General features: G+C 73.7%; 196 protein-coding genes and 4 pseudogenes (1 of these 200 only partly in view). 115 read left to right on the forward strand and 85 right to left on the reverse strand.

All coding sequences use genetic code 11. The features are described from left to right. Positions 1–130: 130 nt before the first annotated feature. The 5 genes from ACZ434_RS19530 to ACZ434_RS19550 form a co-directional block, all read right to left on the reverse strand. A complete protein-coding gene (locus tag ACZ434_RS19530) occupies positions 131–1501 on the reverse strand; it encodes a carbohydrate-binding protein (protein ID WP_468457409.1) in 1371 nt (456 codons plus the stop codon). A 161-nt stretch (positions 1502–1662) separates the two neighbouring features. After that, positions 1663–3327, reverse strand: a complete 1665-nt coding sequence (locus ACZ434_RS19535; protein ID WP_468457411.1) for an alkaline phosphatase D family protein — start codon at positions 3325–3327, stop codon at positions 1663–1665. 215 nt (positions 3328–3542) lie between these two features. Then, positions 3543–4298, reverse strand: coding sequence for a metallophosphoesterase family protein (locus ACZ434_RS19540; RefSeq protein ID WP_468457413.1), 756 nt, complete (start codon positions 4296–4298; stop codon positions 3543–3545). After that, positions 4295–4582 carry a hypothetical protein gene (locus ACZ434_RS19545; RefSeq protein ID WP_468457415.1) on the reverse strand — a complete coding sequence of 96 codons (288 nt, stop codon included), beginning with the start codon at positions 4580–4582 and terminating at the stop codon, positions 4295–4297. Before ACZ434_RS19545 ends, ACZ434_RS19540 begins: the two co-directional genes overlap by 4 nt. Before the next feature lie 21 nt (positions 4583–4603). Continuing rightward, on the reverse strand, positions 4604–5302 hold the full coding sequence (locus ACZ434_RS19550; protein ID WP_468457417.1) for a nucleotidyltransferase family protein: 699 nt from the start codon (positions 5300–5302) through the stop codon (positions 4604–4606). A gap of 288 nt (positions 5303–5590) precedes the next feature. Here ACZ434_RS19550 and ACZ434_RS19555 point away from each other — a divergent pair, with 288 nt between their 5' ends. The 4 genes from ACZ434_RS19555 (at position 5591) to ACZ434_RS19570 (ending at position 12641) form a co-directional block, all read left to right on the forward strand. Next, positions 5591–6139 (forward strand): hypothetical protein, encoded by a 549-nt coding sequence (locus ACZ434_RS19555; RefSeq protein WP_468457419.1) that lies wholly within the window; start codon positions 5591–5593, stop codon positions 6137–6139. Positions 6140–6160: 21 nt separating this feature from the next. Continuing rightward, positions 6161–10486 (forward strand): HAD-IC family P-type ATPase, encoded by a 4326-nt coding sequence (locus ACZ434_RS19560; RefSeq protein ID WP_468457421.1) that lies wholly within the window; start codon positions 6161–6163, stop codon positions 10484–10486. A gap of 369 nt (positions 10487–10855) precedes the next feature. Beyond that, positions 10856–11929 (forward strand): zinc-dependent alcohol dehydrogenase family protein, encoded by a 1074-nt coding sequence (locus ACZ434_RS19565; RefSeq protein WP_468457423.1) that lies wholly within the window; start codon positions 10856–10858, stop codon positions 11927–11929. Positions 11930–12044: 115 nt separating this feature from the next. After that, positions 12045–12641, forward strand: a complete 597-nt coding sequence (locus ACZ434_RS19570) for an Rv1733c family protein (protein WP_468457425.1) — start codon at positions 12045–12047, stop codon at positions 12639–12641. 407 nt (positions 12642–13048) lie between these two features. On the opposite strand, the gene ACZ434_RS19575 is transcribed toward ACZ434_RS19570, so the two are convergent. Beyond that, positions 13049–13702 (reverse strand): class I SAM-dependent methyltransferase, encoded by a 654-nt coding sequence (locus ACZ434_RS19575; RefSeq protein ID WP_468457427.1) that lies wholly within the window; start codon positions 13700–13702, stop codon positions 13049–13051. A gap of 111 nt (positions 13703–13813) precedes the next feature. Here ACZ434_RS19575 and ACZ434_RS19580 point away from each other — a divergent pair, with 111 nt between their 5' ends. Beyond that, complete coding sequence (locus tag ACZ434_RS19580; protein ID WP_468457429.1) at positions 13814–14266, forward strand: flavodoxin family protein; 453 nt, start codon at positions 13814–13816, stop codon at positions 14264–14266. A 46-nt stretch (positions 14267–14312) separates the two neighbouring features. Here ACZ434_RS19580 and ACZ434_RS19585 read toward each other — a convergent pair whose 3' ends face one another. Then, positions 14313–15434, reverse strand: coding sequence for a YihY/virulence factor BrkB family protein (locus tag ACZ434_RS19585; RefSeq protein WP_468457431.1), 1122 nt, complete (start codon positions 15432–15434; stop codon positions 14313–14315). Positions 15435–15540: 106 nt separating this feature from the next. Here ACZ434_RS19585 and ACZ434_RS19590 point away from each other — a divergent pair, with 106 nt between their 5' ends. The 3 genes from ACZ434_RS19590 to ACZ434_RS19600 all read left to right on the forward strand — a co-directional run bounded on the left by ACZ434_RS19590 (position 15541) and on the right by ACZ434_RS19600 (position 19391). After that, positions 15541–16173 (forward strand): GNAT family N-acetyltransferase, encoded by a 633-nt coding sequence (locus ACZ434_RS19590; RefSeq protein ID WP_468457434.1) that lies wholly within the window; start codon positions 15541–15543, stop codon positions 16171–16173. A gap of 204 nt (positions 16174–16377) precedes the next feature. Next, complete coding sequence (locus tag ACZ434_RS19595) at positions 16378–17052, forward strand: lytic polysaccharide monooxygenase auxiliary activity family 9 protein (RefSeq protein ID WP_468457436.1); 675 nt, start codon at positions 16378–16380, stop codon at positions 17050–17052. Between the two features lie 278 nt (positions 17053–17330). Further along, complete coding sequence (locus ACZ434_RS19600) at positions 17331–19391, forward strand: DUF1996 domain-containing protein (RefSeq protein WP_468457842.1); 2061 nt, start codon at positions 17331–17333, stop codon at positions 19389–19391. A gap of 185 nt (positions 19392–19576) precedes the next feature. Here ACZ434_RS19600 and ACZ434_RS19605 read toward each other — a convergent pair whose 3' ends face one another. Then, positions 19577–22150 (reverse strand): SpoIIE family protein phosphatase, encoded by a 2574-nt coding sequence (locus ACZ434_RS19605; RefSeq protein ID WP_468457438.1) that lies wholly within the window; start codon positions 22148–22150, stop codon positions 19577–19579. A 165-nt stretch (positions 22151–22315) separates the two neighbouring features. On the opposite strand from ACZ434_RS19605, the gene ACZ434_RS19610 reads away from it, so the two are divergent. After that, a complete protein-coding gene (locus ACZ434_RS19610) occupies positions 22316–22909 on the forward strand; it encodes an AMIN-like domain-containing (lipo)protein (RefSeq protein WP_468457440.1) in 594 nt (197 codons plus the stop codon). 5 nt (positions 22910–22914) lie between these two features. Here the strand turns inward: ACZ434_RS19610 and ACZ434_RS19615 are convergent, their stop codons facing one another. Further along, positions 22915–23580, reverse strand: coding sequence for a GAF and ANTAR domain-containing protein (locus ACZ434_RS19615; RefSeq protein WP_468457442.1), 666 nt, complete (start codon positions 23578–23580; stop codon positions 22915–22917). A 194-nt stretch (positions 23581–23774) separates the two neighbouring features. On the opposite strand from ACZ434_RS19615, the gene ACZ434_RS19620 reads away from it, so the two are divergent. From ACZ434_RS19620 to ACZ434_RS19650, 7 genes are all read left to right on the forward strand, one after another. Further along, positions 23775–24527 (forward strand): restriction endonuclease, encoded by a 753-nt coding sequence (locus ACZ434_RS19620; RefSeq protein WP_468457444.1) that lies wholly within the window; start codon positions 23775–23777, stop codon positions 24525–24527. A 233-nt stretch (positions 24528–24760) separates the two neighbouring features. Next, positions 24761–25027: a hypothetical protein gene (locus ACZ434_RS19625; protein WP_468457446.1), complete on the forward strand. Its 267-nt coding sequence runs from the start codon at positions 24761–24763 to the stop codon at positions 25025–25027. Positions 25028–25113: 86 nt separating this feature from the next. After that, positions 25114–25989 (forward strand): oxygenase MpaB family protein, encoded by an 876-nt coding sequence (locus ACZ434_RS19630; RefSeq protein ID WP_468457448.1) that lies wholly within the window; start codon positions 25114–25116, stop codon positions 25987–25989. A 97-nt stretch (positions 25990–26086) separates the two neighbouring features. Then, positions 26087–26593: an SRPBCC family protein gene (locus ACZ434_RS19635; protein ID WP_468457450.1), complete on the forward strand. Its 507-nt coding sequence runs from the start codon at positions 26087–26089 to the stop codon at positions 26591–26593. Next, positions 26586–28247: a phytoene desaturase family protein gene (locus ACZ434_RS19640; protein ID WP_468457452.1), complete on the forward strand. Its 1662-nt coding sequence runs from the start codon at positions 26586–26588 to the stop codon at positions 28245–28247. Before ACZ434_RS19635 ends, ACZ434_RS19640 begins: the two co-directional genes overlap by 8 nt. A 49-nt stretch (positions 28248–28296) precedes the next feature. After that, positions 28297–28770: a hypothetical protein gene (locus tag ACZ434_RS19645; RefSeq protein ID WP_468457454.1), complete on the forward strand. Its 474-nt coding sequence runs from the start codon at positions 28297–28299 to the stop codon at positions 28768–28770. Next, entirely contained in the window at positions 28767–29648 is an 882-nt protein-coding gene (locus ACZ434_RS19650; RefSeq protein ID WP_468457456.1) for a short-chain dehydrogenase/reductase, read from the forward strand. The genes ACZ434_RS19645 and ACZ434_RS19650 overlap by 4 nt, the downstream gene beginning before the upstream one ends. A 34-nt stretch (positions 29649–29682) precedes the next feature. On the opposite strand, the gene ACZ434_RS19655 is transcribed toward ACZ434_RS19650, so the two are convergent. From ACZ434_RS19655 to ACZ434_RS19675, 5 genes are all read right to left on the reverse strand, one after another. Then, entirely contained in the window at positions 29683–30366 is a 684-nt protein-coding gene (locus ACZ434_RS19655) for an adenosylcobinamide amidohydrolase (RefSeq protein ID WP_468457458.1), read from the reverse strand. A gap of 74 nt (positions 30367–30440) precedes the next feature. After that, entirely contained in the window at positions 30441–30863 is a 423-nt protein-coding gene (locus ACZ434_RS19660) for an ATP-binding protein (RefSeq protein WP_468457460.1), read from the reverse strand. Positions 30864–30948: 85 nt separating this feature from the next. Then, positions 30949–31098, reverse strand: coding sequence for a hypothetical protein (locus tag ACZ434_RS19665; RefSeq protein WP_468457462.1), 150 nt, complete (start codon positions 31096–31098; stop codon positions 30949–30951). 93 nt (positions 31099–31191) lie between these two features. Further along, positions 31192–32244 (reverse strand): DUF6745 domain-containing protein, encoded by a 1053-nt coding sequence (locus ACZ434_RS19670; RefSeq protein ID WP_468457464.1) that lies wholly within the window; start codon positions 32242–32244, stop codon positions 31192–31194. 57 nt (positions 32245–32301) lie between these two features. Beyond that, entirely contained in the window at positions 32302–32628 is a 327-nt protein-coding gene (locus tag ACZ434_RS19675; protein WP_468457466.1) for a hypothetical protein, read from the reverse strand. A 205-nt stretch (positions 32629–32833) separates the two neighbouring features. On the opposite strand from ACZ434_RS19675, the gene ACZ434_RS19680 reads away from it, so the two are divergent. From ACZ434_RS19680 to pgm, 7 genes are all read left to right on the forward strand, one after another. Continuing rightward, positions 32834–33793: an STM4015 family protein gene (locus ACZ434_RS19680; RefSeq protein WP_468457468.1), complete on the forward strand. Its 960-nt coding sequence runs from the start codon at positions 32834–32836 to the stop codon at positions 33791–33793. A 93-nt stretch (positions 33794–33886) separates the two neighbouring features. Further along, on the forward strand, positions 33887–35062 hold the full coding sequence (locus ACZ434_RS19685; protein WP_468457471.1) for an STM4014 family protein: 1176 nt from the start codon (positions 33887–33889) through the stop codon (positions 35060–35062). A gap of 61 nt (positions 35063–35123) precedes the next feature. Further along, positions 35124–35945 (forward strand): STM4013/SEN3800 family hydrolase, encoded by an 822-nt coding sequence (locus ACZ434_RS19690; protein WP_468457844.1) that lies wholly within the window; start codon positions 35124–35126, stop codon positions 35943–35945. Continuing rightward, positions 35942–37312, forward strand: a complete 1371-nt coding sequence (locus ACZ434_RS19695; RefSeq protein ID WP_468457473.1) for an STM4012 family radical SAM protein — start codon at positions 35942–35944, stop codon at positions 37310–37312. Before ACZ434_RS19690 ends, ACZ434_RS19695 begins: the two co-directional genes overlap by 4 nt. Before the next feature lie 11 nt (positions 37313–37323). Next, positions 37324–38172, forward strand: a complete 849-nt coding sequence (locus ACZ434_RS19700; protein WP_468457475.1) for an STM4011 family radical SAM protein — start codon at positions 37324–37326, stop codon at positions 38170–38172. Positions 38173–38225: 53 nt separating this feature from the next. Next, positions 38226–38657, forward strand: coding sequence for a hypothetical protein (locus ACZ434_RS19705; RefSeq protein WP_468457477.1), 432 nt, complete (start codon positions 38226–38228; stop codon positions 38655–38657). Between the two features lie 188 nt (positions 38658–38845). Continuing rightward, positions 38846–40486, forward strand: a complete 1641-nt coding sequence (gene pgm / locus ACZ434_RS19710) for a phosphoglucomutase (alpha-D-glucose-1,6-bisphosphate-dependent) (RefSeq protein ID WP_468457479.1) — start codon at positions 38846–38848, stop codon at positions 40484–40486. A 43-nt stretch (positions 40487–40529) separates the two neighbouring features. On the opposite strand, the gene ACZ434_RS19715 is transcribed toward pgm, so the two are convergent. After that, entirely contained in the window at positions 40530–41027 is a 498-nt protein-coding gene (locus ACZ434_RS19715; protein WP_468457482.1) for a hypothetical protein, read from the reverse strand. Positions 41028–41379: 352 nt separating this feature from the next. Here ACZ434_RS19715 and ACZ434_RS19720 point away from each other — a divergent pair, with 352 nt between their 5' ends. From ACZ434_RS19720 to ACZ434_RS19745, 6 genes are all read left to right on the forward strand, one after another. Beyond that, a complete protein-coding gene (locus tag ACZ434_RS19720; protein WP_468457484.1) occupies positions 41380–42471 on the forward strand; it encodes a PP2C family protein-serine/threonine phosphatase in 1092 nt (363 codons plus the stop codon). A 30-nt stretch (positions 42472–42501) separates the two neighbouring features. Beyond that, a complete protein-coding gene (locus tag ACZ434_RS19725; protein WP_468457486.1) occupies positions 42502–43029 on the forward strand; it encodes a MarR family winged helix-turn-helix transcriptional regulator in 528 nt (175 codons plus the stop codon). A 119-nt stretch (positions 43030–43148) separates the two neighbouring features. Then, entirely contained in the window at positions 43149–43562 is a 414-nt protein-coding gene (locus tag ACZ434_RS19730) for a cupin domain-containing protein (protein ID WP_468457488.1), read from the forward strand. 64 nt (positions 43563–43626) lie between these two features. Continuing rightward, positions 43627–44892, forward strand: a complete 1266-nt coding sequence (locus ACZ434_RS19735) for a glycosyltransferase family 4 protein (protein ID WP_468457846.1) — start codon at positions 43627–43629, stop codon at positions 44890–44892. Beyond that, positions 44889–45686, forward strand: coding sequence for a transferase (locus ACZ434_RS19740; protein WP_468457490.1), 798 nt, complete (start codon positions 44889–44891; stop codon positions 45684–45686). Before ACZ434_RS19735 ends, ACZ434_RS19740 begins: the two co-directional genes overlap by 4 nt. A 207-nt stretch (positions 45687–45893) precedes the next feature. After that, on the forward strand, positions 45894–46919 hold the full coding sequence (locus ACZ434_RS19745) for a hydroxyacid dehydrogenase (protein ID WP_468457492.1): 1026 nt from the start codon (positions 45894–45896) through the stop codon (positions 46917–46919). Positions 46920–46936: 17 nt separating this feature from the next. Here the strand turns inward: ACZ434_RS19745 and ACZ434_RS19750 are convergent, their stop codons facing one another. Next, on the reverse strand, positions 46937–47617 hold the full coding sequence (locus ACZ434_RS19750) for a hypothetical protein (protein WP_468457494.1): 681 nt from the start codon (positions 47615–47617) through the stop codon (positions 46937–46939). A gap of 489 nt (positions 47618–48106) precedes the next feature. Here ACZ434_RS19750 and ACZ434_RS19755 point away from each other — a divergent pair, with 489 nt between their 5' ends. Then, on the forward strand, positions 48107–48865 hold the full coding sequence (locus ACZ434_RS19755; protein ID WP_468457496.1) for a L,D-transpeptidase family protein: 759 nt from the start codon (positions 48107–48109) through the stop codon (positions 48863–48865). Between the two features lie 82 nt (positions 48866–48947). On the opposite strand, the gene ACZ434_RS19760 is transcribed toward ACZ434_RS19755, so the two are convergent. Next, the gene (locus ACZ434_RS19760; RefSeq protein ID WP_468457498.1) at positions 48948–49955 is read right to left on the reverse strand and encodes an MASE1 domain-containing protein; all 1008 of its coding nucleotides are present in this window, start codon (positions 49953–49955) and stop codon (positions 48948–48950) included. A 52-nt stretch (positions 49956–50007) separates the two neighbouring features. Next, positions 50008–50838, reverse strand: coding sequence for a PP2C family protein-serine/threonine phosphatase (locus tag ACZ434_RS19765; RefSeq protein ID WP_468457500.1), 831 nt, complete (start codon positions 50836–50838; stop codon positions 50008–50010). Positions 50839–51034: 196 nt separating this feature from the next. Here ACZ434_RS19765 and ACZ434_RS19770 point away from each other — a divergent pair, with 196 nt between their 5' ends. Both ACZ434_RS19770 and ACZ434_RS19775 read left to right on the forward strand, forming a co-directional pair. Beyond that, the gene (locus ACZ434_RS19770; RefSeq protein ID WP_468457502.1) at positions 51035–51394 is read left to right on the forward strand and encodes a hypothetical protein; all 360 of its coding nucleotides are present in this window, start codon (positions 51035–51037) and stop codon (positions 51392–51394) included. A 137-nt stretch (positions 51395–51531) separates the two neighbouring features. Then, entirely contained in the window at positions 51532–53589 is a 2058-nt protein-coding gene (locus ACZ434_RS19775) for a discoidin domain-containing protein (RefSeq protein ID WP_468457504.1), read from the forward strand. 9 nt (positions 53590–53598) lie between these two features. On the opposite strand, the gene ACZ434_RS19780 is transcribed toward ACZ434_RS19775, so the two are convergent. Both ACZ434_RS19780 and ACZ434_RS19785 read right to left on the reverse strand, forming a co-directional pair. Beyond that, the gene (locus ACZ434_RS19780) at positions 53599–55179 is read right to left on the reverse strand and encodes a glycerol-3-phosphate dehydrogenase/oxidase (protein ID WP_468457506.1); all 1581 of its coding nucleotides are present in this window, start codon (positions 55177–55179) and stop codon (positions 53599–53601) included. Beyond that, positions 55176–55784 carry a TetR/AcrR family transcriptional regulator gene (locus tag ACZ434_RS19785; protein ID WP_468457508.1) on the reverse strand — a complete coding sequence of 203 codons (609 nt, stop codon included), beginning with the start codon at positions 55782–55784 and terminating at the stop codon, positions 55176–55178. Before ACZ434_RS19785 ends, ACZ434_RS19780 begins: the two co-directional genes overlap by 4 nt. 74 nt (positions 55785–55858) lie before the next feature. Between ACZ434_RS19785 and ACZ434_RS19790 the strand changes: the two genes are divergently transcribed. Beyond that, positions 55859–57451, forward strand: coding sequence for an FAD-binding oxidoreductase (locus tag ACZ434_RS19790; RefSeq protein WP_468457510.1), 1593 nt, complete (start codon positions 55859–55861; stop codon positions 57449–57451). A 65-nt stretch (positions 57452–57516) separates the two neighbouring features. Beyond that, positions 57517–58398, forward strand: coding sequence for a YegS/Rv2252/BmrU family lipid kinase (locus ACZ434_RS19795; protein ID WP_468457512.1), 882 nt, complete (start codon positions 57517–57519; stop codon positions 58396–58398). An 8-nt stretch (positions 58399–58406) separates the two neighbouring features. Here the strand turns inward: ACZ434_RS19795 and ACZ434_RS19800 are convergent, their stop codons facing one another. Then, positions 58407–58838, reverse strand: coding sequence for a hypothetical protein (locus tag ACZ434_RS19800; protein ID WP_468457514.1), 432 nt, complete (start codon positions 58836–58838; stop codon positions 58407–58409). Positions 58839–58925: 87 nt separating this feature from the next. Here ACZ434_RS19800 and ACZ434_RS19805 point away from each other — a divergent pair, with 87 nt between their 5' ends. From ACZ434_RS19805 to ACZ434_RS19820, 4 genes are all read left to right on the forward strand, one after another. Then, positions 58926–59615 carry a helix-turn-helix transcriptional regulator gene (locus ACZ434_RS19805; protein ID WP_468457848.1) on the forward strand — a complete coding sequence of 230 codons (690 nt, stop codon included), beginning with the start codon at positions 58926–58928 and terminating at the stop codon, positions 59613–59615. Positions 59616–59636: 21 nt separating this feature from the next. Next, positions 59637–60182 (forward strand): DUF488 domain-containing protein, encoded by a 546-nt coding sequence (locus ACZ434_RS19810; RefSeq protein ID WP_468457516.1) that lies wholly within the window; start codon positions 59637–59639, stop codon positions 60180–60182. Between the two features lie 128 nt (positions 60183–60310). Beyond that, entirely contained in the window at positions 60311–61276 is a 966-nt protein-coding gene (locus ACZ434_RS19815) for a YihY/virulence factor BrkB family protein (protein ID WP_468457519.1), read from the forward strand. 140 nt (positions 61277–61416) lie between these two features. Continuing rightward, positions 61417–61908: a hypothetical protein gene (locus ACZ434_RS19820; protein WP_468457521.1), complete on the forward strand. Its 492-nt coding sequence runs from the start codon at positions 61417–61419 to the stop codon at positions 61906–61908. An 85-nt stretch (positions 61909–61993) separates the two neighbouring features. Here ACZ434_RS19820 and ACZ434_RS19825 read toward each other — a convergent pair whose 3' ends face one another. Next, positions 61994–62416 carry a DUF350 domain-containing protein gene (locus tag ACZ434_RS19825; RefSeq protein ID WP_468457523.1) on the reverse strand — a complete coding sequence of 141 codons (423 nt, stop codon included), beginning with the start codon at positions 62414–62416 and terminating at the stop codon, positions 61994–61996. Positions 62417–62668: 252 nt separating this feature from the next. Between ACZ434_RS19825 and ACZ434_RS19830 the strand changes: the two genes are divergently transcribed. From ACZ434_RS19830 to ACZ434_RS19840, 3 genes are all read left to right on the forward strand, one after another. Further along, positions 62669–63028 (forward strand): hypothetical protein, encoded by a 360-nt coding sequence (locus ACZ434_RS19830; RefSeq protein WP_468457525.1) that lies wholly within the window; start codon positions 62669–62671, stop codon positions 63026–63028. A 139-nt stretch (positions 63029–63167) separates the two neighbouring features. Next, entirely contained in the window at positions 63168–63713 is a 546-nt protein-coding gene (locus ACZ434_RS19835) for a tellurite resistance TerB family protein (RefSeq protein ID WP_468457527.1), read from the forward strand. An 88-nt stretch (positions 63714–63801) separates the two neighbouring features. Continuing rightward, positions 63802–65253, forward strand: a complete 1452-nt coding sequence (locus ACZ434_RS19840) for a WGR domain-containing protein (protein WP_468457529.1) — start codon at positions 63802–63804, stop codon at positions 65251–65253. 82 nt (positions 65254–65335) lie between these two features. On the opposite strand, the gene ACZ434_RS19845 is transcribed toward ACZ434_RS19840, so the two are convergent. Then, complete coding sequence (locus tag ACZ434_RS19845; RefSeq protein ID WP_468457531.1) at positions 65336–66073, reverse strand: D-Ala-D-Ala carboxypeptidase family metallohydrolase; 738 nt, start codon at positions 66071–66073, stop codon at positions 65336–65338. A 235-nt stretch (positions 66074–66308) separates the two neighbouring features. Between ACZ434_RS19845 and ACZ434_RS19850 the strand changes: the two genes are divergently transcribed. Next, on the forward strand, positions 66309–67031 hold the full coding sequence (locus ACZ434_RS19850) for an FAD binding domain-containing protein (RefSeq protein ID WP_468457533.1): 723 nt from the start codon (positions 66309–66311) through the stop codon (positions 67029–67031). 51 nt (positions 67032–67082) lie between these two features. Here the strand turns inward: ACZ434_RS19850 and ACZ434_RS19855 are convergent, their stop codons facing one another. Both ACZ434_RS19855 and ACZ434_RS19860 read right to left on the reverse strand, forming a co-directional pair. Continuing rightward, a complete protein-coding gene (locus tag ACZ434_RS19855; RefSeq protein WP_468457535.1) occupies positions 67083–67535 on the reverse strand; it encodes a universal stress protein in 453 nt (150 codons plus the stop codon). 47 nt (positions 67536–67582) lie between these two features. Continuing rightward, the gene (locus ACZ434_RS19860) at positions 67583–69061 is read right to left on the reverse strand and encodes a glutamate-cysteine ligase family protein (RefSeq protein WP_468457537.1); all 1479 of its coding nucleotides are present in this window, start codon (positions 69059–69061) and stop codon (positions 67583–67585) included. 144 nt (positions 69062–69205) lie between these two features. Here ACZ434_RS19860 and ACZ434_RS19865 point away from each other — a divergent pair, with 144 nt between their 5' ends. After that, a complete protein-coding gene (locus tag ACZ434_RS19865; protein ID WP_468457539.1) occupies positions 69206–69652 on the forward strand; it encodes a DNA-binding protein in 447 nt (148 codons plus the stop codon). Here the strand turns inward: ACZ434_RS19865 and ACZ434_RS19870 are convergent. After that, a complete protein-coding gene (locus tag ACZ434_RS19870) occupies positions 69604–70320 on the reverse strand; it encodes a lysophospholipid acyltransferase family protein (RefSeq protein ID WP_468457541.1) in 717 nt (238 codons plus the stop codon). The genes ACZ434_RS19865 and ACZ434_RS19870 overlap by 49 nt on opposite strands. 224 nt (positions 70321–70544) lie before the next feature. On the opposite strand from ACZ434_RS19870, the gene ACZ434_RS19875 reads away from it, so the two are divergent. Together ACZ434_RS19875 and ACZ434_RS19880 are read left to right on the forward strand one after the other, a co-directional pair. Next, positions 70545–70739, forward strand: a complete 195-nt coding sequence (locus tag ACZ434_RS19875; RefSeq protein ID WP_468457543.1) for a DUF2795 domain-containing protein — start codon at positions 70545–70547, stop codon at positions 70737–70739. Between the two features lie 102 nt (positions 70740–70841). Next, positions 70842–71255, forward strand: coding sequence for an SRPBCC family protein (locus ACZ434_RS19880; protein ID WP_468457545.1), 414 nt, complete (start codon positions 70842–70844; stop codon positions 71253–71255). 8 nt (positions 71256–71263) lie between these two features. Here ACZ434_RS19880 and ACZ434_RS19885 read toward each other — a convergent pair whose 3' ends face one another. The 8 genes from ACZ434_RS19885 to ACZ434_RS19920 all read right to left on the reverse strand — a co-directional run bounded on the left by ACZ434_RS19885 (position 71264) and on the right by ACZ434_RS19920 (position 78650). After that, a complete protein-coding gene (locus tag ACZ434_RS19885) occupies positions 71264–72100 on the reverse strand; it encodes a pentapeptide repeat-containing protein (protein ID WP_468457547.1) in 837 nt (278 codons plus the stop codon). A gap of 433 nt (positions 72101–72533) precedes the next feature. Next, complete coding sequence (locus tag ACZ434_RS19890) at positions 72534–73325, reverse strand: enoyl-CoA hydratase/isomerase family protein (protein ID WP_468457549.1); 792 nt, start codon at positions 73323–73325, stop codon at positions 72534–72536. After that, positions 73322–74587, reverse strand: a complete 1266-nt coding sequence (locus tag ACZ434_RS19895; protein WP_468457551.1) for a cytochrome P450 — start codon at positions 74585–74587, stop codon at positions 73322–73324. The genes ACZ434_RS19890 and ACZ434_RS19895 overlap by 4 nt, the downstream gene beginning before the upstream one ends. 105 nt (positions 74588–74692) lie before the next feature. After that, positions 74693–75994, reverse strand: coding sequence for a cytochrome P450 family protein (locus ACZ434_RS19900; RefSeq protein ID WP_468457850.1), 1302 nt, complete (start codon positions 75992–75994; stop codon positions 74693–74695). A gap of 104 nt (positions 75995–76098) precedes the next feature. Continuing rightward, positions 76099–76701 carry a GTP-binding protein gene (locus ACZ434_RS19905; protein ID WP_468457553.1) on the reverse strand — a complete coding sequence of 201 codons (603 nt, stop codon included), beginning with the start codon at positions 76699–76701 and terminating at the stop codon, positions 76099–76101. Then, the gene (locus ACZ434_RS19910; RefSeq protein ID WP_468457555.1) at positions 76676–77050 is read right to left on the reverse strand and encodes a DUF742 domain-containing protein; all 375 of its coding nucleotides are present in this window, start codon (positions 77048–77050) and stop codon (positions 76676–76678) included. Before ACZ434_RS19910 ends, ACZ434_RS19905 begins: the two co-directional genes overlap by 26 nt. Further along, positions 77047–77448, reverse strand: coding sequence for a roadblock/LC7 domain-containing protein (locus ACZ434_RS19915; RefSeq protein WP_468457557.1), 402 nt, complete (start codon positions 77446–77448; stop codon positions 77047–77049). Before ACZ434_RS19915 ends, ACZ434_RS19910 begins: the two co-directional genes overlap by 4 nt. Continuing rightward, complete coding sequence (locus ACZ434_RS19920) at positions 77445–78650, reverse strand: ATP-binding protein (RefSeq protein ID WP_468457558.1); 1206 nt, start codon at positions 78648–78650, stop codon at positions 77445–77447. Before ACZ434_RS19920 ends, ACZ434_RS19915 begins: the two co-directional genes overlap by 4 nt. A 402-nt stretch (positions 78651–79052) precedes the next feature. Here ACZ434_RS19920 and ACZ434_RS19925 point away from each other — a divergent pair, with 402 nt between their 5' ends. Then, positions 79053–79751, forward strand: a complete 699-nt coding sequence (locus tag ACZ434_RS19925; RefSeq protein WP_468457559.1) for a response regulator — start codon at positions 79053–79055, stop codon at positions 79749–79751. Positions 79752–79793: 42 nt separating this feature from the next. Here the strand turns inward: ACZ434_RS19925 and ACZ434_RS19930 are convergent, their stop codons facing one another. The 5 genes from ACZ434_RS19930 to ACZ434_RS19950 are packed head-to-tail and all read right to left on the reverse strand — an operon-like array spanning position 79794 to position 87130. Next, positions 79794–80399 (reverse strand): vitamin K epoxide reductase family protein, encoded by a 606-nt coding sequence (locus tag ACZ434_RS19930; RefSeq protein WP_468457561.1) that lies wholly within the window; start codon positions 80397–80399, stop codon positions 79794–79796. Then, positions 80396–81088, reverse strand: a complete 693-nt coding sequence (gene narI, locus ACZ434_RS19935) for a respiratory nitrate reductase subunit gamma (protein WP_468457563.1) — start codon at positions 81086–81088, stop codon at positions 80396–80398. Before narI (ACZ434_RS19935) ends, ACZ434_RS19930 begins: the two co-directional genes overlap by 4 nt. Beyond that, positions 81085–81885 carry a nitrate reductase molybdenum cofactor assembly chaperone gene (narJ, locus tag ACZ434_RS19940; RefSeq protein WP_468457565.1) on the reverse strand — a complete coding sequence of 267 codons (801 nt, stop codon included), beginning with the start codon at positions 81883–81885 and terminating at the stop codon, positions 81085–81087. The genes narI (ACZ434_RS19935) and narJ (ACZ434_RS19940) overlap by 4 nt, the downstream gene beginning before the upstream one ends. Next, entirely contained in the window at positions 81882–83426 is a 1545-nt protein-coding gene (gene narH, locus ACZ434_RS19945) for a nitrate reductase subunit beta (RefSeq protein WP_468457567.1), read from the reverse strand. The genes narJ (ACZ434_RS19940) and narH (ACZ434_RS19945) overlap by 4 nt, the downstream gene beginning before the upstream one ends. Before the next feature lie 2 nt (positions 83427–83428). Then, positions 83429–87130, reverse strand: a complete 3702-nt coding sequence (locus ACZ434_RS19950; RefSeq protein ID WP_468457569.1) for a nitrate reductase subunit alpha — start codon at positions 87128–87130, stop codon at positions 83429–83431. Positions 87131–88726: 1596 nt separating this feature from the next. On the opposite strand from ACZ434_RS19950, the gene ACZ434_RS19955 reads away from it, so the two are divergent. The 10 genes from ACZ434_RS19955 (at position 88727) to narI (ACZ434_RS20000) (ending at position 102094) form a co-directional block, all read left to right on the forward strand. Next, positions 88727–89983 carry a TIGR04053 family radical SAM/SPASM domain-containing protein gene (locus tag ACZ434_RS19955; protein WP_468457571.1) on the forward strand — a complete coding sequence of 419 codons (1257 nt, stop codon included), beginning with the start codon at positions 88727–88729 and terminating at the stop codon, positions 89981–89983. Next, complete coding sequence (locus ACZ434_RS19960) at positions 89980–91467, forward strand: multicopper oxidase domain-containing protein (protein WP_468457573.1); 1488 nt, start codon at positions 89980–89982, stop codon at positions 91465–91467. The genes ACZ434_RS19955 and ACZ434_RS19960 overlap by 4 nt, the downstream gene beginning before the upstream one ends. Beyond that, complete coding sequence (locus ACZ434_RS19965; RefSeq protein ID WP_468457575.1) at positions 91467–91913, forward strand: hypothetical protein; 447 nt, start codon at positions 91467–91469, stop codon at positions 91911–91913. Before ACZ434_RS19960 ends, ACZ434_RS19965 begins: the two co-directional genes overlap by 1 nt. Before the next feature lie 200 nt (positions 91914–92113). Next, the gene (locus tag ACZ434_RS19970) at positions 92114–93235 is read left to right on the forward strand and encodes an Acg family FMN-binding oxidoreductase (protein WP_468457577.1); all 1122 of its coding nucleotides are present in this window, start codon (positions 92114–92116) and stop codon (positions 93233–93235) included. A gap of 35 nt (positions 93236–93270) precedes the next feature. Next, positions 93271–94518 carry a nitrate/nitrite transporter gene (locus ACZ434_RS19975; RefSeq protein WP_468457580.1) on the forward strand — a complete coding sequence of 416 codons (1248 nt, stop codon included), beginning with the start codon at positions 93271–93273 and terminating at the stop codon, positions 94516–94518. Positions 94519–94549: 31 nt separating this feature from the next. Then, positions 94550–95023, forward strand: coding sequence for a hemerythrin domain-containing protein (locus ACZ434_RS19980; protein WP_468457582.1), 474 nt, complete (start codon positions 94550–94552; stop codon positions 95021–95023). A 256-nt stretch (positions 95024–95279) separates the two neighbouring features. Beyond that, complete coding sequence (locus tag ACZ434_RS19985) at positions 95280–98963, forward strand: nitrate reductase subunit alpha (protein ID WP_468457852.1); 3684 nt, start codon at positions 95280–95282, stop codon at positions 98961–98963. 1 nt (position 98964) lies between these two features. Further along, the gene (narH, locus tag ACZ434_RS19990) at positions 98965–100665 is read left to right on the forward strand and encodes a nitrate reductase subunit beta (RefSeq protein WP_468457584.1); all 1701 of its coding nucleotides are present in this window, start codon (positions 98965–98967) and stop codon (positions 100663–100665) included. Beyond that, positions 100662–101330, forward strand: a complete 669-nt coding sequence (narJ, locus tag ACZ434_RS19995; RefSeq protein WP_468457586.1) for a nitrate reductase molybdenum cofactor assembly chaperone — start codon at positions 100662–100664, stop codon at positions 101328–101330. Before narH (ACZ434_RS19990) ends, narJ (ACZ434_RS19995) begins: the two co-directional genes overlap by 4 nt. After that, positions 101327–102094 carry a respiratory nitrate reductase subunit gamma gene (gene narI / locus ACZ434_RS20000; protein ID WP_468457588.1) on the forward strand — a complete coding sequence of 256 codons (768 nt, stop codon included), beginning with the start codon at positions 101327–101329 and terminating at the stop codon, positions 102092–102094. Before narJ (ACZ434_RS19995) ends, narI (ACZ434_RS20000) begins: the two co-directional genes overlap by 4 nt. A 56-nt stretch (positions 102095–102150) precedes the next feature. Here the strand turns inward: narI (ACZ434_RS20000) and ACZ434_RS20005 are convergent, their stop codons facing one another. Together ACZ434_RS20005 and ACZ434_RS20010 are read right to left on the reverse strand one after the other, a co-directional pair. Further along, positions 102151–103353 carry a globin domain-containing protein gene (locus ACZ434_RS20005; protein WP_468457590.1) on the reverse strand — a complete coding sequence of 401 codons (1203 nt, stop codon included), beginning with the start codon at positions 103351–103353 and terminating at the stop codon, positions 102151–102153. A 73-nt stretch (positions 103354–103426) separates the two neighbouring features. Further along, positions 103427–103936, reverse strand: a complete 510-nt coding sequence (locus ACZ434_RS20010) for a nucleotide triphosphate diphosphatase NUDT15 (RefSeq protein WP_468457593.1) — start codon at positions 103934–103936, stop codon at positions 103427–103429. 256 nt (positions 103937–104192) lie between these two features. Here ACZ434_RS20010 and ACZ434_RS20015 point away from each other — a divergent pair, with 256 nt between their 5' ends. Continuing rightward, positions 104193–105677 (forward strand): PTS transporter subunit EIIC, encoded by a 1485-nt coding sequence (locus ACZ434_RS20015; RefSeq protein ID WP_468457595.1) that lies wholly within the window; start codon positions 104193–104195, stop codon positions 105675–105677. A gap of 355 nt (positions 105678–106032) precedes the next feature. Continuing rightward, positions 106033–106347: an alpha/beta fold hydrolase gene (locus tag ACZ434_RS20020; RefSeq protein ID WP_468457854.1), complete on the forward strand. Its 315-nt coding sequence runs from the start codon at positions 106033–106035 to the stop codon at positions 106345–106347. A gap of 59 nt (positions 106348–106406) precedes the next feature. On the opposite strand, the pseudogene ACZ434_RS20025 reads toward ACZ434_RS20020, so the two are convergent. Further along, positions 106407–106619: pseudogene (locus ACZ434_RS20025) on the reverse strand (FAD-binding protein); the annotation flags it as partial. After that, positions 106567–106734 (reverse strand): annotated as a pseudogene (locus tag ACZ434_RS20030) (sigma factor); the annotation flags it as partial. The pseudogenes ACZ434_RS20025 and ACZ434_RS20030, both read right to left, overlap by 53 nt. Between ACZ434_RS20030 and ACZ434_RS20035 the strand changes: the two are divergent. Beyond that, complete coding sequence (locus ACZ434_RS20035; protein WP_468457597.1) at positions 106729–107136, forward strand: hypothetical protein; 408 nt, start codon at positions 106729–106731, stop codon at positions 107134–107136. The pseudogene ACZ434_RS20030 and the gene ACZ434_RS20035 overlap by 6 nt on opposite strands. A gap of 134 nt (positions 107137–107270) precedes the next feature. After that, a complete protein-coding gene (locus ACZ434_RS20040; RefSeq protein WP_468457599.1) occupies positions 107271–108143 on the forward strand; it encodes an endonuclease/exonuclease/phosphatase family protein in 873 nt (290 codons plus the stop codon). A gap of 6 nt (positions 108144–108149) precedes the next feature. Here the strand turns inward: ACZ434_RS20040 and ACZ434_RS20045 are convergent, their stop codons facing one another. Continuing rightward, complete coding sequence (locus tag ACZ434_RS20045; RefSeq protein WP_468457601.1) at positions 108150–108482, reverse strand: putative quinol monooxygenase; 333 nt, start codon at positions 108480–108482, stop codon at positions 108150–108152. 12 nt (positions 108483–108494) lie between these two features. Beyond that, entirely contained in the window at positions 108495–109976 is a 1482-nt protein-coding gene (locus tag ACZ434_RS20050; protein WP_468457856.1) for an MFS transporter, read from the reverse strand. 292 nt (positions 109977–110268) lie between these two features. On the opposite strand from ACZ434_RS20050, the gene ACZ434_RS20055 reads away from it, so the two are divergent. From ACZ434_RS20055 to ACZ434_RS20070, 4 genes are all read left to right on the forward strand, one after another. Further along, positions 110269–111033 carry an ABC transporter ATP-binding protein gene (locus ACZ434_RS20055; protein ID WP_468457603.1) on the forward strand — a complete coding sequence of 255 codons (765 nt, stop codon included), beginning with the start codon at positions 110269–110271 and terminating at the stop codon, positions 111031–111033. A 3-nt stretch (positions 111034–111036) separates the two neighbouring features. Next, positions 111037–113562, forward strand: a complete 2526-nt coding sequence (locus tag ACZ434_RS20060; protein ID WP_468457605.1) for an FtsX-like permease family protein — start codon at positions 111037–111039, stop codon at positions 113560–113562. A 1172-nt stretch (positions 113563–114734) separates the two neighbouring features. Beyond that, on the forward strand, positions 114735–116006 hold the full coding sequence (locus ACZ434_RS20065; protein WP_468457607.1) for a sensor histidine kinase: 1272 nt from the start codon (positions 114735–114737) through the stop codon (positions 116004–116006). After that, positions 115994–116653 (forward strand): response regulator, encoded by a 660-nt coding sequence (locus ACZ434_RS20070; RefSeq protein ID WP_468457609.1) that lies wholly within the window; start codon positions 115994–115996, stop codon positions 116651–116653. The genes ACZ434_RS20065 and ACZ434_RS20070 overlap by 13 nt, the downstream gene beginning before the upstream one ends. A gap of 19 nt (positions 116654–116672) precedes the next feature. On the opposite strand, the gene ACZ434_RS20075 is transcribed toward ACZ434_RS20070, so the two are convergent. After that, a complete protein-coding gene (locus ACZ434_RS20075; protein ID WP_468457611.1) occupies positions 116673–117026 on the reverse strand; it encodes a MazG-like family protein in 354 nt (117 codons plus the stop codon). Positions 117027–117098: 72 nt separating this feature from the next. Next, positions 117099–117641 carry a DoxX family protein gene (locus ACZ434_RS20080; RefSeq protein WP_468457613.1) on the reverse strand — a complete coding sequence of 181 codons (543 nt, stop codon included), beginning with the start codon at positions 117639–117641 and terminating at the stop codon, positions 117099–117101. A gap of 129 nt (positions 117642–117770) precedes the next feature. On the opposite strand from ACZ434_RS20080, the gene ACZ434_RS20085 reads away from it, so the two are divergent. From ACZ434_RS20085 to ACZ434_RS20125, 9 genes are all read left to right on the forward strand, one after another. Continuing rightward, positions 117771–118097 (forward strand): nuclear transport factor 2 family protein, encoded by a 327-nt coding sequence (locus tag ACZ434_RS20085; RefSeq protein ID WP_468457615.1) that lies wholly within the window; start codon positions 117771–117773, stop codon positions 118095–118097. Positions 118098–118390: 293 nt separating this feature from the next. After that, positions 118391–119599 (forward strand): S8 family peptidase, encoded by a 1209-nt coding sequence (locus ACZ434_RS20090; RefSeq protein ID WP_468457617.1) that lies wholly within the window; start codon positions 118391–118393, stop codon positions 119597–119599. 176 nt (positions 119600–119775) lie between these two features. Then, positions 119776–123150 (forward strand): pyruvate carboxylase, encoded by a 3375-nt coding sequence (locus tag ACZ434_RS20095; protein WP_468457619.1) that lies wholly within the window; start codon positions 119776–119778, stop codon positions 123148–123150. Positions 123151–123339: 189 nt separating this feature from the next. Next, positions 123340–124152: an SAM-dependent methyltransferase gene (locus tag ACZ434_RS20100; RefSeq protein ID WP_468457621.1), complete on the forward strand. Its 813-nt coding sequence runs from the start codon at positions 123340–123342 to the stop codon at positions 124150–124152. 46 nt (positions 124153–124198) lie between these two features. Continuing rightward, complete coding sequence (locus ACZ434_RS20105; RefSeq protein WP_468457623.1) at positions 124199–124942, forward strand: class I SAM-dependent methyltransferase; 744 nt, start codon at positions 124199–124201, stop codon at positions 124940–124942. Positions 124943–125033: 91 nt separating this feature from the next. Next, positions 125034–125360, forward strand: a complete 327-nt coding sequence (locus ACZ434_RS20110) for an alpha/beta hydrolase fold domain-containing protein (RefSeq protein WP_468457858.1) — start codon at positions 125034–125036, stop codon at positions 125358–125360. A 3-nt stretch (positions 125361–125363) separates the two neighbouring features. After that, positions 125364–126305 carry an MBL fold metallo-hydrolase gene (locus ACZ434_RS20115; RefSeq protein ID WP_468457625.1) on the forward strand — a complete coding sequence of 314 codons (942 nt, stop codon included), beginning with the start codon at positions 125364–125366 and terminating at the stop codon, positions 126303–126305. A gap of 233 nt (positions 126306–126538) precedes the next feature. Then, positions 126539–126955 (forward strand): CocE/NonD family hydrolase C-terminal non-catalytic domain-containing protein, encoded by a 417-nt coding sequence (locus ACZ434_RS20120; protein ID WP_468457627.1) that lies wholly within the window; start codon positions 126539–126541, stop codon positions 126953–126955. An 83-nt stretch (positions 126956–127038) separates the two neighbouring features. Next, positions 127039–127830, forward strand: coding sequence for a VOC family protein (locus ACZ434_RS20125; protein WP_468457629.1), 792 nt, complete (start codon positions 127039–127041; stop codon positions 127828–127830). 178 nt (positions 127831–128008) lie between these two features. Here ACZ434_RS20125 and ACZ434_RS20130 read toward each other — a convergent pair whose 3' ends face one another. Both ACZ434_RS20130 and ACZ434_RS20135 read right to left on the reverse strand, forming a co-directional pair. Next, entirely contained in the window at positions 128009–128662 is a 654-nt protein-coding gene (locus tag ACZ434_RS20130) for a phosphoribosyltransferase (RefSeq protein ID WP_468457631.1), read from the reverse strand. A gap of 112 nt (positions 128663–128774) precedes the next feature. Beyond that, positions 128775–130601 (reverse strand): ATP-binding cassette domain-containing protein, encoded by a 1827-nt coding sequence (locus tag ACZ434_RS20135; protein ID WP_468457860.1) that lies wholly within the window; start codon positions 130599–130601, stop codon positions 128775–128777. A gap of 314 nt (positions 130602–130915) precedes the next feature. Between ACZ434_RS20135 and ACZ434_RS20140 the strand changes: the two genes are divergently transcribed. After that, entirely contained in the window at positions 130916–131764 is an 849-nt protein-coding gene (locus ACZ434_RS20140; protein ID WP_468457633.1) for an NAD(P)H-binding protein, read from the forward strand. 179 nt (positions 131765–131943) lie between these two features. Next, positions 131944–132387, forward strand: a complete 444-nt coding sequence (locus tag ACZ434_RS20145) for a nuclear transport factor 2 family protein (RefSeq protein ID WP_468457635.1) — start codon at positions 131944–131946, stop codon at positions 132385–132387. 26 nt (positions 132388–132413) lie between these two features. Here ACZ434_RS20145 and ligA read toward each other — a convergent pair whose 3' ends face one another. Further along, positions 132414–134492, reverse strand: a complete 2079-nt coding sequence (ligA, locus tag ACZ434_RS20150) for an NAD-dependent DNA ligase LigA (RefSeq protein ID WP_468457637.1) — start codon at positions 134490–134492, stop codon at positions 132414–132416. A gap of 107 nt (positions 134493–134599) precedes the next feature. On the opposite strand from ligA, the gene ACZ434_RS20155 reads away from it, so the two are divergent. The 3 genes from ACZ434_RS20155 to ACZ434_RS20165 all read left to right on the forward strand — a co-directional run bounded on the left by ACZ434_RS20155 (position 134600) and on the right by ACZ434_RS20165 (position 139885). Further along, positions 134600–135172 (forward strand): TetR/AcrR family transcriptional regulator, encoded by a 573-nt coding sequence (locus ACZ434_RS20155; RefSeq protein WP_468457639.1) that lies wholly within the window; start codon positions 134600–134602, stop codon positions 135170–135172. A 53-nt stretch (positions 135173–135225) separates the two neighbouring features. Then, positions 135226–136410: an SGNH/GDSL hydrolase family protein gene (locus ACZ434_RS20160; RefSeq protein ID WP_468457641.1), complete on the forward strand. Its 1185-nt coding sequence runs from the start codon at positions 135226–135228 to the stop codon at positions 136408–136410. Positions 136411–136621: 211 nt separating this feature from the next. Continuing rightward, the gene (locus ACZ434_RS20165) at positions 136622–139885 is read left to right on the forward strand and encodes a LamG-like jellyroll fold domain-containing protein (protein ID WP_468457643.1); all 3264 of its coding nucleotides are present in this window, start codon (positions 136622–136624) and stop codon (positions 139883–139885) included. Between the two features lie 114 nt (positions 139886–139999). Here the strand turns inward: ACZ434_RS20165 and ACZ434_RS20170 are convergent, their stop codons facing one another. The 7 genes from ACZ434_RS20170 to ACZ434_RS20200 form a co-directional block, all read right to left on the reverse strand. Further along, complete coding sequence (locus ACZ434_RS20170; RefSeq protein WP_468457645.1) at positions 140000–141037, reverse strand: ABC transporter permease; 1038 nt, start codon at positions 141035–141037, stop codon at positions 140000–140002. Continuing rightward, positions 141034–141996 (reverse strand): ABC transporter permease, encoded by a 963-nt coding sequence (locus ACZ434_RS20175; protein WP_468457647.1) that lies wholly within the window; start codon positions 141994–141996, stop codon positions 141034–141036. Before ACZ434_RS20175 ends, ACZ434_RS20170 begins: the two co-directional genes overlap by 4 nt. Beyond that, positions 141989–143548 carry a sugar ABC transporter ATP-binding protein gene (locus ACZ434_RS20180; protein WP_468457649.1) on the reverse strand — a complete coding sequence of 520 codons (1560 nt, stop codon included), beginning with the start codon at positions 143546–143548 and terminating at the stop codon, positions 141989–141991. The genes ACZ434_RS20175 and ACZ434_RS20180 overlap by 8 nt, the downstream gene beginning before the upstream one ends. A gap of 70 nt (positions 143549–143618) precedes the next feature. Continuing rightward, complete coding sequence (locus ACZ434_RS20185) at positions 143619–144716, reverse strand: ABC transporter substrate-binding protein (protein WP_468457651.1); 1098 nt, start codon at positions 144714–144716, stop codon at positions 143619–143621. A gap of 351 nt (positions 144717–145067) precedes the next feature. Next, positions 145068–146099 carry a LacI family DNA-binding transcriptional regulator gene (locus ACZ434_RS20190; RefSeq protein ID WP_468457653.1) on the reverse strand — a complete coding sequence of 344 codons (1032 nt, stop codon included), beginning with the start codon at positions 146097–146099 and terminating at the stop codon, positions 145068–145070. Positions 146100–146415: 316 nt separating this feature from the next. Further along, on the reverse strand, positions 146416–147978 hold the full coding sequence (locus tag ACZ434_RS20195) for an MDR family MFS transporter (protein WP_468457862.1): 1563 nt from the start codon (positions 147976–147978) through the stop codon (positions 146416–146418). 140 nt (positions 147979–148118) lie between these two features. Continuing rightward, the gene (locus ACZ434_RS20200) at positions 148119–148793 is read right to left on the reverse strand and encodes a TetR/AcrR family transcriptional regulator (protein ID WP_468457655.1); all 675 of its coding nucleotides are present in this window, start codon (positions 148791–148793) and stop codon (positions 148119–148121) included. Between the two features lie 109 nt (positions 148794–148902). Between ACZ434_RS20200 and ACZ434_RS20205 the strand changes: the two genes are divergently transcribed. The 3 genes and pseudogenes from ACZ434_RS20205 to ACZ434_RS20215 all read left to right on the forward strand — a co-directional run. Further along, positions 148903–150093, forward strand: coding sequence for an MFS transporter (locus ACZ434_RS20205; protein ID WP_468457657.1), 1191 nt, complete (start codon positions 148903–148905; stop codon positions 150091–150093). Positions 150094–150195: 102 nt separating this feature from the next. Next, complete coding sequence (locus tag ACZ434_RS20210; protein WP_468457659.1) at positions 150196–151167, forward strand: pirin family protein; 972 nt, start codon at positions 150196–150198, stop codon at positions 151165–151167. Between the two features lie 200 nt (positions 151168–151367). Next, positions 151368–151632 (forward strand): annotated as a pseudogene (locus ACZ434_RS20215) (DNA topoisomerase IB); the annotation flags it as partial. 298 nt (positions 151633–151930) lie between these two features. On the opposite strand, the gene ACZ434_RS20220 reads toward ACZ434_RS20215, so the two are convergent. Both ACZ434_RS20220 and ACZ434_RS20225 read right to left on the reverse strand, forming a co-directional pair. Beyond that, on the reverse strand, positions 151931–152395 hold the full coding sequence (locus ACZ434_RS20220) for a hypothetical protein (protein ID WP_468457661.1): 465 nt from the start codon (positions 152393–152395) through the stop codon (positions 151931–151933). Positions 152396–152539: 144 nt separating this feature from the next. After that, positions 152540–153412 (reverse strand): UbiA family prenyltransferase, encoded by an 873-nt coding sequence (locus ACZ434_RS20225; RefSeq protein WP_468457663.1) that lies wholly within the window; start codon positions 153410–153412, stop codon positions 152540–152542. Positions 153413–153530: 118 nt separating this feature from the next. Between ACZ434_RS20225 and ACZ434_RS20230 the strand changes: the two genes are divergently transcribed. The 6 genes from ACZ434_RS20230 (at position 153531) to ACZ434_RS20255 (ending at position 161051) form a co-directional block, all read left to right on the forward strand. Beyond that, positions 153531–154604 carry a type III polyketide synthase gene (locus ACZ434_RS20230; RefSeq protein ID WP_468457864.1) on the forward strand — a complete coding sequence of 358 codons (1074 nt, stop codon included), beginning with the start codon at positions 153531–153533 and terminating at the stop codon, positions 154602–154604. Positions 154605–154615: 11 nt separating this feature from the next. Continuing rightward, positions 154616–155131, forward strand: coding sequence for an isoprenylcysteine carboxyl methyltransferase family protein (locus ACZ434_RS20235; RefSeq protein ID WP_468457665.1), 516 nt, complete (start codon positions 154616–154618; stop codon positions 155129–155131). Further along, on the forward strand, positions 155128–156156 hold the full coding sequence (locus tag ACZ434_RS20240; protein WP_468457667.1) for an NAD(P)/FAD-dependent oxidoreductase: 1029 nt from the start codon (positions 155128–155130) through the stop codon (positions 156154–156156). Before ACZ434_RS20235 ends, ACZ434_RS20240 begins: the two co-directional genes overlap by 4 nt. Positions 156157–156306: 150 nt before the next feature. After that, the gene (locus tag ACZ434_RS20245; RefSeq protein WP_468457670.1) at positions 156307–158145 is read left to right on the forward strand and encodes a PP2C family protein-serine/threonine phosphatase; all 1839 of its coding nucleotides are present in this window, start codon (positions 156307–156309) and stop codon (positions 158143–158145) included. 164 nt (positions 158146–158309) lie between these two features. After that, positions 158310–158858: a TetR/AcrR family transcriptional regulator gene (locus tag ACZ434_RS20250; protein WP_468457672.1), complete on the forward strand. Its 549-nt coding sequence runs from the start codon at positions 158310–158312 to the stop codon at positions 158856–158858. Positions 158859–158882: 24 nt separating this feature from the next. After that, positions 158883–161051 carry an MMPL family transporter gene (locus ACZ434_RS20255; protein WP_468457674.1) on the forward strand — a complete coding sequence of 723 codons (2169 nt, stop codon included), beginning with the start codon at positions 158883–158885 and terminating at the stop codon, positions 161049–161051. An 87-nt stretch (positions 161052–161138) separates the two neighbouring features. On the opposite strand, the gene ACZ434_RS20260 is transcribed toward ACZ434_RS20255, so the two are convergent. Further along, complete coding sequence (locus ACZ434_RS20260) at positions 161139–161777, reverse strand: HD domain-containing protein (protein ID WP_468457676.1); 639 nt, start codon at positions 161775–161777, stop codon at positions 161139–161141. Positions 161778–161919: 142 nt separating this feature from the next. After that, positions 161920–162750 carry an alpha/beta fold hydrolase gene (locus tag ACZ434_RS20265; RefSeq protein WP_468457678.1) on the reverse strand — a complete coding sequence of 277 codons (831 nt, stop codon included), beginning with the start codon at positions 162748–162750 and terminating at the stop codon, positions 161920–161922. A 171-nt stretch (positions 162751–162921) separates the two neighbouring features. Here ACZ434_RS20265 and ACZ434_RS20270 point away from each other — a divergent pair, with 171 nt between their 5' ends. Continuing rightward, a complete protein-coding gene (locus ACZ434_RS20270) occupies positions 162922–163542 on the forward strand; it encodes a DUF998 domain-containing protein (protein ID WP_468457680.1) in 621 nt (206 codons plus the stop codon). Here the strand turns inward: ACZ434_RS20270 and ACZ434_RS20275 are convergent. Beyond that, complete coding sequence (locus ACZ434_RS20275) at positions 163533–163775, reverse strand: hypothetical protein (RefSeq protein WP_468457682.1); 243 nt, start codon at positions 163773–163775, stop codon at positions 163533–163535. The two genes, ACZ434_RS20270 and ACZ434_RS20275, sit on opposite strands and share 10 nt — an antisense overlap. 216 nt (positions 163776–163991) lie before the next feature. Between ACZ434_RS20275 and ACZ434_RS20280 the strand changes: the two genes are divergently transcribed. From ACZ434_RS20280 to ACZ434_RS20300, 5 genes are read left to right on the forward strand one after another with little or no spacing between them, the layout of a single operon-like run. Beyond that, the gene (locus ACZ434_RS20280; RefSeq protein WP_468457867.1) at positions 163992–164846 is read left to right on the forward strand and encodes a DUF4132 domain-containing protein; all 855 of its coding nucleotides are present in this window, start codon (positions 163992–163994) and stop codon (positions 164844–164846) included. Continuing rightward, positions 164843–169891, forward strand: coding sequence for a hypothetical protein (locus tag ACZ434_RS20285; protein ID WP_468457684.1), 5049 nt, complete (start codon positions 164843–164845; stop codon positions 169889–169891). The genes ACZ434_RS20280 and ACZ434_RS20285 overlap by 4 nt, the downstream gene beginning before the upstream one ends. Positions 169892–169926: 35 nt before the next feature. After that, complete coding sequence (locus tag ACZ434_RS20290) at positions 169927–171096, forward strand: ATP-binding protein (RefSeq protein WP_468457686.1); 1170 nt, start codon at positions 169927–169929, stop codon at positions 171094–171096. A 5-nt stretch (positions 171097–171101) separates the two neighbouring features. Then, positions 171102–174959, forward strand: a complete 3858-nt coding sequence (locus ACZ434_RS20295; protein ID WP_468457688.1) for a DUF5682 family protein — start codon at positions 171102–171104, stop codon at positions 174957–174959. Then, positions 174956–176731, forward strand: a complete 1776-nt coding sequence (locus tag ACZ434_RS20300) for a hypothetical protein (RefSeq protein WP_468457690.1) — start codon at positions 174956–174958, stop codon at positions 176729–176731. Before ACZ434_RS20295 ends, ACZ434_RS20300 begins: the two co-directional genes overlap by 4 nt. Positions 176732–176741: 10 nt before the next feature. Here ACZ434_RS20300 and ACZ434_RS20305 read toward each other — a convergent pair whose 3' ends face one another. Beyond that, entirely contained in the window at positions 176742–177608 is an 867-nt protein-coding gene (locus ACZ434_RS20305; RefSeq protein WP_468457692.1) for an AraC family transcriptional regulator, read from the reverse strand. 117 nt (positions 177609–177725) lie between these two features. Continuing rightward, complete coding sequence (locus ACZ434_RS20310) at positions 177726–179423, reverse strand: ABC-F family ATP-binding cassette domain-containing protein (protein WP_468457694.1); 1698 nt, start codon at positions 179421–179423, stop codon at positions 177726–177728. A 234-nt stretch (positions 179424–179657) separates the two neighbouring features. Between ACZ434_RS20310 and ACZ434_RS20315 the strand changes: the two genes are divergently transcribed. From ACZ434_RS20315 to ACZ434_RS20340, 6 genes are all read left to right on the forward strand, one after another. Further along, positions 179658–180107, forward strand: coding sequence for a ribosomal maturation YjgA family protein (locus tag ACZ434_RS20315; protein WP_468457696.1), 450 nt, complete (start codon positions 179658–179660; stop codon positions 180105–180107). A 120-nt stretch (positions 180108–180227) separates the two neighbouring features. Then, positions 180228–181412: an FAD-dependent oxidoreductase gene (locus ACZ434_RS20320; protein ID WP_468457698.1), complete on the forward strand. Its 1185-nt coding sequence runs from the start codon at positions 180228–180230 to the stop codon at positions 181410–181412. 58 nt (positions 181413–181470) lie between these two features. After that, entirely contained in the window at positions 181471–181686 is a 216-nt protein-coding gene (locus ACZ434_RS20325; RefSeq protein ID WP_468457700.1) for a hypothetical protein, read from the forward strand. Between the two features lie 34 nt (positions 181687–181720). Continuing rightward, positions 181721–182233: an NUDIX hydrolase gene (locus tag ACZ434_RS20330; protein WP_468457702.1), complete on the forward strand. Its 513-nt coding sequence runs from the start codon at positions 181721–181723 to the stop codon at positions 182231–182233. 122 nt (positions 182234–182355) lie between these two features. After that, positions 182356–183252, forward strand: coding sequence for a DMT family transporter (locus tag ACZ434_RS20335; RefSeq protein ID WP_468457704.1), 897 nt, complete (start codon positions 182356–182358; stop codon positions 183250–183252). 36 nt (positions 183253–183288) lie between these two features. After that, a complete protein-coding gene (locus ACZ434_RS20340; protein ID WP_468457706.1) occupies positions 183289–184362 on the forward strand; it encodes a P1 family peptidase in 1074 nt (357 codons plus the stop codon). Positions 184363–184402: 40 nt separating this feature from the next. Here ACZ434_RS20340 and ACZ434_RS20345 read toward each other — a convergent pair whose 3' ends face one another. Together ACZ434_RS20345 and ACZ434_RS20350 are read right to left on the reverse strand one after the other, a co-directional pair. After that, positions 184403–185227: a class I SAM-dependent methyltransferase gene (locus ACZ434_RS20345; RefSeq protein ID WP_468457708.1), complete on the reverse strand. Its 825-nt coding sequence runs from the start codon at positions 185225–185227 to the stop codon at positions 184403–184405. Then, positions 185224–185346 carry a hypothetical protein gene (locus ACZ434_RS20350; protein WP_468457710.1) on the reverse strand — a complete coding sequence of 41 codons (123 nt, stop codon included), beginning with the start codon at positions 185344–185346 and terminating at the stop codon, positions 185224–185226. The genes ACZ434_RS20345 and ACZ434_RS20350 overlap by 4 nt, the downstream gene beginning before the upstream one ends. A 135-nt stretch (positions 185347–185481) precedes the next feature. Here ACZ434_RS20350 and ACZ434_RS20355 point away from each other — a divergent pair, with 135 nt between their 5' ends. Beyond that, positions 185482–185919, forward strand: coding sequence for an OsmC family protein (locus ACZ434_RS20355; protein ID WP_468457712.1), 438 nt, complete (start codon positions 185482–185484; stop codon positions 185917–185919). Between the two features lie 57 nt (positions 185920–185976). Here the strand turns inward: ACZ434_RS20355 and ACZ434_RS20360 are convergent, their stop codons facing one another. Beyond that, entirely contained in the window at positions 185977–186840 is an 864-nt protein-coding gene (locus tag ACZ434_RS20360; RefSeq protein ID WP_468457714.1) for a hypothetical protein, read from the reverse strand. A 229-nt stretch (positions 186841–187069) separates the two neighbouring features. Between ACZ434_RS20360 and ACZ434_RS20365 the strand changes: the two genes are divergently transcribed. Next, positions 187070–188599, forward strand: a complete 1530-nt coding sequence (locus ACZ434_RS20365; protein WP_468457716.1) for an MFS transporter — start codon at positions 187070–187072, stop codon at positions 188597–188599. A 30-nt stretch (positions 188600–188629) separates the two neighbouring features. On the opposite strand, the pseudogene ACZ434_RS20370 reads toward ACZ434_RS20365, so the two are convergent. After that, positions 188630–188995 (reverse strand): annotated as a pseudogene (locus ACZ434_RS20370) (ATP-dependent endonuclease); the annotation flags it as partial. 138 nt (positions 188996–189133) lie between these two features. On the opposite strand from ACZ434_RS20370, the gene rpmG reads away from it, so the two are divergent. From rpmG to ACZ434_RS20385, 3 genes are all read left to right on the forward strand, one after another. Beyond that, positions 189134–189298 carry a 50S ribosomal protein L33 gene (gene rpmG, locus ACZ434_RS20375; RefSeq protein WP_351308460.1) on the forward strand — a complete coding sequence of 55 codons (165 nt, stop codon included), beginning with the start codon at positions 189134–189136 and terminating at the stop codon, positions 189296–189298. A gap of 46 nt (positions 189299–189344) precedes the next feature. Then, positions 189345–189467, forward strand: coding sequence for a type B 50S ribosomal protein L36 (gene ykgO, locus ACZ434_RS20380; RefSeq protein ID WP_468457719.1), 123 nt, complete (start codon positions 189345–189347; stop codon positions 189465–189467). Between the two features lie 162 nt (positions 189468–189629). After that, complete coding sequence (locus ACZ434_RS20385) at positions 189630–190694, forward strand: NAD(+)/NADH kinase (protein ID WP_468457721.1); 1065 nt, start codon at positions 189630–189632, stop codon at positions 190692–190694. Between the two features lie 22 nt (positions 190695–190716). On the opposite strand, the gene ACZ434_RS20390 is transcribed toward ACZ434_RS20385, so the two are convergent. From ACZ434_RS20390 to ACZ434_RS20420, 7 genes are all read right to left on the reverse strand, one after another. Further along, a complete protein-coding gene (locus tag ACZ434_RS20390) occupies positions 190717–192279 on the reverse strand; it encodes an FAD-dependent oxidoreductase (RefSeq protein ID WP_468457723.1) in 1563 nt (520 codons plus the stop codon). A gap of 50 nt (positions 192280–192329) precedes the next feature. Then, entirely contained in the window at positions 192330–193244 is a 915-nt protein-coding gene (locus ACZ434_RS20395; RefSeq protein ID WP_468457725.1) for an AurF N-oxygenase family protein, read from the reverse strand. A gap of 268 nt (positions 193245–193512) precedes the next feature. Further along, a complete protein-coding gene (locus ACZ434_RS20400; RefSeq protein ID WP_468457727.1) occupies positions 193513–195081 on the reverse strand; it encodes a mucoidy inhibitor MuiA family protein in 1569 nt (522 codons plus the stop codon). A gap of 7 nt (positions 195082–195088) precedes the next feature. Continuing rightward, on the reverse strand, positions 195089–197206 hold the full coding sequence (locus ACZ434_RS20405; RefSeq protein WP_468457729.1) for a DUF4139 domain-containing protein: 2118 nt from the start codon (positions 197204–197206) through the stop codon (positions 195089–195091). 63 nt (positions 197207–197269) lie between these two features. Then, on the reverse strand, positions 197270–197404 hold the full coding sequence (locus ACZ434_RS20410; RefSeq protein ID WP_468457731.1) for a hypothetical protein: 135 nt from the start codon (positions 197402–197404) through the stop codon (positions 197270–197272). Between the two features lie 1190 nt (positions 197405–198594). Further along, positions 198595–199008, reverse strand: a complete 414-nt coding sequence (locus tag ACZ434_RS20415; protein WP_468457733.1) for a DUF4190 domain-containing protein — start codon at positions 199006–199008, stop codon at positions 198595–198597. 583 nt (positions 199009–199591) lie between these two features. Then, on the reverse strand, positions 199592–200035 hold the full coding sequence (locus ACZ434_RS20420) for a DoxX family protein (protein WP_468457735.1): 444 nt from the start codon (positions 200033–200035) through the stop codon (positions 199592–199594). Between the two features lie 198 nt (positions 200036–200233). Here ACZ434_RS20420 and ACZ434_RS20425 point away from each other — a divergent pair, with 198 nt between their 5' ends. From ACZ434_RS20425 to ACZ434_RS20435, 3 genes are all read left to right on the forward strand, one after another. Continuing rightward, on the forward strand, positions 200234–201322 hold the full coding sequence (locus tag ACZ434_RS20425; protein ID WP_468457737.1) for a hypothetical protein: 1089 nt from the start codon (positions 200234–200236) through the stop codon (positions 201320–201322). Between the two features lie 430 nt (positions 201323–201752). Then, entirely contained in the window at positions 201753–202202 is a 450-nt protein-coding gene (locus ACZ434_RS20430) for an SRPBCC family protein (RefSeq protein ID WP_468457739.1), read from the forward strand. Positions 202203–202539: 337 nt separating this feature from the next. Then, on the forward strand, positions 202540–203733 hold the full coding sequence (locus tag ACZ434_RS20435) for a serine hydrolase domain-containing protein (protein WP_468457741.1): 1194 nt from the start codon (positions 202540–202542) through the stop codon (positions 203731–203733). Positions 203734–203795: 62 nt separating this feature from the next. Here the strand turns inward: ACZ434_RS20435 and ACZ434_RS20440 are convergent, their stop codons facing one another. The 7 genes from ACZ434_RS20440 to aztA form a co-directional block, all read right to left on the reverse strand. Further along, the gene (locus tag ACZ434_RS20440; RefSeq protein ID WP_468457744.1) at positions 203796–206354 is read right to left on the reverse strand and encodes an ABC transporter permease; all 2559 of its coding nucleotides are present in this window, start codon (positions 206352–206354) and stop codon (positions 203796–203798) included. Next, positions 206351–207130, reverse strand: coding sequence for an ABC transporter ATP-binding protein (locus ACZ434_RS20445; RefSeq protein ID WP_468457746.1), 780 nt, complete (start codon positions 207128–207130; stop codon positions 206351–206353). The genes ACZ434_RS20440 and ACZ434_RS20445 overlap by 4 nt, the downstream gene beginning before the upstream one ends. Positions 207131–207156: 26 nt before the next feature. Further along, entirely contained in the window at positions 207157–207591 is a 435-nt protein-coding gene (locus tag ACZ434_RS20450) for a hypothetical protein (RefSeq protein ID WP_468457748.1), read from the reverse strand. Positions 207592–207798: 207 nt separating this feature from the next. Beyond that, positions 207799–208473, reverse strand: a complete 675-nt coding sequence (locus ACZ434_RS20455; protein WP_468457750.1) for a response regulator — start codon at positions 208471–208473, stop codon at positions 207799–207801. Further along, entirely contained in the window at positions 208433–209722 is a 1290-nt protein-coding gene (locus ACZ434_RS20460; protein WP_468457753.1) for a sensor histidine kinase, read from the reverse strand. Before ACZ434_RS20460 ends, ACZ434_RS20455 begins: the two co-directional genes overlap by 41 nt. 138 nt (positions 209723–209860) lie before the next feature. Continuing rightward, positions 209861–218038 carry a type I polyketide synthase gene (locus tag ACZ434_RS20465; protein ID WP_468457755.1) on the reverse strand — a complete coding sequence of 2726 codons (8178 nt, stop codon included), beginning with the start codon at positions 218036–218038 and terminating at the stop codon, positions 209861–209863. 292 nt (positions 218039–218330) lie between these two features. Continuing rightward, positions 218331–219074 carry a zinc ABC transporter ATP-binding protein AztA gene (gene aztA, locus ACZ434_RS20470; RefSeq protein ID WP_468457757.1) on the reverse strand — a complete coding sequence of 248 codons (744 nt, stop codon included), beginning with the start codon at positions 219072–219074 and terminating at the stop codon, positions 218331–218333. Positions 219075–219088: 14 nt separating this feature from the next. Here aztA and aztB point away from each other — a divergent pair, with 14 nt between their 5' ends. From aztB to ACZ434_RS20500, 6 genes are all read left to right on the forward strand, one after another. Then, a complete protein-coding gene (gene aztB / locus ACZ434_RS20475) occupies positions 219089–219943 on the forward strand; it encodes a zinc ABC transporter permease AztB (protein ID WP_468457759.1) in 855 nt (284 codons plus the stop codon). A 15-nt stretch (positions 219944–219958) separates the two neighbouring features. After that, positions 219959–221203: a hypothetical protein gene (locus ACZ434_RS20480; protein WP_468457761.1), complete on the forward strand. Its 1245-nt coding sequence runs from the start codon at positions 219959–219961 to the stop codon at positions 221201–221203. Further along, a complete protein-coding gene (aztC, locus tag ACZ434_RS20485) occupies positions 221200–222159 on the forward strand; it encodes a zinc ABC transporter substrate-binding protein AztC (RefSeq protein WP_468457763.1) in 960 nt (319 codons plus the stop codon). The genes ACZ434_RS20480 and aztC overlap by 4 nt, the downstream gene beginning before the upstream one ends. Positions 222160–222256: 97 nt before the next feature. Further along, positions 222257–223462, forward strand: coding sequence for a zinc metallochaperone AztD (aztD, locus tag ACZ434_RS20490; protein ID WP_468457765.1), 1206 nt, complete (start codon positions 222257–222259; stop codon positions 223460–223462). A gap of 96 nt (positions 223463–223558) precedes the next feature. After that, positions 223559–223924 (forward strand): transglycosylase family protein, encoded by a 366-nt coding sequence (locus tag ACZ434_RS20495; RefSeq protein WP_468457767.1) that lies wholly within the window; start codon positions 223559–223561, stop codon positions 223922–223924. Positions 223925–223999: 75 nt separating this feature from the next. Then, positions 224000–225088, forward strand: a complete 1089-nt coding sequence (locus ACZ434_RS20500) for a sulfite oxidase (protein WP_468457769.1) — start codon at positions 224000–224002, stop codon at positions 225086–225088. A gap of 41 nt (positions 225089–225129) precedes the next feature. Here ACZ434_RS20500 and ACZ434_RS20505 read toward each other — a convergent pair whose 3' ends face one another. Together ACZ434_RS20505 and ACZ434_RS20510 are read right to left on the reverse strand one after the other, a co-directional pair. Then, entirely contained in the window at positions 225130–225630 is a 501-nt protein-coding gene (locus ACZ434_RS20505; protein ID WP_468457772.1) for an N-acetyltransferase, read from the reverse strand. 67 nt (positions 225631–225697) lie between these two features. Further along, positions 225698–226825 carry a PP2C family protein-serine/threonine phosphatase gene (locus ACZ434_RS20510; RefSeq protein WP_468457774.1) on the reverse strand — a complete coding sequence of 376 codons (1128 nt, stop codon included), beginning with the start codon at positions 226823–226825 and terminating at the stop codon, positions 225698–225700. Positions 226826–226964: 139 nt separating this feature from the next. Between ACZ434_RS20510 and ACZ434_RS20515 the strand changes: the two genes are divergently transcribed. Then, positions 226965–227267, forward strand: coding sequence for an ArsR/SmtB family transcription factor (locus ACZ434_RS20515; protein ID WP_468457776.1), 303 nt, complete (start codon positions 226965–226967; stop codon positions 227265–227267). Next, entirely contained in the window at positions 227264–227656 is a 393-nt protein-coding gene (locus ACZ434_RS20520; protein WP_468457778.1) for a VOC family protein, read from the forward strand. Before ACZ434_RS20515 ends, ACZ434_RS20520 begins: the two co-directional genes overlap by 4 nt. A 76-nt stretch (positions 227657–227732) precedes the next feature. Here ACZ434_RS20520 and ACZ434_RS20525 read toward each other — a convergent pair whose 3' ends face one another. Continuing rightward, positions 227733–229242, reverse strand: partial view of a fused MFS/spermidine synthase gene (locus ACZ434_RS20525; protein WP_468457780.1) — the 3' portion only. 26 nt of this gene lie beyond the right edge of the window; the window shows 1510 of its 1536 coding nt (coding positions 27–1536); its start codon lies beyond the right edge, outside the window; the stop codon is at positions 227733–227735.

The raw sequence follows: 229242 nt of genomic DNA on the forward strand, positions 1-229242 counted from the left end.
TCCCTTTTCGCCCCCCCCCCCCCCCCCCCCCACCCCCTTCCCAAGACACACCCCCCCCCCCCCCCCCCACAAGCCCTCCGTGTTTGCCCCCCCCCCCCCCCCCCCCCCCCCCCCCCCACCGGTCACCGGGTCACACCCGCTGCCACAGGGCCGGGGTGCCGGCGGGCGCCCACGCGCCCTGCGCCTGGTGCGTCTGCAGACACCGGTACGTCACTCCGTCGCGCGTCACGGTCGCCCCCGCCTCGTAGACCCGGCCGGCCGACCACGCCTGCGCGCCGCCCTCCTGCTGGTCCGGCGTCGTCCGCGCGGCGGCCGTGGTCAGGGTGAGCCCGAAGTCGCTCAGGATCGGATTGACCGGCTGGTAGAACGTCGTGCCGCCGCCGGTGCAGTCGCCGGAGCCGCCTGAGGTGACCCCCTGCGCCTGCGCGCCCGCGAGGAACGACCCGCCGGAGTCGCCCGGTTCGGCGCACACCGTCGTCCGGGTCAGCCCGTCGACCGTGCCCTCGGCGTAGCTGACACTCGTGTCGTGCTGCTCGACCGTCCCGCAGTGCCAGCCCGTGGTCGAGCCGGAACGGCACACCGACGCCCCCACCAGCGCCTGCACGGTACCGGTGACCTGTACTTCCTGGCCGTCCTGCGCCTTCACATCGGGCGTGGGCGTCCACTGGTCGTTGGTGGCCACCCACCCCATGTCCTTGCCGGGGAACGTGGACGCCTCGACGGTGCCCTGCGCGGTGCGGTCGTAGCCGGTGGTCGTCGCTCCCGCTCTGCCGCAGTGCCCGGCGGTGACGAAGCCCGGCTGCTCGCCCCTGGTGACGGAGAAGCCGACGGAGCAGCGCGCGGACTCGTCGATGTAGTAGGCGTCACCGCCGGTGATGTCCTGCAGCAGCCGCGGCCGTACCGTCGTCATACGGACGCCGACGTCCGCCCCTTCCAGCCCGGCGGCCTTGACGAACGCGGTGCCGGCGGCCTGGTCGGCCGCCTCGAGCATGATCCGGTTCTTCGTCACGTCGACGTACCAGACGGGCGTGTCGGCGGTGTCGGCGCCGGTGGCGGCCGCGTCCAGTCTCCGCTTGCCCGCCTGCAGTTCGGCCAGCGTCCGCTCGACCACCCTGGCCTTGGCGCCCTGCGCCTCGATGGCCGCCACGTCCCCGGTGCCGGTGGTCGCGACCGTCAGCTGCTCGGAGGTGGTGCCGCTCACCCAGGCACCGGCGAACCGCTCGCCCAGGGCGAGACGCAGCCGGCCCGCGCGGGCGCCCGCCTCCGCCTCGTTGACCAGCCGCTGGTTGGCCTGCTGCGCGTCCAGCCCCAGGTCGCGCTGGAGGGCGTTCAGCAGGTGGGGCGACGGCCGGTCCGCGCCGAGGGTCTGGGCCGCGCCGGGCGCCGGCCCCGCCGCGGGTGTGGGGTCGGCCGCCGCGACGGAGGGGAGTCCGGCGAGGACGAGGGCGCCGAGTGCCGTGACGGCCGACCGGCGCACGGTCCGTACATGACTGAGGACCATTCGGTACGTCTCCTTCGTTCGGGGCGGCGAAGCTGCCGAGAGGCCTTAGGCCTTTCCCGGCGCGCCCGACGGAATGTCAGGACACGCCGCGGTTACCGCTTTGGAGACATGAACGGACGCCAAGTGCAGTACGCGTGTGCGACGGTCGGCACCCGGACGGGTCAGACGGGCGTCAGACCCGGTGCGCCCACCTCCGTGACGAAGGAGGCGGCCGTCGAGACCGGCGCGCCCGGCGTCGTCACCGCCGGGACGATCCGGAAGTCCGCGCGGGCGTTCTCCCGGCCCAGTTCGACGCGGACATAGCCGCGCCGGCCGTCGTAGAACCGCAGATGCGGATTGGCCCGCATGTAGGTGTCCCAGTTGGCCGGACGCTCCGCCCCGTTCATACCGCTGGCGACGGACGTACAGGTCAGCTCGGTGCCCAGGGTGCGGGAGCCGGGGTCGTCGAAGTCGTCCTTGATGTCGAAGGCGTACGCGACATGCACGTCGCCGGTGAGGACCAGCCAGTTGTCGACTCCGGCCGCCTTCGCGCCCGCGACCAGCCGGCCGCGACTGGCGCGGTAGCCGTCCCAGGCGTCCATCGACATCCTGGCGCCGGCGCCCAGGTCCATCTTGCGCTGGGAGAAGGTGACCTGCTGGGGCATCACGTTCCACAGCGCCGTGGAGGTCTGCCACCCGTCGAGCAGCCACCGCTCCTGGGCGTCACCGGTGAGGGTGCGCGCGGGGTCGTCCGACTCCGGTCCGGGGACGTGCAGGGTGTCGCCGTAGGCCTGGTCGGAGCGGTACTGGCGGGTGTCGAGGATGTCGAACTGGGCGAGATCGCCCCAGCGCAGCCGGCGGTACAGCCGGGCGTCGGGGCCCTCGGGGAGCTGGTCGGCGCGCAGCGGCTGGTTCTCCCAGTAGGCGCGGTAGGCGGCCGCCCGGCGGATCAGGAACTGCGCCGGATCGCTGCCGTTCTCGTCGATGCCGGCGGCGTAGTTGTTCTCGGTCTCGTGGTCGTCCCAGGTGACGACGAACGGGTGCGCGGCATGCACGGCGCGCAGATCGGGGTCGCTCTTGTAGAGCGCGTACCGCATCCGGTAGTCCGCCAGGGTCGTCGTCTCGCGGTTGAACACGGACGGCAGTACGACGTCGGTGTAGTCGCGGGCTCCGCCCGCGGAGTCGACGGCGTACTCGTACAGGTAGTCGCCGAGGTGGAACACCACGTCGACGTCCTCCCGCGCGAGGTGCCCGTGCACGGTGTAGTAGCCGTGGTGGTACGCCTGGCAGGCGACCGCCGCCAGCCGCAGGCTCGCGGTGCCGCCACCGGCCGGGGGAGCGGTACGGGTACGGCCGGCCGGGCTGATCCAGGTGCCCGCGCGGAAGCGGTAGTAGTAGTGGACGGCCGGTTCCAGGCCCTTGACGTCGACGCGCACGCTGTGCGCGTACTCGGGGTACGCGAGGGCGGTGCCGCGCCGCACGACCAGGGCGAACGACTCGTCGAGGGCGACTTCCCAGGAGACCTCCACCCGCTGCTGTCCCAGGCCCCCGTCCGGTTCGAAGGGGGCCGGGGCGAGCCGGGTCCAGATGAGCACCGAGTCGGGCAGCGGGTCCCCGGAGGCGACGCCGAGCGTGAAGGGGTCCTCGGTGAGGGTGGCCGCCTCGAGACGGGGCGCGGCGAAGGCGCCGCGCGCGGGCAGCTGGGTGGTGAAGGCGAGCGCGGCGGCCGCGGCGGTGACGGTCAGGAAGCGACGGCGGGCCAGATGCCGTGCAGCGGTGCGCAGTTCGGCGTCGTGCGGGGTGGAGGCGAGCGCGGACGATGGTCCGAAGCGGCCCGGCAGCGCCATCTGAGGTCCTCTCCTACGGGGTCAAGCGGACCGAATCGACGCGCGCGGGCGGCGGGAGCCACGGGGCACGGAGCCCGCATGGTAAGCAGACAAAATGCTTGAAGTGGGCGCGCCGTGCGGAGGTGTTCACGCAGGCGGCGTACGGGCTCCCGGCGGCCGGGCAGCACGAAGAGCGCCGCCGGTGCGTACCGGCGGCGCTGGGGCGGAGGGCGCGCTCAGGCGGTCGTCGTCTCCGCGCCGACGCGTTCGCGCACCGGCAGGTGGTAGACGTGGAAGGCACGGCCGATGACCGGCTGGGCGACGTTGCGCACCTTGACCCCGCCGGTGGTCATGCCGTGCTCGGTGCCCGCGTGCGCGTGCCCGTGCACGGCGAGGTCCGCGCCGGCCGTGTCGATCGCCTCGGCCAGCAGATAGCTGCCCAGGAACGGGTAGATCTCCAGCGGCTCCCCGGCCAGGGTCTCCGGCACGGGGGAGTAGTGGGTGAGGGCGATCCGGACGTCGCAGCCGTCCTCGGCCAGCCGCTCCAGCGAGGCCCGCAGGCCGTCGGCGCACCGGCGGGAGACCCGGACGAACTCCTTCATCACCGGTTCGCCGAACTCCCCGGCGCTGGCACCGACGAACCCCCCGCCGAAGCCCTTGGTGCCGGCCACCCCGACCCGCGCGTCCCCCACCCGCACGACCGTCGACTCGCCCTCCAGGACCTCCGCCCCGGCGTCCCGCAGAACGTCCGACACCTCGTCCTGGCGGTCGTCGTGGTAGTCGTGGTTGCCGAGCACGGCCACCACCGGGACCCCCAGGCCGCGGATCTCGTCGGCCACCACACGCGCCTCCTCCAGGGTGCCGTGCCGGGTGAGGTCCCCGGCCAGCAGCAGAAGGTCGGCGCACGCGGGCAGGGTGTCGAACGCCGGACGGAGCACCCCCCGGGTCTCGGGGCTCAGATGGATGTCCCCCACGGCGGCGATCCGGATCATGACAGCTCCTCCGCGCCGTCGGGCGAGGAGGGCGCACTGACCACGATGTCGCAGTGCACCTCGAGCCCGGCGAGTTCCTCCCGCACCGTGCTCAGGACCTCCTCGCGGCAGTGGGCCGAGGGCACGGTGCCGGTGACCAGCACGGTCTGCCCGCGGACCTCGGTGCGCACGCCGAGTTCCCCGAGTTCGCCGGAGGCGAGCCGGTCCTGGAGGTGGGCGACGCGGTACTCCGGGCTCCGCGCGGCGTGTGTGCCGGCCGCCGGACCGGCGTCGTGGGTGCTCATGACGGTTCCTTCCGCGGGCGTTCAGATGACGTTCAGGCGTTCCAGGAGGAAGAAGAAGGCCGCGGGCATCGGCTCGTCCCCGCTGTCCCGCCGCACCCGGTCCCAGTCGACCTTCTCGCGCAGGGCGCGGGCGATGGGCAGGACCGCCCCGAAGTCGCAGTGGTGCTCCGAGAAGGCGGAGACCAGCCCGGACAGCAGGTCGGTGGGGGCCAGGACCGGCATGCGCACCGACTCCACCGGGAGCTCCTGCGCCCGTTCGAGCATCTCCGCGGAGACGGGCCGGTGCGCCAGCTCGAAGATGATGTCCACGTCCTGGCCGAAACAGGTGGCCTTGATCAGCCAGTCCTCGGGCGGGGCGTAGACGGTCAGCCCGGCCTCGCGGAGCGTGCCGGCCACCGCGTCGGCGTCCTGCGGACGGACACAGAAGTCGACGTCGTGCTGGAGGTTCCCGCTGCCTCCGTGGGCGTGCACCGCGACGCTGCCGGCCAGGGCGAAGAGATGCCCGCCCCGTTTGAGCACCGCTCCGACCTGCTTGGCCGCCTCCAGGATGGCCTGGTTGCGGTCACGCGGCAGGTCCGGGGCCTCGTCCTCCACCGGGGGCGGTGCCTCGCTCCGCACGTCGAGCGGGGGCGCCTCTCCCGGGGCGTCCGAGGCGGCCAGACGGAGATCCGGGCCCGCCGGGCGCCGGACGAGCGTGGTGTCCTCGCCGTTCTCCGTCATGACCACTCCCTTCGCCGCCGGACGGTCCGCACGGCCGCTGAGTCCGGCTCCCCCGCCCGGGACAGCCCTGTGTGCCTGCACCTAGTACCCGGCGTGCCCGTCGCGACACGGACGCACCGGGAAAGGGACGCCGGCCGCACACCGGGAAAGGGACGCGCCGGCCGCGGACCGTCACGGGGACCGGCTCGGGCGTACTGGGAAAGCGCTCGGGCCGGTCACGGCCGAATATGGGGCAAAAGGCAGGGAAGCCGATGGGTGCCCCTGAGGGTTCCGCTCGTGGAGGTCGACATGAACCAGGACACGTCTCGTTCACCGGATCTTCCCCAGCCCCTGCGGGTGGTCGCCTCCGGACTGCGCCGGCTGCCCGGCGCGGGGCACGTGGAACGGGCGGCCGGCGGCGCCCTCGACACGATCGGCGCGGTGTCCCCGCGCGGGCGCCGGATGGCCGTCTACGCCGGAGCCGGAGTGCTCGGGGTGGCCGGACTGGTCGAGTGGCCGGTGGCACTGACCGGCGCGGCGGTCGCCTGGCTCACCCGGCCGCGCCCCGCACAGCGACCCGGGGGCGAGCCCGCCGGCACCGACGACCGGCCGGACGCGCCGGACCGGGACCGTCCGCGCGGCGGCCGTGCCGCCGCCCCCGAGCCGCCCGCGGGCCCCGGCGACCGGCTCGCCCCCGCCCGCCGCAACGGCCGGGCGGAGCGCACCGTGCACGAGGAGCCCGCCAAGGTGGGCGACTCCGCCACCGCCGAGGGTCTCAGGCAGGTGGCCGCGGCCACCGCGCACCAGGGACCGCCCGCCGCCCCCGCGCCACCGCGCGACGACCCGCGCACGCGCTGAGCCACGATCACGGGACCCCGGATGCTCACACTCATCGACGCCGCCCCCCTCGCCGGCGCCCTCGCGGGAGCCGCCGCCGGCGCCGCCCGCAACGCCGCGCGGGGCATCACCTCCGCCCATGCCACCACCCGCCGCCTGGCCCACGTCGCCCGCAACGCCGCCGGCGGCGGCCGGCACTGGCGGGCCGGACACCGCGTCCACCTGGCCCTGCGCACCCCGGACGGCGCCGTCGCCCCCCTCGCCCGCAAGGCCGCCGCCGAACTGCTCGACCACCCCGACGTGCTGACCGCGTACTGGGACGAGGGACTGTCCCGGCTCGTCGTGACCGCCGTGACGGACGCGGCCGGCGACCGGATGACCGAGCACGCCGTCGCGCTCGCCGCCCGCCTCGGACTGACCGAGGACGCGGACCCCGAGGAGGAGACCGGGACCGCCCACCCCGGCGACCCCCGCGACGTACGGATCGCCGCCGCCGGCCTCCTGCTGGACGCCGCCGGCGCGGCCGGTGCCCTGGCCGGCCGGTCGCTGCGCCTGCCCCGCAGCCCCAAGGCGGTCACCGCCGCCGTCACCCTGCTGCGCGAGAACCCGCGCTTCCGCGCCCTGCTGCGCCGCCGGTTCGGCCGCAGCGGCATGGAACTCCTCCTCGCCGCCGCCAACGCCGCCGCGCACGGTGCCGGACAGTCACCCGTCTCCCTCGTCCTCGACGGACTGCTGCGCACCGGCCAGCTGGCCGAGGCGACCGCCCGGGCCGCCGCCTTCGAGGCCCTGCACGACGACGTCTGCCTCGAACGGCGCACCAGCCTCCCCTGCCCCGCAGACGTCCGCCCCCCGCTGCGCGTGACACCCACCCAGGCCTACGCGGCCCACGCGGGCACCGGCAGCGTCGCGGGCGCCGCCGCCACCCTCCTGATCACGCACAACGCCGCGGAGGCGGCCGAAGCGGTACTCGCCGGATCCCCCAAGGCGGCACGCTACGGCCCGGCCGCCTTCGACGCGCTCCTCGGCGCCCGCCTCGCCCGGTCCGGCGTACTCGTCCGCAGCGGGAGGCGGCTGTGGCAACTGGAGATCGCCGACTCCCTCGTCCTGCACGCCGACGCCCTGCGCGGCCACACGCCGCCCGCCGGCGACGCCGTGTTCCACGACCCGGTCGACCCCTGCGCCGAGGCCGTCCTCGACGCGGCCCGCCGGGCCGGTCTGCACGTCGTGATCACCGGCGGCCCCGACCTCAAGGACATCACCCGCCTCGCCGACGAGGTCGCCCCCGCCGACCTGCCGTTCGGCGACGTCGTACGCGCCCTGCAGAACGACGGGCACATCGTGGTGAGCGTCGCCCGCGTGGCCGCGCACGGGGACGACGAGGTGGCGGAGGGACTGCCCGCGGGCGACGTGGCGATCGCCCTCACCGACGACGGCTCGGCGGTCCCCTGGGGCGCCGACGCCCTCGCCCCCGGCGGACTGGGCGACGTATGGCGGCTGCTGACGGCGATTCCGGCGGCCCGCCGGGTCGGCCGCCGTTCACAGACCCTGGCCCGGGCCGGCGCCGCCCTGTCCGGGCTCATGGTGGCCCGCGGCGGAACCCCCGGCGGCCGGCTCTGGCAGCGGCTCACCCGGCACGCGCCGGTGAACATCGCCGCGGCGGCCGCCCTGCTCACCGGCTGGACCGAGGCGCTGCGCGTCGCCCGCGCGGCACCGCCCGAGCCCCGCCGGCACGTGCCCTGGCACGCCCTGGAACCGCACGAGGCACGCGACCTGCTGCGCGCCGCCCGCACCGAGCGGCAGCCCGAAGGACTCGCCCTGATCACCGGCCGCGCCCGCCGGCGGGCGGCCCGCCTCGCGGACACGCCCGTCCTCGCGCCCGCCCGCTGGACCTGGCAGGCGGCCGGAGCCGTCCGCCGCGAACTCGACGACCCGCTCACCCCCGTCCTGGCCACCGGGGCCGTCGCCTCGGCGCTGCTCGGCTCGCTCGTGGACGCGCTGCTCGTCGTCGGCGCCATGGACATCAACGCGGTGGCGGGCGGACTGCAGCGGCTGCGCGCCGAACGGTCGCTGGCCCGGCTGGCCGCCCGCCAGCAGCCCAAGGCACGACGGCAGGACGGCCGCCGCCGCACGGTCACCGTCGACGCCGCCCGGCTGCGCCCGGGGGACCGCATCACCCTCGGTGCCGGTGACGTCGTCCCGGCGGACGCGCGCCTGCTGGAGGCGGACGGACTCGAGGTCGACGAGTCCTCGCTCACCGGCGAGTCCCTGCCCGTGACCAAGTCCCCCGAGCCGACCCCCGGCGCACCCGTGCCCCGGCGGACCTGCATGGTCTTCGAGGGCACCACCGTGGTGGCCGGCCGGGCCGAGGCGCTCGTGGTGGACACCGGCGACCGCACCGAGGCGGGCCGCGCCGTCGCCCTGGCCGCCCGCACCCCGCCGCCCGCCGGCGTCCAGGCACGCCTTCAGGAACTGACCCGCAAGGCCCTGCCCGTCACCCTCACCGGCGGGGCGCTGGTGACCGGGCTGTCGCTGCTGCGCGGCAGCCCCGTCCGGCGGGCCGTCAGCGGCGGGGTCGCGGTGGCCGTCGCCGCCGTCCCCGAGGGCCTGCCGCTCGTGGCGACCGTCGCCCAGATGGCCGCCGCCCGCCGGCTGTCCCGGCGCGGCGTCCTGGTCCGCACCCCGCGCACCCTGGAGGCGCTCGGCCGGGTCGACACCGTCTGCTTCGACAAGACCGGCACCCTCACCGAGAACCGGCTCCGCCTGGTCCGCGTGGCCACCGCCGACGGCACCGTCCTCCCCCCGGGCACCGACGACGCCACCCGGGTCGTCCGGCTGGCCGCCCGCGCCTGCCCGCAGGAGGAGACCGCGGAGGGGCGGCGGATCGCGCACGCCACCGACGAGGCGGTCCTCGACGCCGCCCCGCCCGACGACACCTGGACCGCCGAGGGCGAACTGGCCTTCGAGGCCAGCCGCGGCTACGCGGCGGCGGTCGGCCGCGAGGGCGCCGAGGACACCGGCCGGCTCCTCGTCGTCAAGGGAGCCCCGGAAACGGTGCTGCCCGCCTGCCGGGACCTGCCCGACGAGGCGGCCGGCACCGCCCACAGCCTCGCGGGGCAGGGGCTGCGCGTCCTCGCCGTCGCCCGGCGGCCGTGCCGGGAACCCGACCCGGACGCCGAACTCGACGCCGCGCTCGACGGTCTGGAGTTCGTCGGACTGGTCGCCCTCGCGGACGTTCCGCGCGAGACCTCCCAGGAACTCCTCACCGAACTGCGCCGGTCCGGCATCCTGCCCGTCATGCTCACCGGCGACCACCCGGAGACCGCCCGCGCCATCGCCGTACAGCTGGGCTGGCCCGAGGACACCTCCGTGGTGACCGGCGACGAACTCGTCGCCATGGGCCGCGGCGACCGGGTCCGCGCCCTGCACGGCGCCGGGGTCGTCGCCCGGGTCGCACCCGAACAGAAACTCCATGTCGTGGAGGCCCTGCAACAGGCCGGCCGGGTGGTGGCGATGGCAGGCGACGGCGCCAACGACGCCGCCGCCATCCGCGCCGCCGACGTGGGCGTCGCCATCGAGTCCCGCGGCTCCGCCGCCGCCCGCAACGCCGCCGACATCGTGCTCACCACCGGCGACCTGTCGGTCCTGGTCGACGCCGTCGGCGAGGGCCGCGCGCTGTGGCGCAGCGTCGCCGACGCGGTGAGCATCCTCATCGGCGGCAACGCCGGCGAGGTGGGCTTCAGCGTGCTGGGCACCCTGCTCGCCGGGTCCTCGCCCCTGTCGACCCGGCAGCTGCTCCTGGTCAACCTGCTCACCGACATGTTCCCCGCCATGGCGGTGGCGGTGACGCCGAGCGACGACCCCTCGACGGCGGCACACGCCGAGACCGGCCCCATGGGCCTGGACGTGCTCGGCGCGCCCCTGCTGCGCTCCATCCGGCGCCGGGGCGTGACCACCTGCCTCGGCGCGGTCACGGCGTACCTGTTCGGCCGCTTCACCCCCGGCACCGAACGGCGCTCCACCACGATGGCCCTGTGCGGAGTGGTCGGCGCGCAACTGGTGCAGACCCTCTCCGGACGCCGCCACAGCCCCCTGGTGTGGGTGACGGCCCTCGGATCGGCGGCCGTGCTCGCCGCCCTGGTCCAGACACCCGGCGTCAGCCACTTCTTCGGCTGCACCCCGCTCGGCCCGGTCGCCTGGCTGGGCATCGCCCTGGCCATCGCCCTGTCGGCCCTGGCCCCCCGCCTGGAGCGCCTCGAAGCGGTACGCCACCTCTACGACCTCGCCTCCCGCCTCCTCCTCCGCCTCACCGACTCCGCCCGCCGAACCGGCCACCTCCTGAACAGCGGCATCGCCCGCCCGGTCGCCTGAAAGCGGGGGTGCACAAAGAGGGGCGCGGGGCTGTGCTGCCATGCGGCTCCGCCGCGCGGCAGCAAGGGGGGTCCGGGGGCGCAGCCCCCAGGGACGATGGGGGCACCTCCCGCTCGAGCGAAGCCGAGAGTGGGGGGAGGGAAGGGGCGGCGGGGGCGAAAAAAGGGGGTGGCTCAACCGGGGGAGCGCCCCACCGGTCGAGGCCCCACCCAGGCACACCCCCGCCGCCCGAGCGAATCCCCCACCCCGCCCCCACACTGGAAGTGCAGGGCGGCCCGGGCCCCCACACCCGGGCCCCGCCGAACCAGGCGGGCGCGCGCAGCACGCCCCACGCCGAAGCCCGCCGCACGCGAGAAGGTGAGGACCGGCATGAAGGGCTACGTCTTCCACGGCCCCGGACAGTCCGCCTGGGAGGAGGTCCCCGACCCGGAGATCAAGGAACCCGGCGACGCGATCGTCCGCGTGGACGCCGTCACCGTCTGCGGAACCGACCTGCACATCCTCAAGGGCGATGTGCCCGAGGTACGCCCCGGAACGGTCCTCGGCCACGAAGCCGTCGGGGAGATCGTGGAGACCGGCACCGACGTCCGCTCCGTACGCCCCGGGGACCGGGTCCTCGTCTCCTGCATCTCCGCCTGCGGACGCTGCGGCTACTGCCGCGAGGGCGTGTACGGCCAGTGCCGGGGCGGCGGGGGCTGGATCCTCGGCCACCTCGTCGACGGCACCCAGGCCGAGTACGTCCGGGTCCCGTACGCCGACCTCTCGGTGTACCCCCTGCCCGGTGCCGTCGCGAACGAGGACGCCGTGCTGCTGGCCGACATCTTCCCCACCGCCTACGAGGTGGGCGTGCTCAAGGGGCGGGTCCGCCCCGGCGACACGGTCGCCGTCGTCGGCGCCGGCCCGGTCGGACTCGCCGCGATCGCCACCGCCCGGCTGTTCGCGCCCGAGCGCATCGTCGCCGTGGACCTCGCCGCCTCCCGGCTCCAGGCGGCGAAGGAGTTCGGCGCCGACGCCGTGGCCGACGCGAGCGAGGGCCCCGAGCAGCTGATCCAGGACCTCACCGGCGAACTCGGCGCGGACGTGGTCATCGAGGCGGTGGGAGTGCCGGAGACCTTCGAGCTGTGCGCGCGCATGGTCCGCCCCGGCGGGCATCTCGCCAACGTCGGCGTGCACGGCGCGCCCGCCACCCTGCACCTCGAGGACCTGTGGATCAGGAACGTCACCATCACCACCGGACTCGTCGACACCCACTCCACCCCCGCCCTGCTGCGGATGGCCGCCGCGGGCCGGCTGCCCACCCGCCGGATGGTCACCCACACCTTCCCCCTGGACCACATGCAGGAGGCCTACGACGTCTTCGGCAACGCCGCCGAGACGGGGGCGCTCAAGGTCGTACTGGGCGTGCCGCAGCACGAGGTGGTCCCCGTGCACCCGACGGTCTGACCGCCTGACGGTCCGAGGGCCTGACGGACGGGCCGTTCGGCCGTGCCGGACCGGGCGTCGAGGGTCCACCCTGGAGAAGTGGCGCCGTCGGCATCCGCGCGAGGAGGTGACTCCCATGGCGAGGACGCATGGTGAGAGGCCGCGCAGGGTGCGGCTGTGGCGGTGGCGGCGGAACCCGCTGCGCCGCCGCAGCGATCTGGTCGAGGCCTGGCTGCTGCTCGCCACCCTCGTACTCGCGCTGCTCATCGGGGGGTTCGCCGGAGTGGCGGCGGCCGGTGTGGTGGACGGGGCGATCGAGGAGCGGCGGGAGAGCACCCGCCCCGTCCCGGCGGTACTCGTGGAGGACGCCGCGCACGCGGCGGCGTCCGTGTCGGAGGACGGGGACGACGGCGTCTGGGCCAAGGTGCGCTGGACCGCTTCCGACGGCACCAGCCGCACGGGCCGGGCGGAGGTCGAGGAGGGAGCGAGGGCGGGCGCCGCGGTCACCGTGTGGAACGACCCCGCGGGCCGGCTCGCCCCGGCGCCGCCCGAGGGCACGGAGGCGGGGTTCCAGATCGTCATGGCCGGAATGACGGTCGCCGTCGCGACCGGGGGACTGGCCCTGCTCGGCGGATGGCTCCTGCGGTCCCGGCTGCAGTGGCGGCGTCTGGCCGACTGGGAGGCCGAGTGGCAGCGGGTCGAGCCGTCGTGGCGGAAGCGGATGACGGGGTGAGCGCGCGGAGCCGACGCTCCGGTGCGGCGTGTCCGGCCGGGACGACGGCGTTCTCCAGGTCGGCCGGACCGCGCCGTTGTGGCCGGGCGGGCACGCGGTGGGGTGTCCGCGTCGGCGGCCGGGACCCCGCTGCCGATGTCGATGTTCTCGGCGGAGAAGGGGATCTCCACCACCCCTCGCAGAGCGCCACCGCGGCGCCGGACGGGGCCGGGTGGACCGTGGGCTCGGCGATCCGGCGGTGGTGCGAACAGGCGCCGGGGCTGTGCCCGCGCGGCGGCACACGGTCGCCTGGCGGTGCGCGGGTCGCCGCCGCCCGCCCACCGGCGGGGAACCGGGGCAGCCGGGCAGGGGAGGCCGACCGGGCGGGAAGACCACCCACGCCCCCGTTCCGCGGGCGCCCGGGAGCGTCAGCCGGCGGGCCCCGCCGGCTCGCGGCGGCAGTGCAGGAACAGGTGGGGTTCGGGGCGGGCGTCCGGATGGGTCGGGGTGAACATCACGCTCTCCTGCGACAGCACGGTCAGCCCCGCCTCGCGTACGACGGCGATGATGTCCCCCGCCGCGAAGCTGGTCACCCGTACGGGCTGCCCCATGAACACCCCGTCGAACCCCTCGACGTCCAGCGGCACGGTGGCCAGCACGAGCAGACCGCCCGGCCGCAGTGCCCGCGTCAGCCGGCGCAGCAGCTCCGACTGCTGCGCCCGGGGCATCTGCAGCAGCGCGAAGTAGACGCAGACCGCGTCGAAGGAGCCGTCCTCGAGAGGCATCCGGCTGACGTCCGCGCAGCGGAACTCGGCCTCGGGCACCTGCGCGGCGGCGATCTCCACCATCACCGGCGACACGTCGACGCCCAGCACCCGGTGCCCGGCCCCGGCGAGCACGGCCGCCGTGGGGCGTCCCGTGCCGCTGCCCACGTCCAGCACCCTGCTGCCGGGCGCCAGCCCCCGGAGCAGCCGGTCCAGGGACGCCCGGTGGGCCGCCGAGGAGGCGAAGGCCTTCTCGTACTCGCTGCCCAGCGCGTCGAACACCGCGGCCGCCGGTGACTCGTGACCCTCGTCGACCAAGACACACCCCCGTCTGACGTGTACCGATGCCGGGCATCGTGCCACCCCCGCCCGCCCGACCACAACGGCCCCGGCTTGCGGGCGCGGCGACCGGCACGGCAGGGTCGGAGGGTGCCGACTCTGCTGATCGTCCATCACACGCCCTCGCCCAACTGCCAGGCGATGTTCGAAGCCGTCCTGGCCGGTGCCACGGCCCCCGAGATCGAGGACGTACGGGTGGTGAGGCGGGCCGCCCTGTCCGCCACCGCCACCGACGTGCTGGACGCCGACGGCTGCCTCCTCGGCACCCCGGCCAACCTCGGCTACATGTCGGGCGCGCTCAAGCACTTCTTCGACCAGGTGTACTACCCGTGTCTGGACACCACGCGGGGCCGACCCTTCGGGTACTACGTGCACGGCGGCAGCGACGTCACGGGCGCGCTGCGGGGCATCGAGACGATCACGACCGGCCTGGGCTGGCGGCGTGCCGCCGAGCCCGTGACGGTGACCGGCGAACCCGACCGGGCCGCCGTCGAGCGCTGCTGGGAACTGGGCGCCACGCTCGCGGCGGGCCTGACGGACTGAGAAGGCCGCCGCCGAAGGTACGGCGGCGGCCTCCTCACCGGTCGCGTCAGGTGTCGTCCACGCGCCGCCGGTCCTGCTCGTCCCAGGTACGCGTGTCGCGCGGCTGCGTGTACGGCTCCGCCTCCGGCGGGTGGCCTCCGGCGATGGCCCGCTGCCGGGTGATCTCCGCGTCGAACTCCAGCCCCAGCAGAATCGCCAGGTTGGTGATCCACAGCCAGATCAGGAAGATGATGACACCGGCCATCGTGCCGTACGTCTTGTTGTACGACCCGAAGTTGGCGACGTAGAGGGCGAACCCGGCGGAGGCGATCAGCCAGATCACCAGTGCCAGGAAACTGCCCGGCGTGATCCACCTGAAGCCCTTGACCTTGGCGTTCGGGGCCGCCCAGTACAGCAGCGCGATCATGATGGTCACCAGGACGACCAGCACCGGCCACTTGGCGATCGACCACACGGTCAGCGCGGTGTCGCCCAGCCCGAGCAGATCACCCGCCTGGCGGGCGAGCCCGCCGGTGAACACCACGATCAGCGCGCTGATCACGGCCATCACCATCAGCGCGATCGTCACCCCGAGCCGTACCGGCAGCACCTTCCACACCGGGCGCCCCTCGGGCATGTCGTAGACGGCGTTCGCCGAGCGCATGAACGCCGCCACATAGCCCGACGCCGACCAGATGGCCAGCACCAGACCGACGACCGCCACGACCGAGCCGATACCCGCCCGGCCCTGCAGTTGCTCCACCGCCTGGGTCATGATGTCGCGGGCCGCTCCGGGTGCGGTGAGCTCCTGGAGGTTCTCCACCACCTTGTCCGTGGTGGACTTGCCGGTGAGGCCCAGGATCGACACCAGGGCCAGCAGCGCGGGAAAGAGCGAGAGCACACCGTAGTACGTCAGGGCCGCGGCCCGGTCGGTGAGCTCGTCGTCCTTGAACTCGCGCAGACTGCCCTTCAGTGCCGCGCCCCACGCGCCTTTCGGCAGCTTGGCCGGTGAGTCCGGAGCCGCCTGTTCCACCTGCTCGCTCGGTCCGGGCTCGTCCGGTTCCGGGCCCGGAGCCCGGTGACCGGGCTCGTCCGGATCCGCGCGCCGCGCCCCGCCGTCCGCGCGGCGCGCGTCCGTCGCGTCCTCGTGGGCCTGCTTGTCGTTCCGCCCCGGGATATGCAGCTTCATGGGCGCCGAGTAACCAGCGACCGGCATGTCACGCCTCTCACGGCACGGGCGGGCCCAGCGCGGAAAGGAGTTGTGGGAGCGCTCCCAAGCCTGCAGTATGCCGGTCATGACCGAGTCCCCCAGGATCCGCCCGTACCGGCGCGAGGACCGTGCCGCCCTCGACGACATCTGCGTCCGCACCGCGCACATCGGCCAGGACAGCCGTCCCCACTACGGCGACCCCGGTATCTTCCCCGCCACCTTCGCGGCCCCCTACGTGCACCTGGAACCCGAGCTGGCCTTCGTGCTGGACGACGGGGCGGGCCGGGCGGTCGGCTACATCGTCGGCACCGCCGACACCGCCCGCTTCGCCCGGGCCTTCCGCGCCGCATGGCTCCCCCTGGTCGCCGACCGCCACCCCGAGCCGTCCGGGCCCCCGCGGACGCCGGACGAGAGGATCGCCTGGCTGCTGCACCATCCCGAACGCATGGTCGTCCCCGAACTGGCCGCCTGGCCGGCCCATCTGCACATCGACCTGCTCCCCGAGTGGCAGGGCCGCGGCCACGGCCGCCGTCTGATGCGGACCTTCCTCACGGCGCTGCGCGACGGGGGAGTGCCGTCCGTCCACCTCGTCATGGTGACGGCCAACAAACCCGCCCGGGCCTTCTACGACCGTATGGGCTTCGAGGAGATCGACGCGCCGCTGGACGATTCGGTCGTCTGCCTCGGGCGCACCACGGACGGCCTCGACCGGCTCTGACGGACCCGGTCCCTCCTCTTCCGCCGAGCGGCATCGAACCCCATCGAACCGCATCGAACGCGCCACGGGCCGCCGGGAAGTGGCGTGAATGCGCGTTGCCGCTCCGCCCCGACAGGCGCAGCCTGTGCTTGGGAGCGCTCCCATGCCGCGGTTCGGGTGACGCGCCCGCATCCCCACGACCCCCACAGTGGAAAGAAGGACCTCATGGGTTGGCATGTGCATGATTTACGGGCGTTCCGGTCCCGCCTCTCGCTCGCCCTGGCCGTCGCGGTCGCCGCCCTGCTCAGCCTGATCCCCTGGAGCGGCACCGCCGTCGCCCACGGCTCCGTGGTCGACCCCGCGTCCCGCAACTACGGCTGCTGGCAGCGCTGGGGGAGCGACTTCCAGAACCCGGCGATGGCCCAGCAGGACCCGATGTGCTGGCAGGCGTGGCAGGACGACCCCAACGCCATGTGGAACTGGAACGGCCTCTACCGCAACGGCTCCGGCGGCGACTTCCGGGCCGTGGTCCCCGACGGCCAGCTGTGCAGCGGCGGGCGCACCGAGGGCGGACGCTACGACTCACTCGACGCGGTGGGTGCCTGGAAGACCACGGACGTGGACGACGACTTCACGGTCCGGCTGTACGACCAGGCCAGCCACGGCGCGGACTACTTCCGCGTCTATGTGAGCCGGCAGGGCTTCGACCCCGCCACCCAGCCGCTGGGCTGGAACGACCTGCACCTGGTGGCCAGTACGGGCTCCTACGCCCCCAGCCAGAACTACTCGATCCCGGTGAGCACCTCCGGCCTCAGCGGCCGCCACGTCGTCTACACGATCTGGCAGGCCTCGCATATGGACCAGACGTACTTCCTGTGCAGTGACGTGAACTTCGGCTGACCTGCGCCCACTTCACCGATCCCGTTCCAGGGTCCCCGCCGGACGCAGCTGATCCGGCGGGGACTTGATGTTCCAGGGGCCCGCGTTCCCTGAGATTCCGCGAAGAAATCGTGAGGCGTTTGAACACGCGGCGGCCCGTCTGCGTATGGGGCGTGGGAATCCCATGCCGACCCCCCGCAACAAAGCGTAGGAGTACTGCCTTGGCACGCAACACACGCAGACGCCCCAAACAGCGCGCGACGCTCGCCGCATTCGCCCTGATCCTGGGCGGAGGCGGGATGATGGCGGCCAACGTCTACGCTTCCGCGACGGAAGAGGGCGGGCCCGGTGACGCGCAGGTCCTCTCGGGTGCCACGATCGACTGTCCGGACGTGTCCACGGCCGACCAGCTGGCGTCGGTGCCCGAGGAGGCGCGGCCGGAGGTGGACAAGGAACTCGCCTCCCTGGACGCGCAGATAGCCGAGGCCTACAAGCGCCTCGGGGAGTCCGCCGACGCTCTCCGCAACGACCCGGGCTTCGCGGACAACGCGATCGCGGGACCGCTGGAGGAGAAGCGCTCCGCGACCCTCGCCCGTATCGCGACCGCCATCGACCGGGTCGGCGACAAGCCCGAGGGCCTCGAGGAACTCGCCGCCTGCGCGGTGCGCGAGTCCGGCAACGCCCCCGCACAGCCGGACGCCGGTCAGGAGGGCGACGGCGGCCAGGGCGAGCAGGCGGACGACGGAGGCGACGGCCAGGACCAGCAGGGCCAGGGCGGAGAGGGCCAGGGCGGACAGGACCAGGGCGATCAGGGCCAGGAGCAGGGCGGGAACGGCGGTCAGGCCGGCAACGGACCCGTCGCCGGCGACTACGTCGACATCGAGAGCGTCCAGCCCAACGTCTCCCAGCCGAAGCGGACGGGCAACGCCTCCACGGGCACCTTCGTCAGCGACTGCGGCGTCAACGCGAACGGCGTGTTCAACTCGGACAACGTGATCGCCGCCCCGGGTGTCGCCAACGGCGCCCACCACTTCCACGACTACATCGGCAACCAGGCCACCAACGCCTTCTCCAGCGACGAGGACCTCGCCAAGGCGGAGACCAGCTGCGTGGACCAGGGCGACAGGTCCTCGTACTACTGGCCGGTGCTGCGCCTGCAGAACGGTGTCGAGGAGCAGGACGCCAACTCGCCGGGCGGTGGCATCGAGGGCAACGTCGGCGAGATCGTCACGCCCAAGGAGGTCACCCTGACCTTCGTGGGCAACCCGCAGGGCGAGGTCACCGCCATGCCGCGGCTGTTGCGCATCATCACCGGTGACGCCAAGTCGTTCGTCAACGGCCCGGCCAACGCCAACGCGTCCTGGAGCTGCACCGGCTTCGAGGACCGGCAGCTGACGGACAAGTACCCGCTGTGCCCGCAGGGCAGCGACGTGGTGCGCACCTTCGACTTCCAGAGCTGCTGGGACGGCCGCAACACCGACAGCGCCAACCACCGTACGCACATGGCGTTCATGGACGAGGCGGGCAACTGCCCCTCCGGCTTCAAGCCCGTGCCGCAGCTGGTGCAGCGCATCGTCTACGACGTCGACGCGCCGAGCCTGGACGACGGCGGCAGGACCACGCCGCTGTTCGCGGTGGACGCCTTCCCGGAGCAGCTGCACAAGCCGATCACGGACCACGGCGACTTCATCAACGTCTTCGACGAGGACCTGATGAACGAGATGGTCGACTGCATCAACGAGGGCCGCACCTGCGGCGCCGGCGGTGACGGCGGCGACGGTGACGGCGACGGCGGCAACGGCGACGGCGGCGACCAGGGCGAGGAGCCCCAGCAGCCGGAGGAGCCGCAGCAGCCGGAGGAGCCCACGGCCACGCCCGACGACCCGGGCCAGGGCGACGGCGGCGACAAGCCCGGCGACGGCGGCGGTCAGAACGACGACGGCGGCCAGAACAACGGCGGCAACCAGGACAACGGCGGCGACCAGGGTGACGGCGGCCAGGAGCAGCCCACCCAGAACCCGTCCGAGCCGGCGGCCGAGGAGCCCGCGGACGACGGCGCCACCGCGCAGCCCGGCGTCAAGGCGTCGCTCCCGGCCCAGGACGGCGAGGGCGCCGGTGCCGGAGACCAGGACGCCGACAAGGGCGACAAGGGCGGCAAGGACGACGACGGCGGCCGGGCGGCCCAGGCCGCCGAGGTGCCCGGCAGTCTCCCGGAGCTCGGGGCCGAGGACCGGACCGGGACGCAGGCCCAGGGCGGCAGCCTCGCCGAGACCGGGGCGCAGCTCTGGCCGGCCGCGCTCGGCGGAGTGCTGGTGATCTTCGGCTTCTTCGTCCTGCGGAGCGTGCGACGAGGCGCCTGATCCCCACGCCACGGCACGGCGGCAGGACCCGAGCGGGTCCTGCCGCCGTGCGTTGATTTCGCGCCCGCCGCCCCTTCCCGTTCCCGTCCCCCGGGGGCGCTGCCCCCGGACCCCCGCTCCTCAAACGCCGGAGGGGCTGGTTTCAGCCCCTCCAGGGGCGGCGGGGGCGAGGAAACCGGGCGGCGTCAGCCCGTCGTCTCCGCGTCGTACGCCGTCAGCAGCAGGGCCACGTCGTCCGGACGGTCCTCCGTCCGGCGGGCCGTGCGGATCAACCGGTCGGCGATCACCTCCACGGAGTCCGTGCGGCTGTCCGCCAGCGAGCGCAGCACCTCCTCGATGCCCGTCTCGATGTCCCCGCCGGGCGTCTCGACCAGCCCGTCCGTGTACAGCGCCAGCACACTGCCGGGGGCCAGCGTCAGCGTCGTCACCGGATAGACCGCGTCCGGCTGCACACCGAGCATCACCCCGCCGGGCACGTCCAGGCTCTCGGTACGCCCGTCGGGATGGCGCAGCAGGGGCGGCGGGTGACCCGCCCGGACCGCCAGGGCGCGGCCGGTGGCCGGTTCCAGCTCGATGTAGCAGCAGGTGGCGAAGACGTCCGTCTCCAGCTCGGCCAGCAGCCGGTTGGTGTGGGTGATGACCTCCTGCGGCGGCCGCCCGCTGGACGCGAAGGCGTGCACCGCGCTGCGCAGCTGCCCCATGACGGCGGCGGCGCCGACGCTGTGCCCCTCGACGTCACCGATGACCAGGGCGACCCCCCGCCCCGTCCGGATCACGTCGTACCAGTCGCCGCCGATGGCCATGCCCTGGGTGCCGGGCAGATAGCGGCCGGTGGCGCGCAACCGGTCGATGGCGGGCAGCCGGTGCGGCAGCAGACCCTCCTGCAGCCCGCGCGCCACGGCGGACTCCGCGTCGTACAGCCGGGCCCGCTCCATCGCCTGCGCCGCCAGTCCGCCCAGCGCGGTCAGCGCGCTGCGCTCCTCGGGGGTGAACCGGTGGGGCGATTCCCAGCCGAGGATGCAGGATCCGACCGGGTGGCCGGAGGCGATCAGCGGCAGGAACGCCCAGGCGCCCATCGTGTCCAGGGTGAGCCCCGGATAGGCGTTCGCCAGGGCCTCGGACGACTCGAAGAACAGCGGGAGCCGGGTGGTCAGCGCGTGCACACCGGGCAGGTCGGCGTCGAGCGGGACCCCTTCGAACGGGTCGAGGAAGTGCTCCGGATAGCCGGACTCCCACAGCAGGTACATCCGCCCGTCACGGACCGTGTAGAGGGCGATCTCCTGCGCCCCGAACCCCGGCAGCAGCTGCTCGGACACGGCCCGGCACACGTCCCTGACGGTGACGGCCTCGGTCAGCACGCTGGCCATCTGCACCACGTGGTAGAGGGCCCCCGCACGGGTCGGCGCGCCCAGCGCCGACGGCGCCCCGGTACCCGCGGTGACCGGCGCCAGGGTCCGCCCCGGCGCCGTCCCGGCGGGAGCGTCGGTGCGGAAGACACGGCCGGTCAGTCCGTGCACCCCGGGATAGAGCACGAACCCCAGCCAGAGGCCGTCCGGATCGTGCACCAGGTACGACACCGGCTCCTGCGACAGCATCGCCGCCCGGTAGCGGTCCTCGTAGGCCGGATCGCGCAGCCAGGGGAGCACCTCCCACGGATGATGGCCGAGCAGGCGTTCCAGCTCGGCGCCCAGCAGTTCCTGACAGCGGCGGTTGGCGTAGATGACCCTGCCGTCCTGGTCGAGGGAGAACAGCCCGTCCGGCAGGCGCTCCGCGGCCTCCGCCGCGGTGACCCCGCCGGCCGCGTCGACCAGGGCGCCCACCAGGATCCGCGCGGCCCCCTCCACCCGTACGACATGGCCCCACAGCTCCACGGGCCGGTAGCGGGCCCGGCCCTCGTCGTCGGGCTCGTCCAGCACCCGGAAGTGCCGGGCCCTGACCTGGCCGGTCTCCTCCGCCTCCCGCCGGCTCGCCCGCAGTTCGTACAGGTCCTCGGGGCTGACCCGGTCCTCGACCTCCGCCATGGTGCCGCCGAACTCCGCCCGGTCGACGCCCAGCAGGGACAGCGCGTCGTCGTCCCCCGACCAGGTGTCGTCGTCCAGGTCCCACTCGAGGATGCCGACCTCCACGGCCAGGGCCGGGGGAGTGGGCAGCCGTACGTTGACCGGCTGGTCGTCGTAGTCGATGGCGTAGGCCACCGCGTCCGCCCCCTCCCGGCCCGGCGTCCGGCGGGCGAACTCGGTGAGCCGCTCCTCCATGTCCCGGCCCGCCGCCCGCAGCGCCGCCCGCACCACCTGTTCGTCCGCCGGTTCCCGGCTGGCCGAACGCAGCACCGCCAGGACACCCACGTCCTCGCCGCCGACCCGGACGGGGCGGTAGGCGTGCGCGAACGAGTACGGCAGGGCGGCGGTGAACTGCGGGAAGCGCAGCATCGTCGCCCGCTCGTCCGGGAGCCACAGTTCCTCGCCCCTGCGGTACGCCTCCGACATGGGCAGGGAACCGCCCACCGGAATCCGCCACCACGGCTTCAGCAGCGACCTCGGCACGCCGCAGACCACGCACAGCACCAGTGAGCGCCGGTCGCGCGAGCGCAGATAGACCAGACCGCCGTATCCGCCGACGTCCTGGACCGCCGCCACCACCGGATCGGCGAGCGCGTCCTCGACGCGGCGCTCCGGGTGCGCCGTCCGGATCTCCTCCGCACCCCGGCCGTGCACGCCCGCCGGCCGCTTCCCGTGCGGTGCGGCGGCTGCATCATCCATGTCGCGTCCTCCCGGTGCGGACGCACGGGACATCCATTCGGTTGCTTCCCCCCAGGATGTGCCATGCCCGCCCGTCCGGCGACCGGCCGGAGAAAAGCCGCAACCTTCGGGGCATCCCGCTCGTCTCACCCGATATCAGAAGGTTGCGAGCCCAGGGGGCCCAAAATGCTTCAACCAAGAACAACAAGAACAATCTGTGCGACTCTCGTGCTCGCGGGCACGGTGCTGGCGACGGCGGCCGTCCCGGCCGCGGCCATCCAGACCGCGCCCGTCCGGGCCGCGGCGGCGTGTCCCACCGGCTGGGGCAGCCTCGCCAAGACCGACACCGACAGCACCACCGCGCCGGTACGCGACATCAGGACCGGCCGGCACGACTGCTTCGACCGGATGGTCGTCGACCTCCCCGGCACCGCACAGGGTGACCTCGGCTACTCCGTCCGGTACGTCGACCGTCTGCTCCAGGACGGATCGGGCCGCCCCATCCCCGTCGCCGGCGGCGCCGTCCTCGAAGTGCGGGTGGCCGCACCCTCCTACGCCCCCGAGACCGGCGAGCCCACCTACCCCGCCCGCGCCGGACACCCCCTGCCCGGCGTGAACCTCAGCGGGTACCGCACCTTCAGGGACGCCCGGTTCGCCGGCAGCTTCGAGGGCGAGACGCAGATCGGCCTCGGCGTGCGCGCACGGCTGCCGTTCCGGGTCCTCGAACTCCCCGGCCGCCTCGTGATCGACGTCGCGCACGGCTGGACGGCAGGCCGCTGACCCGCTCACTTCTCCGCGGTGCCGGTCTCGCAGACCCGGCGCGCCACCTCACGCAGTTTGGTGTTGGTGCGCTGGGACTGCGTGCGCAGGATGTCGAAGGCCTGGTCCTCCGTGACATGGTGCCGGCCCATCAGGATGCCCATCGCCTCGCCGATCAGATGCCGGGTGGCGATGGCCTCCTGCAACTGGGCGTCGGTCACGGCCGTGGAGAAGGCGACCGCCGCGTGCGAGGCCAGCAGCCAGCCCGCCGTCTCGCTGTCCTCGGTGAACATCCCCGGCTTGCGGGAGTACATGTTGAGCGCCCCCAGCTCCTCCTCCCGCGTGTACAGCAGGAAGCCCATCATGCTGCCCACCCCGAGCTCCCGGCAGCGGGGCACGAACGACCGCCAGCGTTCCGGCTCGGCGGTGAAGTCGGGGATGCGGAAGACCCGCTCGGAGCGGTCCGGCCGGGCCGCGTCGAAGCACGGCCCTTCCCCCAGACGCTCCTGGAGCCGGTCGCTGTCGTTCACCAGCTGTTCGGTGGGCGCCAGCGAACTCACCCGGCCCTCCCGCAGCACGAGGATCCCGGAGGCGTCGCAGCCGTCGACCAGCTCCACCGCGGAACGCGTGATCTGCTCCAGGGTGGAGTCGAGGGTGTGCTCGGCCAGGAGATCACGGGCCATGGAAGCCATCTGCTGAGCGAATCCCCGCCAGTCCACCGTCCGCCTCCCTGAGTGCCGCAGCCAGAACACACCGCGTCTACCCCGTGCGCATATGCGGCACGCCGGTGAACGCGACGATCCCGGGCAGACGGCGTACGTGATCCACGGCCGTCCCGGAATCCCGGGACACGCCGGGCCGGCTGCCAGAGAAGGGAACCACCACGGTGACCACGCCCCAGCGCCGTACGCGCCCGCTGTACCGCCGCCGGCGGCGGTTCGACCTGCGCGCGACCGCCATGTTCTTCGGCCTCCTCGCCACGGCCGTGGTCACGGCCGGCTTCACGGTGCGTGCGCTGGCCGGAGTCGTGCAGCGGCGCCCGGTGTGGGCCGCGGTGCTGCTCTGCGTGGCCCTCGCGGCCGTACTGGCCCACCGGCGCAGACGCGGGCCGTCCGCGGCACGGATCGCCCGCCGGACGGGCGAGGCGCTGCACCGGGGGACCACGACGGCGCTCGACGCCCTGGAACCACCGCCGCCCGCGCCGGCCGACGCGCGCGCCGGCCGGCCGGAGCAGGGGTACGACTTCGACGCCCTGAGCCCGCAGGAGTTCGAGGAGGCGACCGCGGCCCTGTGCCTGCGCGACGGCTGCTCACAGGTGGAGGTCGTCGGCGGCGCGGGTGACCTCGGGGCCGACGTGGTGGCGCTGTCCCCCGAGGGCCGCCGCGTCGTCATCCAGTGCAAGCGCTACGGCGACGACAACAAGGTCGGCTCGCAGGACCTCCAGCGCTTCGGCGGCACCTGCTTCACCGTCCACGAGGCGGACGTGGCGCTCGTCGTCACCACCGGCGGGTTCACCGCACCCGCCGAGGAGTACGCGGCCCGGTGCGGCATCGTCTGCGTCCCGCGCGACGGCCTGCTCGCCTGGAGCGAGGGCCGCACACCGGCACCGTGGGAGACGGGCACCGGGCCGCAGGTCTAGGGCCTGGCTGACAATTCCCGCCTGCCCCGCGACGCCATGCACGTACTCTCGCCGCACCGGGCGCAGAGCCACGTACATCCAGTACGAGGCTCTGCGCCCGGCACTCCCCCAGCCTTCGGCCGGGGGGACCCAGGGCACGCACCTGACGCCGCGGGGCCGCCCTCCGGGCGATGGCGGGAATCGTCGGACAGGCCCCGGGCCCGATTGTCAGTGGCGGATGCCACCCTGCCGGTATGGACGAACTGGAGTTCATGCGCGGCCGGGTCTACGGGGCGGACCACGACGACCCGGGCCCGCGTGCGGGGCGGTCGTACGCGGAGCTGGCCGGCGGGCCGCTGGACGGTCTGCTGCTGGATGTCACCGGCCGGGGCGAGCCGGACCCGGGGGAGGGCGTCCGCCTGCGCACCGAGATAGGGCGCTACGGGCCGGGCGGACACTCGGTGTACGTGCCCCGGTACCCCGGCGGCCGGGTGTACGACTGGCGGGGCGATGTCCCCTGAGCGGTGTGCGCACCGGGGGAACGGGGGCAGACGTGAGCCATGGGCGTCCGCGGTCCGTCGTGGGCGCGAAGAGGGCGGAGCGAGCCATGGGACTGCTGGCGGAGGGCGGCACCGCACTGCGCGACCGGATCGGTCACGCGATCTTCTCCAGGGTGGCCGGGCCGGACGGCCCGGACAACCGCGCGCGCATCCACGGCACACCGGGCCCCCGCTGGTTCGGGCCCGAGAGGCCGGTGCGGAGGGTGCACGGGGACGCGTCGATGTTCATCGGCGGCCTGTCGGCCCTGCTGCTCCAGTCGCTCCACCCGCTGGCCATGGCCGCCGTCGCCGGACACTCCGGGTTCCGCGGGGACCCCTGGGGGCGCCTCCAGCGGACCAGCACCTTCCTCGCCGTCACCACCTACGGCACCGCCGACAGCGCCCAGCAGGCCGTCGACCGGGTACGGGCCGTCCACGAGACGGTGCGCGGCACCACCGCCGACGGCGAGGAGTACCGGGCCGCGGACCCCCGTCTGCTGTGCTGGGTGCACATCGCGGAGGTCGACTGCTTCCTGCGCGCCCACCAGCGCTACGGCGCCCGCCCCCTGGACCGGGAGGGCTGCGACGCGTACGTCGCCGACATGGCCCGCATCGCCACCGCCCTCGGTGTGCCCGACCCGCCCGTCGACCGCGCCGGACTCGACGAGCGGCTGGCCGCCTACCGGCCCGAACTGCGCGCCACCGCCGAGGCACGCGCCACGGCCCGCTTCCTGCTGCTCGACCCGCCCGTCCCGCTGCTCGCCCGGCTGCCCTACGGCGTCCTCGCCGCCAACGCCGTGTCCCTGCTGCCCGGCTGGGCCTCCCGCGCGCTGTGGCTGCCCCGCGTGCCCCCGGCCGAGGGCGTGTGCGTGCGCCCGCTCGGCACCGCCGTCACCGCGGGCATCCGCTGGGCCCTCGCCCCGACCCGCGACACCACCGCCTGACCCCGACCGGGCTCGTCTTCGCGGCGCCGCCGGTTGAGGCGGGCCGGAGAGGGCACTCAGTGCTGGCTGGTGTCGGTCGAGGACACGGGAGGTCGAAGTGGCGGTTCGTCATCGTCTGATCAAAGCGAGCCCGCGGTCCGTGTGGGCCGTGCTCGAGGACGGCACCCGCTACGCGGACTGGGTCGTGGGGACGGCGTCCTCCGAGCCGGTGCGCGGGCACTGGCCGCAGCTCGGCTCCGCGATCGGCTACGAGGTGCACCTCGGGCCGTTCAGCCTGACCAACGAGACCGTCGTCCGGCGCTGCGTGCCGGGCGAGGTCCTGGAGCTCGAGGCGAAGGCGGGACCGCTCGGCACGGCGCGGATCGCCATCGAGGTGCACACCTGGGGGGACCACACCCTGGTCAAGGTGGACGAGCACCCGCTGCGGGGCGCGGGAGGCCGCCTGCACAACGTGGCCGTGGAGGGACTGCTCCAGCTCCGCCACCGCGCCATGCTCGCCCGGCTGGCGGACCTCTGCGAGACCGAGGCCGCGGAGGAGGAACGCCGCCGCCCCATGGGCCAGGTCGTCGCCCCGCGCCCGGACGGGGGAGGCGCAGGTGCCTGACGCCGTGGTGATCGGAGCCGGACCCAACGGACTGGTCGCGGCGAACCTGCTCGCCGACGCCGGCTGGAGCGTGGAGGTACTGGAGGAGCAGCCGGAGCCCGGCGGCGCCGTCCGCCACGACCGCGGCGTCGAGCCCGGCTTCGTCAACGACCTCTTCAGCTCCTTCTACCCGCTGGCCGCCGCCTCCCCGATCGTCTCCGGGCTGCACCTGGAGCGTCACGGGCTGCGCTGGAGCCACGCCCCGCACGTCGTCGCGCACCCGCTGACGGACGGCCGGTGCGCGGTGCTCGACCGCCGTGTCGACGTCACCGCCGACTCGCTGGACTCCTTCGTGCCGGGAGACGGCGCGGCCTGGCGGCGGCTGCACGACGTGTGGGAGAACCTGCGGCCCGACCTGCTCGACGCCCTGTTCACGCCCTTCCCGCCCCTCCGTTCCGGGGCCCGGCTGGCGGTACGGCTGCGCGGCACGGGCGGACTGCGCATGGCACGCACCCTGGCCCTGCCGGTGCGCCGGATGGCCGAGGAGGAGTTCCGGGGCGAAGGGGGAGGGCTGCTGCTGGCCGGCAACGCCCTCCACGCCGACCTCGCGCCGGAGGCCGCGGGCAGCGGCGGCTTCGGCTGGCTGATGTCGATGCTCGGACAGACGTACGGCTTCCCGGTGCCGGCCGGTGGTTCCGGCGCCCTCACCGAGGCCCTGGTACGGCGTCTGGAGGCGCTCGGCGGGGTACTGCGCTGCGGCCAGCGCGTCGACCGGGTGGTCGTACGCGACGGCCGCGCCACGGGCGTGCGCACGGCCGGCGGTGAGACGGTCGCGGCCGACCGCGCCGTCCTCGCCGACGTGGCCGTGCCCGCCCTGTACGGCGAACTCGTCGCCCCCGAGCACCTTCCCGCCCAGCTGCTGTCCGACCTGCGGCGCTTCCAGTGGGACTTCGCCACGTTCAAGGTCGACTGGGCGCTCGACGGGCCGGTCCCCTGGGCCTGCGAGCAGGCCGCGGGCGCCGGCACCGTCCATCTCGCGGACGGACTCGGGGAACTCACCCGCTTCGCCGCCCAGCTCGCCACCCGCCACGTACCGGACCGGCCCTTCAGCCTGTTCGGCCAGATGACGACCTCCGACGCCTCCCGCTCCCCCCGGGGCACCGAGTCCGCGTGGGCGTACACCCACGTGCCCCACGACATCGCGGGCGACGCCGGCGGGGAGTCGCTCACGGGCAGCTGGGACGCCGAGGAGCAGGAGATCATGGCCGACCGCGTCGAGCGTCAGGTGGAACGCTTCGCGCCCGGCTTCCGTGCCAGGATCCGGGCCCGGCGCGTCCTCGCTCCGCCCACCCTCCAGTCCCTCGACCGGAACCTGCACGGCGGCGCCATCAACGGCGGCACCGCGGCCATGCACCAGCAGCTGTTCTTCCGCCCGCTCCCCGGCACCGGGCGCCCCGAGACCCCCGTCAAGGGCCTGTACCTGGCCTCCGCGGGCGCCCACCCGGGCGGCGGGGTGCACGGCGCGCCGGGCGCCAACGCCGCCCGCGCCGCCCTGCGCCGGCTGCCGGCGCCCGCGCTGACCGGCGTACAGCGGCTGCTGGCCCACCGCGACCGCACGGGCCGCAGGCAGCCGGACACGGGCGGGCCCACGGGCGGACGGGCCGACGGCGGATGACCGGATCGCCGGCCCGGGCACACCATCGAGCACAGGCGGAGACGAGACGATGACCGGACACCAAGACGGTCCCGACCACGCCCACCGGCGCCCCGAAGGGCTCAGCGACGAGACCGTCGAGGCGCTCGGGTCGCTGTCGAAGGCCCTGGAGACGACCGAGCGCGCCCGGGGCCACCTCTACAGCTTCCACCAGCTCACCGGCACCGCCGATCTGGAACTCGACCGCGCGGTCGAACTGCTGCACAAGGCCGGGCACGCCGACTGGGCCGACACCGTGCGCACCCAGGTCCTCGGCCGCAACGTGATCCCGGACCACTGGACGTTCCAGATCGTCGAGGCCTACGACACCACCTACTACCGGCCGTTCAAGGAGATCGAGCAGGGCGCCGTCGAGGAACTCGCAGAGGGCCGCGACCACCTGTACGAGGCCGAGATGAAGGAGGCCCGCCGCACCGTCGGCCACCCCGACCACACGGCCCGCCCCGGCCCCACCGCGCAGCCGCGCGCCGAGGAGGGCCGGTGACCGGCACCGCGCTGCGCGGCCGCACCGTCGTGGTGACGGGCGCCGCACGCGGGATCGGCGCGGCCCTCGCCCGCGACCTCGCCGGACGGGGCGCCCGTATCGCCCTGCTCGGCCACGAGAGGGCCCGGCTGGAAGCGGTGGCCGCCGGCCTGCCGACGCGGGCGCTCGTGTGCGAGGCCGACGTCACCGACGACGACGCGCTGGACGCGGCCGCCGCACTGGTCAGGGCCCGCCTAGGTGCCGCCTCCGCCGTCGTGGCGGGCGCCGCCGTCGCCGAGGGCGGCCCGTTCCTCACCTCCGACCCGCGACTGTGGCGGCGCGTGGTCGACGTCAACCTGACCGGCAGCGCGGCCACGGCACGTGCCTTCCTGCCGGATCTGCTGGCGACGAAGGGCTACTACCTCCAGGTGGCCTCACTGGCCTCGATCGGCGCCGCCCCCATGATGAGCGCCTACTGCGCCTCCAAGGCGGGGGCCGAGGCCTTCGCCCACGCCCTGCGCGCGGAAGTGGCGCACCACGGTGTCGCCGTCGGCATCGGCTACCTCAGCTGGACCGACACCGACATGATCCGCGACGCGGACCGCTACCCCGTCCTGCGGGAGCTGCGCCGCCGGATGCCCCCGCCGGCCCGGCGGCTGCACCCCGTGGACGAGGCCGCCGCCCGGCTCGGGACGGCCGTGGAACACCGCAGCAGGGCCGTCTACATGCCGCGTTGGCTGCGCCTGGCACAAGTGGCGCGCACCGCGCTCCCCCCGGTGGTGCTGCGTGCGACCCGCCGGAACCTGGCCCGCCTGGAGGCCGAGGACCCCCTGCACCACACCGGCCTCCTGGGCGCCGGAGGGGCGGCCGACCGGGCCGCGTCCCGCCCGGGCCGGTGACCCGACCGCACCGGAAAGGCGGCCGGAGGACCGCTCAGGGTGCCGGGACGGCCGTCCGTACGGCGTGGTGGACGGCGCGGGCCAGCCGCGCCCCCCACAGGGAACGCGGCCCGGCGAACGCGTACGTCTCCTCGCCGGGGACGGGCGTGCCGGCCATCACGCACACCGCGTCGGTGGGAGTGCCGGAACAGTCGAGACCGGCCTCCACCAGGGCCTGCACCTTCGCCTCCGTGGCCGTGGCCACCGCGTTGACCAGGGCGGAGTCGCTCAGCGGCACCGGCACCGCGGCCACGATGTTGATCGTGCCCGGCGCCTGCGGTCCGCCCCGGCCCGTCCCCGGCACGGCGGCCCAGCCGCGCACGTCGACACCGGCCGTGACGAAGGCGTCCGCGCCCTCGTCGTGCCCGTGGGCGTACGCCGAGACGTCCGCCGCGGTCATCAGCCCCACCCCCGGACCCTCCGCGCCCGCGGCGGACGCCAGGCCGGCGAGATGCCGGTCCGGGTCGGTGCGCCGGTAACCGTGGGAGACCTGCGCGTTGAGGACCCAGGCGCGCTCGCCGATGCCCCCGCCGAGCACCGCGCTGCTGATCATTCTCCGTCCGGGGCCCGGCGCCCAGAGCAGTGCGTGCAGCCGGTCCCCGTCCTCCACCCGGGTCAGGCGCCGGGGGTGCGCGAGCGACGACGCGGTGGTGCGGGGCGGCGGGAGAAGGGCGGTCACCGGCGGGGCTCCTTGCGGGATCGGACCGGCCGATCGTACGGCGCGGCGGCCGGCCCTCCGGCACGGGGTCCCGGTCAGTGCCGCGCCCGCTCCGGCCCGGGCGCCCGGAAGCAGGCGGTGACCGTCTTGCCGTGGGGACAGGGATGCGCCTCCCACGCGTCGGCCAGGGCGTCGACGAGGAGCATGCCGCGCCCGCCCACCTGTTCCGTGCTCGGCCCCCGGGGTGCCGGCAGGGTGGCCGAGGCGTCGTGCACCGAGATGTGCAGACACCGCTGGTCCCACGTCATGATCAGATGGGCCGTGCTGTGGGCGTGCCGGTGGGCGTTGGTGACCAGCTCCGACACCGTCAGCAGCACCGCCTCCACGGTCTCCGGGGCGGTGCTGGTCCAGCCCAGCACGTCGAGATGCCCGCGTGCCCAGTCCCGGGCCGCCTTCACCTCGCTGTCCAGCGGCAGCGAGCGCGCCCAGCCCACTGCGCGGACCGACGATCCGGTCATGGTGGTCCTCTCCGGTGCTGTGGGTCCGAACCGGTCACGGTCGCACGGGCCTCGGGGCGCGGGCCGCGCGGAAGAAGGCCCGGGCTCAGCGGCGACCGCCGCGGAGCCTGCCCAGCAGCCGCTGCGCCTGGGCCCGGCGCCGGGGGTCGGCCGCGGCCCTGCGCACCTGCTCGGCCGTGCGCCGCCCCTGAGGGCTCCTGGCGAACCGCTTGATGCGCTCGATCATGCTCGGCATGAGTGCTTCCTCTCCGCGGGTGTCCGCTCCGATGCCCGCCGTACTCCGCCTACCCCCTGCGCGCGGAGTCAGCCCTGCGGCCGGACCGGCGGCTCATGTCTCCTCCAACGGCTCGTACACCTCGGCTCCCAGGCCGAACGTCCACGCCACGCCCTCCCGCGCGGTCCGGGTCGCGGGAGGCACCCGCAGCCAGTACGTGCGGTGGGTGCCGTCGGGCTCCGGAGTGGAGTTGAGGACCTCGACCATGACGACCGGTTCGTCGTCGAGCAGGTCGATGCGCCACAGGGTGCCCGTACCGTCCCGGTGCAGCGGCCGCGCCCCGGAGTCGGCCAGGTAGCGGTCGTAGCCGTAGTACTCGAGCATCACCCGCCGCAGTTCGGCGTTCTCCTCGTCCCGGATCCGCTCCGGGGTGAGGGTGCGCAGCTCCTCCAGGAAGGCGCGCTCCACCGGCATGCCGCGCCAGGCGCACAGGGCGAAACCGTCGGGGAACTCCAGGGCCGGTCCCTCGCCGTGGTCGAGCCGGCCGGCCTCGTCCCGGTGCAGCGCCACGGGACGCTCGCACACCACCGCCGCCTTCTCGAACGGCCACCACCAGCCGGCGCTGCGGCACACCCGGGCGGCTCCGGTGAGCGCCGACCCCTCGGTGTGCAGGGCGGCCAGCCATGGCGCGTCGTGCTGTCCGAGCAGCGCGTCCAGCAGGATCAGCCGTATCTCCGTCCGGGCGGCCGGGTCGCCGTCGGCGAGCTCGTCGAGGACCCCGGTGCGGATCCGGTCGACCAGTGACTGGGTGCCGTCCCACAGGGCCCCGCCCGTCTCCGACCAGCGCCGGGACCAGCCCGCGGCGCCCAACTCCTCGTGCGCGCGACGGCGTTCGGCCGCCCACGGGGCGGTGCGCACCGCCTCACGGACGCTCGCGCCGAACTCCGCCCCCCGCCGGATCAGGGTCACCGCCTCGCGCGGCGACCCGGCCCAGACGATGCGCTCCGGCTCGGCCAGCCCCGCGCTGCGGTACGCGAGCCGGACACCCTCCTCCGCCTCCGCACGGTCGGCCGGCCCGACGGCCGCCGCCCATCCGCGCCAGTGCGCCGTCCCGTCCCCGGTCGCCGCGGTCACCGCCGCCGCCCCGCTCTCCTGTGTGATCGTCATCGTCAACGTCCCCTGTCCCTGCCCGGTCCTGATGTTCCCCACGGTCGCCGGTCCCCGTCAGTCGGCCACCAGCCGCACCGCACCGGGGACGTACTCCCGCTGCCGGACGACCCGGAACCATCCCTTCGGCAGCGCGATCGCGGCATGCTCCTCGTGCACCACCCGGCCGCCCTCGGGCAGATGCAGCAGGAACGGCCCGTACGGGCCCGGCTCGCGGACCAGGTGGCCCCGGCCGAGCACCGCGTGCGCGTGCCCGGTGACCTCACCCAGGGCCAGGACCAGCCGGCCCCGGGCGTCGCGCGGCTCCTTGGGCGCGTCCGGGACATGGGACGGCACCGCCTCCTCGGCGACGGGCACGATCAGCACATCTCCCTGCCGGTACACGGCTCTCCCCTCCGCTCCGGCGCACGGTGCTCCGGAGACCATGCGCAGACAGTACGGGCGGGCACTGACAACGGGCCGTCACCAGCCCCGCCGCCGGGCGCTGTCAGTCGCTGTTGGTAGAACTGCTGCACGCAGCGCCGGACGGCTCGCACCATGCCCCCGGAGCACCGTCCCCTTCCCGTGTCGCACGACAGGAGCAGCCCGTATGACGATCGGTGGCCACCTCGAGGAGCTGTACGGCCTTCCCGCCTTCACCTTTCCCAGGCGCGGCGAGACACCGCGGGAGCTGCCCGAACCCGACGCCGTGGCCTGGCGGATCACCAGCGACACCTACGACGAAAGCGAGAAGTGGGCCGAGGCCTTCGCCCGCTTCTGCTCCGCCGTCGACACCACCCGGGTCCGCGCCCTGATCGTCGGCCCCTGGGAGGAGGCGTACGACAGGAGTTCCGACGTCGTCGTCGAGGCGCTGGTGGCCGCGCGCGACCGCCTGCCCGGCCTGCGGTCGCTGTTCCTCGGGGACTTGGTGATGGAGGAGGCGGAGATCTCCTGGATCACCCAGACCGACGTGGCACCGCTGCTGTCGGCCTTCCCCGCGCTGGAGGAGTTCGGTGTGCGCGGGGGACAGGGGCTGGAGTTCCCCGCCCTGCGCCACGACGCGCTGCGCACCCTGATCGTGGAGACCGGCGGCCTCCCGGTGGGTGTCGTCCGCGGCGTCGGGGCCAGCGACCTGCCCGCGCTGGAGAACCTCGACCTGTGGCTCGGCACGTCCTGGTACGGCGCCGACGCCGAGGCCGCCGACCTGGAACCGATCCTCTCCGGCGCCCGGCTGCCCCGGCTGCGGTACCTGGCCCTGCGCAACAGCGAGATCCAGGACGAGGTGGCCGCCGCGGTGGCGTCCGCGCCGATCGTCGCCCGGCTCGAGGTGCTGGACCTGTCGATGGGCACCCTCGGCGACGACGGCGCCACCGCCCTCCTCGCCGGACAGCCGCTGACCCATCTCAAGAAGCTGGACCTGCACCACAACTACCTGAGCGAGCCCCTGCGGCAGCGCATACGCGAGACCCTGGAGGCCGCGGGCGTCGAGGTCGACCTCGACCCGGACGACGCCGACTGGGACACGGAGGACGACGGCACCGTGAACCGCTACGTCAGCGTGGGCGAGTGAACACCCGTATGGGACGCCACCCCCGCCGCCAGGCCCCGCCCCGCGAGCCGCTGCGCTCCCCGACACCTCGTCACCGGCCCAAGGAGCGCCCTCATGCGGCCGTCGGGGAGTGACCCGGCACCGGCCGGCGCACCCGTGCGCCTCGCCGTCGTGGGCAACCCGGAGAACCGGCGGGTGACCCTCTTCGCCGACGCCGCCCGCGCGGCCGGACTGCCCGCGCCGCGCGTCGTGCCCTGGGAGCGGGTCCTGCGCGAGGGCGGCGCCGGCTTCGCTGCCGACGAGACCGTACGACTCGACTCACCCGGCGAGAACACCGAGGTCGACCGGCTGCTCCGGGGAGCGCCGGATCCCACCCGGGTCGAGGGATCGGCGCTCTGGTACACCCGGTTCGTCCAGGCGGTACGGACCCTGCGCGGGGGCATCCGGCTCGACGACCCCGACGAACTGGCCGTCCTGTTCGACAAACGGCGCTGCCACACGGTGCTCGCCGCCGCGGACGTCCCCGTGCCCTTCTCACCCACCTCCGGCCCCGACCCCGTGCCGGTGTCCGGCTGGGACGACGTACGCGCCGTGATGCGCGAGCACCGCATGCCCCGGCTCTTCGTCAAGCCCGCGCACGGCTCGTCGGCCTCCGGGGTGCTCGCCGTCGAGGCGTCGGCCCGGGGCCGGGTCAGAGCCACCACCTCCGTCGAACTCACCTCCGACGGACGGTTGTTCAACTCCCTGGCCGTCCGCCGCCACGAACGGGAGGCGGACGTCGCCGCCATCGTGGACGCCCTCGCGCCGGACGGACTCCATCTGGAGCGCTGGCTGCCCAAGGCGTCCCAGCAGGGCCGCGCCGCCGACCTGCGGGTCGTGGTGGTGGCCGGCCGCGCCACCCACGCCGTCGTCCGCACCAGCCGCTCACCGCTGACCAACCTCCACCTCGGCGGCAGCCGCGGCGACCTCGACGCGGTGTGCGAGGCGGCCGGCGACCGGTGGGCGGAGGCCCTCGCGGTGTGCGAGCGCGCCGCCGCCTGCTTCCCGCGCACCCTGTGCGTGGGCGTGGACCTGCTCCCGGCCGTCGGCTGGCGCCGGTTCGCCGTCGGCGAGGTCAACGCCTTCGGCGATCTGCTGCCCCGCCTCACCGGGCTGCCCGGCAGCGGAGCGGAGCACCTCGACACCTACGCGGCGCAGATCGACGCGGTCCTGCGCCGCGCCCGCCCGAGTACCGGCCCCGGCCGGCAGCACCACCAGCACAGAACGGGAACCGCCCATGCCAGCGCCTGAACCGACGCCCGCGTCGCACACGCACCACCCGCACGGGGCCGCCGCACCGGGCAACCCGGACATGAACGAGATCGTCGGCAGCCACGACATCCTCCTCGTCACCCTCGACACCCTGCGCCACGACGTCGCCGCCGAACTCGCCGCCGAGGGGCGCATCCCCCACCTGGCCCGCCACCTCCCCGGCGGACGCTGGGAGCGGCGGCACGCCCCGGGCAGCTTCACCTACGCCTCCCACCAGGCGATCTTCGCCGGTTTCCTGCCGACGCCCGCCGCCCCGGGCCCGCACCCGCGCCTGTTCGCGGCCCGCTTCGCCGGCAGTGAGACCACCGCCGCCCGCACCTTCGTCCACGACACCCCGGACCTGGTGTCCGGCCTGGCGAAGGAGGGCTACCGCACGGTGTGCGTCGGCGGGGTCGGCTTCTTCAACAAGCAGGGCCCGCTCGGCTCCGTACTGCCCGGGCTGTTCCAGGAGTCCCACTGGGAGCCGGAGTTCGGCGTGACCTCGCCCACCTCGTTCGAGGCCCAGATTGCCCGTGTGGAACAGGTCGTCCGGGAACTGCCGCACGAGCAGCGGCTGTTCCTCTTCGTCAACGTCTCCGCCCTGCACCAGCCCAACTGGTTCCACCGGCCCGGCGCGACCCGCGAGGACGGCGACACCCGGGCCACCCACGCCGCCGCCCTGGAGTACGTGGACCGGCACATCGGCCGGCTGTTCGCCGCCGCGGGCAGCCGACGCCGCTGCTTCGCCATCGTCTGCTCCGACCACGGCACCGCCTACGGCGACGACGGCTACACCGGCCACCGCATCGGCCACGAGTCCGTGTGGACCGTTCCCTACGCCCACTTCTTCCTGGACCCCACCCCCGCCGAGGCCGCCCGATGACCACCGTCACCCCCGCCGGGACCACCACCGGCATCCCGGAGAGCCCGTACCGGAGCTACGTCTACGCCTACCCGCACAAGACCGCCTACCGGGCCCTGGCCGACCGCCCGCGCCTGGACGCCCTCTGGGCCGCGGAACCCAAGGACGCCCTCTCCCTCTACCTGCACATCCCGTTCTGCGAGGTCCGCTGCGGCTTCTGCAACCTGTTCACCCGGATCGGCGCCCCCGACGGCCTCACCGGTGCCTATCTGGACGCCCTCGAACGGCAGGCGACGGCCGTGCGGCGGGCGCTGGGGGACCGGGAACCGGTCCGGTTCGCCACCGCCGCCTTCGGCGGCGGCACCCCCACGTTCCTCACCGCCGCCGAACTCCAGCGGCTGTGCGACATCGCCGAGCACCGCATGGGCGCCGACCTCCGTGCGGTCCCGCTGTCCGTGGAGGCCTCGCCCGCCACGGCCACCGCCGACCGGCTCCGGGTCCTGGCCGAGCGCGGCACCACCCGCCTCAGCCTGGGCGTGCAGAGCTTCGACGACACCGAGGCCCGCGCCGCCGTACGACCGCAGCGCCGCGCCGACGTCGAGGCGGCCCTCGGCCGCATCCGCGACGCCCGGATCCCCGTCCTCAACATCGACCTGATCTACGGCATCGACGGCCAGACCGAACGCACCTGGCTGCGCTCGCTGGACGCGGCGCTCGCCTGGCACCCCGAGGAGCTCTACCTCTACCCCCTCTACATACGCCCCCTCACCGGCCTCGGCCGCCGCGCGGGCGAGGCCGACCCCGCCTGGGACGAGCAGCGACTGCGCCTGTACCGGCTGGGCCGCGACCACCTCCTCGCCCACGGCTACGAACAGCGCTCCATGCGCATGTTCCGCCGCGCGGACGCCCCGGCGCAGGGGGCGGACGACTACGCCTGCCAGACCGACGGCATGATCGGACTCGGCTGCGGCGCCCGCTCCTACACCGCCGCGCTGCACTACTCCTTCGACTACGCCGTCGGCATGCACGAGATCCGCGGCATCATCGACGACTACGTCGCCCGCCCCGCCGCCGACTTCGCCCACGCCGAGTACGGCCACCGCATCGGCGCCGACGAGGCCCGCCGCCGCCACCTCCTGCAGTCCCTGCTCCAGGCGGACGGGCTCGAACTGGCCGACTACCGCACCCGGTTCGCCGGGCGGGACCCGCGGGACGACTTCCCGGCCGAGCTCTCCCGCTTCGCCGGGCGCGGCTGGCTGGAGGATCACGGCCCGGGCGCCACCGTCCTGCGGCTGACCCCCGAGGGACTGGCGCACTCCGACGCCGTGGGACCGGAGCTGTTCTCCCCGGCCGTACGGGCCGCCATGGCCGCCTACGAGCGGAAGTGAGCCCCGCCCCGATGGACCTGACGCTTCTCTACCGTGGCCCGCTCGCCTCCTGCGACTACGACTGCCCGTACTGCCCCTTCGCCAAGCGCCGCGACAGCCGCGAGCAGCTCCGCGCGGACCGCGCCTGCCTGGAGAGGTTCGCCGACTGGGCCGACGCGCAGACCACCGACCGGCTCTCCCTCCTCTTCACCCCCTGGGGCGAAGGCCTGGTCCGCTCCTGGTACCGGCACACCCTGACCCGGCTGTCCCACCGGCCGCACATCCGGCGCGTCGCCATCCAGACCAACCTCAGCTGCCGCACCGACTGGCTCGCCGACGCCGACCTGGACACCCTCGCCCTGTGGTGCACGTACCACCCGGGCCAGACCCCCTACGACCGTTTCCTGGCCAAGTGCCGCGAACTGCACAGTCTCGGGGTCCGGTTCAGCGTCGGCATCGTCGGACTGCCCGAGCACCTCGAAGCGGCGCGCCGGCTGCGCGCGGACCTGCCGGAGCAGGTGTACCTGTGGGTGAACGCCGCGGAGGGCCACACCTACGACGACACCGAGGCCGGGGTGTGGACCGCGCTGGACCCGCTCTTCCCCTACAGCCGCCGCCCCCACACCAGCGCCGGCCTGCCCTGCCGCACGGGGGAGTCGGTGATCTCGGTCGACGGCGAGGGCACGGTCCGCCGCTGCCACTTCGTCCGCGCCGAACTCGGCAACCTCTACGACGGCAGCTACCGGCAGGCCCTGCGCCCGCGCCCCTGCCCGCTGGCCACCTGCGACTGCCACATCGGCTACGTCCACCTCGAAACCCTCCCGCTCTACGACGTGTTCGCCGGCGGCGTCCTGGAACGCGTCCCGGCACCGGCCGGGTAGCCGCCCGGGCGGGGGCCGTGTTTGCCGCGGGGGACAGCGGCAAGTCGGTGTCCATGAGTGAACAGAACAAGAACGCGAACCGGAAGACCACGACGACCGCCCGCTCCGCCGCGTCCAGGACCCAGGAGGCCGCGGACAGGGCGACCGCCCCCGCCGGACGGGCGGCGGGCGAGGCCGCCGGCAAGGCGGGTGACGCGGCGTCGGCGGCCGCCTCGGGCACCGAGCGGGCGGCGCAGGCGGCGAGCGGCGCCGCACAGACCGCGGCCAAGGGTGTCGAGGCGGGCCGCCGCGCGGTCGTCGCCACCTCGGGACAGGTCGCGGCCGGCGCCAAGACGGCCTGGACGGTGATAGCCAACCGCCGGCTGGTCGCCGCCGGGGCCGCGGCCGGTCTGACCGCGCTGACCGCCGCCTCCTACGCGGTGGGCCGCCGCGCGGAGCGCCACACCCACGGCCCCCTCACGCGGATGACCGGCGGACGGATCTGACCCGGGCGGGCGGACGGGCCCCGGCACGGGGCACCTGCCCGGGCGGCCGGTCCGTCCCGGACGGGTGGATCCGGCCGCAGGCCGGCGGGGACGTGCCCGGCGGGCACGGGCCCACTCGCGCGGTGCGGCTCGGAAGAGGAAAGATGTCTCCGCAAGCGAAGAATCAACCCATGCGGAGGAGTGGGCACATGCAGCACGAGCGAGCGGGCGGCCCGGCCGGCCCCGAGGATCTCGTCGACGTCGCTCGGCTGGTCACGGCGTACTACGCACTGCACCCCGACCCCGAGGACCCGGGGCAGCGCGTCGCGTTCGGGACGTCGGGACACCGCGGTTCGTCCCTGACGGCCGCGTTCAACGAGGACCACATCGCCGCGACCAGCCAGGCCATCTGCGAGTACCGGGCCGCACAGGGCATCGACGGGCCGCTGTTCCTCGGCGCCGACACCCACGCGCTGTCCGAGCCCGCCCGGGTCAGCGCCCTGGAGGTGTTCGCGGCGAGCGGGGTCACCGTGCTCATCGACAGCGCCGACGGCTACACACCGACCCCGGCCGTCTCGCACGCGATCCTCACCCACAACCGGGGCCGTACCACGGGCCTCGCGGACGGCGTCGTCGTCACCCCGTCCCACAACCCGCCCGCCGACGGCGGGTTCAAGTACAACCCGCCCAGCGGCGGACCCGCGGGCTCCGACGCCACCGGCTGGATCCAGGACCGGGCCAACGACATCGTCCGCGACGGCCTCAAGGACGTCCGCCGCATCCCGTACGCCCGGGCCCTCGCCGCACCCGGCACGGGCCGCTACGACTTCCTCGGCACCTATGTCGCGGACCTGCCCGACGTGCTGGACCTGGACGCGATCCGCGCGGCCGGCGTGCGGATCGGCGCCGACCCGCTGGGCGGGGCCTCCGTCGCCTACTGGGGCCGGATCGCCGAACAGCACCGTCTCGACCTGACGGTGGTCAACCCGCTCACCGACCCGACCTGGCGGTTCATGACCCTGGACTGGGACGGGAAGATCCGGATGGACTGCTCCTCGCCGCACGCGATGGCGTCCCTCATCCGGCAGCGCGACCGCTTCGACATCGCCACCGGCAACGACGCCGACGCCGACCGGCACGGCATCGTCACCCCGGACGCCGGGCTGATGAACCCCAACCACTACCTCGCCACCGCGATCGGCTACCTCTACGCGCACCGCGAGCGGTGGCCGGCGGCGGCCGGGGTCGGCAAGACGCTGGTGTCCTCCGCGATGATCGACCGGGTCGCCGCCGATCTGAAGCGCGAACTGGTCGAGGTCCCCGTCGGGTTCAAGTGGTTCGTGGACGGCCTGGCGGGCGGCACCCTCGGCTTCGGCGGTGAGGAGTCGGCCGGGGCGTCGTTCCTGCGCCGGGACGGCTCGGTGTGGACCACCGACAAGGACGGCATCATCCTCGCCCTCCTCGCCTCCGAGATCACGGCCGTCACCGGCAGCACGCCCTCCGAGCACTACGCCGCGCTCACCGCCCGCTTCGGGGAGCCCGCCTACGAGCGCATCGACGCCCCGGCCACTCGCGAGGAGAAGGCCCGCCTGGCGAAGCTCTCCCCGGCCCAGGTGACCGCCGACACCCTCGCGGGGGAGCCGGTCACCGCGGTGCTCACCGAGGCCCCGGGCAACGGCGCGGCCATCGGCGGCATCAAGGTGACCACGGAGAGCGCCTGGTTCGCCGCCCGCCCGTCCGGCACCGAGGACGTGTACAAGATCTACGCCGAGTCGTTCCAGGGCCTCGACCACCTCCGCCGGGTGCAGGAGGAGGCCAGGTCCGTGGTCCTCGCGGCACTGGGCGGCTGACCGCCACCCGTCCCGGTCGCCCTCCAGGTGCGGCCGGGGCGGGTCAGCCGGCTTGAACGGTGGGACCGGCCGGGGACGGTGAGGTGAAGCCGGGCGGTTCGGACGCCGCCGTCGGCAGGTCCGCCGGTGCCACCTCCGACTGCTGCAGCACGGTGTCGCCGTCCGGGCCCTCGACCGGTGTGCCCGCGCCGGTGGACAGCTGGGACCACACGCCCAGTGCCAGGGCGATCGCGGCGGCCGTGCCCACCACGCGTCCGGTACGGCGCAGTTTGGCGCGGCGGTCCAGGTTCCGCCAGGAGGGACCCTCCCACGGGTCGTCAGGACGCCACAGGTCACCGACCGATGCCGGGGCGGCGTCCTCCCGCGCCGCGCCGGCGTGCGGGCGTGCCGTCCGCTGGTGCGCCGGGGGCTCCTTGGGCGCGGTGGCCCGGATGGCGTGTTCGGTGTCGCTGAGGAACCGCTGCCAGACGTCCTCGGGCACGGACGGCGTACCGTCGTGCTCGTCCGGCGATCCGCCGGTGTCCGGGCTCTGCGCGGTCACGTGCCTTCGTTCCTCTCGTGTGCGGGAGCCCGCGACGGCCTCTCGGCCGGGTCGCCGGGGGCCCGGGCAGGATCATCGCACAGCGAAAAAACAGAAGGACAGGGGGCCGGGCCGCTCGTCGCGCCCGATTCCGCCGATCGCGGCACGGCGCAGCCGCACCGGGACATCCGCGTGCGCGGGCCCGGACGGCCGCGCGGGGCCCGGCGCCCGCCCCACGGGACTCGATTGGATAAAGGTCCGTCGCGGAGGCCACGACGCCCCGGTGACCTTTGCATAGGCTAAAGGTGGGGGAGGGGCGTCTGGGGAGGAGACGGGCGGCTCTCGAGTGCCCTCGACACCGCTGGAGCAGGTCATGACCGACGAGAAACCGCCATCGAGTCCGTGGGCGCTGTCCTGGATGCCGCTCGCGGTGATGGCGGTGATCGCCGTCGTCGACGTCGTGGCCGGCCCGGGCATCGGACTGCTGCCGCTGGTGTCGCTCGGGCCCGCCTTCGCGGGACTGGTCGGCGGCTGGCGCCGTACCGCGGTGATCGGCGCACTGGCCCTGCTGCTCTGCGTCGGCCTGGGCCTCTACAACGGGCTGTTCGCGGAGCGCCGCGGCTACACCGCCATGGTGTCGGTCGCGGGAGTCACCGGTGTCGGCATCGCCGCCGCGGTGGCGCGTTCCCGCCGGGAGGCGGAACTGGCCAGTGTGCGCTCGATCGCCGAGGTCGCCCAGCGGGTGCTGCTGCGTCCCGTGCCGCTGACCGCCGGGCCCGTCCAGGTGGCCGTGTCCTACACATCGGCCGTCGCGGAGGCACGCATCGGCGGCGACCTCTACGAGGTGGTGGCCTCGCCGCACGGCGTCCGGGTCATCCTCGGCGATGTGCAGGGCAAGGGTCTGGCGGCGGTGGAGACGGCCGCCGTGGTGCTCGGCGCCTTCCGGGAGGCCGCCTACGACGAACCCGACCTGGTCGGGCTGGGCGAGCGGGTGGAGCGCAGTGTGGCCCGGGAACTGGAGGGGGAGCGGTTCGTCACCGCCGTCCTCGCGGAGATCGGCGCCGACCAGGAGGTCGTCCTGCTCAACTACGGGCATCCGGCCCCGATGCTCGTACGCCGCGACGGCAGCACCGACTTCCCGGAGCCGCCGGCGTTCGCGCTGCCGCTGGGTCTGTCCGCGCACGGCTCCGACGGGCCTGAGCCCTACCGGGTGGCGTTCGCCCCGGGCGAGCAACTGCTGCTCTACACCGACGGCGTCACCGAGGCCCGCGACGAGAAGGGGCACTTCTACCCGCTGGGCGAGCGCACGCAGCTGCTGAAGGAACCCGACGCGCACCGTGCCCTGGAGGCCCTGCGCGAGGACCTGGTCCAGCATGCGGGCGGGCCGCCCGGCGACGACGCCGCGATGCTCCTGCTGCGCTACCACCGTCACCGGGAACCGGGCGCGGCGCCCCTCGGCGAGTGAGCGGCCCGCGCGGCGAGGTACAAAGGACGCATGCCGGAGCGTGCGGACCCCGACCGGGCCAGGGACGACGTCGAGGCGGTCACCCGCGCGGTGCTGACCGCCTCCCGGCTGCTGGTGGCGGTCTCGGCGCGGTCGCTCGCGGCGGTCGGGGAGCGGGTGACGCTGCCGCAGTTCCGCATGCTGATGGTGCTCTCCACGCGGGGTGCCACCAAGCTCGTCGTCCTGGCCGATCTGCTCCAGGTCGCCCCGTCCACCGCGATGCGGATGGTCGACCGGCTGATAGCGGCCGGTCTCGCCGACCGGCAGACCAATCCCGCCAACCGCAGGGAGACCCTGCTGCGGCTCACCGAGGACGGCCGGCGCACGGTCGAGGACGTCACCGCGCGCCGCCGGACGGAGATCGCCCGGATCGTCGAGCGGCTGGACCCGCGGCAGCGGGCGGCCCTGGTCGGGGCGCTCACCGCCTTCAACGAGGCGGGCGGGGAGCCGCCGGCCGGCGAACCGGAGCCGTACCCGCTCGGCTGGGCTGCGGACGGGTCCCGCGCCGAGCGCACCTGAGCACGGCGGGAAGCATGCTGCCGGCCGGCTCACCGAACTGCCCAAATCCACATGTTAGGTTCCCTTTGAAGGGGACCGTGGACGGCCGCGCGTCCGGGCACAGGGGACGGTGACACCTGATGACGTCGGAAGACAGTGACGCACCGGGCGGCGAGGTCCCCCTGCCGCGGATCCTGTGCGACACGGCCGCGCTGGCCGCCGCCGTCGACGACGCGTCCGCCGGCGCCCTGTGGCGGCTCGCGGAGTCCGGCCGGCAACTCGACGCCAACGTCGTACGCCTCCCGCCGGGACAGCAGGTCGGCACCCACCGCGAACCCGAACTCGACGTCCTGCTGCTCGTCCTCGCCGGCACCGGCACCCTCACCTCCCCCGACGGCCCCCACGCCCTCACCGCCGGAGCCCTGACCTGGCTCCCGCACGGCTCCACCCGGAGTCTCGCCGCCGGCCCGGACGGGCTGAGCTACCTCACCGTGCACCGCCGCCGCCCCGGGATGCGGATCGGGCGCCCGGAGGACCCAGCTGTCCGATCGTGATCACCACGGCCACAAAGTGATAACAGCGGACAACTTCTGAAGCCATTGTGCGGTCTTGATCGCCATGAAGGTTTCTTTCCTGATCCATAACGCCTATGGGATCGGAGGCACGATCACCACCACGTTCAACCTGGCGGGCGCGCTCGCCGAACGGCACGACGTGGAGATCGTCTCGGTGCTGCGCCACCGGGAGCACCCCAACCTCACCGTGCACCCGGGCGTGCGGCTGCGGGCACTGGTGGATCTGCGGCGGGAACGGGACCACCCCCTGCACCGCAGACCCGCCGAGGTGTTCCCCGCCGCCGAGTACCGCCACCACCAGTACAGCGAACTGACGGACCGGCGGATCGCCGAGTTCCTGGCGGACACCGACGCGGACGCCGTCATCGGCACCCGGCCGGGGCTCAATGTGCACCTCGCCCGCCAGGCCCCCCGGCACGTCGTACGGGTCGGACAGGAACACCTCACCCTGGACAACCACTCGCCCGCGCTGCGCACCGCGCTGCGCCGCGCCTACCGCGGGCTCGACGTGCTCACCACGGTCACGGAGGCGGACGCCGCCTCCTACCGGCGCAAGATGAGGCTGCCCGGCGTACGGGTGGAGGCGCTGCCCAACAGCGTCCCCGACCCCGTACTGCCCACCGCCGACGGGACCGCCAAGGTCGTGGTGGCCGCCGGACGGCTGGTCCCCGTCAAGCGGTTCGACCTGATCATCGAGGCGTTCGCCCGGGTCGCCGCCGAGTACCCCGACTGGCAGTTGCGCATCTACGGCAAGGGCGAGGAACGGGACCGGCTGCGCGGGCTGATCGAGACGCTCGGCCTGTGGAACAACGTCTTCCTCATGGGTGCGGCGACGCCCATGGAAGCCGAGTGGGTCAAGGGCTCGATCGGCGTGGCCGCCTCCAACTTCGAACCGTTCGGCATGACCCTCGTCGAGGCGATGCGCTGCGGGCTGCCGTTCGTGAGCACCGACTGCCCCTACGGGCCCGGGGAGATCATCAAGGACGGCGAGGACGGCCGGCTCGTGCCGGTCGGGGACAGCGCCGCCTTCGGCGAGGCCCTCCTCGGCCTGGTCCGCGACGACGAGCGGCGCCGCCGCATGGGCAGGGCGGCACTGGACAACGCACGCCGGTTCGCCCCCGGACCGGTCGTGGCCCAGGCCGAACGCATCCTCCGGGAGGCGGTCGAGGCCCGCGGCGGCGGCCGCCCCGGCGCACCGTCACCGGGCGGGATGCACCACGCCCTCGTCAGCCAGGGCCACGCGGCCCGCGACCTCGCCCACGCCGCCGCATCGAGCGCGCTGCGCACCGTACGGAAGGGACGCCGGTGAGCACCGTGCCCCGCACCCACTGCTCCATCGACGCCGACGGCCGGATCACCTTCCGGCTGTCGCCGCCCGCGGTCACCCACCCCCGCCTGCTGCTGGTGCTGCGCCCCGGGAAGGGACGGCCCGAGGAGACGACGCACACCCTCGACCTCGAACCCCACGGCTCCGACGGCGAGTTCCGCGCCGTGCTGGAGCCGCAGCCCCGGCTCGCCGAGGGCCGCTGGGACGTGTTCCTGCTGCCGGGGCCGGACGCCGGGCGCGAGCGTCTGCGGCCCGGGCCACGCGACGTACGGGTGCTCGTCGACGGCGGCCTGCGCGAACGGCCGGCCCCGGTGGCCGTCCGGGTGCCGTACACCACCAAGGACGGCTTCCTCGCCGTACGGGCCTGGCTGCGCACCGCCCACGCGGAGACCGGCCGCATCGGCATCGCCGGCACGGCGGTGACGGTACAGGTCCGCCTGCACGGAGCCGAACCGGCCGAGAGCGCCGAGGCGTTGCTGCGGCTGCGGACCGACCCGGGTACCGTGCTCACCTTCCCGGCTCCGGCGGCGGAGGACGGCAGCTGCTCCTTCACGGTCTCCTGCGAGGAACTCACGGGGACCGGCGACCGCGTCTGGGACGCCTTCCTCCGGCCGGCGGCCGGCGCGCCACCGGTCAGGATCGGCCGCCTCCTGGACGACGTCGCGGACCGCAAGGACGTCTTCGTGCTCCCCCGGATCACCGTGGACAAAGCCGGGGTCCGCCCGTACTACACGGTCGACAACGACCTGTCCGTCGAGGTGAAGGCCCCGGTGTGAACCGGAGCGGGCCGGCGGTCCGGGTGAGCTCGCCGCGACGTTCGACCGTACGGGCGGACGGCGCGTGCGAGCCTGCCGCTGTCCTCTGAACGGTCCATTGACCGTCCGCCGCCCGGGCACCGACGATTTCCGTGTCCCGTACGGCCGTGTCCCGGACGCGCAGGAACCGCGGGGGGCGGCACCCTCCCGCACGAGGAGCCCCCCGCCATGACCCGGTCCACGCCAGGCCCCCGCCCCCGCGCCGCACTGGCCATGTCCCCGGACGCCGCCTCGGCGGTCCTCGACCCCGAGTCCCTCGACGCCCTCCGCGCCCTGTGCGATCTCGCGCCCCTCCCGGCACTGGACGACCTGACCACGTCCCGGGCCCGGGCCGTGCTCGCCGATGTCGACCTGCTGGTCACCGGGTGGGGCTGCCCGCCCCTGGACGCGGACGTGCTGCGGGCGGCGCCCCGGCTGCGGGCCCTCGTGCACACCGCGGGCAGCGTACGCGGCCATGTCACCGACGCCTGCTGGGAACGCGGCATCGAGGTGTCCTCCGCCGCCGCGGCCAACGCGCTCCCGGTCGCGGAGTACACCCTCGCCATGATCCTGCTCACCGGCAAACGGGTCCTGGAGAGCGCGCGCGAGTACCGCGCCGCACGCGCCCGGGCCGACTGGCTGCGCACACCCCGCACCGTCGGCAACCACCGCCGCACCGTCGGCATCCTGTCCGCGTCGCTCATCGGCCGCCGGGTCATCGACCTGCTCCGCCCGCACGACATCGGGGTGCTGCTGCACGACCCGTGGGTCGACGACGCCGAGGCCCGGCGACTCGGCGTGGAACGCGTCGGGCTGACGGAACTGTTCCGGCGCAGCGACACCGTGAGCGTGCACACCCCGCTGCTGCCCGAGACGCGCGGGCTGGTCGGCCGTGAACTGATCGACTCCATGCGCCCCGACGCCGTACTCATCAACACGGCACGCGGCGCGGTCGTCGACCAGGACGCCCTCACCGCCGCCGCGCTGGACGGCCGGATCCGCGCCGTCCTCGACGTGACCGACCCCGAAGTCCTGCCGCCCGCGCACCCGTTGTGGGAGTGCGCCAACGTGCTGCTCACCCCCCACCTCGCCGGCTCCCAGGGCAACGAGTGGCGCCGGCTCGCCGATCAGGCCGTCTCCGAGGTCGCGCGCTGGGCCTCCGGTGAGGGCTTCCACCACCCGGTACGACGCGACAGGCTGGCCTTCCTCGCATGAGCGTCCCGTTCGAACCGTCAGGACCGCGCGTCGTCCCCCCGCTCGGTCTGCCCGGGGGTGTCGGGCGTGGTGTAGAAGACCGACGTGCCCTGCTTGGTGCGCTGGGCCCGGTTGCGGGCGACGAGACCCTCCAGCGTGCTGCGCACGACCGTGGTCCTGAACGTGCGCTCCGGATGCGCCGTGCCGAGGGCGTCGGCCACCTCCGCCGCCGACCGCGGCTCGCGCTGCTCGCTCAGGTGCAGGCGGACGAGTTCCACCAGCTTGGGCCCGTCCGGCGTGGCCGCCTGCGCCTTCGCCGAACGCGCCTTGGCTTCCTGTGACTTGGGTCGCGCCGCCTTCTTCGGGGCCGGCGCGGGTACGGGCTTGGTGCGCGCGGGCGCCTTCTTCGCCCGCTTCGGCCTCCGGTCGCCGGACTTGGCGTTGTCCCTCCCGCGTGGTGCCGGGACGGTCGCGCCGCCCGGTGCCGCCTCCGCCTCGGAGGTGTCCGCGGGCCCGGCGGGCGCCGCGGCGAGGCCCAGTGCCTGCTGCATGTTCACCAGGATCGTGTGGTCGTGCTGAAGCACCGTCAACTGCTCCTGGAGGGCGGCGATCTCCGCGGTGACCCGCTCCTGCTCCTTGACGTTGCGCTCCAGGTCGTTGGCGACCTGGGCGGTGTACTGCGAGGTGAGGTCGGTTGCGGCGGTGGAGTTCTCGGACACGGCGGTGCCCCTTTCTTCCCGTTGGTTCACCTGATGACCAGCCATGGTACGGCCGGGGGCGGTTGACCGTTTCTGCTGACGGGTTGCCGGTTGACGTCCTCCGGTCCCGCGGGACCCGCCCGCACCGCACCCGGACGTCGCCGTCACCGGTTCGGCCGAAGGGGAACACGGTCGTCGAACCGGGCTCGCAGCGGGTGAGGGGACGGCAGCGCCACATCCGCGCGGTACTCCGTCCGGTGGGCGACTGCTCCACCCGGGGCGCGGGCCCGTCACCCGAACGGGTTTCCTCACGGGGCCGGACGATGCCGTACAGGGGCGGCGCAGACGGGGGACTTCGCCGGACTCGCGCGGGGAGCTGAGGCGAATCAGGCGAGTCGAAGTCAGGCTGAGGACATGGCTTCATCGATCGACTGCCCGCACCGTCCGCGTCACCGAGCTCCGTCCCGGGCCGGACGCCGGGCCGCAACCCCCGTCCGAGCGCGCGGCCGTGTGCCGTCGGCGGCCGTCGTCCTCCTCGTCCTCGCGGCCCTGACCGGATGCGGGACGGGCACCGGCACCACGGCGCCGGACACTCCGGCGGCCACGGCGCCGGCCGCCGGGCCGCCCGGCACCGCGAACACCGCCCAGGGCCGCACCGGCGCCGGAGCCGGGACACAGGCGCCCGCCCGGATCCCCGGGCTCGGCCCCCGGACACGGGCGTGGATCCCGGAGAAGTCCCGTCAGGTGCTCGTGGTCACCGGCAGGGACAGGGACGCCAACCGCTCCGAGGCCGTGCTGTACGAGCACACCGGCTCCGGCTGGGAGGCCGGACCGGCGTGGCCCGCACGCAACGCCCTCAAGGGCTGGACCGACGACCACTGGGCGGGCGACCTCCGCTCACCGATCGGTGTCTACACCCTCACCGACGCCGGGGGACTGCTGCCCGACCCCGGCACCGACCTGCCCTACGACCGGTCGGACGCCTTCAGCGTCAGCGGCACCGGCTTCGAGGGCGAGCCGCTGGCAGGCTCCTTCGACTACGTCGTCGCCATCGACTACAACCGGGAACCCGGCACGACCCCGCTGGACCTGACCCGTCCGCTCGGGGCCGACCGGGGCGGCGGCATCTGGCTGCACGTCGACCACCAGGGGCCCACCCAGGGCTGCGTCGGCCTGCAGAAGCACCATATGAGGGAACTCCTGCGGGCCCTCGATCCCGACCTGCATCCGGTGGTGGTGATGGGCGACGCCGCGTCCCTGGACGAGTGACGCCGGGTGGGGGTGGGGGTGGGGGTGCGGGTGCGGCCGGTGCGCTGTCCGTGCGCCGGGGAGGGGCCGCGGGGGACGGACCTCAGTCCGCGTTCCGCGGCCGCCCGTCCTCGTCCCTCGGGGGCCGCCCCGCCGCGGATTCCCCCGCAGTGAGATGCTCCAGCACCTCGACGAGTTCCTGACAGGCCCGCTCCACGGACCGCCGGGTGTTGTGCTGCTCGGTGATCACGGCGGACAGCAGCAGCGAGGTCAGGGCCATCGCCCCGTTGAACGACTGCAGATTGGCCATCACCTCGACCTCGGACATGTGCTCGAATGGCCCGATGCGGTCGGTCGCCGCGATCGTGGCCATGACGGAGGCGAACAGCGCGCACAGCATGCTGCCGGGCAGCTGGAACCGCAGCGCCGCCCAGATCAGCAACGGGTAGATGGTGAACAGCAGACTCGCCGGGCTGCGCGTGGCCAGCGGCACGAGACCGCCCGCGATCACCACCAGACCCGCCGCCTCCGCCCACCTCGACCAGCGCAGCGGGGGCCGTACGCGCAGGAGCATCAGCAGCACCGGGGTGATGAGCAGTACGCCCATCGCGTCCCCCACCCACCAGGCCAGCCACACCCCCCAGAAGTTCCGCCCCGGAAGGTCCCCCGTGGCGACCAGGAGTCCCGCGCCGGTGGAGGAGCTGATCAGCATGGCCGAGAAGGCGCCCAGGAACACCAGGGCGAGGCAGTCCCGTAATCGGCTGAGGTCGGTGCGGAAGCCCACGGCGCGCAGCAGGAGGTATCCGCACACGGGCGCGGCGGTGTTGCCCGCGAGGAGGACGACCGAGGCCGGCCGCAGCGAGGTGAGGTGCATGACGACGAACAGGGTGCCCAGCGCGATCCCCGCCCAGCAGCGCGGCCCGAGGATCAGCAGAGCGGCGACGGCCACCCCGGTCGGCGGCCAGATGGGCGACACCACCGCGCCGGCCACGGTCAGTTCGCGCAGCAGCCCGATGCGTCCCGCGGCGTAGTAGCAGGCGGCGACGGCCAGCGTCTCGAGCACGACGACGGCGGGTGTACGGAGATCCTGGCGAGCCACCACACAAGCCATCACACACCGGGGCCGCCGTGTCGGCGAGGTGGGACCCCGCGTCCTGTCGGCCCTATGGATGAGAGTCGAGCCTGTCGTGCCCGATCACGAGGACGGCCGCGTCGTCGTCGTGCCCCACTTGCTCCGCGCCCTTGATCAGGGCGGCGGCGAGGGCGTCCGTGTCCATGCGCGCGACCGCCGCTATGCCCGCGAGCCGCGCCGCCTGGTGCAGGCCCTCGTCGAGGGGCATGGACGGTCCCTCCACCACCCCGTCGGTGAGCATCACGAACACCCCGCCCGTGTCGAGCCGGTACCGGGTGACGGGGTAGACCTCCCCGGACTGGATCCCCAGCGGAGGGCCGCCCTCGTCCCGGGTCACCCCGGAGCGGCCGTCCGCGGTGGCCCACACGCACGGCAGGTGCCCGGCGCGGGCGCTCTCCAGCAGCCGGGTCTCCGGGTCGAGCCGCATGAAGGTGCAGGTGGCGAACAGGTCGGAGCTCAGCGACAGCAGGAGTTCGTTGGTCCGGGCGAGAAGTTCACCCGGGTCGCTGCCGACGGAGGCGAGCGCCCGCAGCCCGACCCGGACCTGCCCCATGAAGGCGGCGGCCTCGATGTTGTGCCCCTGCACGTCGCCGATGGACAGACCGATCCGGCCGTCGGGCATGGTGAACGCGTCGTACCAGTCGCCGCCGACGTTGAGTCCCTGGTTGGCGGGCGCGTACCGCACGGCGAGCCGTACACCCTCGGCGACCGGCAGCCCCCTCGGCAGCATGCCGCGCTGCAGGGCGATGGCCAGTTCCACCCGGGAGCGCTGCCCCTGCGCCTGGGCGCGTGCCTGAGCCGTCAGCGTCCCGAGCCTGACCAGCAGCTCGTCGCCGTCGTCCGTGGAGCCGGTGCGGGACATGGATCACTCACTCGGGCGAGGACACTCACGCGCGGTGGCCGCCCCTTGGGGGACGAAGTACGCATTCACAGATGAAAAGGATGATAGTCAGCAGAAGGAGGGCCGGGCCAGTCGCGTGCTCACCGGGCCCGGGCCGGCGGGGGCCGCGGCGGTCGTTCCCGCCCGGCCGGTCGCGGCACCTGTCTAGGCTGTGCGCATGGAACAGCGGGAGATCATGCAGCGGAGCGTCGGCATCCTCACCGAAGCCCTGGAAATGCGGCGCCGGCTGCGTGAGAACCCGGAGGCCGACGTGGCCGGGAACGGTGCGGTCGCCACGCTGCTTCAGGAGATGCTGCCGCACGTGCAGCTGCCGGCCGACGCGAGCGCGCGCGAGGTGGCGGACATCGTCACCGAGAAGCTCGGCCCCGCCATCGTGCAGATCGCCTCGTCCCTCACCTTCGCCTTCGTCCAGCTCGCCGAGATCCACGACGAGGGCCGCACCGACGTGTCCTCCGCCGACGTCCTGCGCTCCATCTCCCTGCACTACGAGACCGGCGGAAAGCTCTGGGGGCAGTAGCGCCCCGTCGACCGCCGGCCCGCGGTCCACGGACGGCCGGATGGCGCGCGCCCCCTTGACGCCCTACGCGCCAGTAGCGATCCTCGGCCCAGAGCTTGCGCCGGTCATGACAACTCCGCGACGGAGGGACGAGTGCAATGACCTGGACCTCGTATCGCACACGACGGCACCTCGGCCTCGTCACGCTGCTCCTCCTCGCGCTGGCCGCGGCCCTCCTTCCCGCGCCCGTCTCCGCCTCCGACCGGGGCTGGTGGGACCCCGCCGACCGGCCCGCGCCGGACTCCGGGATCAACGTCACCGGCGAGCCGTTCAAGGGAACGGGCGCGTCCGGTGAGGTCCGCGGGTTCGTCGACGCGCACAACCACATCATGTCCAACGAGGCCTTCGGCGGCCGGCTCATCTGCGGCAGGGCGTTCTCGGAGAAGGGCATCGCCGACGCCCTCAAGGACTGTCCCGAGCACTACCCCGACGGCTCCCTCGCCGTCTTCGACTTCATCACGGGCGGCGGTGACGGCAGGCACGATCCGGCCGGCTGGCCCACCTTCCGGGACTGGCCCGCCCACGACTCGCTCACCCACCAGCAGAACTACTACGCCTGGATCGAGCGGGCCTGGCGCGGCGGCCAGCGGGTGATGGTCAACGACCTCGTCACCAACGGCGTGATCTGCTCCGTGTACTTCTTCAAGGACCGCGACTGCGACGAGATGACGTCGATCAGGCTCCAGGCGGAACTGACCTACGACATGCAGGCGTACATCGACGGCATGTACGGCGGGCCGGGCAAGGGCTGGTTCCGGATCGTCACCGACAGCGCGCAGGCGCGTGAGGTGATCGCGCAGGGCAAACTCGCCGTGGTCCTCGGTGTCGAGACCTCCGAACCCTTCGGCTGCAAGCAGGTCCTGGACATCGCGCAGTGCGACCGGGCCGACATCGACGCCGGACTGGACGAGCTGTACGCCCTGGGCGTGCGCAGCATGTTCCTGTGCCACAAGTTCGACAACGCGCTGTGCGGGGTGCGTTTCGACTCGGGGGCGCTCGGCACCGCGATCAACGTGGGGCAGTTCCTGTCCACCGGCACCTTCTGGCGGACCGAGAAGTGCACCGGCCCCCAGGCCGACAACCCCATCGGTCTCGCCTCCGCGCCCGGCGCCGAGCGGGAACTCCCGGAGGGCGTGGAGGTGCCGGACTACGCCGAGGACGCCCGGTGCAATGTCCGCGGACTCACCGAGCTGGGTGAGTACGCCGTACGCGGCATGATGAAGCGCAACATGATGCTCGAGATCGACCACATGAGCGTCAAGGCCACCGGCAGGGTCCTCGACCTCTTCGAGGCCGAGTCCTACCCCGGTGTCCTCTCCTCGCACAGCTGGATGGACCTGAACTGGACCGAACGGGTCTACGCCCTCGGCGGGTTCACCGCCCAGTACATGAACGGCTCGGAGCACTTCGTCGCGGAGGCGGAGCGCACCGAGGGGCTGCGCGACAAGTACGGCGTGGGCTACGGCTACGGCACCGACATGAACGGTGTCGGCGGCTGGCCGGCCCCGCGCGGGGCGAACGCCCCCGACCCGGTCACCTACCCCTTCCGCAGCGCCGACGGCGGATCGCTCCTCGACCGCCAGACGACCGGCGAGCGCACCTGGGACCTCAACACCGACGGAGCCGCGCACTACGGCCTCGTCCCCGACTGGATCGAGGACATCCGGCGCGTCGGGGGTCAGGACGTGGTGGACGACCTCTTCCGGGGCGCCGAGTCCTACCTCGACACCTGGGGCGCCGCCGAGCGGCACCGGGCCGGGGTGAACCTTGCCGAGGACGCCCCGGTCACCGCCAGTTCGGCGGAATGGAACCCGTTCACCAGCTACGCGCCCGGCAGGGCCGTGGACGGCGACCGGGGCACCCGCTGGGCCAGTGACTGGAGCGACGGCCAGTGGCTGCGGATCGACCTCGGCGCCACCCACCGGGTCGGGCGCGTCACCCTGGACTGGGAACGCGCCTACGGGACCGCGTACCGCGTCGAGCTCTCCGGCGACGGCACGAACTGGCGCACCGTCTGGTCCACCGCCTCCGGCGACGGCGGCCTGGACACGGCCGTGTTCACCCCCTCGCCGGCGCGCCATCTCCGCCTGACGTTCCTGGACCGGGGGACCGACTGGGGCTACTCGCTGCGCGAGGTCGATGTGCGGGGGCAGTGAGCGGAGTCCTCAACCGCCGTAGGGGAAGGCCCCGTCCAGGAGGGCGCGTACCGCTTCGAGCGCCGTGTCCCGGTCGGCGGGGACGAGCCCGATGCGGGTACGGCGGTCGAGGACGTCCTCCTCGTCCAGCGCGCCCTCGTGGCGCAGGGCCCACAGCAGTTCGGCCCGGGTGACGGGATACCCGGGCAGCACCGGCTCGCCGAGGCGGACGTCCCGTGCCCCGAGCGCGTGGACGGCCGGGGCCTCGGTGCCGTACAGCCGGACGAGCCGGCGCGGTGCCGGCAGTGCGGCGAGGACGTGCGGCGGCGCGGCGCCCACCAGGGGCAGGGAGGCCGTGGGGGACGGACCGGCCCCGAGACCGCGGAGCCGGACGGCGGCGTCGACGGCGTCCTCGGCCATGCGCCGGTACGTGGTCAGCTTGCCCCCGACGACGGTGACGACGCCCTCGGAGGAGGTGAGCACCGCGTGCCGGCGCGAGAGGTCGGCGGTCCTCGGTGCCGTGTCCGAGGCTCCCGCCGCGGTGTCCAGCAGGGGGCGCAGTCCGGCGAAGGCACCGACCACGTCGCCGCGGTGGACCGGCACGTGCAGGACGGAGCCGAGGACGTCGAGGAGGAAACCGATGTCCGTCTCCGGCGCGCCGGCGACGTCGGGGATGTCGCCGTCCACGGGCTCGTCGGTGAGTCCGACGTAGACCCGGCCGTCGTCCTGGGGCAGGACGAGCACGAAACGGTTGTTCTCCCCGGGGATCGGGATGTGCAGGCCCGCGGACAGCGGTCCGAGGCTCTCGGGCCGCAGGACGAGATGGGTGCCGCGCGAGGGCCGGATCCGCACGCCGTCGACGAGGCCGCCCGCCCACACGCCGGACGCGTTGATCACCGCGCGGGCACGGATCTCGCCCCCCTCGCCGGTGAGTTCGTCACGGACCCTGGCCCCCGTCGAGGTCAGCTCCAGGGCCCGCGTCCGGGTCAGGATCCGCGCGCCGCGCGCGGCTGCCGTACGGGCGAGGGCGGTCACCAGGCGGGCGTCGTCGGTGAGCCGGCCGTCCCAGGACAGCAGTCCGCCGCGCAGCCCGTCGTTCCGCAGGACGGGGGCGAGGTGACGGGTCTCCACCGTGGAGAGCCGGCGCGGCGGGGGCAGGGTGGCCCGGGCCGTACGGGCGGCCAGCCGCAGGGTGTCGCCGGCCCGGAACCCCGCGCGGGCCAGGGCGGCCTGACCGCGTGACACCAGCGGGGTGAGGGGCAGTACGAACGGCTGGGCGTGCACCAGATGGGGCGCGGTGCGCTCCATCAGCACCCCGCGTTCGACCGCGCTCTCGTGGGCGACGTCGAGCCGTCCGGAGGCGAGATAGCGCAGCCCTCCGTGGATGAGTTTGCTGCTGAAGCGCGAGGTGCCGAAGGCCAGGTCGTGGGCGTCGACGGCGACCACGTCCAGCCCGCGGGCTGCCGCGTCCAGGGCGACCCCCGCGCCGGTGGCGCCGAGCCCGACGACCAGGACGTCGACGGCGGGTCCGCCCACGGAGCCGGCCAGTTCACGCGTGCGCCGGGCGGCGGACAGGGACGAGGCGGAGGCGGGTCGGCCGGGGGCGTTCACGGGGTGAGGGTCCTTTCCAGGATGCCGCGCAGTTCGCCGAGGAAGGCCTCGGGGCCGAGCTCGGGGTCGTCCTCTTCGGTCATGGTCCGCAGGGACAGGGTGAAGGACTGCACGATCAGCAGCACCGACCGGGCCTGCCGCTCCGGGTGGGCGGCGCGCACCGAGCCGTCGGCGTGCCCCTCGCGCAGGGCGCCGGCCAGCAGGCCCAGCAGCGCCTCCTGGCTCGCCCCGCGGCGGTCCAGCACATAGGGCAGGAGCAGTTCGGGGTCCACGTCGAGGATCTTGCGGAAGAGCGGATGGGCGCCGAAGGCGCGGACCGCCGCCACCAGCCCCTCGGTGACTACCTCGCGCGTGGGCACCCCCGGCGCGGGCTCGGGGATGGCGCCGGTGGCCACCGCGATCCACTCCCGGGTCATCAGATCCCCGACCAGCGACCGCACGTCCGGCCAGCGCCGGTAGAGCGTCATCCGGGAGACCCCGGCGCGGCGGGCCACGTCGGTGAGCGTGGTGCGGCGGACCCCGACGGCCAGCACGCAGTCCCGGACCGCGTCGAGCACCGCGTCGTTGTCCGAACCACCGGAAGCGTTGTGACGAATAGGCGTCATGTGTCACAGTGTAACGCCACGTGAGGCCGTCGGTCGACGGCATCGCTCATCTCCGACCGGTGAGGACGACAGCCATGGACATGCTGTGGAGCGGCTGGGGGGACCCGGCCGAGGCGACGCCGCTGCCCGACACGGTGATCGGGCTGTTGCGCGATCTGCTCGGTGTCAAGCCGCGCGAGGCGGCCCCCGTCGCCCTCGAGGACATGGCCGTCCCCGGGACCCCGCTGACGCCCGAGGCACACCGCGCCCTGGTCGCGGCCCTGGGCGACGAGGCCCAGGTGCGCACCGACGCGGAGACCCGTGTCCGGCACACGCGCGGCAAGTCCACCCCCGACCTGCTGCGCATCCGCGAGGGCGACGTCTCCGCCGTCCCCGCGGCCGTACTGCTGCCCTCGGGCCACGACGAGGTGCTCGCCGTCCTGCGGGTGTGCGCCGAACACGGCCTGCCGCTGGTGCCGTTCGGCGGTGGCACCTCCGTCGTCGGCGGACTGGAGCCCGAACCGCGCGGAGCCTTCCTCGCCCTCGACCTTCGGCGCATGGACGGCCTGCTGGACCTGGACCCGGTCTCCCGCACCGCCACCCTGCAACCGGGCCTGCGCGCCCCGCGGGCCGAGGCGCTGCTCGCCGAACACGGCTTCACCCTCGGCCACTTCCCCCAGTCCTACGAGTGGGCCACCATCGGCGGCTTCGCCGCGACCCGCTCCAGCGGCCAGGCCTCCGCCGGCTACGGCCGCTTCGACGAGATGGTGCTGTCCCTCACCCTCGCCACCCCCGAGGGCACCCTGGACACCGGCCGCGCCCCCCGCTCGGCCGCCGGACCCGACCTGCGCCAGCTCGTCCTCGGATCCGAGGGCGCGTTCGGCGTCATCACGTCCGTGACCGTACGGATCCGCCCCGTCCCGCGGACCACGGTCTACGAGGGATGGCGCTTCGCCTCCTTCGAGGAGGGGACCGCCGCGCTGCGCCGGCTCGCCCAGGACGGACCGCGGCCCACCGTGCTGCGCCTGTCCGACGAGACCGAGACCCTCATCGGCCTGGCCGACCCGGACGCGATCGGCGCCGGCGCCCGACAGGCGGCCGGCTGCACGGCGATCGCCGGATACGAGGGCACGGAGGAGGACACGGAGTACCGCAGGGAGCGCGCCGCGGCCGTGCTGCGCGCGTGCGGCGGCACCCCCCTGGGCGAGGAGCCGGGCCGGCGCTGGGAGCACGGGCGCTACTCCGCGCCGTATCTGCGCGACGCGCTCCTCGACGCCGGGGCGTTCGCCGAGACGCTCGAGACGGCGACGTTCTGGTCCCGGATCCCCGGCCTGTACGCCGCCGTCCGCGACGCGCTCACCGCCACCCTCACCGAGGCCGGCACCCCGCCCCTGGTCATGTGCCACATCTCCCACGTCTACGAGAACGGCGCCTCGCTGTACTTCACCGTGGTCTGCGCCCAGGGCGAGGACCCGGTGGCGCACTGGACGCGCGCCAAGCACGCCGCCAACGAGGCGGTCCTCGCCGCCGGCGGCACCATCAGCCACCACCACGGCGTCGGCACCGACCACCGGGACTGGTACGTCCGCGAGGCGGGCCCGCTGGGCATCGACGCCCTGCGCGCCGTGAAGCGGCGGCTGGACCCGGCGGGACTGCTGAACCCCGGCGTGCTGCTGCCCGCCGACTGACCCGCCCCCGCGTCCACCCGCCCCTGCCCGTCCCCGTCCCGTCGGCCCGCCCCGGAGGCACCCCGATGCGCCAGTTCACCGCCGTCGTCAATCCCACCGCGGGCGCGGCCACCGGGGCGGCAGCCCTGCTCGCCCTGGCCCGGCACCTGCGGGAGGAGGGCGCGGAGTTGAGGACCGAGTACAGCCGCAGCCTGGACCACGCCCGCGAGCTGGCGCGTGACGCCGGCCGGGAGGGGCGGGTCGTCCTCGCCGTCGGCGGCGACGGCATCGCGGGCGGGGTCGGCGGCGCCCTCAGCGGAACCGGCGCGACTCTCGGCCTGGTCCCGGCCGGCCGCGGCAACGACTTCGCCCGCGCGCTGGGGCTGCCCCGGGACCCGGCGGCCCTGGCCCGCGTACTGCTGCACGGCGAGCCGCGGCCGGTCGACACCATGGAGGTCCGCTCGGCCGTCCACGACCGCACCGTCGTCCTCGGCAGCGTGTACGCGGGAGTGGACGCGCTCGCCAACCGCCACGCCAACCGGTCCAGGCTGCTGAAGGGGTCGGTCTCCTACTACGCCGGCGGCCTGCGGGCCGTCGCCGGCTGGCGGCCCGCCCGCTACCGGGTCACCGTCGACGGCGAGGAGCACACGCACTCCGGCTTCACGGTGGTGGCCGCCAACTCCGGCTTCTACGGATCCGGCCGCGTCATCGCCCCCGACGCCCGCGTGGACGACGGCCTGCTGGACGTCGTGATGATCGAGCACGCGCCCCGGCGGCTGTTCTTCACCCTGATGAACGAGCTGAAGACCGGCGCACACGTCCGCCGGCCCCAGGTGCGGATCCTGCGGGGCGGCGAGATCCGCATCGAGGCCGACCGGGACATCCCCTACGGCGCCGACGGCGAGGTCGACGCCGTCCTCCCCGTCACGGCCAGGGTCCTGCCCGGAGCGCTGAACGTGCTGTACTGACCGCCCCGTCAGGACCGGGTGCCGTGGTACCGCTGTGCCAGCCGGGCGAGCGCCACGGCCCCCAGCAGCAGCCCGAAGTCGCGCAGTGCGACGTCGTAGTACCCCGACAGCGTGAGCAGGTTGACGATGATGCCCGCGAGCCAGCCGGCGACCAGCCAGCCCCCGAAGCGCGGCGCGACGGCGACGACGACGCCGGCCACGATCTCGATCACCCCCACCGCGTACATCGCCGCCTGCGCGCTGCCCGGGACGATGCCGTCGATCCACGGTGCGAGGTAGACGGGCCAGTCGACGAGGAGGTTGGCGAACTTGTCCAGTCCGAACAGGATCGGCGCCACGGTGAAGCCCGTGCGGAGGATGACGTACGCCTGGTAGCCGGGGTCGGTCAGCGCGGCTCGTCGCGGCGTGACGGACGTGCCGCTCGTGGTTGTGGAGGCCATGGCCTGCACCCTTCTTCTATCGACAACTCTCATTAGTGATAGAAGCGCGGTTCCGCTCTTTAGTCAATGGCTGTTGCTTTTACACTGGTGTTCGTGGACGACACGGAAGAAGTACGCGACAAGGACATCGCCGCGATCTCGGCCATTGCCGCCCTCGACGAGCCCACCCGCCGGCGGCTGTACGACTACGTGGTGGAGCGGCGCCACCCGGTCGGCCGTGACGAGGCCGCCGAGGCGCTGGGGCTGGCCCGGCAGACCGCGGCCTTCCACCTGGACCGCCTGGCCGCGGAGAACCTGCTCGACGTGCTCCACGTCCGGCGCAGCGGGCGCACCGGACCCGGCGCGGGCCGCCCGGCCAAGCTCTACCGCCGCTCGGCGGCGCACATCGCCGTCAGCCTCCCGGAGCGCCGCTACGAACTCGCCGGCCGGCTGCTCGCCCAGGCCGTGGAGGAATCCGCCGCCGGCGGGGAACCCGTGCGCGAGGTGTTGCACCGCAGGGCGCGGGAACTGGGCGTACACCTCGGTTCGGACGGCGACGAGAGGGAGGTCCTCCGTGTACTGGAGCGGTACGGCTTCGAACCACGGCACGACGGGGAGGCGGTCGTCCTCGGCAACTGCCCCTTCCACGCCCTGGCCCGCGCGCACACGCAGACGGTGTGCGGAATGAACCTGCACCTGATGCGCGGAGTCCTCGAAGGACTCGGTGAAACGGGGTTCGAGGCCCGTCTGGCGCCGGAACCGGGCCGGTGCTGCGTCCGCCTGGATCCCGCCGCCTGACCCGGCCGCCAGGAGGAACCCATGACCCCGCCCGAGTTGTCGACCTTCGGCCACGGCACCGCGGACCGGGACGCGCTGACCGCGCTGCTGCGCGACGCCGGGATCGCCGCCGTCGTGGACGTCAGGACCGCCCCGGGCAGCCGCCGCAATCCCGACCTGGCCCGGGACCGGCTGGCCGAATGGCTGCCCGGGGCGGGCATCGCCTACCGCTGGGAACGGGACCTGGGCGGCTTCCGCAAGCTGCCGCCCGACTCGCCCGACGTCGTCTGGCGCAACGAGTCCTTCCGCGGCTATGCCGCCCACACCCGCAGCCCGGAGTTCGTCGGCGCCATGGACGCGTTGCTGGAACAGGCCGCCCGCGAGCCGACCGCGGTGATGTGCAGCGAATCCGTGTGGTGGCGGTGCCACCGGCGGCTCATCGCCGACTTCGCCCACCTCGCCCGCCGGGTGCCGGTACGGCACCTGATGCACGACGGGCGCCACACGCGGCACGCCCCCACGCCGGGCGCCCGGCTGCGCGACGACGGGCTGCTCGTCTACGACGACACCACCGCCGCGTCGGCGTAGCCGACCGGAGGTCCCGCACCTCGCCGCCGGCCTTCGACACGCGCGCACCCCCCGCCGAGGAGGTGTGACGCCGGGAAAGAGGGCCATCAGTGAGTGGGCAAGCCACTCGAGGCGAGGAGGGTCCGCGCATGGGAACCGTCGTCCGCGTTCCGCAGACCCGGGACATGATCGGGGAGGAACTCTCCGGAGACGAGGCGTTCGCCGCGCTGCGGCACTACGGGGGACTGCGGTTGCTGACCGACTCCTTCGCCCGCTTCCGCTACGCGGACGGGTTCACGAGCGCACGGGCGCTCGCCTTCCAGGTCGTTCTCGGCCTGGTGCCGTTCACCGTGGCACTGGTCGGCCTCGCGACCTCCGTGCACACCGAGGGCGTCGGCCGCGTCATCGAACTCGCCCTCGGCCGGATCGTGCCCGGCGCCGGCGCCGGCCTCGTCGAGGACGCCTTCGACGGGACCCGGCGCACCGCCCACGGCGACCTCGCCGGCACCCTGGCCCTCTGGCTCGGTCTGGGCTTCGCCGTGCTCAACCTCGCCTCCGCCATGGGCCAGATCGAGCGGGGCGCCAACCGCATCTACGGCATCGAACGCGACCGCCCCTTCCCCCGCAAGTACGGCAGGGCCGTCCTGCTCGCGCTCGCCGCGGGGCTGCCGATGGTGCTCGGGTTCGTCGTGCTCGTGGCCGGCGACGCGGTGAGCCGCGCGGTCGCCGAGGTGGCCGGGGGGCGGGGGAGCGGCACCGGGTGGTGGGGCGGCCTGGACGTCCCGGTGGGGCTGCTGCTGGCATGGGTGGCCTCGGCGGTGCTCTTCCGCTGGGCGCCCCGCCGTGCCCAACCGGGGTACACCTGGCTGGCGTTCGGCTCGGCCGTCCACCTCCTGCTGTGGGTCGCCGCGACATGGCTGCTCGCGCTGTACGTCGAGGGCAGCGGGTCGTTCGGCGCCCTGTACGGGCCCCTGACCGCCTTCATCGCCCTGCTGCTCTGGGCGAACCTGACCGCCGTCGCCCTCTTCCTCGGCATCGCGTTCGCGGCCCAGCTGGAGGCGGCGCGCGCCGGTCTCGACGCCGCGGTGCGCCCGGACCCCGGGCCCGGCGGCTGAGCGCGGGCACGGCGTCCCGGCAGCGGGGCGCGACACGCCGGCACGGGAACGGAGCGGGCTCCTCCCGCGTTGTCACTGTGAGGTTGCACAATGATCGGAAAAGGAGATCAACTCCGGCGCGGTGCTGGGTAGACGGTCTCATGTCCGGCTCCGGAAAGGTCCTGCTGATGCTCTCCACCGTCGACCGTTCGAGGTCCCTCGTCGCCCTGCCGACGGCGCGCCGCCGGCACGCCCGGGGAGGCGCCGGCCCGGTGCCGGCGGGCCGCCCGTCGGGCGCCGCCGCCGACGCGCTGCGCATCATCGCCGACCCCCGCACCCCCACGTACGTCACGGTGTACGCCAACGGCCGCCGCAGATACAGCTACTGGCGCCCCCTCGACTCCGCCGGCGGCGCCGGCGGCTGCTACGCCGCCCTGCCCACCGACGAGTGCGACGAGCTGCGGGCGACGGGCCGGATCACCCTGGGCGAGCCCGTCGTGGACCCCCACCGCACGACGTACCGGGTCCGTCCGGCCGCCCGGGCCCAGTCGGCCGCCCGCGCCCAGTCGGCCGCACGTGCCGAACCGGTGGTCGCCCGCCCCCGTCCCGAGCCGGTGCGCGGCGTGGTGCGGGAGCGGTCCCGGGTGGCGTGAGGGCGGGGCGGCGCAGTCCGCCCGGCCCCGGTCACCGGCCTCGGTCACCAGGCCTGTGCGCGGGCAGGTGAGCCGGGGCGTGGTGTCAGGCGATGGACGCCGAGACGACGGCCGACACCGCGAGGTTGCAGGAGGCCGTCACCCAGACCGCCGGGTGGGGTTCGGGCTCCACCAGCGTGGCGCCCAGTCGCCCGGGGGTGATGAGATCCACCACCAGGAACGCCACCGCCATCATCACCAGCCCCAGCACCCCGAACGCCGCCGTCGACAGCAGACCCTTGCCGAAGTCGTCGTACGTCGTCCAGATCGAGGTGAACACGATCGCGCCGATGCCGAGCAGCGAGGAGCTGAGCAGGAGGGCGGCGTTGCGGTTGCGCTCCTGCCAGATCTGCCGGCCGAGCTTTCCGGGCGTCAGGACGTCGACGAGCACGATGCCGAGGACCAGGAGGACCAGTCCGAGGGCGCCGTAGGCGGTGGCGCGGCCGAGTCCGTTGACGATGTCGCTCATGGGTGTGCCGGCTCCGTAGCGTGAGGGATCGTGAGGTGATCGCGGTCAAGGGCGTGCAAAATGTAGCGCACGCGTTCGGCGGTCCGGTGTGCCCCGTCACGCCCGGCGGCCGATGCGGCGCACGCTGACGCGAGAGGGCGGCAACTCGGCGGCGGTCAAAGGGACTTGGACGAATCCTTCGGTGGTGAGTCATGCCGGGGCGTATCCGGGGCATCAGAAGTGCGTCGGACGCGCCGAGAAGGAGAACGAGCCATGAGCAGGGGCAGCCGCACGCTCACCGTCCTGTACGTCGCCGTGGCCCTCTGGCTCTCCTTCTGCACGGTCCGCACCTGGGGCACCGTGCCCGCCTGGACCACCCTCGCCATGACCGCCGCCGCCCTCGCCCCGGTCGTCGGGGTGGTGCGCGAGACGGTCATCGCCGACGAACGGCGCGCCGTCGCCGTGCTGCGGGAACGGGAGGGCCGCCGGGCGGCGTGGCGTGACGCCGCGGCCGCGGCCCTCGCGCGGGCCGAGGCGGAGGCCGCGTGCTGCGAACGCTGGTGGACGTCCTGCGCGACCGAGCACGATCCGGGCTGCGCACACCGGACCACGTGGGGCACGGCGGCGGGCTGAACCCGACCGGGTGATTTTGCCTTTCTTTTGCCCCACGGGAACACGGCGGTGGCCGCGTCCGTTTGACCGGGCGGACCGTGAAGACCCGGGACTGACGACCAGGACCGGGCGGACAGCGACAGAACCGAGGTGGCACCGAATGGCGATGTGGGACCGGCTCAAGGACCAGGCCAGGACGCTCCAGCAGGGCGCGCAGACGGGAGGCGCACGGCAGGGGCAGGGCTCGTCCTCCTCGGGCGGCGGCTCCAAGGCCAAGCTGATGGGGCTGTTCACCTCGCAGCTCGCCTCGGCCAAGGCGGAGCTCAAGAGCGGTGCCTACCGGGACGCGAGCATGGCGATGTGCGCGCTCGTCGCGGCGGCCGACGGGCGGGTCGACCCGTCGGAGCGGCAGCGGGTGGAGGAGCTGATCGTCTCCAACGAGGTGCTGCAGAACTTCCCGCCGGACCAGCTCCGCAAGCGGTTCAACGAGCACGTGGACCGGCTCACGGCCGACTTCGAGCAGGGCAGGGCCCGGGCGCTGGAGGACATCGCCAAGGCGGCGAAGAAGCCGGTCGAGGCGCGGGCCGTCGTCCAGACCGGCATGGTCGTCGCCGGCGCCGACGGCAGCTTCGAGCCCGCCGAGCAGTACGCCGTCCGCGAGGCCTGCGCGGCGCTGGGTCTCTCACCGCAGGAGTTCGGCGTCTGAGCGCCGCTCCGTTGTCAGTGGCACCCCCTACGGTGTGATCAGTGGGCCCGCCGGTACGGCAGCGGGCCCTTCTGGGGAGGGATGTGCCATGTCTGCCGGGTCCGCGGTGTCGACGACGTATCTGGAGCTGTCGCAGGAGGGCGGTGGCGCGCACAAGTTCTACGAAGTGACGGTCGCCGGCCAGGTGGTGACGGTGCGGTACGGCCGGATCGGCGCGGCGGGGCAGACCCAGACGACGACGTTCCCCACGGCGGCGAAGGCACGGGCCGCCGCGGCGAAGAAGGTGGGGGAGAAGGTCCGCAAGGGCTACGCGCCGGCCGTGCCCGGCGGGCGGCCCCCGCGCGCGGTGACCCGCCGTCAGGTCGTCTCCGCGCCCTCGACCGCGCGGGCCGTGGCCCCGGTGCTGTGGCGCTTCTCGACGGGCTCCTCGGCGTTCGGCATCCATGTCGACGACGACCACTGCTGGGTCGGCAACCAGTCCGGCGACGTCTACACCCTGGACCACGAGGGCAACGCGCTGGCCCGCTTCAGCCTGCCGGACGGCGTGAAGTGCCTGGTGGCCGACGACTTCTGGATCTACGCGGGCTGTGACGACGGCCGCGTCTACGACCTGTCCTCGAAGCTTCCGTACGCCGCCTACGACATCGCCGCGGACGTCGACATCTTCTGGCTGGACATCCACGAGGGCGTTCTCGACGTCTCGGACCGCGAGGGCCGGCTCACCGTCATCGACCACGAGGACGAGCACCAGTGGACCCGCCGCAGCCAGGGCGACCACGCCTGGATGGTCCGCGCCGACGACCGGGCCGTCTACCACGGCCACCACCGGGGCGTGACCGCCTACGCCCCCGACGGCAGCGGCGAGTTGTGGCACACACCCACCCGCGGCGGTGTGCTGTTCGGCTGGCAGGAGGACGACACCGTCTACGCGGGCACGGCACACCGGGTGGTGCAGCGGCTGTCGAAGGCGACCGGGGCGATCGAGGCGACCTACGCCTGTGACAGCGCCGTGTACGCGTGCGCGACCGCGCCGGGCGGGCGGTTCGTCTTCGCCGGTGACGCCGCGTCGTCCGTCTACTGCTTCGACCGGGACGGCACCCGGCTGTGGAAGCTCGGCACCGGCGGCGGATCGGCGCTGTCGATGCAGTACCGGGACGAGCGGCTCTACCTGGTGACGACGGACGGTTCGCTGGTGTGCGTGGACGCGAGCGAGGCGGCCGTCTCCGCCGCACAGCAGGGTTCCGTGCCGGTCGTACGGGACGTCAAGCTCGCCGCCGCCCTGCCCACCTACGCGCCGGCCACCGCCGCGACCGCGGTCACCACCGTCGACCGGGCGCCGTCCGGTGCCGTGGTCGTCGAGTGCGTGCGGCACGACGGACGCTTGCGCGTCCATGTCGTCTCCGACGGCTACGACGGGTCCTGGAACGTGCAGTTCCCGCGGGCGATACGGGAGCCCGGCGCGCGCTATGTCGTGGACGCGCTGCACCCGGCGGCCGGCGGCTTCTACCGGGTGCGGGGCGAGATCCGGCGACTGCGGTGACCGGGAGGCACACCGCCGGTGCCCGCGCCCGCGGGGTCCCCGGAGCGGGGCCGGGGAACCCCCTTCGGCGGCCGGAGCCGGATCAGATGCCGCAGGTCGGCGCGGACCAGTAGCGGCTGCCCCGGTGGTCGACGTGGGTGTGGTCGTTGTGCCCCGGGTAGCCGGGGCCGAGGATGCCGCGGAAGCCGTGGTTGCGCGCCTGCTTGGCCAGGGTGCACAGGGAGTGCGGGCCGGCGCCCAGATCGGCCGCGTCCCCGTACAGATGGCGGCTGCCGGACGCCCCGCCCACGGCGTCGTTGCAGGCGTGCGAGCGGAAGCCGCTGGTGACCCGGATCGGCTGGTCACCGAGCGCGTGCCGCAGGGCCTCCAGCTTCCACATCGTGCGCAGCGCGTTGGACTTGGCCGTCGCGGCGCCGACCGCCCCGCCCGACCAGGTCGAGTTGCAGCGGTTCAGCTCGGCGTAGGAGAAGTGCACGGGCGTGCAGTCGTCGTCCTGGAGGGCGTACAGCTTGGTGTAGGTGCTGGTGCCCGCCACACCGTCCGCGGCCAGGCCGTAGGCCGACTGGAAGCGTTTGAGCGCGGCCGCCGTGGCGGGCCCGAAGTCGCCGTCGACGGCCAGCACGGCCCCGTACCCGGGGTAGCCGCCGAGCCGGATCTGGAGCTGGGTGACATCGGCGCCCGAGGCGCCCTGGGACAGGGTGCGGGTCCAGGTGTAACAGCCGTCGGCGTGCGCGGTTCCCGCCGTGGCGACGGTGCCCACGACCACTCCAGCCATGAGCATGACAATCGAGAGGAGGAGTCGTGCGGCGCGTCCGAACATGCGGTCTCCGGTTCCGGGTCGTGTGGTTCAGCCGAGTGAGGTGCCGTGTGACGCGCGTCAACCATGGAGCACGCACCCGGCCGGGCGCAAGGTTCCCGTCCCATGGGCGCATACCGCGGGCCCGTGAGCCCTGGACGCGCCCCCGGGTCCTTACGGACAATGCAGTGCCCCTGATGCCCCTCCCGCGAAGTGCCGTGCCGTTCCCGCCCTTGCCGAGGAAAGCAGGTCCACCGCCGTGCTGCTGCGTCTGCCCACATCACTGTCCGAAGCACAGCGGTTTCTGACCGAGGGAGCGGTGCCCGTCGGCGGCGCCACCCTCGTGTGGGCCCTCTGGCAGCGCGACGGCTTCCCCGAGCAGGCGATGTCGCTGCGCGCACTGCCCGAGGCCAACCTGAGGGAGCGCGAGGCGCTGGGTGCCGCCGTGCTGCTGCACCAGGTGGACGACCGGATGCCCGACGTGCTGCGCCGCGCCGCCTCCACCGTGGGGACCGGCGCCGTCCGCCGCACGGCCACCGTCGGCGGCAACATCGTGGGCAGTACGCTGCGTTGCCTGCTCCCCGCGGCGCTGGTCCTCGACGCGAGGGCGACCGTGCTGGACCGGGACGGCACCTACGAGACCGACCTGCCCGAAGTGGTGGCCAAACGCCATCTGCTGCTCGGACTCCGCTGGCGCGCCCCCGTGACGAGCGGGTACTACAAGGCGCCCGGCGAGGTCGGCGGCCCGCCGCCCCTCGTCGTCGCCACCGCCGTGCACGCCGGCGGCGACGGACGGCACCGGATCGCCGTCGCCGTCCGCGACGGCTACGAGGTGATCAGTGAGACCGCGGACTGCGGCGGCGGAGCCGAAGAGACGCTCCGGACCCTGGAGCGCACCGGCCTGGGATCGCTGCCCCCGCAGGCGCGGGAAGCCGTACGGCGGGAGGTCACCGGGATCCTGGACGGCCCCGCGGACGGCTGACCCGGCCGCGCGCGCCCCACCGGCCGCCCGCATCGGCGCGGGCGGGCGGGTTCAGCCGCGCGAGTCCCGCCGGTGGCGGACCACGACGACCGGGCAGGACGCGTGCTGGGCACAGCGCTGACTGACCGAGCCCAGCATCGCCCGGGCGAACCCGCCCCGTCCGCGATGCCCCACCACCAGCAGTTCCGCCCCTTCCGAGGCTCGGATCAGCACCTCCGACGGATCGCCCTCGAGCAGCCGCTCCCGCAGCCCGGCGGGCCGGTCCCCGGGGAACGCTGTGTTCAGCGCCTCCGCGAAGCGATGCCGTGCCTGCTCCGCGTCGAAATCCGGTTCGATCACCGGACCGGCCCACCCGGTGGACGACGGGGTCTCCCAGGCGTGGACGGCCTCCACCACCCCGCCGACCGCCCGGGCGTAACGCACCGCCCAGCGCAGTGCCTCGTACGACGACGGCGATCCGTCCACACCCACGACCACACGCGGTGCCGGTTCGGTGGATTCCATGGCTTCCTCACTCACCAGTCGCTGTCCGCTCTCCCGCAGTGCCCGCCTCACTCCACCGGCCAGGTGTGGACCGGGGCGTTGAGGTGCATGTAGTCGATGTACTGCTGCGTCATCCGCCGCAGCGCCTCATGGCGGCCGCAGTGCGCCGTGGCGTCGATGTGACGGAACATCTCCTTCTGCCACACCGCGCCGTTGCGGCCCGCCACGCACCGCTGCTCGATGATGCCCAGCAGCGGCTCCCGCCAGGCCGCGTCCATCCCGGACTGCTCCAGCCCGCGGTGCGCCAGCGGCAACAGCCGCCGCAGGACGAGTTCCGCCGCCGGCACCTCGCCCATTCCCGGCCAGTACAGCCGGGCGTCGATGCCGTACCGGGCCGCCGTCCGCAGGTTGTCCTCGGCGGCCGAGAAGGACATCCGTGACCACACCGGCCGCTCCTCCTCCACCAGGGCGCGGGTGAGCCCGTAGTAGAACGCCCCGTTGGCGAGCGTGTCCGCGACGGTCGGGCCGGCCGGCAGCACCCGGTTCTCCACCCGCACGTGCGGCTTGTCGTGCGAGACGGCGTACACCGGGCGGTTCCAGCGGTAGATGGTGCCGTTGTGCAGGGTCAGCTCACCGAGTTCGGGGACGTCGCCGCGCGTCAGCGTCTCCGCCGGGTCCTGCTCGTCGCAGAGCGGGAGCAGGGCGGGGAAGTAGCGCAGGTTCTCCTCGAAGAGGTCGAAGACGCTGGTGATCCAGCGCTCCCCGAACCACACCCGGGGCCGCACCCCCTGCGCCTTGATCTCCTGCGGACGGGTGTCGGTGGCCTGCTCGAACAGCGGCACACGCGTCTCGTGCCAGAGCTCCTTGCCGAACAGGAAGGGCGAGTTGGCGGCCAGCGCGATCTGCACCCCGGCGATCGCCTGCGCCGCGTTCCAGTAGTCGGCGAACTGCTCCGGCGACACCTGGAGGTGGAACTGCGTGCTGGTGCACGCGGCCTCCGGCGTGATGGTGTCCGCGTAGGTCCGCAGCCGGTCGACACCGGTCACCTCGATGTGCAGGTCCTCCCCGCGCGCCGCGAAGATCTGGTCGTTGAGCAGCCGGTAGCGCGGGTTCTCCGACAGCGCGCCCTCGCCGACGTCCTCCTGGCGCAGCGTGGGCAGGATGCCCGTCATGATCAGATGCGCCCCGATGGAGCGGGCGCGCCGGTCCGCGTGGTTCAGCGCCGCGCGGATCTCGGACTCCCAGGCGTCGGGTCCGCCCGCCGTGAGCCGCCGCGGCGCGATGTTGACCTCGAGGTTGAACCGGCCCAGCTCCGTGTCCCAGGCCGGGTCCGCGATCGCCTCCAGCACGTCGGTGTTGCGCATCGCGGGCTCGCCCCGGTCGTCCACCAGGTTCAGTTCGATCTCCAGCCCCACCTGGGGCCGCTCCGCCTCGAAACGCGACTCGCGCAGCATCTGCGCGAGCGCGTCGAGGCACTCCTGCATCTTGATCCGGTAACGGCGGCGGTCCTCGCGGGTGAAGGTGAGCGCCGGGACGTCGCGTCCCATCGGTCTCCCTCCAGGTGCTCGTCCTCGGAACCTGTCCACCCCAGCGTCGCACCCGCGGACGCGTCGGACCACGCGAAGCCGCTCGGCCCTTCGGGTGGGGTGTATTTCATTGACAACAAAATGTTCATCCGGGATGCTCGTTCCATGCCCACGACACCCGAACGGCCCACCGACCCCTTCACCCCGCCGAGTTCCGGCACGGCCCGCGAGCACCGGGTGCACGCCTCCCTGTTCCGCATCGCCGAACGGCACGCGGCCTCCGACGCCCAGCGCCGCCGGCAGACCCATCCCGCCGTGCTCGGCCCCCACGAGGCGGTCAGGCTGGTGTCGTTCCTGCTCAGCGGCGCGGCGCTGCCCGAGGACGGCGAACCCGAGGTGGACCGCGCGGACATCACCGCCGCACTGAGCCTGCTGCCGCGCGCCCGCGCCGAGATGGACGAACTGGAGGCCGGTCTGCTCCGGATGGCGCGGGGGCGCGGCATGACCTGGCCGGAGATCGCCTTCGGCCTCGGCCTGGGCAGCCCGCAGGCCGCCCGGCAGCGCTACGAGCGGCTGGCCGAGCGCACCGACGCCGAGACGGGTGAGGCGTAGTCGCGGGACGCGTCGCCGTGGGCCGGCCCGCCCACCGCACGGGCGGCCTGCCGCCAGGCGGCGCCGACCGCCCGGTGGGCCGCCGCCGTGCCGGCCGCCGTTTCCGCCGGCAGCCGCACGGGCCCGCCGATGTGGACGTGGAACCGCGGCCGGCGCACCGGGGCGGTCACCACACCGGCCAGCTGCTTCACGGCAGGTCCGGAGGCGAGCCGCCGGGCCCCCGCCTGGCCCACCGGCACGACCGCCGCGCCGGTGGCGGCCGCGAGCCGCGCCAGCCCGGTGCGGAAGGGCAGGGGCGCGGCACAGGCGGCGTCCCCGCGCCGCGGCAGGCCCCCTTCCGCGTAGATGAGCACATGGCGGCCCGAGCGGACCGCCTCCGCCGCGGCCTCCAGGGCGTCCGCCGCGCGGGAGCTCCCGCGGTGCACCGGGATGTGGCCGCCCCGCGCCAGGGCATGCCCCAGCACCGGTACGCGCCACAGTCCCGCCGTCGCCATGACGACCGGTGTCACCCCCACACTCCGCAGGGCGGCCAGCACGAGCGCCGGATCGGCCGGCGAGTCGTGGTTGGCGACGAAGACGCTGCCGGCGGGGAAGGGCTCCCCGGCCTCGCGGGTGACGGTGAGCCGCCCGAACAACGGCAGCAGGACGGCGGCGGTACGGCTGAGCACGGCGAGGCCTCTCGACGGACGGACCTGTCGCCTCTCAGCCTCGGCCGCGAGCGGCCCCGGCGCCTGAGTACGCGTACCCGGGTCGACGGCGCCGCCTACTCGGGTCTCCGCGCCGGCCGCCCGGCGCTCCGACGGGCGGCCGCGGCGAATCACCTCCGGACGGCCTGGGTACCCGCCACGTCCTCGCGCGGATCCGCCGCGTCGCTCCACCGAGGGAGGCCGACATGGCCGAGCTCAACCCCATCGAACTGCAGAAGGCCCTGAAGGGCGCCGACTACCCCGCGAGCCGCGACGACCTGGTCGCGCTGGCCAAGCGCAACGGCGCGGACAACACGCTCGTCCAGAAGCTGACGAAGAGCGGGAGCAAGCGGTTCGACGGCCCCAACGAGGTGCAGAAGGCGGTCTTCGACAACGAATAGCGCCACCCGGCCGGGGTGGCCCGCGCCCGTCACGGTCGCGGGACGGCCCCGGCCCCGGACGTGCGCGCGCCGTGCGACCCGAACCGAAAGGCGGTACCGGCGATGACCGAGTACGAACGTTCACGGACGATGCCGGCACAGCCCGAGCACGTCTTCGACCAGGCGGCGAACATCGACCAGATGAGCGACTGGCTGCCCGAGGCGCTGCATGTGCACGCCGAGGAGCTGCCCGCCGTCACCGTGCACGAGGACCGTACCGACGAGGACACCTCCGCCCTGCTGCGGGCCCAGCCGGAGCAGATGCGGCTCGAATGGGGCACGCGGCGCCAGGGCAGCTACACCGGCTGGCTCCAGGTCGCCGGCATCGGCAGCGGTGCGAGCGAGGTCACCGTGCACCTCTCCTTCTTCGACGGCAGCCACGACCCCGGCGCGCAGCGGGTCGGGGACGCCCTGGACTCGAGCCTGCGCCGCCTGGAGGAACAGGTGCGGCTGCGCTTCGACACCGCCGCCGGCTGACCGCCGGACTACCAGTGCGCCGGGCGGCTGAGCGCGCCGGGCAGCACGGTGGCCGCGTCGCCCCTCGCGGCGTTCAGTTGCGCCTGGGTGAGGAACAGGGCGCCGGTGAGGTCGGCGCCGCGGAGGTCGGCGTCGCGCAGATCGGCTCCGATGAGATCGGTGTCCCGCAGATCCGCCCCGCTGAGGTCGGCGGCGACGAGCAGGGCACCGCGCAGGCTCGCTCCCCGCAGCCGGGCGCCGGACAGCCTGGCCCCCACGAGATCGGCTCCCCGGTGGTTCTTCCTGGGGCCCGGTACGTGGGACCGGGCGAGTTCGCCGGCCCGCAGCAGTGTCGCGTTGACCTCGCCGCGCAGTGCGTTGACGTCCAGCCCGGCGATCGACTCGGCGGTGCCGCGGGTCAGGCCATCGATCCGGTCCCGCGCCCGCCGCAGTTCCTCGTGGACGGGCCGGGCGCGGGGGAGGCCCAGGGCCTCGGTCACGTACCAGAGCAGTTCCTGCAGCTGCCGCATGACGGGGAAGACCTCGAACATGCTGTGCGCCGTCTCCGGCGCCGCACGCCAGTCGGTGCCGCCGAAGGTCACCTGGGACACCTTCTGTCCGGCGCCGAAGCAGTCGAAGACGGTACAGCCGGCATAGCCCTTGTCGCGCAGCCGCTCGTGGATGCCGCAGCGGAAGTCCGCCCGGAGGTTCGAACAGGGCTGTCCCGCGGGCTTGCTGACGGCGAAGTCGGCGGAGCGGGCGAAGGGCAGGGCCACGCAGCACAGGCCGAAGCACGCTGCGCAGTCGGCCCGCAGGTCCGTGCGGTCCCCGGGGGAGGGGAGGGGGACTGTCTGCTGTGACGACACCGTGCGTGCTCCAGTCGTACGGCGAGCACTGCCCACCGCGGCGCTCCGGGATCCGCCGCCATTCTCGCAGACGGCGCCCCGGCGCCCGGCCGGCCGGGGCCGTCGTCGCGCGCGAGCAGGAAGCCGGCGCCCGCGGTCCGCCTCGGCCGCGCAGTCGCGCACGCGCGCACCGGCCGCGGGCGCGCAGCAGTCCGGTGCCGAGCGTGGGCGCCCCATCGAGGTGCAGACGCACCACCGCCCGCTCCGCCCCGTTCCCCCGGGCCTTCTCCAATGCCCCGGCCCCCGGGGCCCCGAGCATCCATCCTGGCGGCGGCGAGTGGGGCATGGGCACCAAGGGGCGGTCAACGGCTTCCCCGGCCGCGGGACGGGGACGGCGCCCGCCCCGGCACAGGGGCCCGGGCGGGTGCCGCCGTCCTGGTCGTGGGCCCGGTGGTCAGCGGGCGGTGCCGGCGTGGCGCTGTTCGGTGAGGACCGCCGTCAGCAGTTCGGGATCGAACAGCGAGACGTCGGCGAGACGGGTGGGGGCGGCGAGGGAGTTGAGCATGGCCTTGGTGACCCGCACGGCGGAGGCCGGCCGCCGCACGACGGGCTTGGCCCACGCCAGGACGGCGGCGTCGAGCGCGTCCCGCGGCACCACCTTGTGCAGGACCGACAGTGCGAGGGCCTCCTGGGCGTCGAAGACCCGCGCGGTGAGGATCAGCTCCCGCACCCGGGCGACCCCCACCTCGCTGATCAGCCGGGGGAGCAGCCCGCCCCAGGCGGGCGGCACCCCCAGGGCGAGCTCGGGCAGCCGGAAGGTGGCGGTGTCGACGCCCACCCGCAGATCGCAGGCGAGCACGAGGCCGACGCCGGCGCCGACGGCCCGGCCCTGGACGCGGGCGATGGTGACGGCCGGGTTGGCGGTGAGGGCCTCGCACACCCGCAGGGCCTTCGCACCGGAGACGCGGATGCCGCCCCCGGTGGGATCGTCCTCGAGGTGCCGGGGGAACTCGCGCCGGTCGCCGCCGAGGCAGAACTCCTCTCCGGCGGCGGCCAGCACCAGGACCCGTACCGCGGGGTCCTGCTCGTCGAGGACGGTGAGGAGGTCGTCCAGCATGGCGTCGCCGACGGCGTTGCCCTCCTCCGGGAGGTTCAGTTCGACGGTGAGGACGGGACCCTGCCGGTACGTGCGCAGGGTCTTGAGTATCCGGTCGGCGGGGAGTTCGGTGAGGGGCTGGGCGTTCATGTGGTCACTTTCAGGGAGGTGATACGGCGGAAGACGAGCCGGGAGTTGTCGTAGGCGGGGGGCCCGGCGGGCCGGAGGGTGGGGAAGCGCTCCAGCACCTGGGCGATCGTCTCCCGCGCCTCGAAGCGGGCGAGGGCCGCGCCGAGGCAGTAGTGGGGGCCGCTGCCGAACGTGATGTGGCCGCCGCCCCGGAGGATGTCGAAGACGTGCGGGTCCGGGTTGCGGCGGGGGTCGTGGGCCGCGGAACCGTACAGGATGTGGACGGTGGCGTCCTTGGCGACGGGCGTGCCGGCGAGGACGGTGTCGTCGGCGGCCACATGGGAGTTGAGCCAGACCGGGGGGTCGTAGCGCAGGGTCTCCTCCACCAGGTCCTCGATGTGCTCCGGGTGGGCCCGGAGCCAGTCCGCGCGGCCGGGCTCGCCGGTGGCGAACCGTACCGCGTTGGTCAGCAGCACCGCGCTGGTCTCCAGCGAGGCGATGGTGATGAACATCGTCAGGTGGTAGATCACCCGCGCCGCCGCGGCCGGGTCGTGGGGGTACTGGGCGTCCCAGTGGCGGATCCAGCCGCTGAGGACGTCGTCGCCGGGGTTCGCCCGCCGGTCGCGGATCAGCTCGCCGAAGAACTCCCGCATCTCCAGCGTGGCCCGGCGCGCCTGCGCCAGTTCCTCCTTGGTGGGCAGCAGTTCCTGGGCGTAGGCCTGCCGGTGCGCGAAGTCCAGGATGTACGCGTGGTGCTCCTCGGGGATGCGGAGCCACTCACCGACCGTGCGCACGGGGAGGAGTTCGGCGACGGTCTGCACGAAGTCGGCCTCCCCGTCGGCGCGCAGGCGTTTCTCCAGGTCGTCCAGGAGGCCGGAGACCAGCGCGGCGATCCGGGGGCGCATGCTCTCCAGGGTGGAGCGGTCGAACGGGTTGCCCAGGGCCCGGCGCTGACAGGTGTGCGTCGGGGCGTTGATGCGGGACAGGGTGCCCGTCAGCTCCTGGGTGGCGAGCTCCTGCCAGCGTCTGGGGTCGGGCTGGCGCTCCTGCCATGCGAAGTCCGGCACGAGCCAGTTCCTGCCGCGCAGGACCTGGCTGCACGCGTCGAACGAGGTGACGAAGTAGGCGCCCCAGGGGGCCCGTACGACGTCCCCCAGGGCGCGCAGTCCTTCCCAGACGGGCAGGGGGTCGGCCTGCCCCTCGGCCGAACGCAGGCGGCGGAGAAGGGAGATGACGGCTCGGCGGTCGGTGGTGGTACCGCGTATGTCGCCAACGGCGGTCACACAGAGCTCCTTTGCTGGGCACTGTTGATCAATACCGCCGGAACCTACCCTTCCACCTCACCGTGTCATGCGCCCCAGCGTGTTGCTCCTGTCACATGCGGTGCATCAGACCCGGAAGACGTCCAGGAAGCTGCTCCAGAACCCCTTCTTCCGCGCCGGTTCCTGCCGCACGGGCGTGGACGCGGTCGGCGGCAGCGGCTGCTGGGAGCCCGGCGCCGCGGCCCGGTCCTGGAGCACGGCCGCCATCCGGGTGGCGGGCGTGGGGCTGAACGTCACCGGCAGCGCCTCCAGGGCCCGGTGGAACGGCCCCGGCCGCCACCGCAGGTCCTTCTCCGGGACGGCCAGGGTGAGGTCGGGCAGCGCGTTGAGGAGCCGTTCGATCGCGGTGGTCGCGATGACCTGCGCCGGATCCTTCGCGGGGCAGGCGTGCGGCCCGGCGCCCCACGCCAGGTGGGCGCCCCTGCTGTGCGCGCGGCGGGCCTCGTCCAGCGCCGGGTCGCCGTTGGCGCCCGCGAAGGAGATCACGACCGGGGTGTTCGCCTCCGCGACATGACCGCCGAGGTCCACGTCCTGCACCGGGTAGTGGGTGGCGTAGTTGGCGATGGGCGTCTGGTTCCACAGCACGTGATCGAGCGCCTCCTCGATCAGCATGCCGCTCTGCCGGCCGCCCGACCCGGAGAGCAGCAGCATCAGGGAGCTGCCGATGAGGTTGCGCTCCGGTTCGATGCCGGCGCCCATCAGGAGCACCAGCTGGTCCTTGAGCTCCTCGTCGGTCAGCCCGGCCGGGTGCTGGATCAGCCAGGAGGTGACGTCGTCACCGGGCCGGCGCCGCTTGAGCGCGATCAGCTCCATCAGACAGGCGGTGAGCTCCTCGTTCGCGCGCAGCGCGTCCTTGCCGTCGAAGATCGCCGATATGGACGCGTTGACGGTGTCACCGATGTCCGCCGGGCAGCCGAACAGCTTGTTGAACAGCAGCAGCGGCAGCAGCTTGGCGTAGTCGCCGAGCAGATCGGCCCGGCCCCGTTCGCTGAACCGGTCGATCAGGTAGTCGGCGATCGGCTCGACGTCACGCCGGATCCGCGTGGTGCTGAGCCGGGCCAGGCTGTCCACCACGGCCTTGCGCAGCCGCAGGTGCACGGCGCCGTCGGTGAACAGACAGCTGGGCCGGTACGCCATCATCGGCAGCACCGGGCTGTCCATGCCGATGCCGCCCTCGTTCAGCGCCTTCCAGCGGCGGGCGTCGCGGGCGAACAGCTCCGTGTTCTGCAGCACCCGCAGCGCCATCTCGTGCTCGACGACCAGAGTGGCGTCCACACCGGGGGCGAGCTCGACCGGACCGGCCGGGCCGTGCGCGCGCAGCCGGTCGTAGACCTGGTGGGGGTCGGTGGCGAACGCGGCGTCGTGCATGGGGCATCTGCCGGCGGTCGCGGTGGACGGGGAGTGAGGATCCATGAAGTCTTCCTTAGTGATCCGGGGAGGGGGAGTCCCCGGGCCGGGGGGACGCGAGGAGGTCAGGCCGCACGCTCGAGCAGGTGCCGCACCAGCGCGATCAGCGCCTTCGCGGACGACTGCTGCTCCCGGGCGTCGCAGTAGACCACCGGCGTGTCCGGGAGCAGGTCGAGCGCCTCGCGCACCTCCGCCTCGCTGTACGTGGCGGCGGGGTCGAAGCAGTTCACGGCGATGGCGTACTCCAGGCCGTACCGTTCGATCAGGTCGATGACGGGGAAGGTCTCCTCCAGCCGCGCCGGGTCGACCAGCAGCAGCGCCCCGAGCGCGCCGCGCGCCATGTCCTCCCACAACTGCATGAAGCGCTGCTGACCGGGGGTGCCGAACAGGTACAGCACCAGGTCGTCGCTGAGGGTGAGACGGCCGAAGTCCAGGGCCACCGTGGTGGTCGTCTTGTCCGCCACGCCCCTGAGGTCGTCGACGTGGACGGACGCCTGGGTCATCTTCTCCTCGGTGCGCAGCGGAGTGATCTCCGACAGCGAGCCGATGAGGGTCGTCTTGCCCACGGCGAAATGTCCGACGACGAGGATCTTGGCGGCGTTGGTGACCTCGCTGGAGACGTAGATGGACTTCTGCGCCGTCTCAGCCGATGAGGGATTGGAGTCCATTCAGAACCTTCTCGAGGGTCGCTCTGTCAACGTTCTGGGCCCGGGGCGGCTCGGCCCGGCGCAGCAGGTGCCCCTGTTCCGATAAATCGGTGAGCAGCAGCCGGGCCACCCCGACGGGCAGGCCGAGGTGGCCCGCCACCTCGGCGACCGACAGGTAGCCGCCCGCGCACAGCTCCCAGATCGCCCTGACCTCGGGACCGGCCCCCAGCGGAAGCGTCCGCCCGGGAGCCAGGGTGACCAGGGTGTGCAGCGCCAGTTCGTCGGAGGACGGCAGGCTGCGCCCGCCCGTGATGACGTACGAGCGGACGAAGTCACTGGTGACGGGTGCTTCCTCGCCGGGCGTGGTCATACGCCCGCACCGCTGTCGGAGCGCGGCGCCACACTCATCGCCTTGCTCAGCGCCGCCACCGTCTTCTGCATGCGGAACGACATGGCCTCCATGTCGACGTCCAGCGCGGCGGAGACGGCGAGGTAGGCGCCCTGCCCCGCGGCGATCAGGAAGATCCAGCCGCCGTCGTACTCCAGCAGCGTCTGCTTCCAGATGCCGTGCCCCGCCCCGACGAAGCCGGCGACCGCCCGGCTGAGGGACTGCATGGAGCTCATCGCGGCGGCGTTGGTCTCCGCGTCGTCGCGTGAGATGTCGTCCGAACGCTGCAGCAGCAGGCCGTCACCCGAGACGAGGACCGCGTGGCGGGCTCCACGCACCTCGAGCACGTCGTTCAGCACCCACGACAGGTCGGTGTTCACTGGTGGTCAGGTCCTTCCGTGGTGTTCGTGTTCCGTCCGAGCTGGGTGCCGCGTGCGAAGGCCCCCAGACGGGACGCGGTCACCTCACCGGACGACTCGGACGTCTGCTCGTCGACGGCGGGCTCGGGGGCCGGCACCACCGAGATGGGTCCCTGACGCCGGCGGCGCTTGGGCAGTCCGCCGGAGGTCGTGCCCACCACGTGGGACGGGCCCACCGGCACCGGGGCCAGCCGCTGCGGCGTGCTGTCGTGGCTCTCGGCCGCGGGCTCGCGCACCGGCTCGGCCGGGGCGACGGCCTCGGCCGTCAGGAGGCTCTCCGGGACACGGATCACCGCGCGCACCCCGCCGTAGGGCGACACCGACCCGACGGATACGGCGAACCCGTACCGGGCGGCGAGCATGCCGCAGACGGCGAACCCGAACCGCGGCGGGTCGCCGAGGCCGGTGATGTCGACCGGACCGTCGGCGGACAGCAGGGCCGCGGCACGGTCCTTGGTCTCCTGGTCCATGCCCAGTCCGGCGTCGTCGATGATGAAGCACACCCCGGTCGGCACGGCCTGGATGTTGACCTCGACCGGGGTGCCCGGAGCGCTGTAGGTGGTCGCGTTGTCCAACAGCTCGGCCAGCACCACGGCCACCGGCTCCACCGCCTTGCTGGAGACGGCGACGCTCGCCTGCGCGTGGATGCTCACCCGGTTGAAGTCCTTGATGCGGCCCTGCGCGCTGCGGGCCACGTCGTAGACGGTCGCCACGCCCTCGCGCCGGCCCAGCCAGCCGCCGCACAGCACCGAGATGCCCTTGGCCCGCCGGCTGAACTGGCTGCCGGTGTGGTCCACCGACATCAGGTCCGCCAGCACCTCGGTGTCGTTGCCGTACTTCTGCAGCAGCCCGTCCAGCAGCAGCTGCTGCTCCTCGGCGAGCGACTGGAGCGTGCCCATCGCCGACTTCAGCACCGCTTTGGTCGACGACTCCGCGTCCGCCCGGACGTCCGCGAGGTCACCGCGGTGCTGGGAGTCCAGGGCGGCGATGTGCCCCTGGAGCTGGTCGACACGGCCCTGGGCCTGGCCCAGCCCCGTCTCCAGGTCGTTCTTCGTTCTTCGGAGAGCCTGGTTGGTTCTCCGCGCCCGCTGCACTGCGAAGACCGCAGCGACGAGCACCACAAGCAGGATCCACAGCAGTGGATCCTCGATCAATGACGTCATGAGACTCTCTTCAAGTCGCATCGCGCCGGGAGTGCGGGGAGCCTGCGCCGGTGTGGGGAGACCGGCCGTCGGGCGGCGCGGATCCACGGGCGGACCAAGCCTCAACTCCTCAGCGATGGGGCCTTAGAGACTGTCCCCCGTACGCGTTCGTTCATGACGCGCCGCCAGCCTACTGAAAGTGAGATGATCTTAGCAGTCGGTGGACGGCAACACGCCTGCCCCTGGCAATACTTGACTTCCCTCACGAGACCCACACACCGGCAGTGGTTTTCCGGCCCGGGCACCCGTACGGGTACTCGTGGGGACGGAAGCCGGGAAACAGGGCCGATCGGCCCTGGCCATCAGGCCCTGGACCGGCGAGGATCGTGGCGGAACACGCACGCGGACAACGAGGAGCAAGTGATGGCGGACGGCGAGCAGCCCGGCCCCGACAACCCGATCCGGGTCTTCCTGCTGGACGACCACGAGGTGGTCCGGCGCGGGGTGCACGACCTGCTGAACGACGAGCCGGACATCACCGTGGTCGGTGAGGCCGCCACCGTCGAGCAGGCCCTCGTCCGGGTCCCCGCCCTGCGCCCCCAGGTCGCCGTCCTCGACGTCCGGCTGCCCGACGGGGACGGCGTCAGCGTCTGCCGCGAGCTGCGCTCGCAGATGCCCGATCTGGCCTGTCTGATGCTGACCTCGTTCGACGACGAGGAGGCCCTGCTGGACTCGATCATGGCCGGTGCCTCCGGCTACGTGCTCAAGCAGATCCGCGGCTCCGACCTGGTGACGGCCGTGCGCACGGTGGCCCGGGGCCAGTCGCTGCTCGACCCGAGCGCCACCACCAAGCTGATGGCCCGGCTGCGCGGCGGACAGCAGAAGGAGGAGGCGCAGCCGGACGCCCTGCCGGGGCTGACCGACCGCGAACGGGAGATCCTCGCACTGATCGGCGAGGGCCTCACCAACCGCCAGATCGGCCAGCGGCTGTACCTGGCCGAGAAGACGGTGAAGAACCACATCTCCCGCCTGCTGGCCAAGCTCGGCGTGGAGCGCCGCATCCAGGCCGCCGTGATCGCCACCGAGGCCCGCGACCGCCTGCGGCAGGACGGCGGCCACTGACGACGGCGGCGCCCCCACGGTCCCGTGGGGGCGCCGGCCCGTTCACAGCAGGCTGCTCCAGTACGTCCAGAAGCGGCTCAGGACCAGCAGGACGATCACGCCGTACCAGCCGGCCAGGAGGAGCCAGTGGCTCTCCAGCGCCAGGTCCACGGCGGCGCGGGCGCGGCGCGGGACGGGCACGATGCCGTGCCGCAGGTTGTGCAGGGTCAGGTACCAGAACAGCGCGATGGTCACGATCCACACGACGGCGCAGTACGGGCAGAGACGGTCGAGGCCGTACAGCGACTGCCAGATCAGCCAGTGGACGAAGCCGACCGCCGCGAGCGCCCCGGCGTTCAGCGTGAGCCACAGCGCCCGGGGGAGCCGCCCCCCGGCCAGCGCGCTCAGCCCGAGGGCGGTCACCGCGGCGAACGCGCCGAGGCCCAGCAGCATGTTCGGAAAGCCCAGCAGGTTCCCCTGCCAGCTCGCCATCGCACTGCCGCACCCCACCACCGGGCTCACGTCGCACGACGGCTGGTAGGCGGGATCCTTCAGCAGGCGCCAGTCGTCGACGGTCAGACGGAACGACGCCAGCCAGCCCACGGCCCCGGTCACCGTCATCAGCAGGCCGATGCGCCGCCCCGGCGCGCCGGCCCCGGCCGTGCTCATGCGGCGCGCCGCCGCCGGTAGACCACGTAGGGGCGGACCAGGTAGCCGACCGGCGCGCTCCACACATGGACCAGCCGGGTGAACGGCCAGGCCGCGAAGAGCAGACACGCCGTGAGGGCGTGCAGCTGGAACAGCAGCGGGGCGCCGGCGATGGCCGCGGGCTCGGGGGAGAGACCGAACAGGCCGCGGAACCACACCGAGACGGTGGAGCGGTAGTCGTAACCGGCGCCGAAGACGTTGTGGGCGGCGGTGGCGGCGATGCCCAGCAGCACCGTCGCCGACAGCAGCGGGAAGAGCACCTTGTCGCTGCGGTCGGTACGGTGCCGGATCCGCGGGCTCAGCAGCCGGCGGGCGCACAGCATGCCGAGACCGGCGACCATGGCGACCCCGGCGACCGAACCGGCCCACACGGCGACGGTGTGGTAGGCGTGCTCGTCGACGCCCACCGCCTCCGTCCAGGAGGCCGGCACCGCGAGACCGACGACATGCCCGGCGATCACCATGAACGCGCCGAGGTGGAACAGCGGGCTGCCCCAGCGCAGCCAGCGGTGCTCCAGCAGCTGACTGGTGCGGGAGGTCCAGCCGAACTGGTCCTGCCGGTACCGCCAGACGTGTCCCACGGCGAACACCGCGAGGCAGATGTAGGGGACGGCGACCCAGAGGAGGAGGTCGGCTCCGGAGGTGTTCATCGGCACTCTTCCTGACGGTGCGCGGCGGACGGTGGTACGAGGGTGGGCGGGGCCTGGTGGGGCGGGACGAAGGCACCCGGCGGCGCGAACTCGCCGGCCCCGTACGGGTCGAGTCCGACGTCCTCGTCCGGCGGTCCCTGGGCGGCCAGTTCGGCCACCGCCCGCAGGTCGGCCTCGGTCGGCGGCGGCAGCAGTTCGATCAGCGCGGCGAGGACGTGCCGGTAGGGGGAGTCCGCGTCGGTCAGGGCGCGGTGGATCAGTTCGATGCCGCGCCGGTGCTGGCGCAGCGGGGCCTCGCCCCTGCCGGGGCCGGTCAGCGCGGCGAACTCGAGGACGACCGGGAGGTGGTCGGGGAGTTCGCCGGCGCCGGTCTCCCAGCCGGCCGCGCGGTAGCGCTGGGCGAGGGTGAGCAGCGCCATGCCGCGGCGGCGGGTGTCGCCGTGCAGGTAGTAGGTGAGGTAGAGGCTGCTGCGGCGGCGCAGGTCGAAGGTCTCGACGTAGTGCCGTTCCAGGGCGTCCGTCTCCCGGCCGGTGAACCAGGAGACGAAGGCGGCCAGGTGCCCGGCGGCCGGGGACGGCGGCAGCGCTTCGACGGTGCTGGTGATCACCGGCCGGGCGGCGGCCAGTTCGGTGTCGGGGTACTGCAGCAGCAGCGACATCAGCCGCAGCAGCAGCGCCCGCTGCTCCGTCTCCGCGGGGCTGAGCGGCGCGGTGCGGGGGGTGCGGTCCGGGCGGCGCAGGGCGGCCCGGACCCTGGTGCGGACGATGCCGGGCACGGTCGACGGCAGCGGGTTCACGGACGGCCTCCGGCGGGGGTCTCGGGGGAGCGGCGGCGCAGGGCGGGGATGCCGAGCATCACGCGGCGGCCGTCGCCGGGCGCCGGGTCGCCGGAGGACTCGACGGGGCAGCGGTTCTCCATGGCGGTCAGGGCCGCCGCGTCCTCCTTGTGCGCGGCGGGGACGACGTAGCGGTCGTCGTACTTGGCGACGGCGAGCAGCCGGTGCAGGTCCTCGGCCTCCCGCGCGGTGAGCCCGACCGCCTTGAGCACGGCCTCGTCGCCCTCCTCGCCGAGGGTGCGCTCGCGCATGTACGAGCGGAGCGCGGTGAGTTTCATCAGGACCCCGCCGACGACGTCGGTGTCCCCCGCGGTGAACAGTTCCGCCAGGTACTCCAGCGGGATGCGCAGGCGTGTGACGGCGGCGAAGACGTGGTCCGGGTCGTCCTGGTCGCCGCCCGCCGCGTCGACGGCGTCGAGCACGGGGGAGAGCGGCGGCACGTACCAGACCATCGGCAGCGTGCGGTACTCCGGGTGCAGCGGCAGCGCCACCTTGTACTTCGACACCAGGGCGTGGACCGGGGAGCGGCGGGCCGCGTCCAGCCAGTCCTCGGGGATGCCCGACTCCCGTGCGGCGGCGATCACCTCGGGGTCGAACGGGTCGAGGAAGACGCCGCGCTGGGCGTCGAGGAGGTCCTTCTCGTCCGGCGTGGCGGCGGCCTCGCCCACCCGGTCGGCGTCGTACAGCAGCAGGCCGAGGTAGCGCAGCCGGCCGACGCAGGTCTCGGAGCAGACGGTGGGCTGTCCGGCCTCGATGCGCGGGAAGCAGAAGGTGCACTTCTCGGCCTTGCCGGTGGCGTGGTTGACGTACACCTTCTTGTACGGGCACGCCGTCACGCACATCCGCCAGCCGCGGCACTTGTCCTGGTCGACCAGGACGATGCCGTCCTCGACCCGCTTGTACATCGCGCCGGACGGACAGGCCGACACACAGGCCGGGTTGAGGCAGTGCTCGCACAGCCGGGGGAGGTGGAAGAGGAAGGTCTGCTCGAACTCGAACCTGACCTTCTCGGCCCACTCGCCGCTGAGGTTGGGGTCGCGGCCGGCGTTCTCGGGGGCACCGCCGAGGCCGTCCTCCCAGTTGGCGCCCCAGGTGATCTCCGTGGGCTTGCCGGTGAGGACCGAGCGGGGCCGGGCGACCGGCATGTCGGGGCCGGCGGGGGCGCTGATGAGGTTGTCGTAGTCGTAGGTGACCGGCTCGTAGTAGTCCTCGAGCGAGGGCAGGTCGGGGTTGGAGAACAGCGACAGCAGCCGCCTGACCCGGCCACCGGAGCGCAGGACCAGGCGTCCGCGCCGGTCGAGCATCCAGCCGCCCTTCCACTGCTCCTGGTCCTCGTAGCGGCGCGGGTAGCCGACGCCGGGCTTGGTCTCCACGTTGTTGAACCAGGCGTACTCGACACCGGTGCGGTTGGTCCACGTCTGCTTGCAGGTGACGGAGCAGGTGTGGCAGCCGATGCACTTGTCGAGGTTCATCACCATCGCGATCTGTGCCATGACGCGCATTCTCAGTACTCCACTTGCTGGCTGCGGCGGCGGATGACGGTGACCTCGTCGCGCTGATTGCCGGTCGGGCCGTAGTAGTTGAAGGCGTAGGTGAACTGGGCGTAGCCGCCGGCCAGGTGGGTCGGCTTGAGCAGCAGTCTCGTCAGCGAGTTGTGCATGCCGCCGCGCTTGCCGCTGACCTCGGTCCTCGGCACGTTCACGTTGCGGTCCTGGGCGTGGTACATGTACACGGTGCCCTCGGGCATCCGGTGGGTGACCACGGCCCGGCAGGCGACGACACCGTTGCGGTTGTACGCCTCGATCCACTCGTTGTCCTTGACGCCGATCTTCTCGGCGTCCTCCCGGGACATCCAGATCACCGGTCCGCCCCGGGACAGGTCGAGCATGTACTTGTTGTCCTGGTAGTTGGAGTGGATGGACCACTTGGAGTGCGGGGTCAGATAGCGGACCGTCACCTCCGCCCGGCCGTCCTCGCGCAGATGCTCGTCGCCGTAGTGCCGGGGTGTGTTCAACGGCGGCCGGTAGACGGGCAGTTGCTCGCCGAGCTCGGTCATCCAGTCGTGCTGGACGAAGAAGTGCTGGCGGCCCGTGAGCGTGTGCCAGGGCTTGAGGTGCTCGGTGTTGATGACGAACGGGGAGTAGCGGCGTCCGCCGGTCTCCGAGCCCGACCACTCGTAGGAGGTCATCACCGAACGGGGCTGGGTGCGGGTGTCGGCGAAGGTGATCCGCTCGGCCTCGCGTTCGGCGGCCAGTTCCACCAGGCCCTCGCTGCCGGTCTGCCGCTCCAGCTCGCGGAAGCCCTCGGTGGCCAGCCGGCCGTTGGTGGTGCCGGACAGGGCCAGGATCGCCTCGCACATGTCGGAGGCGGTGGCCAGCGACGGCCGGCCGGCGGCCACGCCGTCGCGCACGGTCCCGCAGCGGTGCCGCAGGTCCTCGATCTCCCGGTCGGGGCGGACGGTGACGCCCTTGGTGGTGGTGCCCAGGGTGTCGAGGAGCGGACCCACCGCCCGCATCTTCTGGCCGACGGCCGCGTAGTCCCGCTCCACGACCACCAGCTTGGGCATGGTGCGCCCCGGCACCGGCTCGCACTCACCGGTCTTCCAGTCCTTCACCACCCCGCCGGGCTGGGCGAGTTCGTCGGGGGTGTCGTGCAGCAGCGGCACGGCCAGGACGTCGGTGCGGGTGCCCAGGTGCGCGGCGGCCAGGTCGCTGAAGCGGTCGGCGATGGTGAGGAAGCTGTCGTAGTCGGTGCGGGCCTGCCAGGGCGGCGCGATGGCCGGGGTGAAGGCGTGCACGAAGGGGTGCATGTCCGTGCTGGACAGGTCGTCCTTCTCGTACCAGGTCGCGGCCGGCAGGACCACGTCGGAGAGCAGCCCGGTGGAGGTCATCCGGAAGTCCATGGTGACCAGCAGGTCGAGCTTGCCCTCGGGCGCCTCGTCGTGCCAGACCACCTCGCGCGGGCGCTTCTCCGGCGGGGTCTCCTCCGAGCGGACGGCCGCGTCCGTGCCGAGCAGGTGCCGCAGGAAGTACTCGTTGCCCTTGCCGGAGGAGCCCAGCAGGTTCGCCCGCCACACCGTCAGTACGCGCGGGAAGTTGGCCGGGTCGTCGGGGTCCTCGGCGGCGAACCGCAGCCGCCCCGACTTCAGTTCGCCGACGATGTGCTCGGCGACCGGACGGCCCTGTGCCGCCGCCTCGTCGGTCAGGTCGAGGGGATTGCGGTCGAAGCCGGGGTGACCGGGCGTCCAGCCGAGCCGTACCGCCTGCGCCAGGCAGTCGGCGAAGCCCTTGCCCGCGAACCGGCCCTCGCCCAGCGGTGAGGCCAGCTCGTCCGGGCCGAACGCCTCGTACCGCCACTGGTCGGAGTTGAGGTACCAATAGGAGGTGCCGGCCATGTGCCGCGTGGGCCGCTGCCAGTCGAAGGCGAACGCCAGGTGCTGCAGCCCGGTGAGCGGGCGCACCTTCTCCTGGCCGACGTAGTGCGCCCAGCCGCCGCCGTTGACGCCCTGGCAGCCCGTCATGGTGGTCAGCGCGAGGAACGCCCGGTAGATGGTGTCGGAGTGGAACCAGTGGTTGGTGCCCGCACCGAGGGCGATCATCGAACGCCCCCGCGTGCGCTCGGCGTTGCGGGCGAACTCCCGGGCGATCCGGGCCGCCTGCGCGGCCGGTACGGAGGTGATGGTCTCCTGCCAGGCGGGCGTGTACGGCTCGTCGGCGTCGTCGTACGAGGCCGGCCAGCTGCCCGGCAGACCCGGCCGCTCCACCCCGTACTGGGCCAGCATCAGGTCGAAGACCGTGGTGACCCGGCGCCCGCCGACGGTGCGCACCGGAACTCCGCGGACCATGGTCGTGCCGCCCTCGGTGGCGCCCTCGTCGAAGCGGGGCAGCACGATCTCGGCCGTCTCCTCCGCCCGTTCCAGCAGCGTCAGTTCGGGTGTCACCTCGCCGAGGTCGAGGTTCCAGCGGCCCTGCTCGCCCTTCGCCCAGCGGAAGCCGAGCGACCCGTTCGGCACCACCGGCTCGCCCGTGGCCGCGTCGAGCAGCACCGTCTTGGAACCGGCGTTCTCCTCCTCGTGGCCGAGGTCCGCCGCGGTCAGGAAGCCGTCCGGGACCAGGCCGCCCTCCGGGTGCTCGCGCAGGGTGATCAGGAACGGCGCGTCGGTGAACTTCCGCAGGTAGTCCCGGAAGTAGGGCACCTCGCGGTCGACGAGGAACTCGCGCAGGACGACATGGCCCATCGCCATCGCCAGCGCGCCGTCGGTGCCCGGGTGCGGGGACATCCACTCGTCGGCGTGCTTGACGTTGTCGGCGTAGTCCGGGGAGACCGCGACGACCTTCGTGCCGTTGTAGCGGGTCTCGGTCAGGAAGTGCGCGTCCGGTGTGCGGGTGACCGGGATGTTGGAACCCCACATGATCAGGTAGCCGGCGTTCCACCAGTCCGCCGCCTCCGGCACGTCCGTCTGGTCACCGAAGACCTGCGGGGAGGCGACCGGCAGGTCCGCGTACCAGTCGTAGAAGGACAGCAGGGTGCCGCCGATCAGCGACATGAACCGGGCGCCGGCGGCGAACGACGCCATCGACATCGCGGGGATGGGGGAGAAACCGGCGACGCGGTCCGGACCGTACCGCTTGACGGTGTGCACATGGGCGGCGGCGACCAGCTCGGCCACCTCGTCCCAGTCCGCCCGCACCAGTCCGCCCTTGCCGCGCGCCCGCTTGTAGGCGCGGGCCTTCGCCGGATCACCGGTGATCTCAGCCCAGGCCGCCACCGGGTCGCCCAGCCGCTTGCGGGCCTCGCGCCACAGCTTCAGCAGGGCACCGCGCACGTACGGGTAGCGGACGCGGCTGGGGGAGTAGGTGTACCAGGAGAACGACGCGCCGCGCGGGCAGCCGCGCGGCTCGTACTCGGGGCAGTCGGTGCCGATCGACGGGTAGTCGGTGGCCTGGTGCTCCCAGGTGATGATGCCGTCCTTGACGTACACCATCCAGGAGCAGGAACCGGTGCAGTTGACGCCGTGGGTGGAGCGCACCACCTTGTCGTGGGACCAGCGGTCCCGGTAGAAGCCCTCCCACGCGGGATCGCCCTCACCGAAGACCGCGCGTCCGTCCGACGAGACCTCACGGCGGTTCAGCAGTCTGCGCGCGGCCAGCGGCCAGGTCCCCGGAGCGGGCTGCTGTCCGCGGCGTGCGCTGTGATCGTTCTCCATGGTCAGAAACCTAGGTTTCCGCGGGTGCGGCGACCTTGGGCCGAACGGCCCCGGTCGCCCGACCTACCGGCCCGCCCTCCACCGCGCGCCCGGGCCACTGGTCCCCGGCGGGCAGCCCCCGGCCGGCGGCATGGAGGGCGGCGCCGCCGGAGACACCGGAGAGGATGCCCTCGGTGCGGGCCGGGCGGCGCGCCGCCTTCCGGGCCTGGGGCAGGGAGACGCGGTGGACGTCGAACGGACGGAGGCGTCCAGGACGCCGGGGAGGAAGCCGGCGCCGAGACCCTGGACACGGTGGGGGCCGGGGTGGTGCGGCGGTGGACGTCGGGGTTGGCCGGGTCGCTGCACTGACGCGGCATGAACCAGCCGTGCCGCGCGGCCAGTCCGGCGGGGGGCGCTGTCCCGCCCCGCGCACCGTCGGAGCCGCCGGGAAGCGGCGGTCGCGGCCCTCAGGACGGGGATCGACCCGCCCGCCTCAGCCCGTGGGACATCGGCGCCGCGCCCCTCGGAGGGCGGGCGGACGGGTTCGCCGGGCCGGTGGACGGGCCCGGCCGGGACGGCTGCCGTGATTCATGGGAGCGGACGCCGGACGCGGCCCGCCCCGGCCGCTTGGGCCGGAGTACCCACCCGGCCCCGGCCGTCCGGCCCTGTTCCGGACCGGTGGGCGGGGACCGGTGGACACCGGCGCGGGCCCGCCCGGCCCACGTGACGCAGGCGCGGCGCAGGCGATGCTGGGACACGACCGGCCGCGGGAAGCGAACGGGCCGTCACGTCACCCGCCGGGCCACGTCGCCCCGTGCCACGGGCCGGGCGGCAGGCGCGACGCGCTCCCGGACCGGTCACCTTCCGGCCGTTCCTCAGTCACGGCCGGATCCGCGGTGCACCACGTTCCCGGCCGGCGTCCACCCGGGCCGGCCGCCCGGCCGAGCCGGGTCGCGTCGGGGACGTGGTGGACCGCGCCGTCCTCACCCGCGCGGGCCGGCCCGCCCGGCCATGCCCGCGGGAGGCACCTCCGTGGGCGCTCCCGCCCTCGCTCCGGCTCCCGGGGCCGCCACGGAGCCGGAAGCGGCCGGGACCCAACGGGCGCGCAGCGCAGGGGAATCGGCCCGCCACAGCGCACTGCCTCGCTGTCCCCGTACGCGGGCACGGCACCTCACGGCCCGCGTCACCGGCCCCGGCGCCCCGCCGGCCGGTGCCGCCCTCGTCACCACGGCGGACGCTCCGCACGGCGGCCTGCCCCCTGACCGTGCCCCCCGCGCCGCCCCTCCCGGCCGCGACCGTGACCGGGGGCGGCCTGCGCCCCGTGAGAGTCCGGCCGGCCCCGCCCCGGGCGCCGGAAGAGGGACCAACGGCCCACCGGACGGGGACTGATCGGCCACCGTGCGACGGGGGTCGGGTGCGGCAGGCTGACACCGACCGACCCCGGAGGTGTCCCGTGTACCACCGCAACCAGTATCCGTACGGCAGTTTCCCCCGCCGATCCCCCGAACGGATACTGCGCGCGGTCCGGGCCGGTCACCGGTCGGCCACCCGGGGGGTCTGTCCCGACTCCCGGGTGGCCGGACGAACGCCGCACGCCCGCGGGGCCCGGGGCACCCGGTGAGCGGCGCCCGGGCGATCCGCCGGCAGCACCAGGACGTCGGCGACCGGCCGTTCATCGTCATCTGGGAGTCCACCCGGGCCTGCCCGCTGGCCTGCCTGCACTGCCGCGCCGAGGCCGTGCCCGACCGGGACCCGCGCGAGCTGGACACGGCGGCGGCCAAGGACCTGCTGCGCCAGGTCGCCGCGTTCGGACAGCCGGCCCCCCTGTTCGTCATCACCGGCGGCGACCCCTTCCAGCGTCCCGACCTCAACGAACTGATCTCCTACGGCCAGGAGGTGGGGGTCCGCGTCGCCGTGTCGCCGTCCGGCACCCCGACGCTCACCCCGCAGCGGCTGCGGGAGGTGCACGCGGCCGGCGCGGTGGGACTCTCCCTCAGCCTGGACGGGTCCACCGCCCCACTGCACGACGGCTTCCGCGGTGTGCCCGGCGTCTACCGGTGGACGCTGGACGCCTGGGACACCGCCCGCGCGATGGGCATGAAGGTGCAGATCAACACCACGGTCACCCGGCACAACCTGCACGACCTGCCGGACGTCGTCCGTCTCGTCCGCGACCACGGGGCGATGCTCTGGAGCGCCTTCTTCCTCGTGCCCACCGGCCGCGGCCGGCAACTCGGCGAACTCACCCCCGCCGAGACCGAGGACGTACTGAACTTCGTGTACGACGTGGGCCTGACCGTGCCCGCCAAGACGACCGAGGCCCACCACTTCCGCCGGGTCGCGCTCCAGCGCACGATCCTCGCGGAGCGCGGCGACGACCACGTGGAGCTGCTGGGACTCGGCCCGCTCTACCGCGAGTTGCGGGCGCGCGGCACCGAGCTGGGGCTGGACGCCGGGGGCCGCCGGGCGCGCCGCCCGCCGCTGGACGTCAACGCCGCCCGCGGTTTCGTCTTCGTGTCGCACACCGGCACCGTGCACCCCAGCGGCTTCCTGCCGCTGGGCGCGGGCAGCGTACGCACCCGCCCGCTGGCGGAGATCTACCGCTCCTCGGAACTGTTCACCGGCCTGCGGGACGCCGACGGCCTGGGCGGCCGGTGCGGACGGTGCGAGTTCCGCCGGGTCTGCGGCGGGTCCCGGTCCCGCGCGTACGGCGTCACCGGCGACCCGTACGCCGAGGAGCCCTGGTGCGGCTACCGGCCCGGCTCCTTCCCCCACCAGCGGGAACTGGCGGCGCTGCTGTCCGGTGCCGGCCGGCCCGCCGCCGAGGGCCCCGTCGTCCCGCACCCCCGCGTCCCGCTCCGGGGAGCGTCGTGACCGCCGGCCGGGACGAGCCCGCACCCCCCGCCGGCCGGGCCGGCGACAGACGGCACCCGTCGGACCCGGCCGGCCGCCACCTGGGGGCCCGCGCACACGGCGGGCGCGGCGGTGCGGACCGCTCCGGCGGCTCCTCCGGGCGGCCCGCCCGGTGGGGAACGGCGGCCGGCGCGGCGCTGACCGTACTGGCCGTGCTCGCCGCCAACAGCGGCGGCGGAACCGGGGAACCGGCCGTCGCCGCCGGAACGGGCACCGGTGCCGCCGTCACGCGCACCGTCGAGGTCACCCTGGAGAACATGCGGGTCCGGCCCGCCCGCATCGATGTCGCGAAGGGCACGTCCCTGCGCCTGGTGGTCACCAACACCGACGCCCAGCGCCACGACCTCAGGGTCGAGGACGGACCCGCCACCCCGCTGCTCGCCCGCGGCCAGAGCCGTACCCTCGACCTCGGCCCCGTCGACGGGGACCGCGAGGCCTGGTGCACCGTGCCCGGGCACCGCGCGGCCGGTATGACCCTGGACATCGTCGTCCGCGACACGGAGGCCCCCTCCCCCCACCGGGCGGCCGGCGACGCGCACCGCGGCCACTCCGGCGCGCAGGGCGGCGACACCGGCCTCGACCTCGGCGCCGCGTTCTCCCCGGGCTGGCGGGAGCGCCCCGCCGACCTCTCCCCCGCCCCCGGCGGGCGGCTCCACAAGGTGGAACTGCGCGCCGGCCGCACCACCGTGGAGGTCGCCCCCGGTGTGAAGCAGCGGATGTGGACCTTCGGCGGCACCGCTCCCGGCCCCACCCTGCGCGGCAAGGTCGGCGACGTCTTCGAGATCACCCTGGTCAACGACGACGAGGGCATGGGCCACGGCATCGACTTCCACGCCGGATCCCTCGCCCCCGACAAGCCCATGCGCACCCTCCGGCCCGGCGAACGCCTCGTCTACCGGTTCCGCGCCGAGAAGGCCGGGGCCTGGCTCTACCACTGCAGCACCGCCCCCATGCTCCAGCACATCGGGAACGGCATGTACGGCGCCGTCGTCATCGACCCGCCCGGACTGGAGAAGGTGGACCGCGAATACCTCCTGGTCTCCTCCGCGCTCTACCTGGGCACACCGGGCAGCACCGCCCAGGTGGCCAAGATGCGCGAGGGCACCCCCGACGCCTGGGTCTTCAACGGTGTCGCGGCCCAGTACGCCCAGCGGCCCCTGAGGGCGCGGGCCGGGGAACGGGCCCGGTTCTGGGTGATCGACGCCGGACCGAGCGACCCGGTCGCCTTCCACATCGTGGGAACCGTCTTCGACACGGTGTACAAGGAGGGCGCCCACCTGCTGGAACCCGGGGCGCCCGGCGGGGCCCAGGTGCTCGATCTGGCGCCGGCCCAGGGCGGATTCGTCGAGACGGTGTTCCCCGAGGCCGGGCACTACTCCTTCGTCGACCACGACATGCGCCACGCCGAGGCCGGGGCGCACGGCACCGTGGAGGTGAGCCCGTAGTGGACGCCGTGGGGCCGTGGTCCCTGGTGCGCTTCGCCCATGTGGCAGGCGCCGCGCTGTGGGTGGGCGGGCAACTGGCCCTGTCCCTGGTGATCCTGCCGCTCGCCAGGCGCCTGCTCGCCCCCGACGCCAAGGACCGCTTCACCGCCGAGGCGGGACGCCGTTTCGGGATGCTCACCGGCGCGCTGTTCCTGCCGGTGCAGATCGGTACGGGCATCGCCATGGCCTGGCACAAGGGCGTCACCTGGGCGTCCCTCGCCGAGCCCGGCTACGGCCGCACGCTCGCGGCCAAACTGGTGCTGTTCGCCCTGGTCATGGCCGCCGCGGCCGGCCACGGCATCGCCCACTCGCGGCACCGCACGGACCTGGCCCGCGCCCTCGCCGTCGTCTCCCTCGTGTGCTCCCTGGGAGTCGTCCTGCTCGCCACCGCGCTGCCGGCCACGTAGGGCGGTCGGACCTGCCGACGGGGCACCGGTCCCGCTGCGGCGCCACCGGATCCCTCCGGCGTGGACCACCGGGCAGGCCGGGTCGCTCGGCGCCGGCCAGGGGCCGAGTGGCCCTCGTCACGTGCCCGGCCGCGGCGCAGGGTGGGAATCAAGGGCAGTCCTCCTCCACACCGGAGGTTCCCGGACGGCGAGGAGCCACGATGCACATCGACAAGATCGACGCCCTGGCGCTGGAGACGCTGCTGGCCGCGGCCGTGGCGGCACCGTCGATCCACAACACCCAGCCCTGGCGCTTCGGTTTCGACCTGAGCACCCGGTCGGTCACCGTACACGCCGACCACAGCCGCCACCTGGCACTGGCCGACCCGCAGGGACGCGCGCTGTACCTCTCCGCCGGCTCGGCGGTGTTCAACCTGAGGGTCGCCGCGGCCCATCTCGGCTGGGAGCCCGTCCCGCACCTGCTGCCGGACCCGCGCGATCCCGATCTGCTCGCCACCGTGCAGCTGACCGTCCCCGCCGCCCGCCCGCCGGACTACCGCACGCTGTACGCGGCCGTGGCCCGTCGCCACTCCAGCCGGATGCCGTTCACCGGCCGCCCGGTGCCCGAGCCCGTCGTCGCCGGCATGACCGGCGCCGCCCGGGCCGAGGGCGCGCACCTGTACGTCCCGGACATCGTCCGGGCACGCCGCCTGCTGCGGGTGACGGCGGCGGCCGAACTGCGCAACGCCGCCGACGGCGCGCGTACCGCCGAGAGCCGCGCCTGGATCGCGCCGCCCGGAGCGACCCCCTACGGCATCCCCTTCACCACGTCCCGTCCGCTGGACGCCGCGGGACGCATGCCGATGCGGGACTTCACCGGCCGCCCGCCCGTACCCGGGCGGCCCCGGCTGCGGTTCGAACGGCACGCCCAGGTCGCCCTGTTGTGGACCGTCGGCGACCGGCCGCGCGACTGGCTGCTGGCCGGCCAGGCACTCGAACGCGCCCTGCTGGTGGCCACCGCGCACGGAGTGCGGACGTCGCTGCTCCACCAGGCCATGGAATGGCCCGACCTGCGTGAGGCGATGCGGGTCCCCACCGCCAGATGGTGCAGGCCGCAGCTGCTGGTCCGCTTCGGTTACGGCCCCGAGGCCAAGGGAACCCCCACGCCGAGGGCTGTGCCGCGTACGGCCGGCCGGGGGGCGGGGGACGCCGTTCGGTCCCCGGTCCCGGGACCGCCGGTCCCCGGTGATCGGGACCGACGGCCCAACGCCTCACCGCACTCCCCGGCCGATAGTGGTCGTGGGACGCCGGCACACAGCCCGGGTGTCCGCGGCACCGACTGAGACGGGCCGCACCGCGAACAGGGAGGACGGACGGCATGCTCCAGCCGTCGAGCAGTTCGAATCGAGCACCGGAACGCGGTCCGGCCGCGAGCGGCCGGCCCTGGCTGATGCTGGCCCTCGCCACCGTCGGCTTCGCCGTGAACTTCTGGGCCTGGGCCCTGCTCAGCCCTCTCGCCCCCAGGCTGCAGGACTCCCTGGGGCTGTCGTCGTTCCAGCAGTCGCTGCTGGTGGCCGTACCGGTGATCGTCGGCTCACTGGGCCGCATCCCGGTCGGCGCGCTCACCGACCGGTTCGGCGGACGGGTGATGTTCCCGCTGGTGTCCGTGGCCACCATCGTGCCCGTGCTCTACCTGGGCCTGGCCGGGCACTCCTCGTTCGCCGCGCTGCTGGCCGGCGGCTTCTTCCTGGGCATCGGCGGCACCTCCTTCGCCATCGGCGTGCCCTTCGTCAGCGCCTGGTTCCCGCCCGAGCGCCGGGGCCTGGCCATCGGCGTGTTCGGCGCCGGCATGGGCGGCACCGCGATCAGCGCCCTCACCACCGTGAAGCTGGTGGACGCGAACGGCATGGCCAACCCCTTCCTCATCACCGCCGCCGTGCTGGCCGCCTACGCGGCGGTCGCGGCCCTCGTGCTGCGCGACGCCCCCGGGCGCACCGTGCCCACCGAACCGCTGGCCCGCAGGCTCCGCGCCACCTTCAAGCTGGGCATCACCTGGCAGGCGTCCGCCCTGTACGCGGTGGCCTTCGGCGGCTACGTCGCCTTCTCGGTCTACCTGCCCACCTACCTCAAGACCGGCTACGGCCTCACCCAGGCGGACGCGGCCAACCGTATGGCGGGATTCGTGCTGCTGGCCGTGGCCATGCGCCCGGTCGGCGGCTGGCTGTCGGACCGCGTCGGACCCGTACGGGTACTGACCGGCTCCCTGGGCCTGGTGACCGCCGGCGCCCTGGCGCAGGCGTTCACCCCCGCCCTGGCGCCCGTCGGCACCATCGCGTTCCTGGCCATGGCCGCCGCACTCGGCGCGGGCAGCGGCGCCGTCTTCGCCCTGGTGGCCCTGCTGGCCCCGGCGAACAAGGTCGGCTCGGTCACCGGCGTCGTCGGCGCCGCGGGCGGCCTCGGCGGCTTCCTGCCCCCGCTGGTGATGGGCGCGCTGTACGGCGCGTACGGCTCCTACGCCCTGGGCCTGGCCCTGCTGGCCCTGGTGGCCGCCGCCGCACTCGCCTACACCGCGACCGGCGTCCGCCGCGGGATCGACCGCCGCGTCCCCGCCACCCAGTCCCACTGATCCGGTACGGCACCGGGAAGGAGGCAACACCATGTGCGAGTACTGCGGCTGCCAGTCCGTCACCGCGATCGGCGAACTCACCCGCGAGCACGACGAGGTGGTGAACCTCATCAGCCTCGTACGCGACGCCCACCGCGACGGGGACACCGTCCGGACGGCCGAACTGGCCCGCCGCATCGCGGCCGTGCTCGAACCCCACACCGAGGTCGAGGAGCACGGGCTCTTCCCCGCCCTCGCCGACGAGTTCCCCGAGCAGCTGGCCGCCCTCGAGGACGAACACCGCCGCGTCGAGGCCGTGCTGGGCGAGGCGGAGGCGGGCACACCGTCCGACCCGACCTGGCCGGACCGGCTGATCGGCGTGCTCGACCTGCTGCGCCTGCACATCCTCAAGGAACAGGACGGCGTCTTCCCCGCCGCGCTGGCGGCCCTGTCCACCGAGCAGTGGGAGGCCGTCGAAGCGGTGCGCGCCCGCGCCGGCACCCGTGCGGAGCAGCCGGCCGGCTGAGCCGGGACCGGGCCGCCCGGCCCGGTTCACCGCCCGGCCCGAGTGAAAGGGGGGTACAAAGGGACCCGCGGCCAAAAAGATGCACCGGTGACGAATATCTGTCCGGTAGTCAGGCAAGACGAGCCAGTGCGTACCACGGCCGGGACCCGAGCGAGCATCCCACGGACGCGTCCGGCGTCCGGGAAGGAGCGGCGGAGTGAGCACCGAGGCGAGCCCGACACCGGGAAGGACGGGCCGGGAGACGAAACCCCCGGGCATGGACGGTGAGGTGGCTCAGGCGCTGGTCGGCTCACGCCGCTTCTTCACCCGGGCGGAGATCTCCGGGGACCTGCGCTCGATGCACCGCAAGGGAGGCCGCCAGGCGGACGAGTTCTACCGGGACCGCTGGTCGCACGACAAGGTGGTGCGCTCCACCCACGGCGTGAACTGCACCGGCTCCTGCTCGTGGAAGGTGTACGTCAAGGACGGCATCATCACCTGGGAGGCCCAGCAGACCGACTACCCCTCCGTCGGCCCGGACAGCCCGGAGTACGAGCCGCGCGGCTGCCCCCGGGGCGCCGCCTTCTCCTGGTACACCTACTCGCCCACCCGGGTCCGCTACCCGTATGTGCGCGGCGTGCTGCTGTCGATGTACCGGGAGGCCAAGGCCCGCCTCGGCGACCCGGTGGCGGCCTGGGCGGACATCGTCTCCGACCCGGAGCGTTCCCGCCGCTACAAACGGGCGCGCGGCAAGGGCGGCCTGGTGCGGGCGACCTGGGCGGAGGCGGCGGAGCTGGCCGCCGCCGCGCACGTCCACACCATCAAGCGGTACGGACCGGACCGGCTGGCCGGGTTCTCCCCGATCCCGGCCATGTCGATGGTCTCCCACGCCGCGGGGGCCCGCTTCTACTCCCTGCTCGGCGGGGTGATGCTCTCCTTCTACGACTGGTACGCCGACCTGCCCGTCGCCTCCCCGCAGGTGTTCGGCGACCAGACCGACGTACCGGAGTCCGGGGACTGGTGGGACGCCGGCTATCTGATCATGTGGGGTTCCAACCTGCCGGTGACGCGCACCCCGGACGCCCACTGGATGGCCGAGGCCCGCTACCGGGGGCAGAAGGTGGTCGCGGTCTCCCCGGACTACGCGGACAACGTGAAGTTCGCCGACGAGTGGCTGGCCGCGCAGCCCGGCACGGACGGCGCGCTCGCGATGGCCATGGGGCATGTCGTCCTGAAAGAGTTCTTCGTCGACCGCGAGACCCCCTACTTCGCCGACTACGTCCGGCGGTTCACGGACCTGCCCTTCCTGGTCACGCTCGACGAGAGCGGGGACGGGCCGGGCACGTACACGCCGGGGAAGTTCCTCACCGCCTCCGACCTGGGCGGCGAGCCCGCCCGGTCCGAACACGCCGAGTTCCGGACGGTGCTGCTGGACGAGGCCACCGGACTGCCCGTGGTGCCGAACGGCACCCTCGGCGACCGCTTCGGCGAGTCCGGCGCCGGCAAGTGGAACCTCGACCTCGGCGGGACGCGGCCCCTGCTCTCCGCGGCGGGCGGCGACGAACCGGCCGCCGTCGTCGAACTGCCCCGCTTCGACGCCCCGGACGGCAGCGCCGCGCGGCTGCGCCGCGGCGTACCGGTGCGCCGGGTGGCCGGGCGGCTGGTGACCACGGTGTACGACCTGCTGCTCGCCCAGTACGGCGTGGCCCGCGACGGTCTGCCCGGCACCTGGCCCACCGGCTACGACGACGCGAGCGAGCCGTACACTCCCGCCTGGCAGGCCGCGATCACCGGTGTGGACGCCGGCCGGGCGGCACGGATCGCCCGCGAGTTCGCCGCCAACGCCGAGGACTCACGCGGCCGTTCGATGATCATCATGGGGGCGGGCACCAACCACTGGTTCCACTCCGACACCATCTACCGGGCGTTCCTGACCCTGACCACCCTGACCGGCTGCCAGGGGGTCAACGGCGGCGGCTGGGCGCACTACGTCGGCCAGGAGAAGGTCCGCCCGATCACCGGCTACTCGGCGATCGCCACCGCCTCGGACTGGAACCGTCCGGCCCGGCAGATGATCCAGACCGCCTACTGGTACCTGCACAGCGACCAGTTCCGCTACGACCCGTTCTCCGCCGACACCCTCGCGGCGGCCGGCGCCGGCGGGCCCTTCGCCGGGAAGAGCACGGCGGACGTCATCGCCGCCTCGGCCCGGATGGGCTGGATGCCCTCCTACCCGACCTTCGACCGCAACCCCCTGGACCTCGCCGACGAGGCAGAGGCCGCCGGCCGTGCCCCCGGTGAGCACGTGGTGGACGAACTCAGGGCGGGACGGCTGAAGTTCGCGGGCGAGGACCCCGACGCACCCGAGAACTTCCCCCGGGTGCTCACCGTCTGGCGGGCCAACCTGCTGGGCTCCTCGGCCAAGGGCAACGAGTACTTCCTCAAACACCTGCTGGGCACCGACTCCTCGGTGCGCGCCACCGAGGCCCCGCCCGACGCCCGCCCCACCGACGTGGTGTGGCGGGACGAGGCGCCGGAGGGCAAACTCGATCTGCTGCTCACCCTCGACTTCCGCATGACCAGCACCACCGTCTTCTCCGACATCGTGCTGCCCGCCGCCACCTGGTACGAGAAGTACGACCTCTCCAGCACGGACATGCACCCCTTCGTGCACTCCTTCAACCCGGCGATCGCCCCGCCCTGGCAGACCCGCACCGACTTCGACATCTTCCACACCCTCGCCAGGGAGTTCAGCCGCCAGGCCGCCGACCACCTCGGGGTGCGCAAGGACCTGGTGGCCGCGCCGCTGCTGCACGACACCCCCGACGCGATGGCCACCCCGCACGGCAGGGTGCGGGACTGGAAGGCGGGGGAGTGCGAGCCGGTGCCGGGCCGCACCATGCCGAAACTGATCACCGTCGAACGCGACTACGCCGCGATCGCCGACAAGATGGCCGCCCTCGGCCCGCTGCTGGACTCCCTCGGCGCCACCACCAAGGGCGTCACCTTCAAGGTCGAGCGCGAACTGGACTACCTGCGGCACAAGAACGGCACCGTGCGCGGCGGGGCCGCCGACGGCCGCCCCTCGATCGCCCGCGACTCCCAGGCCTGCGAGGCGATCCTCGCCCTGTCCGGCACCACCAACGGGCACCTCGCCACCCAGGGCTTCCACACCCTTCAGGCCCGCACCGGCACCCGGCTCGCGGATCTCGCCGCCGAGCACGAGGGCAAGCGGATCACCTTCGCCGACACCCAGACCGCCCCGGTCCCGGTCATCACCTCGCCCGAGTGGTCCGGCTCGGAGACCGGCGGACGGCGCTACTCCCCGTTCACCGTCAACGTCGAGCGGTCCAAGCCCTGGCACACCCTCACCGGCCGCCAGCACTTCTACCTCGACCACGACTGGATGACCGCCCTCGGTGAACAACTCCCCGTATACCGGCCGCCGTTGAACATGCACGCCCTCTTCGACGAGCCGCGCCTGGGCGAGACCGGCGAACTCGGCGTCACCGTGCGCTACCTGACCCCGCACAACAAGTGGTCCATCCACTCCGAGTACCAGGACAACCTCTTCATGCTGTCCCTGTCCCGGGGCGGCCCGCACATCTGGATGAGCACCCAGGACGCGGCGAAGGTGGGGGTGCGGGACAACGACTGGATCGAGGCGGTGAACCGCAACGGCGTCGTGGCCGCCCGCGCGGTCGTCTCGCACCGCATGCCCGAGGGCACCGTGTACATGTACCACGCCCAGGACCGGCTGATCGACGTCCCCCGCACCGAGACCACCGGCCGGCGCGGCGGCATCCACAACTCCCTCACCCGCCTGCTGATCAAACCCAGCCATCTCATCGGCGGCTACGCCCAGTTGAGCTACGCCTTCAACTACCTCGGTCCGACCGGCAACCAGCGCGACGAGGTGACCGTGATCCGGCGCCGCTCGAACCAGGAGGTGGAGTACTGAGATGCGCGTCATGGCCCAGATGGCGATGGTGATGAACCTCGACAAGTGCATCGGCTGCCACACCTGCTCCGTCACCTGCAAGCAGGCGTGGACCAACCGCACCGGCGTCGAGTACGTGTGGTTCAACAACGTCGAGACCCGCCCCGGACAGGGATACCCGCGCCGCTACGAGGACCAGGAACAGTGGCGGGGCGGCTGGGAGCTGAACAAGAAGGGCCGGCTCGCGCTCAAGGCGGGCGGCCGCTTCAAGAAACTGATCACCATCTTCGCCAACCCCGTCCTGCCGTCGCTCGACGACTACTACGAGCCCTGGACGTACGACTACGAGACCCTCACCAACGCCCCGCTGCAGGAGCACACCCCGGTCGCCCGCCCCAAGTCCCTCATCACCGGGAAGGACATGAAGATCTCCTGGTCGGCGAACTGGGACGACGACCTCGGCGGATCGGCCGAGCACGGGCGGAAGGACGTGCTGCTGAACGAGGTGTCGGAGAAGATCAAGCTCGAGTTCGAGCAGACCTTCATGTTCTACCTGCCGCGCATCTGCGAGCACTGCCTCAACCCGTCCTGCGCGGCCTCCTGCCCCTCCGGCGCGATCTACAAGCGCGAGGAGGACGGCATCGTCCTCGTCGACCAGGACCGCTGCCGGGGCTGGCGGATGTGCATCACCGGTTGCCCGTACAAGAAGGTGTACTTCAACCACCGCACCGGCAAGGCCGAGAAGTGCACCTTCTGCTTCCCGCGCGTCGAGGTCGGCCTGCCCACCGTCTGCTCCGAGACCTGCGTCGGCCGGCTGCGCTACATCGGCCTGGTCCTCTACGACGCCGACAAGGTGCTGGAAGCCGCCTCCACCCCCGACGACACCGGCCTCTACGAGGCCCAGCGTCAGGTCTTCCTCGACCCGGACGACCCCGAGGTGATCGCCGAGGCGGAGAAGGCGGACATCCCGCGGGACTGGATCGAGGCCGCCCGGCGCTCCCCGATCCACGCCCTGATCAACACCTACAAGGTGGCCCTGCCGCTGCACCCGGAGTACCGCACCATGCCCATGGTCTGGTACATCCCGCCGCTCTCCCCGGTCGTCGACGCCGTCCGCGACACCGGACGGGACGCCGAGGACCACCACAACCTGTTCGCCGCCGTGGACGCCCTGCGCATCCCCGTCGACTACCTCGCCCAGCTGTTCACCGCCGGCGACCCCGCACCCGTGGACGCCGTACTGCGCCGGCTGGCCGCCATGCGCGCCTACATGCGCGACATCAACCTCGGCCGCGAACCGGACGCCTCCATCCCCGAGGCCGTCGGCATGGGGGAGGAGCAGATGTACGACATGTACCGGCTGCTCGCCCTCGCCAAGTACGACGAGCGGTACGTCATCCCGGCCGCCCACGCCGAACAGGCCCACAGCCTCGAGGAACTGGCCACCGAGTGCAGCCTCGACTACGAGGGCGGCCCCGGCATGGGAGGCTCCGGCCCCTTCGGCGAGGCATCCGGCGGCGCGGCGCCCATCGCGGTGGAGAACTACCGCGCCCTGCGCGACCGTCAGCTCTCGGACACCCCGGCGGCCCCGGCCGGCAAGGAGACCCGCGTCAACCTCCTCAACTGGGACGGCAAGGGCAGCCCGCCGGGCCTCTTCCCGCCCGCCGGCGGCGACCGCCCCGACAGCCCGGACAGCGGCGGGCAGGTGGAACCGAAGCCATGAGGAGCAAGCTGAAACTCAGGCCCGCGCAGCGGGTCCGGCCCTGGCACACCTACGCCTGGCAGCTCCAGTCGCTGCTCCTGGGCTACCCGGACGAGGACCAGCCGGGACATCTGTCGATGGCCCGGCGGGCGGCCCCCGCGCTGCCCGCCGAGGTGCGCGAACCCTTGCTGCGCTTCGCCGAGCGGGCCGAGGACACCGGCACCGAGGCCCTGGCCGCCGCCTACGTGGCCACCTTCGACCACCGCAAACGCTGCTGCCCGTACCTCACCTACTACGCCCACGGCGACACCCGCAAGCGGGGCGTCGCCCTGGTGCGCCTGAAGCAGGCCTACGCCAGGGCCGGGTGGCGGCTCACCGACGACGAACTGCCCGACCACCTCGCCGTCGTCCTGGAGTTCGCCGCCGCCGACCCGGCGGCCGGCCTGCGTCTGCTCACCGAGCACCGGGCCGGACTGGAGCTGCTGCGCCTGGCCCTGCGCGACGACGACGCCCCCTGGGCCGACCTGCTCACCTCCGTCTCGGCGACCCTGCCCGCGCTCGCCGGCGACGAACGGGACGCGGTCGCCCGGCTCGCCGCCGAGGGCCCGCCCGAGGAGCAGGTGGGCCTCGACCCCTACGCGCCGCCCTCGTACATGCCCGCCCCGTCCGCCGGAGGTCCCCGATGACCGCGTCCCAGCCCCACCTCGACCTGGCGGTGGAGTCCGGCACCGGCGGCATCCTGCTGTGGGTCGTCCTGCCCTACGTCAGCCTCGCCGTGTTCGTCCTCGGCCACGTCTGGCGCTACCGCTACGACAAGTTCGGCTGGACCACCCGCTCCTCCCAGCTCTACGAGCGCCGCCTGCTGCGCATCGGCAGCCCGCTGTTCCACTTCGGCATCCTCGTCGTGCTGCTCGGGCACATCGGCGGACTGCTCATCCCCGAGAGCTGGACGCATGCCGCCGGCATCAGCGAGCACACCTACCATGTCGTCGCCGTCGTCCTCGGCACCGTCGCCGGTGTCTGCACGCTCGGCGGCCTGGCCATCCTGGTCTACCGTCGGCGCACCGTCGGCCCGGTCTTCTCGGCCACCACCCGCAACGACAAGGCGATGTACCTCTCCCTGACCGTGACCATCGTGCTGGGCCTGGCCGCGACGGTGGCGGCGAACATCGTCGGCGGGGGCTACAACTACCGGGAGACGATCTCCCCGTGGTTCCGGTCGATCTTCTACTTCCAGCCGGACCCGGACCTGATGACCGGCACCCCGATCCTCTTCCGGCTCCACGCCCTGAGCGCCCTGCTGCTCTTCGCCGCCTGGCCCTTCACCCGGCTCGTCCACATGCTCACGGCGCCCCTGGGCTACCTCACCCGCCCCTACATCGTCTACCGCAGCCGCGACAGCCGGCTGGGCTCCCGGGCCCCGCAGCGCGGCTGGGAACGCATCCGCTGACCGGGAACGTGTCAGGGGGCGGGCCGCACCTCCGGCGGCCGGCCCCCGTGCGGGTGCTACTTGCTGAGCCAGAGGTCGGGCCCGAACACCTCGTAGTGGATGTCCTTCGGCTCGAGCCCTTCGGCGAGCAGGTCACCGCGGACGGCCCGCATGAACGGCAGCGGGCCGCACAGGAAGGCGGTGGTGCCCTCGGGCAGGGTCAGCCGGGTGACATCGGCCAGACCCTCGCCGACGTGGGGCGCGTCGAACCCTTCCCGGTCCTCGTACCACAGGTGCAGGGTGCCGCCCGGCAGTCGGCCGACGAGGTCGTCCAGTTCCGAACGGTGCGCGTGGTGGGCGGGGGAGCGGTCGGCGTGGACCACGGTGACCCGACGCCCGGCCGAGGTCTCGGCCAGGTGCTCCAGCATGGACAGCATGGGCGTGACGCCGATGCCGGCGGAGGCGAGGAGGAGCGGGCCGTCGCCCTCGGGGAGTACGAGGTCGCCGAAGGGCCGGGACACCTTCACGGTGTCGCCCGTCCGGGCGTGCGCGTGCAGCCAGGACGACACCTCGCCCTCGGGCACCACGCCGTCGGCGGAGCGCTCCCGCTTGACGGTGATCCGCCACGTCTTGCGGGCGGGAGCCGTCGAGAGGCTGTACTGGCGTATCTGCCGGGCCCCGTCGGGCAGTTCGACCTGCACGCTGATGTACTGGCCGGGGGTGAACGGCTCCGTGGGCAGTCCGTCGGGCCGGCGCAGTTCGAAGGAGGCGGTGTCGAGGGACTCCTCGACGCGCTCCGCGATCTCCATCTCGTGCCAGACGTCGCCGTCCCCGACCCCGGCCGCCGCGTACAGCCGTGCCTCCAGGGCGATGAGCGCGTTGGCCATGAGCCAGTAGACCTCGTCCCAGGCGGCCCCCACCTCGGGTGTCACGGCGTCGCCCAGGACCTCGCCGACGGCGCCCATCAGGTGCCGCCCCACGAGGGTGTACTGGTCGGCCGTGATGCCCAGCGAGGCATGCTTGTGGGCGATGCGCCCGAGGATCGCGTCGGGCCGCTCACCGGGCCGTTCCACCAGCGTGGTGGCGAACGCGGCGACGGCGCCGGCGAGTGCTTCGCGCTGGGCTCCGCTGGCCTGGTTGCCGCGGTTGAAGAGGTCCCGCAGCAGCTCGGGGCGCTCCTCGAACATGCGGCGGTAGAACAGCTCGGTGATGGAGCTGAGGGAGGCCCCGACGGCCGGGAGGGTGGCCCGGACGACGGGGACCGACTGGGGGGAGAGCATGCGTCGGCTCCTTGACTGGATGCTTCGGTGATCGCACTCAGCATCCTAGATAATTGGTATCGCCCATTCATATTTAGGGGGCTGTGATCTGCGCGACGTCGCCGGCCACCCGGTAATGGCGTACTTCTGCCGCCCCTCGGGGAGTTGCCTCGGGCCACAGGCAGTCCAGGACCGAGGCGGACGGGGCGAACAGCGCGGAGGGAACCTCCTGGCGCGCGAACCACTCCCAGCGCACGATCTTGTCCGGTTCGGTCACCCGGGGTGCGCCCACCGCCCCTTCGGTGACCGCCGCGGCCGTGATCCGGGTGAGGCCCTGCAGGCCGTCGACGAGGACCGCCAGGACCCGTACGGCCGCCACGGGGACGGAGAGTCCCGTCTCCTCGGTCAACTCCCGTGCGGCGGCGGTCTCGAAGTCCTCCCCGGGGTCCACCTTGCCGCCGGGAAGCTCCCACCGCCCGTCGTGGCCGAGTCCGAGCAGGACACGGCCGACCGGGTCGAGGACGGCCAGACCGACTCCGGTCAGGCTCTGGGGCGTGGGGCGGGCGCGTTCGGCGCGCTCGGCGCCGTGTTCGTCGGTGTTCACCTCCCCATTCCACACCGCGCCGGACACGGCCCGCCCCCGGCCCGGTGCGTTCCGGGCCGGGGACGTGGGGCGGGAGCCGGGCGTCCCAGCCGAAGTGAGCCGGTACGCGTGATAGAGACGATCTCGACCTCTGACCCCTGACCTGACCCCTGACCCCTGGTCCCTGTCCCCTGGTCTCCGACCCCGACCGCGCAAGCCCTCGAAGCCGCAGCCGTCCGACGCACCGCCCCCCCACACAGCAAGGCACGAGCGCACCATGAGCGAAGAGAACAAGCATCACGCCACCGCTGCCGCCCTCCTCCCCCTGGTCGGGGGCGCGGACAATGTGACGTCGGTGGCCCACTGCATGACCCGGCTCAGGCTGGGGCTGCACGACCGGTCCCTCGTCCAGGACGAGCGGCTCAAGGCACTGCCGGCGGTCATGGGGGTCGTCGAGGACGACACCTACCAGATCGTGCTGGGGCCGGGCACGGTCGCGCGTGTAACCCCCGAGTTCGCCTCGCTGGTCGAGGAGGGGAAGGGCCGGAGCGGACCCGTCACGGCCGAAGGGCTCGCGTCGCAGGGCGCGGCGCTCCGGGCGGAGCGCAAGGCGAAGAACGCCACACCGTTCAAGCTGTTCCTGCGCCGTATCGCCGGCATCTTCGTGCCGCTCATCCCCGCGCTCATCGGCTGCGGCATCATCGCGGGCCTCAACGGACTCCTCGTCAACCTGCACCGGTTGCCCGCGGTGACGCCGGCCCTGACCGCCATGGCCTCCGGGTTCATGGCACTGATCGCCGTGTTCGTCGGCCACAACACGGCCAAGGAGTTCGGCGGCACACCGATTCTCGGCGGTGCCCTCGCGTCGATCATCGTCTACGCCGGAGTGGCCGAGGTGGAGGCCTTCGGCCGGCACCTCTCCCCGGGACAGGGCGGTGTGCTGGGCGCGCTGGCCGCCGCGTGGCTCGGCGTCCAGGTCGAGAAGTGGTGCCGCCGCCGGGTGCCCGAGTCCGTCGACGTCCTGGTGACGCCCACCGTCACCGTGCTCGTGGCCGGACTGGCGACCCTGTTCGGACTGATGTTCCTCGCCGGTACGGTGTCGACCTGGATCGGTGACGCCGCCGACTGGCTGCTGACCCACGGCGGAGCGGGCGCCGGGTTCCTCCTCGGCGGTCTCTTCCTGCCGCTGGTCATGCTGGGCCTGCACCAGGCCCTGATCCCCATCCACACCACGCTGATCGAGGGAGCGGGCTTCACGGTCCTGCTGCCGATCCTCGCGATGGCGGGCGCGGGTCAGGTCGGCGCCGCGCTCGCGGTCTACGTGCGGCTGTCCCGCAACACCTCCGTCCGCACCACGATCAAGTCGGCGCTGTGGCCCGGGTTCCTCGGCGTCGGGGAGCCTCTCATCTACGGTGTGTCGCTGCCCCTGGGCCGTCCGTTCGTCACCGCCTGCGCGGGCGGCGCCTTCGGCGGCGCGTTCGTCGGTCTCCTCAACCAGCTCGGCACGGACGTCGGTTCCACCGCGATCGGCCCCTCGGGCTGGGCTCTCTTCCCGCTCCTCGACGGCACCCACGGGCTGGGGCGGACGGTCGCCGTCTACGCCGCGGGACTGGTGGTCGGCTACCTGGCGGGCTTCGTCGCGACCTACTGCTTCGGCTTCACGAAGAGCATGCTCACGGAACTGAACGCGTCCCCCGCCGCGCCGCGCGGCGACGCCGCAGCCTCCCGTCATGCCACGCGATCCACCGCCCCCCGGTCATGAGGGTGCAAGCGGAACCCCTCGCCCGTCCTTCACGGCGGGCGTCCCGAAGGCCCCGACATGAACCGTCACCTCTTCACCCGGCACTCCCCGCGGTCCGGCAAGCCGACCGTGGTCCTCGTCCACGGCACGTTCGCCGACTCCACCGGCTGGAACGGTGTCGTGCGAGGTCGGCCACTCCTGCGGCGGAGCGGTCATCACGCGAGCGGCACACGGTGCCGGCCACGTCGCCGCCTTCATGCCGGACAAGGGGGAGCGCCCTCGGCCTGGCGGGCCGGTTCCCCGGCAGCACACTCGGTGAAGCCCTCCGCCCCGTACCGGTCACCCTGCCGACGGCTCCCCGGGAGCGGACCTGTACATCCGGCAGGACACGTTCCACCAGGAGTGCGCCGCGAACGTCCCGGCGGACACCGCCGGGCTCATGGCGGTGACGCAGCGGCCGGTGACCGCGGCGGCGCTGGAGGAAGCCGCCGGCGAACCCGCCTGGCGGAGCGTCCCGTCCTGGCCCGTGATCGCCACCGAGGACCTCACCATCCCTCCGGAGGCCCGGAGTCACATGCCCGAGCGTGCCGAGGCGCGGACCGTGGAAGTGCGGGCGTCGCATGCGGTGGGCGTCTCCCGTCCGCACGACGTGGCCCGGATCGTCCTGGAGGCTGCCCGCGCGGCCGGCTGACCGGACGGCCACACGCGAAGTGGCCCCGGATCCCCCGACATCGGGGGCGGGGGCGCCGTGCGCTCGCCGAGGGCGGTGCGCAGGATGCCGCCCTCACCGCGCGCGGCCTCGCTGACCAGGGTGCCGGCCGCGTTCTCCGGTTCGATGATCCCGGAGGGGTGGAACCGCACCAGCTCCGGGTCGCGCAGCCGGGCGCCGGCCTCCACGGCGACCTGGACTCCGGCCCCGGTCCGTGTTCTGCCACCGCAGCCACGTCTCCTGGAGGACGTCCTCGGCCTCCGCGGAACTGCCGAGCACCCGGTAGGCGATGCCGAACAACCGCGGGCGGGCCGCGAGGAAGTCCCGTGTCGCCCGGTCGAGGTGATCGCCCTCGTCCCCAGCGTGCATGACCGTCCCTTCCGCCTCCGGCGCAACCATGCCACGCGCCGCCCCACCCGCCCGCGCCCGCGGGACGCGCGCCCGCGCACCGTGCGTCGGGCCTGGTGGAGCGCACCGCGCCAGGCCTTCCCGGCGCCCGGCGATCGCGTCGCACGCGCCGGGCGCTCCCTGTCACAGACGGCACGGCTGTCCGGTCCAGCGCCCACGACCGGTTCGAACGGGGTCTGCGCCTGGCTCTGCCCGCAGCGCCGGCGGCTGCTGCGGCGCAGCGGCTGGAACCGGGCCCGGCGCGCCGGAAAGGTCACGGCGCACCGCCCCGACGGCCGCAGCCATCTCGACCGCACCACCGGCCTGGTGCTCGCCCTCATCCGGGACCTGCCCGCCACCGGCCCGCGCCCCGAACGGAGTTGACTTCCGGACCCGGACCGCGCCGAAGCCCGGTGGGCACGGAGAAGCTGTGCTTCCATGCTGCGGGTGACCCCGACACCCGGTCACGCGGCCCACCCGTCCGGTACCGGTCCACCCCGACGTGACCTGGAGAAGGCATGCCTGGATTCCGACGCCCCGTCCGTGCCGCCGCCGTACTCGCCGCCGCCGCCGTGCTGCTGGCAGCGACCGCCCCCGCGGCGACCGCCCACGCCGGAGCCCCCGGCTCCCGCGCCCCGGCGGTCCCGCTGCGGGTGGCGACGTACAACATCCACGCCGGAGCGGGACAGGACCAGGTCTTCGACCTCGACCGCACCGCCGCCGCCCTCCGCGGTCTGCGCGCCGATGTGATCGGTCTCCAGGAGGTCGATGTGCACTGGGGCGCCCGCAGCGCGTTCGCCGACGAGGCACGCGCGCTGGCCGAGAAGCTGCGCATGCGGGTGTTCTTCGCCCCGATCTACGACCTGGAGCCGGCCGGCGAGGACGGCGAACGCCGCCGGTTCGGCGTCGCGGTACTGAGCCGCCACCCGGTGCTCCACGCCGAGAACCACGAGATCACCCGGCTCTCCACCCAGTCGCCCGACCCGGTGCCGGCCCCGGCACCCGGCTTCGCCGAGGTCGTCGTCGACGTGCGGGGCGCACAGGTGCACGTCTACTCCACGCACCTGGACCACCGGGCCGACCCCTCGGTCCGCGCGGCCCAGGTCGCGGACATGCTCGCCGTGCTGGCCGCCGACCGCGGACCGAAGGTTCTCGTCGGTGACTTCAACGCCGAGCCCGGCGCACCCGAGTTGGCGCCCCTGTGGCGCGAACTGCGCGACGCGGCCCCGGACGGCGGCGCCACCTACCCGGCGGCCGACCCGGTCAAGCGCATCGACCTGGTCACCGTCTCACCCGGCATCCGGGTGACCGGTGGCCGCACCGTGGCGACGGAGGCGTCCGACCACCGGCCCGTGGTCGCGGACCTGAAGGTGCCCCGGCGCGGCCACTGAGACGGGTCACTCCGGTGCGGAGACGCTCATCTCGCCCAGCTCCGACCAGTCGTCCTGCGGTACCGACATGTTCACGATCCGGGGTGTCTCGACCAGGTGCGGCGGCAGGGTGCGCCGCGCGGCCGCGAAGTGCGCCGACCCCACGTGCGCCGCGCCCGCCTCGTCGTCGCGGAACGCCTCGACGAGGACGTACTCCGTCGGATCCTCGACACTGCGCGACCAGTCGAACCACAGGCAGCCCGGCTCCTCGCGGGTCGCCGCGGTGAAATCCGCGGTGATGTGCGGCCATTGGTCGGCGTACTCGGGACGGACCCGGAACTTGGCGGTGATGAAGATCATCGGACTCCTCTCTCACCCCGGACCCGGCCCCGCACCGCCCTGGAGGCGTTGCAGGTCGGAGGGGCGTACCTGAATGGCGAGCACGGCGATCAGCGCGGCGAGTACCGCGAAGACGGCCGCCGTGATGAACGCGGCGGAGACACCCGCGGTGAGCACCTCGTCCGCCCAGGGAGCCGGCAGCTCCCCGGTGCGCCGGAACCGCAGGACCTCGGCGGGGGTGGCCTGTTGCAGGAAGCGCGGTATCTGTTTCTCCGCCTCGTTGCTGCTCGCCGTGCCGAACACCGTGACCAGGATGGACAGTCCGAGCGAGCCGCCGACCTGCTGGGTGGCGTTGAGGAGGCCGGAGGCGGCGCCCGTCTCCCGGACGGCGACGTTGGAGAGCGCCATGAGCGTCAGGGACACGAACTCCATGCCCATGCCGAGGCTGAACACCAGCATCGGCCCGAGGACGCTGCCCGCGTACGTGGAGTGGACGTCGGTCAGGGTGAGCCAGGCCAGGCCCGCCGCCGCGAGGACGCCACCCACCACCATGAACGGCTTGGGCCCGTACACGGGAAGGAAACGCGAGGCCAGCCCCGCACCGATCGCGATGACGGCGCTGACCGGCAGGAAGGCGAGCCCGGCCTGCAACGGCTGGAAGTCCAGCACGTTCTGCACGAAGAGCGTCAGGAAGAAGAACATGCCGAACATCGCCGCCGCGAGGCACAGCATGATGCCGTACGTGCCCGCGCGGTTGCGGTCGGCGAACATGTGCAGCGGCGTGATCGGCTGCCGGGACCGCCTCTCCACCAGCACGAACGCGGCGAGGACGATGACGGCCGCGGCGAACGAGGCCAGCGTGAGAGCGTCCCGCCAGCCGTCCTGGGCGGCCCTGATGAACCCGTAGACCAGCAGCACCATGCCGGCGGTGGAGGTCAGGGCGCCGGTGAGGTCGAAGCGGCCCGGGTGGCGCTGCGACTCCTTGATCCAGCGCGGGGCGGCGAGGGCGATGAGGAGCCCGATCGGGACATTGACGAAGAGCACCCACCGCCAGTTCAGCCACTCGACCAGCATGCCGCCGGCGAGCAACCCGATCGCACCGCCGCCCGCGGACACCGCGGCGAACACCCCGAACGCCCGGTTGCGTTCGGGCCCTTCGCGGAAGGTCGTGCTGATGAGGGCGAGGGACGTCGGCGAGGCGATGGCGCCGCCCACCCCCTGGAGGGCGCGTGCGGCCAGGAGTTGGCCCGGATTCTGGGCGAACCCGCCCAGCAGCGACGCCAGTGCGAAGAGCAGCACACCGAAGACGAAGACCCGCCGCCTGCCGAGGATGTCCCCCACCCGGCCGCCGAGCAGCAGCAGCCCGCCGAAGGTGAGCGTGTAGGCGTTGACCACCCAGGACAGGCTGGTGGTCGAGAAGTCCAGGGAGCGCTGGATGTGCGGCAGCGCGATGTTCACGATGGTGATGTCCAGCACCACCATCAGCTGGCACGAGGCGATGACCAGCAGGGCCATCGCGTTCCCGCCGCCCGTGTCACGGGCGGTGTGCTGCGGCGCGGAGGCCGGACGCGGACCACCGGTCATGCGGGGTCGCCCTTTCGGGATTCCACCGTTCGACCGTACGCGCGCGTCCGGGCCCCCACCACTCGATCACCGCGGCACCGGCGGAGGCCGCCGGCGGTGTCCGCGGCAGCCGACGGTAGCGCCTGCACCACCTTTTCCGGGCCGCTGGCTGCATGGTTCGCGGGGCCCGCGGCTTCTACCGTCGTGGGGATCCCAACGAGTTCCGCCCGGAAGGCACCTCACCATGTCAGTGACCCCGGCCGACGTCGCCGTCAGCCTCGACCAAGTACACAAGACGTACGGCGGTGACCAGCCGGTCGTGGCGCTGGACGGCATCAGCGCGGTGTTCATGCGCGGCACGGCGACGGCCGTGATGGGACCGTCCGGTTCCGGCAAGAGCACCCTGCTGCACTGCGCGGCGGGGCTGGACCGGCCGGATTCCGGGCGGGTGCTGATCGGGAACACGGACCTGTCGTCGATGTCCGAGAAGCAGCTGACCGAGCTGCGCCGCAGCCGGGTCGGTTTCGTCTTCCAGGCGTTCAACCTGGTGGGTGCGCTGAACGTGGAGCAGAACATCATGCTGCCCTCGCGGCTGTCGGGACACCGGCCGGACCCGGCCTGGGTCGCGGAGGTGATCGGCAGGGTCGGACTGGGCGACCGGCTGCGGCACCGGCCGGCACAGCTCTCCGGCGGCCAGCAGCAGCGCGTCGCGATCGCCCGGGCGCTCGTCACCCGTCCGGAGGTGATCTTCTGCGACGAGCCCACCGGGGCACTGGACACCCAGACCGCGGCCGAGGTCCTCGCCCTGCTGCGGTCGGCCGTCGACCGGAGCGGGCAGACCGTCGTCATGGTGACCCACGACCCGGTCGCCGCGTCCTACGCGGACCGCGTGATGGTCCTCGCCGACGGCCGGATCGTACGGGACATGGCCCAGCCCGGAGCCGAGCGGATCGCCGAACACCTGGCACTGCTGGGCCGCCGGCAGCCCGTCGCGAGCCGGGAGGGCTGAACCGTGCTGCACCTCGCCGCGCAGATGGTGCGCTTCCGCAAGGGCAGTTTCACCGCCACCTTCGTCGCGCTCACCGCGGGCGTCGCGATCCTGATGACCTGCGCCCTGCTCGTGGAGTCGGGGTGGCGGTACAAGGGCCAGCCGGGGCGTTACGACGCCACGCTCGCCGTCGTCGCCGACCGGGAACTGAACGTGGCCACGACGATGTTCGGCGAGACCGAGCACACCACCGTGGCGCTTCCCGAACGCGGCAGCGTCCCCGGGAAGCTGACCGGTGAACTGGCCGAAGTGCCGGGCGTGGCACGCGTGGTGGGCGACCGCTCGATCGCGGTCACCGCCCTGGCCGCCCCGGACGTGCCGGCCACGGGCCACGGCTGGGCGAGCGCCGCGCTCGCCCCGTACCGGCTGACGTCCGGCGAGCCGCCGCGCGCCGACGGGGAGATCGCCCTCGACGCCCGGCTCGCCGGCCGCGCGGGGCTCGGACCCGGCGACACCACGGACATCGTCACCGGGGGAGAGAGCAGGCCGTACCGGGTGAGCGGTGTCGTCGAGACGGACGGTGCGTCCGGGGAGGAGACGGCGCTGTTCTTCACCGACGCGCACGCCACCGCCCTCGACCCGCGCGGGGGCCGGTTCGACGCCATCGGCGTCATCGCCGAACCGGACGCCGACCGCGCCGCCGTACTCGACGGAGTGCGCCGCGTCGCCGACGCCGCGGGCACCGAGCTCTACACCGGTGACGAGCGCGGACTGGCCGCCCAGCCCGAAGCCGGGGCCGCACGGGCCTTCACCCTCCAGGCAGGCGGCGCGTTCGGCGGCTACGCCGCCATGATCATCGTCTTCGTCGTCGCCGGGACCGTGGGCCTGTCGGTACGGCACCGGCGGCGCGACCTCGCCCTGCTGCGCGCCGTCGCGGCCACCCCGGGCCAGGTACGGCGGATGCTCCTCGCCGAGGTGGGACTGCTCGGTCTGCTCGCCGCCGTCGTGGGTGTCCCCGCCGGACTGTTCGCCACGGGGCTCATCCGGGACGAACTCGTGTCCCGGGGGTTCGTGCCCGAAGGCTTCGCCGTCCGGGGCGGGCTGCTGTCCGGGGCCGCCGTGACCGTCGCCGTCGCCGCCGTGGCGCTGCTCGCCGCGTGGATCGCCGCGCTGCGCGTCACCCGGATCCGGCCCACCGAGGCCCTCGGGGAAGCGGCTGTCGAGCGCGGCCCCGGCAGCAGGACCCGGGTGGTGAGCGGCCTGGTGTGCCTCGCCCTGGGGGTATCCCTGACCGGCCTCACCGGAGCCACCGACGGCCAGACCGCACTGGGCGCTGCGATGGGCATGCTCTACGCGTTCGTCCTGGGCGTCGCGCTCCTCGCGCCCTGGATCAACCAGGCGGCGGCGCGGCTGCTCGGGCCCGTCCTGCGCACGGTGTGGGGCGACAGCGGTTACCTCGCCGCGGCGAACCTGCGGGCCAACGCCCGCGGCATGGTCGCCGTCCTCACCGCGCTGGTGCTCTCCGTCGGCTTCGGCGGCACCGTCTGGTTCCTGCAGGACAACCTCCAGCGGCAGACCGTGGTGCAGAGCCGCGACGGCATCCTCGCCCAGCACGCCCTCACCGGCGGCGCGGGACTGCCCGCCTCCGCCACCGCCGAGGCCCGCCGGATCCCCGGGGTGGTCGCCGCGACCGGGGTGCGCCGTACCTCCGTCGTGGTGCCGGGGGAGATGGAGCCGATGGCCGTCGTCGCCCAGGGCATCGACCCCGAGGGCGTGGAACGGACCCTGGACCTGAAGGTCGGCTCGGGCAGCCTCGCCGAACTGCGCGAGGACACCGTGGCCGTGTCCACCGCACAGGCGGACGCCGCGGGCTGGGAGATCGGCGACAAGGCCGAACTCTGGCTCGGCGACGGAACGCCCGTCGGCCTGCGCGTGGTCGCCCTGTACGAACGCGGCTGGGGCTTCGGCGACGTCACCCTCCACACCGGCACCCTCGCCGGGCACACCGTCACCGGACTCGACGACCAGGTGCTCATCAGCACCGCACCGGACGCCGACACCGGCGCCGCGCTGGCCGAGCTCGCCCAGCGCTATCCGGCCGCCGCGGTCGTCGACACCGACCGGCTCACCGGTGAACTCGCCCAGGACGTGGCCATCAGCGGCTGGCTGAACAAGCTGCTCATCGCCGTCCTGGTCGGCTACGCGGTCCTGGCCGCTGCCAACACCCTCGTCATGGCCGCCCTGGCCCGCACCCGGGAGCTGTCCCTGCTGCGCCTGGTCGGGGTCACCCGCGGCCAGCTGAAGCGGATGGTGCACGCCGAACAGGCCGGTCTGCTGGGCGTGGCGCTCCTCATCGGCGGGGCGATCGCGGCCGTCACCCTCACCACGATCGTCAACGCCGTCTCCGGGCAGCGCGTCCCCCACGTTCCGGCCGCCGGGGCGGCCGCCATCGTCGCCGGGACGATCGCGCTGGCACTCGTCGCCACGGTGCTTCCCGTCGGCAGACTGCTGCGCACCCCACCGGTCGAGGGCATCGGCATCCGCGAGTGAGCCCCACCGGCCGGCCCCGATCCACGACCGGCTCCGCCCGCCCGCGGCCCGCGGACACCCCGGTCCGATCCCAGGCCGAATCCACCTCCGGCACCCGGGCCCGGCCCGCGGACGCCCCCGCCCCGTCCCGGGCCGAATCCACCTCCGGCACCCGGGCCCGGCCCGCGGACGCCCCCGCCCCGTCCCGGGCCGAATCCACCTCCGGCACCCGGGCCCGGGCCGCGGACGCCTCCGCCTCCTCCCGGGCCGAATCCACCTCCGGTACTCGGGCCCGGGCCGCGGACGCCTCCGCCTCCTCCCGGGCCGAATCCACCTCCGGTACTCGGGCCCGGGCCGCGGACGCCTCCGCCCCGTCCCGGGCCGGAGGTGCCTCCGGTACTCGGGCCCGGGCCGCGGACGCCCCCGCCTCCTCCCGGGCCGAAACCACCTCCGGCACTCGGGCCCGGCCCGCGGACGCCCCTGTCCGATCCCGGGCCGAAGGCGCCTCCGGCACCCGGGCCCTGGCCGGGGGCGCCCCGGAGCGGTCCCGGGCCGGGGGTGCTTCGGGCCGGTCCCCGGCCGGGGGTGTTCTCGGTTCGTCTTCCGGTGGGGGCGCCTTCGGTGCTCGTGGGGACGGGGGTGTCTCGGGTCGTGCACGGGCCGGTGACGCCCCTGTGCGGTCCTGGGCGGGGGGTGTTCTCGGTTCGTCTTCCGGTGGGGGCACCTTCGGCGTTCGCGGGGACGGGGGTGTTTCGGGTCGGCCCCAGGACGGGAGTGTCTCCGGTCGTTCACGGGCCGGAGATGTCCCTGTGCGGTCCCGGGCCGGGGGTGTTCTCGGTTCGTCATCCGGTGGGGGCGCCTCCGGCGCATGCCGTGACGGGGGTGTGTCCGGCGGCCGGGCTCGGCCCGGGGGTGGCCCCGGCCTGTCCGGGACCGGAAGTGGTCCTGTCCGGTTCCCGGGACCGTCCGGGACCGGAAGTGGTCCCGGTCGGTCCCGGGCACGGGGTGGTCCCGGTCGGTCTCGGGTCGGGGGTGCCGGGGCCTCACCGGCCGGGGGAGGCCCCGGGCTGTTCCTGAGGCGGGTTGTTTGCGGCCGGTTCGGGGGGTCGGGAGGGGCCCGCCGGGCACCGGTGGGTGGGTGGCCGGGTGGGCCCGGGGGCGGGCGTTCTATCCTCCGTGCCTGGGAGGTGCGGATGGTGGTGACCGGCGACCGCCCGGCGCAGGGCGGGCCGAGGTGGGCAGGGGCCGCGGCCGCGCGTGCCCGGGCGGCACTGGACGCCCTGGAGCATCTGATCGGCGGCATGGGCACCGGCCTGCTCGCGCTGCTCGCGACGCTGTGGCTGGCCCTGACCGCCCTCGCCTGTCTCGTCGGGGTGGGGCTGTGGCTGCTGCCGTCCGCCCTGCACGCGGTGCGGGCCGTCGCCGACCGGGAGCGGACCCGGCTCTCACGCTGGGGCCCGGAGATCATCGGCCCGGCGCCCCTGCCGGCCGGGCTGCGGGCCGCCGTCACCGACCGTGGCGTCCGCCGCGAGGTCCGGTGGGTGTGCACGCACGCGTTCTTCGGCCTGTTCCTCGGGCTGGTCGGGGCGACGCTGCCGCTGAACGCGGCGCACGACGTCGCCTTCCCGCTGTTCTGGCGGCTCCTGCCGGAGAGCGCGGCCACCGCGACGGTGGGCTGGTGGACCGTGCGCGACTGGCCCGGCGCCCTGTTCATCATGCTGCTCGGCGTGGTGTGGGCCGGCGTCATCCTGGCGTGCACGCCCGCGCTCGCACGGTTGCAGGCCTGGCCCGGCCGGCGGCTGCTGACCCCCGACCCCGGAACCGACCTGGTGCTGCGGGTCGCCGAGCTCACCGCCACCAGGGCCGCCGCCCTCGACGCCCACGCCACCGAACTGCGGCGCGTGGAACGGGCGTTGCACGACGGCACCCAGAACCGCATCGTCGCCGTCACCGTGCTGCTCGGAGCGGCCCGCCGCGCCCTGACCCGCGACCCCCGCGAGGCCGAGGCCGTCCTGGCGCGCGCCCAGGACGCCGCCGAGCAGGCGCTCGCCGAACTGCGCGGCGTGGTCCGCAGCATCCTCCCGCCGGTCCTCGCCGACCGCAGCCTGCCCGACGCCCTCACCGCCCTGGCGGCCGACTGCCCGGTGCCCTGTCACCTCGACGCCGACGTGCCCGGCCGGTGCGCCGCGGCGGTGGAGGCGACGGCGTACTTCGTGGTCGCCGAGGCCCTCACCAACATCGCCAGGCACAGCGGCGCCCGCGAGGCCGCTGTCGTGGTACGCCGCCTGGACGACCGGCTGCGCGTGGAGATCCACGACGACGGCCGCGGAGGCGCCGACGAGCGGAACGGGTCCGGGCTCACCGGCATCCGCCGCCGCACCGAGGCGCACGACGGAACACTCGAACTGGCCAGCCCGCCCGGCGGCCCGACCACCCTGAAGGTGACCCTGCCATGCGGATCGTGATCGCCGAGGACGACGCGCTGCTGCGCGAGGGGCTGGCGCTGCTGCTGCGCGCCGAGTCCCTCGACGTGGTGGCCACGGCCGGGGACCCCGACGCCTTCCTGGACGCCGTGGACGCGGAGAAGCCGGATGTCGCCATCGTCGACGTACGGATGCCGCCCACCCACACCGACGAGGGGATCACGGCGGCCGTGGAGGCCCGGCGGCGCCGACCGGAGCTGGCCGTCCTCGTCCTGTCCGCGTACGTCGAACAGGCCTTCGCCACCGACCTGCTCGCCCAGGGCAGCGCCCGGCTCGGCTACCTGCTCAAGGAACGGGTCGGACGGGTCGAGGAGTTCCTCACCGCGCTGCACCGGGTGGCGGACGGCGGTACGGCCATCGACCCCGAGGTCGTCGCCCAGCTCCTCACCCGCACCCGGCCGGACGCCCGGCTGCAACGGCTCAGCCCCCGCGAGCGGGACGTACTGGCGCTGATGGCCGAGGGGTTGGGCAACACGGCCATCGCCGAACGGCTCGTCGTCAGCGACGGTGCCGTCCACAAACACATCCGCAACATCTTCGCCAAGCTCGATCTCGCGCCCACCGACCGCACCGACCGGCGCGTCGCCGCCGTGCTGCACTACCTCGAGGACGCCAGGCGCCGGGACTGACCCCCCGCCGGACAGGACGCTACGTGCCGAGGGAGCGCCGGGTGACGCCCTCCAGATGCCGGGTGAAGACCTCGCGGGCGTCGGGGGTGAGGGTGCGCAGCGCCACCAGCGCCGTGACGGCCACATCGCACAACTCGGACCGTACGTCCTCCCAGGTGTGCGTGGTGCCCTTGCGCGGGTTCTGGCCGGTCGCCCCGACCACGGCCTGGGCGACCTCCCCGACCTCCTCGGACAGTTTCAGGATGCGCAGCAGCACGCCGTCCGGGCCGTCGACGGGACGCTGCGCGTCCAGCCAGGCGCACAGACCGTCGATGGACTCCCACAGATCCGCCCCGGCCGCCCGGGGCGGGGGAGGAGACAGATGATCGCTCATGGGGAGAGCCTGGCACGGCCCACTGACACCGCCCGGTCCGCCCCGCCCCGCTGCTCGAACAGGACCTGCCGACTACTCGAACAGGGCCTCCTGTTCGCCCTCCCTGACCTTCCGCAGCCGCCGGTTGCGCGCCCCCAGCGTCACCGCCGTGGCCGCCCCCATCGCCGCGAAGGCCGCCGGGAGCATCCAGTTCCGGTTGGCCGTGTGGCCGAGGGCGTGGTCCAGGGAGAGCCGGCCGGGCCCCGTCACCGCGAGACCGGCGGCCGTCAGGCCGAGGGACGCCGCGTACTCGAAGCCGCCCTCCTGGTTGAAGAAGCCGTTGGGCGCGTGCACGGCGGACGCGCCCGCCATCGCACCGGCCGCCGCGGCGCCCGCAGCCGGGGTGGCGAGGCCGAGCGCGAGCAGCGCGCCGCCGCCCGTCTCCGCGAGGCCCGCCACCGTGGCGCTGGCCCGGCCGGGCGCGTAGCCGATGGACTCCATGAACTGACCGGTGCCCTCGATACCGCCACCACCGAACCAGCCGAACAGCTTCTGCGCGCCGTGCGCCGCGAGCACCCCGCCCGTTCCCAGCCGGAGCAGCAGCAGTCCCAGATCGCGTCGGTCGTAACAGGTCACGTCGTCTCCCCGGCAGAGGTGGCTTGGCCCGACCACCGTCGCACCCCCACCACGGGCCGGGCCCGCCGCCGGTCGCCGTTCGGGTGACGCGGGTGGCGGGGCCCGCCGACCGGTACGACGCTGACAGCCATGACCATTCAGATCACCCGTCTCAGCGATCCCGCCGTACGCGCCTTCGTCACGGCCGTCAACCACCACGACCGGGAGGGCTTCCTGGCCCTCCTCGCGCCCGGCGCCACGATGGCGGACGACGGCACCGAACGCGACCTCGCCGAGTGGACCGACCGGGAGATCTTCGCCTCCAACGGTCACATGGACGTCGACAACGAGTCCGACGGCGGCCGCCGTCTCCTCGCCCGCTACCGCAACGACACCTATGGCGAGATGCGCACCCGCTGGACGTTCACCGTCGACGACGACGGCCGCATCTCCCGCTTCGAGACCGGTCAGGCGTGAGCGTCCCGGTGCCGCACGACAAACCGTCCCCGCCGTGAGAGTTGGGTGAGGAGATGGTCACAGATCTCGCCCAGTCGCTGATTGAGGGTTTCAAGTAACGCGCTGAGCTCGGCTTCTGCCCGGTGGTTGGCCCGGATTCGGGTGGACGTTGTGGAGATCCGCCGTCGTACCGCCCCGGCCGCCGGACCGGGCCCATTGATCTGACCGCGACAAAAAGTCAGTCTTCTCGTCAGCCTCCGCGTGACCCCGCGCCGGAGGTCAACCCCCCACACCTGACGAGGAGATCCCTCTCCATGACGCATCGGATGCGTACCGTCGCACTGAAGGTCACCGCCGCCGTGTGCGCGGTGACGGCCGCGAGCACGGCAGCCCTGCTCGGGGCGTCGTCCGCGCAGGCCGTCGAGCCCGCGCAGGGCACCGTCTTCGGCCTGAACGCCGAAGGAGCCGTCGCGGGCAGCTACATCGTCCTGCTCGACGAGAGGACCACGGCCGCCGGCGAGAAGGACCTGGCCCGGGAGTACGGCGGTGAGCTCAGCCGGTCCTACGGCGCGGCCCTCGACGGCTTCGCCGCGGACGGGCTGACCGAGACCGAGGCCAGGCGCCTGGCCGCCGACCCGGCCGTGGCCGCCGTCGTGGCCAACCGCACCTTCCACGCCACCGCCACCCAGGACGACCCGCCCTCCTGGGGCCTGGACCGGGTCGACCAGGCGGACACCGCGGGCGACGGCAAGTACACCTACCCCGACCGGGCCGGAGAGGGCGTCACCGCCTACGTCATCGACACCGGCGTACGTGTGACGCACCAGGACTTCGAGGGACGGGCGAGCCACGGCTACGACGCCGTCGACGACGACCGCACCGCCGACGACGGCAACGGCCACGGCACGCACGTCGCCGCCACCGTCGCCGGCGCCGCGCACGGCGTCGCCAAGAAGGCCGACATCGTGGCCGTCAGAGTCCTGGACGACAACGGCTCCGGGACCACCGAGCAGGTCATCGCCGGCATCGACTGGGTCACCGAGAACCACAAGGGTCCCTCGGTGGCCAACATGAGCCTGGGCGGCGCCGCCGACCCGGCTCTGGACGCGGCGGTCCAGAAGGCCATCGCTTCCGGGGTCACCTTCGCCGTCGCGGCCGGCAACGAGTCGGCCGACGCCGCGGGGGGCTCGCCCGCCCGCGTCCCCGAGGCCCTGACCGTCGCCTCCAGCACCGAGGACGACGCCCAGTCCGACTTCTCCAACTTCGGTGCGGCCGTGGACCTCTACGCGCCCGGCTCCGACATCACCTCCGCCTGGAACGACAGCGACGACGGCACCAGGACGATATCCGGCACCTCGATGGCCTCCCCCCACGTGGCCGGAGCGGCCGCCGTGTACCTGGCGGGTCACCCCGACGCCGACCCGGCTGCGGTGGCGACGGCGCTGACCGGCGGGGCCACCGCGGACAGGATCAGCAACCCCGGCTCCGGCACTCCGAACAAGCTGCTCAAGATCACGGAGTAGTGCGCCACCCGGGCGGGGGCCACTGACACACATGAGGGGCCGCGGAGGGGGGAAACGTTCCTCCGCGGCCCCTCACACTCCCGTCCGGCCCGGTGTGAGTGGTCCGGCTCACATGGCGTACCCGACCTGCCACCGACACGATGGTCTTCGTCAACGGCAGGCTGAAGGGATCGAGAATGTTCCGCAAGGTGCTGGTCGCCAACCGCGGCGAGATCGCGATTCGGGCGTTCCGCGCGGGCTACGAACTGGGCGCCCGAACCGTCGCCGTCTTCCCGCACGAGGACCGCAACTCGCTGCACCGCCTGAAGGCGGACGAGGCGTACGAGATCGGCGAGCCGGGACATCCGGTGCGGGCCTATCTCTCCGTGGAGGAGATCGTCGGCGCCGCGCGACGGGCGGGCGCCGACGCCGTCTACCCGGGCTACGGCTTCCTGTCCGAGAACCCGGAGCTGGCCAGGGCCTGCGAAGAGGCGGGCATCACCTTCGTGGGGCCCAGTGCCCAGATCCTGGAACTGACCGGCAACAAGGCCCGCGCCGTGGCCGCCGCCCGGGAGGCGGGCGTGCCCGTCCTCGGCTCCTCCGCCCCCTCCACCGACGTCGACGAACTCGTCCGCGCCGCCGGTGACATCGGCTTCCCCGTGTTCGTCAAGGCCGTCGCGGGCGGCGGCGGGCGCGGCATGCGCCGCGTCGAGGACCCCGCCCAGCTGCGGGAGGCCATCGAGGCGGCCTCCAGGGAGGCGGCGTCCGCGTTCGGCGACGCCACGGTGTTCCTGGAGAAGGCCGTCGTCGAACCCCGCCACATCGAGGTGCAGATCCTCGCCGACGGACAGGGCAACGTCATTCACCTGTTCGAGCGGGACTGCTCGGTGCAGCGCCGCCACCAGAAGGTGATCGAACTCGCGCCCGCGCCCAACCTCGACCCGGAGCTGCGCGACCGCATCTGCGCCGACGCCGTGCGGTTCGCCCGGCAGATCGGCTACCGCAACGCCGGCACCGTGGAGTTCCTCCTCGACCGCGAGGGCAACCACGTCTTCATCGAGATGAACCCGCGCATCCAGGTCGAGCACACGGTGACCGAGGAGGTCACCGACGTCGACCTGGTCCAGTCGCAGCTGCGCATCGCCGCCGGTGAGACGCTCGCCGACCTCGGTCTCTCGCAGGACACCGTCACCCTGCGGGGCGCCGCCCTGCAGTGCCGCATCACCACCGAGGACCCGGCCAACGGCTTCCGCCCGGATACCGGCCGGATCAGCGCCTACCGCTCGCCCGGCGGCTCCGGCATCCGCCTGGACGGCGGCACCACCCACGCCGGTACGGAGATCAGCGCCCACTTCGACTCGATGCTGGTGAAACTGACCTGCCGGGGCCGGGACTTCGGCGCGGCCGTGGGCCGAGCCCGGCGCGCGGTGGCCGAGTTCCGCATCCGCGGCGTCGCCACCAACATCCCCTTCCTCCAGGCCGTCCTCGACGATCCCGACTTCCGGGCCGGACGGGTCACCACCTCGTTCATCGAGCAGCGGCCGGAGCTGCTCACCGCGCGCCACTCCGCCGACCGCGGCACCAAGCTGCTCACCTACCTCGCCGACGTCACCGTCAACAAGCCGCACGGCGAGCGGCCCGAGCTGATCGACCCGCTGACCAAGCTGCCGCCGCTGCCCGCCGGCCAACCGCCGGCCGGCTCCCGGCAGCGTCTCACCGAACTCGGCCCCGAGGGCTTCGCCCGCCGGCTGCGCTCCTCCCCGGGCGTCGGCGTCACCGACACCACGTTCCGCGACGCCCACCAGTCGCTGCTCGCGACCCGGGTCCGCAGCAAGGACCTGCTCGCCGTCGCGCCCGTGGTGGCACGCACCCTGCCCGGCCTGCTCTCCCTGGAGTGCTGGGGCGGCGCCACGTACGACGTCGCCCTGCGCTTCCTCGCCGAGGACCCCTGGGAGCGGCTGGCGGCCCTGCGGGAAGCCGTACCGAACATCTGTCTGCAGATGCTGCTGCGCGGCCGCAACACCGTGGGCTACACCCCGTACCCGACGGAGGTGACGGACGCCTTCGTGCAGGAGGCGGCGGCCACCGGCATCGACATCTTCCGCATCTTCGACGCGCTGAACGACGTCTCCCAGATGCGGCCCGCCATCGACGCCGTGCGCGAGACCGGCACGGCCGTCGCCGAGGTGGCCCTGTGCTACACCTCCGACCTGTCCGACCCGTCCGAGCGGCTCTACACCCTCGACTACTATCTGCGCCTGGCCGAGCAGATCGTCGAGGCCGGCGCCCACGTGCTGGCCGTCAAGGACATGGCCGGCCTGCTCCGGGCGCCCGCGGCGGCGACGCTCGTGTCGGCCCTGCGCCGGGAGTTCGACCTGCCGGTGCACCTGCACACCCACGACACCGCCGGCGGCCAGCTCGCCACCTACCTCGCCGCGATCCAGGCGGGCGTCGACGCCGTCGACGGGGCGGTGGCGTCCATGGCCGGCACCACCTCGCAGCCGTCGCTGTCGGCGCTCGTCGCGGCGACCGACCACTCGGAGCGGTCCACCGGCCTGGACCTGACGGCCGTCGGCGACCTGGAGCCCTACTGGGAGAGCGTCCGCAAGGTCTACGCCCCCTTCGAGGCGGGCCTGGCCTCGCCGACCGGCCGCGTCTACCACCACGAGATCCCCGGCGGCCAGCTCTCCAACCTGCGCACCCAGGCCATCGCGCTCGGTCTCGGCGACCGCTTCGAGGACATCGAGGCGATGTACGCCGCAGCCGACCGGATGCTCGGCCGCCTGGTGAAGGTCACCCCCTCCTCCAAGGTGGTCGGCGACCTGGCCCTGCACCTGGTCGGCGCGGGCGTCTCCCCGCGCGACTTCGAGGAGGAGCCGGACCGCTTCGACATCCCCGACTCCGTCATCGGCTTCCTGCGCGGCGAGTTGGGCACCCCGCCCGGCGGCTGGCCGGAACCCTTCCGCAGCAAGGCCCTGCGGGGCCGCGGCGAGCCGAAGCCGGTAGCCGAGCTGTCCGCCGACGACCGCGAAGGACTGGCGAAGGACCGCCGGCCGACCCTCAACCGGCTCCTGTTCCCCGGCCCCACACGGGAGTTCGAGACGCACCGCCAGTCCTTCGGCGACACCGGCGTCCTGGACAGCAAGGACTTCTTCTACGGGCTGCGCCCGGGCCGGGAGTACAGCGTCGACCTCGACCCCGGTGTCCGGCTGCTGATCGAACTGCAGGCGGTGGGCGACGCCGACGAGCGGGGCATGCGGACCGTGATGGCCACGCTCAACGGGCAGTTGCGGCCGATCCAGGTCCGCGACCGGGCGGCGGCCTCCGACGTCCCCGTCACCGAGAAGGCCGACCGCACCGATCCCGGGCACGTCGCGGCGCCGTTCGCCGGTGTGGTGACCCTCGCGGTCGCCGAGGGCGACGAGGTGGAGGCCGGTGCCACGGTGGCCACCATCGAGGCGATGAAGATGGAGGCATCGATCACCGCCCCGAAGGCGGGCAGGGTCTCCCGGCTGGCGATCAACCGCATCCAGCAGGTGGAGGGCGGTGACCTCCTGGTCGAACTCGGCTGACCGGCTCCCCCGGGGCCCTCACGCCCACGCGACGGGAGCCCGCCTGTCGGCGGAGACCCCGCGCCCCCCGCAGGGGCGCGGGGAAGCCGCGCGAGCAACCACCTGCCGAACAAGCCTGCGCCGACAAGCTGTGGGAACGTAGATTATGCGTTGGCCAGAACAGCCCTCGAATGACTACGGACGGTACTCATGACCGACCCTGCCGCGGCGCCCGGATCAGCGCACCAGAAGATCGACACCTCCGTGCCGCACTCGGCCCGCATCTGGAACTACTGGCTGGGAGGGAAGGACAACTATCCCGTCGACGAGGAAGCGGGCGACGCCTACACCGCCGTCTTCCCCGGCATCGTCACCATCTCCCGCAGCAGCCGGGCCTTCCTGCGGCGCAACATCACCTACCTGGCCGCCGAGCAGGGCATCCGGCAGTTCCTGGACATCGGCACCGGCCTGCCCACGGCCGACAACACCCACCAGGTCGCCCAGCGGATCGCCCCGGAATCGCGGATCGTCTACGTCGACAACGACCCGATGGTCCTGGCCCACGCACGCGCCCTGCTCTACTCCACGGCGGAGGGGGCCACGGCCTACGTGGACGCCAACGTCCTCGACCCGGACCGCATTCTGGAAGCCGCGGCCGAGACGCTGGACTTCAAGCGTCCCACCGCGCTGATCCTCAGCAACATCCTGGGCCACATCGCCGACTACGACCAGGCGCGGTCCATCGTCACCCGGCTGATGGCCGCACTGCCGTCCGGCAGCTTCCTCTCCATCAACGACGGCTCGCGCGGTATCGACCCCGACTTCGAGCAGGCCCAGGACGCCTACAACGAGAGCGGCGCCGTCCCCTACAACCTGCGCACCGTCGACGAGATCACGTCGTTCTTCGAGGGGCTGGAACTCGTCGACCCGGGCGTCGTCTCGGTGCAGATGTGGCGCCCGGACCCGGACTCGCCCGCGCCGGAGACCATCGCCGAGCACGGCGGCCTCGCCCGCAAGCCCTGACGTAATCCATTGGACAACTCCCGTGCCGGCGGGGAGCGTTGGTCCCATGGAGCAGGAGGAGATCTGGAACGCGGACGCCGCCCGGCGCTATGACACGCCCGGAACCGGTATGTTCGCGCCCGAGGTGCTGGGGCCGGCCGTGGACCGGCTGGCCCGCCTCGCGGGGCAGGGAGCGGCCCTCGAGTTCGCCATCGGCACGGGCCGGGTGGCCGTTCCGCTCGCCGGCCGCGGAGTACCGGTGACCGGCATCGAGCTGTCCCGGCCGATGGTGGAGCAACTGCGCACCAAGGCCGACGAGTCGGCGATCCCGGTGGTCATCGGTGACATGGCGACGACCACCGCACCGGGTGAGTACACCGTCGTCTACCTCGTCTACAACACCATCTCCAACCTGCTCACCCAGGCCGAGCAGGTCGAGTGCTTCCGCAACGCCGCCCGTCACCTCGGGCCGGGCGGACGGTTCGTGATCGAGCTCTGGGTGCCGGAACTGCGCACGCTCCCGCCGGGCCGGCAGGCCACGGTCTGGGAGTCGGGCCCCGGCTACATCGGCCTGGACACCTACGACGTCCTTTCCCAGCACGTCGTCTCGCACCACTTCCGGTTCGACGAGAGCGAGCAGGCCCGGTTGGAGCGCAGCCCGCACCGCTACATCTGGCCGGCCGAACTCGACCTCATGGCCCAACTGGCCGGGTTCCGCCTGGAGTCCAGGCACGCCGACTGGAACGAGACCCCCTTCACCGCCGATTCCCGCTCCCACGTCTCCGTCTACCGCCTCCCTCCCGCCCCGTAGGAGCGCGCGGGCGTGTGCCGGTGACCCCGGGCCGTGCGCACCGGCCGCTCGACGTCACCGCCCCGACCCGTCGCGGTCCCGCGGCCGGGCGATCCGGCCGCGGGACCCCGGGAAAGGTCTCAAGCCCTTCAACGCCTTCTACCTCGACAGCGGCGCCGACCCCGCGGACCCGCTGGTGTCGCCGGTCAAGCGGGCCGACCTCACCGGGCTGCCGCCCGCGCTGGTCGTCACCGCCCAGTACGACCCGATGCGCGACGAGGGCGAGCTGTACGGAGAGCGGCTGCGCGAAGCCGGGGTGGACGCGACGGTCAGCCGGTACGGCGGCGCGGGCCACGGCTTCGTCCAGCACTTCTCCTGGATCCCGGAGTACCACCGGGTCTTCGCGGAGACACGCGACTTCCTCGACCGCGGGAAGTAGACCATGAGCCACGCAGTCGACGTCCATCCGCTGGTCTCGCCCTGGGGCCGGTTCGGTCTCTACAGCTTCTTCGTCGACGCGCCGGAGCCGGCGATCGTCGACACCGGGATCGCCTCCTCGCCCGCCGAGGGGATGGCTCCCGCGCTCGAGGCGATCGGCCGCCGCATCGAGGACGTGCGGTGGATCCTGTTGACCCACGGGCACATCGACCACGTCGGCGGGGCACACGCCCTGTGGGAGCTCACCGGACGGCGCGCCCGGGTGGTGATCCACGAGGCGGACGCGCCGATGCTCCGCTCCCGCCGGGCCCATGTCGAGGAGTACCTCGCGGGCCGCGGCCGGTACCTGGACGACCCCGACGGGGAGGCGAAGGCGACGGCCGCCACCCAGGCCGTCATCTCCGGGGAGATGGAGCCGTCCCTGCTGGTCAAGGGCGGCGAGAGCCTCTCCCTCGGCGGCGGTGTCACCGTGTCGGTGCACGCGATACCGGGCCACACCCCCGGATCGGTCGCCTACGTCGTCGACGGACAGCGCTCGGTGTTCACCGGCGACGCCGTCCAGGTCCACGGGGCCGCCAACGGCTTCCCCGGCTACACCGACCCGGCCGCCTACCGCGCGAGTCTCACGTACCTGCGCGACGAGATCCGCCCGCGCCGGCTCTACCTCGGGCACCCCTACCGCCGCGCCGACGGCACGCCGTACGGGGTCGAGCTCGACGAGGCCGAGGCCCGGGAGGCCCTCACCCAGAGCCTCGACATCGAGGCCCGTGTCGCCACGGCGGCTCGCAGGTGCCTGGAGGCGGGTCCGCGGGAGACGGACTCCCCGTACGCGCCGTTCACCCGCGTGGCCGAGGAGCTCGGCTACACCGGCGACCCCACCCTCGAGCCGTCGCCGTTCTTCACCTCGCTGCACGGCTACCGCACGCAGCACGACCAGACGCCGTAGTACAGGAGCTTCGCACTCATGACCGACCTTCACACGATCCGGGCGGGCGCGCGGGCCGTCACCGTCCGCAAGGACCTCCGGGTGCCGATGCGCGACGGCGTCACCCTGGCGGCCGACGCCTACAGCGGCACGGACGACACCCCCCGGCCCGCACTGGTCGCCCTGAGCCCCTACGGCAAGGAGCTCCAGGCGCTGGCCCTGACGACCCCGCCGCAGCGCCGGCCCAGCCCCATGTGGGACGGCTGCATCGAGGCCGGCGACATCGCGCGCGTGGTCGCAGGCGGCAGCTCGTCACCACCGCCTACCTCAAGGCCTCGCACCGCGAGCTCGACGAGGAGCGCACCACCGAGGGCGACCCCTACCACCCGCACACCCGCGCGGTGCCGGTCGAGCCGGGGAGGATCGAGGAGTACGTCCTGCGCGTCCACCCCTTCGCGGCGACGTTCCTGCCCGGCCACAGACTGGTCGTGGAGCTCTCCAACAACGAGCCGTTGGCCGACGCGCACAACGCGCTGCTGCCGCCGGACGCCTTCCACCTCCCGGTGGGCCGCCCCGTCACCCACAAGATCTACCGCGACGCCGCCCACCCCTCCCGGATCCTGCTGCCGTTCACCACGAGCGGTGCGGACCGGGAGCAGCGGCCGTCGTGACGTCCGGACGGTGAAGCCGGAGGGCGGTTGTCAGTGCCCGGTGGCACGCTGAGACCAAAGGGAACCAGCGAAAGGACCTCACGGTGATCACCACTGACTTCGCCCCCGGCTCGCCCTGCATGCTCGACCTCGGCGCCCCCGACGTCCCGGCCGCGGCCGCCTTCTACGCCGCGGTCCTCGGCTGGGACTACGAGCCCATGGGCGAGGGGGAGGACGTGCAAGGCGGAATGTTCCGCAAGGACGGCAAGATGGTCGCCGGTCTCGGCGAACTCACCGAGGAGGGCGCCCGCCCCGCGTGGATGATCTACTACACCGTCGCCGACGCCGACGCGACGACCGAGGCCGTCGAGCGCGCCGGCGGCACCGTGCGGGTGCCGCCCATGGACATCGAGCAGTGGGGCCGCATGGCGCAGTACACCGACCCGCTGGGCGGCCAGTTCGCCGTCTGGCAGCCGTGGGACAGCAAGGGCGTCGACCTGGTGGACGAGCCCGGCTCGCTGTGCTGGACCGAGCTGTACACCAGTGACGCGGCGGCCGCGAAGGAGTTCTACGGAGGCGTCCTCGGCTGGCAGTACAGCGACACGCAGATGCCGGGCGGCGAGGGCACCTACACCATGATCACCCCCTCCGGTCTGCCGGAGGAGCGGATGCACGGCGGCCTGATGGAGGTCGGCAAGGAGGACCTCGCCCCGGCGGGCGGCCGGCCCTACTGGCACCCGGTCTTCGCCGTCGACGACTGCGACGCCGCCGTCGCCCAGGTGCGGGAGCACGGAGGAAGCGTGCAGATGGGGCCGGAGACCGCGCAGGGGGTGGGCCGCATGGCCGTCTGCCTCGACCCCGCCGGAGCGGACTTCGTGGTGCTCGCCGAGATCTGAGGCCCCGCCTCGGCCGGCACGGCCCCGGTGTCGCGCAGGCACTGCCCGGTCCGCGCCACCACGTCGTCGGAGAGGGCCGTCGTGGTGCAGCCGAACCCGGTCGTGCCGGAGACACGCACCGGGTCTCCGTCACGCGCCGCACGCCGGGTCACCGGCGGCTGCCCCCGACCTGCGCGGGTCAGCCCGCCGGATGCAGTTCCCGCAGGGCATCCAGCACGTCCCGGTCGGAGACCTGGTCGAAGTCGTCGTACCACTCGCCGACCGAGCCCAGCCGCTGCGGCTGGTGCAGGGCGACGACGTCGTCGGCCTCGTCCCGCAGCGCGGCCGCGGTGTGCGGCGGGCACACCGGCACGGCCAGGGTCACCCGCAGCGGGCCGCCGCGCAGCACGTGCCGGAGGGCGGCGCGGGCCGTCACCCCCGTGGCGAGACCGTCGTCCACGACGACGACGCCGTGACCGCGGACGTCCGGGGCGGGGCGGCCACGGCGGTAGACCCGCTCACGCCGGTGCAGCTCGACACGCGCCCGGGCCACCTCGGAGCTCAGCTCGTCCTCGGTGAGGTCCAGGGCACGCAGTCCCGTGCGGTCGAACACCGGCGGATCGTCCCCGGCGATCGCCCCGATGCCCACCTCGGGCGACCCGGGCACCCCGATCTTGCGGACGACGAGGACGTCCAGCGGGACAACCATCGCCCGGGCGATCTCCGCGGCGACCGGGACACCGCCGCGCGGCAGCGCCAGTACGGTCACGTTCGCGAGATCCCCGCTGCTCGCCCACTCCAGCAGCCGGACGGCCAGCTCCTGTCCGGCTTCCCTGCGGCTTCGGAATCGCACGGCTCGCTCCCTTCCTCGCCCCCCGGGCCGGGTAACCGCCGGTGTCCCCGCCACTCACGCCCGCGGTGCGCCACGGTGCGACGCGGGCGTGGGCGGACCGGTCACCCGGGGTTCAGCGGTCCTGGGACAGCCGCAGCAGGTCGGCGAAGGTACCGCCGGCGTGGGTGAGATCGTCGTAGGTGCCCCGCTCGGTGATGCGGCCGCGCTCCATCACCACGATGTGGTCGGCGATCCTGGTGTTCTCCAGACGGTGGGTGACCACGATCGTGATGCGGTCGCCCGAGATCGCCTTGATCTGCTCGAAGATGCCGTGCTCCCCGCGCGGGTCCATCTGGGACGTGGGCTCGTCCAGGATCAGCAGGGGCGGGCGGCGGTACAGGGCCCGGGAGCAGGCCAGGCGCTGCCACTGACCGCCGGAGAGCTCGGAACCGCCGAAGATCTCGCGGGCCAGGAGGGTGTCGAGGCCGGCGGGCAGGTCCTCCACCGCCTCCCGCATGCCGACCGCGTCGACGGCCTCCCAGACCTCGCCGTCGTCCAGGCTCCGGGGCTGGCCCAGCGTCACGTTCTCCCGGGCCCGCAGGGGCCACTGGGCGAAGATCTGCGGCACCAGGCCGGTGCAGTCCCACACCGTGGCCGGGTCGGCGTGCGCGATGTCGGTCCCGTTCCAGGTGACCCGGCCCTTGTCCGCGAGGTAGATGCCGGTGATCAGGCGGGTGAGGGTGCTCTTGCCGGACCCGTTCACACCGACCACGGCGAGGATCTCCCCGCGCCGCAGGGTGAGGGAGACGCCGTCGACGGCGGGCCGTTCCTTGCCGGGGTACCGGTACGTGACCTCCTCCAGCCGGATCTCCTCCACCGGGGCACGGACGGTGTCCGACCCGCGCTTCGGTGCCTGCCGGGCGGCGTCGTCGAAGAACGCCTGCATGTCGCTCAGGTACAGGCTCGTGTGGAAGACCGCGGCGCCGTTGACGACGACCTGGGACAGCGCCGCCAGGGTCGTCTGGACCGCGACGACCGCCGTCGCGGCGACGGCCGGTGCGATCCGGCCCGTGACCGCGAGCCACGCGAGCATCCCCCAGGTGGCGGTCAGGAAGGCGCCCCCGGCGAGGGAGGACAGCAGGGCGATGCGCAGGGTCCGGGGAGCCGCGGCCAGCGACCGCCGGTCGACCCGCTCGGAGAGGGCCCGGTACCAGTACAGGACGTAGTCCGTCATGCCGTTGGCGCGGACCTCGTCGCCGTACTTCGGTGTGGTCGCCCACCAGCGCGTCATACCGCGGACGTTGCGGTCCGCGACGTTCGCGTAGTGGATCTCGTAGTCGACCCGCGCGGTCAGCACGGCACCCACACCGGCCGGAGCCACGGCCAGCAGGAGCAGCGGCAGCATCAGCGGGTTGAGCACGGACAGCACACCGCCGGCCGTGAGCATCCTGATCAGGGCGGCCATGAAACGCTGCGCGTCCATGACCATGACGTGGGTGCGCGTCACGCCCATCTCCGCCGCCTCCTGACGGTCGGAGAAGCCGTCCGTGGCGTACGCCGTGGCCTCGACCCGGCAGACCGACTCGACCAGTGCCGAATCGGTCTCCGTCGTCAGCCGTGGCGTGACGCGCCGTTCGGCGTAGGCGGCCACGGCCACCGCCACACGGGCGAGGGCACTCGCCACCGCCACGACGACCAGGGCGGGCAGCGCCTCGCGCAGACGGTCCGCGATCGTTCCCGTCCCGAGGACGGGCCCCATGGCCCGGGCGGTCGCCGCCAGCAGCACCGCGGCGGACACGCCGGTGACCAGCTGACAGATGAGGAGCAACAGCACGGCCCGACGGTCGGTGCGCCACGCCATGGCCGTGATCCGGCGCAGCACGGAGGGGAGTTGGGAGCACAGGGCCCGGAAGCCGACCTGACCGAGCGGGTTCACCGAGTAGTGACCGGAGTACGTCATCTCGGCGGGCGGCGGAGGCGGGACGGAACGAGCGGTGGTGTGAGTCAACAGCACTTCTCCCTGTCGAGTGGGTGGGTGAAGGCAACGGCATGGGACTCAACGACACCGGCCGCTCTATCGAACACAGGCGTTTCGGACGAAGCGGATTCCGCGTGGGGCGGCGGTGGCCGGGGCGGACCGAGGCGCCGGCCCATGGCCGGCACGGGCCCGCGTGGAGTCGCCGATGGCCGAAACGCCGCAACCGACGCCCGGCTCGCTGGTCCGTGTCCGAGTCACGGACAGAAGCTGACCGCAGGCCTTCCTACGGTCGTCCCATGACACAGACACAGAAGCTCCTCGTCACCGGCGCCACCGGAACCGTCGGCCGCCGGGCCGTCGCCGAACTGCTCGCCCGCGGCCATGAGGTCCGCGCCCTCACCCGGGACCCGGCGAAGGCGGATCTGCCGGCCGGGGCGGAGGTGGTGCGGGGCGACCTGACCGAGCCCGACAGCATCGTCCCGGCGCTGGAAGGCGTCACCGGCCTTCATCTGATCACCTTCGGCGGGTCCGGCTTCGCTCCGCTGGAGACCGGCCCGCGGATCCTGGAGCTGGCCCGGACGGCGGGCGTACGCCGGATCACCGTGCTGAACGGGGGCGGACCCACGCCCCTGGAGGACGCCGTGCGTGCCGACGACGGGGTGGACTGGACCGTGCTCATGCCGGTCGAGTTCATGGCCAACACCCTGGAGTGGGCCGACGGCGTCGTCGCCTCGGACGAGGTCCGCGAGCCGTTCGTCTCCCGGCTCAGTGCCATGGTCCACGAGGGCGACATCGGTGCCGTCGCGGCGGTCGCCCTCACCGAGGAGGGCCACGGCGGTCAGGAGTACCTGATCACCGGCCCCGAACTGCTCACCGTCGGCGACAAGGTGGCGGCGATCGCCACCGCCAGGGGCCGGGCCGTCTCGCTGGTAGAGCTCACCGAGGAACAGGCCGTCGCGCGGTGGCGGGCGGAGGGACAGCCCGAGGACGTGATCGGCTTCCTGCTCGAGATGTACGGCGACACCCCCGAGGAGGGCCGCACGGTCACGGACACCGTGGAGAAGGTCACCGGCCGCCCGGCCCGCACCTTCACCCAGTGGGCCGCGGAGCACGCCGCCGCGTTCACGGCACCGGGCGCGGCGTGACCCCGGGGGCCGGACACGGCGGGAACCGCCTCACCGGCGGCAGCCGTGTCCGGCCCGCCCCGCCGGGCGGCCGGCCATGACGTCCGGGGTAATCGACCGCTCCTGCCACCTCCGGCAGGATCGGGCACATCCACCGGAGACCCCCCCGGGTCCCGGTCCGCCGCCGTGAGGAGAGCGTCATGTCCACCGACTCCGCACCCGTCACACCGAGTTCCGTCACCGAGACCACCCGGGCCGTCGTGCGGCAGTTCCTCACCGCCCGGCTGGCCGGGGACACCGGGCGGCTCGTCGAGCTCTTCGCCGACGAGGTCGACTGGCTGCTCGCCGACAACCCCACCGTGCCGTGGATCCGCCCGCGCTCCACCGCCGCCGAATGCGCCGCGCAGTCCGCGGAGCTGGCGGAGCACACCGTGCCCGGGGACGCGCGAGCCCGCGTCGACGCCTTCCTCGTCGACGGCGAGGACGCGGTCCTGACGGGGCATCTGTCCGGGACGGTACGGGCGACGGGACGCACCTTCCAGGGCCCGTTCGCCCTGCGCCTCACCGTCGAGGGCGGCCGGATCACCCGGCACCACCTCTACGAGAACAGCCTGTCCGTCGCCGAGGCGTGCGCCACCGGCTGACGGCCGGGCGCGAGCCGGCGGCCGGCTCAGCCGAGGAGTTCGGCGACCATGGCGGCGAACTCGTCCGGCGTGGCGAGACGGACGCCGAGCTGTTCCGCCTTGGCCCGCTTGGACCCGGCGCCCTCGCCCGCCACCACGAGGGTGGTCCTCTTCGAGACGCTGGAGGAGGAGCGGCCGCCGGCCCGTTCGATGAGTTCGTTCATCTCGTTGCGCGAGAGCTTCTCCAGGCTGCCGGTCATCGCGCCCGTGACGACCACCGCCATACCCGCCAGCGGGCCGCCCGCCGCCGGGCCGTCGCCTTCACCGGCGGCGTCGGCGGCCGGCGGGGGAGTGGCGCCCGGCTCGGTCATGTTGACGCCGGCGGCGGCGAGTCTGTCGATGAGCGGGGCCAGCTCGGCCATCTCCGCCACGATCGAGGGCGCCTTCTCCGAGCCGATGCCGTCGACCCGCTGCATGGCCTCGGCGTCGGCCGCGCGGATGTCGTCCATGGTGGCGAAGTAGCGGGCGATCCGCCGGGACATGGACCGCCCGGTGCCCCGGACGCCCAGCGCGCACAGCACCCGGGACAGCGGCTGCTCCTTGGCCTTGGCGATCGCGGCGAGCAGATTGTCGGTGCTGGTCTCCCCCATCCGCTCCAGCGCGAGCAACTGCTCGCGCCGGAGCGTGAACAGGTCCGCGAGGTCGGCGACCAGTCCGGCGTCGACCAGCTGGACGACGCGGGTCGAACCCAGGCCCTCGATGTCGAGCTGGTCGCGCCCCGCGGCGTAGGCGAGAGAGGCCACCAGGTGGCAGTTGCGGCCCTGCGCGCACCGCCAGCGCTCCTCACCGGTGTCGATGTCCGAACCGCAGCGCGGACACTGCGCCGGGAACACGATCGGCTGCTCCTCGCCCGTGCGCAGATGGGCGACCGGGGCCTCGATCCGGGGGATCACGTCGCCCGCCCGGTGCACCATGACATGGTCGCCCACGCGCAGGTCACGCCGCGTGATGTCGGCGGGATTGTGCAGGGTGGCGTAGGTGATGGTGGAGCCGTCGATGACGACCGGCTCCAGGACACCGCGCGGGGCGATGATGCCCGTACGGCCGACGTTCCACTCCACGTCCAGCAGCCGGGTGATCTTCTCCACCGCGGGCAGCTTGTAGGCGATCGCCCAGCGCGGCGCGCGGGTGCCCGAACCGGCGGCCTCCCGGTCGGCGGCGAGGTCCGCCTTGACGACGATCCCGTCGATGCCGAACGGCAGCTCGGCCCGGAGCGCGGCGATCTCCTTCACCCGGTCCAGAACCTCCTCGGGGGTCTCGGCGACGGTGTCCGGCACCGCGGTCCGCGCGCTGGTGTGCACACCCAGGTCCGCCACCCATGCCATCAGGTCGCTGTGTGCCGTCTCCCGCACCCGCTCCGCCAGGGCGGAGTCGGTGCCGGGCAGCGGCAGCAGCCCGTAGCCGAAGAACGTCATCGGCACCGTGTAGGCCCGCTCCCTCGCCCGCAGGGTGCCCGCGGCCGCGTTGCGCGGATTGGCGAACGGCTGTCCGCCATGCCCCGTGCGCACCTCGTTGGCGTGCTCGAACTGGGCGGACGTCATGAGGACCTCACCGCGCACCTCCACGGTGACCGGCTCCCGCAGCTTCTCGGGCAGCCCCACGACCGTACCGATCGCGTGCGAGACGTCCTCTCCGGCCGTCCCGTCCCCGCGGGTGATCAGCCGGCTCAGCCGGCCCTCGCTGTAGCGGGCGGCGATCGCCAGGCCGTCCAGCTTCGGCCCCACACAGAAGCGTGTCGCCGCACGGCCGGTACGGCGCGCCAGTGACGCCGTCCAGGCGGTGAACTCCTCCGCCGAGAACACGTTGTCCAGGCTCAGCATCGGCACCGTGTGCGGTACGTCGCCCTCCACCGCGCCACCGGCGACCTTCCCGGTGGGGGAGTCGGGGAGTATCCCGTCGGGATGCTCCGCCTCCCAGTCGGCGATCCCCCGTACCAGCCGGTCGTACGCGTCGTCGTCCAGCGGCGAGGTGCCGCCCCCGTAGTACGCGGCTGCCGTGCGCACGGCGTCCTCGACCGCCTGTGCGTAGGCGGCGGCATCGACGATCACTGCTGCAGGAGTTGTCATGCGTCACATCCTGCCGCCCGCCACTGACAATCGATCAACGGCAGTAGGCATTTGCCTAAAGGCATTAGGCAAACGCATACTCTCCTTGGCCGACCGGAAGGACGGGTATGGCACGCGTACGACTGAGCCCGGAGCGCCTGACCCGGGCGGGAGCGGAACTGGCCGACGAGGTCGGGTTCGAGCAGGTGACCGTCTCGGAGCTCGCCCGGCGTTTCGACGTCAGGACGGCGAGCCTGTACTCCCACGTGAAGAACTCCCACGACCTCAGGACGCGGATCGCCCTGCTCGCCCTGGAGGAACTCGCCGACCGCGCCGCCGACGCCCTGGCCGGGCGGGCCGGCAAGGACGCCCTGACCGCGCTGGCGAACGTCTACCGCGACTACGCGCGGGAGCACCCCGGCCGCTACACCGCGGCCCGGTTCCGGCTCACTCCGGAGGCGGCCGCCGGCAGCGCGGGAGTGCGGCACGCGCAGATGACGCGGGCCCTGCTGCGCGGCTACGACCTGACGGAGCCGGACCGGACCCACGCGGTCCGGCTGCTCGGCAGCGTCTTCCACGGCTACGTCAGCCTCGAGGCGGGCGGCGGCTTCAGCCACAGCGCCCCCGACACGCAGGAGACGTGGACACGCGTCCTCGACGCGCTGGACGCCCTGCTGCGCAACTGGCCGCCGTCCCCCTGACCCGGCGCGGACCAGCCCCTCATCCACCCACCCGGCGCGGACGGACCACGACGATGCCCTCCACCACCTGGATCACCACGCCCATCACCGCCGACCTCGTGCGCGGCGCGCTCGACCTGGAACCCACCCCGCGAGGGCTGCTGCCGCACCGCCTGCCCGCCTGGGCCCGCGCCCGGAACACCGACGCCCAGCTCGCCATGGCCGAGTGCCAGCCCTCCGGCGTACGGCTCGTCCTGCGTACCCGCGCGACCGCCGTCGAACTGGACACGCTGCCCACCAAGAGGATCTACGCCGGCGCACCGCCCCGCCCGGACGGCCGCTACGACCTGCTCGTCGACGGACGCCCGGCCGGCCGGGCCACCGCGACCGGCGGCAACACCGTGACCGTCGACATGAGCACCGGACGGGCCGAACCCGGCACCGGCCCCGTCGCCACCCTCCGCTTCACCGGCCTGCCCGGGGACGACAAGACCGTCGAGATCTGGCTGCCGCACAACGAGATCACCGAACTCGTCGCCCTGCGCACCGACGCCCCGGTCGAGCCCGCGGCCGACTCCGGCCGCAGGACCTGGCTCCACCACGGCAGCTCCATCAGCCACGGCTCCGACGCCGCGAGCCCCACCACCACCTGGCCCGCGCTCGCCGCGGCGCGCGGCGGCGTGGAACTGGTCAACCTCGGACTGGCCGGCAGCGCCCTGCTCGACCCGTTCGTCGCGCGCACCATGCGCGACACACCCGCCGACCTGATCAGCGTCAAGATCGGCATCAACCTCGTCAACACCGACCTGATGCGGCTGCGTGCCTTCGCCCCCGCCGTCCACGGCTTCCTCGACACCCTCCGGGACGGTCACCCGACCGCACCGCTGCTGGTGGTCTCACCGATCCTGTGCCCCATGCACGAGGACACGCCCGGCCCCACCGCCTTCGACTTCAGCCGCCTGGGTGAGGGGCAACTCCGGTTCACCGCCGCCGGGGACCCCGCGGAACGGGCCGAGGGCAAGCTGACGCTCGGCGTCATCCGTGAGGAACTCGAGCGCGTCGTGGCCCAGCGGGTGGCGGACGACCCGAACCTCCATCACCTCGACGGCCGCGAACTCTACGGTGAGGCGGACCACGGCGAACTGCCGCTGCCCGACGGGCTGCACCCCGACGCGGCCACCCACCGGCGCATGGGCGAACGCTTCGCCGCCCACGCCTTCGCCCCCGGCGGCGGCCCGTTCGCGGAGGCCGGGGACTGACCTGCCCGAATCACCCGGGTCCCCTCATCCTCGCCCGCACACAGCCGTTCTGACGGCCGGTCAGCCGTGCGCGAGGCCTGGACAGCCGTCGGCCGGCGTGTTGTCATTCCGCTGCACGGCGGATTTCCAACGTTGGAAGGAATCCTTGGACGAACCGACGGCCGTGCCTGCTTCGTCGTGGCCCCATGCCCTCTGCGCGAGGAAAGGTTCGATGACCAGACAACACTCACGTCCCGCATCCCGATGGTGGGCCCTGCTGACCGTGGCGGCCCTGGCCCTGTCCACCGGCGCCCTGGCCCCCGCGGCGACGGCCGCGGCGCCGGCGTCCGGCGTCACCGCCCCGGCGGCCGCCGACGCCGACGTCCAGGTGCACGGCCTGAAGGGCGAGTACTTCCGCATGTCGGCACCGGGCGCCCGGGACTTCGCCGAACTCGGCGGCACCCTCCTGGACCCGCAGATCAACTTCTCCGGACTGACCGGCACCTTCGAAGAGCTGACCGGGCGCACCGAGCACACCACCGCCCGCTGGACCGGGCGGCTCGAAGCGCCCGAGGACGGTGACTACACCTTCCACGCCATCGGCGACAACGGCTTCCGCCTCTTCATCGACGGCGAGCCGGTCATCGACCACTGGGAGCCCGACTGGGACCGGGAACAGACCAGCGCCCCGGTCACCCTGAAGGCGGGGGAGAAGCACGACTTCCGCCTGGAGATGTTCCAGGACTTCGGCGGCTCGAACATGTTCCTGCGCTGGTCGACGCCGACGATGCCCAGGCAACTGGTCCCGACCTCCGCGTTCACCCCGCCCGCCGGATTCGAGGTCTTCCCGGTGGAGCTGACCGTCGGGGAGGACGGACGCACACTGCGCGCCCGGTTCGAGGACCGGGTGAGCGACCTCGCGCAGGTGGCCGGCCATCTCAAGATCGAGGCCGACACGACCGCCATGCCGGTCGCGTCGGTCGCGGCCGCCCGCGGCGACCGCAACTCCCTCGTCGTCACGCTCTCGGCGCCGATCCAGAAGAACCAGCAGGTCCGGGTCGTGTACGACGGTGAGGGCGGACTCAAGGCCGGCGACGAGACGGTGCCCCGGATCGTCCGCTACGCCGCGAACGCCTCCACCCACCGGATCACCACCCCGTGGGGCGACAAGGTCGACGAGAACAACCCGCTGCCGGAGTACCCCCGCCCGCAGCAGGTCCGCTCCCAGTGGAAGAACCTCAACGGACCCTGGCAGTTCAGTGGCGCCGAGGCCGGCGAGGAGCCGGTCTTCGGCAAGGACCTGAACGAGAAGATCATTGTCCCGTTCCCCGTCGAGTCGCAGCTCTCCGGGCTCGAACGGCACGAGGACCACATGTTCTACCGCAAGCTCGTCGACGTGCCGAAGAACTGGAAGGTCGGCAAGGGCAACCGGCTCAAGCTCAACTTCGGCGCCGTGGACTACCGGGCCCGCGTCTGGGTCAACGGGGAGAAGGTCGCCGAACACACCGGCGGCTACACCGCCTTCAGCGCCGACATCACCGACGCCCTCGAGCGCAGGGGACCGCAGGAGATCGTCGTCGCCGTCACCGACACCGGCGGCGCCAACCAGCCGATGGGCAAGCAGTCGAGGAACCCCAGCGGCATCTTCTACACCCAGACGTCCGGCATCTGGCAGACCGTCTGGATGGAACCCGTCGCCGACACGGCCGTTGACAACGTCGTCACCACTCCCGACATCGACAGCAGCACCCTGGCGGTCACCGTCGAGTCCCGGAACGCCTCGAAGCGGGCCCGGGTCGAGGCCGTCGCCCGTGACGCCCGCGGACGGGTCGTCGGCAGGGTCAGCGGGCCGGCCAACACCGAGCTCGACCTGCGCCTGTCCCGGCAGCACCTGTGGACCCCGGACGATCCCTACCTGTACGACCTCGACATCGAGCTGAGGGACGGCCGGTCCACCGACGAGGTCGGCAGCTACTTCGGCATGCGCGAGGTCGGCATCGAGGAGGTGGGTGGATACCGGAAGCTGGTGCTCAACGGCGAGCCGATCTTCTCCCTCGCCACCCTCGACCAGGGCTTCTGGCCCGACGGCCTCTACACCGCGCCCAGCGACAAGGCCCTGGCGTTCGACCTGGAGGCGCACAAGAAGCTCGGCTTCAACGCCGTCCGCAAGCACATCAAGGTGGAGTCACCACGCTGGTTCCACCACGCGGACCGGATCGGCCTGCTGGTCTGGCAGGACTTCGTCTCCGGCGACCTCACCGACGGGACCGGACAGAGGGCCTTCGTCGACCAGGGCCGGGAGATGATGCGCCAGCACCACAACTCCCCGTCCGTCATCGGCTGGATCGTCTTCAACGAGGGATGGGGCGAGTGGAACCGCGAGGAGAGCGGCCGTATCGCCGAGTCGGTGAAGGCAGCCGACCCCTCCCGGATCGTCAACGCCCACAGCGGGGTCAACTGCTGCAACAGCAAGGGTGATTCGGGCAAGGGCGACATCATCGACCACCACGACTACAACAACGACGACCCGCCCTTCCCGGACCACCGCGCGGCCATGGACGGCGAACACGGCGGCTTCACCCTGCGCACCCCGGGCCACATGTGGCCGGGCACACCGACCGTGATCTACAGCGGCGTCGCCGACAAGGAGGCGCTGACCCGCAAGTACGTCGAGAACACCGAGAAGTTCTACCTCGACCAGGCCGGCACCGAGCTCTCCGGCTCGGTGTACACCCAGATCACCGACCTGGAGAACGAACTCAACGGCCTCTACACCTACGACCGCAGGGAGATCAAGGTCGACCCGGTCCGGGTGCGCGAGATCAACCGCGAGGTCATCGCGGCCGGCGCCGCCGCCGGGGACCGGGAGCGGCTGAAGGGCGGCGGATCCTGGGCCCTCGACGAGGCCACCGGCACCACCGCGAAGGACGACGGCCCCCAGCACAAGCCGCTGAAGCTGAGCGGGGGAACCACCTGGAGCGACGGAGTGAGCGGCAGTGCGCTGAAGTTCGACGGCCAGGGGCAGTACGCCCAGACCGACGGCCCGGTGCTCGACACCACCGGCAGCTACTCGGTGTCCGCCTGGGTCACCCTGGACTCGCTGCCGGGCAACTACGCCACCGCCGTCAGCCAGGACGCACCGCGCCGGACGAGCCCGTTCTATCTCCAGTACGGCCAGGGCGCGTTCGCCTTCAGCACGCCGGACGGGCAGCGCGCCCGCCTGGAGACCACGCCCGAGACCGGCCGCTGGTACCACCTGGTCGGCGTGCGCGACGGCACGACGGGCGACATCACGCTCTACGTCGACGGCGAGCGGGCGGCGACCGTGAAGGGCGGCCCGAACCATGTCGCCTCCGGCCCCTTCACGGTGGGCCGCGCCCAGTGGAACGGCCAGAACACCGACTTCTGGGACGGCGCGGTGGACGAGGTCCACGCCTACGACAGGGCCCTCACCGCGGAGGAGGTGAGCGCGCTCCACGGAGCGGAGAAACCCTAGGCGCAGCACCCCGGGAGGCCGCTGACACGCCTCCCGGGCACGCGCACGGGGGAGGGCCTTCCGGGCCCGGTGCGGAGTACGGCATCCGCACCGGGCCCGGAAGGCCCTTACTCCCTACGCCAGTTGCCGTCTGCGGCCCAGCCAGGTCTGGGCGACCACCACGACGGCCAGGAAGGCGCCGCTGACGACCTGCTGGTAGGAGGAGTCCAGGGAGCCGATCTGGTTGATGACGTTCTGGATCACCTTCAGCAGCAGCACACCGACCAGCGCCCCGCTGACGTAGCCGAGCCCGCCGGTGAGCAGGGTGCCGCCGATGACGACGGCGGCGATGGCCTCCAGCTCCATGCCGTTGCCCAGGATCGTCACCCCGGAGGCGAGCCAGGCCGCGTTGAGCGCGCCGGCCAGTCCGGCGAGCACCCCCGACAGGGTGTAGACGAGGATCTTCGTACGGGCCACCGGGGCGCCCATGAGGGCCGCCGCGTCCTCGTTGCCGCCGACCGCGTACACATGCTGGCCGAAGCGCGTACGCCGCAGGACGACCGCCCCGGCGACGAACAGCGCCAGGGTGATCCACACGGGGTTGCCGAGACCCAGCGTGCTGCCCTGGCCGAGTTCGGCGAGGAACGAACCCTTGCCGATCAGATATGTCTCGGCACCCTCGTCGGTGAGGGCCAGCATCAGGCCGCGCGCTCCGAGCATCGCCGCCAGGGTCACGATGAAGGGCGCCAGCCGGGACCGGGCCACGAGCAGCCCGTTGACCACTCCGACCGCCCCGCACACCAGGAGCGGCAGCAGCAGCGCCACCGGGGTCCCGTGCCGGGACCCCCACGCCGCCAGCACCCCGCCGAGCGCGAACAGCGACCCGACCGACAGATCGATGCCCCCGGTGACGATCACGAAGGTCATGCCGAGCGCGACGATCGCCAGGAACGCGGAACTCGTCGCCATGTTGCTGACGTTGTCACCGGTGGCGAAGGAGTCGAAGCTGAACGACGCCACCAGGGACACGACGACCAGCACCGCCAGCGCGCCGTGCTGCTGGACCAGTGCGCTCACCCGCTCGGAGCGGCCGGCACCGGTGCTCTCCCCGGCCGGCGCCGGCTTGCCGTCACTCGGCGCGGCCACCGGGGCGTCCGTCCTCGTCGCGCTCATCGCTTCCCCCGTCCCCGTGCCGCGTACACCGCGCACACGATCACCACGGCCTGCGCGATCTGGGTCCAGGAGGGCGGCAGATCGTGCTTGATGAGGGTGGCGGTGAGCAGTTGGATGAGGACGGCCCCCGCCACGGTGCCGGCGATGTTCACCCGGCCGCCGGTCAGCGGTGTCCCGCCGACCACGACGGCGGTGATCGCCGACAGCTCCATCAGGTTGCCCAGCGACGTCGGGTCGCTGGCCTGCAGCCGCGCCGTGGCGAGGACGCCGGCCACGGCGGCGAGCAGCGCGCAGACGACGTACACCACGATCAGCACCCGGCGCACCGGCAGCCCGGCGAGCTGCGCCGCCGGACGGCTGTCACCGATCGCGAGGAGCTGCCGCCCGAAGGTGGTGCGGCGGACGGCGAAGGCCACTACCAGGGCCAGCACGGCGGCGATCAGGATCGGATACGGGATGCCCAGCACGTCGCCCGAGCCCAGGGAGGCCAGCGTGGGATTGCGCAGGTCCTCCAGCTGCGGCAGCAGCACCAGGGCGAGCCCCCGGCCGCCGACCATGAGCGCCAGCGTGGCCACGATCGGCTGCACCCCGACGAACGCGACGAGCGCCCCGTTGACGAACCCGGCCGCGGCGGCGAACACCGCCACCACGAGCAGCGCCGGAAGAAGTCCGTAGCCGAGGTAGAGGGCCGTCACGGAGGCCGCGAGGGCCATCACGGCACCGACCGAGAGATCGACGCCCTCGGTGCCGATGACCAGGGCCATGCCCAGCGCGACGATGACGACGGGGGCGACCTGCACGGCCTGGGTGCGGAAGTTCTCCGCGGACAGGAAGTGCGGGGTGATGACGACGTTGACGACCAGCAGCAGCGCCACACCGGCGTACACGCCGTACGTCTGGAGCCACCGCAGGACGCGGGTCCGGTCCAGCGGGACGGACCTGAGGGCGGCTTCAGCCATCGGCGGCCGCCTCCTTCCCCGTGTCCCCGTCCGGGACGTGCCCGGCGATGGTCCGCATCAGCCCGTCCTCGGTGACCTCGTCGCCGGTCAGCTCGCCGACGACGGCACCGTCCTTCAGCACGACCACGCGGTCGGACCCTTCGATCAGTTCCTCCGGATCGGAGGAGATGAGCAGGACGCCCAGGCCGTCCGCGGCCAGTTCGTCCACGAGTCTCTGCACCTCCGCCTTGGCTCCGACGTCGATACCCCGGGTCGGCTCGTCCAGCAGCAGGACCTTCGGGTTCATCGCCAGCCAGCGGGCGAGCAGCACCTTCTGCTGGTTGCCGCCGGACAGTTCGCCGACCTTCTGGTGCGGCGAGGACGCCTTGATGCGCAGCCGTTCGACGAAGGTGTCCACGATGCCGTCCACGCGCGCCTCGGAGACCAGGCCGAAGCGGGAGAGCCGGGGGAGGACGGCCAGCGCGATGTTCTCGCGGACCGACAGACCGGGCACGATGCCCTCGCTCTTGCGGTCCTCCGGCAGCAGACCGATGCCCGCCCGGATGGCCGCGGGCGTGGAGCCGGCGCGCAGCGGCACCCCCGCCACCACGACACCGCCCGAACTTCTCGCCAGGGCACCGGAGATGGCCTTCGCGGTCTCGGTGCGCCCGGAACCGAGCAGCCCGCCGAGTCCGACGACCTCGCCCGGACGGATGCTCACGGAGACCCCGTGCAGCTGGTGCGGGACCGTCAAGTCGTCCGCCTCCAGCACCGGCCGGCCGTCGGCGGCGTGATGGCCGCCGGTGAACTTGGTCAGGCCCTCCTCGCGGACCTCGCCCAGTTCCCGGCCGAGCATCGTCGACACCAGGGAGAGACGGTCGAGTTCGGCGAGGCGCCCGTGGTGCACGCGACGGCCGTCGCGCAGCACGGTGACCGTGTCGCACACCGCGTACAGCTCGTCCAGACGGTGACTGACGTAGATGACGGCGATGCCCTCGTCGCGCAGCCGGCGGATGACCGAGAACAGCGTCTCGACCTCCCGCGGTTCCAGGGAGGAGGTCGGTTCGTCCATGATGACGATCCGCGCCTCGCTCGCCACGGCGCGGGCCAGGGCGACCATCTGCTGCGCCCCCACACCCAGGCCGCGCAGCGGCCGGCGGACGTCCACCCGCACGCCGTAGGCACCGAGCGTCTCCCCGGCCTCGCGGTGCATACGGGTGAAGTCCAGCAGGCCGAGACGGTTGCGCGGCTCGCGGCCCAGGAAGAGGTTGCGGGCCACGCTCAGCAGCGGGATGAGGTTGACCTCCTGGTAGATGGTCGAGATGCCGGCCCTCTGCGCCTCCAGCGGGGTGGCGAACGAGACGTCGCGCCCCTGGAGAACGATGTCACCGGTGTCGGGCCGGTGGACCCCGGTGAGGAGTTTGATGAGGGTCGACTTGCCGGCGCCGTTCTCGCCGATCAGGGCGTGCACCTCGCCTGCGTGCAGGGTCAGGTCCACGCCGTCCAGGGCCCGGACACCGGGGAAGGTCTTGCTGAGTCCGCGGACGGCGAGGACTTCGGCGGGGGGAGCCACCTGTGCCTCCAGGATGAAAGTGGTGACGGACGGACGGGGCCGGGCGTCGATGCCGGGCCCCGCGGCGGGATCAGTAGGCCTTGCCGAGGTCCTGCTCGGCGTTGCCGGCGTCGTAGGCGCCGTCCTGGATCACGATGTCCTGGGGGACTTCCCTGCCCTGGGTGAAGTCGTCCAGCGTCCGGAACGCCAGCGGCCCGAACCTCGGGTTGGACTCGACGACCCCGCTGATCCAGCCGTCGACGACGCCCTGTACGGCGTTGCGCGTCCCGTCGACCGTGACGATCTCGACGTCCCCGGCCTTCTTGCCGGCGCCCTTCAGCGCGGCCACCGCACCCAGGCCCATCTCGTCGTTCTCCGCGTAGATGCCCTTGATGCCGGGCTTGGACTGGATGAGCTGCTCGGTGACCTGCTGGCCCTTCTCCCGGGTGAAGTCACCGGTCTGCTCGAAGACGACCTTCAGGTCCGGGGCCTTCTCGGCGACGCGCTCCTTGAAGCCCCGGGTGCGCTCGGTGGTGACGTTGTTCCCGGCGGCGCCCAGCAGGATGGCGACCTCGCCCTTGCCGCCGGTCGCCTCGATCATCTGGTCCGCGGCCCGCCGGCCCTGCTCCACGAAGTCCGAGGCGATGAAGGAGACGTAGTCCTCGCACGCCGTGGCGTTGATCTTGCGGTCGATGGTGACGATCGGGACCTTCTTCGCGGCGGCCGCCTGCAGCACCGGGTCCCAGCCGTCGGAGTTGAGCGGGGCGATCACCAGCAGGTCGGCGCCCTTGGCGAGCAGGTCCTGGACATCGCTGATCTGCTTGGAGAACTGCGACTGGGCGTTGGCCGTCAGCAGCTCGACGCCTCTCCTGGCCGCCTCGTCCTTGATGGACTGCGTCTCGGCGATGCGGAAGGGGTTGGCCTCCTTCTCCGACTGGGAGAACCCGACCGTGGCGTCCTTCAGGTCGATCCTCTTGCCGCCGTAGGCGTCGATGGTGCAGGTCTTGCTGCCCGGCTTCGGTGTGACGACCTTCTGGCCGGCGTCGGCGGCGGCCGCCGGGGACTTCTCGCTGTCCGCCGCGTCGTCCTCCGACTTGGCGCAGGAGGTGGCGGTCAGGGCCACGGCGGCGGCCAGGGCCACGGCCACGGGGCGGGCGAGGAGGAGGGAACGGTGAGTGGTGCGCTGCATGGTGACCCCGATCCGGATGACGCTGAAAAGGGAACTGGGGAGCCGAAGGGTGCGCGGTGTGGAGCTGCTCCCCCTGTGCACGGCGGCGTCCGCTGCGCCGCAAGGAGGTTTTTACATCGTTGGAAGGATGCTGTAAACCCCTTGTGCACGAGGCGGGAGAGGGAGAGGCGGCCGGGTGGCGCCGTGGTCTCGCTACCGCACCGGACGTGGACGGCGGGGGAAGCGCTTGCACCGGGGGCCGGACCGGCCGGTGGAGCGGTGCGCGACGAAGTGCCGTGGAAGTGCGGGGATGTGGCGGGGGAGACCCGGCGCGTGCCCCTGCCGTCCCCACCGTGACAGGGAAGGCCCGTCTCAGGCCGTTCCGCGTCCGGCCCCCGCCGGGCGGCCGAGCGTGCTCTCCCGTTCCACGAGCCGGTGGTCCGCCCGGATGCGGCGCGGCTCGGGCGCCCGGTCGCCCAGCCGGGCCAGCACCGACTCCACCGCGAGCCGGCCGATGGCCGCCTTGTCCGGGGACACGGACGTGAGCGTGACCGCGCCGAAGCGGCCCTCGATCACGTCGTCGAAGCCCACGACGGCGATGTCCTCCGGCACCCGCAGACCCCGCTCGTGCAGTACCCGCATCGCCCCGATCGCCATGGGGTCGTTGTAGGCGAACACCGCGTCGGGCCGCCGCCCGCTGTCCAGGATGTGGGTCATCGCCAGCGCCCCGTCGGCATGTCCCCAGCCGTCGGTGGCCGCGACGAGCCCCTCGTCGGCCGGCAGCCCGGCGGCGGTCAGCTCCTCGCGCCAGCCCCGTACGCGCAGTTGGGCGGGTTCGCTCCGCCCCCGCCGGGCCCCGATGAACGCCACCTCACGCCGCCCCAGCCCGATCAGGTGCCGCACGGCGGCGCGGGCCGCGGCGACGTTGTCGATCGCGATGTGGTCGTACGGCAGGTCGTAGTCCCGCTCCCCGAGCAGCACCAGCGGCACGTCCTCGGAGCGGTCGCGCAGGTCCTCGGTCTCCAGCTCGATGGGGCTGAGGATCAGCCCGTCGATGACCCGGGCCCGGAAGCCCTGGCTCACCAGGAGCTCCTGCTCGCGCGATCCTCCGGTGTGGTCGAGCAGCACGATGTAGTCGTGCCGGGACGCGGCGTCGATGACGGAGGCGGCCAGTTCGGCGAAGTAGGGGTTCCCGAGTTCCGGCAGCGCGAGGGCGATGATGCCCGTACGTCCCTTCCTCAGGTGCCTGGCGGCGAGGTTGGGCCGGTAACCGAGCGCGTCGATGGACCGCTGGACCCGCTCGCGCATGGCCGGGGTGACGTGCTGGTAGTTGTTCACCACGTTGGAGACGGTCTTGATGGAGACCCCCGCGTGCGCGGCGACGTCCTTGAGGCTGACCCGCACGGCAATCCCTTCGTGAGCGGCCCGACTCGGTCGGCCGGTGCGGAGGGGACGCCGTCACCATGAGTCGTGCGCCGAGCCGCCGGGCTCAGATTTTACAACGTTATACACGCCGCTGTGCGGCACTGACAAGGCCGTGGAGGCCGTCGTCGCGCGTGCCGGCCGCCCGCCACCGCCTCCGGTGACGAGACCGGAATATCCCGAAGATACGGCGAACGCCCGCGCACCGCCGAGAGGGCCGGTCCGCCGCGTTCCCGCCGGTACGACGATCGCCCCGGGTCCGCGTGTGCGGACCCGGGGCGAACCCGTGTGTGCGGACTCAGCCGGCGACCGCCGCCCTGTCGGCGTCCGCCGCGGTGCCGGACTCCTCGGCGAGGCGCTCCATGCCGCTGGTCGTCTTCAGGGGCTTCTCCTTGAGGAACAGGACCGTGATCAGCGCCAGCAGCGCACAGGGGGTGGCGATGAGGAACAGGTCGGCGGTGGCGACGCCGTAGGCGTGCTCGACGATCCCGCGGATCGGCTCGGGCAGCGTGGCCATGTCCGGGACACTGGACCCCCCGCCGCCCGACTCCGGGCTCGCGGGGATGCCCGCCGCGTCCATGCCCTTGGTCATCTCGGTGGCGACCCGGTTGGCGAGGATCGCGCCGAGGACGCTGGTGCCGATGGTGCCGCCCATGCTGCGGAAGAAGGACAGCACGGAGGTGGCGGCGCCCAGTTCACTGGCGGGCACGTCGTTCTGGGCGGCCAGCACCAGGTTCTGCATCAGCATGCCGACGCCGGCGCCGAGCACCGCCATGTAGAGGCTGAGCAGGGTGAAGGAGGTGTCCGCGCCGATGGTGGCGAGCAGACCGAGACCGACGGTCATGAGCACCGCGCCCGCGACCAGGTAGCGCTTCCAGACGCCGGTCTTGCTGATCACCTGTCCGGCCACGGTGGACGACACCAGCAGACCGAGGATCATCGGCAGGCTCATCAGACCCGCGACGGTCGGCGACTTGCCGAGGGACACCTGGAAGTACTGCGAGAGGAAGACCGTTCCGCCGAACATGGCCACACCGACCAGGAGGCTGGCGACGGTGGTGAGCGTGACGGTGCGGTTGCGGAAGATCCCCAGCGGAATCACCGGCTCGTCCGTCCGGGCCTCGACGAACACGGCGGCGGCCAGCAGCACGACGCCGGCACCCGTGAGCGCCGCGGTCTGCCAGGAGGCCCAGTCGAACTCGTTGCCCGCCAGCGTCACCCAGATGAGCAGGGCGCAGACGCCCGCCACGATGAGGAAGGCACCCAGGAAGTCGATCTTCGCCTCGCGCCGGACCACGGGCAGGGTCAGGGTGCGCTGGAGCAGCGCGATGGCGAGCAGCGCGAAGGGAACGCCGATGAAGAAGCACCAGCGCCAGCCCAGCCAGGAGGTGTCCACCAGCACACCGCCGATCAGCGGGCCGGCCACCGTGCCGATGGCGAAGACCGCGCCGAAGATGCCGGCGTACTTGCCGAGCCTGCGGGGCGGGATGATCGCCGCCATCACGACCTGGGCGAGCGCGGTGAGACCGCCCGCGCCGATACCCTGCAGCACACGGCTGAAGATCAGCAGCTCGACGCCGTTGGAGAAGCCCGCGAGCAGCGAGCCGACCACGAACATGCCCAGGGACAGCTGGAGCAGCAGTTTCTTGTCGAACAGGTCGGACAGCTTGCCCCACAGCGGCACGGTCGCCGTCATGGCCAGCAGTTCGGCGGTGACGACCCAGGTGTAGGAGGACTGGCTGGCTCCCAGGTCGGCGATGATCGTGGGCAGCGCGTTGGCCACCACGGTGCCCGCCAGGATCGCCACGAACATACCGGCCATCAGCCCGGACATGGCCTGGAGTATCTGCCGGTTCGACATGGGAGCGGGCGGCGCCGTGTCGGGCGCCTGTTGTGCGGTCACGTCGTCTCTCTCAACGGTCGGTGATGAAAGCGGAATCACGCCCCGGAGGGGGCAAGCTGTGGAAACGGGGAGGGCCGCCCGGCGTTCGCGGGCGGTGCCTACCGGGTCGGCGCCGGCAGTCCGGCGGCGAGGGTGGCGAACACCTCACGGAAGATCTCGGCGAAGGGGACGTCCTCGTCCTGCCGGTCGCACCAGTGCTGCACGCTCACCCGGACCGCCGTACCGGCCACGGCCGCGAGCAGCCGCGGGTAGAGGCCGATCGCGGGACGTCCCTCGCCGTCGGAGGAGCGGACGGTCCCGCTCGCCCCCTCCGGTGACGCGATGCGCCGTGCGATCACTTCGGCGAGGCCCGCCTCGTCGGCCATGTGGGCGCCGAGACTGCGGACGAGGAGACGCGGAGCCGCACGCAGCACCTCGGCGTGCAGACTCCACAGTTCGTGCTCCCCCTCGGCCTCCGAGAGCTCCGTGGCGAGCGCCTCGCGCAGCGCCTCCAGGGGAGGCATGTCCGCCGGAGCGTCGAGGAACGCCTGGCGTACCCGGACACTCGCCTCCGCGTCGACGACCACGAAGGCGTCGTCACGGGAGTCGAAGTAGTTGAAGAAGGTGCGTACGGACACGCCGGCGGCCGCGCTGATCGCCTCCACGGTGACGTGGTCCGCCCCGTGCTCGGCGGCGAGGCGCACGGCGGCCTCCGCGAGCGCCGCACGCGTGGCACGCTTCTTGCGCTCCCGCAGCCCTCCGCTCGCGGCGTCCTTCCCCGTCATGTCGTGCATGCTATGCAAAAATGCATTCCCTGCAAAATCCGCTGTCGCCGCTGTCGTCCGGACCCGTCCGTGGCGCGCCGGAGGGGGCCGCGACCCGGCGCGGCGTTAGCGTCGGTCCATGGCCGGTGATCGCCGCGGGTGGCGGGTGTGTCTGCTCGGCGGTGCCGTGTTCGCGGTGTGCATGGCCGGCACCACGCTGCCGACCCCGCTCTACCCCCTGTACCAGGAGAAGTTCGGCTTCTCCGAGCTGACGGTCACCGTCGTGTACGCCGTGTACGCCTTCGCGGTCATCGGCGTACTGCTGCTCGCGGGCAACGCCTCGGACGCCGTGGGCAGGCGCCCGGTGCTGCTGTGGGGCCTGGGCTGCGCGGCCGTGAGCGCGGTCTGCTTCCTGTGCGCCACCGGGCTGGGCGGGCTGTATGCCGGGCGGCTGCTGTCGGGGCTGTCCGCCGGCCTGTTCACCGGGGCCGCCACCGCGTACGTCATGGAGTCGGCGCCGCCCGGCGGTGGCTCCCGGGCCGTGTTCGTCGCCACGGCCGTCAACATGGGCGGGCTCGGCTGCGGCCCGCTGCTGGCCGGCGTGCTCGCGCAGTACGCGGCATGGCCGCTGTATCTCCCGTTCGTCGTCCACCTGGCCCTGGTGCTGTGTTCGGCGGTGGTTCTGCTGCGGCTCCCGGAGACGGTGCGGGAGCGCCGGCCGCTGAGAACCGTACGGCCGCAGTGGCCCGGGGTGCCCCCGCAGGTGCGGCAGGTGTTCGGGCCGGCGGCGACCGCCGCGTTCGTGGGCTTCGCCCTGTTCGGCGTGTTCACCTCCGTCAGCCCGGCCTTCCTCGCACGGTCCCTCGGCGTGAGCGACCACGCGGTGAGCGGCGTGGTCGTGGCGCTGGCGTTCTTCGCCTCGACCGGTGGGCAGCTGGCCGTCGGCCGCGTCGGTGTGCGGCGGTCCCTGCCGCTGGGCTGCGTCGGACTCCTCACCGGGCTGGCCCTGCTCGCGGCCGCGTTGTACTGGGACCTGCTGGTCCTGGTGGTGCTGAGCGCGGTCGTCGGCGGCTTCGGCCAGGGGCTGGCGTTCCGCGGGGCGCTGTCCGCGGTGAGCGGGGCGTCCCCGGCGGACCGGCGCGCCGCGGTGATCTCCTCGCTGTTCGTGGTGGCGTACACGGGGATCTCGGTGCCGGTCATCGGCGTGGGGCTGCTGACGGAACCGATGGGCCTGGAAGGCGCGGGACTGGTGTTCATCGCCTGCATGGGAGCCTTGGTGGTGACCGCGGCGGGCTATCTGCTGCGGCGTCCGGTGACGACGGGCAGGTGACCGCCGACGGGGGCGGAACCGTTGTCGCACGATCCGGGGCACGGCGGCCTATCATCGTTCATAAATGTTGAAAGTCGAACTTCCTCGGTGGAGGGCAGGCGCATGAGCAACACGGAGACACGGCCCCCGGAGCTGAGGTGCGGGGGAGAGGCGGAGGCGGCACGCCCGGCGGCCGTCGAGGTGCTCACCGCACGCGACGTGCCGCTCGGCGGTCCGCGCGCGATGCGGGTGCGGCGCACCCTGCCCCAGCGGGCCCGCACGCTCATCGGTGCGTGGTGCTTCGCCGACCATTACGGTCCCGACGACGTCGCCGGCACGGGCGGCATGGACGTCGCCCCGCACCCGCACACCGGTCTCCAGACGGTGAGCTGGCTGTTCAGCGGCGAGATCGAACACCGCGACAGCCTGGGCACCCACGCCCACGTCCGCCCCGGCGAGCTGAACCTCATGACCGGCGGCCACGGCATCAGCCACTCCGAGGTCTCGACGCCGGACACCACCGTCCTGCACGGCGTCCAGTTGTGGGTGGCACTGCCGCGGGAACACCAGGACGCCGCACGGGACTTCCAGCACCACGTACCGGAGCCGCTCCCGCTGGAGGGCGGCGAGGCACGGGTCTTCCTCGGCTCCCTCGCGGGGGACACGTCCCCCGTGCGCACCTTCACCCCGTTGCTGGGGGCCGAACTGACCGTGGCCCCGGGCGCCGAGACGGTGCTCGACGTCGATCCGGGCTTCGAGCACGGCGTACTCGTCGACACCGGCGACGTCCTCGTCGAGGGAACCGCCGTACGCCCGGCCGAACTCGGCTACACGGCCCCCGGCCGCACGAGCCTCACCGTCACCAACCGTGGAACCGGTACGGCACGGCTGGTCCTGCTGGGCGGGCCGCCGTTCGGCGAGGAGATCGTCATGTGGTGGAACTTCATCGGCCGCTCGCACGAGGAGATCGTGCGGGCCCGCGAGGACTGGATGAAGGGAGACCGCTTCGGCGAGGTGCACGGCTACGACGGGGCCCCACTGCCCGCGCCCGAGCTGCCGAACGTGCCTCTGAAACCACGGGGAAGGGCACGCTGACCCGGGCCTCCACCGCCGCTTGCCGCGATGCCGGGTTCCGATCCTTTCCTCGTGCGAGAGGGTGGTCTCAGGGGGAACACCGATTCCCGGGGAAGCACAAGCCGGAATACGGGGTAGTACGAGAGGCACCACGCCGACGGCTCCCGCGGGCAGTGCGGGGGCGAGCCGGCACGGGCCCGCCGGGAGGAGCGGAGCGCCGGATGCGTCTGTACCACAGTCGTCCCACGGATCCGGGGTATCGCCGCCTGCGGCACGGGCGCGGCTTCCGGTACCTCGCCCCCCGGGGATCCGCTGCGTGATCCCGCGGAGCTGGACCGGACCCGTGCGTTGGCCGTACCGCCGGCCTGGCGTGATGTGTGGATCTGCGCTCGGGCCAACGGGCATCTGCAAGCCGTGGGCACCGACGCCGCCGGACGCCGTCAGTATCTGTACCACCCGCGGTTCCGCGCCGAGCAGGAGCAGGCAACAGTTACGGCCTGACGACGCTGCTCGCCGAGCAAGTTGTACGAAGAAGGCGTGACGATCGCCTCCGCGCTGCCCACCTGGGCGACGAGGGTACGCACGGCGTCCCCGCGACCCGGGACCCGCTGAACGGGCCGTACTCCGCATGCTCCGCGACGGGCGCCCGCCCGAGGCCGGTCAGAGCGCCGCACGACGCGTTCGGCGAACCGGAGATCGCCCGGCACGCGAGCCGGCGAAGGCCACGGTGGCCGGCCGGCGGGGCTGTCGGCCCACGGGCACCGTGTGACGCCGGTCGCCGACGTCATCGTCGCTGGTCAAATGCCGCGACGACGCCGTAGGTGACGAATCCGTAGAGCAGGTGCGGGAGGGCGTCGGAGACCCAGTCGCCGGCCGACCATGTGCGGGGGTCGCTGACCCGGAGACGGGCCATCGGCGCATTGGTGAGCGCCATGGCGAGGGCACCGGTCAGGGGGCCGCCCAGCCACACGGGGACCCTCGCACCGGCCCGGCGGATCAGCGCGACCGCGGCGCCCGTGCCGGTGCCCACGGCGATGCCCGACAGAGCTCCCAGACCGGTGAGCCGGTTGTCCCGGCCGCTCCGGTCCGGGAGCGGATGTCCCACGAGCGTGCTGATCTTCTCCACCGCGGTTTCCGGCGTACGGCTGGCCGGCCTGCCGCGCAGTGCCATGTCGGCGTAGGTCACGGCGTTCAGCGCGGTGGTGCCGGCCGCTCCTGCGGCGCATCCACGCCCGATGGCTCCGATCATGCGGTCCCGAGTCCCCTGTGGCCGCGGACACCAAACCGGTCGCCCGAACGAGGCCGGCGGGACCGCAGGCGGAGCAGGTGGCCGCCGCGGTGATCTTCCCCGCACGGCGACGTGCTGCCGCGGACCGAGCGGCGAGCCGGGACCTCAGTACCGGGAGCCGGCCATGTCCGCACCATGGAGCAGGAGCTGCGCCACGGCCAGGCCGGCCACGACGATCGCCGCCCGGAACGGCCACCGGCTCCGGCTCCCCGGCGGCAGAGCCGTACCCGCCACCGCGACGATCCCGGCGGCCGAAACCAGCATCCAGTCCGATACGCCCACCGTCCCGGGCGGCCCCGCGACGACGACCGCCACCGCCGTCAGCATGACCAGCGGTGCCAGCCACCGGCACGTCGGACGGCCCAGCCGCTGCGGCAGCCCGCGCACACCGGTGGCGAGATCGTCCTCGATGTCCGGAAGGACGTTCACCAGGTGTGCCCCCACACCCAGCAGGGCCCCCGCCGCCACCACCCATCCAGCGGGCCAGAACGGCGACGGCAGACCCAGCGTGACGAAGACCGGCAGGGACCCGAAGCCCACGGCGTAGGGCAGCGGAGAGAGCACCGTGTGCTTCAGCCGCAGGTTGTAGGCCCACCCGGCGGCCACGCCCACCAGGTGCGCCGCTCCCGCGGCCGCACCGCTCAGCAGGGACAGCGGCACGCACAGCGCCAGAGCCGTCCCGGCCGCGGCAGCGACCACCCGGGACGGGAGTTCCCTGGTGGCCACCGGCTTGTCACGGCGCCCGCAGACCATGTCGCGCCGCGCGTCGACCGCGTCGTTGGACCAGCCGACCGAGAGCTGACCGGCCAGCACGGCCGCGCACACCGCCACCGATCCCGGCCCTCCACGGCCCGCCGCCACGGCCAGCGCGGTCACGAACACCGTCACGGCGAGCGCGGGCCCCGGATGGCAGCAGCGCAGCAGCACCGGTACCCGGTGTGTCGTACGCGAGAGAACCCCGGACGGGTGGAGTGACACAGGTGCAAGGTAGTCAGGCGCGTGGCGAGGAACCATTACCGACATGCCCGTCCCCCTGATCGTCGACCATGCCCCCTGTCCGCCCGCTGCCGAGCGCGGGTCGGTCGCGCCGCCGGCACTGACCACCATCGCCGCCGTGAGCACCGCGCTGCCGCCGCACCGGTACGCCCAGGAGGACCTCACCGAGCCGATCGGTGACCTGTGCCTGCCCCCGGGGGCCGACCGCTCCCTGCTGCGCCGCCTGCACGCCTCCGCAGGTGTGCGCACCCGTCATCTCGCCCTGCCCATCGAGCGGTACGCCGCGCTCGGCGACTTCGGGCGGAGCAACGACGCCTGGATGGCGAGAGGGCTCGAACTCGCCGAGACGGCCCTCACCGGCGCGCTCACGGAGGCCGGACTCCGGCCGGCCGATGTCGATCTGCTGGTGTGCGCCTCCATCACCGGAGTCGCCGCACCGTCCCTCGACGCCCGGCTGGCCGGGCGCATGGGACTGCGGCCCGACGTCAAGAGGCTTCCGGTGTTCGGCCTGGGCTGTGTCGCGGGCGCCGCCGGCCTCTCCCGCGTCCACGACTACCTGCGCGGACACCCCGGCCACACCGCGGTACTGCTCACCGTCGAACTGTGTTCGCTCACCCTTCAGAAGGGTGACGCCTCGCCCGCCAACCTCGTCGCCGGCGCCCTGTTCGGTGACGGTGCGGCAGCGCTCGTCGCGCGCGGAAGCGGCGCCGCCGGTGGCGGCGTGGCACCGGACGCCGCCGGTCCCTCGGTCGTCGCCACGCGCAGCCACCTGTATCCGGGCACCGACCACCTCCTGGGATGGGACATCGGCGCCGGCGGATTCCGCGTCGTCATCGACCCGGCCGTGCCCGGAGTGGTGCGGGAACACTTCGGCCGGCACCTGCGCGCCTTCCTCGGCGAGCACGGCCTGGACACCGACGACATCGGGACCTGGGTGTGCCATCCGGGCGGCCCCAAGGTCCTCGCCGCCGTGACCGACGCCGCCGGCCTGCCCGCCGACGCCCTGCACCACGCGCGGCACTCGCTCGCGACGACGGGCAACATGTCCTCGGTCTCCGTACTGCACATCCTGCAGACCGTCCGCGCGTCCGCCCGGCCCGAACCCGGTACGTGGGGACTGCTCACCGCGATGGGCCCCGGCTTCTGTTCCGAACTCGTCCTGCTGCGCTGGTGAGGGATCCGCCCATGCCGTGGTACACGCTTCTCGTCATCGCCGTCGCCGCCGAACGCGTCGCCGAACTCGTCGTGGCGCGCCGCAACGCGGCCTGGACCCTCGCCCGCGCCGGAGTGGAGCACGGCCGTGGTCACTACCCGGTCATGGTCGCCCTGCACACGGGCCTGCTCGTCTGCTGCCTGCTCGAACCCCTGCTCGCGCACCGGCCGTTCCTGCCCGCCCTGGGGTGGCCGGCACTGGCCCTCGTCGTCCTGGCGCAGGCCCTGCGCTGGTGGTGCGTCACCACGCTCGGGCCGTACTGGAACACCCGGGTCATCGTCGTCCCAGGAGCACGCCTGGTCGGCGCCGGACCCTACCGCTTCCTGCGCCATCCGAACTACCTCGCCGTCGTCGTGGAGATCACCGCCCTGCCCCTGGTGCACTCCGCCTGGCTGACCGCGACCGTGTTCACGGTCGCCAACGCGACGCTGCTCGCGGTCCGCCTCCGATGCGAGAACGCGGCCCTCACCCGGGCGGTCCCCGCATGAGGTGCCATGACCTCCTGATCGTCGGGGGCGGACCCGCCGGCCTCGCCACCGCCCTGTACGCGGCCCGTGCCGGTCTGGACACCGTCATCGCCGAACCACGCCGGGCGCCGGTCGACAAGGCGTGCGGTGAGGGCCTGATGCCCGGCGCCGTCCGCGCCCTGGCGGCCCTCGGCCTGCACGTCCCCGGCAACCCCCTCGCCGGCATCCGCTATGTCCAGGGGGACCGCCAGGTCCAGGCCGAGTTCCGGGACGGCCCGGGCCTCGGCGTCCGCCGCACCGACCTGCACGGCGCGATGCACGGGGCGGTCCTGGACGCGGGCGTACCGGTCCTCCCGCTGAAGGTGGCGGACGTACGGCAGGACACCACGGGCGTGACCGTCCCGGGTACGGGACTGCGCGCCCGGTGGCTCGTCGCCGCGGACGGCCTGCACTCACCGGTGCGCCGCTCCCTCGGCCTGGAGGTGAGGACCGGGACGGCCCCTCGCTACGGACTGCGCCGGCACTACGCGGTACCCCCGTGGTCGCCCGGCGTCGAGGTGTACTGGGGACCGGACGCGGAAGCCTACGTCACGCCGCTCGGCCCCGCCCTCGTCGGCGTGGCCCTGCTGACGTCCCGTCGAGCCCCCTTCACCACCCAGCTGGAGAGCTTCCCGCGCCTGGCGGCCCGCCTTCCCCCGCGGGCGGCCGTCACCGCCGTGCGAGGTGCCGGGCCGCTGCGCCAGAGAGCCCGGACCCGCGTCCACCGCAGGGTGCTGCTCGTCGGTGACGCCGCCGGGTACGTCGACGCGCTGACCGGTGAAGGCGTCAGCCTCGCCCTCACCGGCGCCCGGGCTCTGGTCGCCAACGTGCGCCGTGGCACGCCGAGCCGCTACGAGACCGACTGGGTCCGGGCCACCCGCCACCACCGGCTCATGACCGAGCTCCTGGTCAGAGCCCGGCAGCAGCCCGCGCTCGCGCCACGTATCGTGCCCACGGCCGTACGCCTGCCCCGCCTCTTCGCGGCGGCGGTGAACTCGCTCGCGTGACAGGAACCGCGAACGCTCCGGCACCCCGCGCCACGGACGGACCGCGCGGGCGGCACGGTTCGGCGGGGCGGGGGTACCCGCCCGGTGCGCGGCCCGGAGCGGGACTTCACCGCGCCGGCCGACTGTCCGGGACGACGAGGGGACCGAGCCATGAGTACGGGCGACGCGGTGCTGGAACCGGACTTTCCGCATGCGGTCCTGCACGACCTGGGCGCCGGCCTCCTCACCACCGACGTCTCCGGGCACATCACGTTCGTCAACCCCTGGGCCGAACGGCTGCTGGGCCGGCCGGCGGGGCAGATGCTCGGCCACGACGCGCACGACCTGCTGCACCGCCGTCCGGACGGCGGCCCCGTACCGCGCGAGCGGTGCACGATGCTGGCCCCGCTGGGCGGCCGCCGGTCGGCGGCGCTGGGCAGCGAGGAGTACTTCCTGCGGGCCGACGGCACGACCATGCCGATCATCTGGGCGGCCACGCCCTTGCTGACGGCGGACCGCCTGACGGGTCTGGTGATCGTCTTCAGCGACATCAGCCCGCAACGTGACGCCGAGGAACGGGCGGCGGCGCACACCGCGGCCCTCGAGGCGCTGACCGCCCGGCTGAACCTGATGGAGAACATCTCCTCGGTACTGATGTCCCCCGAGGACGCCTCCGGCCGGATCCGCCGGCTGTTGCGGCTGCTCGTCCCGGCCATGGGCGACTGGGCCGCAATCGACCTTTCCTCCGCGCAGGACGGACCTCTGGAACGGGCCGCCGTACGCAGCCACACCCACCCCCGCCGGGCGGTACGGCTGGAGGGGCCGCTGCCGCCCGGGGCCCGCTCGGCGACGGAGCGTGCCATGAGCGCCGACGATCCCGCGCGGCTGAGCGCCACGGAGCTGCTCGCCGATCCGGACGCCCCGCTCGCCGCCGCCCACCGGCCCCTGTTCGAACGGCTGGGCGGCCAGTCGGCCGTCGCGGTACCGCTGCGCGCCCGGCGGCGCGCGTACGGGCTGCTGACCGTGGCCCGCTCCGCGGGCGCCCCGGCCTTCACGGAGGCCGAGATCCGCCTGCTCACCGACGTCGGCCGCCGCCTGGCCCTGGTGGTGGACAACGTCCGGCTCTACGACGAGCAGCGCAATGTGGCCGAGACCATGCAGCGCCAGCTGCTCGCGCCGCTCCCGCAGGTCGATCACCTGCGGATGGCCGCCCGCTATCTGCCGGCGCAGAGCACCATGGAGATCGGCGGCGACTGGTACGACGCCTTCCTGCTCTCCGACGGCGTGATGGCCCTGATCATCGGTGACGTGGTCGGCCACGATCTGGAGGCGGCCTCGCACATGGCCGAGGTGCGCAACATGCTGCGCGCCCTGGCCTGGGACCATCAGGAGCCGCCCAGCCTGATCATGCGCCGCCTCGACGAGGCCGTGACCCACACCAGCGACGCTCCCATGGCCACGCTCGTCTTCGCCCGTATCGAAGGCCCCGAGGGCGGGCCCTGGCAACTGCACTGGGTCACCGCCGGGCACCCCCCGCCGCTGCTGGTCACCCACGAGGGAGACACGCGTTTCCTCACGGGCGGGCACGGGCCGCTGATCGGTATGAGCGCCGCCCTGGACCTGGGCCTGGAGTGGCCGGACGCGTACGAGGAACTGCCACCGGAGTCCACCCTGCTGCTCTACACCGACGGCCTGGTGGAGAGCCGCGGCCGTCCGATCGACCTCGGCATGACCAAGCTCCGCCACCACGCCTCCGTCCTGGCCCGGCGGCTGGCCGATCGGACCGTGGACGACTTCTGCGACGAACTGCTGGAGCGCATCGAGCCCAGCGGCGACGATGTCGCCCTGCTCGCGCTGCGGCTGCCCGAGGCCGGCATGGGCGCCCCCGGCGACCGCCGGCCGCCACCGCCACCGCAGTCCCCGCACAGCCCGGCCGCCCCGAACCGGGCCGCTCCCGGTTCCGTCCAGGAGCACCCGCCGGTCCAGGACCCCACACGCGGCGGCCGCTGAACGCCGCTCCGCGGAGGCCCGCCGCTGTTCGCGGACCTGCCCGCGGTGTCACCCGCAGGCGGCAGGAGGCGGTCGCCGGGCCGACCACCTGCGAGTGACGCACGCCACAGCGACAAGCTGTCCGATCGGTCAGAACTGACCGATCGGACAGTTATGGTGGGGGAATGGCACGCTCCGCCTCCGCCATGCGCGGCCAGATCCTGAAGTCGGCACTGCGGCTGTTCGCCGCGCACGGCTTCCGTGGCACCTCGCTGCAGGACATCGCCTCCGACGTGGGCTGCTCGAAGGCGTCGCTCCTCTACCACTTCGCCGGCAAGGAGAAGATCCTCACCGAGCTGCTGACCCCGACCCAGGACGCCCTCGCCGCACTGCTCGACCGCGTGGCCGGGCTGGCGGGCGACCGGCTGGTCGAGGAGACCGTCGTCGGATACGTCGACCTGACACTGCGGTTCCGCAGCGAGATACGGCTCCTCTTCGAGGACATCACCGAGATGTCCTGCCATCAGGACCTCAACGTCATGGAGTTGGCGGACGGCCTGCTCGACGCCCTGGCCGGCCGCTCGCAGCGGGCGCCGGACCGGGTGGCGGCGTGGATGGTGCTGGGCGCCGTCTTCATCACCAGTGCCGCCGACGACGAGGTGGCGCCCGACGAGGTGCTGCGTGCCGAGATGATCCGCGGCGCGCTGCGCGTGCTCGACCACACCCCCAGTTGACCCCTCACGGAAAGACCCTCCTCCATGGCGACCTTGCTGTACCGGCTCGGGCGGTTCTCCTTCCGCAAACGCGGCCGAATAGCCGCGGTCTGGCTGCTCCTGCTGATCCTGCTGGGCGTCGGAGCCGCCACCCTGATGGGCCCGACCAGCGACAAGTTCTCCATGCCGGGCACCGAGTCCCAGCGTGCGCTGGACGACCTCGAACGGCAGTTCCCGCAGGCCGGCGGAGCCACCGGCACCATCGTCGTCGCCGCGCCCGAGGGCGCGAAGCTGGACCCCGCCGCGGTGGCACCCGTGGTGAAGGAGGCCTCGGGGATCGACGGCGTCACCGCCGCCATGGACCCGTTCCGGATGGGGTCCGTCTCCGCGGACGGCCGGTACGCCCTGGTCCAGGTGCAGTTCGACAAGCCCGTCGACGAGGTCACCGACGAGCAGAAGTCGGCCTACGAGGCCGTCGGCGCCGACGCCGAGGGCCTGCGGGTCGAGCACGGCGGCGAGGTCATGGGCGGTGAGGTGGAGGTCGGCTCCACCGAGGCGCTCGGTGTCCTGGTCGCCGCGGTGGTCCTGGTCGTCACCTTCGGCTCGCTGGTCGCCGCCGGCATGACCCTGCTGAACGCGCTGATCGGCGTCGCGGTCGGCATGGCCGGCCTCTTCTCCCTGACCAGTGTCATCGAACTGACCTCCACCGCCCCCATCCTGGCGCTGATGCTGGGCCTGGCCGTCGGCATCGACTACTCGCTCTTCATCACCTCCCGCTACCGCCAGTACCTCGCCGAGGGCATCCGGCCCGAGGAGGCGGCGGGCCGCGCGACCGGCACCGCCGGCTCGGCCGTCGTCTTCGCCGGTGCCACCGTCGTCATCGCCCTGGCGGGCCTCTCCGTCGTCGGCATCCCCTTCCTGAGCGTCATGGGCCTGGCCGCGGCGGGCACCGTCGCCGTCGCCGTGCTGGTCGCGCTCACCCTGCTGCCCGCCTTCCTCTCCTTCGCCGGCAAGAGGATCCTGCCGCGCAAGCGGCGCCAGGCGGCCGGGGACACCGCCGAGGACGCCACCGCCGCCGAAGGGTTCGGCTTCACCTGGGGCCGGCTCGTGACCAAGCTGCGCGTCCCGCTCCTGGTCGTCGGCATCCTCGGACTGGGCGCGCTCACCCTTCCGGCCCAGGACATGCGCATGGCCCTGCCGGACGCGGGCACCGCCGCGGAGGGCTCCCCCGCACGCGAGGCCTACGACCTGACGTCCGAGGGCTTCGGCGAGGGCTTCAACGGCAGGCTCATCGCCGTCGTCAACGGCGAGGACGCGCAGTCCACGGCGCAGGCCGCGGAGCAGGCCACCCGCCTCATCAAGGACACCGACGGGATCCTGACCGTGGTCCCGCCGCAGCTGAACGAGCAGGGCACCACCGCCCTGCTGGCCATCATCCCCGAGGCCGGCCCGACCGCCGTCGCCACCGAGGACGCCGTCCACGACATCCGCGACCGGGTCGCGGACGTCGAGGGCGCCGACATCGCCCTCACCGGCGCCACCGCCCTGGGCATCGACGTCTCGGAGAAGCTCGCCGACGCCCTGCCGGTCTACCTGCTCCTGGTGGTCGGCCTGTCCATCCTGCTGCTCATGCTGGTCTTCCGGTCGGTCCTGGTACCGCTGAAGGCGGCCCTGGGCTTCCTGCTCACCGTGGGCGCGACCTTCGGCATCACCGTCGCCATCTTCCAGGAGGGCCACCTCGCCGGACTGGTGGGCGTGGACACCCCCGGCCCCCTGGTGAGCTTCCTGCCCATCCTCCTCATCGGCATCCTGTTCGGCCTCGCCATGGACTACGAGGTCTTCCTCGTCTCCCGGATGCGCGAGGACTTCGTCCACGGCGCCGACCCGCAGGCGGCCATGGTCAGCGGCATGGGCCACAACGCCCGCGTCGTCACGGCCGCCGCGCTCATCATGACGTCCGTGTTCGGGGGCTTCGTCCTGATGGACGACCCGATCATCAAGTCCATCGGGTTCGCCCTCGCCGTCGGCGTGGTCATCGACGCCTTCGTCGTCCGCATGGCGCTCGTCCCTGCGGTGATGTCGCTGCTCGGCCGTGCCGCGTGGTGGCTGCCGCGGCCCGTCGACAAGGTCCTGCCCGACCTCGACATCGAGGGCGAGAAGCTGAACCGGCACCTGGCCGCCGAGACGCGCGACGAGACCCTCGTCCCGGTCTGACCCGCACACCGGCCGGACCGGACCGCACCCGGAGGACGGGACCCGCACCGCGGGTTCCGTCCTCCGTCGTGTCGCGTCCCTCTGCCGTCAGTCGGGCCAGGCGGAGTTCTGGATGACCTCGACGAAGTCGGTCCGCCGGAAGCCGGGGACGAAGTGCTCCAGGACGTCGGCGTTCACCGTGCCGAAGGTGCTGTCGGGGCGGTGTTTGAATCCGTCGGTGAACGCCTGGAGGATCTGCCGCTTGAAGTCGGGCCGGGGATGGGCCGCGGTCACCTCGCGGATCTGGGCCTCGGTGACGGCGGCCAGGTTCAGGCCGAGCACGTCGGTCTCCACCCCGGCCGTGGTGGCGGCGATCTCGGGCGCCATCCTGTACGGCACCTCCGGGGTGGTGTGCAGGGCGATCGCCGTCCACACCGTGTCCGCGTCGCCCTCGGAGGCCCCGTGGTCCAGCAGGAAGGCGCGGGCCTGGTCGGCGCCGTCCATCTCGAACCGCTGTTCGTCACCGCGGTAGGGCGGCACCAGGCCCGTGTCGTGGAACATGGCCGCCACGTAGAGCAGTTCCGGGTCGGGGCGGAGTCCGCGCGCCGCGGCCTGCAGGCTGCCGAACAGGAACACCCGGCGGGAGTGGTGGTAGATCAGCGGCGGTGTCGTGTCGCGGATCAACTCGGTAGCGGCCCGGGCCGTCCCGCTGTCCGGGACGGTGACTCCGGCGATCTCCTCGCCCATGGCTGTCTCTCCTCGCTCGGTGGTGACCGTGCAGTGGTGACCGGGCACTTCCGCGATCGCCGGCCGACGAGCGCACGGGCCCGCCCCGCTGGAGACCGCCGCCGGACCGGACGGGTGCCCCGTACCCGGGCCGGCCGTCGTGCTACGACTTCACGAACTCCAGCAGGTCCCGGTTGAGGACGTCCGCGTGCGTCGCCAACATGCCGTGCGGGAAACCCTCGTACGTCTTGAGAGTGCCGTGCTTCAGCAGCTCGACCGACAACGGCGCCGAGTCCGCGTAGGGAACGATCTGGTCGTCGGTGCCGTGCGCGACGAGGACCGGGACGTCGATCTTCTTCAGGTCCTCGGTGAAGTCGGTCTCGGAGAAGGCCTTGACGCACTCGTAGTGCGCGTTGGCCGCCCCCGCCATTCCCTGCCGCCACCAGTTGTCGATGAGACCCTGGGAGACGTCCGCGCCGGGCCGGTTGAATCCGTAGAACGGTCCCGTCGGGAAGTCGATGTAGAACTGCGCGCGGTTGGCGGCGAGGGCCGCGCGGATCTCGTCGAAGACCTCGATCGGCAGGCCGTCCGGATTGCTCTCCGACTTGACCATGACCGGCGGGACCGCGCCGACGAGCACCGCCTTGCCGACCCGGCCCGGCTCGGCGCGCGCGACATAACGCGTGACCTCGCCGCCGCCCGTCGAATGGCCGATGTGTACGGCGTCCCGCAGTTCGAGCGCGTCCGTCAGTGTCGCCACGTCGGCGGCGTAGGTGTCCATCTCGTGGCCGGCCGACGGCTGGCCGGAGCGGCCGTGGCCGCGCCGGTCGTGGGCGATCACCCGGTAGCCCTGCGCGAGGAAGAACAACATCTGGTTGTCCCAGTCGTCGGCGCTCAGTGGCCAGCCGTGGTGGAAGACGATGGGCCGGGCGTCGCGCGGACCCCAGTCCTTGTAGAAGATGTCCGTGCCGTCAGCGGTGGTGACCGTGCCCATGGTTGATCCTTCCGCGTGCATGCCTGAAGGCTCCCGCACCCGCGGTCCGCAGACCACGGCATACGCACGCACATCACCCTACGCTCCGGCCGAACAGGTCTCATCTCAGATCATGTCGTGCCGTACGTGTACGGAAATCTCCGGACATGGCGTCCGTTCTATGGTGGTTCGATGTTGATTGTTCCCCGATGGGTCCTGGTCTCGTCCGGGTGTGCGCCCGTGCTGCTGATCGCCGGGTGGGTGATCGCGGCGTCGCTGGAGGGTCCCGCGTACGATCCCGTCACGCAGACGATCAGCGTGCTCGCGGCCTACGGGGCCGCGGGGTTCTGGGTGATGACCGGTGCGCTGTTCGCCCTGGGACTCTGTCATCTGCTCACCGCGTGGGGACTGCGGGCGGCGGCAGCGGCGGGGCGGCTGGCGCTGGCCGGTGGGGGAGTGGCGGCCCTGGTGGTGGCGCTGGTCCCGGCGCCGAGCAGCGGGGGCTCCCTGCGTCACGGTTCGGTGGCCGCAGTCGGTTTCGCGCTCCTGGCCGTGTGGCCGGTCCTGGCGGCCGACGGCAGCGGCGGCGCCCCCTGGGCCCTGCGGCCCGCCCCCGCCTTCGTGGCGACCGGCGTGATGGTCGCCGGCGCGGTCTGGTTCCTGGTCGAAATGCACCTGCACGGTGCGGCCGGCGTCGCCGAACGCGTGGTGACGGCCCTTCAGTCCGTCTGGCCCTTCGTGGTCGTCACCTCCTGCCTGCGTCACTGCCGCAGCCGCGACGGGTCACCCCGACCGCCGGAGATCTACCCCTGACCGCCGCTTTCACCGCTGTCGCCGCTCTCGCCGGCGAGGACGCGCCGCGCCGCCTCCGCCTCGGCGGCCGGCGGTGACAGCTCGTCGAGCGAGTCGAGTTCCGTGTCGGCCTCCAGCTCCCGCTCCCAGGCCGCCGCGAGCCGCTCCTGCTCCTCGCGCGGTCTGGCACCGACGCTCTCCCGGTGCTCCGGGTCCAAAGCCGTCAGGAATCGTCCGACCGGGTCCGTGGGCATGCCGTGCTCCTTGTCGCAGGGAAGGGGCCGCTGTCCCCAGGATGGCCAGGGCGCCCGGGGACGGCCTCCCGACACGGCCCGCGACCACCCTGATGGCCCTGCCCGTCCGCCGCAGAACCGTTCCCCCGACGTGCGCGTCCACCAGGGCCGGGACCCGTTGTCAGAGCCCTGCTCTAAGGTTCCCGTCACTTGATCATTGTGATGCGGGAGGCACACATGGGGTGGGTGTCGGCCGGCGGCTATGAAGTCGCCCTCGACGACGGCACGGTGGTGTGCCGCAACGCGGCCGGGCGGCGGCTGAAGTCCGTACCGTCGAAGATCGCCGACGACCCGGCGGTGGTGGGGCTGCGGCAGCTCGTCGAATGGCTGGAGCGGCACGAAGGGCAGTGCCTCGCCGACGTCGAGCGGTGGATGGTTCGCTCCCTGCCGGTGCCGTTCGCGGTGCTGGCGCGGGTGTGGCCGGACCCGGCCTGGCAGGCCGCCCTGCGCGACACGGTCGTCACGGGGACCGACGGCGAGGTGGCCGGGTTCCTGCGGGACGCCGACCCCGAGCGCGGTCTCGGCCTCGTCGACCTCGACGGCGACACCGTCCGGCTCACCCCCGGCCTGGTCCGCCTCCCGCACCCGGTGCTGCTCGACGACCTCGAGGACCTGCGCGAGTTCGCCGTCGAGATCGGCATCGAGCAGCGCGCCCAGCAGCTCTTCCGCGAAGTGTGGCACCGGCCCGCGACCCTCGACGCCGACGCCTCCTCCGTCGAGGACCACGCCGGCGGCGTCTTCAAGGAGCTGAGGTTCCTGCACGGCCGCGCCGCCCAGCTGGGCTACCGCGTACGCGGAGGCCACGCCGTGTGCTCCGTGCTGGAGGACGGCCGCGGCGTCGAGGCACGCGTCTGGATCGGCGACTACGACGGCTACTCCGAGACGGAGACCGGCCCCCTGGTCTTCACCGACACCGCCGGCCGGACACTGAAGCTCGGTCAGGTCGGGCCGGTGGCCTGGTCGGAGGGCATGCGCATGGCGGCCGCGCTGTACGCCGGACGCGACATCGAGGACGAGGAGCGTGCGGCGTGACGGCCCACCAGTACGACACAACCGGGCCCGCTACGGCCGCGCTGCTCGACGCCGGGGCCATCCTGCCCTCGGGTGCCACGGACCGTGAGGACGCCGACGTCCTCACCGCCCGCACCTACACCCACACCGCGCTGGACGGGCGGAAGGTCGTACGACTGGTGCCCGGCACCCTCGGCGAGGCCGAGGACCTCGCCCTGGACTTCCTGGGCCTGGCCCGGGAGCCCGAGACCCGCGAGGTGGGACAGGTCCGCCGGGAAACCCTCGGCTTCCCCGCCTGGGCGCTCGTCAACGACCCGGCGAACGGACACCACGCGCTCGCGCTCGTCCGCGACATCGAGCGGCTCGCCCGGCAGGCCAAGTCCCGCCCCGGCACCGCCAAGGAGGGCTTCGAGGCGCTCGGCGAGCGGCTCGGCCGGGCCGTGCCGCACTTCCTCCCCACCTTCTACGAGCAGGCCGCCCGCGTCTTCCTCCAGCACGAGAACACCACCTACGCGGCGGCCTTCTTCGGCAAGGCCCGCGACGCGGAGCGGGTGCACGCGCTGACCGTGGACGAGGAGCGGCAGCGCGCCGTCTTCCTGGAGTTCGCCTTCGCCGGCGCGCTGACGGTCAAGGCGCTCAAGGAACACGTGAAGGCCCTCGCGGCACGGCTCACCCCCGCCGAGGCCTGGGCGCAGTTCCGGCAGCTGACCGTGGAGCGCTGCGCCGCCGGCATGCCGCCGTACGCCTCGCTGCCCCAGGACGCCCGCACCCTGATCAAGGCGGCCGGGCTGGACCGGGTCACCGAGGAGTGCGCCCTCGTCGCGGACCTGCTCGCGTCGCCCGCGGCCGTCCGCGCCCCCGCATCCTTCTGGAACACCTACCGGCCGACGCTCGTCGTCCTCGCCGAGCGGCAGCCCGCCGTACGGGCCCGGCTGCTGGAGATCATGCCGGCCGGGCTCGGCCGCTCCACGGAGGACGACGAGTTCTGGCTGGCGCTGCTCGCGGAGACCGGCGCCGACCGGCTCCTGACCGGCGGCACCGAGGCCGCCGACGGAATCGACGCGGCGGACTGGCTCAGCCGCTGGGCCCTGCACCGCAAGCACGGCGGCACGCTCAGCGACCGCTCACCGGCCACCCTCGCGCTCGTGGCACGCATGGCCCCGCGCCTGCGCGCACTCGGCCGCGGCGTGGACCTCTTCACCGGCCGCTGGCACGCGGGCGCCGACCTCGACCTGCTGGACCTGTGCGTGGCCGAGGACGTTCCGCTGACCCGGCCCGGCGCCGGCACGGAGGTCCACCTCGGCCTCGGCCGGTGGACGCGGGACACCCCGGCCGGCCGGCGCGACCTGACGGCCGTGGCGGCCGATCCGCACGGACGGCGCATGCTCTACGACGCCGTCGGCAACCTGCACCGCCACCGCGAAGGCACGGGGGTGCTGGAGAAGGTCGCCGGCCACCCCGTGCTCGGCGACGTGCTCCGGGAGTGGCTGGACGACGCCGCCGCCGAGCTGGACGGCGCGGCCGGCCCGGCGGACGCCCGGGCCGCGCTCGAACGGCTGCGCCCCTTCCGTGCGGTCGCCGCACGGATCAGCCCCCAGGCCGTCGCCCGCGCCGCCGCACTCGACATCGCGCCCCTGCTCGGCAACACCCTGCGCGCCGGCATCCCCGACGAACTGGGCTGGCCCGCCCTGGAGGAGGCGGTGCGCCGGCTGGAGAACGGGACCCGGCGCGATGGCCACGACGACATCGCCGTGCAGGAGGCCTGGCCGGCCCTGATCCTCTCCCGCGGGCACAAGGCGATCGTGGTCGGGCCCCAGGACATCCTCCTCGAACACGACCTGCGGCTCCCGGCCGACCTGGGCCGCTGGCAGCGGCCGTCGTTCCGCTGGACCGACGGCGAACTGCTGGTGATGTGGCGCCAGGGCGCCAAGAGCCACGGCTACTGGTCGAACCGCCCGGCCGAGGTGTTCCCGCTCGGCGGGGAGAAGCTCCCGCAGTGGTACGGCAGCGGCGACGCCGGCGAGACCTCGATCCCGCTCCCGGACGGCGGCCGCGCCACCGGCGGGCGCACCCTGCACGCCGGCGACACGGTCCTGCCGCCCGCCCGCCCCGTCATCGGGGACGGCACCGCCTACTGGCGCCAGGGACGGCAGGGCGTGCGGCAGCTGTGGCTCGAGTACGACCCGGTCACCGGCACCCACGGCCGTGCCTCGCTGCCCGCGTTCCTGCGCTCCGGCATCCGCGACGGCGCCACCCTCCTCCAGCGGCACTGCACGGTGCTGCCCCTCCAGCCCGGACTGGAGCAGAGCCCGTTCGGCACCGACGGCACGGTCCTCGGCCGCTGGGTGCGCACCGAGGGGGAGGGCGACGAGGCCCGCACCACCGTCGGCACGCCGGACGGCAGGACCGTCACCCTGCCGGCGGCGGACGACCGGATACCGGGCGTTCCGCTCGGCGCGCTGCGCCTGCCCGGCGGCGTCGAGCCCGTCGTCGTCGCCCAGTACCGCCACCTCACCCTGTACACCACGGACGGCGACACCGGTGTGCGGGAGCTGGGCCGGCTGACGCCGCTGCAGCGCGGCGGCGAGTTCGCCGCCGGCACCCCGCTCGTTCCGCCGGCCGACTTCTGGCACGCCCTGCGCCCGCGCGACGAGAGCGCCTCGGCGATCCTGCGGGCGCTGAGCGACGAGCAGGCCGGGGAACTGCTGCGCGCCGGGGCCACGGCGCTGGCGGAGCGGCAGGATCGGCTCGCGGCGGCCCAGCGGGCGAACGCGCAGGCCGGGGCCGGGAACGGCCAGGGGACCACCACCGGCAAGCCCGCCGCCCCCAGCGCCCAGGACGTCCTGCACAAGGTCGTCTCCCGCTGTCTGCCCGCCCTCACCGAGCCCCGCGTGCTCACCGGCGTCACCGCCCTCGTGCACGCGGTGCTGCGCCTCGCCGAGTCCGTCGCCGCGTTCGTCGCGCCTCCGGTGGAACGGCCCGAGACCCCCTCCCAGTGGGTCGCCGGAATGTTCGCCGACTACCGCCCCGAGGACGGCGACGACCGGACACTGCGCGAGGCGGTCGACGGCCTCGCCCAGCAGCACGGCTGGTGGAGCAGCGGACCGAGGTGGAACGTGCTGCGGCAGATCCGCGCCGTCAACCACGTCCTGTCCGGGAAGCCCGCCGACGGCAGGGCCCTGCCCGGCAACGCCCGCCTCACCGGCCCCGCCGACGGCTGGCACAGCGACGAGCGCACCGTCCCCGCCGAGGGACCGGCGTGGCCGTCCCTGCTGGGCGCACTGCGCCCCCTCGCCTACCGCGCCGCCTCACCCACCCTGACGGAGGCGCACCGCCGGGCCCTGCTCCTGCTCTTCGAGGCGATCGCGGAGGGCCCGCTGGCCGCACCCGGGGCCGCGCTGCGCGAGATCGTGCTGAGCGAGCCGCGCGGCAAGCAGGACCGTGCCGGGCAGGTGCTGCGCCGGCAGGGCCGCACCGTCGTCGTCCTCGGCTGCCACAGCGTCGACCACCAGGACAACCGCGTCAAATGGCTCGCCCTGGACCACGATCCCACCGGCGCGTTCGGCGCCGTCGCCCACCTCGTCCTGGAGCGGGAGACCCCGCGCCCACCCGTGTTCCCCGCCGACGCGCTGACGGCGGTGACCGGGCTGATCCGGGACGAGGGCCCCGCGCCCTGGCAGCCGGACGCGCCCGCCGCCCTCGCCGACGCCACCCGGGGTGGCCTGGGCCCGGTCCAGGCGGCCCTGCTGCTCGCGGGGAAGCCGGTACAGCTCACCGACGAGGTGATCGCCGCGACCGCCCTGAAGCCACGCCGGAAACAGCTGGGGGACGGCCTGCTCGGCGCGCTGGAGCCCGGCGACCGGGCGGCGCTGGTCGGCGCCCTGCTCCCGGCGGACCCCGGCGACCTGTGGACCGCCGGACCGGACACGGACGCGGCGGGCCGGGTCTGGGCCGAGCGCCTGGGCGGGGTGGTCCGGCTGCCCGAGGACCTCGTCGGCGATCTCGTGCTGCCTTCCGTGCCCGCCGGATGCGCCGAGCAGGTGCTCAACCCGGGCCGCACCCCCTGGCTCTCCCGCACCACGGTGCAGCGGCCCGACAAGGACGGCAGCCTCGTACCGGAGGACCCCCGGGCACTGCCCGGACGGTACGACCTGACACACGCCGTGTCCTCCCTGGCCGGACTGGCCTACTCGCTGCCGTACGGGCACCCCCTGCGCGCGGCGCTGCCCGAGGGCCTGGCAGCGCTGCGCCGCCGCCTCGCGGACCCCGGGCTGCTGCTCGACCTCGACCTGGACTGGACCGAGAAGGGCTCCTCGACCGCCGCCGAGCTGCGCAAGGCGTACGGGCTGCCCGCCGCCGGCGGCGCCGGCGCGGACGGCCTCACCCCCGTCGGCGAGGCCCTCGTACTGCGCCCCTGGTACCGCGACCAGGAAGCCGTCCTGGTCCGCACCGCCGCCCTCACCCGCGCGGACGACCCCGTGTTCGGGCTGGTCGAGGGGCTCGTCGGACCCGGACGCGGCGACGGAATGCGCGCCCTGCGGACGATCCTGGACGACGGACTCGCCCGCGCCGTCGCGGCGGGAACCGATCCGCAGGGCCCCACCGGGTACGCCCACGACCCGTCCGCCACCGTGCCCGAGCTGGTCGCCGAGGTCGCCGGTGCCCACGGTCTGGGCGAGGACGCGGCGGCGCTCTACCTCCAGCTGCTCGCCCTCCCCGACCCGACGGATCGCAACTGCGCCCGCCGCACCGGCTGGAAGCCCGCCCGCACGAAGAAGGCGCGCGCCGAACTGGCGGCGGCCGGCGGCCTGGTCGTCGAGGCGAAGCGCTCCCGCGCCGGCCGCACTCTCTTCCTGCCCTGCGGCTGGCTGGACCTGAAGTCGCCCGCGCTGCCGGTGGAGATCTGGAAGCGGGGCCTCTACCCGGTGCGCGGCGACTCGGCCGCGGTGCCGCTGCTGCCGGTGCCCGAGTTGTTCACCCGCGCGTGGCAGCGTGTCCGCGCCGGTGACGCCCCGGCCTACGAAGAACTCACCACCCGCGCCACCCGCAAGGGCCGCCGCCGATGACCACCGTCCACCCGCACCCGGAAGAACACGCACCGATGACCACCACCACGTCCCCCTCCCCGGCCCGCCAGATCGTCCCGCCCGAGGAGCGGTACGCGACCGAACTGGCCTTCCTCGCCGCCCACGACGACGGACCGCGCCCGCCCGCCTGGCGGCTCACCCCCCGCGCCGTCGTCACCTTCGTGATGGGCAGCGCCGGTGAGGCCCTGAAGCTCCCCGACGACGCCGAGGCCCCCGAGGGGGTGCCCCGCCGCCTGGTCGTCGAGGACAAGTTCGTCGGCGACCGGGCCCTGGTCGAACGGTGCGTGGTGACCCTCGCCGGCGAGCGCGGACTGCTGCTCGTCGGCGAGCCCGGCACCGCCAAGTCGATGCTGTCGGAGCTGCTCTCCGCCGCCGTGTGCGGCACCAGCGGCCTCGTCGTCCAGGGCACCGCCGGCACCACCGAGGACCAGCTCAAGTACGGCTGGAACTACGCGCTGCTGCTGGCGCAGGGCCCCACCCGGCAGGCGCTCGTGCCCTCGCCGGTACTGACCGCCATGTCGCGGGGCGCCGTCGCCCGCGTGGAGGAGGTCACCCGCTGCCTGCCCGAAGTGCAGGACGCGCTGGTGTCGCTGCTCTCCGAACGGCGCATCGCCGTCCCCGAACTGGCGGGCAGCGAGGACTCCCTGGCGCACGCGGCGCCCGGCTTCAACCTCATCGCCACCGCCAACCTCCGCGACAAGGGCGTCTCGGAGATGTCCGCGGCCCTCAAGCGCCGCTTCAACTTCGAGACGGTGGGCCCCATCGGGGACCTCGACGCGGAGACCGAGCTGGTGCGCGGCCGGGCCCGGGCGTCCGTGGAACGGGCCGGCGCGCCCTTCCAGGTCGACGACGCCGTACTGGAGGCCCTGGTCACCGCGTTCCGGGACCTGCGCGAGGGACGGTCGGCGGAGGGCTGGGAGGTCGAGCGGCCCTCCACGGTGATGAGCACCGCGGAGGCCGTGTCCGTCGCCGGCGCGCTCGCCCTCGCCGCGGCGTACTTCCCCGGCGACCGCGATGTCCTCGGACTGCTGCCCGGCCACCTGCTCGGCGTGGTCCGCAAGGACGACCCCGCCGACGCCGCACGGCTGCGCGGCTACTGGGACGGCCCCGTCCGGCGCCGCGCCGAACAGGGCTCCGCCACCTGGCGCACCCTGTGGGACCTGCGTACGGTCCTGGAGGGCTGACCGCCGTGTCCCTCTCCCACCGGGCCGCCCCCCGGGGCACACCCGTCCCGCCCGACGAGGCGCTCGCCGCCCTCACCGACCGGTCCGCGCCCTACCTCGTAGGCGTACGGCATCACGCGCCCTCCCTGGCCGCCGCCCTGCCCGCGCTGCTGGACGGGGCCCGGCCGGAGGTGCTGCTCGTCGAACTGCCCGCCGAGATGCAGCAGTGGCTGCCCTGGCTGGGACACGAGGAGACACGGGCCCCGGTCGCGCTCGCCGCCGCTCCCGCCGACGGGAGCGACGGGCCGGCGTTCTACCCGTTCGCGGACTTCTCGCCCGAACTGGCCGCCGTGCGCTGGGCCGTACGGCACCGGGTACCGGTGGTCGCCTGCGACCTGCCGCTCGCCGACCGTGCCTGGTCCGAAGGCCGGCGGGCCCCGGCGGCGGGGGCCGCCGGCCCCGGGCTCGCCACCGCAGTACGGGCCCGCCTGACGGGCCGACCCGGGGACGACCTCTGGGACCGGCTCGTCGAGGCGACCGCCCCCGGCTCCCCGCCCGAGGCCCTGCGCCGGGCCGCCCTGCTCACCGGGTGGGCCCTGCGCGAGGACGCGGCCGCCTCGGGCGGCGTACCGGAGCTGGACCTGCGGCGCGAGCGCTGGATGCGGGCCCGGCTGGCCGAGGCCACCGCACACGGAGAGCGGGCCGCCGTGGTGGTGGGCGCCTTCCACGCCCCGGCGCTCCTCCGGCTGGACGCGCGGGAGGACCCGGCAGCGGACCCGGCACCGGACCCGGTACCGGACACGGGGCGGCCCGGCTGGACCACGTCGCTGATCCCGTACACCTACGCGCTCCTCGACGAGCGGTCCGGCTATCCGGCGGGCATCCGGGACCCCGAATGGCAGGACATGGTCCTGCGCGCGGCGGGGGACCCGGCGGCGCTGGAAGAGGCCCTGATCCGGGCCGCCGTACGCGTCTGCGCCGCACTGCGCGGACTCGGCCACCCCTCCGGGCCCGCCGACGCACAGGAGATCAGCCGCCTCGCCGCGGACCTCGCCCGGCTGCGCGGCCTGCCCGCGGCCGGCCGCGGCGAACTCGTCGAAGCCGTCCAGACGGTGCTCGCGCAGGGCGAGCCCTACGGCAGGGGACGGGCCGTGGCGCGGGCGATGGAACGCGTCCTCGTCGGCACCCGCGGTGGACGGCCCGCCCCGCAGGCGCCGCGCAGCGGCCTCGCCCCCGCCGTCGAGGCCGAGGCGGCCCGCCTGGGCCTGCCCGGCCCCGAGACCCGGGGTACCGCCCGGGACCTGCGGCTGGACCCGCTCCGCTCCGACCTGGACCGGCGCCGTGAACTGCTGCTGCGCCGGCTGACCGTGTGCGGGGTGCCCTACGGGGAGGCCAGGGAGGTCGTGGGCGCGGGCGGCGCCGAGGCCCTCACCTCCCGCTGGGAGGTCCGCTGGACACCCGCCACGGCGGCGATGCTGACCGCGGCCGGTGTGCGCGGGGTCACCGCCGCGCAGGCCGCGGAGGGCGTGCTGCGCGAACGGCGGCGCCGGGAACGCGACGAGGGCGGGCCGACCGCCGCGCAGGCCCTCGAAGGGCTCGGGCAAGCGGCGGAGTGCGGCCTGACCGGGCTCGCGGACGAACGTCTCGGCGACATCGCCGACGTCCTGCCCGGGACCGGCACCCTCGCCGAACTCCTCGCCGGTCTCGCCCTGCTGGACCGGCTGCGGGCCGGCCATGTCCCCGGACTGGCGTCCGACACCGGCCGCGAGGCCCGGGCGGCCGCCGTCGCCGACCTGCTCACGGCGGCGGCGGTCCGTCAGGTGGACGGCCTGACCGGCTCCGAGGACCTGTCCGACGCCCACGCCCTGCTCGAACTGTCCCACCGCGCCGACCTGCTGGGCGGGATCCGGCTCACCGACGCACTGGAGCGCCTGTCCGCGGGCGGTTCCCCGCTGATGCGCGGTGCCGCCGGGGCCGTACGCGTCCTGCTCGGCCACGAGGACGCGCGCACCTTCGGCGACCGCGTGGCCTCCTGGGTCGACGGGGCCACCGACCCCGGCTCCCGCGCGGCGCTCACCGCCCGGCTCGGCGGACTGCTGACCGCCGCCGGCCCGCTGCTGGAGACGGCGGAGCCCGCCCTGGAACCCCTGCTCACCCGGGTGACCGAGCTGCCCGACCGGGCGTTCCTCGACCGGCTCCCCGCACTGCGCGCGGGCTTCGACACCCTGAGCCCCGCGGCCCGCGACCGGCTCTTCGCCTCCGTCGACGCCCGCCTCGGCACGGCGCACCTCACCGACACCGGGAGCGTCGACCCGGCCGCCCTCGCCGCCTGGACCGAGGCCGACTTCGCGGCCCGCGAGCGGCTTCGGACACTGGACCTCCTGCCGCGCCCGGCCGGAGCCGGCCCGACCACGGCCACCCCGTCGAACGGCACGCCGCCCGGCCCCGGGACCGCCGCCCACGAGGCCGGCGAGGAGCCGTGCGCGCCGGCTCCCACGGCACATCCGGCGCCGGAGCCCGGACCTGACGCCGCGCCACCGCCCGGACGGGGCGCGGAGCCGGGGCCCCGCCCGGACGTGACGGCGGGACGCGGGCCGGGTGCCGTGCCGCGCCCCGGAGAGGAGGCCGAGACGGGCCACGAACCCACCGTCGCGGTGCGCCCCGGACCGCACGCCCCCGCCCGATCCGGAGATCCGGAACCCGCGGCGCGGCCCGCTCCGGAGGCCACCGCCGCCGGCGACGGTTTCCAGCCGGGCACGGTCCGGGGTGAGGGCGCCTTCCTCGCCCCGGCCGACCGCTGGCGTCTCCTCCTCGGCCGCCGCACCGACGCGCTGCCCCCGTCCGCCGCCCCGCTCGCGACCGCGCTGGACGAGCTGTACGGCAGCGGACGCGGCGAGGGCAGCCGGGGGAGCCTCACCGGCCCGGGACGCGGCGGGGGCCGCCGGGCGCCGTATCCCGGCGTGCGGGAGTGGTCGCAGGAGCTGGCCGCGCTGTTCGGCCCGGGCATCCGCGAGGAGGTCCTGGCCGCGGCCGCCGCGTCCGGCCGCACCGACGTCCTCACCGAACTGGACGCGGACGCGGTGCGTCCCTCCGTGGACCTGCTGCGCACCGTGCTGCGGCACGCGGGAGGCCTGCCCGAGGCCCGGCTGGCCGCACTGCGCCCGCTCGTACGGAAGCTGGTCGACGCGCTCACCCGGCAGCTCGCCACCCGTCTGCGCCCCGCTCTGCACGGCACCGCCCTGCCCCGTCCCAGCAGACGGCCCGGCGGCGGCCTGGACCTGCCCCGCACCCTGCGGGCCAACCTGGCGACCGCGCGCCGCGGCCCGGACGGCACGGTGCGGGTGATCCCCGAGCGCCCGGTGTTCCGTACCCGGGCGCGCCGGGCCGCCGACTGGCGGCTGATCCTGGTCACGGACGTGTCGGGGTCCATGGAGGCGTCCACGGTGTGGGCCGCGCTGACCGCCTCGGTACTGGCGGGGGTGCCGACCCTCTCCACCCACTTCCTGGCCTTCTCCACGGAGGTCGTCGACCTCACCGGGCACGTGGACGACCCGCTGTCGCTGCTGCTGGAGGTCAGCGTCGGCGGCGGCACCCACATCGCCGCCGGACTGCGGCACGCGCGTGAACTCGTCACCGTGCCGTCCCGCACCCTCGTCGTGGTCGTCAGCGACTTCGAGGAGGGGTATCCGCTCGGCGGTCTGCTCGCCGAGGTCCGGGCACTGGTGTCGGCCGGCTGTCACGTCCTGGGCTGCGCGAGCCTCGACGACACCGGCCGTCCCCGCTACTCCACGGGCGTCGCCGGCCGGCTCGTCGCCGCGGGCATGCCCGTCGCCGCCCTCAGTCCGCTCGAACTCGCCCGCTGGGTAGGGGAGAAGATCGCATGAGCCCGGACCTGCCCCCGGTCGCCCCGTCCGTCACCGCCGAACTCGTCGCGGCGCTCTCACCCCGGCTCCGCAAACGGCTGGACGCGGGCGTCACCAAGCTCCTGGCGCGCCCGGCGACCCGGGACGGCGACACCGTGCGGATCGCCGTGGACGACGAGAGCGATGTCACCCTGCACGCCCCGGGCGGAGCGGTGACCGGCGCGGACGCGATCCGCTGCGGATGCCTGCTGGCCCCCGACTGCCTGCACCGCGCGGCGGCCGCCTCGGCGGCACCCGTCACCGACGACACCCCCGGCCCGGACCCCGCCGGGGACGGCGACACACAGGAGGAGAAAGAGGAGACGGAGCCGGGCCCGCCGGAGGGGAAGACGGCCCCCGAGACCGCCACCGCCGGTCAGCGCGCCGCCGCCGGAGCGGTGTTCGACGCCGCCGCCGCCGTCCTGGAAGCCGGCACCGACGGCGCGGGCGCCGTGCTCCAGGCGGAACTGCTGCACGCAGCGCACACCGCCCGGCTCGCCGGCCTGCCGCGGGCCTCCGCCGCGGCGGTCTCCGTGGTGACGGCGGTCCGGGCCGCCCGCGCCGCCGACCCCGGATACCGGCTCACCGACCTCGCCGGCGCGCTCACCGGTGTCCTCGGCGTCGCCCACCGGCTCCCGCACGCCACCGGCCCCGAACTGGCCGGACTGCGCGGCACGGCCCGGCAGCCGTACCGCCCCGACGGCTCCCTGCGCCTGTACGGGCTGTTCTCCGAACCCGTCCTCACGGCCACGGGCTACGCGGGCGCGGTCACCTGGACCGCCGACGCCGACGGACGCCTGTACACGGTGTCCGACGTGGCGCCCGGCGGACCGGCCCGGGCGACCGGCGCCGCCGACCGGGCCGTACGCATCGGCGACACCACCCTGACCCACCGCGAACTGTCGCGTGCCGGGCTGGCCGTGTCCGGCGCCACCGTCTCCCCGGCGGGCCGCCTCGGCGCGGGCGCCGGCGTACGGGCCGTCCGCGCGTCCGGCGCGGACTGGCGCGACGCACCGCTGGACCGGCTGTGGGCGGACCCCGCCGCCGACCAGGTGACCCGCGCACTGAACGGCGGACAGGACCTGCTGTTCCTCGAGGTGACCCTCACCGGCACGGTGCGCGGGACGACGGGCGACTGTCTGCTGGCGGACTGCGGCGGAGTGCCCCTGCGGCTGGCCGCCGCCCATGACGATCCCGCCCTGCCGCACCGCGACAACCTCCGCCTGCTCGCCGCCGCCGCGGGCAGCCGGCTGCGGATCGTCGCACGCCTGGTGCCCGGACCGTATCCGCGCGCCCTGCTGCTCGCCACCGACCACCCCACCGATCCCACGGCCCGGGTGGACGTGGGCCTGGACCGCCTCCAGCACGCCGACCTCCCCCCGGGCGCCCTCGCGCGACCGGCCCCCGACCCCGGCACCGGGGACGAGGCACCGCTGCACCTGCTGCGCCGCCGCGTCCACCAGGCGGTGCCGGGAGGCCGCCGGGTCCTCACCCTCGCCGGGAACACCTCGGGCGACGCCACGCGTCTGCGCGGCCTCGGCCTCGCCACGGCGGCCGGCCTCCTCGACGACCTCCACGCGGCCGCGGCGGACCGCTCCCGTGACGTCTTCGGCCGCCTGCTGCCCTCCGACACGGGCCGCTTCGCCCGGTCCTGGCTCGCCGCCGCCGTCTACACCGAGGCGGTCGAACAGGCCCTGTGCGCCCACGCGTGGGGAGCCGCCTCCGGCGAAGCGGCCCTGCCGTCCGGGCCCTGACCGACGGGACCTACCGCTCCTCCCGCTCCACCGGCAGCCAGAGTTCGGCGTCGGCCTCGGTGTTGTCCGGGGATATCCGGGTGCGCAGGATCTCCGGACCGGGCCGGCTCCGGTACGGGTTCGACGGGAACCACTGCGTGTACACGTTCGCCCACAGGTGCTGGATGGCCTCCGGGGCGGGCCCCGAGGTGGTGAACACCGCCCAGGTGCCCGCCGGGACGTGCAGGACGGACGTGCCCTCGGGCGCGGGCGCCGACGTGACCACACCGTGGTAGTAGTCGAGTTCGGTGCCTTCGGCGCGGCTCGGGTCCAGGTCGTCGCAGACCGCGACGACGCCCCGCGGCTCCTGGTCCGACAGCTTCTCCAGATCCTCCAGGGCCTGCCGCCCGATCCCGCGGACGAAGTCGATGATCGCCCGGTTCGGCCCCAGATGCACCAGGGGAACCCTGGCCCTGGGGCCGACGACGGTGAAGGCCGGCCTGTCCACTACGCGGTAGCGCATGCTGTTGCTCCCTTCGACGGTGAGGCGGAAGGCCAGCCGGGGCTGGGAAACGAGCGCGGTGCCGGTGCGCCGGGCCTCCCCGGGCCCCACACCGTGCATGGCGCGGAACGCCCGCGCGAACGCCTCGCCCGAGCCGTAGCCGTAACGCATCGCGATCTCCAGCAGCGTCCCGGGCCCGGCGAGCACCTCGGCACCGGCGACGGTGAGCCGCCTGCGCCGTATGTACTCCGACAACGGCATGCCCGCCAGGGCCGAGAACATCCGGCGCAGGTGGTACTCCGAAGTCGCCGCCACCCGCGCCAGTTCGGCCACGTCGACGGACTGGTCGAGACGGCGCTCGATGTGGTCCATCGCCTGGTTGAGCCGCTCCAGCACGCCCGGTCTCCTTCCTCTTTCGCGGTCACCACGCTAGGCAGCCCGGACAGGGCCGCACCCGACATCCTGTGCCCGATCGGATCGGGTCGCCGCGACCGGCGCCCCGGCGGGCCGGGCCTACCGGGAGAACCGGGGACGCGCCACGGACGGCACCGGTTCACGCCTCGGTTCCAGCCGCAGCAGCGGCCAGTGCGCGAGGTCCCGCAGCAGCTGCCGGTCGTGTGTCGCGACGACGACGGCGGCACTGGCGCCGCGGATCGCGTCGGTCAGTTCGTCGACCAGCCGCGCCGACAGATGGTTGGTCGGCTCGTCGAGCAGGATCAGCGTGGGCCGCCCGGACAACGCCAGGGCCAGGTCGAGGCGCCGCCGCTGCCCCTGCGACATCCGCCCCACCGGCGTACCCGCCGCCTCGGAGCCGAGCAGCCCGAGGGCCGCGAGGGGCACGGTGTCGGTGGCCCGCAGCATGCCGCGGGCCGTGAGCCGGCCCACGTGCCGCTCGTACACCTCCCGGGCGGTGAGCAGCGGGTCATGACCGGCGGTCTCCTGGCCGACCTGGACGACCCGTGCCCCGTCCGCCGTCCGCACCTGCCCGCCGGTGGGCCGGAGCGACCCGGCCAGCACCGCCAGCAGCGTGGACTTCCCGGCGCCGTTCGGTCCGGTGACGAGCAGCCGGTCGCCGCCGTCGAGCGTGAGACCCACCGGACCGGCCAGCCGCCCGTCCACGGCCACACCGTGTGCCCGCACCTGCGGCGTGCCCGGCCGGACCCCCGCCTCCGGCCACCGCAGCGCCGGCGGCGGTTCCGGCAGGTCGATCCGGTGCGCCCGCAGGGCCTCCCGCTGCCGGTTCAGCGCCTGCACGACCCCGGGTGCCCGGGACTGGCGCTGGTGCTTGCCCGTCCCCTTGTCCGGCCGCCAGCCGGTGGAGAGCCGGTCGCGGGCCTGCGCCACCGCGTCCCGCAGCCGCAGATGCTCGGCCTGCTGCTGCTCGTAGTCCTGCTCCCAGCGCTCACGTTCGCGGCGTCGCGCGTCCTGCCAGGCGTCGTAGCCGCCGGCACAGAGGAGCGGCTTGCCCTCACGGGAGGGGTCGAGGTCGACGAACCGGTCCGCGACGTCGCGCAGCAGCGCCCGGTCGTGACTGACGACGGCGAGGCCGCCGTCGTGCTCGCGCAGCCTGCGGGTGAGGAACTCCAGCCCGCCGGCGTCGAGATGGTTGGTCGGCTCGTCGAGCAGCAGGATGTCGTGCCGGGCGCCGAGCAGACAGGCCAGCCGGACGCGGTAGCGCTGCCCGACCGAGAGGGTCGACAGCGGCCGGTCGCGGTCGGCGCAGGCCCCGAGGGCGTCGAGGGCGACGTCGACCCGGCGTTCGGCGTCCCAGGCGTCGAGGCGGGTGGCGGCTTCGAGGGCGGCCGCGTAGCGCTCGCCGGCGGTGGGGTCGCCGCCGGCCAGGGCGAGGGCCGCTTCGTCCAGCGCGCCGAGCGCCGCGAGGGAGGCGGCCAGTGCGGCGGAGGTCAGGGTGCCGACGGTCGCGCCGTCACGTGCGGACAGTTCCTGGCGGGCCAGGCCGACGGTGCCCGTTCGCCGTACCGCGCCCTCGTCGGGTGCGATCAGTCCGGCGAGGACGTGCAGCAGGGTCGTCTTGCCCCGGCCGTTCTCGCCCACGACGGCGATCCGCGACCGGGCGGAGACGGTGACCGACAGGCCGTTCAGGACACGCCGGGACCCACGGGTCACGGTGACGTTCTCGGCACGGACATGCGCGCTGCCGCCCGCCTCGACGGGCAGCGGCACGGCTTCTGGGGTGAAATCGGGGTTCAACGGATGCTCCGCAGCTCGCAGTGGAGCCGGGCAGCACGGAAGGCCGCCCGGCGGGAACCGGAACGGCGTGCGCGGATTCAGCAGGAAGGGCGCCGCCGTCAGCGGGCGGATCGGACCTTCTGCGACCAGATGCCTCGTGCCATACGGGCAGGCTAACAGGGCCCGCGTCCCCGTCGCACACGGATTACGGACCGCCCGGCGGGGCGGCGCCGGGCGGCCAGCACAATGGCGGCCATGACCTTTCCCTCCCGCACCCGCCACCGCACCGCGAACCACGTGCCGCACAAGCGCCTCACGGCGGCCGTGACCGCCCTGGTGGTCACCGGCGCGGGGCTCGGGCTGAGGGCCGTGGCGACGGGGGACGTGGCCAAGTACGGCGGGGACGCCCTGTACACCCTGCTGGTGCTGGCCCTCGTCGTCCTGGCGGCACCGCGGACGTCGCCGCTGCGAGCCGCCGGAGCGGCGCTGGCCCTCAGCTGGGGAGTGGAGTTCCTGCAACTCACCGGTCTGCCCGCGGACGTCGCACGGCACAGTGCCCTCGCCCGTCTGGTCCTCGGCTCCACCTTCAACGCACCCGACCTGTTCTGGTACACGGTCGGCGCGGCAGCCGGCTGGCTCGCCCTGAAGGGGCATGAGCTGCTGCGGCGAAGCCCGTCACTTGCCGGACCTATCGAATCTCGATAGTTTCCTATCGCGGTTCGATCGAGGTGCCGGTTACTGGCGAGCGCCCGAGCCGACCGCTGCCACGAGGCGCCGACGGCGCGCGCCCACGTCGATCCGAGACGGACCCACAGGAGCACAGCCATGCCCGCAGCAACACGCACACCCCACCGCCCCACCGGCACGGCCCGTGCGGACGTCCTGGTGGTCGGAGCCGGGCTGGCCGGCCTGCACGTCGCCACCGCCCTCGCCCGCCGGGGCCACGACGTGCTGCTCGCCGACCGGCGGACCACCCTGGCCGGAGCGATCCGCACCACGGGGATCTTCGTACGCAAGACACTCGACGACTTCCCGCTGCCCGAGGAGCACCTCGGGCCGGCCATCCGGCGCGTCCTGCTCTATCCCCCCGGCATGCGCCGCCCCGTCGGCCTGGTCAGCGACCGCGACGAGTACCGGGTGGGCGACATGGCACGGCTGTACGAGGCGGGGGCCGCCGCCGCGGTCGACGCCGGTGTGCGGCTGGCGCTGGGCACGCGATACGCCGGCCGGCACGGCGGCACCTGCCACCTGATCGGCCGCGACGGCCCCACCGACGTCCGGGCGCGGTTCGTGGTCGGCGCCGACGGTGCCCGATCGACCGTCGCCCGTGACCTCGGCCTCGACCGCAACCGCCACCTGCTGGTGGGCGCCGAAGAGGTCTTCGAGGTCCGTCCGAACGGCGAACCGCCCACCTTCCACTGCGTCCTGGACCCCTCACTCGCCCCCGGATACCTCGCCTGGGTGGTCCACGACGGCCGGCACGCCCACGTCGGCACCGCCGGCTACGCCCACCGCTTCCCCGAAGGCCTGCGCCGGGCCCTGGAACGCTTCAGCGCCTCGGCACCCGGACTGGCCGGCGTCGACCGCCCCGAAACGGTGGAGCGACGCGGCGGCCCCATACCCGTCGGTGGTGTGCTGCGCCGCATCAGCTGCCCCGACGGACTCCTCGTCGGGGACGCGGCGGGCGCGGTCTCCCCGCTCACCGCGGGCGGCCTGGACCCGTGCCTGCGCCTGTCGGAACTGGCCGCCTCCGTCCTCCACGACGCGCTGACCACCGGTACGCCGGACGCGCTCGCCCACTACGGCGGAGCGAGCCTGCGCGCCGCCTTCCGGGGACGGCTCTCCCTGCGCAGGGGCCTGTCCCACGTACGGACGCCGGCCGCGACGTCAGCCGCGTTCACCCTGCTGCGCACCCCCGTGGGCCGGGCAGCGGCCGGGCGGATCCTCTTCGGCGACCGCTCCTTCCCCGACCGGCCCGCCGCCCCGCGCGTCCACGTCGCACACCGGTGACCGCGGGGCCACCGGCCGCCCGCATGCGCGCCCACGGCACCCATTGCACGCTGGTCCCATGGCGACCGAGCAGCCCATCGTGATCTACCCGCCGGGCGAAGACGGCGGCCGGCGCGTCCGCGCGGGGCCACGGTTCCTGGGGATGGCGTACGGACTGCTGGACGTCGTGGAGTTCCTGCGCCTGGCCGGGCTGGACGACGTCGACGACGACTGGATGCGGCGCTCCGCGCTGGTCGAGTGGCGCGGCGGCGGCCCGGACGCGTGGAGCGGGTGACCCGACTGTCAGTGCCGTCCGGCATGGTGTGCCCATGGACGAGCGAGTGGAACGGGTCGACGAGCACGACGAGGTCCTGGCCGTCGTCGGCAGGGGCGAGGCGATACGCCACGGATGGCTGCACCGCATCGCGACGGTCGTGTGCCGCGACACCGCCGGGCGGACCCTCGTGCACCGGCGTCCCGACGACGACCCGCGCTTCCCGGGCGGGTACAACTGGATGCTCGGTGGCGCGGTGGAGCCCGGCGAGACCTACGAACAGGCCGCCGCGCGGGAGCTGACGGAGGAACTCGGCGTCCGGACCCGACCACGGTTCCTGTTCAAGTTCCGATGCGCGGGCGTGATCAGCCCCTACTGGCTCGGCCTGCACGAGACCGTCGTCACCGGCCCCCTCACGCCCGACCCCGCGGAGATCGCCTGGCACGACTGGCTGACGGAACCCGAACTCGGGGAACTCGTCCGCCACCGGGCGTTCGTCCCCGACGCGCGCGAGGCGTTCGACCGATACCGCGTCGCGGGCCACGGAGGGCGGCCGCACCACGCCTGACGCCCCCTCACCCCGGCGCGACGGGAGGATCCACATGGGTGACGGGGTGTGCGCCCGCCCGTCGGGCGGGTCACCATGGCAGGGAGCGGGGGGCCGTCTCGTCGTCCCGGAGGATCCCCACGGTGGACTTCCTGCTGCCGGTCCTGTTCGCGCTGGGCGCGGCGCTGTGCAACGCCCTGGCGACCGTCCTCCAGCGCAAGGCCGCCCTGAGCGTGCCACGCTCCGACTCCCTGCGGGCCGGGCTGATGCTCGACCTGCTGCGGCGCCCCGTCTGGCTCGGCGGCATGGCCGCCGTCATCGCCTCGGCGGTCTGCCAGGCCGTGGCACTCGCGACCGGACCGATCACGGTCGTCCAGCCCCTCCTCGTGCTGGAGCTGCCGCTGACCCTGGTCATCGCCACGGCGCTGCTCCAGGGGCGCCTGCCCCCGGCCGGCTGGGCAGCGGTCTGCGCCGTGGTGGTGGGGCTCGCCCTGGCCCTGTTCGCCGCGTCACCCGAGGGAAACCGCACGCACGCCCCCATGGACCACTGGATCCCGGCCCTCGCCGTGTGCACCGCCGCGATCGCCGGCCTCGTGCTCGCCGCGCTCCGCAGGCCCGAGGGCCGGGCGCGCGCCGCCTGCTTCGGACTGTCCGCCGCGGTCGCGTACGCGACGACGGCGGCGCTGATGAAGACGTCGATGCACACCCTCGACGACGGGGGCGTCACCGCCTTCCTCACCACCTGGCAGACCTACGGCTTCGCCCTGTTCGGCGTGTCCGCGCTGTTCCTCCTGTCGAACGCGATGCAGGCCGGACCCCTCGTCGCCTCCCAGCCGGCGATCACACTCGGCGACGCGGGCGTGAGCCTGGCCCTCGGGATCACCGTCTACGCCGAGTATCTGCGCGGGGGCTGGTGGATCACGCTCCAGCTGCTCGGCGCCGCGCTGATCGCCGTCGGCGTGCTGGCCCTCTCGAGGCTGCCGCTCGCCCGCGCGCTGAGCAGCGACGACCGTACGGCCGCCCCGGCCGAGGCCCCGTGACGGACCCCCGGGCACACCTGTGTAACGTCCGGCCGTATGGATCAGCCGCCGCTCTCCCCGCCCGTGCCGGGCACCCGGCCCCGTGCCCGCGACCTCGGCATCGTCATCGGACGCGCCCCCACCGGCCCGCTCGACGCGATCACCGACGTACCGGGCGTGCGCGTCGGCCACACCACGGTCCGCCGGGACCCCGAGGTGCACAGCGGGGTCACCGCCGTGGTGCCGGACGCGGTGGGCCCCGGCACACCCCTGCCCGCGGGCGTGTTCACCGGCAACGGCTACGGCAAACTCGTCGGCACCACCCAGCTCACCGAACTCGGCACACTGGAGACCCCGGTACTGCTCACCTCCACCCTCTCGGCGTTCCGCGTCGCCGACGCCCTCGTCGGCTGGATGCTGCGGCGCCCCGGCTGCGAAGGGACACAGAGCCTCAATCCGGTCGTGGGGGAGTGCAACGACGGCTTCCTCTCCGACATCCGCTCACGGCCCGTCCACGAGGAGCACGTCCGCGCCGCCCTCGACGGAGCGTCGGGCGGGCCGGTGGCCGAGGGCTGCGTCGGCGCGGGCACCGGAACCGTCGCCCTGGGATTCAAGGCCGGCATCGGCACCGCCTCACGCACACCGGACCTCGGGGACCGGCGCTTCACCGTGGGCGCCCTGGTGCAGGCGAACTTCGGCGGCACCCTGCGCGTACTCGGCCGCACCCTCACCCCGCGTTCCCTCGGGCTCGTGCCCGGCGATCCGGAACCGGTCGCGGAGACCGGCTCCTGCATGATCGTAGTGGCCACGGACGCCCCGCTCGACGCCCGGCAGCTCACCCGCGTCGCCCGGCGGGCGGTGTTCGCCCTGGCACGCACCGGAGCCGCCTACAGCCACGGCAGCGGCGACTACGCCGTGGCCTTCGGCACCCGGCCGGACCCCGCCGCTCCCGTGGCCGACGCCGATCTCGGCCCGCTGTTCGAAGCCGTCCTCGACAGCGTGGAGGAGGCGGTACTCAACTCCCTGCTCGCCGCGACGACCACCACAGGCATCCACGGCAGGACCGTGCCCGCCCTCCCCGCCGACCTGCTCCTCGACGCCCTCGCCGCACCCGGGCCCGGCCCGGGGTGACGGGGCGCGGAGCGGATCCGCGGACACCGGCCGCGACCGGTCAGTCCCGTCGCCCCCAGGCCATCGCCATCCCCGGCCCGAGCTCCGCGAACAGAGGCGAGTCCAGGTACGCCAGGGCCTCCTCGACGACGCCGGCGTCGACCAGACCCGTCGCCGCCAGCTCCGGCCGCATACGGCTCCAGGTCTCGGACCAGAAACGGGCCAGCGGGCCGCCGGGGACCAGCGGCGGGCAGAACAGCTCCGCGCCGACGTCCCGCAGGCCCTCCTCCCGCAGGAAACGCGGATAGGCCGGCACACCGCGGATGTCGGTGCCGATCGCCGTCCGCAGCGCCTGCCACATGGCGTCCATGGTGCGCCGGTACGGGGAGGAGGCGGCCAGGGGGTCGGGCAGTTCCACCGCGTCGCCGAGCACCAGCACTCCGCCGGGGTTCAGCAGGCCGGCCAGCCGCGAGACGACCCGCCGGCGGCCGGGCAGGTGCATCAGGACGAACCGCGCGTGGATCAGGTCGAACGTGCCCGGTACCGGACGCTCGTCCGTGACGTCCCCGGTGACCACCCGCAGTCCGGCCACCCCGTGGGCGGCCAGCGCGCCGGTGTCCCGGTCCAGGGCGACGACCTCCGCGACGCCCGCCTCCTCCAGCAGCCACCGTGCGACCGTGCCGGTCCCGGCGCCCACCTCGAGACAGCGCCACCCGGGCCCCGCCCCCAGCGCCCGCAGCCGGTACGTGGTGAAGGGGTCGTACACCAGTGCGGCGGCGTCGATGCGCTCGGCCTCGTGAGGGTGTCCGGGCCCGAACAGGTCCTCCCCGTACCGGCCGCCGCCGGCCGGGGCCGCCCCGCCCGGGAAACGGGAGTCGTCGCTCACGACGGACCCCGGGCGCCGACGGCGACATCGCCGAGCCCGGCCATCAGCAGCACATCCGGTCCCCCGCCCCGGCGTTCGGCCCACGGCCCGACGCCACCCGTGCCGGTCGTCTCGCCCATCCTCAGCCTCACCTCCCGCACCGGCGGGCCCCGGGACGGACCTCCGTCCCCACCGTCTCACAGCCCGCGCACGGTGGCGCGGGGACGGCCCGGTCCCGCCCGACGGGCGCGTTCCGGCACCGGTACTGTCGAGGCATGAGCGAAGACTCCCGGCGTTCCGTCGTCGTCGAGCGGACCGCGACCGGCCACTTCGTCGCCACCAACGCCCGTGGCGGCACCCTCCACTTCGGTACCGCCTCCGACGACGGCGGGACCGCGTTCACTCCGGTCGAACTGCTGCTGGCCGCCATCGGGGGCTGCACGGCCGCGGACGTCGATGTGGCGACCGCCCGCCACGCGGAGCCCGACGGGTTCTCGGTGCTGGTGACGGGCGACAGGATCAGCGACGAGCTGGGCAACCGCATGACGAACCTCGCGGTCACCTTCGACGTCACCTTCCCGGACGGGGAGGGCGCGGAGCGCGCCCGCGCGATCCTGCCCCGAGCGGTGCGCACGTCGCACGAGCGGCTCTGCACGGTCAGCCGCACGATCGAGACCGGCACGCCCGTCAGGACGTCCGTCAAGGACGCCTGACCGGACGGGAGTTCCGCGCCCCCCGACCGGTACCGGACCCCGCCGTCGCGGCCCCGTTCACTCGATGCCGCTGGGCGTGGGCTGCGGGGTACCGCCGGCCAGTACCTCCTGGAGCCGTTCCGTGCCCTGCTCCACGGCCGTCGAGGTGCTGTCGTGCTTGGCGCCGTCGAGCCCGCCGTTGGTGACCGTGATCGCGTTCGCGCCGATCTGTACGGCGGCGACATCGAGGGTGAGCGTCACCGGGTCACCGCTGCTCGTGCCCTTGACCGTCACCGTCAGGCCCTGCCGGGCGTCACCGGTTTCGGGCAGCGCCAGCTCGATGACCTGGACGGTGCGCTCGCCGTCGTCGCCGCCGGTCAGGGTGAACTGGTCGCAGGTGTCCGGGAGCGACTTCAGCCACCGCATCGACTCGTCGAGGCCGGCCTTGTCGTAGGCGGCCACCTGGTAGAGCAGCCGGGAGTCGCCCTCCCGGAACCCGTTGAGCGCCGACGCCCCGGACGGACGGCCCAGCAGGTCCTCGTCGTAGAGGGCGTCGACGAGACGCCGGCACTCGGAGGCGTCGCTCGCCCCCTCGATGAAGGCGGCCACGTCGACATCGCCCACCAGCAGGGAGTCCCGCCACTCCCGCGGGTTGTCGACCTGGGTCCAGTTGTCCTCGAGGTCCGCCGAGGTGATCAGCGCGTTGCGCGCGCCCGTCTCGGTGAGGTCAGGACCCGGCGACGGGGAGGCGGACGTGGAGGTGGACGTGGGCGAGGTGGTCTGCGCGGCGATGCCCCGCTCGGCGACCGTGGAGGCTGTCTCCGAGCCGGACGGCGCACTGCTGTCCGCGCCGGAACAGGCCGCCGTGGCGAGCAGCGTCCCGGCGGCGAGGACGACGGCCAGGACACGGGCCGGACGGACGATCGGACGAGGGGTGGTCACGAGTGCCTCCTGAGAACGGGACGACCGCCCGGCACCGACCTGCACCGGGCGTTTCCTCCCCTGCCTCTCACCGCATCACCGCTGCGCCCGGGTGACCAGCGCAGCGGAGGCATACAGGTGACCGGCGGCCCGGACCCGGCACCGCGGCCACGCCACATCCCGGTCCCGGCCGTGACGGCTCCGGACGCGCTCCTCCGGGCGATCACCCGAAAGCGCTGGTACGTTCCGTTTGCAACGGCATGTCCCGGAAAGGAACGCAGCCACGTCCCCCACCGAAAACGGGCCGGCGCCCGACAACGCGGCGGCCAAGCGTCACCCGACCCTGTTCCGTGCCGCCCGGCGTCGCCAGAATCCGCGGCTGCGCCGGTCGGACATCACGGTGACGGACGAACGGGCGGTCAAGCGTGCGGTGAAGGCCGCCTCGCTCGGCAACGCCATGGAATGGTTCGACTTCGGCATCTACGCCTATCTCGCCGGCACCATCGGCCGCGTCTTCTTCCCCTCCGGGAACGAGACCGCGCAACTGCTGTCCTCCTTCGCCACGTTCGCCGTCGCCTTCCTCGTGCGCCCGCTCGGCGGCATGGTGTTCGGGCCGATGGGGGACAAGGTCGGCCGCAAGAAGGTGCTCGCGCTGACGATGATCCTCATGGCGGTCGGCACCGCCGCCATCGGGATGCTCCCGACCTACGCGGCCGTCGGCTTCTGGTCGCCGCTGCTGCTGATCTGCTTCCGGCTGCTCCAGGGCTTCTCCACCGGCGGCGAGTACGGAGGCGCCTCCACCTTCATCGCCGAGTACGCCCCCGACCGGCGCCGCGGCTACTTCGGCAGCTTCCTGGAACTGGGCACACTGGCCGGCTACACCGGCGCGGCGAGCCTGGTCACGGCGCTCACCGCCTGGCTCGGCTCCGACACCATGGACGCCTGGGGCTGGCGCATCCCGTTCCTGGTCGCCGGGCCGCTGGGCATCGTCGGCATCTACCTGCGGCTGAAGCTGGACGACACTCCGGCGTATCTGAAACTGGAGGGGGGCAACGTCCATGTCTCCGAGGCGGCGAACTCGGTGGAGACCACCGCACGCGGCGACCTCGCCAAGATCTTCCGGGAGCACTGGCGCATGCTGGTGCTGTGCATCGCGCTGGTCGGCGCGTACAACGTCACCGACTACATGCTGCTGTCGTACATGCCGACGTACCTCTCTGACGAGCTGCACTACACCGAGACCCACGGCCTGCTGATCCTGGTGGCCACCATGGTGGTGCTGATGCTGATCATCAATCAGGTGGGCCGGCTGAACGACCGGTACGGCCGCAAACCGCTGCTGATGACCGGCATGCTGGGCTTCCTTGTGCTGTCCGCACCGGCGTTCCTGCTCGTGCGGCAGGGCAGCCTGCTCGCCGTCTCGGCCGGCATGCTGATGCTCGGCCTGTCACTGGTCTGTCTGCTCGGCACCATGTCGGCGGCGCTCCCGGCCATGTTCCCGACGGCCGTGCGCTACGGCTCCCTGTCGGTCGGCTACAACCTGTCGGCGTCGCTGTTCGGCGGCACCACACCGCTGGTCATCACCGCCCTGATCGGCGCGACCGGCTCGGACATGATGCCCGCGTACTACGCGATGGCCGCGGCTCTGGTGGGCGTCATCGCGGTGGCCTGCATGAAGGAGACGGCGCAGCAGCCGCTCGAGGGTTCTCCCCCGTCGGTGCAGACCCGGGAGGAGGCGGCGGAGCTGGTGCGGTCGCAGGCGCCGACACCGAAGTTCTGACGGCGGGGACGGGAGCGCGGGGCCCGGCGGTCAGAGGCCTGCGAGCAGACCGTCGAGCGGGTCGGGTACGTCGCCGGGGCCGAGTGCCTCGACGAGGGACCCGGCCGTAGCGGATCCTGCGTCCCTTCTTCGTGCCGGGGAACCGCCGGAGCTGCCGCCGCGGGGCCCGGCCCTGCTGCGCGGGCTGGCGCAGGAAGGTCCGCAGGGCCCGGTCGTCGCCCTCGGCGCGGATGATCTCCCGCACCCGCGTCGTGCCCAGGGCCCGGATGAGCTCGTCCTCCGGATCCGCCGCGCAGACGAAGAAGCCCTGCCGCGGCGCCCCGGCCCGCTCAGGCCACGCGTGTAGCAGCCGTGCTCCGCCTCGTCACACAGTCCCGTGAGCCGCAGCCCCGGTCCGGCGGCTGCACCTTCCTGCCGAACCGCATGCTCGGCCCTACTTGCCTGCCCCGGAATAGCCGGGCCGCCGGCGCGGTTGAGCGGAGCAGCTGGCATGCCTGAGTCACAAGGAGCAGGCAGTGGCGGAAGGAGCACCTCATGGCACGCAGCACCGCGCGGCCCGTCGTCAGGCTGAAGTCGACAGCCGGCACCGGAGTCACCTACGTGACGCGCAAGAACCGGCTGAACGACCCCGACCGGCTCGTCCTGCGGAAGTACGACCCGGTCGCCGGTGAGCACGTCCTCTTCCGCGAAGAGCGATGACGTCCGCTTCCCCCGCGCCCGTACAGTCCCGCGGAAGGAGACCGTGATGAAGGTGCGCACGTCCTTGCGCTCGCTGAAGTCCAGGCCCGGCGCCCAGGTGGTGCGCCGGCGCGGAGCGACGTTCGTGATCAACAAGAAGGATCCGCGTTCCAAGGCCCGCCAGGGCTGACCGGCGGTCCCGCACGCCGCCGTCCCGCACGCCGCCGGGGCCCGGACCGCGCCCGCGGTTCCGGGCCCCGGCGGCGTGGTGCGCTGCCTCGGCGGCCCTCACCCGGGCAAGGATGGAGAACCCACGCCCCGGCCGGGGCGGGCGGACGTCCAGGAGGCGGAGATGGCGGTGGACCGGGTCGGCATGGTCGTACACGGCGGGCGTCCCGAGGCCGCGGAGGCCGCCCGCACGGTCCGGGCCTGGTGTGCGGAACACGCCGTCGCCTGCAAGGACATCGACGTGTGGAACGACGGCGGACGGCACGGCGCCCGGGAGGAAGTGGCGGCGGCCGGCGACCCCGACCTCGTCGTCACCCTCGGCGGGGACGGCACCTTCCTGCGCGGTGCCCGGCTGGCCGCCGCCATCGACGCGCTGGTGCTCGGAGTCGACCTCGGCCGGGTGGGCTTCCTGACCGAAGTGCCCATGACCATGGTGCGCACCGCCCTGGACGCCGTGCGCGAGGACCGGCTCGACGTGGAACGGCGCATGCTGCTGACCATGCGCGCCTCGCGCCGCCTGGAGGTGCCCCCGGACATCGGGGCGCTCATGAGTTACGGCCGAGGCCCGCTGCTGCCCCCGACCGGCGTCCGTACCGACTGCGAGACGGGAGGCGAGTGGGGCGTCCCGCTGGACGTGACCGCCCTCAACGACGTCGTGGTGGAGAAACTCGCCCGGGACCGGCAGATCTCGGTCGGCGTCTACATCGCCGGCCGGCTGCTGGCCTCGTACTCCGCCGACGCGCTGCTGGTGGCGACACCGACGGGCTCGACCGCCTACAGCTTCGCCGCCGGCGGCCCCGTGGTCTCGCCGGGCGCCGACGCCCTGGTGTTCACACCGGTGGCACCGCACATGACGTTCGACCGCTCGGTCGTCGCCGCCCCGGACGAGCCCGTCGTGCTGCGGGTGCTCGAACGCTCGGGTCGCGCCGCGGTCGGCATCGACGGCCAGCTGCGCGGCGTGATCGGCCCGGGGGACTGGATCGGGGTGTACGCCGCGCCGCGCAGACTGCGCGCCGCACGGCTCGGCCCGATGGACTTCTACGGCCGCCTCCGTGACCGGATGAACCTCACCGACGCGCCCGCCGCGGTGGCCGACGGCACGCCGGCACCGCTCTGGCCGGCCGGCAGCCCGCCGCCGGGAGACCTGGCGCACCTCGCCATGCCGCGCGGCCCGGCCGCGGCCGGATGACGTGGCGGGCGGGACGACCGTGTCAGCGGCGCCGGCGGCGCACGAGACGGCGGAACGCCTTCGGTCCGGCGGCCGGTGCGGGCAGTGCTCCCGCCACCGCGTCGGCCAGCAGGGAGCCGACGGTCTCGGCCGCGCACGCGCGATTGGCGCCGATACCGCCCGAGGGCCCGCGTTTGCTCCAGCCGACGACGTACGTCCCGGGCCTGCCGGGCACCCGCCCGCGCTCGTTCGGCACGGTCCCGGTGGCCTCGTCGAACGGCAGCCCCGCCTGAGGGACCCCGCGGTAGCCGGCCGCGCGCAGGGCCAGACCGGCCGGGATCTCCAGCTCCCCGGCACCGCCGGTGACGCGTACGGCGCGGGTGCCCTCGGTTCCGCACACCTCCAGCGGGGCGGAGAGGAAGCGGAACACGATGCGCCGCTGCCGCCCCTCGCCGTCCGGCGGCAGGGACCAGTCGACGGCCGCGCGCGCCACGTCCCGCAGCACCGCCGCCTTGTCCGCCGGCCCGGCGGCATCGATCGCCGGGCCGATGCGCGGATCGTGGTCGTCGACGAGGAGGTCCACGCCCGGAAGGTGTTTCAGGGCGAGCAGCTCGGACCGGGTGTACGCCGCCTCCCGCGGACCGCGGCGGCCCAGCACCACCACCTCGCGGACCTTGCTCCGGCGCAGCTCCGCCAGTGCGTGGCCGGCGATCCCGGTGTCTGCCAGCGTCTCCGGGTCCTTGGCGAGGATCCGGGCGACGTCGAGCGCCACATTGCCGTTGCCGACCACGACGACCCGCTCCGCCGAGAGGTCCACGGTGTCCCGGGCGGCCTCCGGATGCGCGTTGTACCAGGCGACGAAGGAGGTGGCGGAGACACACCCGGGCAGGTCCTCGCCGGGGATGCCGAGCCGCCGGTCCGTGGCGGCGCCGACCGCGTAGATCACCGCGTCGTGGTGGGCGGCGAGTTCCTCCGCCGTGATGTGGGATCCCACGTCGAGACCCAGGTGCATCCGTACCCGCGGATGGGTGTGGAAGCGGGCGAAGGTGTCGCCCACCTTCCTGGTGGACGGGTGATCGGGTGCCACGCCGTACCGGACGAGCCCGCCGGGTGCCGGAAGCCGGTCGAGGAGCGTCACCTCGGCCGGTGTGTGCAGCAGGAGGTCCCTGGCGGCGTACATGCCGGCCGGGCCGGTGCCGACGATCGCGACCCGCAGCGGCCCGAAGTCCGAGGGCAGCACCCGGTCGAAGACCGGCTCGCCCCACGGGTGGAAGTTCGGCCCCGGAGCCGCCGGCTCCGGAGTCGTCGGCTCCGGCGGTGAAGTCCCCGGTTCCTCCGGGTGCTTCGCGCCGCCGGGCTCGAAGTAGGCGGCGTTGATCCGCGCGTACTCCCGCTGCGCGGCCGGCAGCCGGTCGACCGGGAGGACGGCGTCCACCGGACAGGCGTCGGCGCAGGCACCGCAGTCGATACAGCTCTTCGGGTCGATGTGCAGCATCTCCGTGCTGCCGAAGGCCCGTTCCTCGGGCGTGGGGTGAATGCAGTTGACCGGGCAGACGGACACACAGGTGGCGTCGTTGCAGCAGGTCTGGGTGATCGCGAAGGCCATGGTCGTCCGCTCCGCTGAAGGCCGGGACAGGTGAGAGGGGCAGTCGGTCGTCAGACCAGGTGGGCGCGCCGGTAGAAGAAGAGCGCCGGCCGGGTGAGCAGCCCCACCGAGGACAGGAACTCCATCAGGCCCGAACAGCTCGCGCGCATCATCGACTTGTGGTGCTCGTTGGCCTTCGCCTCGCGCAGCGCGCGCTCCTCGTCCAGTCCGGCGTTCGCGTACACCTTGCGGTTCACCATGCTGGTGACGATGACGTAGGCCGCGACGGATATGAGCAGGGCGTGGACCCTGCGGCGCAGCCGCCCCGCACGGGCGAGATGCCGGCGTGTCTCGTCGCGGGCGAACTTCATGTGCCGCGACTCCTCCACGACATGGATGTTGTTGATGGTGCGGACGAACGGCACGACCCGCTCGTCGCGCATCCAGTCGCGCTGCATGACGTCCAGGACCTCCTCGGCGACCAGGATCGCCGCGTACGCCGCCTCACCGAAGGCAACGGTCTTGAAGAACCTGCCGAGTTCGAGCGCCACCCGGTGCGGACGGTAGGCCGGGGCCTGCAGCTTCTTCGCGCCGCGGGCGAACATGATGGAGTGCCGGCACTCGTCGGCGATCTCGGTGAGCGCCCACTGGACGGTGTCGTCCGTCGGATCCTTGGCGTAGATGTCCCGCAGCACCATCTGCTGGAGGATCATCTCGAACCAGATACCGGTACTGGCGACCGACGCCGCCTCCTGCCGCGTGAGCGCCTTGCGCTGCGCGTCGCTCAGCTCGTTCCAGTACGGCGTCCCGTACAGCGTGCTCCACTCCGGGCTGGCGCCGTGGAAGTTCGTGTCCAGGGGCGTGTCCCAGTCGACCTCGGTGAGCGGGTCGTAGGAGAGCTGCGCGGACGAGTCGAGCAGCCGCCGGGCCACGTCGTCGTCCGAGGAATGGGTCCGGGCCTCCGGCTGAGAGGTGCTGCTGGCCATGCTGAGGGCTCCTCCGGGTCGAAACCATGCGCTATTACCACGGGTAACGGCCGCCGCTTGCTGACGAACTGTATAGCAAGAAGGAGCGGCTTCCTACCCCTCGGTAGCAGAGGAGAGCAGGGCGGACCCGGACCCGGCCCGGCGGCGCTCGCCGACCCGCGCGCACGGCCGCACGCGAGGCGCCGGCAACGCGCCCGCGCGCCTCACCGACCGGTCACCCCGCGCCGACGCCCTGCCGGATCACGGGGCCGACTCCCGGGGCGCAGGCTCAGAGGCCGGTGACCTTGCTGCTCGCCGACACCTCGTAGACCAGGGTGACGGTGCGCCGGCCGCCCGGCCCCAGCGGGATGTTCCAGCGGACGATGCCGTCCGCGTCGACCGCGTCCGGCGCGGGTGAGCAGGCGTCCCGGTGCAGCCGTACGTCGACCGCCGACACCTCGGAGACCGGGATGCGCTCCCGGACCACGACCACCCGGTCGTCGGCCTCACCGGGGGCCGAGAACCTGGACAGGTGCAGCCGCACGGTGCGGGTGAGGACGGTCCGCTGGCTGATCCCGGTGATCTCACGGGTTTCCTCGGTCTGCCGCAGGACCCGGTGGTCGTCGCGGCTGCCGAAGGCGAGGTCGACGGGGGCGCCGGGGGCGGTGAAGTCCAGGGTGCCGCGCCCGCCGAATCCGCTGCCGCCGATGAGGTCGACGGGCCCGGCGAGCAGGGCGTGGCCGGACCGGTTGTCGAACCGCACCACCTGGCTGACCAGGGGCGACAGTTCGGGCGAGCAGGTGTACTCGCTCCGGGCCGGCGAGGTGAACGAGGACAGCGGAACACGGTGGGCACGGCCGTCCGCCGGCACGGTGACCGGGGCGGGGGAGTGGAGGACCCGCACCTCACCGCCGTCGTCCACGCCCGGCAGCCCGAGCACGGGGGCCGGGCCGATGTCCGCGATCTCCTCCTCGCGCAGGCCGACATGGACGGTACGGCGCTCCGCGGCCGAGCGGTCCGTCAGCGTCAGCCGGTCCTCACCGAGCCACGGCGGCTGCGCCGCGGACGCGGAGCGGGCGGTCGACAGGGTCAGCCGTACGTTCGACCAGTCCTCGCCGGTGCACTGCCAGACGATCGCGTCCGTCTCCAGGGTGAGGTCCCGCCCGTCGAGTACGGCCCGGTAGGCGGGCCGCCACAGCGCGCACGGGGTGAGGTGGCTCAGACGCAACTCGGCCCGCCCGTCGGCCGGGGCGTGGACGGTCAGCTCGATGTGCCCGGTCAGCTCCGCGGGTTGTGTGCCGTAGAGGTCCATCGCCCGGTGGGCCTCGGTGAGTTCGGCCGCGACGCGGGCCAGTGCGGCCTCCGCGGCGCGCAGCCGCTCACCGCAGGAGTCGCGTTCGCCGTCCACCCGGTCCAGCTCCCGGTTCCAGCGGTCCCGTTCCGGCTCTCCGGAACCGGCGCCCTCGGCGATGTCCCGGAGCAGGTCGGCGGCGATACGGCCGAGCAGTTCGACACGGGCACGCAGCCGGTCACGGCGCTGCTCCAGAACCGACCGCTCCTCCTCCAGCGCGGTCACGCGGCGGCGCAGCGCGGAATCGTCGTCGGCGGGCTCCGGCCCGCGTGGCGTCCAGGCGCGGACGAGCCGCACGTCGAGCACGGCCGCCGGGTGGCCGGCGGGGAGTTCGGCGTGGAGGGTGCGGTCGGCGGCCAGCGCGCTGACCGGTCCGAGGCGCAGTCGCTGGGTGCCGGCCTTCAGATCGAGCATCGCGGTCCGCTCCACGTGGGCGCGGTCCTCCGTGCAGGTGACGGCGGTGACGGGAATGGCGATCAGCGGGATCGGCTCCGATGACGTAGACATGGCTGTGTCAGCTCCTGCGGTTGCCGCCGGTGAGGGCCTTGCCGGCCGGGATCCGGATCTCGTAGCCGCCGTCGCGGACGGCGGTGCCGCCGGCGGGCAGTTCCACCCGCCACAGCCGTGTGCCCGGCGCGTGCCGCTCCGGGTCCTGGCCGCTCCCGGGCTCCGTCCAGTCGGCCCGTTCCTCGATCCGTACGTCCGCGTCGGACGTCACGGGCACGCGCTCGCGAATCTCGACGGAGACGGGAACGGGGAGCCGGTTGGCCAGCTCCACGTGGACGCGGTGGTCGAGCACGGTGACGTTGTTGCGCAGTCCCGAGGTCGACTCGTGCAGATTCGTACGGCGGGTGACCCCGATGGCCTCGGCCGGTCCGAGGCCCACCCGGCACACACCGCCCGGGGCGAGTGTGGCCAGGGAAGCGGTCAGCAGGTACTCCCCGTCCACGCTCACCTCCACCGGGCCGGCCAGCAGGGCCTGTTCGGTGGCGTTGGAGAGCAGCAGCGTCGCGTACACCGTCTGTTCCACGGACGGCACACAGATGTACTCGGTGCGCAGGCCGACCGGGATCTCGCCGACGGTGACGGTGTGCCAAGTGCCGTCCGAGGGTATGTCGGCCGGTGCGGCGGCGTCGAAGCGGTGGTCGAAGGAGCCCGCGGACTCGCGGGGCCGCACGGCGTGCCCGGGCAGCGGCAGCGCGGCCACCGTCTCGGCCCGGCGGCGGTACTCGGCGGTCACCGGATCGAACCCGGAGCCGGGGAACAGCCGGCCCCGGCGGCCCTCCGGTTCCTCCGGACCGCCCAGGACGAGCGCGGTGTAGTCGAGCTCGGCACCCTCCGGCCGCGGCGGCCCGTCCGGCGGCGGTGCCGCCGCGGGAGCCGCCGGAGCCGCGGGAGCCGCCGGAGCCCCGGGAGGTGCCGGGGCCCCCGGTGGCGCCGGAGCCCCGGGTGGTGCCGGAACCCCGGGGCCCGCGTGGGCCAGGGCGGCGGGGGCCGCGGCGGGCCCGGCTCCGGTGCGGGGCATGCCGCGTGTCCGGGGCGCGGACTGCGGCGCCGGCTGCGGCGCGGGGGCACCGCTGCCGTAGGCCGCCCGGGAGAAGGCACCCTCCGCACCCCCGGGAACGGGCGGCGCTCCATGACCCGCGGACGGCGGGGGCGGCGGAACGGGAGCGGACGCGGCCCCGACGAGCGAGGGCACGGCATGCGTGTCGGGCCGCGGGCCCGCCGTGTCGTACCCGGCGAAGAGACCGCTCAGCCCCTCCGGGTGCGCGCGCCAGCCGGACGGCGCGGGGGCGGGCTGACTGCGTCCGATGCGGACCGACCGGAGCCGGGGCAGATCCGTGCGGCGGCGCAGGTCGGCGGTGGCCAGGGCGATCCTGACCCCGTTCCAGTCCTCGCCCGTGCGCTGGGCCACCGATGCCCGCAGCAACAGCCGTCCGCCCTCATGACCCTGACGGTGTGCCAGACGGTACGTCGGCACCCAGACCGCGCCGGGCACCCCGTACTCCACCTCCACCTCCACCTCACCCGTGCCGTCCAGTGTCAGGACCGCACCGAACGAGGTGGCCACGTGTGCCTCCGGCGCGTCGGTGGAGGCACGGGCGAGCCTGTCCACCGCGACGGTGAGCTCGTGCTCGACCCGGCGCAGTTCCTCCTCCGACTCGCGGAGTCCGCTGTGCAGGCGGGTCAGGCGATCGTCGACGAAATCGGAGAGTTCCAGCCACGCGTCGACCGGTGTACGGCGGTGCGGATCGTCCCGTCTGCGGGACGGAGGCACCGGACGCAGCGCACTGATCTCCTCGACCAGCGTCCGCTGCCGGTCCCGGCGCCCCTGCGCGGCCGCGCAGTCCTCGCGCAGCCGCTCCACCTCTCGCCGCAACGCGTCAGCACGGTCGGTGTTCTGAGGCTCGGCCTCGACCTCCACCCGGGCCTCGGTGACCCGCACCGCCGAGGCGCCGACGACGCGTGCCCGCAGCGAGTCCGGGTCCAGCGAGCGGGGCAGTCCCGCCACCCGTACCTGTCCGCCCGCCGGTACCGTGCCCCGGGCCAGACGGCGGCAGAGCGCGCCCTGCGCGTACACCACCACCGAATCGAGTGCCGACGTCCACATCGGGACCGTCCCAGCCGCCATGTGCTCCCCCACCCAGCCGTGTCCGTGCCGAGGGCAGCCTACGCCGTGGGGCGCCGGCCCGGCTCACCAGATCAGGCACCAATAGGCACCGTGGTGTCCGATGCCGATCCGGTCGCTGTGCGCCAGCAGGCGGGGGTCCGGCCGGCCCACGGCCGCCAGCGAGCAAACGGGGTCACCGACCGTCCTGTCGGAGGCCATGCGGCGGGCGGCGGCCGTGGCGGCCTTCGAGGTGTACCACGTGGTGGCGCCCGGTTCCCGGTCGCCGGGCGTCGGGGCCGGGGTGGTGTGCCGCTGATGGGGTGACGAAGGCGCGGTCGCCGGAGTGTGCGGCGCGGGCGCGGACGTCTTGGCGGGCGGCGGCGGTACGGCGTGCGAGGGGACCGGTCGTGCCGTCGGTGCCCGTGTCGCCGGGGGCCGCGCGGGAGTTGCCGGGGGCTCGGACGTCCCGGACCGTGCCGGGGGCTCGGGTACCGCCGACGGGCCCGGGGGTTCGGGGCGTGCCGACGTGCCTGCGGGCTTGGGCGTCCCGGAGCGTGCCGGGGACTCGGGCTTCCCGGGCCGGGGCGAGGGCTCGGACCTTGTGGACCGGGTCGACGGCTCGGGCTTCGTGGGCCGTGCCGGGGGCTCGGGTCTCGGGGAGAGGGCGGGTGGCTCGGGCTTCTCGGGCCGGGCAGCCGCCGGCGCCGAGGTCGCGGGCGTCCGCGGGACGTGCCCGGCCGACGCGCCGGTCGCGGTCGGACGCGGCTCCGGCTCCCGGCCGCCGGGTGCCGTCCCGGCCGTCGGCCTGTCGCCCGGCGGTACCGGCTGAGCCGTCGGCCTCCGGAGCGGTGGCGCCGGCTCGGCCGTCGGGTCGGTCGTCGGCCGGAGCCCCGGCGGCGCCGGTCGCGTCGTGGGTGCCTGCCCCGGTGGTTCCGGCCGGGGCGGCCGCAGGCCCGGCGTGTCCGTCCGGCGAGGACGGGAGGTCGGCTCGGGCAGCAGCGTCGCCGGCGGCCGCTCCGTGCTCGACGGCTCCGTTGCGAAGGTCCACGACGGCAGGGGGTTGAGTGTCGGAAGCGACAGGTCGGCCGAGGCGGAGGGGGTGGGACTGGGCGTACCGTCGTCCTGCACAACCAACAGCCACACCCCGAAGCCGCCGAGGGCGAGCACGACGGCACCGCCTGCGACCCATGGGGCCCGCCGGGGTGGGCGTCGGTGACGGTTCATGGTCTCACTGTCCTACGCGACCCGCCGGGGCGCCTGTCGCGTCCCGTCCGGAAGCCGTGCTTCCCGCCCCCTCCTGCCGACCGTCCGGGTGACGGACACGGCTGCGGCAGCCGGTCCGGGGACGTCTCGCTCCCGGACCGGCGGCACCGGGCACCGCGGCACCGCCCCGCCCCGCCGCTTATCGGTCAGTTGTTGAAGTCCCTGTTGAAGTCCTCGGCGCACGCGTCGCGTTCGCTCTTCGTGTCGGCCTGCCGGACGCAGTCGTCGAAGTCCTTGAACTCGTCCGAATTGAGGATCGACGCACCGATCGCGATGATGACCACGGAGGCGACGAGGCCCAGCGCGCCGAGCACCGCGCCGATGACCGACATCACGCCGTGCGGGGCTCGGCCGCCCCGTGCCCTGCGTGCGCCGATGATGCCGAGGACGAGCGCCAGGAGACCGAGCACCACACCGCCGATCACGGTCCAGAAGAGGACGAGCGCCAGGACGCCGAGAACCAGCGCGGCGACGGCCAGTCCGTTGCCCCGTTTCGGGCCCGTGTCCGGACCCGTGGGCACCGAGTCGCTCCGGGTCGGCCGGTGTTCCGGGAAGGACATGTCATCATCCTCATCTCTGTTCGACGGGAGGCGAGTTGCCGTACGGGCCGATTGCCCCGATACGGGCGGTGAATGCCTCCGTGCCCCTCCGGCCGAGTACGTCGAGGAGACGGAAGGCCTCGAGTACGCGGGGGAGCGGTTGGCGCTCCTGGACAACGACGGCCGTACCGTCGCCACGCTCGAGGAATGGCACGCCGGGCACCGCGGGTTCCGGGAGCGCGAGGGCACCCCGGTCGACGACGGAACTCCGGTCGTGTGTCTGGCCTTCCGCGTCGGGGCCACGGCGGCCGCCGGACCGGCGGCATCGTCTCGTACAGCTCACGGAAGAACGCGAGGTCGGTCGCTGCCCGCGGTGTGCGCGTCGAGCAGCGCCACGATGCCGCCGTCGCTCCAGCCCCGAGCAGATGCGCGGGCTGCCCGACGACCGTCTCCACGAAGGCCGGGGTGTCGTCGGCCATGTCGTCGTAGGAGAGAGGCCCCTCGACGTCGGGCGTGTGGCCCGCACAGTCGCCGCCGGGCTCCCGGCACCGCAACGCGGATCGGGCCGCCGGCCCGCGGCGGCCCGATCCCCGTCGCGCGCGGGTCAGCGAGCCTGCCCGGATACGGGCGGGGCGGGCGCGGCGGCACCGCGGCGCAGCAGACCCTGGAGGCTCAGGGAGCCCGGTCCGAAGAAGACCAGGAGGAGGAATCCCCAGCAGAACAGGGCCGGGGCGAGGCCGCCGTTCTGCAGCGGGAAGAGACCGTCCTTCTGGTGTTCGGTGAAGTAGGCGAACGCCATGGCTCCCGAGCTGAGGAAGGCGGCACCTCGGGTCGCGACCCCGAGGAGGACCAGAACACCGCACACCAGCTCGATCACACCGGCGTACCAGAACGGCCAGTCACCCGCGGGGGTGGCCTGCCTGTCCAGTACGCCGAACAGGGTGGCGGCGCCCTCGCTGGCGAACAACAGGCCGAGGACGATACGGAACAGACCCAGAACGAGAGGTTGCTGGCCGGCGAGCCGGTCGCTCAGGCGGTCGGTGCTCATCGCTGGGTACTCCTTGGGCGGTCGGTGCGAGGCGGTCGGTGCGACGCGAAGGGACCGCGCGGACGCGCGGCCGTCGGTCCTCCAGTACGCGCGCGGTGCTCCAACGGTTCAGCCGGCCGTACGCCCCGCCTCGCACAGGGTCGCGCAATGGATCAAAATGGGACGAAAGACGCGGCCAACCTCACGGGGAGCACGGTGATGCGGGACAACGCCGAGAACGAAGAGGACCCCGTCGAGACGGACGACGAGTACGCCGGGGCCGAGCCGTACGACGAGGAGCCGGAGCCCTACGACGAGGAGGAGTACGCGGACACGGTCCCTCCCGGCGGGCGTGCGGCGACCGACGAGAGTCCCGACGTCTTCCTCGACGTGCCCCTCCTGAAGGTCGACGAGATCGACCTGGACGTCGAGGACCTGCGGGCACATGTGTCGCTCCAGGCCGAGGTGCTGGATCTGCTCAGGCTGAACGTGGGCGCCGATGTCACGCTCGGCCGGGTGCACCTGGGGATCTCGGGCGTGGAGGCGCAGGCCCGGCTCACCGTGCGTCTCGACAATGTCGCGCTGATCATCAACCGGGTGCTCACCACCCTCGACCGCAACCCGGAGCTGCTCCAGGAACTGGCGCGGGGCGTGGGGTCCGCCGTGCGGGACGTCGGCGGCGGTGCCCGCCAGGCGGTGGGTGAGCTGGGCACGGGCGCCGGAGCGGCCGTCCGCGACGTGGGCCGGGGTGCAGGGACCGCGGTGGAGGACGTGGGCCGGGGTGCAGGGACCGCGGTGGAGGACGTGGGCCGGGGTGCAGGGACCGCGGTGGAGGACGTGGGCCGGGGCGCCGGGACCGCCGTGCGGGACGTCGGCCGCGGAGCGGGTGGGGCCGTGCAGGACGTGGGCGGGACCGTGCGGGACGTCGGCGGTGGCGCCGGGCGCGTGGTGGCGGACGTCGGCGATGAGGCGGGCCGGGCCGTCGGAGACGCCGGCCAGGAGGTGGGCCGCGCCACCGGAGGCGTGGCCCCCGCGGCGGGCGGGGTGACCGAAGCGGCAGGGCGGACGGCAGGCAAGGGCGCCGACGCCGTCGCGGACGCCGCCCCGCCCGCCGAGGACGCCACGGCGGGCGCGACCGGGCCGGCCGGACGCACCGCGTCGCGCGTGACCGCGGCCCCGGATCGCGAGGGGACCGCCCGCGGTCAGGCCGGCGCCCGCCCGCGCCGCGTACGCGGTGAGGACGGAAAGCTGCCCCCGCGCACCACCGGTCGCCGCCGCACCGGCGGGGAGCGGCAGGAACCGCCCTGAACAGGAGCGGCGGGACCACGGGGCCCGGCGTGGGACATCGCGTTCGGGTCGACGGTCCGCTCCGAACGGCTCCGCTTCACCGAGCAGCCCAGGACGGCCGTCGCCTTCCCCGGCGCCGGGAAGCGTGAGTCGACGAGCCACAGCGACCGCACCAACCTGCCCGACAAGGTCTCCCCCGGCCGGGAGTACCGCGACGTCACCGTGTCCTACCGCCTCGCGAGCCGGCTCACCGGGGAGCCGGAAGACGGACCGGGCGGCGCCACGCGGTGACTCCGAGGCCGGCAGCGGTGTGCGCGTACGACCTGACCGGCGAGCCCCGGTCCGGTTAGGGTGGATGTACGACCCCGGGCCGACGCCCTCCCACCCGGTCCCCATCAGCCTCGCCACTCCCTCAGCGCCGCGGCCCGGGCCGTCTTCACAGGGAGAGAGCATGAGCACTCAGTTCGAGGTCGTCGTCGACATCGACCGGCCCATCGAGTACGTTTTCGCCTACCTCGCCGACGGGCGCCACGACCCGGAGTTCAGCCCGCGTGTGCTGGAGATCGAGAAGAGCCCCGAGGGCGAGACCCACGTGGGCACGGTCTTCCACAGCACGGTCAAGGACGCCGGCATGCGGTCCCGGCGGGACTTCGAGATCAGCGAACTGTCCGTGCCCCACCGCATCCGCTGGCACGAGGTGTCGCGCAACTCCGTCACCGCCGACGAGGGCGGCTACGACCTCGAGCCCACCGCCGACGGCGGCACCCGGGTACGGCTCTTCAACGTCCTCGAAGGGCACGGCCTGGGCAAGGTACTGCTTCCCCTCGCGGGCAGCGCGGCACGCAAGGACGCCCCCGCCTTCGGCCGGCGCATCAAGGCCGCCGTAGAGGCCTCGGCCTGACCGACCGCTCCGCCTCCCACAGCGCGATCGCGACCCCGCGACGCCTTCCCGCCGGGCGCGCCGCGCCGGCCTGCTGGCGTGCCGGCAGCCGGCCGCCCCCGACGACCGATCCGCCGGGTCCGGAACAGGTCAACTCCGGGCCCTCCTGGCGGAGTTACGCGTAGGCATGGTGATCCGAGCGGCCCGCGCCTTCCCCCGCCGGCCGCCCCGGATGTGGTGGTGCGGGCTGTACTTCCGAACGGCGGGCCTGCCCCATCGTGCGGCGCGGGGCTTCTTCCTACGTTGGGGGCACACCGGAACAGCCGTGTGCCCCCGACCTGCGAGGAGCCGGACGACCATGGCATCTGCGAACGCGCCCCGACCCCGACGCCCGATCGGCTACCGCGTCGTGACCACGACGCTGGTCACCGCGCTCACCGGCCTGGGACTGATGACCCCGGCGGCCGGAGCGGCCGAGCCGGCCGCGGACTCGTTGCGGCAGCAGGCGGACGCGATCCAGCGGACGGGCACCGTGGGCGTGCTCGCCCGGTCGACCGGCCCGCAGGGGGTCCGGCACGCCACCGCCGGGGTCTCCGACAAGCGGACGGGACGCGCCGTACACCCCGACGACACGTTCCGCATCGCCAGCGCCACCAAGACCTTCGTCGCCACGGTCGTGCTGCAACTCGCCGGTGAGGGACGCCTGTCACTGGACGACACGGTCGAGGACCTGCTACCGGGAGTGGTGTCCGGCAACGGCAACGACGGAAGCAGGATCACCGTCCGGCAGTTGCTGAACCACACCAGCGGCCTGTTCAACTACACCGCCGACTTCCCCGTACTCGCCGACGCCTCGGCCTTCCGGGCGGGACGCTTCGACACCTGGACGGACTCCCGGCTCGTCGCCATCGCGATGCGGCACGCACCGAGCTTCGAACCCGGCACCGGGTGGGAGTACTCCAACACCAACTACACCCTCGCCGGAATGATCATCGAGAGGACGACGGGACGCAGTTGGCAGCGTGAGGTGACACGCCGCATCATCCGGCCCCTGGGCCTGCGCGACACCTACGCGCCCGTCACCCACCCCGGTGTACCGGGCCGGCACATGAAGGGCTACTCGGCATTCGGCGGCAGCCGGCCGATCGACGTCACCCTGTTCAATCCCAGCGGCGCCGGTGCGGCCGGCGGCATGATCAGCACCGGCGCCGACCTGACCGGGTTCTACTCGGCGCTGATGAGGGGCAGGCTGCTGGAGCCCGCCGGACTGGCCGAGATGAAGACGACCGTACGGGCCGCGGAACTGGACGACGTCTGGCCCGGAGCCCGCTACGGGCTCGGCCTGATGCAGGCCGACCTCACCTGCGGCGGAAGCTATTACAGCCACGCCGGGGACATCCCCGGCTACATGACCCGCAACGGCTTCGGCGGGGACGGCCGCCACATCGTCGTCGTCGAGGCGACCGGCGACGGCTCCGCCCCCGAACTCGACACCATGCGGGCCACCAACGACCTTATCGACCGCCAACTCTGCGCCTCCACAAGCGAGTAGCGCATCCGGGTGCGGCGCCGTGGTCGGGCCGGCATCCCGGCCCGACCGCGTCCAGCGATCGCCTACTCGGCCCGGGCGACGGCGGTGACCGGCGAGGTGCGCGAGGCACGGAGGGCCGGCAGCGTCCCCGCACCCGCGGTCAGCACGACCAGGCCGGTGAAGACCACCGCGAGCTGCCCCGCGGGAACACTGAACGGGGCGCTCACCTCGGCGATGCGAACCACCAGCCACGCGTAGGGGAGACCCAGCGCCAGACCCAGGATTCCGCCGAGCACGCCGTAGAGCGCGCATTCCAGCGTGATCATGCGGTGCACGGCCGCTCCGCCGAGTCCGAGAGCCCGCAACAGGCCGAACTCACGCGTGCGTTCGACCACGGTGAGGCCCGCCGTGGTCGCGACCCCGGCGACCGCCACGACAACGGTCAGACCCAGCAGCATGATCACTGTCGTGGCCATCGTCCGCAGATCGTCCGACCCACCTTCCGCCCCGCCCAGCCCCTCGGCGACGACTTGACCGCCGCCGGCGGCCCGGCCGTCCACCGCGTCGGTGATGGCCCGCTCGGCGCGTGCCCGTCCCCCGGGGCCGGACGCCGCGGCATCGGCGACCACCACCGTGGGAGCGGCGTCCACCCCCATGCGGGTCAGATCCCCGGCGGTCATGAGGAACCCCGCGCCATGGGGACCGGCTCCCGGCAGCGTCGCGGCGACGGTGAAGTCGGCCGGGCGCCCCTCGAACCGCAGGGTCACACGGTCGCCCGCCCGCACCCCGAGCGCGTGGGCGTGCTCGGCGTCGACGACGACCCGGGAAGGACCGAGGCGGTCGAGGGACCCCGTACGAGCGGTCAGTTCCGTACCGGAGCCTACGGCGCCCGGATCGAGATCGGAGACCGTGACGGTGCGAGGGCCCTCGGTGAGCTCCGCCGTCCGGAAGGCGGTCACGTCCGTCAGTTCGGGTCGTGACTTCAGACCCGAGACCAGCGACGCGGCCAGCGGCCCGCCCTCGCCGTCGGTCAGCGAGAAGTCGGCCGGAGCCGCGACCGCCCGCCGGTAACGGTCGTGGGCCTCCAAGGAGGCGAGACAGGTCAGGGTGGCGCCGACCAGACAGACGCCGAGGGCCACGACGACCGAGACGGAGGCCGCCCTGCCCGGCGCGCCCCCCACCCCCGCGACGGCGAGACGGCCGACCGCGCCGAGGCGGCGCAGCGGCACGGCGACGGCCGACAGGACCGGCCGGACGGCATAGGGACCCAGCGCGATCAGGGACAGGAACGCCAGCCCGCCCGAGAGCACCACCCCGGCCAGCGCGGCGAACCGGTCGTAGTCGCCGTCCCCCGGCTCCGGCAGACCGCCGTACTGCTCATGGGCGAGGAACACCGCCCCCGCCGCGCACAGCAGACCCAGCAGGATCCGTCCGGCGGTCCCCGCCGGCCGGCTCTCGCCCGACGCGGCGATCCGCAGGGCGTGCAGCGGAGAGACCCGCGCGGCGGTCAGCGACGGCGCCAGAACCGCCAGGACCGCCAGCAGGCCGGTCCCGAGAACGGTGAGCACGGCCGGTCCCCAGGGGAAGTGCGGGGAAGCGGACAACTGGTGCCCGAACCGCCCGGCGACCGGAGCGGCGAGCCGTCCGCAGCCCCAGGCGGCCGACACCCCGGCCGCACCGGCGAGCAGACCGACCGCGGCCCCTTCGACGACGAGCGCCGCGGCCAGCCGGCGCGAGGACGCCCCGATGGCGCGCAGCAGCGCCAGCTGGCGTACGCGCCGGGCGAAGACGATACGGAAGGTGGAGGTGGCCACGAGAACGGCCGCGCCCACGGCGACGCCGAGGAAGACGGAGACCAGGTCCAGCATGTCACCCGCCTCGGCCACCGCCGCGCGGGCCTCCTCCTCGCGCACCTCGTCCGCCGGCCGCACCTCCGCTCCGGGCACGGCCTGCCGGATCCGCGTCGCCAGGTCCGGGAGCCCGGCCCCGGAGCCGGTGCGGACGTCGACCCGGGGACTGCCCGGCAGGCCCAGGAAACGGGCCAGGTGCGGACCGCGGGCGTAGCCCGTCGGCTGCCCCGCGTCGGTCGCCGTGCTGTGCACGATGCCGCTGACCTCGACCGTGACGGGCCGGGTGCGGTCGGGGTCGCGCGGGTCGGGCCGCAGCAGCGTCAGTGACGATCCGGGTTCGAGACCGTAGTCCCTCGCCGCCTCCTCGTCGACGGCGAGCCGGCCCGGAGCGTCTGGGTAGGAACCCTCGACCAGCCGGACCGTCGCCAGCGGACCCGTACCCGGGTCCGCGGTCAGACGCAGATAGCGTTCGACGGCACTGCCGCCCAGCGGGGCGCCCTCGTCGAACCGGGCGACGGCCTCGGCGACGGACGGCAGTTCCCTGATCGCACGGAGCCCGGCGTCGGTGATGCCGTTCTCGGCGGTCGAGGTCACCACCAGCGACGTGGCCTCGGGCGTGCCGCGGAACCGCTCGACGACGGTCGCGGCGAGGATCTGCTGGGCCGTGACGGCTCCGAACACGGCGAACGCCGCGATCCACAGCGAGAGCCCGGTCGCCAGGGACCGGCCGGGCCGGCGGAGCAACTCGGCCACCTGGGAACCCAGGACGGTGGCGCGCCACGAGGTACTCACCCGGGCCTCCCGGCCGGGAGCGGGCCGAGGGCGGTGGCCCCGCGTCCGGCGGCCGCGCCGTGCCGGTCCTCTACGACGGAGCCGTCCGCGAGGGTGAGCACGCGGTCCGCGTACCGTGCGGCGGCCGGATCGTGGGTGACCATGACGACCGACTGGCCGAGGTCGTCGACGGACCGCCGCAGGAACGACAGCACTTCGGCGCCCGAGCGGGAGTCCAGGTTGCCGGTGGGTTCGTCGGCGAACACCACGGCCGGCCGGGCCACCAGCGCCCGCGCCACGGCCACCCGCTGCTGCTGTCCGCCGGACAGTTCGGCCGGCCGGTGCGACAGCCGACGGGCGAGCCCGAGGACGCCGACGAGATGGTCGACCAGATCCCGGTCGGGGCGCCCGCCTGCCATGGTGACCGGCAGCACGATGTTCTCGAGGGCGGTCAGCTGGGGCAGCAGGTTGAACGACTGGAAGACGAACCCGATGCGCTGCCGGCGCAGACGGGTGAGCGCCCGGTCGGACAGACCGGTGATCTCCGCCCCGTCCAGGACGATGCTGCCGGAGGTGACGGTGTCCAGCCCGGCCATGCAGTGCATCAGCGTCGACTTGCCCGACCCCGACGGGCCGACGACGGCGGTGAACCGGGCGCGCGGGATGCCGACCGACACCCCGTCCAGGGCACGGACTTCGGCGGTGCCCCGGCCGTAGGTCTTGACGACGGCGGCGGTGGTGATGACGTCGTCCGGTGTGTGCTCGCGCGCGGCGGGCGCGGTGGTGTGCGCGGTCATGGGTGACACCCCTCGCGTTCCGGCGGTCAGGAGCCGAAGGGCGGCATGGACACGGTGACACCGGCCTGTGCGCAGTGCTGCTGCGCCTTGCCCTGGAGGTTCCGCACGTCCTTGGCGGACGGCGCCTCGGGGGACTTCTGGGCCGTCAGGACCGCCCAGGCCTCGTACTGGGCGACGTTGAAGCCGAGGTACCCGTCCTTCATCGCCGTGCGGCGCTCGGTGGCGGTCTCCCGCGCCCACCGCTCGGCGTCCGCCGGCGGGCCCGAGGCGATCTCGCGCGCCTCGGTGGTGATGCGCTGAGCCAGCCTGCAGTCCGCGGCGGACGCCTGGCTGGGCCGGTCCCGTTCGCTCCACCAGTAGCCCGCCCCGACGGCCAGGGCCACGGCGACCGCGGCCGTCACCGCGCCGATGACGATCCGCTTGCGGCTGCCGCTCTTCCGTGCGGGAACGGTGTCCATCATGTCCTCCTGGAGATCCTCCGCCGCCGGTCGGCGACACTGAGAATCCTGGAGTCCCGGGCCGTCCCGCACATCGGCCACCGATCTGAATCCGCGCACCGCGGATCTGCCCTCGCCGGCCGGGGCGTCCCTGCACCCGTGGGGGCAGGAACCGGCGCGGCTTCTGCACCCCAGGGGGGAGAGACGCCCGGCGCGGTCCCCGCCCAGGCCTCACCCCGAGGGACGGACCAGCCCCGATTCGTAGGCGAACACGACCGCCTGCGCACGGTCGCGCAGATGCAGTTTCGCCATGAGATTCCCCAGGTGCGACTTGACCGTGGCCTGCGCCACGTGCAGGTCCGCCGCTATCTCGGCGTTGGACAGCCCCCGGGCGACCAGGGCGAGGACGTCCCGCTCGCGGGAGGTGAGACCGCCCAGCCGTTCGGCCTGACCGGTCGAGGGCTCCAGCCGGTCCACGACCCGGTCCAGGAGCAGCCGGGTGATGCGCGGCGCCACCACCGACTCCCCGGCGGCCACGGTGCGGATGGCACTCACGACCTCCGCCGCCGGGGTGTTCTTCAGCAGGAACCCGCTCGCGCCGGCCCGCAGCGCCGCGAACGCGTCGTCGTCGTTGTCGAAGGTGGTCAGCACCAGGACCCGGGGCGGGTCGTCCCGCCGCATCAGCCGCTCCGTGGCCTGGATGCCGTCCATCACCGGCATCCGGATGTCCATGATGACGACATCCGCCCCGGCCGTCCGCACCAGGTCGAGGGCGTCGGCCCCGTTCTCCGCCTCACCGACGACGTCGATGTCGTCCTGGGCGGCCAGCACCATCGAGAAGCCGGCTCTGATCAGGGGCTGGTCGTCAACCACGACCACCCGGATCGGTCCGTTTTCCTGCGTCATCGTTCTTCCTTGTCGGGATCCGAGCACGTACCTGCCATCCACTGCCGAGCCGGGGGCCGGCCTCGAAGCTGCCACCGGCGATCTCCACCCGCTCCCGCATGCCCACGAGTCCGTTCCCCCCGGAGCGCGCGCCACCGCCGTCGCCACCACCGCCGCCGGCGAGCCTGCCCGCTCCGTCGTCGACCACGGTGATCAGCAGTGTGCCCCGTTCCTCCCACAGCCGGATCCCGACCTCCGCGCCGGCTCCGGCGTGGCGGAGCACGTTGGTGAGACATTCCTGAACGATCCGGAAGGCCGTCATCTCCTCCGCGGCCGTCAGCCGCCCTTCACCGACGTCGACGGACACGTCCACGGACAGCCCGGCGGCCCGGGCGCGTGCGGCGGCCGTGGGGATCTCCCCGAGGGTGACCGGACGCCGTTCGGGACCCGCCCCGGCGGGGTCCTGGTCACCGCCGCGCAGCACCCGGACGATGCGGTGCATGTCGTCGATCGCGTCCCGCCCGGTGGCGGCGATCGCCTCCAGCGCGGCCGCCGCCGTGTCGGGCGAGGTCCGCAGCGCGTACCCGGCGCCGTCGGCCTGAAGGGTCATCACGGCGAGGCTGTGCGCCACCACGTCGTGCAGTTCACGGGCGATCTCGGCCCGCTCCTCGGCGGCGGCCAGCCGGACCAGGTGTTCCCGTTCCCGCTCGGCCTGCCGGGCACGGGACGCCTGGCTCTCGGCGTAGAGCCGCCGGGCGTGCAGGGAGAAGGCGGTCAGCCACACCATGACCGTCAGCCCCCAGAACACCAGAAGGTCCTCGACGGAGCCCAGGAACGGTTCGACACCCGTGCCGGGCACCCCCACCGCCCCGGCCGCCGTGGCCGCCAGTACCGCGGCGCCCGCCGCGTACGGCATCCAGGGGACGGGGGAGTGGTGGACCACCGACATCATCGCGAACAGCACGGCGACGTCGTACGCGGCCGGTGCTGACGCCAGCTCCGTACCGGGCAGATCGTGCAGCGCGAACTGGACCGCGGCGAGCACCAGGACCGCCGCCAGCACCGTGCCGGGGAAGCGCCGACGCGCCGGCAGGCACAGCCCCATCAGGCCGCCCACGACGAGGTCGTAGTCGGCGCCGTACTGGTTCGCCGCCGTCACGACCACCAGGACGAGCCCCACGTCGCACGCCACGGCCACGGCGCGCCGGTACCGGCCGGACAGGGGCAGCACCCAGGACGGGCCGGAGGTCCCGGCCGTGTCGTCAGCCAACCGTCACTCCCCGTTCCTCCGGCCGAGTCGCCGCGCCCAAATGAAATCCCCTCCGGCGCCGGGCGGTTCGCGCCCGTGAACCGTGCCCGGCCGTGTCGGCGGACAGCGTACCGCCGGGCCGCGCGGGACCGACGCCGATCAACTGGTCAGCCATTCGTGGACGGTGAGCGCGGTTGTACGGGCGTGTTCCTCCAGGACGGTGAAGTGGTCGCCCGGCACGGTGACTTCGGTGTGCGGCAGGTTCCACGACGGGGCGGCTTCCACACCGGGCAGCGGGTCCCGGGCCCGGACGAACAGCGTCGGGGCGGCGAGCCGCTCGGGCCGCCGGCCGGCGAACAGGTCGAGGTACCCGGCCATGGCGGTGAGCCGGTGGTGATCGGCCGGGGAGAACTCCGCCGCCCGGAGCAGCATGTCCGACGTCATCGCGGAGAGCGCCTCCGCACGGTCGCCCGTACCGCTCGGATAGGTGTCCACCAGGACGACCGCGGCCGGTGCGCAGCCCTCGGCCGCCAGCCGTTCGGCCACGGCCTGCGCCACCCAGCCCCCGGCCGAGCGGCCGAGCAGCACCGGTGGTCGGCCGTCGGCGAGCGTACGGACGGCCGCGGTCTGCGCGGTGACGAGGGCGTCCAGCGTGCCCGGCAGCGCTTGCCCGGGTGCGAACCCCGGATACCGCATCGCCGAGACGGACCGCAGGCCCCGCAGCCCGGCGCCGAAGCGCGCGTACTCCTGGGGGCCGGAGAGGGCGCTGAGGGCGGGGAAGCAGATCAGCCGGGCCCTGTCCGTACCGCCCCGCGCGAGCGTGACGGGTGTGAGCGCCGCAGCGGGCGCCCCGGCGTCGTCGAAGACCGGGCGCAGACGCGCGGCGACGGTGAGGAGCACCATGCCGTCCCAGGTACGGCCCCGGGCGCAGGCGGTCCGGAAGAGCTCCCCCAGGGAATCCGGAACGCCGTCGTCCGGCCGGGCGCCGGCGCGGTCCGCGGCACCCGAAGCCCCGGGCGTGCCGGGACCGCCGCCGACATCACCGTCCGCGGGAGGGCCGGAGTCGTCCTGAGGGTGGCCGCCCGCGGCGTCGGACGAGCCGGCCGGAGCCGCCTCCCGCGTGTACCGGTCCGACAGTTCGGCGGCGACCGCCCGCGGCGTCGGGAAGTCGAACAGCAGCGTGGACGGCAGCGCCAGCCCCGTCACCCCGGCGAGCAGGTTGCGCAGATCGACCGCCGCCAGGGAATCGAGCCCCAGGTCCGCCAGCAGGTCGTCCCCGTCGATCGCGCCGGCCCCCTCCGGGTGCCCCAGGACCGAGGCCGCCCGGGACCGGACCTCCGCGAGCAGCAGCGCGCCGCGCTCCTCGGGGGGAGCGGCCGCCAGCCGCCGGGCGAACGGATCACCGCCCCCGCCGGAACCGGCCGCCCGTTCCGGGCCCGGCACCGGTTCACCACCGCTCAGGACCGCCGCGTCGAGACGGGCCGCCACCACCACCGGGTCGTCACCCGCCACGGCCGCGTCGAAGAGCGCCAGGCCCTCCTCCGCCGCCAGCGGGGTGAAGCCGGAGCGGGCCATCCGCCGCAGGTCCGTGTCGCCGAGGTGGGCCGTCATGCCGTCGTCCTGCTGCCAGGGCCCCCAGGCGATGGACGTACCGGGCAGCCCGAGCCGACCGCGATGACGGGCCAGCGCGTCCAGCACGCAGTTGGCCGCCGCGTAGTTGGCCTGACCGGCGGAACCGAAGGTGCCCGCCACCGAGGAGAACAACGCGAACATCGCCAACTCGCGGTCCCGGGTCAGCTCGTGCAGGGCGAGAGCGGCGTCCGCCTTGGGCCGCAGCACCCGCTCCAGACGCTCCTCCGTGAGCGCCGGGACGATGCCGTCGTCCAGCACCGCCGCACTGTGCACCACCCCCGTCAGCGGATGGGCCGCCGGTACGGAGTCCAGCAGGGCGGCGAGCGCCGTCCGGTCCGTGACGTCCACCGCCCGGACGGTGACCCGCGCACCCGACTCGCCCAGTTCGGCGACGAGTTCCGCGACACCCGGCGCGCTGGGACCGCGCCGGCCGATGAGCAGCAGATGCCTCACGCCGTGGGCGGCGACCAGGTGCCGGGCGACCAGCATGCCCAGTGAACCGGTGCCGCCGGTGATCAGCACGGTGCCTTCCGGATCGAGCCGGGGCCGCCGTTCCGTTGCCGCCGGGGCCACTGGCGCGAGTTCCGGTACGTACACCGTCCCCCGTCGTAGGGCCGTCTCGGGTGCCGGAGCGGCCAGCAGGGAGGGCAGGACGCGCCAGGAGTCGGCGTGGCCGTCCACGTCGACCAGGGCGAAACGGCCCGGATTCTCCCGCGACGCCGAACGGACCAGTCCCCACACCGCCGCATGAGCCGGTACGTCCGTCTCGTCACCGCTCCCACCGCCGTCCGGGCCGGCGGCACCGGTGGTGACGAGGACGAGACGGGAACCCGCGAGGCGCGGTTCGGCGAGCCACTCCCGTACCAGCTTCAGCGCGTGCCGCGCCGCCCAGCGCGATCCCGCGCCCGGGTCCCGCGCGCCGTCGGCCGCCGCCGGAGGCGGCGGGAACGGCGCCACGAGCACCGCCGGCGATCCGCCCCCCGCCGAGACCGGGTCGGCGTACACCGGAACGCCGGACCCCGGGGGCGCGAGCAGCTCCACCGGCCGGGCGCCGGCCGCGCCCAGCACACCCCACCGGGGCGGCGGCGCGGGGGCCGGCGGCTCCGGCAGGGGCGCCCATGCCGTCCGGTGGAGGCCCCCGGCGGCGGGTCCCGCCGTGCCCGGCGTGGCCGGAAGGGGCCGCAGCGTCAGCGCGCCCACCGTCGCCACCGGCGCGCCCGCCTCGTCGGTCAGCTCCACCCCGGCCCGCCCGTCCGGCCCGGGAGCGATCCGCACCCGCACCAGCCGCGCACCGCGGGCGTGCAGGCGCACCCCTTCGAACGCGAACGGCAAGGACACCCCACCGCCCTCGGCCCCGTCCGTCCCGGCCGCCGGGTCCACCGTGCCGCCCGTGAGCGCCAGGATGTGCAGAGCGGCGTCCAGCAGCGCGGGATGCATCAGGAACCCCGGGCCGCTCTCGTCCCCCGCGTCCGCGGCCCCGGGAAGCGCGACCTCGGCGTACAGCTCCTCCCCGAGCACCCAGGCGGCGCGCAGACCCCGGAAGGCGGGGCCGTAGCCCAGGCCCCTCCCGGCGAGGAGTTCGTACGGGCCGGCGTCCGGGCGGGCGGCGGACAGCGGCACCGCACCCGGCGGAGGCCAGGGCGCGCCCCCGGCGCCGGTGACGGCCGCCGCACGGTCCGCCGGTGCGAGCGTCCCGGAGGCATGCCGCCGCCAGGGCCGGTCACCGGCCGGCTGATGCGGCCGGGTGTGGAAGAGCACGGTCCGCCGCCCCGTCCCGTCCGGCCCCGACACCTTCAGCTGCAATTCCACCGTGCCCTGGGAGGGCAACGGCGAAGGCGCGGTGAGGACGAGTTCCTCCAGGACGGGCGCGCCCACCGACGCGCCCGCGTGCAGCGCCATCTCCACGAAGGCGGTCGCCGGCAGCAGCACCGACCCGGCCACCGTGTGGTCCGCCAGCCAGGGCCGGCCCGGCACGGACAGCCGTCCCGTCAGCAACAGCCCGTCGTCGTCGGCCGTCGCCGTGCGCGACGACAGCAGCGGATGGACCGAGGGGCCGGGCGGCTCCACGGACGCTTCCGGCGGCGAGGCGTCGAGCCAGTGGCGGCGGCGCTGGAAGGCGTACGTCGGCAGCGGGACGCGCCGCCCGCCGCGCCCGGCGAACCAGGCCCCCCAGTCGACCGGCACCCCCTGGCTGTGCAGAGCGGCGAGGGTGTCGGTCAGGGCGTCCGCCTCCGGCCTCGACCCGCGCAGCGACGGCACGACGAGCGCGGCCGGGGACCGGTCATCGCCCGGCGCCCGTCCCGGCGAGGTGAGGCAGCTTCGCACCAGGCCGGTGAGCACCCCGTCCGGTCCCAGCTCGACGTAGTGGGCCGCGCCGCGCTGCTGGAGGTACGCGACCGAGTCGGCGAAGCGGACCGGGCGGCGGACATGATCCGCCCAGAACTCCGGCGTGCACAACTCCTTGTCGGTGGCCGCCCGTTCCGGCAGGGCCGTGACGAGCTCGAGCTGCGGCGGGGCGAACGTCAGACTGCGCAGCACCTCCGCGAACTCGGACAGCACGGGCTCCATGCGCGCGGAGTGGAAGGCGTGGCTCACCCGCAGCGGTGTGGTGGAGCGGCCCCGTTCGCGGAAGTGGGCGACGGTCTCCCGCACCGCGGCCTCGTCGCCGGAGACGACCACCGACGCGGGCCCGTTGACGGCGGCGATCTCCACCGCCCGCCCCGTTCCGGCGATTCGGGCGGCCACCGCGGCCACCTCGTTCTCACCGGCGGCGACGGCGGCCATCGCGCCACCCGGCGGCAGGGCGTCCATCAGCCGGCCGCGGGCCGCCACCAGCGTGCAGGCGTCCGCGAGCGAGAGCACCCCGGCGACATGCGCCGCGGTCACCTCGCCCACCGAGTGCCCGGCCACCAGCTCCGGGCGTACGCCCCAGGCCTCGAACTGCCGGAACAGGGCGGTCTCCAGGGCGAAGAGGGCCGGCTGAGCGAACCGGGTCGAGTGCAGAAGAACGGCCCCGGTGGTGCCGGGGGCGGCGAACACGACGTCCCGCAGAGGCACCGGAAGCAAGGGGTCGAACAGGTCGCAGCTCTCGTCGAACGACCGGGCGAAGGCCGCATGCAGGTCCCGGGACTCGTACAACTCGCGCCCCATACCGGCTCGTTGACTGCCCTGGCCGGTGAAGAGGACGGCCGGCGGGGCCTGCCGGCGGGAGGTGCCCGTCCGTACCCGCGGCCCGCCGGTGCCGTCCGCCACCGCCCGCAGCGAGTCGAGCAGTTCCGCACGGTCCCGTGCCACCACCACGGCCCGCTGCCCGAAGTCCGACCGGGTGGTGGCGAGCGAGTACCCGATGTCCACCGGGGACGCGTCCGGATCGGCCGACACCCGCTCGTACAGCCTCCGTGCCTGGTCCCGCAGCCCGGGCCCGGTCCTCGCCGACACGGGTACGGCGACGGCGGCCACCGGCACCGTCCGTCCGCCGGCGCGGACGCCTGCGGCCCCGTCGTCCGCCCCCGGCACCCGCGGCGGCGTCACGGGATCCTCCGGGGGCTCCTCCAGCAGGACATGGGCGTTGGTGCCGCTGATCCCGAAGGAGGACACCCCCGCCCGGCGCGGGCGGTCCGTCCTCGGCCACGGCACCGCCCGGCGCAGCAGCTCCAGCCGCCCCGAGGACCAGTCGACCCGGCCGGCCGGCTCGTCGGCGTGCAGGGTGCGCGGCAGCATCCCGTGCGTCATCGCCAGCACCGTCTTGATCACGCCCGTCACCCCGGCGGCCGCCTGGGTGTGACCGATGTTCGACTTCACCGACCCCAGCAGCAGCGGACGCTCCCGCTCCTCGCGCCCGTAGGTCGCCAGGAACGCCTCCGCCTCGATGACATCGCCCAGCCGGGTGCCCGTGCCATGGGCCTCGACCGCGTCGACGTCCCCGGGGGACAGCCCGGCGTCCGCCAGGGCCCGCCGGATCACCCGCTGCTGCGCCGGGCCGTGCGGTGCCGTCAGGCCGTTGCTCGCCCCGTCCTGGTTCACCGCCGAGCCGCGCACCACGGCCAGCACCGGCAGCCCGGCGCGCCGTGCCTCGGACAGCCGGCTCAGCAGCAGCATCCCGGCGCCCTCGGCCCACCCCGTGCCGTCGGCGGACGCGGAGAACGCCTTGCAGCGGCCGTCCGGGGCCAGTGCCCGCTGCCGGCTGAACTCCACGAACGACGAGGGCCCGGACATCACCGTGGCGCCGCCGGCCAGCGCGTAGGAACACTCGCCCCGCCGCAGCGCCTGGGCCGCCAGATGCAGGGCCACCAGGGACGACGAACACGCCGTGTCCACCGTGAGGGCCGGACCCTGCAGACCGAACGTGTAGGCGATGCGCCCCGACGCGACACTCCCGGCGCTGCCGAGGCCGAGGTAGCCCTCGACCTGCTCCGGCGTCCGTGTCAGACGCTGGGCGTAGTCGCTGTACATCAGGCCGACGTACACCCCGGTCGGCGAGCCGCGCAGCGCGCGGGGAACGACACCGGCGTGCTCGAAGGCCTCCCAGGCCACTTCGAGGAGCAGCCGGTGCTGCGGGTCCATCGCCAGTGCCTCACGGGGCGAGATGCCGAAGAAACCGGGGTCGAAGCGGTCCACGCCGGACAGGAAGCCGCCCTCACGCACATACGTCCGGCCGGGCCGCGCGGGGTCCGGGTCGTACAGCGCCTGAAGGTCCCAGCCCCGGTCGGTGGGGAACGGCCCGATGGCGTCCGTCCCGTCCGCCACCAGCCGCCACAGCTCCTCGGGGGAGTTCACCCCGCCGGGAGCGCGGCAGGCCATCCCCACGATGACCACGGGGTCGTGGTCCGGCCGGACGACGCCGCCGTGCACGGGGCCCGCCTCGGAGGGTGCCTCGCCGCTCAGCGCACGCAGATGGCCGGCGAGCGCGGCGGCCGTGGGAAAGTCGAAGGCGACGGCCTCGGAGAGCGGCAGACCGGTCGCCGCCGACAGGCGCTCCCGCAGCACTGTCGCGGCCAGCGAGTCCATGCCCAGATCGCGCAGTGCCGTCGCGGGCTCCACCGCCTCCGCCGCGCAACCGAGCACGGCCGCCGCCTCGCGCCGCACCAGGGCCGACAGGTCTCCCCCCGGCTCCTCGGCCGCCCCCGCGCCCAGCGCACGCGCGGGCAGACCGGCGAGGGCGTGGCGCCGCACCTTCCCGGAGGCGGTACGGGGAATGCCGTCCACCTCGTACAGTTCGGCGGGAACCTTGAAAGCGGACAGCTCGGCCCGGCACGCGGCGAGGACCGCCCCCCGGTCCGGTGCGCCGCCTCCCGGCTCGCGAACCAGGTAACCGACCGGCACCTCGCCGAACACCGCATGGGGGCGCCCGGCCACGGCGGCGTCCGCCACCGACGGCAGCCGCCGCAGTACGGCCTCCACCTCCGAGGGATGGACGTTCGCCCCGCCCCGGACGATCAGCTCACTCACCCGGCCCGTGATCACGATGTCGCCGGACGCCTCGATCCTCGCCAGGTCCCCCGTGCGGAACCAGCCGTCGCGCAGCACCGCGCCGGTGGCCTCCGGCCTGCCGTGGTAGCCGGCCATGACCCCGGGGCCGCTCACCCACAACTCGCCCTCGCCGGTGTCCCGTCCGTCCGCGCCGCCCCCGACCCGGACCCGGGTGCCGGGCAGGACCCGGCCGCACGACGCGGCCGCTGCGCCGTCGCCGGGTGCCGTCATGGTGACCGGACCGGCCTCGGTGCTGCCGTAGTGCTCCAGGTAGGGGGTGCGGCAGACCGCCTCGAAGGACCTGCGGAACTCCGGCCCGGCCGGAGCGCCCGCGCTGACGCAGCCGCGCAGCGCGGCCGTCCCGAGCCCGCGGCCCGCCCCCTCCCGTTCCTCCTCGGCGCGGACCGCGTCGAGCAGCGCCGAGTACGTGGTGGGCACCCCTCCCAGGAGCGTGCAGGGGTCGTCCGTACGGCGCAGTTCGCCGAGGACCCCCGCCACCGAGAACCGGGGCAGGAGCACGGCGCTCGCGCCGGTCACCGTCACTCCGAGGACACAGACCACCTGACTCATGGCGTGGTGGAGCGGCAGCGGCCACAGCAGCCGGTCCCGCTCCGACAGGCCGAGGACGCCGACGAGCCCCGAGGCGACCGGCGCGAGGCGGTTGCGCAGAGTGGACAGGACGCCCTTGGGAGTGCCGGAGGAGCCGGAGGTGTACAGCAGCCAGGCCACCTCGTCCGGCCCGAGGTCGTCGCGGGCCGGCAACCCGGGCTCGGCGCCCGCCAGTTCCTCGTACCGCACCACACCGCCCACCGGCGTGCCGGTGCTCCCGTCCTCCTCGCCGCCCTCGGCCACCACCACGGTCAGCCCGGGGCGCGACAGCAGCTCCGGCCGGCGGGCCAGCCGCGCCTCGTCGGTGATGAGCAGGCGCGCACCGCAGTCGTCCAGCAGACGGGTCAGCTCCGCCCCGGAGCCGGCCGGGTCCAGCGGCACCCCCACCCCGCTCGCCCGGCTGACGGCGAGCAGGCTCTCGACCGCCTCGACACGGTTGCCCAGCAGGATCGCCACCCGCTCGCCCCGTGCCACACCCAGCCGTGCGACATGACCGGCCAGCCGCCGGGTCCTGACGTCCAGCTCCCCGTAGGTCAGCCGCGTGCGACCGTCCTCGAAGGCGACCTTGCCTCCGAGGCGCCGCGCATGCTCCCGCAGCGTCTGCGCCAGCGGCCTGATGATGTCCATGTCCGTACCCACCCGCTCGAACCCTCCCCTGGGAACCCGTCGTTGAGGATGACCGGACGGCCCGGCGGGTTCCGTGAGCGACGCCTCGTGAACGTGCGCCGCGCCGACGGCCATCATCGGCCCGCCCGGGCCTCCGCCCTCCCCGGACACACCGTTCACCCGGTGGCAATCCGGCCGACGCCGCCGTCACCCCGCGGAGCCGCAGCGGAGACCGGCTCGAAGGTCTCTTCGCCGTCCTGGTCGGTGCCCGGTCGCGGGCAGTCGCCCCCGAGACCCTTCCCGAGCCCGTCCCTCAGGCCGGTTGCCGATTCCGGGCGAGCGCCGAGGGGATGAGCACCTGCTCCGGGAGCCCCTGTCCCACCAGGCGCCCTTCGCGGAGCACGATGCACGTGCCGGCCGAGCGGGCGGCGTCCAGATCGTGGGTGGCGTGGACGACGGTCACGCCCTCGGCGACCAGGCCGGTCAGCAGCGCGGCCGTGCGCTCCCTGGCTTCGGGGTCCAGCCCGGTGGTCGGCTCGTCCAGCAGGAGGAGGTCCGACTCCTGCGCGAGCCCCTGGGCGATGAGAACCCGCTGCCGCTGCCCGCCGGACAGCTCGCCCAGTTGGCGCGTCGCCAGTCCGGCGATGCCCAGGCGGTCCAGGGCCGTGTCCACGACGGCACGGTCCCGCCGGGTCAGCCTGCGCCAGGGGCCGCGGTCGCTCCAGCGTCCCATTTCCACGGTCTGCCGGACCGTCAGCGGCAGCGCGTCGCCGACCGCGCTCCGCTGGGGGACGAAGGCCGGCGGCCGGCTGCCGTTCTCCCGCAGCTCGCCCGCCGTGGGCCGGATCACACCGGCCAGCACACCGAGCAGGGTGGACTTCCCGCTGCCGTTCGGCCCGACCAGTGCGGTGACCTCCGACGCCGGTATGGAACCGGTGAGTTGATGGAGCACCGGATGACCGGCGTAGCCCGCGGAAAGCCCGGCGAAGCGGATGCGGAACGCCGGGCGCTCGTGGGCGGCGGGGGAGAGGCGAGGTTTATTGAACATGATTGTCATTGTAGTGTGCTGCCATGGAGTGGATGACAGGCCCTTTCGAGGCGACCTTCGTGCAACGCGCCCTGTGGGGCGGGATGCTGGTCTCGGCGATCTGCGCCCTGGCGGGCACATGGGTGGTGCTCCGGGGAATGGCCTTCCTCGGTGACGCCATGTCCCACGGGCTGCTGCCCGGGGTCGCGCTGGCCGCGCTGTTCGGCGGCAACCTGCTGGTGGGGGCGCTGCTGAGCGCGGCCGTCATGACCGCCGGCGTCACCGCGCTCGGCCGCGCTCCGAAGCTGTCCCAGGACACCGGCATCGGACTGCTCTTCGTGGGAATGCTGTCGCTCGGCGTCATCATCGTGTCGCGCTCGCAGTCCTTCGCGGTCGATCTGACCGGATTCCTCTTCGGCGACGTACTGGCCGTCCGCGAACAGGACTTGATGCTGCTGGCCGTGGCCCTGACGCTCGCTCTCACCGTCTCGGTCCTCGGCCACCGCGCGTTCGTGGCCCTGGCGTTCGACGCCCGCAAGGCCCGGACGCTGGGCCTGCGTCCCCGCCTGGCCCACGCCGTCCTGCTGGGGCTGCTGGCGCTGGCCATCGTGGCGTCCTTCCACATCGTGGGAACGCTGCTGGTGCTGGGCCTGCTCATCGCACCGCCGGCGGCCGCGCTGCCCTGGGCGCGGAGCGTGCGGGGCGTGATGGCGCTGGCAGCCCTGCTCGGCGTGACCGCCACGTTCTTCGGCCTGCTGCTGTCCTGGCACCTCGGTACCGCGGCCGGAGCGACCGTCTCGGCCCTGGCGGTGGCCCTGTTCTTCCTGTCCCACCTGGCGTCCGGCATCCGCCACCGCCACGCACGCCCGGCCGGCATCCGCCCGGCGGCGACCGACTGAGAAAGACCTGAACCGATGTCCTTGCCCGTCCGAAGCACCATCACCGCCGGAACCCCGACCGCGCTCGTGGCACTCGCGCTGCTCACCGCCGGCTGCGCGGCACAGCACGACAACCCGCCCACCCCGAGGGCGAGTCAGGGCTCCGCCACTCCCCACGGCCATGTGGAAGGAGCCCGGGAGTCGGCCGAGCAGCAGTCCCGGCTGCTGCTCAACGACCCGGCGACCGGAGACACCCGGGTACTGGACCTGATCACCGGCGAGACCCACGAGGCACCCCGGACGTCGGGCGCCGCGGAACTGACCACGGACGGCCGCTTCGGCTACTTCCCCACCGAGGACGGCACCCGCGTCCTCGACGGCGGCGCCTGGACGGTGGACCACGGCGATCACGTCCACTACTACCGCGCCGCGATACGCGACGTCGGCCGCCTGCCCGCCCGTACCGGCGCCCGCGTCCGCAGCGACACCGCCGTGACCGCCGTGACCGGTCGGGACGGCCGGACCGTCGTCCACCGCCGCGCCGAACTGGAGCAGGGCCGCGTCGGCACTGCCCGCGCCCTTCCCGGGACACACGCCGGGCCGGTGGTGCCGTACGCGGAGCACCTGCTGAGCGTCACCGACGACGGGAGGAACGCGCCCCGAGTCACGGTGCACGACCGTGGGGGCCGGCGCGCCGCGTCCCCGCACGCCGTCTGCGAGGAGCCGATGGGCGACGCCGTCACCCGGCGCGGCGTCGTCTTCGGCTGCGCCGACGGTGCCGTGCTGATCGGCGAGGACGACGGACGTTTCACCGTCGAGCGGATTCCCTACGACGCCGAGGTGCCCCCGGAGGAACGGGCGACGTCCTTCCGGCACCGTGCGGGGAGCGACACGCTCACCGCGCCGGCCGGGGACCGGGCCGTGTGGGTACTGGACGTCACCGAGCGCACCTGGACCCGGGTCAGGACCGGCCCCGTGATCGCCGCCGGCACCGCGGGCGAGGGCTCCCCGCTGCTCGTCCTGGAGACCGACGGGGCCCTGCACGGCTACGACGTCGCCACCGGCGAGCGGACGGCCCGCACCGGGCGGCTCCTGGCCGAACGGCGGCGGGCGGACACCGACGGGAGCGGACCCGTCATCGAGGTCGACCGCAGCCGTGCCTACGTCAACGACCCCGCGGGAAGGCGTGTGTACGAGATCGACTACAACGACGGCCTGCGCATCGCCCGCACCTTCCGCCTCGACATGACACCGGAACTGATGGTGGAGACCGGGCGATGACGACACCGAAGCGAACCGTTCAGCGGCTGCGCCGCCTGCTGTGGACCCTCGTCGCCCTCGCCTGCGCGGCCACGGCCACCGCCTGCGCGCGCGACGACGACCGGCCCCAGGTCGTGGTGACGACCAACATCCTCGGCGACGTCACCCGGGAGGTCGTCGGCGACCAGGCCCACGTCACCGTTCTGATGAAGCCCGACGCCGACCCGCACTCCTTCGGTCTGTCGGCCGTCCAGGCGGCGGAACTCGAGAACGCCGACCTGGTGGTCTTCAACGGGCTGGGCCTGGAGGAGAACGTACTGCGACACGTGGCGGCCGCCGCCGAGTCCGGGGTCGCCACCTTCGAGGTCGCCAAGGCGGTCGAACCCCTCACCTTCCGGCAACCGGCCGACGGAGGCCCCGCGGAGGAGGCGGGGCAGCCCGACCCGCACTTCTGGACCGACCCCGACCGCATGCGCGCAGCCGCCGGTCTCATCGCCGACGAGGTGGTCGAGAACGTGGACGGCGTGGACGAGAAGGCGATCGGCCGCAACGCCGCACGCTACGACGAGCAACTCGCCGGACTCACCGACTGGATGGAGAAGTCCTTCGACCGCATCCCCGAGGAAGGGCGAGCGCTGGTCACCAACCACCACGTCTTCGGCTACCTCGCCGACCGCTTCGGCTTCCGGGTGATCGGCGCGGTCGTCCCCAGCGGCACCACGCTCGCCTCGCCGAGCTCCTCCGACCTGCGCTCGCTCACCGAAGCCATGCGCGAGGCCGGGGTACGCACGGTGTTCGCCGACTCCTCCCAGCCGGCCCGACTGGCCGAGGTCCTGCGCACCGAACTGGGCGGCCGGATCCGGGTCGTCGAGCTGTACTCGGAATCGCTCACCGCGAAGGGCGGGGGCGCCGACACCTACCTGCGGATGATGCGCGCCAACACCACCGCCATGACCGACGGCCTCACCACCGGCTGAACCCGCCCCACCGCGCCGGAACCGGCACGACCGGCCACCCCTCACCCCACTCACCACACCGACGCCGCACACACGCGGCCGAAAGGAGTCACGCGAAGTGACCAGCCAGATACGCGCCCGAGCCCTCACCGGCACGGCCCTCACCCTCGCGGTGTCCGTCGTCCTCACCGCCTGCGGGGGAGGTGACGGCGCATCGTCCGACGCGAAGGCGGCGAAGGGAACGCCGGGCACCGCACGCGCCGCCCAGGTCGAGAACCCGCTGGTCGCCACCTTCGACGGGGGCCTGTACATCCTGGACGGCGAAACCCTCGAACTCGCCGGGACCATCGAGCTGCCCGGCTTCAACCGCGTCAATCCCGCCGGAGACGACGACCACGTCGTCGTCTCCACCGCCAGCGGCTTCCGGATCCTCGACGCCACCGGGCAGTCCCTCACCGACATCACCTACCCGGGTGCCAAGCCCGGCCACGTCGTCCGCCACGCCGGAAAGACCGTGCTCTTCACCGACGGCACCGGCGAGGTCAACGTCTTCGACCCCGCCGGCCTGAGCGGCGGCACGAAGCCCCCGGGCCGCACCTACACCTCCGCCGAAGCCCACCACGGAGTCGCCATCGAGCTGAGCAACGGCGAACTCCTCAGCACCCTGGGCACCGAGGAGAAGCGCACCGGCGCGCTCGTCCTGGACAAGGACGACAAGGAGATCGCCCGCAACGAGAACTGCCCCGGGGTCCACGGCGAAGCCGCGGCCCAGGGCGAGGCCGTCGCGGTCGGCTGCGAGGACGGTGTACTCCTCTACAAGGACGGCGAGTTCACCAAGGTCGACGCACCCGACGACTACGGCCGCATCGGCAACCAGGCCGGCAGCGACGCCTCCCCGGTCCTCCTGGGCGACTACAAGACCGACCCGGACGCCGAACTCGAACGGCCGACCCGCATCTCCCTCATCGACACCGGAACGGCGAAACTGCGCCTGGTCGACCTCGGCACCAGCTACTCCTTCCGCTCCCTCGGGCGCGGACCCCACGGCGAGGCACTCGTCCTCGGCACCGACGGCAGCCTCCACGTCATCGACCCGCGGACGGGCAAGGTCGAGAAGAAGATCACCGTCGTCGACGCGTGGCAGGAGCCACTCGACTGGCAGCAGCCCCGGCCCACCCTCTTCGTCCGCGACCACACCGCGTACGTCTCGGAGCCGGGCAAGCGGAAGCTGCACGCCGTCGACATCGAGTCCGGTGAGAAGCTCACCTCGGTGACCCTGCCCGAGAGCACCAACGAACTCTCGGGCGTCGTGACCGGCCACTGAAAGGGGCGACAGGCCGGGGGTGATCGTCCCCCGGCCGGCGTAAGAAGCGGACCTCCGACATGCCGTCGCCCTGCCGGGTGCAGTAACAGTCTCCCTATGACACGCAGAGGAAACGCTCATGCGGGCCCCGGGCACAGGATGCCCGGGCGCCGTATCCGCACCGCCCTGGTGATCATCGTCGCGGCGGCTGCCCTCGGCACGACCACCGAAGCGGTGGCCTCGCCGCCGATGGCTCCGCGTACCGACTGGGACGCCATCGCCGCGTGCGAATCCGGCGGCAACTGGCAGGCGAACACCGGCAACGGCCACTACGGCGGGCTGCAGTTCACCCAGTCCAGCTGGGTCGCGGCCGGTGGACTCGAGTACGCCCCGCGCGCGGACCTGGCCACCCGCGCGGAACAGATCGCCGTCGCCGAACGCCTGGCCGACCTGCAGGGGATGTCGGCCTGGTCCTGCGCCTGAGCCCTCGGATGCCGGCACCCCGGCCCTGCGCAGCCGGGCGGCGGGGTGCCGGAGACAGGCGCACAATCGCGAAGTATGGGCATCTGGGGCAAGCGGGACGACATGGTGGTGCACGAACGGCAGCCGTTCAACGCCGAACCACCCCCGGCGGCACTGGCCGGCGCCCTGACCACGCCCCTCGACGCCTTCTACAGCCGCAACCACGGCCCGGTCCCCGACCTCGACCCGGCGGGGTGGCACCTCGAGGTGGACGGCCTGGTGGCAAGGCCGCTGCGCTTGTCGCTCGAGGACCTGTGGGACCGCTTCGACGAGGTCGAGGTGACGGCGACCCTGCAGTGCGCGGGCAACCGGCGGGCCGAGCTGATCGCAGTCCGTGACATTCCGGGCGAGACACCGTGGGGCCCGGGCGCCACCTCGACCGCCCGTTTCCGCGGAGCGCGGCTGGCCGACGTCCTGGCCCACGCCGGTCTGCGGTCGCAAGCCGCACACATCGCCTTCCACGCCCCGGACGTCGCCCCGTCGGCCGATCCGCCTCAGCCCTACGCCGGCTCCATCCCACTCGGCAAGGCCCTCGCGCCGGAGGTCCTGCTCGCCTGGACCATGAACGACGCTCCGCTGCCCCGCGTCCACGGAGCTCCGCTGCGGGCTGTGGTGCCCGGCTGGATCGGCGCCCGCAGCGTCAAATGGCTCACCCGGGTCACCGCACGGACCGCACCCGCGGACGGCTACTTCCAGACCACGGCATACCGGCTGCTGCCCGCCGACGCCGACCCGGACCAGGCCGGCCCGGAGGACGGCATCACGCTTGGCCCGACCGTCCTGAACTGCGCCATCCTGTCCCCGGACGACGACGCCCGGCTGCCGCACGGCCCGGTGGAGATCACCGGATACGCGCTGGCCGGCGAGGGACGCACGGTCGCCCGGGTCGACGTCTCACCGGACGCGGGCCGCACCTGGACCCGCGCCGGCGTGGACGGGGCCGGCGGGCCATGGGCGTGGCAGCACTGGCGCACCACCGTGGACCTGCCCGTCGGCGAGGCGGAGATCGTCGCCCGGGCGTGGGACTGCGCCGGTGCCGTCATGCCCGAATCCGCTGCCGCCCTGTGGAACCCCAAGGGCTACGCCAACACCTCCTGGGCACGCATCCGCCTGCACGGCCGCTGACCCGTTCCGGCACCCGGGCGCCCGCCACGCCCCGGCTCCGCTCAGGGACGGTCGGGCAGCTTCAGCCACTCGTCCCAGGTCACGTCCCGGCCGATGAAGCGCGGCCGGTCGAAGGGCCAGTCCTCGGCGATCCAGTTCGGTACGAACGCGTTCAGCGCCCGTTCGAGCGCACCGCCCACCTCGTCGTCCACCACCCACCACGAGATCTCGGCGTCGGCCCCCTGCTTCTCCGGAGGGTCGATGTAGACGCACCCGCGCAAGGCCGTGCGGTCCGCGTTCTCGATCGTGTAGTTGAACGACTGGTGAGCCTCGATCTCCGCGGCGTGCCGCTCCAGATCGGCGAGGTTCGCCTCGTACGACATCGTGGCCGGCGGCCAGGCCCAGGCAGGGCCGAAGATCGACCACAGCCGCTCCCGCGAGCCCATCACCGCCGGGTAGTCCAGCGGCGCGTCCGCACCGCTGATCGGGCGCAGCCGGTGGCCTCCACCGTCGGGTATCGCGACGTGCAGCGGATGGACGAAGTCAGGGGGCAGCCAGGTCATGGGCGCGAGCCAACCACGCCGGGAGAGCGCTCCGCAAAGCATTATGCGGGGGGAGACCGGTGTGCCGTCAGGGAAGCCGGTCGACGAGGATCATCGCCACGTCGTCCGTCAGGCGCCCGTCCGTGTGTCGCAGCAACGCCTGATGCAGTTCTTCCAGGAACTCCTGCGGAGTCGTGTCGGCGCGGATCCTCTCCATCGCCCGCTCCAGCGGGAAGAACTCGTCCGCGCGGTCACGCGCCTCGCTCACGCCGTCGGTGTACAGCAGCAGACGGTCGCCGGCCACGAACGGATAGCTGTCGGGCTCGTCCGGAGCGCCTCCGGCCAGGTCCTCCAGACACAGAGGCGGCGAACACGAGCCGGGCATCAAGGCACGCACCCGGCCCCGGTGCAGCAACAGCGGAGGGACATGACCACGATTGACGACGTGCACCACGGGTTCGTCCGGCACTTCGGCCATGGCCGCGGTGACGAATCCCTCCAGGCGGATCTCCTGGGAGTACGCACCCGGAACGGCTGTTTCCCGTTGCAGCGCGGCCGAACAGTGGTTCATGACCTCGGTCAGCTCCCCCTCGTAGTGCGCCGTCTCCCGGAACGCGCCGAGCGCGACGCCCACGGCGCGCATGGCCGTGAGCCCCTTTCCGCGGACGTCCCCCACGATCATCCGGACTCCGAACCGGGTCGGCACCGCCTCGTACAGGTCACCGCCGATCTGCGCCCGCGTCCCGGCCGCGAGACTGAGACTGGCCGCCCGCACCGGGCCCAGCCACGCCGGCACGGGCCGCAGGACGACCTCCTGCGCCGCGATGGCGATCCGGCGGACCTGCTCCAACTCGTCCAGTCTGCGCGCCTGCACGGCGTTGCTGGTGAGGTAACCGGCGACGGACACCAGGGTCAGCGCCAGGAAGTTGGTGTAGACCTGAAGGGTCGCCCACGCCTGGTTGTACGTGGCGGTGACGGCGCTCACGGCGAAGGCGAGGGCCGCCGCCGAAAGGGTGCCCCCGGGTCCCGACGCCACCGCCGCCAGGGCGGGCATCGCCGTGAGCAGGGGACCGGTGTAGAGGAAGTGGGCCGGTGTGAGCTCGATGGCCAGCACCGCAGGCGCGATCATGAACGGCAGCCACTGCAGCAGCGCCGTGAGCACCCGGCCGTACCCGCCGGTTCTCTCCTGGCGTCCCGAGCGCGTGGACAACCGCATGCGTCCAGCCTGCCCTGTCGCGGGGTGCGGCTCCACTCATCGTCCGTTCCGGTTGCGGACGGCCGGGGCACCACTCGGCACCATCGCCGTGACGCCGTACCACTTGATAGGCAAGCGGCGACTTGCCTATGGTGGGGTGGTGGCCGAAGACCTGTTCAAAGCGTTGGCCGACCCCACGCGCCGCGTCATCCTCGACGAACTCGTCGAGAAGTCCGGGCAGACCCTGTTCGAGATCTGCTCGCGGCTGGCCATGAAGCACCGGCTCGGCATCTCCCGCCAGGGGGTCTCCCAGCATCTTGCCGTGCTGGAGGCCGCCGGGCTGGTCGAGACGAGGCGGGAGGGCCGCTACAAGTTCCATGACCTGAACACGGCCCCGCTGCGGCACATCGCCGAGCGGTGGCCCCTGCCCGACCCTTGCGGTCCGGAGGAGAGCACACCATGAGGATTCATCTGACCAGCGTCTTCGTCGACGACCAGGCCGAGGCCCTGCGCTTCTACACCGAGGTCCTCGGATTCGTGAAGAAGCACGACGTCCCGGTGGGCGAGAAGGACCGGTGGCTGACCGTCGTCTCGCCCGAGGACCCGGGCGGCACCGAACTTCTGCTGGAGCCCGCCGCCCACCCCGCCGCCAAGGCCTACCGCGACGCGCTGGTCACGGACGGCATCCCGCTCGCCCAGTTCGCCGTCCGCGACGTCCCGGCGGAGTACGCCCGCCTGCGCGAACTCGGGGTCCGCTTCACCCAGGAGCCCTTGGAGATGGGGCCGCTGACCACCGCCGTCTTCGACGACACCTGCGGCAACCTCATCCAGATCGCCGCACAGCCCGGTTAGAGGGCGGGCCCGTACCGGGCCGACAGTTCGGAGAACGGCATCCGCCCGCCAGATCCGAACGCAGCCGCCGGTCTCCTCAGCGGCGGCCCTGTGAACCGTAGGGCTGGAGGAGCTGGTCGACGGGTGCGTGATCATCGGTGAGGAGTGGGGAGTCGCCGATCCAGGAGGTGAGGTCGTCGCCGGTGGCGATCCGCCACCCGGTCCGGCGGGCGTCCAGCGCATCCTGCACCGCCTCCAGGTCGACCGCCCGGTCGGAGGCGACCACCACGAGATTGCCGCCGTCGGGGGCGGTGGCCGGGTCGAGGCCGATGTCGGCGGGTTCGCCGAGGACGGCGACGTGCTCGAAGGTCTCGGCGAGCGTGGCGGCCTCGGCGCGGGCGAAGGCCAGATCACCGTGGTCGATGAGGTTGGCGACGTACAGCCCGTTCGCGTTGAGTATGCGCCGTACGTCGCTCATCGCTTCCAGTGTGGTGAGGTGCCAGGGGACGCTGACGCCGCCGAAGGCGTCGCCGACGACGAGGTCACGGCTGCCCGTGTCCAGTCGCCGCAGGCCCAGTCTGCCGTCCTCGGCGCGTACGTCGATCCCCGCTCGCGGTTGCAGCCCGAGCCGGTCGCGGTCGATGCGCACGACCCCGTTGTCGATCTCCGACACGAGACTGCGGGTCCCCGGCCGAGTGGCCGCGAGGTAGCGGGGGATGGTGAGCCCGCCGCCCCCCAGGTGGTGGGCGGCGAGCGGCTCGCCTTCGGGGAAGGCGGCATCGGCCACCGACGCGATGGCCCGCACGTACGTGAATTCCAGGTGGGTCGGGTCGTCGATGTCGACATAGGAATGCCGCACGCCGTCCAGGACGAGCGTGCGTCCGCCGTCCCGGTCGGGGTCGGTGACGACCCGTGCGCAGTGGTACCTGGTTTCCACGTCGCAGCCACCGGGCGCGACCGTGCCGGCGAAGCCGCCGGCGACGACCACCAGCGTCAGGGCGGGAGTTCCGCTCCACCCGCGCGTGCGCCACTCGACCAGCGCCGAGCCCAGCACGAGCAGCGTTCCCAGACCGATCAGGATGTTGCTGACCGGCAGCCGTGACACGAGGACGAAACCGGTGCAGACGGTGCCGAAGATCGCCCCGACGGTGCCGACGCCGGACAGCCGGCCGACGACCGTTCCGGTCTCGGCGAGGCTGGTGAGCCGCAGCTTGGTCACGATCGGCGTCACCGCGGACAGCAGCGCGCCCGGCACGAGGATGGTCAGGGACGCGATCAACAGCAGCATCCCCGGTGCCCAGTGCGCGGTGGCGCGGAGCACGGCAGGGGTCAGCGCGACCACCGCGCCGGATATCCCCAGGCAGGGACCGAGGAGCCGGGACGGATCGACCTGATCCGCGAGACGTCCCCCCAGCCAGGAGCCGAGGGCGATCGCCGTGAGGGCGATGCTGATCACCATGGTGCTGGTCTCGAGCGTGAGGCCGAGGTAAGGGGCCAGCAGGCGAAGGGCGACGATCTCGACCACCAGGACCGCGGACGAGGAAGCGAAGACGAGCACGGCGGCAACGCGGGCACCCAGGCCGTGGCCGCGTGGCGCGCCCTCGGCG

Source organism: Streptomyces sp. NPDC030893, from assembly GCF_055571535.1.

Excerpts from the sequence above, each read along its gene's own strand:
- ACZ434_RS19530 (WP_468457409.1), bottom strand. The coding sequence starts at position 1,501 with ATGGTCCTCAGTCATGTACGGACCGTGCGCCGGTCGGCCGTCACGGCA.
- ACZ434_RS19535 (WP_468457411.1), bottom strand. The coding sequence starts at position 3,327 with ATGGCGCTGCCGGGCCGCTTCGGACCATCGTCCGCGCTCGCCTCCACC.
- ACZ434_RS19540 (WP_468457413.1), bottom strand. The coding sequence starts at position 4,298 with ATGATCCGGATCGCCGCCGTGGGGGACATCCATCTGAGCCCCGAGACC.
- ACZ434_RS19545 (WP_468457415.1), bottom strand. The coding sequence starts at position 4,582 with ATGAGCACCCACGACGCCGGTCCGGCGGCCGGCACACACGCCGCGCGG.
- ACZ434_RS19550 (WP_468457417.1), bottom strand. The coding sequence starts at position 5,302 with ATGACGGAGAACGGCGAGGACACCACGCTCGTCCGGCGCCCGGCGGGC.
- ACZ434_RS19555 (WP_468457419.1), top strand. The coding sequence starts at position 5,591 with ATGAACCAGGACACGTCTCGTTCACCGGATCTTCCCCAGCCCCTGCGG.
- ACZ434_RS19560 (WP_468457421.1), top strand. The coding sequence starts at position 6,161 with ATGCTCACACTCATCGACGCCGCCCCCCTCGCCGGCGCCCTCGCGGGA.
- ACZ434_RS19565 (WP_468457423.1), top strand. The coding sequence starts at position 10,856 with ATGAAGGGCTACGTCTTCCACGGCCCCGGACAGTCCGCCTGGGAGGAG.
- ACZ434_RS19570 (WP_468457425.1), top strand. The coding sequence starts at position 12,045 with ATGGCGAGGACGCATGGTGAGAGGCCGCGCAGGGTGCGGCTGTGGCGG.
- ACZ434_RS19585 (WP_468457431.1), bottom strand. The coding sequence starts at position 15,434 with ATGAAGCTGCATATCCCGGGGCGGAACGACAAGCAGGCCCACGAGGAC.
- ACZ434_RS19590 (WP_468457434.1), top strand. The coding sequence starts at position 15,541 with ATGACCGAGTCCCCCAGGATCCGCCCGTACCGGCGCGAGGACCGTGCC.
- ACZ434_RS19595 (WP_468457436.1), top strand. The coding sequence starts at position 16,378 with ATGGGTTGGCATGTGCATGATTTACGGGCGTTCCGGTCCCGCCTCTCG.
- ACZ434_RS19600 (WP_468457842.1), top strand. The coding sequence starts at position 17,331 with ATGATGGCGGCCAACGTCTACGCTTCCGCGACGGAAGAGGGCGGGCCC.
- ACZ434_RS19605 (WP_468457438.1), bottom strand. The coding sequence starts at position 22,150 with ATGGATGATGCAGCCGCCGCACCGCACGGGAAGCGGCCGGCGGGCGTG.
- ACZ434_RS19610 (WP_468457440.1), top strand. The coding sequence starts at position 22,316 with ATGCTTCAACCAAGAACAACAAGAACAATCTGTGCGACTCTCGTGCTC.
- ACZ434_RS19615 (WP_468457442.1), bottom strand. The coding sequence starts at position 23,580 with ATGGCTTCCATGGCCCGTGATCTCCTGGCCGAGCACACCCTCGACTCC.
- ACZ434_RS19625 (WP_468457446.1), top strand. The coding sequence starts at position 24,761 with ATGGACGAACTGGAGTTCATGCGCGGCCGGGTCTACGGGGCGGACCAC.
- ACZ434_RS19630 (WP_468457448.1), top strand. The coding sequence starts at position 25,114 with ATGGGACTGCTGGCGGAGGGCGGCACCGCACTGCGCGACCGGATCGGT.
- ACZ434_RS19645 (WP_468457454.1), top strand. The coding sequence starts at position 28,297 with ATGACCGGACACCAAGACGGTCCCGACCACGCCCACCGGCGCCCCGAA.
- ACZ434_RS19660 (WP_468457460.1), bottom strand. The coding sequence starts at position 30,863 with ATGACCGGATCGTCGGTCCGCGCAGTGGGCTGGGCGCGCTCGCTGCCG.
- ACZ434_RS19665 (WP_468457462.1), bottom strand. The coding sequence starts at position 31,098 with ATGCCGAGCATGATCGAGCGCATCAAGCGGTTCGCCAGGAGCCCTCAG.
- ACZ434_RS19670 (WP_468457464.1), bottom strand. The coding sequence starts at position 32,244 with ATGACGATCACACAGGAGAGCGGGGCGGCGGCGGTGACCGCGGCGACC.
- ACZ434_RS19680 (WP_468457468.1), top strand. The coding sequence starts at position 32,834 with ATGACGATCGGTGGCCACCTCGAGGAGCTGTACGGCCTTCCCGCCTTC.
- ACZ434_RS19685 (WP_468457471.1), top strand. The coding sequence starts at position 33,887 with ATGCGGCCGTCGGGGAGTGACCCGGCACCGGCCGGCGCACCCGTGCGC.
- ACZ434_RS19690 (WP_468457844.1), top strand. The coding sequence starts at position 35,124 with ATGAACGAGATCGTCGGCAGCCACGACATCCTCCTCGTCACCCTCGAC.
- ACZ434_RS19695 (WP_468457473.1), top strand. The coding sequence starts at position 35,942 with ATGACCACCGTCACCCCCGCCGGGACCACCACCGGCATCCCGGAGAGC.
- ACZ434_RS19700 (WP_468457475.1), top strand. The coding sequence starts at position 37,324 with ATGGACCTGACGCTTCTCTACCGTGGCCCGCTCGCCTCCTGCGACTAC.
- ACZ434_RS19705 (WP_468457477.1), top strand. The coding sequence starts at position 38,226 with ATGAGTGAACAGAACAAGAACGCGAACCGGAAGACCACGACGACCGCC.
- pgm (WP_468457479.1), top strand. The coding sequence starts at position 38,846 with ATGCAGCACGAGCGAGCGGGCGGCCCGGCCGGCCCCGAGGATCTCGTC.
- ACZ434_RS19720 (WP_468457484.1), top strand. The coding sequence starts at position 41,380 with ATGACCGACGAGAAACCGCCATCGAGTCCGTGGGCGCTGTCCTGGATG.
- ACZ434_RS19725 (WP_468457486.1), top strand. The coding sequence starts at position 42,502 with ATGCCGGAGCGTGCGGACCCCGACCGGGCCAGGGACGACGTCGAGGCG.
- ACZ434_RS19730 (WP_468457488.1), top strand. The coding sequence starts at position 43,149 with ATGACGTCGGAAGACAGTGACGCACCGGGCGGCGAGGTCCCCCTGCCG.
- ACZ434_RS19735 (WP_468457846.1), top strand. The coding sequence starts at position 43,627 with ATGAAGGTTTCTTTCCTGATCCATAACGCCTATGGGATCGGAGGCACG.
- ACZ434_RS19745 (WP_468457492.1), top strand. The coding sequence starts at position 45,894 with ATGACCCGGTCCACGCCAGGCCCCCGCCCCCGCGCCGCACTGGCCATG.
- ACZ434_RS19760 (WP_468457498.1), bottom strand. The coding sequence starts at position 49,955 with ATGGCTTGTGTGGTGGCTCGCCAGGATCTCCGTACACCCGCCGTCGTC.
- ACZ434_RS19765 (WP_468457500.1), bottom strand. The coding sequence starts at position 50,838 with ATGTCCCGCACCGGCTCCACGGACGACGGCGACGAGCTGCTGGTCAGG.
- ACZ434_RS19770 (WP_468457502.1), top strand. The coding sequence starts at position 51,035 with ATGGAACAGCGGGAGATCATGCAGCGGAGCGTCGGCATCCTCACCGAA.
- ACZ434_RS19775 (WP_468457504.1), top strand. The coding sequence starts at position 51,532 with ATGACCTGGACCTCGTATCGCACACGACGGCACCTCGGCCTCGTCACG.
- ACZ434_RS19785 (WP_468457508.1), bottom strand. The coding sequence starts at position 55,784 with ATGACGCCTATTCGTCACAACGCTTCCGGTGGTTCGGACAACGACGCG.
- ACZ434_RS19790 (WP_468457510.1), top strand. The coding sequence starts at position 55,859 with ATGGACATGCTGTGGAGCGGCTGGGGGGACCCGGCCGAGGCGACGCCG.
- ACZ434_RS19795 (WP_468457512.1), top strand. The coding sequence starts at position 57,517 with ATGCGCCAGTTCACCGCCGTCGTCAATCCCACCGCGGGCGCGGCCACC.
- ACZ434_RS19800 (WP_468457514.1), bottom strand. The coding sequence starts at position 58,838 with ATGGCCTCCACAACCACGAGCGGCACGTCCGTCACGCCGCGACGAGCC.
- ACZ434_RS19810 (WP_468457516.1), top strand. The coding sequence starts at position 59,637 with ATGACCCCGCCCGAGTTGTCGACCTTCGGCCACGGCACCGCGGACCGG.
- ACZ434_RS19815 (WP_468457519.1), top strand. The coding sequence starts at position 60,311 with ATGGGAACCGTCGTCCGCGTTCCGCAGACCCGGGACATGATCGGGGAG.
- ACZ434_RS19820 (WP_468457521.1), top strand. The coding sequence starts at position 61,417 with ATGTCCGGCTCCGGAAAGGTCCTGCTGATGCTCTCCACCGTCGACCGT.
- ACZ434_RS19825 (WP_468457523.1), bottom strand. The coding sequence starts at position 62,416 with ATGAGCGACATCGTCAACGGACTCGGCCGCGCCACCGCCTACGGCGCC.
- ACZ434_RS19830 (WP_468457525.1), top strand. The coding sequence starts at position 62,669 with ATGAGCAGGGGCAGCCGCACGCTCACCGTCCTGTACGTCGCCGTGGCC.
- ACZ434_RS19835 (WP_468457527.1), top strand. The coding sequence starts at position 63,168 with ATGGCGATGTGGGACCGGCTCAAGGACCAGGCCAGGACGCTCCAGCAG.
- ACZ434_RS19840 (WP_468457529.1), top strand. The coding sequence starts at position 63,802 with ATGTCTGCCGGGTCCGCGGTGTCGACGACGTATCTGGAGCTGTCGCAG.
- ACZ434_RS19845 (WP_468457531.1), bottom strand. The coding sequence starts at position 66,073 with ATGTTCGGACGCGCCGCACGACTCCTCCTCTCGATTGTCATGCTCATG.
- ACZ434_RS19855 (WP_468457535.1), bottom strand. The coding sequence starts at position 67,535 with ATGGAATCCACCGAACCGGCACCGCGTGTGGTCGTGGGTGTGGACGGA.
- ACZ434_RS19860 (WP_468457537.1), bottom strand. The coding sequence starts at position 69,061 with ATGGGACGCGACGTCCCGGCGCTCACCTTCACCCGCGAGGACCGCCGC.
- ACZ434_RS19865 (WP_468457539.1), top strand. The coding sequence starts at position 69,206 with ATGCCCACGACACCCGAACGGCCCACCGACCCCTTCACCCCGCCGAGT.
- ACZ434_RS19875 (WP_468457543.1), top strand. The coding sequence starts at position 70,545 with ATGGCCGAGCTCAACCCCATCGAACTGCAGAAGGCCCTGAAGGGCGCC.
- ACZ434_RS19880 (WP_468457545.1), top strand. The coding sequence starts at position 70,842 with ATGACCGAGTACGAACGTTCACGGACGATGCCGGCACAGCCCGAGCAC.
- ACZ434_RS19890 (WP_468457549.1), bottom strand. The coding sequence starts at position 73,325 with ATGAACGCCCAGCCCCTCACCGAACTCCCCGCCGACCGGATACTCAAG.
- ACZ434_RS19900 (WP_468457850.1), bottom strand. The coding sequence starts at position 75,994 with ATGCACGACGCCGCGTTCGCCACCGACCCCCACCAGGTCTACGACCGG.
- ACZ434_RS19905 (WP_468457553.1), bottom strand. The coding sequence starts at position 76,701 with ATGGACTCCAATCCCTCATCGGCTGAGACGGCGCAGAAGTCCATCTAC.
- ACZ434_RS19910 (WP_468457555.1), bottom strand. The coding sequence starts at position 77,050 with ATGACCACGCCCGGCGAGGAAGCACCCGTCACCAGTGACTTCGTCCGC.
- ACZ434_RS19920 (WP_468457558.1), bottom strand. The coding sequence starts at position 78,650 with ATGACGTCATTGATCGAGGATCCACTGCTGTGGATCCTGCTTGTGGTG.
- ACZ434_RS19925 (WP_468457559.1), top strand. The coding sequence starts at position 79,053 with ATGGCGGACGGCGAGCAGCCCGGCCCCGACAACCCGATCCGGGTCTTC.
- ACZ434_RS19930 (WP_468457561.1), bottom strand. The coding sequence starts at position 80,399 with ATGAGCACGGCCGGGGCCGGCGCGCCGGGGCGGCGCATCGGCCTGCTG.
- narI (WP_468457563.1), bottom strand. The coding sequence starts at position 81,088 with ATGAACACCTCCGGAGCCGACCTCCTCCTCTGGGTCGCCGTCCCCTAC.
- narH (WP_468457567.1), bottom strand. The coding sequence starts at position 83,426 with ATGCGCGTCATGGCACAGATCGCGATGGTGATGAACCTCGACAAGTGC.
- ACZ434_RS19950 (WP_468457569.1), bottom strand. The coding sequence starts at position 87,130 with ATGGAGAACGATCACAGCGCACGCCGCGGACAGCAGCCCGCTCCGGGG.
- ACZ434_RS19970 (WP_468457577.1), top strand. The coding sequence starts at position 92,114 with ATGCACATCGACAAGATCGACGCCCTGGCGCTGGAGACGCTGCTGGCC.
- ACZ434_RS19975 (WP_468457580.1), top strand. The coding sequence starts at position 93,271 with ATGCTCCAGCCGTCGAGCAGTTCGAATCGAGCACCGGAACGCGGTCCG.
- ACZ434_RS19980 (WP_468457582.1), top strand. The coding sequence starts at position 94,550 with ATGTGCGAGTACTGCGGCTGCCAGTCCGTCACCGCGATCGGCGAACTC.
- ACZ434_RS19985 (WP_468457852.1), top strand. The coding sequence starts at position 95,280 with ATGGACGGTGAGGTGGCTCAGGCGCTGGTCGGCTCACGCCGCTTCTTC.
- narH (WP_468457584.1), top strand. The coding sequence starts at position 98,965 with ATGCGCGTCATGGCCCAGATGGCGATGGTGATGAACCTCGACAAGTGC.
- narJ (WP_468457586.1), top strand. The coding sequence starts at position 100,662 with ATGAGGAGCAAGCTGAAACTCAGGCCCGCGCAGCGGGTCCGGCCCTGG.
- narI (WP_468457588.1), top strand. The coding sequence starts at position 101,327 with ATGACCGCGTCCCAGCCCCACCTCGACCTGGCGGTGGAGTCCGGCACC.
- ACZ434_RS20005 (WP_468457590.1), bottom strand. The coding sequence starts at position 103,353 with ATGCTCTCCCCCCAGTCGGTCCCCGTCGTCCGGGCCACCCTCCCGGCC.
- ACZ434_RS20015 (WP_468457595.1), top strand. The coding sequence starts at position 104,193 with ATGAGCGAAGAGAACAAGCATCACGCCACCGCTGCCGCCCTCCTCCCC.
- ACZ434_RS20040 (WP_468457599.1), top strand. The coding sequence starts at position 107,271 with ATGCCTGGATTCCGACGCCCCGTCCGTGCCGCCGCCGTACTCGCCGCC.
- ACZ434_RS20045 (WP_468457601.1), bottom strand. The coding sequence starts at position 108,482 with ATGATCTTCATCACCGCCAAGTTCCGGGTCCGTCCCGAGTACGCCGAC.
- ACZ434_RS20050 (WP_468457856.1), bottom strand. The coding sequence starts at position 109,976 with ATGGCCCTGCTGGTCATCGCCTCGTGCCAGCTGATGGTGGTGCTGGAC.
- ACZ434_RS20055 (WP_468457603.1), top strand. The coding sequence starts at position 110,269 with ATGTCAGTGACCCCGGCCGACGTCGCCGTCAGCCTCGACCAAGTACAC.
- ACZ434_RS20065 (WP_468457607.1), top strand. The coding sequence starts at position 114,735 with ATGGTGGTGACCGGCGACCGCCCGGCGCAGGGCGGGCCGAGGTGGGCA.
- ACZ434_RS20070 (WP_468457609.1), top strand. The coding sequence starts at position 115,994 with ATGCGGATCGTGATCGCCGAGGACGACGCGCTGCTGCGCGAGGGGCTG.
- ACZ434_RS20075 (WP_468457611.1), bottom strand. The coding sequence starts at position 117,026 with ATGAGCGATCATCTGTCTCCTCCCCCGCCCCGGGCGGCCGGGGCGGAT.
- ACZ434_RS20085 (WP_468457615.1), top strand. The coding sequence starts at position 117,771 with ATGACCATTCAGATCACCCGTCTCAGCGATCCCGCCGTACGCGCCTTC.
- ACZ434_RS20090 (WP_468457617.1), top strand. The coding sequence starts at position 118,391 with ATGACGCATCGGATGCGTACCGTCGCACTGAAGGTCACCGCCGCCGTG.
- ACZ434_RS20095 (WP_468457619.1), top strand. The coding sequence starts at position 119,776 with ATGTTCCGCAAGGTGCTGGTCGCCAACCGCGGCGAGATCGCGATTCGG.
- ACZ434_RS20100 (WP_468457621.1), top strand. The coding sequence starts at position 123,340 with ATGACCGACCCTGCCGCGGCGCCCGGATCAGCGCACCAGAAGATCGAC.
- ACZ434_RS20105 (WP_468457623.1), top strand. The coding sequence starts at position 124,199 with ATGGAGCAGGAGGAGATCTGGAACGCGGACGCCGCCCGGCGCTATGAC.
- ACZ434_RS20115 (WP_468457625.1), top strand. The coding sequence starts at position 125,364 with ATGAGCCACGCAGTCGACGTCCATCCGCTGGTCTCGCCCTGGGGCCGG.
- ACZ434_RS20135 (WP_468457860.1), bottom strand. The coding sequence starts at position 130,601 with ATGACGTACTCCGGTCACTACTCGGTGAACCCGCTCGGTCAGGTCGGC.
- ACZ434_RS20140 (WP_468457633.1), top strand. The coding sequence starts at position 130,916 with ATGACACAGACACAGAAGCTCCTCGTCACCGGCGCCACCGGAACCGTC.
- ACZ434_RS20145 (WP_468457635.1), top strand. The coding sequence starts at position 131,944 with ATGTCCACCGACTCCGCACCCGTCACACCGAGTTCCGTCACCGAGACC.
- ligA (WP_468457637.1), bottom strand. The coding sequence starts at position 134,492 with ATGACAACTCCTGCAGCAGTGATCGTCGATGCCGCCGCCTACGCACAG.
- ACZ434_RS20155 (WP_468457639.1), top strand. The coding sequence starts at position 134,600 with ATGGCACGCGTACGACTGAGCCCGGAGCGCCTGACCCGGGCGGGAGCG.
- ACZ434_RS20160 (WP_468457641.1), top strand. The coding sequence starts at position 135,226 with ATGCCCTCCACCACCTGGATCACCACGCCCATCACCGCCGACCTCGTG.
- ACZ434_RS20165 (WP_468457643.1), top strand. The coding sequence starts at position 136,622 with ATGACCAGACAACACTCACGTCCCGCATCCCGATGGTGGGCCCTGCTG.
- ACZ434_RS20170 (WP_468457645.1), bottom strand. The coding sequence starts at position 141,037 with ATGAGCGCGACGAGGACGGACGCCCCGGTGGCCGCGCCGAGTGACGGC.
- ACZ434_RS20175 (WP_468457647.1), bottom strand. The coding sequence starts at position 141,996 with ATGGCTGAAGCCGCCCTCAGGTCCGTCCCGCTGGACCGGACCCGCGTC.
- ACZ434_RS20185 (WP_468457651.1), bottom strand. The coding sequence starts at position 144,716 with ATGCAGCGCACCACTCACCGTTCCCTCCTCCTCGCCCGCCCCGTGGCC.
- ACZ434_RS20195 (WP_468457862.1), bottom strand. The coding sequence starts at position 147,978 with ATGTCGAACCGGCAGATACTCCAGGCCATGTCCGGGCTGATGGCCGGT.
- ACZ434_RS20200 (WP_468457655.1), bottom strand. The coding sequence starts at position 148,793 with ATGCACGACATGACGGGGAAGGACGCCGCGAGCGGAGGGCTGCGGGAG.
- ACZ434_RS20205 (WP_468457657.1), top strand. The coding sequence starts at position 148,903 with ATGGCCGGTGATCGCCGCGGGTGGCGGGTGTGTCTGCTCGGCGGTGCC.
- ACZ434_RS20210 (WP_468457659.1), top strand. The coding sequence starts at position 150,196 with ATGAGCAACACGGAGACACGGCCCCCGGAGCTGAGGTGCGGGGGAGAG.
- ACZ434_RS20220 (WP_468457661.1), bottom strand. The coding sequence starts at position 152,395 with ATGATCGGAGCCATCGGGCGTGGATGCGCCGCAGGAGCGGCCGGCACC.
- ACZ434_RS20235 (WP_468457665.1), top strand. The coding sequence starts at position 154,616 with ATGCCGTGGTACACGCTTCTCGTCATCGCCGTCGCCGCCGAACGCGTC.
- ACZ434_RS20240 (WP_468457667.1), top strand. The coding sequence starts at position 155,128 with ATGAGGTGCCATGACCTCCTGATCGTCGGGGGCGGACCCGCCGGCCTC.
- ACZ434_RS20245 (WP_468457670.1), top strand. The coding sequence starts at position 156,307 with ATGAGTACGGGCGACGCGGTGCTGGAACCGGACTTTCCGCATGCGGTC.
- ACZ434_RS20250 (WP_468457672.1), top strand. The coding sequence starts at position 158,310 with ATGGCACGCTCCGCCTCCGCCATGCGCGGCCAGATCCTGAAGTCGGCA.
- ACZ434_RS20255 (WP_468457674.1), top strand. The coding sequence starts at position 158,883 with ATGGCGACCTTGCTGTACCGGCTCGGGCGGTTCTCCTTCCGCAAACGC.
- ACZ434_RS20260 (WP_468457676.1), bottom strand. The coding sequence starts at position 161,777 with ATGGGCGAGGAGATCGCCGGAGTCACCGTCCCGGACAGCGGGACGGCC.
- ACZ434_RS20265 (WP_468457678.1), bottom strand. The coding sequence starts at position 162,750 with ATGGGCACGGTCACCACCGCTGACGGCACGGACATCTTCTACAAGGAC.
- ACZ434_RS20270 (WP_468457680.1), top strand. The coding sequence starts at position 162,922 with ATGTTGATTGTTCCCCGATGGGTCCTGGTCTCGTCCGGGTGTGCGCCC.
- ACZ434_RS20275 (WP_468457682.1), bottom strand. The coding sequence starts at position 163,775 with ATGCCCACGGACCCGGTCGGACGATTCCTGACGGCTTTGGACCCGGAG.
- ACZ434_RS20280 (WP_468457867.1), top strand. The coding sequence starts at position 163,992 with ATGGGGTGGGTGTCGGCCGGCGGCTATGAAGTCGCCCTCGACGACGGC.
- ACZ434_RS20290 (WP_468457686.1), top strand. The coding sequence starts at position 169,927 with ATGACCACCACCACGTCCCCCTCCCCGGCCCGCCAGATCGTCCCGCCC.
- ACZ434_RS20300 (WP_468457690.1), top strand. The coding sequence starts at position 174,956 with ATGAGCCCGGACCTGCCCCCGGTCGCCCCGTCCGTCACCGCCGAACTC.
- ACZ434_RS20315 (WP_468457696.1), top strand. The coding sequence starts at position 179,658 with ATGACCTTTCCCTCCCGCACCCGCCACCGCACCGCGAACCACGTGCCG.
- ACZ434_RS20320 (WP_468457698.1), top strand. The coding sequence starts at position 180,228 with ATGCCCGCAGCAACACGCACACCCCACCGCCCCACCGGCACGGCCCGT.
- ACZ434_RS20325 (WP_468457700.1), top strand. The coding sequence starts at position 181,471 with ATGGCGACCGAGCAGCCCATCGTGATCTACCCGCCGGGCGAAGACGGC.
- ACZ434_RS20330 (WP_468457702.1), top strand. The coding sequence starts at position 181,721 with ATGGACGAGCGAGTGGAACGGGTCGACGAGCACGACGAGGTCCTGGCC.
- ACZ434_RS20340 (WP_468457706.1), top strand. The coding sequence starts at position 183,289 with ATGGATCAGCCGCCGCTCTCCCCGCCCGTGCCGGGCACCCGGCCCCGT.
- ACZ434_RS20350 (WP_468457710.1), bottom strand. The coding sequence starts at position 185,346 with ATGGGCGAGACGACCGGCACGGGTGGCGTCGGGCCGTGGGCCGAACGC.
- ACZ434_RS20355 (WP_468457712.1), top strand. The coding sequence starts at position 185,482 with ATGAGCGAAGACTCCCGGCGTTCCGTCGTCGTCGAGCGGACCGCGACC.
- rpmG (WP_351308460.1), top strand. The coding sequence starts at position 189,134 with ATGGCACGCAGCACCGCGCGGCCCGTCGTCAGGCTGAAGTCGACAGCC.
- ykgO (WP_468457719.1), top strand. The coding sequence starts at position 189,345 with ATGAAGGTGCGCACGTCCTTGCGCTCGCTGAAGTCCAGGCCCGGCGCC.
- ACZ434_RS20385 (WP_468457721.1), top strand. The coding sequence starts at position 189,630 with ATGGCGGTGGACCGGGTCGGCATGGTCGTACACGGCGGGCGTCCCGAG.
- ACZ434_RS20390 (WP_468457723.1), bottom strand. The coding sequence starts at position 192,279 with ATGGCCTTCGCGATCACCCAGACCTGCTGCAACGACGCCACCTGTGTG.
- ACZ434_RS20395 (WP_468457725.1), bottom strand. The coding sequence starts at position 193,244 with ATGGCCAGCAGCACCTCTCAGCCGGAGGCCCGGACCCATTCCTCGGAC.
- ACZ434_RS20400 (WP_468457727.1), bottom strand. The coding sequence starts at position 195,081 with ATGTCTACGTCATCGGAGCCGATCCCGCTGATCGCCATTCCCGTCACC.
- ACZ434_RS20405 (WP_468457729.1), bottom strand. The coding sequence starts at position 197,206 with ATGGCGGCTGGGACGGTCCCGATGTGGACGTCGGCACTCGATTCGGTG.
- ACZ434_RS20410 (WP_468457731.1), bottom strand. The coding sequence starts at position 197,404 with ATGGCCTCCGACAGGACGGTCGGTGACCCCGTTTGCTCGCTGGCGGCC.
- ACZ434_RS20415 (WP_468457733.1), bottom strand. The coding sequence starts at position 199,008 with ATGTCCTTCCCGGAACACCGGCCGACCCGGAGCGACTCGGTGCCCACG.
- ACZ434_RS20420 (WP_468457735.1), bottom strand. The coding sequence starts at position 200,035 with ATGAGCACCGACCGCCTGAGCGACCGGCTCGCCGGCCAGCAACCTCTC.
- ACZ434_RS20425 (WP_468457737.1), top strand. The coding sequence starts at position 200,234 with ATGCGGGACAACGCCGAGAACGAAGAGGACCCCGTCGAGACGGACGAC.
- ACZ434_RS20430 (WP_468457739.1), top strand. The coding sequence starts at position 201,753 with ATGAGCACTCAGTTCGAGGTCGTCGTCGACATCGACCGGCCCATCGAG.
- ACZ434_RS20435 (WP_468457741.1), top strand. The coding sequence starts at position 202,540 with ATGGCATCTGCGAACGCGCCCCGACCCCGACGCCCGATCGGCTACCGC.
- ACZ434_RS20445 (WP_468457746.1), bottom strand. The coding sequence starts at position 207,130 with ATGACCGCGCACACCACCGCGCCCGCCGCGCGCGAGCACACACCGGAC.
- ACZ434_RS20450 (WP_468457748.1), bottom strand. The coding sequence starts at position 207,591 with ATGATGGACACCGTTCCCGCACGGAAGAGCGGCAGCCGCAAGCGGATC.
- ACZ434_RS20455 (WP_468457750.1), bottom strand. The coding sequence starts at position 208,473 with ATGACGCAGGAAAACGGACCGATCCGGGTGGTCGTGGTTGACGACCAG.
- ACZ434_RS20465 (WP_468457755.1), bottom strand. The coding sequence starts at position 218,038 with ATGGACATCATCAGGCCGCTGGCGCAGACGCTGCGGGAGCATGCGCGG.
- aztA (WP_468457757.1), bottom strand. The coding sequence starts at position 219,074 with ATGACAATCATGTTCAATAAACCTCGCCTCTCCCCCGCCGCCCACGAG.
- aztB (WP_468457759.1), top strand. The coding sequence starts at position 219,089 with ATGGAGTGGATGACAGGCCCTTTCGAGGCGACCTTCGTGCAACGCGCC.
- ACZ434_RS20480 (WP_468457761.1), top strand. The coding sequence starts at position 219,959 with ATGTCCTTGCCCGTCCGAAGCACCATCACCGCCGGAACCCCGACCGCG.
- aztC (WP_468457763.1), top strand. The coding sequence starts at position 221,200 with ATGACGACACCGAAGCGAACCGTTCAGCGGCTGCGCCGCCTGCTGTGG.
- ACZ434_RS20495 (WP_468457767.1), top strand. The coding sequence starts at position 223,559 with ATGACACGCAGAGGAAACGCTCATGCGGGCCCCGGGCACAGGATGCCC.
- ACZ434_RS20500 (WP_468457769.1), top strand. The coding sequence starts at position 224,000 with ATGGGCATCTGGGGCAAGCGGGACGACATGGTGGTGCACGAACGGCAG.
- ACZ434_RS20505 (WP_468457772.1), bottom strand. The coding sequence starts at position 225,630 with ATGACCTGGCTGCCCCCTGACTTCGTCCATCCGCTGCACGTCGCGATA.
- ACZ434_RS20510 (WP_468457774.1), bottom strand. The coding sequence starts at position 226,825 with ATGCGGTTGTCCACGCGCTCGGGACGCCAGGAGAGAACCGGCGGGTAC.
- ACZ434_RS20520 (WP_468457778.1), top strand. The coding sequence starts at position 227,264 with ATGAGGATTCATCTGACCAGCGTCTTCGTCGACGACCAGGCCGAGGCC.